Origin of the sequence: Inquilinus sp. CAU 1745 (assembly GCF_039839375.1) — a bacterium.
GTDB lineage: Bacteria > Pseudomonadota > Alphaproteobacteria > DSM-16000 > Inquilinaceae > JBDOQU01.
Window position 1 is genome coordinate 1 of sequence record NZ_JBDOQU010000006.1, and the last position, 227,738, is coordinate 227,738.

The 227,738-nt window shown below is 66.5% G+C and carries 214 protein-coding genes, 2 tRNA genes and 1 pseudogene (1 of these 217 running past the window's edge); 101 read left to right on the plus strand and 116 right to left on the minus strand.

Going from position 1 to position 227,738, the window contains the following annotated elements:
• Positions 1–230 precede the first annotated feature (230 nt).
• Positions 231–2,300 (minus strand): penicillin-binding protein 1C, encoded by a 2,070-nt coding sequence (pbpC, locus tag AAFN89_RS08890; protein WP_347538145.1) that lies wholly within the window; start codon positions 2,298–2,300, stop codon positions 231–233.
• Between the two features lie 7 nt (positions 2,301–2,307).
• Positions 2,308–7,512, minus strand: a complete 5,205-nt coding sequence (locus tag AAFN89_RS08895) for an alpha-2-macroglobulin (protein WP_347538147.1) — start codon at positions 7,510–7,512, stop codon at positions 2,308–2,310.
• A gap of 214 nt (positions 7,513–7,726) precedes the next feature.
• On the opposite strand from AAFN89_RS08895, the gene AAFN89_RS08900 reads away from it, so the two are divergent.
• The 5 genes from AAFN89_RS08900 to AAFN89_RS08920 all read left to right on the plus strand — a co-directional run bounded on the left by AAFN89_RS08900 (position 7,727) and on the right by AAFN89_RS08920 (position 12,563).
• A complete protein-coding gene (locus tag AAFN89_RS08900) occupies positions 7,727–8,542 on the plus strand; it encodes a DUF3100 domain-containing protein (RefSeq protein WP_347538149.1) in 816 nt (271 codons plus the stop codon).
• Positions 8,543–8,557: 15 nt separating this feature from the next.
• Positions 8,558–9,067, plus strand: a complete 510-nt coding sequence (locus AAFN89_RS08905; protein ID WP_347538151.1) for a hypothetical protein — start codon at positions 8,558–8,560, stop codon at positions 9,065–9,067.
• Between the two features lie 56 nt (positions 9,068–9,123).
• The gene (locus AAFN89_RS08910) at positions 9,124–10,044 is read left to right on the plus strand and encodes a LysR family transcriptional regulator (protein ID WP_347538154.1); all 921 of its coding nucleotides are present in this window, start codon (positions 9,124–9,126) and stop codon (positions 10,042–10,044) included.
• Positions 10,045–10,153: 109 nt separating this feature from the next.
• Positions 10,154–11,020, plus strand: coding sequence for an NAD(P)-dependent oxidoreductase (locus AAFN89_RS08915; RefSeq protein WP_347538156.1), 867 nt, complete (start codon positions 10,154–10,156; stop codon positions 11,018–11,020).
• A 16-nt stretch (positions 11,021–11,036) separates the two neighbouring features.
• A complete protein-coding gene (locus tag AAFN89_RS08920; RefSeq protein WP_347538158.1) occupies positions 11,037–12,563 on the plus strand; it encodes an aldehyde dehydrogenase family protein in 1,527 nt (508 codons plus the stop codon).
• Positions 12,564–12,773: 210 nt separating this feature from the next.
• On the opposite strand, the gene AAFN89_RS08925 is transcribed toward AAFN89_RS08920, so the two are convergent.
• Together AAFN89_RS08925 and AAFN89_RS08930 are read right to left on the minus strand one after the other, a co-directional pair.
• Complete coding sequence (locus AAFN89_RS08925; protein WP_347538160.1) at positions 12,774–13,658, minus strand: VOC family protein; 885 nt, start codon at positions 13,656–13,658, stop codon at positions 12,774–12,776.
• An 8-nt stretch (positions 13,659–13,666) separates the two neighbouring features.
• The gene (locus tag AAFN89_RS08930; protein WP_347538163.1) at positions 13,667–14,446 is read right to left on the minus strand and encodes a serine O-acetyltransferase; all 780 of its coding nucleotides are present in this window, start codon (positions 14,444–14,446) and stop codon (positions 13,667–13,669) included.
• A 124-nt stretch (positions 14,447–14,570) separates the two neighbouring features.
• Between AAFN89_RS08930 and AAFN89_RS08935 the strand changes: the two genes are divergently transcribed.
• A complete protein-coding gene (locus AAFN89_RS08935; RefSeq protein WP_347538165.1) occupies positions 14,571–16,283 on the plus strand; it encodes an MFS transporter in 1,713 nt (570 codons plus the stop codon).
• 200 nt (positions 16,284–16,483) lie between these two features.
• Here the strand turns inward: AAFN89_RS08935 and AAFN89_RS08940 are convergent, their stop codons facing one another.
• The 5 genes from AAFN89_RS08940 to AAFN89_RS08960 all read right to left on the minus strand — a co-directional run bounded on the left by AAFN89_RS08940 (position 16,484) and on the right by AAFN89_RS08960 (position 23,676).
• Positions 16,484–16,945: a glycine zipper 2TM domain-containing protein gene (locus AAFN89_RS08940; RefSeq protein WP_347538167.1), complete on the minus strand. Its 462-nt coding sequence runs from the start codon at positions 16,943–16,945 to the stop codon at positions 16,484–16,486.
• A gap of 14 nt (positions 16,946–16,959) precedes the next feature.
• A complete protein-coding gene (locus AAFN89_RS08945) occupies positions 16,960–21,261 on the minus strand; it encodes a peptidoglycan-binding protein (protein ID WP_347538169.1) in 4,302 nt (1,433 codons plus the stop codon).
• A 120-nt stretch (positions 21,262–21,381) separates the two neighbouring features.
• Complete coding sequence (locus tag AAFN89_RS08950) at positions 21,382–22,173, minus strand: class II glutamine amidotransferase (RefSeq protein ID WP_347538171.1); 792 nt, start codon at positions 22,171–22,173, stop codon at positions 21,382–21,384.
• 7 nt (positions 22,174–22,180) lie between these two features.
• Positions 22,181–22,723 (minus strand): MAPEG family protein, encoded by a 543-nt coding sequence (locus AAFN89_RS08955; protein WP_347538173.1) that lies wholly within the window; start codon positions 22,721–22,723, stop codon positions 22,181–22,183.
• Positions 22,720–23,676 carry an acetyl-CoA carboxylase carboxyltransferase subunit alpha gene (locus AAFN89_RS08960; RefSeq protein WP_347538176.1) on the minus strand — a complete coding sequence of 319 codons (957 nt, stop codon included), beginning with the start codon at positions 23,674–23,676 and terminating at the stop codon, positions 22,720–22,722. Before AAFN89_RS08960 ends, AAFN89_RS08955 begins: the two co-directional genes overlap by 4 nt.
• 321 nt (positions 23,677–23,997) lie before the next feature.
• On the opposite strand from AAFN89_RS08960, the gene AAFN89_RS08965 reads away from it, so the two are divergent.
• Positions 23,998–24,720, plus strand: a complete 723-nt coding sequence (locus tag AAFN89_RS08965; RefSeq protein ID WP_347538179.1) for a PRC-barrel domain-containing protein — start codon at positions 23,998–24,000, stop codon at positions 24,718–24,720.
• 279 nt (positions 24,721–24,999) lie between these two features.
• On the plus strand, positions 25,000–26,634 hold the full coding sequence (locus AAFN89_RS08970) for a BCCT family transporter (protein WP_347538181.1): 1,635 nt from the start codon (positions 25,000–25,002) through the stop codon (positions 26,632–26,634).
• 30 nt (positions 26,635–26,664) lie between these two features.
• Here the strand turns inward: AAFN89_RS08970 and AAFN89_RS08975 are convergent, their stop codons facing one another.
• Together AAFN89_RS08975 and AAFN89_RS08980 are read right to left on the minus strand one after the other, a co-directional pair.
• Positions 26,665–27,177, minus strand: a complete 513-nt coding sequence (locus AAFN89_RS08975) for a hypothetical protein (protein WP_347538183.1) — start codon at positions 27,175–27,177, stop codon at positions 26,665–26,667.
• A gap of 38 nt (positions 27,178–27,215) precedes the next feature.
• Positions 27,216–27,845, minus strand: coding sequence for a TadE/TadG family type IV pilus assembly protein (locus AAFN89_RS08980; protein ID WP_347538185.1), 630 nt, complete (start codon positions 27,843–27,845; stop codon positions 27,216–27,218).
• Between the two features lie 77 nt (positions 27,846–27,922).
• Here AAFN89_RS08980 and AAFN89_RS08985 point away from each other — a divergent pair, with 77 nt between their 5' ends.
• Complete coding sequence (locus AAFN89_RS08985; protein ID WP_347538187.1) at positions 27,923–28,600, plus strand: pseudouridine synthase; 678 nt, start codon at positions 27,923–27,925, stop codon at positions 28,598–28,600.
• On the opposite strand, the gene AAFN89_RS08990 is transcribed toward AAFN89_RS08985, so the two are convergent.
• A complete protein-coding gene (locus tag AAFN89_RS08990; RefSeq protein ID WP_347538189.1) occupies positions 28,597–29,442 on the minus strand; it encodes a MurR/RpiR family transcriptional regulator in 846 nt (281 codons plus the stop codon). The two genes, AAFN89_RS08985 and AAFN89_RS08990, sit on opposite strands and share 4 nt — an antisense overlap.
• Positions 29,443–29,647: 205 nt before the next feature.
• On the opposite strand from AAFN89_RS08990, the gene AAFN89_RS08995 reads away from it, so the two are divergent.
• The 7 genes from AAFN89_RS08995 (at position 29,648) to AAFN89_RS09025 (ending at position 36,863) form a co-directional block, all read left to right on the plus strand.
• On the plus strand, positions 29,648–30,778 hold the full coding sequence (locus AAFN89_RS08995) for an ABC transporter substrate-binding protein (RefSeq protein WP_347538191.1): 1,131 nt from the start codon (positions 29,648–29,650) through the stop codon (positions 30,776–30,778).
• On the plus strand, positions 30,775–32,523 hold the full coding sequence (locus tag AAFN89_RS09000) for an iron ABC transporter permease (RefSeq protein ID WP_347538193.1): 1,749 nt from the start codon (positions 30,775–30,777) through the stop codon (positions 32,521–32,523). The genes AAFN89_RS08995 and AAFN89_RS09000 overlap by 4 nt, the downstream gene beginning before the upstream one ends.
• Positions 32,516–33,598: an ABC transporter ATP-binding protein gene (locus AAFN89_RS09005; RefSeq protein ID WP_347538195.1), complete on the plus strand. Its 1,083-nt coding sequence runs from the start codon at positions 32,516–32,518 to the stop codon at positions 33,596–33,598. Before AAFN89_RS09000 ends, AAFN89_RS09005 begins: the two co-directional genes overlap by 8 nt.
• Positions 33,595–34,191, plus strand: coding sequence for a histidine phosphatase family protein (locus tag AAFN89_RS09010; RefSeq protein ID WP_347538197.1), 597 nt, complete (start codon positions 33,595–33,597; stop codon positions 34,189–34,191). The genes AAFN89_RS09005 and AAFN89_RS09010 overlap by 4 nt, the downstream gene beginning before the upstream one ends.
• Positions 34,192–34,274: 83 nt before the next feature.
• Positions 34,275–35,378 (plus strand): tonB-system energizer ExbB, encoded by a 1,104-nt coding sequence (gene exbB / locus AAFN89_RS09015; RefSeq protein ID WP_347538199.1) that lies wholly within the window; start codon positions 34,275–34,277, stop codon positions 35,376–35,378.
• Between the two features lie 4 nt (positions 35,379–35,382).
• Positions 35,383–35,874 (plus strand): TonB system transport protein ExbD, encoded by a 492-nt coding sequence (exbD, locus tag AAFN89_RS09020; protein WP_347538201.1) that lies wholly within the window; start codon positions 35,383–35,385, stop codon positions 35,872–35,874.
• Positions 35,871–36,863, plus strand: a complete 993-nt coding sequence (locus AAFN89_RS09025; protein ID WP_347538203.1) for a TonB family protein — start codon at positions 35,871–35,873, stop codon at positions 36,861–36,863. The genes exbD and AAFN89_RS09025 overlap by 4 nt, the downstream gene beginning before the upstream one ends.
• A 301-nt stretch (positions 36,864–37,164) precedes the next feature.
• Here AAFN89_RS09025 and AAFN89_RS09030 read toward each other — a convergent pair whose 3' ends face one another.
• From AAFN89_RS09030 to AAFN89_RS09050, 5 genes are read right to left on the minus strand one after another with little or no spacing between them, the layout of a single operon-like run.
• Complete coding sequence (locus AAFN89_RS09030; RefSeq protein WP_347538205.1) at positions 37,165–38,835, minus strand: ABC transporter ATP-binding protein; 1,671 nt, start codon at positions 38,833–38,835, stop codon at positions 37,165–37,167.
• Positions 38,835–39,656: an ABC transporter permease gene (locus AAFN89_RS09035; protein WP_347538207.1), complete on the minus strand. Its 822-nt coding sequence runs from the start codon at positions 39,654–39,656 to the stop codon at positions 38,835–38,837. Before AAFN89_RS09035 ends, AAFN89_RS09030 begins: the two co-directional genes overlap by 1 nt.
• A complete protein-coding gene (locus tag AAFN89_RS09040) occupies positions 39,653–40,594 on the minus strand; it encodes an ABC transporter permease (protein ID WP_347538209.1) in 942 nt (313 codons plus the stop codon). The genes AAFN89_RS09035 and AAFN89_RS09040 overlap by 4 nt, the downstream gene beginning before the upstream one ends.
• A 33-nt stretch (positions 40,595–40,627) precedes the next feature.
• Complete coding sequence (locus AAFN89_RS09045) at positions 40,628–42,187, minus strand: ABC transporter substrate-binding protein (protein ID WP_347538211.1); 1,560 nt, start codon at positions 42,185–42,187, stop codon at positions 40,628–40,630.
• A 60-nt stretch (positions 42,188–42,247) separates the two neighbouring features.
• On the minus strand, positions 42,248–43,384 hold the full coding sequence (locus AAFN89_RS09050) for a C45 family peptidase (protein ID WP_347538213.1): 1,137 nt from the start codon (positions 43,382–43,384) through the stop codon (positions 42,248–42,250).
• A 176-nt stretch (positions 43,385–43,560) separates the two neighbouring features.
• Between AAFN89_RS09050 and AAFN89_RS09055 the strand changes: the two genes are divergently transcribed.
• Positions 43,561–44,472, plus strand: coding sequence for a GntR family transcriptional regulator (locus AAFN89_RS09055; RefSeq protein WP_347538215.1), 912 nt, complete (start codon positions 43,561–43,563; stop codon positions 44,470–44,472).
• Positions 44,473–44,499: 27 nt separating this feature from the next.
• On the opposite strand, the gene AAFN89_RS09060 is transcribed toward AAFN89_RS09055, so the two are convergent.
• The 7 genes from AAFN89_RS09060 to AAFN89_RS09090 form a co-directional block, all read right to left on the minus strand.
• Positions 44,500–45,732 carry an MFS transporter gene (locus AAFN89_RS09060; RefSeq protein WP_347538217.1) on the minus strand — a complete coding sequence of 411 codons (1,233 nt, stop codon included), beginning with the start codon at positions 45,730–45,732 and terminating at the stop codon, positions 44,500–44,502.
• Positions 45,733–45,739: 7 nt separating this feature from the next.
• Positions 45,740–47,170 carry an alkaline phosphatase D family protein gene (locus tag AAFN89_RS09065; protein WP_347538219.1) on the minus strand — a complete coding sequence of 477 codons (1,431 nt, stop codon included), beginning with the start codon at positions 47,168–47,170 and terminating at the stop codon, positions 45,740–45,742.
• Between the two features lie 227 nt (positions 47,171–47,397).
• Complete coding sequence (locus tag AAFN89_RS09070) at positions 47,398–48,156, minus strand: ABC transporter ATP-binding protein (protein WP_347538221.1); 759 nt, start codon at positions 48,154–48,156, stop codon at positions 47,398–47,400.
• The gene (locus AAFN89_RS09075) at positions 48,153–48,908 is read right to left on the minus strand and encodes an ABC transporter ATP-binding protein (protein WP_347538224.1); all 756 of its coding nucleotides are present in this window, start codon (positions 48,906–48,908) and stop codon (positions 48,153–48,155) included. Before AAFN89_RS09075 ends, AAFN89_RS09070 begins: the two co-directional genes overlap by 4 nt.
• 9 nt (positions 48,909–48,917) lie before the next feature.
• A complete protein-coding gene (locus tag AAFN89_RS09080) occupies positions 48,918–49,937 on the minus strand; it encodes a branched-chain amino acid ABC transporter permease (protein WP_347538226.1) in 1,020 nt (339 codons plus the stop codon).
• Positions 49,937–50,809 (minus strand): branched-chain amino acid ABC transporter permease, encoded by an 873-nt coding sequence (locus AAFN89_RS09085; RefSeq protein ID WP_347538228.1) that lies wholly within the window; start codon positions 50,807–50,809, stop codon positions 49,937–49,939. The genes AAFN89_RS09080 and AAFN89_RS09085 overlap by 1 nt, the downstream gene beginning before the upstream one ends.
• 156 nt (positions 50,810–50,965) lie before the next feature.
• Positions 50,966–52,348 (minus strand): substrate-binding protein, encoded by a 1,383-nt coding sequence (locus AAFN89_RS09090; protein WP_347538230.1) that lies wholly within the window; start codon positions 52,346–52,348, stop codon positions 50,966–50,968.
• Positions 52,349–52,563: 215 nt separating this feature from the next.
• On the opposite strand from AAFN89_RS09090, the gene AAFN89_RS09095 reads away from it, so the two are divergent.
• From AAFN89_RS09095 to AAFN89_RS09110, 4 genes are all read left to right on the plus strand, one after another.
• Entirely contained in the window at positions 52,564–54,174 is a 1,611-nt protein-coding gene (locus tag AAFN89_RS09095) for a short-chain fatty acyl-CoA regulator family protein (RefSeq protein WP_347538232.1), read from the plus strand.
• Between the two features lie 82 nt (positions 54,175–54,256).
• A complete protein-coding gene (locus AAFN89_RS09100) occupies positions 54,257–54,655 on the plus strand; it encodes a response regulator (protein ID WP_347538234.1) in 399 nt (132 codons plus the stop codon).
• The gene (locus tag AAFN89_RS09105) at positions 54,655–54,945 is read left to right on the plus strand and encodes a hypothetical protein (RefSeq protein ID WP_347538236.1); all 291 of its coding nucleotides are present in this window, start codon (positions 54,655–54,657) and stop codon (positions 54,943–54,945) included. The genes AAFN89_RS09100 and AAFN89_RS09105 overlap by 1 nt, the downstream gene beginning before the upstream one ends.
• Before the next feature lie 3 nt (positions 54,946–54,948).
• Complete coding sequence (locus tag AAFN89_RS09110; RefSeq protein WP_347538238.1) at positions 54,949–57,708, plus strand: sensor histidine kinase; 2,760 nt, start codon at positions 54,949–54,951, stop codon at positions 57,706–57,708.
• 48 nt (positions 57,709–57,756) lie between these two features.
• On the opposite strand, the gene AAFN89_RS09115 is transcribed toward AAFN89_RS09110, so the two are convergent.
• Complete coding sequence (locus AAFN89_RS09115; protein ID WP_347538240.1) at positions 57,757–58,014, minus strand: hypothetical protein; 258 nt, start codon at positions 58,012–58,014, stop codon at positions 57,757–57,759.
• Here AAFN89_RS09115 and AAFN89_RS09120 point away from each other — a divergent pair.
• Entirely contained in the window at positions 58,013–58,915 is a 903-nt protein-coding gene (locus AAFN89_RS09120; protein ID WP_347538242.1) for a M23 family metallopeptidase, read from the plus strand. The two genes, AAFN89_RS09115 and AAFN89_RS09120, sit on opposite strands and share 2 nt — an antisense overlap.
• On the opposite strand, the gene AAFN89_RS09125 is transcribed toward AAFN89_RS09120, so the two are convergent.
• The 3 genes from AAFN89_RS09125 to AAFN89_RS09135 all read right to left on the minus strand — a co-directional run bounded on the left by AAFN89_RS09125 (position 58,905) and on the right by AAFN89_RS09135 (position 62,107).
• Positions 58,905–60,248: an ArgE/DapE family deacylase gene (locus AAFN89_RS09125; protein WP_347538244.1), complete on the minus strand. Its 1,344-nt coding sequence runs from the start codon at positions 60,246–60,248 to the stop codon at positions 58,905–58,907. The two genes, AAFN89_RS09120 and AAFN89_RS09125, sit on opposite strands and share 11 nt — an antisense overlap.
• Before the next feature lie 109 nt (positions 60,249–60,357).
• Positions 60,358–61,464 carry a branched-chain amino acid ABC transporter substrate-binding protein gene (locus AAFN89_RS09130; protein WP_347538246.1) on the minus strand — a complete coding sequence of 369 codons (1,107 nt, stop codon included), beginning with the start codon at positions 61,462–61,464 and terminating at the stop codon, positions 60,358–60,360.
• Between the two features lie 208 nt (positions 61,465–61,672).
• On the minus strand, positions 61,673–62,107 hold the full coding sequence (locus AAFN89_RS09135; RefSeq protein WP_347538249.1) for a DUF1810 domain-containing protein: 435 nt from the start codon (positions 62,105–62,107) through the stop codon (positions 61,673–61,675).
• Positions 62,108–62,248: 141 nt separating this feature from the next.
• On the opposite strand from AAFN89_RS09135, the gene AAFN89_RS09140 reads away from it, so the two are divergent.
• Positions 62,249–62,671, plus strand: a complete 423-nt coding sequence (locus tag AAFN89_RS09140) for a hypothetical protein (protein WP_347538251.1) — start codon at positions 62,249–62,251, stop codon at positions 62,669–62,671.
• A 46-nt stretch (positions 62,672–62,717) separates the two neighbouring features.
• On the opposite strand, the gene AAFN89_RS09145 is transcribed toward AAFN89_RS09140, so the two are convergent.
• From AAFN89_RS09145 to AAFN89_RS09200, 12 genes are all read right to left on the minus strand, one after another.
• Positions 62,718–63,665 carry a 2-hydroxyacid dehydrogenase gene (locus tag AAFN89_RS09145; RefSeq protein ID WP_347538254.1) on the minus strand — a complete coding sequence of 316 codons (948 nt, stop codon included), beginning with the start codon at positions 63,663–63,665 and terminating at the stop codon, positions 62,718–62,720.
• A 27-nt stretch (positions 63,666–63,692) separates the two neighbouring features.
• On the minus strand, positions 63,693–64,475 hold the full coding sequence (locus AAFN89_RS09150) for an amino acid ABC transporter ATP-binding protein (protein ID WP_347538256.1): 783 nt from the start codon (positions 64,473–64,475) through the stop codon (positions 63,693–63,695).
• Between the two features lie 2 nt (positions 64,476–64,477).
• Positions 64,478–65,278, minus strand: a complete 801-nt coding sequence (locus AAFN89_RS09155; RefSeq protein ID WP_347538258.1) for a transporter substrate-binding domain-containing protein — start codon at positions 65,276–65,278, stop codon at positions 64,478–64,480.
• Positions 65,279–65,347: 69 nt separating this feature from the next.
• Positions 65,348–66,004: an amino acid ABC transporter permease gene (locus AAFN89_RS09160; protein ID WP_347538260.1), complete on the minus strand. Its 657-nt coding sequence runs from the start codon at positions 66,002–66,004 to the stop codon at positions 65,348–65,350.
• 11 nt (positions 66,005–66,015) lie between these two features.
• Positions 66,016–66,687 (minus strand): amino acid ABC transporter permease, encoded by a 672-nt coding sequence (locus AAFN89_RS09165; protein ID WP_347538262.1) that lies wholly within the window; start codon positions 66,685–66,687, stop codon positions 66,016–66,018.
• 112 nt (positions 66,688–66,799) lie between these two features.
• A complete protein-coding gene (locus AAFN89_RS09170; RefSeq protein WP_347538264.1) occupies positions 66,800–67,846 on the minus strand; it encodes a LacI family DNA-binding transcriptional regulator in 1,047 nt (348 codons plus the stop codon).
• Positions 67,847–67,911: 65 nt separating this feature from the next.
• Complete coding sequence (locus tag AAFN89_RS09175; protein ID WP_347538266.1) at positions 67,912–68,859, minus strand: cation diffusion facilitator family transporter; 948 nt, start codon at positions 68,857–68,859, stop codon at positions 67,912–67,914.
• 102 nt (positions 68,860–68,961) lie between these two features.
• Positions 68,962–70,596 (minus strand): acetolactate synthase large subunit, encoded by a 1,635-nt coding sequence (locus AAFN89_RS09180; RefSeq protein WP_347538268.1) that lies wholly within the window; start codon positions 70,594–70,596, stop codon positions 68,962–68,964.
• An 85-nt stretch (positions 70,597–70,681) separates the two neighbouring features.
• Positions 70,682–71,182, minus strand: a complete 501-nt coding sequence (locus AAFN89_RS09185; RefSeq protein WP_347538270.1) for a hypothetical protein — start codon at positions 71,180–71,182, stop codon at positions 70,682–70,684.
• 106 nt (positions 71,183–71,288) lie between these two features.
• Complete coding sequence (gene tcuB, locus AAFN89_RS09190; RefSeq protein ID WP_347538272.1) at positions 71,289–72,365, minus strand: tricarballylate utilization 4Fe-4S protein TcuB; 1,077 nt, start codon at positions 72,363–72,365, stop codon at positions 71,289–71,291.
• Positions 72,355–73,767: an FAD-dependent tricarballylate dehydrogenase TcuA gene (gene tcuA / locus AAFN89_RS09195; RefSeq protein WP_347538274.1), complete on the minus strand. Its 1,413-nt coding sequence runs from the start codon at positions 73,765–73,767 to the stop codon at positions 72,355–72,357. Before tcuA ends, tcuB begins: the two co-directional genes overlap by 11 nt.
• Positions 73,764–74,447 (minus strand): GntR family transcriptional regulator, encoded by a 684-nt coding sequence (locus AAFN89_RS09200; protein ID WP_347538276.1) that lies wholly within the window; start codon positions 74,445–74,447, stop codon positions 73,764–73,766. Before AAFN89_RS09200 ends, tcuA begins: the two co-directional genes overlap by 4 nt.
• A gap of 126 nt (positions 74,448–74,573) precedes the next feature.
• Between AAFN89_RS09200 and AAFN89_RS09205 the strand changes: the two genes are divergently transcribed.
• From AAFN89_RS09205 to AAFN89_RS09230, 6 genes are all read left to right on the plus strand, one after another.
• Entirely contained in the window at positions 74,574–75,611 is a 1,038-nt protein-coding gene (locus AAFN89_RS09205) for an AbrB family transcriptional regulator (RefSeq protein WP_347538278.1), read from the plus strand.
• A gap of 208 nt (positions 75,612–75,819) precedes the next feature.
• Entirely contained in the window at positions 75,820–76,917 is a 1,098-nt protein-coding gene (locus tag AAFN89_RS09210; protein WP_347538280.1) for a tricarboxylate transporter, read from the plus strand.
• Between the two features lie 96 nt (positions 76,918–77,013).
• Complete coding sequence (locus tag AAFN89_RS09215; RefSeq protein WP_347538282.1) at positions 77,014–79,029, plus strand: tripartite tricarboxylate transporter permease; 2,016 nt, start codon at positions 77,014–77,016, stop codon at positions 79,027–79,029.
• Positions 79,026–80,138: a 4-oxalomesaconate tautomerase gene (locus tag AAFN89_RS09220; RefSeq protein ID WP_347538285.1), complete on the plus strand. Its 1,113-nt coding sequence runs from the start codon at positions 79,026–79,028 to the stop codon at positions 80,136–80,138. Before AAFN89_RS09215 ends, AAFN89_RS09220 begins: the two co-directional genes overlap by 4 nt.
• On the plus strand, positions 80,135–81,787 hold the full coding sequence (locus tag AAFN89_RS09225) for a thiamine pyrophosphate-binding protein (protein WP_347538287.1): 1,653 nt from the start codon (positions 80,135–80,137) through the stop codon (positions 81,785–81,787). The genes AAFN89_RS09220 and AAFN89_RS09225 overlap by 4 nt, the downstream gene beginning before the upstream one ends.
• On the plus strand, positions 81,788–82,777 hold the full coding sequence (locus AAFN89_RS09230; protein WP_347538289.1) for a D-2-hydroxyacid dehydrogenase family protein: 990 nt from the start codon (positions 81,788–81,790) through the stop codon (positions 82,775–82,777).
• A gap of 11 nt (positions 82,778–82,788) precedes the next feature.
• On the opposite strand, the gene AAFN89_RS09235 is transcribed toward AAFN89_RS09230, so the two are convergent.
• On the minus strand, positions 82,789–83,685 hold the full coding sequence (locus AAFN89_RS09235; RefSeq protein ID WP_347538291.1) for a LysR family transcriptional regulator: 897 nt from the start codon (positions 83,683–83,685) through the stop codon (positions 82,789–82,791).
• A gap of 98 nt (positions 83,686–83,783) precedes the next feature.
• Between AAFN89_RS09235 and AAFN89_RS09240 the strand changes: the two genes are divergently transcribed.
• The 9 genes from AAFN89_RS09240 (at position 83,784) to AAFN89_RS09280 (ending at position 92,625) form a co-directional block, all read left to right on the plus strand.
• Positions 83,784–84,536 carry a sulfite exporter TauE/SafE family protein gene (locus AAFN89_RS09240; RefSeq protein ID WP_347538293.1) on the plus strand — a complete coding sequence of 251 codons (753 nt, stop codon included), beginning with the start codon at positions 83,784–83,786 and terminating at the stop codon, positions 84,534–84,536.
• Positions 84,537–84,700: 164 nt separating this feature from the next.
• Complete coding sequence (locus tag AAFN89_RS09245) at positions 84,701–85,372, plus strand: TetR/AcrR family transcriptional regulator (RefSeq protein ID WP_347538295.1); 672 nt, start codon at positions 84,701–84,703, stop codon at positions 85,370–85,372.
• Positions 85,373–85,402: 30 nt separating this feature from the next.
• On the plus strand, positions 85,403–86,335 hold the full coding sequence (locus AAFN89_RS09250; protein ID WP_347538297.1) for a TAXI family TRAP transporter solute-binding subunit: 933 nt from the start codon (positions 85,403–85,405) through the stop codon (positions 86,333–86,335).
• A 19-nt stretch (positions 86,336–86,354) separates the two neighbouring features.
• Positions 86,355–88,304, plus strand: a complete 1,950-nt coding sequence (locus AAFN89_RS09255; protein WP_347538298.1) for a TRAP transporter fused permease subunit — start codon at positions 86,355–86,357, stop codon at positions 88,302–88,304.
• A complete protein-coding gene (locus AAFN89_RS09260; protein ID WP_347538300.1) occupies positions 88,304–89,218 on the plus strand; it encodes an amidohydrolase family protein in 915 nt (304 codons plus the stop codon). The genes AAFN89_RS09255 and AAFN89_RS09260 overlap by 1 nt, the downstream gene beginning before the upstream one ends.
• A 46-nt stretch (positions 89,219–89,264) precedes the next feature.
• Positions 89,265–89,996 (plus strand): PIG-L deacetylase family protein, encoded by a 732-nt coding sequence (locus AAFN89_RS09265; RefSeq protein WP_347538302.1) that lies wholly within the window; start codon positions 89,265–89,267, stop codon positions 89,994–89,996.
• A complete protein-coding gene (locus tag AAFN89_RS09270) occupies positions 89,996–90,670 on the plus strand; it encodes a 4-carboxy-4-hydroxy-2-oxoadipate aldolase/oxaloacetate decarboxylase (RefSeq protein ID WP_347538305.1) in 675 nt (224 codons plus the stop codon). The genes AAFN89_RS09265 and AAFN89_RS09270 overlap by 1 nt, the downstream gene beginning before the upstream one ends.
• On the plus strand, positions 90,663–91,727 hold the full coding sequence (locus AAFN89_RS09275; protein ID WP_347538307.1) for a 4-oxalomesaconate tautomerase: 1,065 nt from the start codon (positions 90,663–90,665) through the stop codon (positions 91,725–91,727). The genes AAFN89_RS09270 and AAFN89_RS09275 overlap by 8 nt, the downstream gene beginning before the upstream one ends.
• A gap of 13 nt (positions 91,728–91,740) precedes the next feature.
• Positions 91,741–92,625 carry a DUF1932 domain-containing protein gene (locus tag AAFN89_RS09280; RefSeq protein WP_347538309.1) on the plus strand — a complete coding sequence of 295 codons (885 nt, stop codon included), beginning with the start codon at positions 91,741–91,743 and terminating at the stop codon, positions 92,623–92,625.
• Between the two features lie 3 nt (positions 92,626–92,628).
• Here the strand turns inward: AAFN89_RS09280 and AAFN89_RS09285 are convergent, their stop codons facing one another.
• The 3 genes from AAFN89_RS09285 to AAFN89_RS09295 all read right to left on the minus strand — a co-directional run bounded on the left by AAFN89_RS09285 (position 92,629) and on the right by AAFN89_RS09295 (position 93,430).
• Positions 92,629–92,763 carry a hypothetical protein gene (locus tag AAFN89_RS09285; RefSeq protein ID WP_347538311.1) on the minus strand — a complete coding sequence of 45 codons (135 nt, stop codon included), beginning with the start codon at positions 92,761–92,763 and terminating at the stop codon, positions 92,629–92,631.
• Positions 92,764–92,891: 128 nt separating this feature from the next.
• Positions 92,892–92,966, minus strand: a tRNA-Val gene (locus tag AAFN89_RS09290).
• A 104-nt stretch (positions 92,967–93,070) separates the two neighbouring features.
• Positions 93,071–93,430 carry a response regulator gene (locus AAFN89_RS09295; protein WP_347538313.1) on the minus strand — a complete coding sequence of 120 codons (360 nt, stop codon included), beginning with the start codon at positions 93,428–93,430 and terminating at the stop codon, positions 93,071–93,073.
• A 137-nt stretch (positions 93,431–93,567) separates the two neighbouring features.
• Here AAFN89_RS09295 and AAFN89_RS09300 point away from each other — a divergent pair, with 137 nt between their 5' ends.
• The 6 genes from AAFN89_RS09300 (at position 93,568) to AAFN89_RS09325 (ending at position 100,706) form a co-directional block, all read left to right on the plus strand.
• On the plus strand, positions 93,568–94,452 hold the full coding sequence (locus AAFN89_RS09300; protein WP_347538315.1) for an N-formylglutamate amidohydrolase: 885 nt from the start codon (positions 93,568–93,570) through the stop codon (positions 94,450–94,452).
• Between the two features lie 98 nt (positions 94,453–94,550).
• Entirely contained in the window at positions 94,551–95,396 is an 846-nt protein-coding gene (gene phhA, locus AAFN89_RS09305) for a phenylalanine 4-monooxygenase (RefSeq protein ID WP_347538317.1), read from the plus strand.
• A 348-nt stretch (positions 95,397–95,744) separates the two neighbouring features.
• Positions 95,745–96,521 (plus strand): trehalose-phosphatase, encoded by a 777-nt coding sequence (otsB, locus tag AAFN89_RS09310; RefSeq protein ID WP_347538319.1) that lies wholly within the window; start codon positions 95,745–95,747, stop codon positions 96,519–96,521.
• The gene (locus AAFN89_RS09315; protein WP_347538321.1) at positions 96,518–98,332 is read left to right on the plus strand and encodes a glycoside hydrolase family 15 protein; all 1,815 of its coding nucleotides are present in this window, start codon (positions 96,518–96,520) and stop codon (positions 98,330–98,332) included. The genes otsB and AAFN89_RS09315 overlap by 4 nt, the downstream gene beginning before the upstream one ends.
• A complete protein-coding gene (gene otsA, locus AAFN89_RS09320) occupies positions 98,329–99,714 on the plus strand; it encodes an alpha,alpha-trehalose-phosphate synthase (UDP-forming) (RefSeq protein ID WP_347538323.1) in 1,386 nt (461 codons plus the stop codon). Before AAFN89_RS09315 ends, otsA begins: the two co-directional genes overlap by 4 nt.
• On the plus strand, positions 99,711–100,706 hold the full coding sequence (locus AAFN89_RS09325) for a glucokinase (RefSeq protein ID WP_347538325.1): 996 nt from the start codon (positions 99,711–99,713) through the stop codon (positions 100,704–100,706). The genes otsA and AAFN89_RS09325 overlap by 4 nt, the downstream gene beginning before the upstream one ends.
• 371 nt (positions 100,707–101,077) lie before the next feature.
• Here AAFN89_RS09325 and ade read toward each other — a convergent pair whose 3' ends face one another.
• The 6 genes from ade to AAFN89_RS09355 all read right to left on the minus strand — a co-directional run bounded on the left by ade (position 101,078) and on the right by AAFN89_RS09355 (position 108,982).
• Positions 101,078–102,778 (minus strand): adenine deaminase, encoded by a 1,701-nt coding sequence (gene ade / locus AAFN89_RS09330; protein WP_347538327.1) that lies wholly within the window; start codon positions 102,776–102,778, stop codon positions 101,078–101,080.
• A gap of 58 nt (positions 102,779–102,836) precedes the next feature.
• On the minus strand, positions 102,837–104,087 hold the full coding sequence (locus AAFN89_RS09335; RefSeq protein ID WP_347538329.1) for an adenylate/guanylate cyclase domain-containing protein: 1,251 nt from the start codon (positions 104,085–104,087) through the stop codon (positions 102,837–102,839).
• A 156-nt stretch (positions 104,088–104,243) separates the two neighbouring features.
• Positions 104,244–105,227 carry an N-acetyl-D-Glu racemase DgcA gene (dgcA, locus tag AAFN89_RS09340; RefSeq protein WP_347538331.1) on the minus strand — a complete coding sequence of 328 codons (984 nt, stop codon included), beginning with the start codon at positions 105,225–105,227 and terminating at the stop codon, positions 104,244–104,246.
• Positions 105,228–105,232: 5 nt separating this feature from the next.
• The gene (gene dgcN, locus AAFN89_RS09345) at positions 105,233–106,231 is read right to left on the minus strand and encodes an N-acetyltransferase DgcN (RefSeq protein WP_347538333.1); all 999 of its coding nucleotides are present in this window, start codon (positions 106,229–106,231) and stop codon (positions 105,233–105,235) included.
• Between the two features lie 95 nt (positions 106,232–106,326).
• Positions 106,327–107,382, minus strand: coding sequence for a hypothetical protein (locus AAFN89_RS09350; protein ID WP_347538335.1), 1,056 nt, complete (start codon positions 107,380–107,382; stop codon positions 106,327–106,329).
• A 199-nt stretch (positions 107,383–107,581) separates the two neighbouring features.
• Positions 107,582–108,982: a CRTAC1 family protein gene (locus tag AAFN89_RS09355; RefSeq protein WP_347538337.1), complete on the minus strand. Its 1,401-nt coding sequence runs from the start codon at positions 108,980–108,982 to the stop codon at positions 107,582–107,584.
• A 530-nt stretch (positions 108,983–109,512) separates the two neighbouring features.
• Here AAFN89_RS09355 and AAFN89_RS09360 point away from each other — a divergent pair.
• From AAFN89_RS09360 to AAFN89_RS09370, 3 genes are all read left to right on the plus strand, one after another.
• Complete coding sequence (locus AAFN89_RS09360) at positions 109,513–110,115, plus strand: SCO family protein (RefSeq protein WP_347538339.1); 603 nt, start codon at positions 109,513–109,515, stop codon at positions 110,113–110,115.
• 73 nt (positions 110,116–110,188) lie between these two features.
• Entirely contained in the window at positions 110,189–110,635 is a 447-nt protein-coding gene (locus AAFN89_RS09365) for a hypothetical protein (RefSeq protein WP_347538341.1), read from the plus strand.
• A gap of 110 nt (positions 110,636–110,745) precedes the next feature.
• Complete coding sequence (locus tag AAFN89_RS09370) at positions 110,746–111,633, plus strand: EamA family transporter (protein WP_347538343.1); 888 nt, start codon at positions 110,746–110,748, stop codon at positions 111,631–111,633.
• 4 nt (positions 111,634–111,637) lie between these two features.
• On the opposite strand, the gene AAFN89_RS09375 is transcribed toward AAFN89_RS09370, so the two are convergent.
• The 11 genes from AAFN89_RS09375 to AAFN89_RS09425 all read right to left on the minus strand — a co-directional run bounded on the left by AAFN89_RS09375 (position 111,638) and on the right by AAFN89_RS09425 (position 122,478).
• Entirely contained in the window at positions 111,638–113,317 is a 1,680-nt protein-coding gene (locus AAFN89_RS09375; protein ID WP_347538345.1) for a thiamine pyrophosphate-binding protein, read from the minus strand.
• 70 nt (positions 113,318–113,387) lie between these two features.
• The gene (locus AAFN89_RS09380; protein WP_347538347.1) at positions 113,388–113,654 is read right to left on the minus strand and encodes a hypothetical protein; all 267 of its coding nucleotides are present in this window, start codon (positions 113,652–113,654) and stop codon (positions 113,388–113,390) included.
• 10 nt (positions 113,655–113,664) lie between these two features.
• On the minus strand, positions 113,665–115,074 hold the full coding sequence (locus tag AAFN89_RS09385) for an MBOAT family O-acyltransferase (protein WP_347538349.1): 1,410 nt from the start codon (positions 115,072–115,074) through the stop codon (positions 113,665–113,667).
• A 33-nt stretch (positions 115,075–115,107) separates the two neighbouring features.
• The gene (locus tag AAFN89_RS09390; protein WP_347538351.1) at positions 115,108–116,397 is read right to left on the minus strand and encodes a GDSL-type esterase/lipase family protein; all 1,290 of its coding nucleotides are present in this window, start codon (positions 116,395–116,397) and stop codon (positions 115,108–115,110) included.
• A complete protein-coding gene (locus AAFN89_RS09395; RefSeq protein WP_347538353.1) occupies positions 116,394–117,188 on the minus strand; it encodes a DUF459 domain-containing protein in 795 nt (264 codons plus the stop codon). The genes AAFN89_RS09390 and AAFN89_RS09395 overlap by 4 nt, the downstream gene beginning before the upstream one ends.
• 225 nt (positions 117,189–117,413) lie before the next feature.
• Positions 117,414–117,677, minus strand: coding sequence for a hypothetical protein (locus AAFN89_RS09400; protein ID WP_347538355.1), 264 nt, complete (start codon positions 117,675–117,677; stop codon positions 117,414–117,416).
• Complete coding sequence (locus AAFN89_RS09405) at positions 117,655–118,059, minus strand: Fur family transcriptional regulator (RefSeq protein ID WP_347538357.1); 405 nt, start codon at positions 118,057–118,059, stop codon at positions 117,655–117,657. Before AAFN89_RS09405 ends, AAFN89_RS09400 begins: the two co-directional genes overlap by 23 nt.
• 178 nt (positions 118,060–118,237) lie before the next feature.
• A complete protein-coding gene (locus tag AAFN89_RS09410; protein WP_347538359.1) occupies positions 118,238–118,450 on the minus strand; it encodes a hypothetical protein in 213 nt (70 codons plus the stop codon).
• 159 nt (positions 118,451–118,609) lie between these two features.
• Positions 118,610–119,419, minus strand: a complete 810-nt coding sequence (locus tag AAFN89_RS09415) for a response regulator (protein WP_347538361.1) — start codon at positions 119,417–119,419, stop codon at positions 118,610–118,612.
• Between the two features lie 135 nt (positions 119,420–119,554).
• The gene (locus tag AAFN89_RS09420; RefSeq protein ID WP_347538363.1) at positions 119,555–120,217 is read right to left on the minus strand and encodes a class I SAM-dependent methyltransferase; all 663 of its coding nucleotides are present in this window, start codon (positions 120,215–120,217) and stop codon (positions 119,555–119,557) included.
• Complete coding sequence (locus AAFN89_RS09425) at positions 120,214–122,478, minus strand: heavy metal translocating P-type ATPase (RefSeq protein WP_347538610.1); 2,265 nt, start codon at positions 122,476–122,478, stop codon at positions 120,214–120,216. Before AAFN89_RS09425 ends, AAFN89_RS09420 begins: the two co-directional genes overlap by 4 nt.
• Before the next feature lie 177 nt (positions 122,479–122,655).
• Here AAFN89_RS09425 and AAFN89_RS09430 point away from each other — a divergent pair, with 177 nt between their 5' ends.
• The 3 genes from AAFN89_RS09430 to AAFN89_RS09440 all read left to right on the plus strand — a co-directional run bounded on the left by AAFN89_RS09430 (position 122,656) and on the right by AAFN89_RS09440 (position 124,756).
• Positions 122,656–122,916, plus strand: coding sequence for a metal-sensitive transcriptional regulator (locus AAFN89_RS09430; RefSeq protein WP_347538365.1), 261 nt, complete (start codon positions 122,656–122,658; stop codon positions 122,914–122,916).
• Between the two features lie 2 nt (positions 122,917–122,918).
• Positions 122,919–123,245 carry a DUF2946 family protein gene (locus tag AAFN89_RS09435; RefSeq protein WP_347538367.1) on the plus strand — a complete coding sequence of 109 codons (327 nt, stop codon included), beginning with the start codon at positions 122,919–122,921 and terminating at the stop codon, positions 123,243–123,245.
• A 62-nt stretch (positions 123,246–123,307) separates the two neighbouring features.
• Positions 123,308–124,756: a multicopper oxidase family protein gene (locus AAFN89_RS09440; RefSeq protein ID WP_347538369.1), complete on the plus strand. Its 1,449-nt coding sequence runs from the start codon at positions 123,308–123,310 to the stop codon at positions 124,754–124,756.
• 52 nt (positions 124,757–124,808) lie between these two features.
• On the opposite strand, the gene AAFN89_RS09445 is transcribed toward AAFN89_RS09440, so the two are convergent.
• The 6 genes from AAFN89_RS09445 to AAFN89_RS09470 all read right to left on the minus strand — a co-directional run bounded on the left by AAFN89_RS09445 (position 124,809) and on the right by AAFN89_RS09470 (position 132,190).
• Positions 124,809–125,927 (minus strand): DUF1513 domain-containing protein, encoded by a 1,119-nt coding sequence (locus tag AAFN89_RS09445; protein WP_347538371.1) that lies wholly within the window; start codon positions 125,925–125,927, stop codon positions 124,809–124,811.
• Positions 125,927–127,033 carry an imelysin family protein gene (locus tag AAFN89_RS09450; protein ID WP_347538373.1) on the minus strand — a complete coding sequence of 369 codons (1,107 nt, stop codon included), beginning with the start codon at positions 127,031–127,033 and terminating at the stop codon, positions 125,927–125,929. The genes AAFN89_RS09445 and AAFN89_RS09450 overlap by 1 nt, the downstream gene beginning before the upstream one ends.
• A gap of 26 nt (positions 127,034–127,059) precedes the next feature.
• Positions 127,060–128,547 (minus strand): di-heme oxidoredictase family protein, encoded by a 1,488-nt coding sequence (locus AAFN89_RS09455; RefSeq protein WP_347538375.1) that lies wholly within the window; start codon positions 128,545–128,547, stop codon positions 127,060–127,062.
• 29 nt (positions 128,548–128,576) lie between these two features.
• A complete protein-coding gene (locus tag AAFN89_RS09460) occupies positions 128,577–129,791 on the minus strand; it encodes an imelysin family protein (RefSeq protein WP_347538612.1) in 1,215 nt (404 codons plus the stop codon).
• Between the two features lie 149 nt (positions 129,792–129,940).
• Positions 129,941–130,768: a diaminopimelate epimerase gene (gene dapF, locus AAFN89_RS09465; protein ID WP_347538378.1), complete on the minus strand. Its 828-nt coding sequence runs from the start codon at positions 130,766–130,768 to the stop codon at positions 129,941–129,943.
• A 75-nt stretch (positions 130,769–130,843) separates the two neighbouring features.
• The gene (locus tag AAFN89_RS09470; RefSeq protein WP_347538380.1) at positions 130,844–132,190 is read right to left on the minus strand and encodes a pentapeptide repeat-containing protein; all 1,347 of its coding nucleotides are present in this window, start codon (positions 132,188–132,190) and stop codon (positions 130,844–130,846) included.
• Between the two features lie 318 nt (positions 132,191–132,508).
• Between AAFN89_RS09470 and ffh the strand changes: the two genes are divergently transcribed.
• Genes ffh through rplS form a run of 6 tightly spaced genes read left to right on the plus strand, consistent with a single transcriptional unit; the run spans position 132,509 to position 136,517 of the window.
• Positions 132,509–133,903 carry a signal recognition particle protein gene (gene ffh, locus AAFN89_RS09475; protein ID WP_347538382.1) on the plus strand — a complete coding sequence of 465 codons (1,395 nt, stop codon included), beginning with the start codon at positions 132,509–132,511 and terminating at the stop codon, positions 133,901–133,903.
• Positions 133,900–134,286 (plus strand): VOC family protein, encoded by a 387-nt coding sequence (locus tag AAFN89_RS09480; RefSeq protein WP_347538384.1) that lies wholly within the window; start codon positions 133,900–133,902, stop codon positions 134,284–134,286. The genes ffh and AAFN89_RS09480 overlap by 4 nt, the downstream gene beginning before the upstream one ends.
• A gap of 36 nt (positions 134,287–134,322) precedes the next feature.
• Entirely contained in the window at positions 134,323–134,742 is a 420-nt protein-coding gene (gene rpsP / locus AAFN89_RS09485; protein WP_347538386.1) for a 30S ribosomal protein S16, read from the plus strand.
• A 39-nt stretch (positions 134,743–134,781) separates the two neighbouring features.
• Entirely contained in the window at positions 134,782–135,345 is a 564-nt protein-coding gene (gene rimM, locus AAFN89_RS09490; protein ID WP_347538388.1) for a ribosome maturation factor RimM, read from the plus strand.
• Entirely contained in the window at positions 135,342–136,079 is a 738-nt protein-coding gene (trmD, locus tag AAFN89_RS09495) for a tRNA (guanosine(37)-N1)-methyltransferase TrmD (RefSeq protein ID WP_347538390.1), read from the plus strand. Before rimM ends, trmD begins: the two co-directional genes overlap by 4 nt.
• A 48-nt stretch (positions 136,080–136,127) precedes the next feature.
• Positions 136,128–136,517, plus strand: a complete 390-nt coding sequence (rplS, locus tag AAFN89_RS09500) for a 50S ribosomal protein L19 (RefSeq protein WP_347538391.1) — start codon at positions 136,128–136,130, stop codon at positions 136,515–136,517.
• A 76-nt stretch (positions 136,518–136,593) separates the two neighbouring features.
• Here the strand turns inward: rplS and AAFN89_RS09505 are convergent, their stop codons facing one another.
• The gene (locus AAFN89_RS09505; protein ID WP_347538393.1) at positions 136,594–137,514 is read right to left on the minus strand and encodes an anti-sigma factor; all 921 of its coding nucleotides are present in this window, start codon (positions 137,512–137,514) and stop codon (positions 136,594–136,596) included.
• A 174-nt stretch (positions 137,515–137,688) separates the two neighbouring features.
• Here AAFN89_RS09505 and leuC point away from each other — a divergent pair, with 174 nt between their 5' ends.
• The 6 genes from leuC (at position 137,689) to AAFN89_RS09535 (ending at position 143,185) form a co-directional block, all read left to right on the plus strand.
• Positions 137,689–139,098 (plus strand): 3-isopropylmalate dehydratase large subunit, encoded by a 1,410-nt coding sequence (leuC, locus tag AAFN89_RS09510; RefSeq protein WP_347538395.1) that lies wholly within the window; start codon positions 137,689–137,691, stop codon positions 139,096–139,098.
• A gap of 131 nt (positions 139,099–139,229) precedes the next feature.
• Entirely contained in the window at positions 139,230–140,426 is a 1,197-nt protein-coding gene (locus AAFN89_RS09515; RefSeq protein WP_347538397.1) for an aspartate aminotransferase family protein, read from the plus strand.
• Positions 140,427–140,430: 4 nt separating this feature from the next.
• Positions 140,431–141,345 (plus strand): ornithine carbamoyltransferase, encoded by a 915-nt coding sequence (gene argF / locus AAFN89_RS09520; protein WP_347538399.1) that lies wholly within the window; start codon positions 140,431–140,433, stop codon positions 141,343–141,345.
• A gap of 11 nt (positions 141,346–141,356) precedes the next feature.
• Positions 141,357–142,250: an Hsp33 family molecular chaperone gene (locus AAFN89_RS09525; protein ID WP_347538401.1), complete on the plus strand. Its 894-nt coding sequence runs from the start codon at positions 141,357–141,359 to the stop codon at positions 142,248–142,250.
• 98 nt (positions 142,251–142,348) lie between these two features.
• The gene (locus tag AAFN89_RS09530; RefSeq protein WP_347538404.1) at positions 142,349–142,936 is read left to right on the plus strand and encodes a hypothetical protein; all 588 of its coding nucleotides are present in this window, start codon (positions 142,349–142,351) and stop codon (positions 142,934–142,936) included.
• Between the two features lie 15 nt (positions 142,937–142,951).
• On the plus strand, positions 142,952–143,185 hold the full coding sequence (locus AAFN89_RS09535) for a hypothetical protein (protein WP_347538406.1): 234 nt from the start codon (positions 142,952–142,954) through the stop codon (positions 143,183–143,185).
• A gap of 346 nt (positions 143,186–143,531) precedes the next feature.
• On the opposite strand, the gene AAFN89_RS09540 is transcribed toward AAFN89_RS09535, so the two are convergent.
• Together AAFN89_RS09540 and AAFN89_RS09545 are read right to left on the minus strand one after the other, a co-directional pair.
• A tRNA-Thr gene (locus AAFN89_RS09540) sits at positions 143,532–143,606 on the minus strand.
• A gap of 84 nt (positions 143,607–143,690) precedes the next feature.
• Complete coding sequence (locus AAFN89_RS09545) at positions 143,691–144,497, minus strand: IclR family transcriptional regulator C-terminal domain-containing protein (RefSeq protein WP_347538408.1); 807 nt, start codon at positions 144,495–144,497, stop codon at positions 143,691–143,693.
• A gap of 65 nt (positions 144,498–144,562) precedes the next feature.
• Between AAFN89_RS09545 and AAFN89_RS09550 the strand changes: the two genes are divergently transcribed.
• Both AAFN89_RS09550 and pyk read left to right on the plus strand, forming a co-directional pair.
• A complete protein-coding gene (locus tag AAFN89_RS09550; RefSeq protein WP_347538410.1) occupies positions 144,563–145,837 on the plus strand; it encodes a glycerate kinase in 1,275 nt (424 codons plus the stop codon).
• A 16-nt stretch (positions 145,838–145,853) separates the two neighbouring features.
• On the plus strand, positions 145,854–147,290 hold the full coding sequence (pyk, locus tag AAFN89_RS09555; RefSeq protein WP_347538412.1) for a pyruvate kinase: 1,437 nt from the start codon (positions 145,854–145,856) through the stop codon (positions 147,288–147,290).
• A gap of 20 nt (positions 147,291–147,310) precedes the next feature.
• Here pyk and AAFN89_RS09560 read toward each other — a convergent pair whose 3' ends face one another.
• The 6 genes from AAFN89_RS09560 to AAFN89_RS09585 all read right to left on the minus strand — a co-directional run bounded on the left by AAFN89_RS09560 (position 147,311) and on the right by AAFN89_RS09585 (position 153,218).
• Positions 147,311–147,895: a tetratricopeptide repeat protein gene (locus AAFN89_RS09560; RefSeq protein WP_347538414.1), complete on the minus strand. Its 585-nt coding sequence runs from the start codon at positions 147,893–147,895 to the stop codon at positions 147,311–147,313.
• A 16-nt stretch (positions 147,896–147,911) separates the two neighbouring features.
• Positions 147,912–149,204 (minus strand): glycolate oxidase subunit GlcF, encoded by a 1,293-nt coding sequence (glcF, locus tag AAFN89_RS09565; protein WP_347538416.1) that lies wholly within the window; start codon positions 149,202–149,204, stop codon positions 147,912–147,914.
• 14 nt (positions 149,205–149,218) lie between these two features.
• On the minus strand, positions 149,219–150,415 hold the full coding sequence (gene glcE, locus AAFN89_RS09570) for a glycolate oxidase subunit GlcE (protein WP_347538418.1): 1,197 nt from the start codon (positions 150,413–150,415) through the stop codon (positions 149,219–149,221).
• A 2-nt stretch (positions 150,416–150,417) separates the two neighbouring features.
• Positions 150,418–151,905 carry an FAD-linked oxidase C-terminal domain-containing protein gene (locus AAFN89_RS09575; RefSeq protein ID WP_347538420.1) on the minus strand — a complete coding sequence of 496 codons (1,488 nt, stop codon included), beginning with the start codon at positions 151,903–151,905 and terminating at the stop codon, positions 150,418–150,420.
• Positions 151,906–152,076: 171 nt separating this feature from the next.
• Positions 152,077–152,202: a type B 50S ribosomal protein L36 gene (gene ykgO / locus AAFN89_RS09580; protein ID WP_347538422.1), complete on the minus strand. Its 126-nt coding sequence runs from the start codon at positions 152,200–152,202 to the stop codon at positions 152,077–152,079.
• Between the two features lie 116 nt (positions 152,203–152,318).
• Positions 152,319–153,218 (minus strand): class I SAM-dependent methyltransferase, encoded by a 900-nt coding sequence (locus tag AAFN89_RS09585; protein ID WP_347538424.1) that lies wholly within the window; start codon positions 153,216–153,218, stop codon positions 152,319–152,321.
• Positions 153,219–153,513: 295 nt separating this feature from the next.
• On the opposite strand from AAFN89_RS09585, the gene AAFN89_RS09590 reads away from it, so the two are divergent.
• The 7 genes from AAFN89_RS09590 to AAFN89_RS09620 all read left to right on the plus strand — a co-directional run bounded on the left by AAFN89_RS09590 (position 153,514) and on the right by AAFN89_RS09620 (position 160,490).
• Complete coding sequence (locus tag AAFN89_RS09590) at positions 153,514–154,098, plus strand: hypothetical protein (RefSeq protein WP_347538426.1); 585 nt, start codon at positions 153,514–153,516, stop codon at positions 154,096–154,098.
• Positions 154,031–154,840 carry a response regulator transcription factor gene (locus AAFN89_RS09595; RefSeq protein ID WP_347538428.1) on the plus strand — a complete coding sequence of 270 codons (810 nt, stop codon included), beginning with the start codon at positions 154,031–154,033 and terminating at the stop codon, positions 154,838–154,840. The genes AAFN89_RS09590 and AAFN89_RS09595 overlap by 68 nt, the downstream gene beginning before the upstream one ends.
• A complete protein-coding gene (locus AAFN89_RS09600) occupies positions 154,833–156,374 on the plus strand; it encodes a HAMP domain-containing sensor histidine kinase (RefSeq protein ID WP_347538430.1) in 1,542 nt (513 codons plus the stop codon). The genes AAFN89_RS09595 and AAFN89_RS09600 overlap by 8 nt, the downstream gene beginning before the upstream one ends.
• A gap of 139 nt (positions 156,375–156,513) precedes the next feature.
• Positions 156,514–156,990, plus strand: coding sequence for a hypothetical protein (locus AAFN89_RS09605; protein ID WP_347538432.1), 477 nt, complete (start codon positions 156,514–156,516; stop codon positions 156,988–156,990).
• A 296-nt stretch (positions 156,991–157,286) separates the two neighbouring features.
• On the plus strand, positions 157,287–158,573 hold the full coding sequence (locus tag AAFN89_RS09610; protein WP_347538434.1) for an ABC transporter substrate-binding protein: 1,287 nt from the start codon (positions 157,287–157,289) through the stop codon (positions 158,571–158,573).
• A 145-nt stretch (positions 158,574–158,718) separates the two neighbouring features.
• The gene (locus tag AAFN89_RS09615) at positions 158,719–159,648 is read left to right on the plus strand and encodes a sugar ABC transporter permease (RefSeq protein ID WP_347538436.1); all 930 of its coding nucleotides are present in this window, start codon (positions 158,719–158,721) and stop codon (positions 159,646–159,648) included.
• 2 nt (positions 159,649–159,650) lie between these two features.
• Positions 159,651–160,490: a carbohydrate ABC transporter permease gene (locus AAFN89_RS09620; protein WP_347538438.1), complete on the plus strand. Its 840-nt coding sequence runs from the start codon at positions 159,651–159,653 to the stop codon at positions 160,488–160,490.
• Position 160,491: 1 nt separating this feature from the next.
• Here AAFN89_RS09620 and AAFN89_RS09625 read toward each other — a convergent pair whose 3' ends face one another.
• A complete protein-coding gene (locus tag AAFN89_RS09625) occupies positions 160,492–161,586 on the minus strand; it encodes a Gfo/Idh/MocA family oxidoreductase (RefSeq protein WP_347538440.1) in 1,095 nt (364 codons plus the stop codon).
• A 159-nt stretch (positions 161,587–161,745) separates the two neighbouring features.
• Between AAFN89_RS09625 and AAFN89_RS09630 the strand changes: the two genes are divergently transcribed.
• The gene (locus AAFN89_RS09630; RefSeq protein ID WP_347538442.1) at positions 161,746–161,928 is read left to right on the plus strand and encodes a CsbD family protein; all 183 of its coding nucleotides are present in this window, start codon (positions 161,746–161,748) and stop codon (positions 161,926–161,928) included.
• A 60-nt stretch (positions 161,929–161,988) separates the two neighbouring features.
• Here the strand turns inward: AAFN89_RS09630 and tatA are convergent, their stop codons facing one another.
• The 3 genes from tatA to AAFN89_RS09645 all read right to left on the minus strand — a co-directional run bounded on the left by tatA (position 161,989) and on the right by AAFN89_RS09645 (position 164,541).
• A complete protein-coding gene (gene tatA / locus AAFN89_RS09635) occupies positions 161,989–162,177 on the minus strand; it encodes a twin-arginine translocase TatA/TatE family subunit (RefSeq protein ID WP_347538444.1) in 189 nt (62 codons plus the stop codon).
• A gap of 6 nt (positions 162,178–162,183) precedes the next feature.
• The gene (gene secF / locus AAFN89_RS09640; protein WP_347538446.1) at positions 162,184–163,137 is read right to left on the minus strand and encodes a protein translocase subunit SecF; all 954 of its coding nucleotides are present in this window, start codon (positions 163,135–163,137) and stop codon (positions 162,184–162,186) included.
• Between the two features lie 135 nt (positions 163,138–163,272).
• A complete protein-coding gene (locus AAFN89_RS09645; RefSeq protein ID WP_347538448.1) occupies positions 163,273–164,541 on the minus strand; it encodes a DUF445 domain-containing protein in 1,269 nt (422 codons plus the stop codon).
• Positions 164,542–164,595: 54 nt separating this feature from the next.
• Between AAFN89_RS09645 and AAFN89_RS09650 the strand changes: the two genes are divergently transcribed.
• Positions 164,596–167,025, plus strand: coding sequence for a transketolase (locus tag AAFN89_RS09650; RefSeq protein WP_347538450.1), 2,430 nt, complete (start codon positions 164,596–164,598; stop codon positions 167,023–167,025).
• Here the strand turns inward: AAFN89_RS09650 and AAFN89_RS09655 are convergent.
• On the minus strand, positions 166,972–168,822 hold the full coding sequence (locus AAFN89_RS09655) for a glycoside hydrolase family 15 protein (RefSeq protein WP_347538452.1): 1,851 nt from the start codon (positions 168,820–168,822) through the stop codon (positions 166,972–166,974). The two genes, AAFN89_RS09650 and AAFN89_RS09655, sit on opposite strands and share 54 nt — an antisense overlap.
• 14 nt (positions 168,823–168,836) lie before the next feature.
• Complete coding sequence (locus AAFN89_RS09660) at positions 168,837–169,658, minus strand: SDR family oxidoreductase (RefSeq protein WP_347538454.1); 822 nt, start codon at positions 169,656–169,658, stop codon at positions 168,837–168,839.
• A 163-nt stretch (positions 169,659–169,821) separates the two neighbouring features.
• Between AAFN89_RS09660 and phoU the strand changes: the two genes are divergently transcribed.
• From phoU to AAFN89_RS09685, 5 genes are all read left to right on the plus strand, one after another.
• Positions 169,822–170,529: a phosphate signaling complex protein PhoU gene (gene phoU, locus AAFN89_RS09665; protein ID WP_347538456.1), complete on the plus strand. Its 708-nt coding sequence runs from the start codon at positions 169,822–169,824 to the stop codon at positions 170,527–170,529.
• Positions 170,530–170,669: 140 nt separating this feature from the next.
• Positions 170,670–171,581 (plus strand): aldose 1-epimerase, encoded by a 912-nt coding sequence (locus AAFN89_RS09670; protein WP_347538458.1) that lies wholly within the window; start codon positions 170,670–170,672, stop codon positions 171,579–171,581.
• A gap of 476 nt (positions 171,582–172,057) precedes the next feature.
• Entirely contained in the window at positions 172,058–173,056 is a 999-nt protein-coding gene (locus tag AAFN89_RS09675; RefSeq protein ID WP_347538460.1) for an iron ABC transporter substrate-binding protein, read from the plus strand.
• A gap of 80 nt (positions 173,057–173,136) precedes the next feature.
• Positions 173,137–174,636: an iron ABC transporter permease gene (locus AAFN89_RS09680; RefSeq protein WP_347538462.1), complete on the plus strand. Its 1,500-nt coding sequence runs from the start codon at positions 173,137–173,139 to the stop codon at positions 174,634–174,636.
• Between the two features lie 11 nt (positions 174,637–174,647).
• A complete protein-coding gene (locus AAFN89_RS09685; protein WP_347538464.1) occupies positions 174,648–175,718 on the plus strand; it encodes an ABC transporter ATP-binding protein in 1,071 nt (356 codons plus the stop codon).
• Here the strand turns inward: AAFN89_RS09685 and AAFN89_RS09690 are convergent, their stop codons facing one another.
• From AAFN89_RS09690 to rpmB, 5 genes are all read right to left on the minus strand, one after another.
• Positions 175,719–175,976: a DUF4170 domain-containing protein gene (locus AAFN89_RS09690; RefSeq protein WP_347538466.1), complete on the minus strand. Its 258-nt coding sequence runs from the start codon at positions 175,974–175,976 to the stop codon at positions 175,719–175,721. It abuts the gene before it with no gap.
• Between the two features lie 19 nt (positions 175,977–175,995).
• On the minus strand, positions 175,996–176,646 hold the full coding sequence (gene upp / locus AAFN89_RS09695) for a uracil phosphoribosyltransferase (protein ID WP_347538468.1): 651 nt from the start codon (positions 176,644–176,646) through the stop codon (positions 175,996–175,998).
• Between the two features lie 114 nt (positions 176,647–176,760).
• Positions 176,761–177,984: a tRNA guanosine(34) transglycosylase Tgt gene (gene tgt, locus AAFN89_RS09700; protein WP_347538470.1), complete on the minus strand. Its 1,224-nt coding sequence runs from the start codon at positions 177,982–177,984 to the stop codon at positions 176,761–176,763.
• Positions 177,977–178,771 (minus strand): queuosine precursor transporter, encoded by a 795-nt coding sequence (locus tag AAFN89_RS09705; protein ID WP_347538472.1) that lies wholly within the window; start codon positions 178,769–178,771, stop codon positions 177,977–177,979. The genes tgt and AAFN89_RS09705 overlap by 8 nt, the downstream gene beginning before the upstream one ends.
• Before the next feature lie 84 nt (positions 178,772–178,855).
• Positions 178,856–179,155 carry a 50S ribosomal protein L28 gene (gene rpmB / locus AAFN89_RS09710; RefSeq protein WP_347538474.1) on the minus strand — a complete coding sequence of 100 codons (300 nt, stop codon included), beginning with the start codon at positions 179,153–179,155 and terminating at the stop codon, positions 178,856–178,858.
• A gap of 200 nt (positions 179,156–179,355) precedes the next feature.
• On the opposite strand from rpmB, the gene AAFN89_RS09715 reads away from it, so the two are divergent.
• Together AAFN89_RS09715 and AAFN89_RS09720 are read left to right on the plus strand one after the other, a co-directional pair.
• On the plus strand, positions 179,356–180,294 hold the full coding sequence (locus AAFN89_RS09715; protein ID WP_347538476.1) for an aminotransferase class IV: 939 nt from the start codon (positions 179,356–179,358) through the stop codon (positions 180,292–180,294).
• Positions 180,291–181,034, plus strand: a complete 744-nt coding sequence (locus AAFN89_RS09720) for a hypothetical protein (protein WP_347538479.1) — start codon at positions 180,291–180,293, stop codon at positions 181,032–181,034. The genes AAFN89_RS09715 and AAFN89_RS09720 overlap by 4 nt, the downstream gene beginning before the upstream one ends.
• A 5-nt stretch (positions 181,035–181,039) precedes the next feature.
• On the opposite strand, the gene AAFN89_RS09725 is transcribed toward AAFN89_RS09720, so the two are convergent.
• The 4 genes from AAFN89_RS09725 to AAFN89_RS09740 all read right to left on the minus strand — a co-directional run bounded on the left by AAFN89_RS09725 (position 181,040) and on the right by AAFN89_RS09740 (position 184,510).
• Positions 181,040–182,641, minus strand: a complete 1,602-nt coding sequence (locus AAFN89_RS09725; RefSeq protein ID WP_347538481.1) for a S8 family serine peptidase — start codon at positions 182,639–182,641, stop codon at positions 181,040–181,042.
• On the minus strand, positions 182,638–183,285 hold the full coding sequence (locus AAFN89_RS09730) for a hypothetical protein (protein WP_347538483.1): 648 nt from the start codon (positions 183,283–183,285) through the stop codon (positions 182,638–182,640). The genes AAFN89_RS09725 and AAFN89_RS09730 overlap by 4 nt, the downstream gene beginning before the upstream one ends.
• 14 nt (positions 183,286–183,299) lie before the next feature.
• Positions 183,300–183,815, minus strand: coding sequence for an RNA polymerase sigma factor (locus AAFN89_RS09735; RefSeq protein ID WP_347538484.1), 516 nt, complete (start codon positions 183,813–183,815; stop codon positions 183,300–183,302).
• A gap of 116 nt (positions 183,816–183,931) precedes the next feature.
• The gene (locus AAFN89_RS09740; protein WP_347538485.1) at positions 183,932–184,510 is read right to left on the minus strand and encodes a TetR/AcrR family transcriptional regulator; all 579 of its coding nucleotides are present in this window, start codon (positions 184,508–184,510) and stop codon (positions 183,932–183,934) included.
• Between the two features lie 116 nt (positions 184,511–184,626).
• Here AAFN89_RS09740 and AAFN89_RS09745 point away from each other — a divergent pair, with 116 nt between their 5' ends.
• On the plus strand, positions 184,627–185,043 hold the full coding sequence (locus tag AAFN89_RS09745) for a VOC family protein (protein ID WP_347538486.1): 417 nt from the start codon (positions 184,627–184,629) through the stop codon (positions 185,041–185,043).
• Here AAFN89_RS09745 and AAFN89_RS09750 read toward each other — a convergent pair.
• Positions 185,028–185,900: an alpha/beta hydrolase gene (locus AAFN89_RS09750; RefSeq protein ID WP_347538487.1), complete on the minus strand. Its 873-nt coding sequence runs from the start codon at positions 185,898–185,900 to the stop codon at positions 185,028–185,030. The genes AAFN89_RS09745 and AAFN89_RS09750 overlap by 16 nt on opposite strands.
• Positions 185,901–186,123: 223 nt before the next feature.
• On the opposite strand from AAFN89_RS09750, the gene minC reads away from it, so the two are divergent.
• Genes minC through minE form a run of 3 tightly spaced genes read left to right on the plus strand, consistent with a single transcriptional unit; the run spans position 186,124 to position 188,065 of the window.
• Positions 186,124–186,897 carry a septum site-determining protein MinC gene (minC, locus tag AAFN89_RS09755; RefSeq protein WP_347538489.1) on the plus strand — a complete coding sequence of 258 codons (774 nt, stop codon included), beginning with the start codon at positions 186,124–186,126 and terminating at the stop codon, positions 186,895–186,897.
• Between the two features lie 59 nt (positions 186,898–186,956).
• Entirely contained in the window at positions 186,957–187,772 is an 816-nt protein-coding gene (gene minD / locus AAFN89_RS09760) for a septum site-determining protein MinD (RefSeq protein ID WP_347538491.1), read from the plus strand.
• Complete coding sequence (gene minE, locus AAFN89_RS09765) at positions 187,769–188,065, plus strand: cell division topological specificity factor MinE (protein WP_347538493.1); 297 nt, start codon at positions 187,769–187,771, stop codon at positions 188,063–188,065. The genes minD and minE overlap by 4 nt, the downstream gene beginning before the upstream one ends.
• Before the next feature lie 6 nt (positions 188,066–188,071).
• Here minE and AAFN89_RS09770 read toward each other — a convergent pair whose 3' ends face one another.
• Positions 188,072–189,313, minus strand: coding sequence for a YeeE/YedE family protein (locus tag AAFN89_RS09770; protein ID WP_347538495.1), 1,242 nt, complete (start codon positions 189,311–189,313; stop codon positions 188,072–188,074).
• A gap of 161 nt (positions 189,314–189,474) precedes the next feature.
• Between AAFN89_RS09770 and AAFN89_RS09775 the strand changes: the two genes are divergently transcribed.
• Positions 189,475–190,635 carry an iron-containing alcohol dehydrogenase gene (locus AAFN89_RS09775; protein WP_347538497.1) on the plus strand — a complete coding sequence of 387 codons (1,161 nt, stop codon included), beginning with the start codon at positions 189,475–189,477 and terminating at the stop codon, positions 190,633–190,635.
• A 12-nt stretch (positions 190,636–190,647) separates the two neighbouring features.
• On the opposite strand, the gene AAFN89_RS09780 is transcribed toward AAFN89_RS09775, so the two are convergent.
• The 3 genes from AAFN89_RS09780 to AAFN89_RS09790 form a co-directional block, all read right to left on the minus strand.
• Positions 190,648–191,121: a hypothetical protein gene (locus tag AAFN89_RS09780; protein ID WP_347538499.1), complete on the minus strand. Its 474-nt coding sequence runs from the start codon at positions 191,119–191,121 to the stop codon at positions 190,648–190,650.
• Between the two features lie 5 nt (positions 191,122–191,126).
• Positions 191,127–191,441, minus strand: a complete 315-nt coding sequence (locus AAFN89_RS09785) for a hypothetical protein (protein WP_347538501.1) — start codon at positions 191,439–191,441, stop codon at positions 191,127–191,129.
• A gap of 97 nt (positions 191,442–191,538) precedes the next feature.
• A complete protein-coding gene (locus tag AAFN89_RS09790) occupies positions 191,539–192,450 on the minus strand; it encodes a DMT family transporter (RefSeq protein WP_347538503.1) in 912 nt (303 codons plus the stop codon).
• A gap of 243 nt (positions 192,451–192,693) precedes the next feature.
• Here AAFN89_RS09790 and AAFN89_RS09795 point away from each other — a divergent pair, with 243 nt between their 5' ends.
• The 5 genes from AAFN89_RS09795 (at position 192,694) to AAFN89_RS09815 (ending at position 198,306) form a co-directional block, all read left to right on the plus strand.
• A complete protein-coding gene (locus AAFN89_RS09795; protein WP_347538505.1) occupies positions 192,694–193,620 on the plus strand; it encodes a DMT family transporter in 927 nt (308 codons plus the stop codon).
• 62 nt (positions 193,621–193,682) lie between these two features.
• A complete protein-coding gene (locus tag AAFN89_RS09800; RefSeq protein ID WP_347538507.1) occupies positions 193,683–194,252 on the plus strand; it encodes a DnaJ domain-containing protein in 570 nt (189 codons plus the stop codon).
• 56 nt (positions 194,253–194,308) lie between these two features.
• On the plus strand, positions 194,309–195,304 hold the full coding sequence (gene cobS / locus AAFN89_RS09805) for a cobaltochelatase subunit CobS (RefSeq protein WP_347538509.1): 996 nt from the start codon (positions 194,309–194,311) through the stop codon (positions 195,302–195,304).
• Positions 195,305–195,332: 28 nt separating this feature from the next.
• Positions 195,333–197,198 (plus strand): cobaltochelatase subunit CobT, encoded by a 1,866-nt coding sequence (cobT, locus tag AAFN89_RS09810; RefSeq protein ID WP_347538511.1) that lies wholly within the window; start codon positions 195,333–195,335, stop codon positions 197,196–197,198.
• 4 nt (positions 197,199–197,202) lie between these two features.
• Positions 197,203–198,306 (plus strand): tellurite resistance/C4-dicarboxylate transporter family protein, encoded by a 1,104-nt coding sequence (locus tag AAFN89_RS09815; RefSeq protein ID WP_347538513.1) that lies wholly within the window; start codon positions 197,203–197,205, stop codon positions 198,304–198,306.
• 70 nt (positions 198,307–198,376) lie between these two features.
• Here the strand turns inward: AAFN89_RS09815 and AAFN89_RS09820 are convergent, their stop codons facing one another.
• The 3 genes from AAFN89_RS09820 to AAFN89_RS09830 are packed head-to-tail and all read right to left on the minus strand — an operon-like array spanning position 198,377 to position 200,331.
• On the minus strand, positions 198,377–199,624 hold the full coding sequence (locus AAFN89_RS09820) for a nitrate/nitrite transporter (RefSeq protein ID WP_347538515.1): 1,248 nt from the start codon (positions 199,622–199,624) through the stop codon (positions 198,377–198,379).
• Positions 199,625–199,834 carry a hypothetical protein gene (locus AAFN89_RS09825; protein ID WP_347538517.1) on the minus strand — a complete coding sequence of 70 codons (210 nt, stop codon included), beginning with the start codon at positions 199,832–199,834 and terminating at the stop codon, positions 199,625–199,627.
• A complete protein-coding gene (locus AAFN89_RS09830) occupies positions 199,831–200,331 on the minus strand; it encodes a MarR family transcriptional regulator (protein WP_347538519.1) in 501 nt (166 codons plus the stop codon). The genes AAFN89_RS09825 and AAFN89_RS09830 overlap by 4 nt, the downstream gene beginning before the upstream one ends.
• A 76-nt stretch (positions 200,332–200,407) precedes the next feature.
• On the opposite strand from AAFN89_RS09830, the gene AAFN89_RS09835 reads away from it, so the two are divergent.
• Positions 200,408–201,235 carry a tetratricopeptide repeat protein gene (locus AAFN89_RS09835; protein WP_347538521.1) on the plus strand — a complete coding sequence of 276 codons (828 nt, stop codon included), beginning with the start codon at positions 200,408–200,410 and terminating at the stop codon, positions 201,233–201,235.
• Positions 201,236–201,399: 164 nt separating this feature from the next.
• Here the strand turns inward: AAFN89_RS09835 and AAFN89_RS09840 are convergent, their stop codons facing one another.
• From AAFN89_RS09840 to AAFN89_RS09875, 8 genes are all read right to left on the minus strand, one after another.
• Positions 201,400–202,377, minus strand: a complete 978-nt coding sequence (locus AAFN89_RS09840) for a type II secretion system F family protein (RefSeq protein WP_347538523.1) — start codon at positions 202,375–202,377, stop codon at positions 201,400–201,402.
• Entirely contained in the window at positions 202,374–203,375 is a 1,002-nt protein-coding gene (locus AAFN89_RS09845; protein WP_347538525.1) for a type II secretion system F family protein, read from the minus strand. The genes AAFN89_RS09840 and AAFN89_RS09845 overlap by 4 nt, the downstream gene beginning before the upstream one ends.
• Positions 203,376–203,388: 13 nt before the next feature.
• On the minus strand, positions 203,389–205,068 hold the full coding sequence (locus tag AAFN89_RS09850) for a CpaF family protein (RefSeq protein WP_347538527.1): 1,680 nt from the start codon (positions 205,066–205,068) through the stop codon (positions 203,389–203,391).
• On the minus strand, positions 205,068–206,279 hold the full coding sequence (locus AAFN89_RS09855) for a hypothetical protein (RefSeq protein ID WP_347538529.1): 1,212 nt from the start codon (positions 206,277–206,279) through the stop codon (positions 205,068–205,070). The genes AAFN89_RS09850 and AAFN89_RS09855 overlap by 1 nt, the downstream gene beginning before the upstream one ends.
• Positions 206,280–206,305: 26 nt before the next feature.
• Positions 206,306–206,962, minus strand: a complete 657-nt coding sequence (locus AAFN89_RS09860) for a CpaD family pilus assembly lipoprotein (protein WP_347538531.1) — start codon at positions 206,960–206,962, stop codon at positions 206,306–206,308.
• 13 nt (positions 206,963–206,975) lie between these two features.
• Positions 206,976–208,340, minus strand: a complete 1,365-nt coding sequence (locus AAFN89_RS09865) for a type II and III secretion system protein family protein (RefSeq protein WP_347538533.1) — start codon at positions 208,338–208,340, stop codon at positions 206,976–206,978.
• 13 nt (positions 208,341–208,353) lie between these two features.
• On the minus strand, positions 208,354–209,298 hold the full coding sequence (gene cpaB / locus AAFN89_RS09870; RefSeq protein WP_347538535.1) for a Flp pilus assembly protein CpaB: 945 nt from the start codon (positions 209,296–209,298) through the stop codon (positions 208,354–208,356).
• A 128-nt stretch (positions 209,299–209,426) separates the two neighbouring features.
• Positions 209,427–209,654: a Flp family type IVb pilin gene (locus tag AAFN89_RS09875; RefSeq protein ID WP_347538537.1), complete on the minus strand. Its 228-nt coding sequence runs from the start codon at positions 209,652–209,654 to the stop codon at positions 209,427–209,429.
• Between the two features lie 185 nt (positions 209,655–209,839).
• On the opposite strand from AAFN89_RS09875, the gene AAFN89_RS09880 reads away from it, so the two are divergent.
• Positions 209,840–211,525, plus strand: coding sequence for a VWA domain-containing protein (locus AAFN89_RS09880; protein WP_347538539.1), 1,686 nt, complete (start codon positions 209,840–209,842; stop codon positions 211,523–211,525).
• 124 nt (positions 211,526–211,649) lie between these two features.
• On the opposite strand, the gene aceB is transcribed toward AAFN89_RS09880, so the two are convergent.
• From aceB to AAFN89_RS09900, 4 genes are all read right to left on the minus strand, one after another.
• Positions 211,650–213,266, minus strand: coding sequence for a malate synthase A (aceB, locus tag AAFN89_RS09885; protein ID WP_347538541.1), 1,617 nt, complete (start codon positions 213,264–213,266; stop codon positions 211,650–211,652).
• A 327-nt stretch (positions 213,267–213,593) separates the two neighbouring features.
• Positions 213,594–214,811 (minus strand): NAD-dependent epimerase/dehydratase family protein, encoded by a 1,218-nt coding sequence (locus tag AAFN89_RS09890; RefSeq protein WP_347538543.1) that lies wholly within the window; start codon positions 214,809–214,811, stop codon positions 213,594–213,596.
• Between the two features lie 284 nt (positions 214,812–215,095).
• Positions 215,096–216,106, minus strand: a complete 1,011-nt coding sequence (xerD, locus tag AAFN89_RS09895) for a site-specific tyrosine recombinase XerD (protein ID WP_347538614.1) — start codon at positions 216,104–216,106, stop codon at positions 215,096–215,098.
• A gap of 162 nt (positions 216,107–216,268) precedes the next feature.
• Positions 216,269–216,463 (minus strand): hypothetical protein, encoded by a 195-nt coding sequence (locus AAFN89_RS09900; RefSeq protein WP_347538545.1) that lies wholly within the window; start codon positions 216,461–216,463, stop codon positions 216,269–216,271.
• A gap of 164 nt (positions 216,464–216,627) precedes the next feature.
• Between AAFN89_RS09900 and AAFN89_RS09905 the strand changes: the two genes are divergently transcribed.
• From AAFN89_RS09905 to AAFN89_RS09920, 4 genes are all read left to right on the plus strand, one after another.
• The gene (locus tag AAFN89_RS09905; RefSeq protein WP_347538548.1) at positions 216,628–217,194 is read left to right on the plus strand and encodes a shikimate kinase; all 567 of its coding nucleotides are present in this window, start codon (positions 216,628–216,630) and stop codon (positions 217,192–217,194) included.
• Positions 217,195–217,257: 63 nt separating this feature from the next.
• A complete protein-coding gene (gene aroB, locus AAFN89_RS09910) occupies positions 217,258–218,370 on the plus strand; it encodes a 3-dehydroquinate synthase (protein ID WP_347538550.1) in 1,113 nt (370 codons plus the stop codon).
• 19 nt (positions 218,371–218,389) lie between these two features.
• Entirely contained in the window at positions 218,390–219,688 is a 1,299-nt protein-coding gene (locus tag AAFN89_RS09915; RefSeq protein WP_347538552.1) for an HlyC/CorC family transporter, read from the plus strand.
• Positions 219,689–219,739: 51 nt separating this feature from the next.
• Positions 219,740–220,342 (plus strand): DUF2889 domain-containing protein, encoded by a 603-nt coding sequence (locus AAFN89_RS09920; protein ID WP_347538554.1) that lies wholly within the window; start codon positions 219,740–219,742, stop codon positions 220,340–220,342.
• Here the strand turns inward: AAFN89_RS09920 and AAFN89_RS09925 are convergent.
• Complete coding sequence (locus AAFN89_RS09925) at positions 220,315–220,611, minus strand: ribbon-helix-helix domain-containing protein (protein ID WP_347538556.1); 297 nt, start codon at positions 220,609–220,611, stop codon at positions 220,315–220,317. The genes AAFN89_RS09920 and AAFN89_RS09925 overlap by 28 nt on opposite strands.
• 176 nt (positions 220,612–220,787) lie before the next feature.
• The gene (locus AAFN89_RS09930; RefSeq protein ID WP_347538558.1) at positions 220,788–221,060 is read right to left on the minus strand and encodes a BolA family protein; all 273 of its coding nucleotides are present in this window, start codon (positions 221,058–221,060) and stop codon (positions 220,788–220,790) included.
• A gap of 116 nt (positions 221,061–221,176) precedes the next feature.
• Between AAFN89_RS09930 and AAFN89_RS09935 the strand changes: the two genes are divergently transcribed.
• Together AAFN89_RS09935 and AAFN89_RS09940 are read left to right on the plus strand one after the other, a co-directional pair.
• Positions 221,177–223,030, plus strand: coding sequence for an ABC transporter ATP-binding protein/permease (locus tag AAFN89_RS09935; RefSeq protein WP_347538560.1), 1,854 nt, complete (start codon positions 221,177–221,179; stop codon positions 223,028–223,030).
• Between the two features lie 253 nt (positions 223,031–223,283).
• Positions 223,284–224,321, plus strand: a complete 1,038-nt coding sequence (locus tag AAFN89_RS09940) for a hypothetical protein (protein ID WP_347538562.1) — start codon at positions 223,284–223,286, stop codon at positions 224,319–224,321.
• Positions 224,322–224,360: 39 nt separating this feature from the next.
• On the opposite strand, the gene AAFN89_RS09945 is transcribed toward AAFN89_RS09940, so the two are convergent.
• Positions 224,361–224,531 (minus strand): hypothetical protein, encoded by a 171-nt coding sequence (locus AAFN89_RS09945; protein ID WP_347538564.1) that lies wholly within the window; start codon positions 224,529–224,531, stop codon positions 224,361–224,363.
• A 38-nt stretch (positions 224,532–224,569) separates the two neighbouring features.
• Positions 224,570–225,004 (minus strand): YbaN family protein, encoded by a 435-nt coding sequence (locus tag AAFN89_RS09950; protein WP_347538566.1) that lies wholly within the window; start codon positions 225,002–225,004, stop codon positions 224,570–224,572.
• 54 nt (positions 225,005–225,058) lie between these two features.
• Between AAFN89_RS09950 and meaB the strand changes: the two genes are divergently transcribed.
• From meaB to infA, 3 genes and pseudogenes are all read left to right on the plus strand, one after another.
• The gene (gene meaB, locus AAFN89_RS09955; RefSeq protein ID WP_347538568.1) at positions 225,059–226,153 is read left to right on the plus strand and encodes a methylmalonyl Co-A mutase-associated GTPase MeaB; all 1,095 of its coding nucleotides are present in this window, start codon (positions 225,059–225,061) and stop codon (positions 226,151–226,153) included.
• Between the two features lie 164 nt (positions 226,154–226,317).
• On the plus strand, positions 226,318–226,524 hold the full coding sequence (locus AAFN89_RS09960; protein ID WP_347538570.1) for a cold-shock protein: 207 nt from the start codon (positions 226,318–226,320) through the stop codon (positions 226,522–226,524).
• Between the two features lie 130 nt (positions 226,525–226,654).
• Positions 226,655–226,870: pseudogene (gene infA, locus AAFN89_RS09965) on the plus strand (translation initiation factor IF-1); the annotation flags it as partial.
• Positions 226,871–226,990: 120 nt separating this feature from the next.
• On the opposite strand, the gene AAFN89_RS09970 reads toward infA, so the two are convergent.
• Positions 226,991–227,738, minus strand: partial view of a fumarylacetoacetate hydrolase family protein gene (locus AAFN89_RS09970; protein ID WP_347538572.1) — the 3' portion only. It continues 284 nt past the right edge of the window; only the last 748 of its 1,032 coding nucleotides appear in the window; its start codon lies off the right edge, out of view; it ends in the stop codon at positions 226,991–226,993.

Sequence of the window (227,738 nt, forward strand, 5' to 3'; positions counted from 1 at the left end):
CTCAGCCGCTGATCCATCACACAGGTCTCTCTCCAGGGCATGGCCGCACCTCCTGCAACCACTCTGAGACCTGTCACCCATGTCGCCGGGCTAAACTGTCACCTATCTATCCGGGTTGGACCCTCACCCAACCCTCTCCCACGAGGGGAGAGGGCTACCCACTTACCCTCGCCCCTCAGGGGAGAGGGAGGGACCCGACCCGAAGGGGCGGGAGGGTGAGGGGAAAGTCCCTACTCCAGCCACACCGTCGCTGTCTCCGAAGCGCCTTCCGCATCCAGCACGATCACGGTCGCGAGGCCCCGGCCTGCCGGGCGCCATTCGGTTTCACGGCGGAGCGGGGACGAGTCGATCGGGCGGCCGTTGACGAGCCAGCGCAGCGGTCGCTCGCCGCCACGGGCGATGAGGGGGACGGTCGGGGCGTCGAGGTCCAGCGTCGCGCCGTCCTGGGGGAAGTCCAGCGTGAGCGGTTGGGACAGTGCGATCCCTTGAACCGGCGATGGGGATATAGCGCGGTCGAAGCGGCGGAGGTGGGGCGGCAGGTCGGACGTGCCGGCCAGCAGCACGTCCGAGGGCGGCGGGCCGGGTAGCACTTCGTCGGGCTTCGGCAGCAGGTGGAAGAGGCGGAACATCAGCGGCGCGGCGGTATTGCGGCCGTAGCGGTCGGGGCTGGGGGTGCCATCGGGCCGGCCGACCCAGACGCCGATCGTGTGGCCGCCGTCATAGCCGACGGCCCAGGCGTCGCGGAAGCCGTAGGAGGTGCCGGTCTTGTATGCGACGGTCCGCCCGTCCGCCAGATAGCCCGCCGGCACCATTGCGGATGGCGGGGTGACGGAAGTGAGGATGTCCGTCACCTGCCAGGCCGCGGCCGCCGTCAGCAGATGCCGGCCCTCACCTCCCGGATCGTCCAGACGGGTGCGCAGCGGCCGGGCGACGCCGCCTTCCGACAGCGCGGCATAGAGGGTCGTCAAATCGTAGAGCGTCGTCCCGACGCCGCCGAGCGCGATCGGCAGGCCGGGCGGTTCGGCCGGATCATGCAGCGTCAGCGGCGCGCCGGCTGAACGGAAACGGGCCACCAGCCGCGCCGGTCCCACCCGTTCGAACACCGCCACCGCAGGGATGTTGAGGGAGCGGACCAGCGCCTCCCGCACCGTCACGTCGCCGGAGAAGACCGGGTCGAAATTGGTCGGCGCGTAGTCGCCGAAGCGGCGGGGCCGGTCCTCGATCAGGGTTTCGGGATGGACGATCCTGTCTTCGAACGCCATGCCGTAGATGAAGGGTTTCAGCGTCGAGCCGGGGGAGCGGATCGCGGTGGCAAGGTCGACCTGTCCCGACCGCGCCCCGGCGAAGAAATCGGCTGAGCCGACATAGGCGCGCACCGCTCGGCTGTCGTTCTCCACCACCAGCACGGCGAGGTTCGCCCGGCCGCGCAGATCGCCCAACGCCCGTTCGGCCAGCCTCTCCGCCGCCGCCTGCAGCCCGCCGTCGATGGTGGAGCGGATGGCGGCGCCGGGCGGCGCTTCCGCCACTAGCCGGTCGGCCAGATGGGGCGCGCGGAACGGCATCGGGCGGCGGGCATGGGGAACCTCCTCCTCCATCGCCTCCGCCACCATGCGCGGCGTCAGAACCCCCGCCGACGCCATCCGGGCGAGCACCTTGTCCCGCGCCGCGCGGGCGAGGTCCGGGAACCGATCGGGACGGGTCGCGGTCGGGGATTGCGGCAGGGCCACCAGCAACGCCGCCTCACCCCGGCTCAGCGCCGCCGGTTCCTTCCCGAACCAGGCGAGCGACGCCGCCCGCACCCCCTCCAGATTCCCGCCGAAGGGGGCGAGCGTGAGATAGAGGCCGAGGATTTGGTCCTTGGTGAAATGCAGCTCAAGCTGGACGGCGCGCGCCATCTCTATCAGCTTGGACCGGATGGTGCGCGGGCGCGGCTCCAGCAGCCGGGCGACCTGCATGGTCAGCGTCGATCCGCCGGAAACGATCTCACCGGCCGCGATCCATTGACCGACCGCGCGGGCCAGAGCAAGGGGATCGACGCCGGCATGATGCCGGAACCGCCCATCCTCATAGGCGATCAGCATCTCAAGATAGGCGGGCGACACCTCATCCACGGCAGCGGGCAGCCGCCAGTAACCGTCGACGCTGGTGTAGGCGCGTAGCAGGTCGCCCTCGGCGTCCAGCACCATCGTCGAATGCTGGTGGTACCGCTCCAGCGCCGGCGGGTAGCGGTGGTCCAGCCAGGCCGCCAGCCCGACGAGCAGGACCAGCGCCGCCAGTACGCCATGGACGGCCGCCCGCATGGCCCCGTCAGTCCGCCGGAATGACGGTGAGCCGGCGAAGCGCCGTGCTGGCGTTGTATTCCGGCTTGTACATGTCCTCCACGAACGAGGCCGGCAGGGCGAAGTCCCCCGGCGTCACGGCCCGCGCCAGATAGGCCAGCCGGAACTCCCGCCCGCCTGCGGACAGGTCGAGAGCAGCGACATAGCGGTCGTCCCTGATTTCCACATGGAGCGGCTGGGTGAGGTCGAGCGTCTCCGCGAAATCGCCGAGGCCGCGCCCGTCCCCGATGCTGGGATTTTCGATCTCCAGCCCGGCCGGCAGCAGATCCACCACCAGGATCTGATGGTCGAGGGTCGTCAGCGCCCGGCCGGTGATCATCACCAGCACCAGATCGTTCTGGCGGACGGAGGGCCCCTTCTGGCCACGGAGCGGTATGCCCTCGATAGTGTAATAGACACGATTGAGCGTGAAGCCGTTCTCCACCCATTGCGGGGGATCTTCCGGAATGCCGCGCAGGCTGACGGTGCGGCGCACCGCTTCCGCGCCGTCGTTGGTGACGGCGATGCCTTGCGCCAATTCCTCGGCGGTGGGATCGAGGGTGAGACCGCCATCCGCGCCTTCGGCGGGATGCCCGTTCACCGTCAGTTCCAGCGGGCCGCCGCCGGCGAGCGACGCTGCCGCCATCGCCGCCCAGGCATTTTCCTGGGTGCTGGTCCAGCGGGTCTGACCCAGCAGGTCAGCCGTCCGCTCCCCCTGGGCCAGCACCGCGTCGATGGGTCGTCCGGCCTCTGCCATCAGCGTCGTCACCGCCGCCCGGTCCCGCAGTTCCGAGCCATAGTCGCGGACCGTGAGGGAGTCGGGGCCGGGGCGGGTATCCTCCGCCGCCGCGCGGAACGCCCTGTCGGCGCGGTCCATCTCCCCATAGGCGGCCAGCGCGGCGCCGAGCTGCGCCTTGGCGATCGGGGTGCGGAAGGCTTCCAGGCAGGTGTCGGCGTAGTAGCGGAGGTCGCTGATCTCCGCGACGCCGGCGCGGGCCAGGACATCCAGCGCGTAGGCCGCCGCCGGCTGGCACTGTTCCCGCGAATACCAGCGGGAGACATAATCCTGCATGTAGGAAAGCCCTCGCCGCAACGCCGCCTTCGGCACGTCGAAGCCTTCACTCCGGGCGCGGATCAGGAAATCCATCGCATAGGCGGTCAGCCAGTCATCGGGTTCTCCGAAAGGAGACCAGACGGCGAATGGCCCGTCGGCCCGCTGGAGCGCCAGCACGCGGTTGATCGCCTGCTGGACCTTCCGGTCCGCATCGTCGGGGCGGAAGCCGCCGCCGGCGGCGGCGGCGAGTTCGTCGGCGTAGAGCAGCGGCAGCGCGCGGCTGGTCGTCTGCTCAAGGCAGGCATAGGGGTAATCGTCCAGCGCCTTTATCAGCCCCGGCACGTCGAGATTGGGCCGGCTGGAGAAGCTGGCGGCGAGTTCCAGGGTGCCGGGCAGGTACAAATCCGCCAGGCCGTTATCGATGATGAAGGTCTCCCCCGGTTCAAGAACCCCGGTCAGCCTGTTCGACATGATCGGCTGCGCCGGCCGCACCGCGATCTCCCATTGCCGCTCCACCGCGAAGCCGTCCGGCCCGCTGAGCGACAGGCGGATTTCGCCGGTCCCGGGTTCGCCGCCGACAAGCGTCACCGGCAGGGTTGCGCGTGCATCGGTCGCCAGCGGACCGTCGAACGCCGCCTCCCCGTCCACCGTCACCGCGCCGCCGGCCGAAAGTTCGGCCCGATAGGAACCGGCGGGACCGGCGACATTGTGCAGGCTCAAGGTTGCGATGGCCCGGTCGCCCGGCGCCAGGAAGCGCGGCAGCGCCACCTCCGCCACCACGGGATCGCGCACAATCATCGACCGCTCGGCGCCGCCCACCGCGCCCGCGCTCCAGGCCACGGCCATCAGGCGCAGTTCGCCATTATAATCGGGGATATCCAGAGGCACGGTCGCCTCTCCATCCGGCCCGACCTCCACGATGCCGGAATAAAGCGCCACCGTCTTCGTGATCGCGACGCGCGGGCCGGCCATCTGGTCCCCGTCGCCGCCGCTGCGGACATTGCCGCGACGCCCCTCGCTGACGATCAGGTTGCCGTAAAGGTCGCGCATGTCGACCCCCAGCGCCCGCTGGCCGAAATAATGCTCGACCGGATCGGGGGAGGCGAAATCCGTCAGCAGCAGGATGCCTTCATCCACCGCCGCCAGCGTCAGATAGGCCTCGTCGCCTTCCGCAAGACCGGAGACGGCGATGGGGATATCCACCGTCTGGCGGGGCCGGATCTCGGCCGGCGCATCGATCTCCACCGCCAGCATCCGGTCCGACTGGTCGATATCGAACCAGGCGACGCCGACGGCGCGCACCGGCCCGCGCTCACCCTCCTCCTCCGCCTCCGCCATCGGCCGGAACGCCGTCGCCAGGATATAGGCGCCGACGCCCCAATCCTCGTCCACCGGCACTTCCAGCGTCGCGCCGCCTTCCGGCAGGGCGATGTCGTAGGTTTCCAGGATGCCGCTATTGGCGACCGTCACCAGCGCCCGGCCGGCGAAGGGCGCGGTCAACCGAATCTGCGCCGTATCGCCCGCCCGATAGGTCGAGCGGTCGAGCGCGACCGTCATCTGGTCCGGCGTATCGGCGAGGGATGGCGCGGTCCACCAGCCGGCGCTGAAGCGGACGCTGCTCGCCGCCCCGGTTTCCGAGTCGAACACGTCCAGCCGGTAGCGGCCCCAATCCACACTTTCCAGGATTTCGGCGGGGTCGGCGGCCGCGATGTCGATCGCCCCGGACGCCACCGGCCGGTCGCGGACGACGACCCGGTAATCCCATGCCCCGCCGGTGGAGAACCATTGATAGTCGTAGATTTCCCGCACCAGTTCCCAATTCGCGCCGGGCAGGGCGATGCGTTCGCCCTCGCCGTCCAGCGCGATCAGGGAGAAGTCCGCCGGCGTGTCCTGGGCCACCCTTCCGCCGGCCGGTCCTTCGATCCCGATCCATGGACCGCGCCCCCGCACCGGCAGGGTCAGCGTCTGATTGACCGGCCTACCGCCGATGTCGAACAAGCTGACCCGGATTTCCGCCTCAAGCGGCAGGCTGGTGTCGGGCAGGGAGTCGAGCAGGATGGGGAGACTGGCCTGACCCTCGACATTCGTCGCCTCCATCGGCAGGGAGACGCGCTGCGGCTGCAAATCCTCCTGCGTCAGCCCGAACGCATAGTTCTCCCAATCGGGGAAAGGCGAGAGGGCGGCGCGCACCGCCAGATCCGCCTCGCCCGGCAGGTCGGCCGCCGGCGCGCCATAGAGAAACTGCGCGTCGGCCGTGATCGTGACCGTCTCTCCCGGTCGCAGCGCGTCGGCCTCGGTCGTCAGGTCGAGCCGCATGCGGAGCGGCACGAAATCCTCCACCTGGAAATACGCGGTCCCGATGACGGGACCGTCCTCCGCCATCCGCGCCTCGACCGTCCAGATCCCGGTCCTGGCGTTCGGCGGCAGGGGGATATCGTGGGCATAGCCGCCCGCGCCCTGGTCGGAGACCGTCACGTCATCGGCCTCCACGCCGTCCGGCCTGATAAGGCGGAGGGAAAGCGGCAAGCCCACCTCCCCCGCCGCGCGGTCGTCCCGCAGCAGGGCCGTCAGATGCACGATCTCCCCCGGCCGATAGACCCCGCGCTCGGTATAGAGATAGGCGTCGAGCGGTCCCGGCTCCTGCCGGCCGCTGACGCCCCGGTCGCTGAGGTCGAAGGCCGGCCCGGTCAGTTCCAGGAAGGTGAAATCCCCTTCGGGCCCGTAGGCCAGGATCGCGGCGGGGCGATTGCCGCCCTCCCCGCGCGTCAGACCGGCGGCGAAGGTGATGATGCCTTCCGAATCCGTCCGCCCCTCGCCCAGAACCGAATTGTTGCGGGCCAGCAGCGTGACGCGCGCGCCCTCCATCGCCTCGGCGGTGGCGAGGGAGCGCACGCCGACCGTCAGCCCGTGCTGGCCGGAGAAGCTGGAGAGGCCGATATCGGTCACCACCAGCCATTGCACGCCGGCGAGGCTGTAGCGCCATTCGTCGTCTTCGTCGGCATTGCGGGCGGCCAGGATGTAGATGCCGGGATCGGTTTCCGGCAGCAGCTCGTCCACCGGCACGCCGGTGACGACCGTGCGGTTGGGCTGGTTCTCGACCGGCATGGAGCCTTCCCAGACGGCCTCGCCATGGGTCTCCGCGATCTCGTCAAGCTCATAGCCGCCCAGATTCGCGCCGGCGATGCGGTCCTGCACGACCTGGTCTATCAGATTGCGGTCGTTGATCCTCAGCAACCGCAGCGCGACCTCGTCGACATTGACCGTGGTCAGCGGGGCGGTGCCTTCGCCCATGCGCGGCAGGACATAGGTCCCGGCGCGGAACCCCACGGTCGGCGTCCGGTCGGGGACGGTGAGATCGAAGCTGTCGGTTTCCATCAGCGACCGCCCGTCCTGGGCGGGCAGTCCGGCCAGCGCCGTGACCTCGTAGGTCTCGCCATGGCGGACGCCTTCCAGGCAGAGCGCGTCGTCGGACGCCAGCGCCTCCACCGGGACCTCCGGCGAGATGCGGACATAGTCGCCATAGGTGACGAGGCGCGGATCGGAGAGCGCGGAGGTGAAATAGAGGCAGAGCTGAGGCCTCTCCTGCTCGAACCGCGCCTCTATGCGCTCGATCTGGAAGCCGTACTGCCGAAGGAGGAAATCGAGCTTTTGGGCCAGATCCTTGTCTTCGGGGAGCATGCCCGCCAGTTCCTGGTAGGCGGAGATCGCCGCCGACCATTCGCCCCGCGCCTCCAGCAGCGGGGCGGCCAGATGCAGGGCCGCCTCGCGTTCCTCACCGTTAACGGCGGTGCGATAGGCGATGAGCGCCGACCACAAGGTCGCGGGATTTTCCGGCTCCACCATGGCCCAGACCCCGGCCAGGTCGCGCCAGACGGCGCTGTCGTCGGGGCGGAGGCCGGCCAGGCCGCGCGCCGGGTCCAGCGCGTCCCGCGGCCGGTCGGCCTTGAACGCCGCGGCGATCTGCGACCGCAGCGTCTCCTCCGGCGGCAGGTCGCTCTCCTGGGCTGCGTCCGCCAGCCGATAGCGATACTGCCACGCGGCGTCGAGCAGTTCCGGCGCATCGAGAGCGCGGGCCGGCGCGACGATCAGGATAAGCAGTCCGGCGAACCAGGCCCCGAGCCACCAAACACGCCCCGTCATCCCGACCTCCCTAGGCTGATGTCGCTTTCTACCCTGAGTCGCAGTTCAACATGTCATTGTTGCGGCATGAACGAATGGACATCGCGTCCGCGTTGCCATTACCGCAACGCCCGTTGCGCAACTATCGCCTTCCTTGAACCGCCCGCGCATGGACAATGAGGAAAGAAAGATAATAAGAACGGATCAAATCCAGCAACAGTGAGGGGGATTCGCGGTGGAGAGAAGTTCGACGACAAGCATCCTGTGCCTGCATCTGATCGTGCTCGGCATCGTCCTGGTTTCCGAGGTGATCGGCGTCAGGCTGATACCGATCGGCATCGCGACGGTTATCCTGCTGCCGATCCTCTACGCCTTCGCGATGGGCATCCTGCTCAATCCCAATTCGCTGAAGCTGACGAAGAAGATCCTGACGCCGAAGGCGGTGAAGATGTCCGGCGTCATGATCGCCGTCGCCATCATGCCGTTCATCGCGAAGTTCGGCACCACGGTCGGCCCTCAGATGCAGACGATCATCGAGACGGGCCCGGCGCTCGTCCTTCAGGAGATCGGCAATCTGGGCACCATCCTGATCGCCTTCCCCGTCGCCGTCCTGCTGCTGAAGATGGGCCGGGAGGCGATCGGCGCCTGCTATTCCATCGACCGCGAGCCCAACCTGGCGCTGATCGCCGACAAGTACGGGCTGAACAGCCCCGAAGGCGCGGGCGCCATGGGCGTCTACGCCACGGGCACGCTGATCGGCACCTTCGTCTTCGCCATCATGCCGCCGCTGATCCACGCGCTGGGCATCTTCGACGTCCGCGCGCTGGCGATGTCGTGCGGCATCGGTTCGGGCAGCATGCTGGCCGCCTGCTCCGGCGCGCTGGTGGCGGCGATCCCGGACCAGGAGGACACGATCCTGGCCCTGGCGGCCGCCAGCAACATCCTGACCTATGCGACCGGCCTCTATGTCGGCGTCTTCGTCGCGCTGCCGCTGACCGAGTGGCTCTATCGCAAGGCCCGCCCCGGCGAGACCCGGGCGTCGGCGGCTTAAGGGAGGACGAGGGACATGAGCACCAACGAAACCAACGCCGCCACGTTCGAGACGAACCAGGTGGAGCTCGACGAGCGGAAGATCAACGTCGTCAACACGCTGGGGCTGCTGCTGATCGCCTGCGTGATCGGGCTGATCGGCAACTGGGTGGCGACGGGGACCAACCCGCTCGCCGCGCTGCCGGGCATGGCGATCCTCTATGTCTTCTGCGTGATCGGCGTCCTGCTGGCCAAGGGCGCGCCCTTCTACCTGCCCAGCGTCGCCTGGATCTCGCTGGTCGCCATCATCGCGACCATTCCCGGCGTGCCCGGCAGCGCCTATGTGGTCGAGCAGGTGGACAAGCTGAACTTCCTGGCGCTCGCCACCCCGGCGCTGGCCTATGGCGGCCTGGCGCTGACCCAGAGCGAGTTCCGGATCGCCCGGAGGTCGGGGTGGAAGATCGTCATCGTCGCCATCTGCGTGATGTTCGGAACCTACATAAGCTCCGTCATCGTCGCGGACCTGGTCCTCAGGATCGGCGGCTAGGGAAGAAGCGCCGGACCGGCTTCCCATGATGGGGAGCCGGCCCGGCGGCCAAGCTGATGATCGTCCTGGACGGCAAAGCCTTCCATCATCTTCTCGCCGTCGTCCGCGCCGGATCGATCCGCGGCGCGGCCGGCGAGCTGGGCGTCGCCCCGTCGGCGGTCAGCCGGCATATCGCCGATCTGGAGCACCGGCTGGGCATCCCGCTGCTGGAGCGGACGCCCCGCGGCGTCGCGCTGACCGAGGCGGGCCGGCTGGCCGTGGAGCATGCAAGGCGGTTCTTCGAGGACCAGGAGGTCCTGACCGAACAGCTCGACCAGCTCAAGGGGTTGAGCCGAGGGGTCGTCAGGCTGTGCTGCGGGGAAGGCTTTGTCGCCGACCTGATCGACAATGGCCTGAAATGCTTCTCCCAGGATTACCCCACCATCCGTCTTCGGATCGCCATCGCCGGCACACGCGGCATCATGGAGGCGATCTCCCAGGGCGACGCCGATATCGGGATCGTCTACAACCCGGTCATCGATGAGAACATCCAGTCGCTGGCGATCACCCGCCAGCCGCTCAGCGCCGTCACGCCGCCGGGCCATCCGCTGGCCGGCCGGCGGGGCGTGAGGCTGCGGGAACTGCTGGACGAGCCGCTGGCGCTGCTGTCCGAAGGGCACGGCATCCGCCATCTGGTCGGCCGCGCGGCGGCGGATTGCGGCAAGGCGCTGACGCCGGTGCTGGAGACCACCTCGATGGACGTGCTGCGCCGGTTCGTCCGCGCCGGGCAGGGGATCACCTTCCTGCCGCGCTTCGTCGTGGCGACGGAACTTGCAGAGGGCAGCCTGGGGCTGGTCGAACTCGCCGACCCGCTTCTGGCGGAGGCGACGACCCATCTGATCGTCAGGGCGCAGCGGCGGTTGCCGGATTCGGTCTCCAGCATGGCCGACTGCCTGATCCGGGAGATGGACGCCTTCCAGGACAGGGACGGCGACTGAGCGTCAGCCCGTTGCCGAGACTGCAACGGCCGTTGTCGGATTAACCCCTATTTCAGACCGCTGGTTCGTCCGACCCTGCGGCGTTATCGAGAGTTTCGAGGAGGACCGGATGAAGACGATCGGCGTCGTGGGGCTGGGCAATATGGGACGGGGCATGGCCCTGTCGCTGAAACGCGGCGGCTTCGATGTGATCGGAACCGACGCGTCCGCCGAGACCCGTGCGCGGCTGGCCGGGGAAGGAATCGAGGTGGCGGAGGGGCTGGGACCCATCTGCGCCCGTTCGGACATAGTGCTGCTGTCCTTGCCCACCGCCGCGATCGTGGAGCAGGTGGTGGCAGGGCCGGGCGGCATTCTGGAGCACGCGAAGGCGGGGCTGCTGGTTGTCGATACCTCCACCTCCCACCCCGACACGACGCGCAAGCTGGCGGCCGGGCTGGAGGCCGCCGGCATGTCGATGATGGACGCCCCGGTCAGCGGCGGGCCGAAGGGCGCCATCACCGGGCAGATGACCATGGTCATCGGCGGATCGGAGGAAGATTTGGCCCGCGCCCTGCCGGCGCTGGAGGCGATCAGCGCCAAGCGGGTCCATATCGGTAGCGTCGGGGCCGGGCATATCACGAAGATCGCGAACAACCTGCTCTGCGCCGCCCATCTCATCACGGCGGCGGAGACGGTGCGCCTCGCCGAAGCCGCCGGCGTCGACGCCGAAAGGTTGCTGGAAGGGATCAACGCCGGATCGGGGCGCAGCGGCGTGACCCAGGTCAATTTCCCGACCTGGGTGCTGAACGACGGTTTCGATTCCGGCTTCACCATGAAGCTGATGCGGAAGGACGTGCGGCTGGCGATGGAGTTGATCGCGCAAACCGGGACCGACGCGCCGCTGTCGGGCGAGGCCGGGCGGCTGTGGGCGTCGAGCGCCGAGACGATCGCCGACGACGAGGATTTCAACCGCATCGTCCAGCTGGGACAGCGCTGAAGAAGGAATTCCCCCAATGGGTCAGATGACAGAGAAACTTTCCGCCGCCATCGGCGCCTTCTTCCCCGGCCTCAAGGAGGTCGGCTCCTATGTCGGCGGGGAGATCGTCCCCGGCGCTGGGGAGGAGATCGCCGTCGCCGACCCCGCCACCGGCGAGATGCTGATGGGATATCCCGATGGCGGCGACGCGGTTGTGGCGCGGGCGGCCGAGGCCGCGATCGCCGGACAGCGCGAATGGGCGGCGCTGACTCATGCCGCGCGCGGGCGAACCATGCAGGCCATCGCCCGCGCCCTGCGCGACCGGATCGAGGATCTGGCGGTGCTGGAGGCGGTTTCCGCCGGCAAGCCGATCCGCGACTGCCGGGTCGAGGCGACCAAGGTCGCCGAGATGTTCGAATATTACGCCGGCTGGGCCGACAAGGTGCATGGGGAGGTCATTCCCGTCCCGACCACCCATTTCAACTACACCCGGCGAGAGCCGCTGGGCGTGGTCCTGCAGATCACGCCCTGGAACGCGCCGATCTTCACCTGCGGCTGGCAAATCGCCCCCGCCATCGCGATGGGCAATGCCGTGCTGCTGAAGCCGTCGGAGCTGACGCCCCTCACCTCCATGGCGGTCGCGGCGCTGGCCGAACAGGCTGGCCTGCCGCGCGGCGTGGTCAACGTCCTTTGCGGCTACGGCCACACCACGGGCCAGGCGGCCATCGGCAACCCTGCCGTGAAGAAGGTGGTCTTCGTCGGCTCCCCCGCCACGGGAAGCAAGATCGCCGCCGCCGCCGCGAAGCGCGTGACCCCCTGCGTGCTGGAGCTTGGCGGCAAGTCGGCCAACATCGTCTTCGAGGACGCCGATCTGGAGCGCGCCTGCATCGGTGCCCAGGCCGCCATCTTCGCCGGAGCGGGACAGAGTTGCGTCTCCGGCTCCCGCCTGCTGGTGCAGCGGTCGGTCTATGACCGGTTCGTTGAGATGGTCGCCGCCGGCGCGCGGCGGCTCAGGACCGGCGATCCGCTCGACCCCGCGACGGAGGTCGGGCCGATCAACAACGCGGCGCAGTACAGGCACGTGCTGGGCATGATCGAATCCGGCATCGGCGAGGGCGTGGAGATCGTCACCGGCTCTTCCGGCAGGCCGGCGGAACGGGGCTATTTCGTGGAGCCGACGGTGCTGAAGAACGTCAGCAACGACATGGCGGTCGCGCGGGAGGAGATCTTCGGCCCCGTGGTCGCCGCCATCCCGTTCGACACGGAGGAGGAGGCGATCGCCATCGCCAATGACAGCCCGTTCGGCCTCGCCGGCGCGGTCTGGACCGGCAATGTCGGCCGCGCCCATCGCGTCGCGGCGCAGGTCAAGGCCGGCACCTTCTGGATCAACTCCTACAAGGTGATCAACGTCGCCTCGCCCTTCGGCGGCTACGATTCCAGCGGCTATGGCCGGTCGAGCGGGATCGAGGCGCTGCACGAATACACCCAGGTGAAGAGCGTCTGGGTCGAAACCGCCGCCCAACCCGCCGCCGCCTTCGGCTATGCGCCGGGCGTGGGGGCATGAGGGGCGTCCCCCTCGTCCTGGGCCTGTCGACGAGTGTGGGGCACACATGGTTCGACAGGCTCACCATGAGGTTTTGCTTGTTGGTCATTCCGGCCCCCGAGCCGGAATCCATGCGATGTCGACGCCCCATGGATGCTGGATCAAGTCCAGCATGACGGTATTTGGCGGAGGCGCACAGGTTGACAGGCTCGCCATGAGGGGAACGGCTCCCTAACCTTCGACGAATGCCAGCCAGGTGTTCCCGTGCGCTTCGGCGTCGGTGAGCGTTATGCTGTCGCCGGATCGGCGGTAGGCCGCTCCCCCCATCTTCAGGAGGGGCTCGACGGCGTCTAGGTCGCCTACGCGCACATGGATGGCGACGTAACAGGGCTGAGACTCGCGAGCCAGAGCGGCGGGCAGTCTTCCGTAGCGCGCCTCGACCGCCTTCCGGTCCCCGACGATGAATTCGCCGTTGCCGGTCCGCGCGCCGAAACCGCCGGGCAGGTCGAAGATCGCGCTTTCCCCGTAAAGGCCGGCCAGCCGCCGGCGCACCCTCGGCTGGTCCGCTTCGGCCGCCAGGATCGTCACCTGCCGGATGCCGAAGGCGCCGTTGGGATGATCCATCCAGGCCGGCACATAGATCAGGTCCGGCCGGTGCTGATGGCAGAGGAAGTTGGACAGGCGCGGCAGGGCCGGATCGTGGATGATCTTGAGCGTCGTGGCGGTTCGGTCCGCGCCGGCGTCGGGCAGGGTGACGTCGCGGCCGAACTCTATCGTGCCCTGGCAGGCGATCCCGCGGTCCCGCAGGGCGGCTTCGTCCCCATCCGCATCCTCGCTATGGAGCGCCAGGAGGGAGATGCCCTCCCGTTCCTCCAGATGGTCGCGGATGTGGCGGCCGAACCTGAATGTCCCGGCCGGGCGTTCGTCGATCAGGCCTTCGTCATAGACGCTCATCAGTTCGATCAGGCAGCCGTCGAACATCGCCAGCGCCGTGCTGGTGCCCCACGGATGCCGGCCGACCGGCGTCACGGTGAAGCCCAGCGCCCGGAACCGCCGGACGGCCGCTTCGATGTCGCGGACCAGGATGAGCGGATGATCGATGCCGAGAGCCGACATGCTGCCTCCTACGCCTGGAAGCCGGAGAAGGAGTCGCCCGATCGCGTCTTCGGTTTGGCCGGCACGCCGGCGACCGTCGTTCCGGTAGGAACGTCGGCCAGCACCACCGAACCGGCCGCCACGACCGCCCCTTCTCCAATTTCTATGCCGCCCAGAAGGATCGCCCCGGCGCCGATCGTCGCGTTCCGGCACAGGCGGGGGTGGCGGCGATCGCTCTTGTCCTTCAGCGTGCTGCCGAGGGTGACGCCATGCCATATCGAGGCCCCGTCCTCCACGATCGCCGTTTCCCCGACGACGAAGCCGAGCCCGTGGTCCAGCCAGACGCCGCATCCGAACCGGGCAGCGGGATGGATATCGGTGGAGAAGGCGCGGCCGAACAGCGTCTTCAGCGCCAGCGCCGAATCGGCACGCCCCTCCCGCCAGAGGCTGTGGGCAACCCGGTGCCCCAGAAGCGCATGGACGCCGCGGGAGAAGAGCAGTGTCGCGATATCCCCTCCCGGCTCGAAATTCCGGTGCGCGGTGATCGCGACATCGGCCAGCGCCCCTTCCAGCGCGGCGCGGTCTGTCTCCAGCACCTTCAGCGCCGCGTCGCGGACGCATCGGCGGCTCCCTTCCGCCGGGATGGCGCTGGCAAGAACAGCCGCGAGAAGCTCCGTTTCCGAGCGGAGATCCGTCACATCGACCGCCAGGGCCGCGTCGACCAGCGGGTCGCGGGCGAAGAGCGTCCGGGCTTCCTCAAGCAAATCAACCGCCGGCCGGGCCGGTCGTCCGCTGTCGATATCGGTCACTCTTCCCCCGGACGCGCTGACGAGATTTGCAGCCACTCTGCCAGCTTGCCCGGAATGATGAAACCCGGCGGCGAAACCCGCGCCGACATTGACCTGACGCCGCCTGTCGGCTGTAGTCTCAGGCGTGCGCACCGAGATTCCATCCGAACCAGCCCTCTCCCCCGACCATCCGACCGATCCGGAACGGCCGTCGGCGCTGGCGCCGCTCCGCTACCCGATCTTCCGGGCAGTCTGGATCGCCAGCCTGGGGTCGAATTTCGGCGGGCTGATCCAGGCGGTCGGCGCGTCCTGGATGATGACCTCCATCACCGATTCGGCCGACATGGTGGCGCTGGTCCAGGCGTCGACCACACTTCCGATCATGCTGCTGTCGCTGGTGGCGGGCGCGCTAGCCGACAATCTGGACCGGCGGCGGATGATGCTGGCCGCCCAGGCCTTCATGCTGACGGTGTCGATCACGCTGGCGGTCTTCACCTGGGCCGGCCTTGTCACGCCATGGCTGCTGCTGCTGTTCACTTTCCTGATCGGCTGCGGGACGGCATTCAACGGCCCGGCCTGGCAGGCTTCGGTGGGGGAGATGGTGCCGCGGAAGGATCTGGCGGGCGCGATCATGCTGAACAGCATGGGCTTCAACATGGCGCGCAGCGTCGGTCCGGCGGTGGGCGGCCTGATCGTGGCGGCGGCGGGGGCGGCGGCGGCCTTCGCGGTCAACGCCGTCAGCTATGTCGGGCTGGTCACGGTCCTGTTGCGGTGGAAGCCGGACTATCCGCCCCGGCTGTTGCCCCGCGAGACGCTGGGCGTCGCCATGAGCGCCGGCGTCCGCTATGTGGCGATGTCGCCCAGCATCGGCGCAGTGCTGCTGCGCGGCCTTGTCTTCGGCTTCGCGGCCAGCGCCATCCCGGCGCTGATGCCGCTGGTCGCGCGGGAGTTGATCGGCGGCGGACCGCTGGTCTACGGCCTGCTGTTCGGGGCGTTCGGCGTCGGCGCGGTGACGGGCGCCTTCTCACGCGGGCCGCTGCGCGCCGCCATGTCGGCGGAGATGATGGTGCGGCTTTCCTGCATCACCTTCGGGCTCGCCGCCGTCACGGTGGGGCTGAGCCCGGTGCTGTGGCTGACCATGCCGGCGCTGATGGTCACCGGCGCCGGCTGGGTGCTGGCGCTGTCCAGCTTCAATGTCACGGTCCAGATGTCCGCGCCGCGCTGGGTCGTCGCCCGCGCCCTGTCGATCTACCAGATGGCGACGTTCGGCGGCATGGCGGCGGGAAGCTGGGGCTGGGGCCTGATCGCGGAAGGCCATGGGGTGGCCATGGCGCTCTATGTCTCGGCGCTGGTCCAACTCGCCTGCGCGCTGATCGGCCTGCGCGTGCCGCTGCCGGCCTCGGAGCATCTGAACCTCGACCCGCTGCGTCCGTGGAAGGAGCCTGAGACCACCGTGCCGATCCTGGGGCGCAGCGGTCCCGTCGTCGTCACGATCGACTATGTGATCCACAAGGAGGATGTGTTGGATTTCCTGGCGGCGATGTCCGAAAGGCGGCGCATCCGGCGGCGCGACGGCGCCCGCCACTGGACCCTGGCGCGGGATTTGGCCGATCCGGAGAAATGGGTGGAGCGCTACCAGACGCCGACCTGGCTGGACTATGTGCGCCACAACCAGCGCATCACCCAGGCGGATGCGGAGATCACCGAACGCATCCGCACGCTGCACAAGGGGGCCGAGCCGCCCCAGGTCCACCGCATGATCGAACGCCAGACCGGCTCCATTCCCGCCGGCCGCGCGCCCCACCCCCACCCCCGCGAACTGCACGAGCCCCTCACCGACCCGACGCGGTCTTCGTAGGCCGTCCCCTCATGGTGAGCCCGTCGAACCATGCGGGCACACATCCTTCGACGGGCTCAGGATGAGGCGAATTTGTCGTCATGCCGGACTTGATCCGGCATCCATAGGGTGTCGAGGCCGCATGGATTCCGGCTCGGGGGCCGGAATGACCAACCAGGGAAAAACCTCATGGTGAGCCCGTCGAACCATGCAGGCGGCGGTCACGCCGGCTCGGTATAGAATTCGCCGTCGCGTTCGCAGAGCTTGTAGCGGGTAGTGTCCTGGGTTCCGTCGTCCAGGGTGATCGTCTGTTCCTGGATCTGGCAGTCGTCGCCGGTGGACGCCGTGCTTTTCGCCACCGGGCGGACCACGCCCGTAGCGCCGGTGTCCGGGTTGGACCAGGTCTGCGCCGCGCCGGACTGGTAGGTGTCGATGGTCGATTGCTGGGCCATCTGCCGATCGCGCTCATCGAGATAAGCGCCCACCTGCTGGCCGATCAGCGCGCCGGCCCCGACGCCGATGCCGGTGGCGATCAACTGGCCTGTCCCGCTGCCGAACTGTGAGCCCAGCAACCCGCCGATGATGCCGCCCGCGCCCGCGCCGACCGTCTGGTTCGTGCTCTGACATCCGCCCAGCGCCAAGCCGGCGATCAGGAGAGCCGTCACCGCCGAAGATTTTGCCATCTCACCCGCCTCCCTCACAGTTTCAGGTCGATCTCCCCGACGGAGGTTTCCGCCGTATCGCCGGTCATCGTCAGACGATTGCCCTCGACCGTTCCGGCGATCGCCACGGGATTCGAGAGAGCGGTCAGGATCTGCCGGGTGCGGCCATCGGGCGCCATGATGATGAGCGAGATCAGCATCTCCTGGCAGCGCGGTTCATCATATTCCATCTTTCCGATGAAGCCGTCCGCAACGAACGCCCCCGGCTCCGAGACCTGGGCGACGAAAGGAGTTCCGGGGCTGTCGTGGGTGAAGAGAGGGCCTTCCGGCCCAATCCAGGGCGCGTCGTCGAGCGTCCATTGGCCGAAGACCAGGACGCCGGCATCCGTGTCGCACTGGTATTGCTCGTCTTCGGGCATGTCGGCCGTCCAACGCATGTAGATACGGTTGTTCCGCTCATCCGTCTGCCGGGGTTCGCCATACTTCCCTATCAGCAGGTCCCGGACGGCGGCGACGGGCGGTCCCTCCCCTTCCGGATAGAATATCCAGCGGGAGATCGCGGTGACGCTCTGATCGGCCAGCGGCGGCTCATGATAGATCATGATGGTCTGCGCTGCGTCGGGCGTCCGCAGCATCACGCCCTCGTTGAAGGGGTCCCACATGTTGGCGCCGGTCGCCGCCGACCGGTCCTCCCGCCGGGCCTCGTACCGGATTGTTTCCCCGATTTCCGCCCCGATGGTGGAGACCGCCTTCTCCAGATTGCCGCCCAGGCTCACGCCCAATATGTCGAAGCCGGCCGGCGCTTCGGCCGCCGGAGGAGGAGCTTCGGTCTCGTCCGGCGGCGGGGCGGCAACCTCGACGGCGGAAGCGGAGTCAGCGATGGACTCGTGGCGAATCCGGCTGGGATCGTTCGCCGTCAGGACTTCCTCCTCATCCAGAAGCTCGGCCTCCAGGACCTCGACCGACAGGAGCGGCCTCGTCCAACCCTCGGCCAAAGAAACCGGCCTGACCCTGACGCGCAGCGCGTAGTCCGGATGGGACGGGTTGGCCTGCTGCCATGCCTGCGCCTGCTCCGGCGGCATCCTGACGACGAACAGGTCGTGCGCCGTCGGCGTCAGCCCGACCGCGTTATGAACGCCGTCGCCATATCCCGACAGGGAGACGGAACCGACGGGGAATGAGCCGGTGGCGAAATCATAGTCGTCGAACCGCAGCCGGCCGACCGCCCAGACGCCGTCCGGCCCCGGATCGAACGCCTGCGCCTCCGCGACAAGCTGCTGCGCCCTCTCGCGCCGTTCGAACGCGTCGAGCCCGCTGCCGAGGGCCTCATAGACCGTTTCCAGAGGGTCTTCGCCCGCCATCTCTGCATAGAGGACGGGGAAATAGGCCTCCGGCGGGAACGTAACCGGCGTCACGGCCATCGCGGCCGGAGCATCGAAGACGGCCGTCGCCACGACGGCGCCGGTTTCATAGTCGATCAGCCGCCCGGCCGTCGGCGTCGCGTCCGCCACCAGATGGTCCTTGCGGCCGTCGGAGACGATGCGGAGGCCGGTGACGGATATGTCGGCCTCCAACGCCACGCTGCTGTTAGGCTGGAGGGCGGAGGGGTCGAACGGGATCTGGAAATCCTCGGCGGCCGAAGGAAGAACGATGGCGATCTCCTGGAACTGAAGGGGCCAAGTGCCGTCATGCGCCAACCGGAAGAGGTAGAGTCGGTCGGCCGGCACCGCCAGGTTGATTGCGAGGTTCCGGTTCTCGGAACCGGAGGAGCGCCGGAACAACGGCATCCGCCCGTCCCGCAGCCGTTCCTCATTCATCGAGAAAGTGCCGCCATGACCGAACAACAGCGTCTCCGGCAGGTTGGCGGCGCGTTGCGTCGTCCATTCCATGAAGCGCGGGATCAGAGCGAGCTCGACCATGGTCGAAAGATCGCCGGACGAGATGTCGACGCCGTCGAAGAAATGCGGCCAATCGCGGTTCCGGTCGTTTCTTTCCCACCTGGCCCGCGCCCCTGCCCATTGCCGCCATTCCTGCTCAGTCGGCTCCCAAAGGCCATGCTTGAGCATGAGCAACATCGCGGTGGCCGGCTGGCGGAGTTGGATCGGCGCGACGGGAACGTCGGCCGCGGCGACCGGTTCATCTTCCTGCATGTCGAACCGCCGGATCGGCGACCGCAGCCCCTCATCCGCCGCGGAGAAGAGCACGGCCCCGTCGGTCGTGATCTCAAGCTGGAACCGGCGCGCGCCCCTTTCCGGGTCGATCTCCTTCATTCCGACGATTGAAAGTTCCAGGCCCACGCGGGCTCCCGACCGCAGATGCATGTCCTTGAAAGCCTGAGCCTCCGCCAGCGGGACGGCGATGCCGCGGGGCAATCCTGAAACGTCGAAGGGGCGCCGGATAGCCATCGCCGGGATGTCCGCCGAAATCTGCCGCCAATCGCAGTACCGCTCGATATTGTCGTCGAGGGGGAAATAGCCCTCCTCGAAATCATATTCCCGGACCGGTATCCGGCAATCGAGCAGCAGCGGGATCGGAGGAGACGGCGCCGCCGCGGCGAGGGCGGGCGCGTAGTCCGACCTGAACAGCGCCAGAAGGCGGCGGCGCGCGAATTCATCCATGTCGGCGCGTTGGATCGATCCTATCCGCCCAACGGTCGCTTCATAGTCGACGCCCGCGCCCGCCAGCAGGGATCGCTGATCCCCCTCCGCCAGCAAGTCCGCATAGGCCAGCGCGCGTCTGTCGTCATCCAGAAGGCCCGGCGACGATGCGAGCGCCAGAAGCGCCGCCTGGCGAGCTATCAGGGCGGCGTTATCTTTCACGATCAGCCGGGTGGGATCGACGGTGACGACGCCGGTTGCCGAGGCCGGTGCATCGGACGGGCCGAGGTCGATCCGGCGGATTTCCTGCTGAAAGCGGTCATCATGGAAGAAGATCACGGCCTCCGGCTGCTGGATCAGGTCGAAACTGACATTCGCCCCCTCGTTCGGCGTGATTCCGGCGATCGTCAGGGCGATGCCGGCGACGATTTCCCTCTCGCTTCCGATGGCCGCCAGGAAAGCCTCAGCCTCCGTTACCGGCACTTCGAGATATTCGAGAAGGCCGTCAGTGGAGAATCCGGTGCGGATCGAAAGAATGGGGCTGGCGCCTATGGAATCGCACCGGTGGAATGCGCCGAGGGCGAAACGCTGATTGGCGAAATCATAATCGCCGATCGACACGCGGCAGACGACCAGGACGGGAATCGGCGGGGTCGGCGCTTCCGCCATCAGCCGAGGCTGCCCGATATCGCGGAACCCCTCTAGGATGCGCTGCATCTGGAATTCATTGAAACCAAGATTGGTCAGCGTCTGCCAATCGATGCGGTAGTCTTGCGCCTCCAGCCTGGTCTGCTGCCGCGCGACCATGTCGGGCGCGGCGGACACGAGGATGCGCCGCCGTTCCTCAGGCGACAGCAGACGCGTCAATTGGGACACAGCGTCCCAGTCCTGGCCGATTTCCGGCGCGGCGGCGAGCGCCATCCGTGCCAGTACCGGGCCGAAATCGACCTCCCGCAAACGATCCGGCATGTAGATGGGAGCCGGAAGGACGATGCGGCCCTCGAACGTCTCGAACCCTTGGGCCGCAAGCGCCTGCGTCTGGGGAGAGGCCGGAACCGCCATCAAGGCAGGCGTACCGGCCGGACCGGGTTTCGATGGTTGCGCGAAGGTGGACGGGAAGGTTCCTCGCTGGGACGCTCCGTCCGACATCACAAGGCCGCCCGAACCGGCGAACTGACCCGACCCCTGCCCTCGCAGCGTGGTGACCAGGTCAGGCGAAGGTTGGCCTGTCGCAGGCAGGCCGCGGTCTGACTGGAAGGCCTGGATCGCCGACCGCGTCGCCGGGCCCATCAGACCGTCCGGCACGCCGGCGTCGTAGCCGAGCGCGTTCAGCGACTGCTGTATCTCCCGCACGCGGGTCCGCTCATCCAGCGGCACCAGCGCGTCCGGGGCAGGCGGCGGCATCGCCGCGACCTCGCCGTCGGCAACCGACGCCGTCCCCTGCCAGACCGCCGCGCCGCCGACGGAGCCGACCAGCGTCATCCGCCGCGCCTCGGGACATTCGAACGGCAGGATATTCGTCAGGATCGCCGTCATGCGCCTGATCTGGAAGGCGTCCCCGGCGAAGCTGTCCCGCGTCGGGGACCTGATCTCGACATAGATCGTCTCGCCGCACCAGTCGCCGTCCAGGACATGCGCCTCCAGCGCGCCGTCCTGAAGCAGCCGACGGGCGTCGGCCGGTGAGACAAGAGCGATCGCCGCGCCCAGCGCGGCGAGGATCCCGGCCTTCACGATCCGCATGGCCGCCTCCCGATTTCCAGATCGGGAAAATTGTATCTATCGGAAGATGACCGACAACCCCGGGCGCAACGGCTTACCCCTATGCGCTATGGCTTATCCGGAATCGCTGCGAAACCTATCCTAAATCGCGGTCACGGACGCGGCATCCTGGAACGGTCGGACGGTCATGCGGCAGGAGCCGTCGGCGATCAGGAGATGGTTGTTGGGCACCTCGCTCCAGGCCGCCAACTCGGCGTCCAGCGGTTCGGAGACGACGATCATGTGGTCCTCTCCCTGGCAGGCGAAGAGCGAGGGGGCGACGCCGTCGCTGGAATAGCGGACGGCGATCACCCGCCGCCCGTCGCTGAGGCAGGCCGTCAGCTTGAACGGCTCTTCCTCCGCGATCTCCGCCGCGGCCGCGTTGATCGTCTCCACCGTCTTCGCCAGCGCCGCGACCGGGTCGTCCTCCAGCCCGAAGCGGAACAGCAGATGGAAGATCAGTTCGCTGTCGGTCGTGCCCTGCAGGCAGGCGTAGAGATCGTCGGTCAGCAGGGCGTTCAGCCGGCGACGGAGCCTGTCGTAGCCGCCGATCTGGCCGTTATGCATGAACAGCCATCTGCCATGGCCGAAGGGATGGCAATTGGCGCGGCTGGTCGCGGTGCCGGTCGACGCCCGGACATGGGCGAAGAACAGGCCGGAGCGGATCTGGTGGGCCAGATGGCGCAGATTGGGGTCGTTCCAGGCCGGCAGGGTCTCGCGATAGATGCCGGGCGTCTCGCGCTCGCCATACCAGCCGACGCCGAAGCCGTCGCCATTGGTCGCCACCGCCGCCTTGCGGGCGTGGAGGCTCTGCTCGATCAGGGAGTTCACCGGCTCCATGATCAGCTTTTCCAGGAAGATCGGACGGCCGTGATAGGTCAGCCAGCGGCACATGGGCGGTCTATCCTGCAATCAGGGCGTAGAGCAGGTAGAGCACCATGCCGGCATTCACGTTGAAGGTGACGGACATGCCGGGCGCCCGGAAATAGGGATGACGCTCATAGCCGATCCAGAAGAGCGCGCGGCCCACGGCGAAGAAGCCGATGGCGAGGGAGAGGATGCCGACATGGGAGGGTGGCAGCGCGACGGCGAGGCCGAGGAAGGCCGGAACGAAGATCGCCGTCTGCTCGACGCTGTTGGACAACACCCGCTGGCGGATGCGGTAAGTTCGGCTTTCCTCATCGTCGATCGGGTTGAAGGCGCGGGTGCCGACCCTCGCCATGGCGACGCCGGCGACCATCATCAGCAGCAGCGCCGAGGGCCAGACCAGCAGCCGGACGGCGACGACCAGCCTTTCGGCCGCGCTTTCCGGCGCGGCGGCCGGGCCGGCCATCATGACGAGGAGGATCAGGAAAAGCGCCCAGCCGAGGATGGCCGCGCCACCATTCAGGACGATGGCCCCACGGACGACGCGGCGGGACCGGCTCGCTTCCCTTGCCGTCACCCCAGGCCCTTCTGGCCCATATCCAGGAACTTCTCCCGACGCCTGGCCTTGAGCGCGCCGCCATCCAGGCTGCGCAGCCCGTCGAGCGCCTGCTCCACCGCATTGCCCACGCGGGTTATCGCCGCCTCCGGGAAGCGATGCGCCCCGCCCATGGGTTCTGTGATGACGGAATCGATGACGCCAAGCTGCTTCAGGTCGCTGGCCGTCAGGCGCAGCGCCGCCGCCGCCTCGGCCGCCTGGGCGGCGTTCTTCCAGAGTATCTGGGCGCAGCCTTCCGGCGAGATCACGGAGTAAACCGCGTGTTCGAGCATCAGAACCCGATCCGCCACCGCGATGGCGATCGCCCCGCCGGACCCCCCCTCGCCGATGACGATCGAGATGATGGGCGTCTTCAGCCCCAGGCAGACCTCGACCGAACGGGCGATGGCTTCGGCCTGGCCGCGCTCTTCCGACGCGACGCCGGGATAGGCGCCGGCCGTATCGACGAACGTCACCACCGGCAGGTTGAACCGATCGGCCAGGTTCATCAGGCGGATGGCCTTCCGGTAGCCCTCGGGCTTCGCCATGCCGAAGTTGTGCCGGACGCGGCTTTCGGTGTCCGCGCCCTTCTCATGGCCGATCAGCATCACGGAACGGCCGCGGAACCTGCCCATGCCGCCGACGATGGCGCGATCCTCCGCGAAGGCGCGGTCGCCGGCCAGCGGCGTGAAATCCTCGATCAGGGCGTCGACATAGTCGCTGAAATGCGGACGGTTGGGGTGGCGCGCCACCTGCACCTTCTGCGCCGGGGTCAGCTTCTCGTACGTGCTGCGCAAAAGCCGGTCGACCTTGGTCTGCAGCCGGCCGACCTCCTCTGCGATATTGATGTCGCCGTCGTCGGAGAGATGGCGCAGTTCCTCGATCTTGCCTTCCAACTCGGCGATCGGCTTTTCGAAATCCAGGAAAGTCTGCATGGAGCCTTGGTCTTAATGGCGCGGGGAAGCGGCCAGGAATGGCGCGAACGCGAAGGGGTCAGGCGATACCACACTCGTTCCGCCTCGGAAAGGCCCGCCGGAGCGGAACCTCCGCCCTCGGGCCGACGGATATGAGGTATAATATAAGGAACGGCCGAACCGCCAAAAAAGGCCAAGTTGCCCAATCAGGGCGCAAAAGCGGCGCGGCGGCGGTCATTTCGCGTGCTTGGGGGCCGACGGGGAACGGTGATCGGGAACCTGCCGTTCTCTAGCTCGTCGGGGCGCAAGAAGAGCCCCAATGCGAACGAATGAGGTAATGACATGCGCAAGCATCTGATCACAGCCGTTTCGACCCTCGCCCTCCTGTCGCCTGCCGCTTTCGCGCAGAGTTCCGGAAGCGCCGGGGTGGACGCCGAGGCCAATGTCGGCGTCGAGTCCGACAGTCAGGTCGTGGCGCCGACGACGGAGAATTCAGTCGATGCCGGCGCGGAAGCCGATATCGGCGCCGAAGTCGGTGTCGGTGCTGAAGCCGACGCCGAGGGCGGCGGTGTGCTCGACAGCGTGGCCGAGACCACCGGCGACGCGGTGGACGCGACCGGTGACGCCATCGGCAACGCCGTCGACGCGACCGGCGAGGCGATCGACAACACGACCGATGCCGCCGGCGACATGATGAGCGGCGCGGAGACCACGGCCGAAGGCACGGTCGAAACCGGCGCGGACGCCGTCGTCGGCACGACCACCGGCGCCTCCGCCGAGGCCGAGGGCGCGACCGCCGGCATCCTGGAGACGATGAGCCCGGATGAGCTGATCGGCAAGTCCGTGCAGTCCCCGGATGGCGACACGGTCGGCGAGGTGACGGAGATCATGGGCGTGCCCGGCGCCGCCCAGCAGATCCTGGTCACCACCGGCGGCTTCCTGGGCATCGGCGCCAAGACGGTCGCCCTTGAGCCCTCGATGCTGATGTTCGACAGCACGACCGACGTGGTCGTCGTCAACATGACCGAAGCCGAACTGAAGGCCCTGCCCGAGTTCGAGGGTTAGAAGCCGACGCTCCTCACGCAGGGGAGTTGGAAGAATGGGCCGGAGCGTCGAAGGCGCTCCGGCCCTTTTTCATGCCCGCGCTCTGGTCCCAACGGACCGACAAAGTCGTGAATCGACCGCCGGTTTGTCGTTTTCGGCGCGACCCTCTATATTTTTTTTTCGTTTACTGAAGCACTTCGCTATGTCGGGCCGAGGGGCGACAGCTCCCGGACGGCCGGCATGGTTCCAAGCGGGCGGATCCTTCAACCACGCCCGCACCCGTCAGACAGGGGAGCGACCATGAGCGACACCACATCCTATCCACCGCAAAGCCCAACCTTCACGCCCCACAAAATCGGCCAGGACAACATCCGGATACTGGGACTCGATGTTCACAATCCGGTCTTTTTCGTTTCCGCCGTTCTTATCGTGGCGTTCGTGATCCTTGCGCTGATTTTCCAGGAGGGCACGGCCGCCTTCTTCAACGGCGTGGATGCCAGCGAGACCGTCGCCGAAGGCTCGTTCAGGGATCTTGGCCTGCAGGCATGGCTGGTCAATATGTTCGACTGGCTTCTCCTGATGGCCGGCAACATCTTCGTGCTGTTCTGCCTGCTGCTGATCTTCTCGCCCTATGGAAGCATCCGGCTGGGCGGCAAGGACGCCAAGCCGAGCTACTCCTACGGCGGCTGGTTCTCCATGCTGTTCGCCGCCGGCATGGGCATCGGCCTGATGTTCTTCGGCGTTTCCGAACCGCTCACTCACTACCAAACCTCCGTCAATGGCGGAAGCTGGGCTCCGCTGACGACTACCGGTCTTGACTCCGAGACGGCGCAGGCCAACGCCATGGCGGCGACGATCTTCCATTGGGCGCTTCATCCCTGGGCGATCTATGCGGTTGTCGGGCTGGCGCTCGCCTTCTTCGCCTATAATCGCGGTCTTCCACTTACGCTTCGTTCGGCCTTCTATCCGCTGCTCAAGGAACGTATCTGGGGCTGGCCCGGCCACGTCATCGACGCCCTGGCCGTGTTCGCCACGCTGTTCGGCCTCGCGACGTCGCTCGGCTTCGGCGCGGAGCAGGCGTTGGCAGGGCTGAACTTCCTGTTCGGCGCGCCGCTGACCGATACGGCCAAGGTGATCCTGATCATGGCGATCACCGCTATCGCCCTGATCTCCGTCGTCGCCGGGCTGGATGCAGGGGTGAAGCGGCTTTCGGAAATCAACATGATCCTGGCTTTCGTGTTGCTTGCCTTCATCTTTGTGGCGGGGCCGACGTTGGTCATCGCAACCGGGATCTTCGAGAACGCCGCTGCCTACGTTACGCGGATCGTGCCGCTGTCCAACCCGTTCGGACGGGAGGATCAGGATTTCATGCAGGGTTGGACGGCGTTCTACTGGGCCTGGTGGATTTCATGGTCGCCGTTCGTCGGGATGTTCATCGCGCGGGTCTCGCGCGGACGCACGGTGCGGGAGTTCGTCACCTGCGTGCTCATCGTCCCCACCGTCGTCAGCATCATCTGGATGTCCACCTTCGGCGGCGCGGCGATCGATCAGGTGGTCGCGCAGGGCAATGTGGCCGTCACCGACGCGGCGCAGGAGTTGAAGCTGTTCGTGATGGCGCAGGCTCTGCCCCTGACGGCGATCGTCTCTTTCGTCGGGATCGTGCTGGTGATCGTGTTCTTCGTCACCTCGTCGGATTCGGCGTCGCTGGTGATCGACACGATCACCGCCGGCGGCAAGACCGACGCGCCGATGGCCCAGCGCGTGTTCTGGGCGATCTTCGAGGGGCTGGTCGCAATCGCCCTGCTTCTGGGCGGCGGGCTGGGCTCGCTGCAGGCCGCGGCGGTGGCTACCGGCATTCCCTTCGCCGTGGTGCTGCTGGCGATGATGTACAGCACCTTCAAAGGGCTGCGGGAGGAGAAGGCGCTGACAGGCTGAACGGCAAGGGGCGGCGGCCAAGCCGCCGCCCTACTCCTCCAGCACCTGATCGGACAGGCGCGGCCGGAAGAGGGCGCGGTGGTAAAGTTCAACCGGGCCGATCAGGTCGGGGACGAAAAGCGGCTCGAAGTCGAAGAACACCTCCGCGACGATCACGCTTTCATGCTCATCCAGGAGCCCGTCCTCTCCGGCCATGCTGGCGACGATGTCGCCTTCGGCGCCGTACTTGCTTTCCGGCGTCGCGGCGGTGTCGTTCCCGCGATATTGCCACGCCACCCGCGGATCGGTCTGGGAGATCGTGTCGATGGAGGACAGGATGACCTCCCCTTCCCCGTCGAAATCGAACGGGCTGACCAGGCTGTCGATCGACGCGAAGATGTCGTTTATCTGCGCCGGGGTCAGGGCGCGCCCGCGCGAGGCGAGATCGCCCACCGTGGCGGCGACGCGGTCCAGCTTCTGCTGTAGCAGGACGAAGCGCGCCAGTTCCACCGCCCCCAGCACAAGCGGCGCCAGGATCGACATCGCGAAGGCGATCTCCACCATCACAGCGCCGCGCCGGTGCTTTAGGAAGCCTCGGCAAGTCACGTGCCGGCCCCGGTTAGCGGGCTGCTGGCGTCGAACGGTTCGTTGCGGACGATCGTTGCCGCGCGCAGCGGGATCGTGCCGCCCTCGCCGATCAGGTGGGACAGGAAGCCCGTCAGGAGCGGCCAGTCATAGTCGATGGTGTAGAGGACGATGTCGCCGGTTCCGCCCAGCCCCGCGACGCCCATGTCGGGGTCCCACGCGCCGTTGCCGTTGACGTCGGTATAGTCCTCGTCGGAATCGTACATCCCGTTGTCGTTCTCATCGACCCACGGCTCCCTGGGATCGTTGGCGTAGGTGAAGCTCTCATAGACCTTGTAGCTGAGGTCGCCGGCCGACAGGTCGATCAGCCCGATCGTGTTCTCCTCCACGATCGAGATGATGTATTCCTCCCGCGTCATGTCCTCCGACGTATAGCCGGTCGATCCGGCCCGCGCGGCCTCCCGCAGCCCGCCTTCGAGAAGGCTGGAGGCGAAGAGGACGGAGCAGATCTCCATCAGCCCCACGGCAACCATGATGAGGAGCGGCGCGCCCAGCGCGAATTCCACCGCCGCCGCGCCCCGCCTGTCCGTGGCGAGGCGGTGCGGGAAGCGCGGCCGCGAAGGCGCAATGGCGTCGAGCATACCCATGGCCAGGGACCATCGCATCGCGCCGCTTAACGAAGGCTTTACGGGGACGGCGGGCGGGTGCGAATGTTCGCCGCGCCATGACCCGCATCATCGCCTTCAACAAGCCCTATGGCGTGCTGTGCCAGTTCACCGGAGAGGCCGGGCAGCGCACGCTGGCGGAATTCGGCCTGCCCAAGGGCGTCTACGCCGCCGGCCGGCTGGACCGGGACAGCGAGGGGTTGCTGATCCTGAGCGATGACGGGCGGTTCATCGACCGGCTGATCCATCCCCGCCACGGCCACCCGCGCACCTATTGGGCGCAGTTGGAGAATATCCCCGGCAACGATGCGCTGGAGGCGTTGCGCCGGGGCGTCCGCTATGGCGACGTCGGCACGCGCCCCTGCCTGGCCGAGCGGCTGGAGGGCGAGCCGCCGCTGCCGCCGCGCGACCCGCCGGTGCGCTATCGCAAATCGATCCCCACCGCATGGATCGCCCTGACCCTGACGGAAGGCAAGAACCGGCAGGTCCGCCGCATGACGGCAGCCATCGGCCATCCGACCCTGCGGCTGGTCCGCGTCGCGGTGGGGAAGCTGGCGCTGGGCGATCTGCCGCCGGGCGCATGGCGAGACGCAGCGGAAGCGGAGATTCTGGACGCTAGTGTTCCGATGCCGACGGATGGTTCCCATCCGTCGGCTGAATCGGAACACCAACTTATTGGAGCTAGTGCGATTCAGCTTTCAACGCTTGGGAATCAAGCGTTGAAACCATCGCACTAGCGAGCCCCCGTCTCGAAAGTCCGGATCAGGCCGCCCAGCCTTTCGAGCGCGTCCAGCGACCGGCCCTGATCCAGCCGCGCGATCGTCAGGATCAGCGCGTTGACGATCGCCATCGGGACGGTCAGCGTCTGGAATTCCCCTTCCGCGCCACGCGGAGCGGCGAGAGTGCAATGGGGACGAGGCCGGATCATCTGCCCTGCGGCGTCGCCGATCAGAAGCGTCCCGGCCCCGACCGCGCCGGCATGTTCCAGGAGCGGGACCAGCCCGGTCGGCGTGCGACGGAAGGCGAAGGCCAGGATCGAATCATCCGGACCCAGCGATACCAGCCTCTCCGCCAGTTCCCTTCCGTAGAAGCGGATGTCGACCACCGCGAAGCCTGCCCTCCGGAGCCGGCGGATCGCCAGGTCAGCCAGCGCGGAGGCATTGCCGAGCGCGAAGACGAACACGCGGCGGGAAGCGACCAGCATCCGCGCCGCCTCTTCCACCTTCGCCTGATCGACATGGGCGAGCAGCCCTTCCAGCGCCAGCCGTTCGGCCTCCACCAGATCGGCCAGCACGTCGCCTTCGCCGGTCCGGCCCAGCCGCCGGCGAACACGGAGCGCCGGATCGCCGGCCTCCAGCACCTCCGCCTGAAGGGCGGCACGGAGATCGGGATATCCCTTGAAGCCGAGCTTCTGGGCCAGCCTGACGGCCGTCGCCTCATGCACCTGGGCCCGCGCCGCAAGGTCGGCCGCCGAAAGGAAGGCGGCTTCCGTCCGCTGGGTGAGCAGGACCCGGACCAGCTTTCGGTCGGCCGCCGTCAGGCTGGCCTCATGCTCCTCAATGATTTCGTGAAGCCCCATGGAACCTCCATTGCCCGTGCTCAGGTCAAGTCATACCGCAGCTCTGCAAGCTTCCTTGCAGAAAATCGGATCGGGCTTGCTTTCAGCAATATTTCATGCAATTGTAACTCATAAAGCAAGATAACTTGCGTACGGTGCTGGCGTCAGGGTGCGGGGATCGGCCCCGCGCCTTCGTGCAACACCGGTTTCAGAAGGGAGGACCGACATGACAGTTCGACAAGGAACCCTGAGCATCCTCATGGCTTCCGCCGCGGCGCTGACCGTCGCTGGCGCCCATGCCCAAGATCTCGACAGCGCGAGCGTCGAGGAACTGGCGGAACTGGCGAGGAAGGAAGGCGAGGTCGTCGTCTATTCCTTCACCAGCCGGATCTATCAGGTCGAAACGGCGTTCGAGGAGGCTTACTCGGGCATCGACCTCATCCCGTTCGACATCTCCTCGACGGAGCAGATCGCCCGTCTCACCGCCGAGCGGCAGGCCGGCATCGCCAACGCCGACGTAGCCTACATTTCCGACGCGCCTGTCGTGTTCACGGATCTGGTGGCGAACGGCTATCTCCAGCCCTATGTCCCGGCCGACTTCGCCGACCGCGTGCCGGAGGAATATCAGCAGCCCCTGCTGGCCAACCGCCTCTCCACCAAGGTGCTGATGTATAATGAGGAGAAATATCCCGACGGCGCGCCGGTGGATAATCTGTGGGACCTGACGCGGGACGAATGGGCGGGACGCGTCATCATGGTCGACCCGCTGCAACGGGGCGACTATCTGGACCTGATGGTGGAGGCGGTGCTGCGGTCCGACGCCATGGCCGAGGCCTACGAGGCGGAGTTCGGAGAGCCGATAGAGCTGGATTCCGGCGTGTCCTCTGCCGGCGAGCAATGGATTGTCGACCTGTTCGAGAACGAACTGATCCTGGTCGCCAACACCGATGCGGTGAACGCCGCCATCGGCCTCAAGGGTCAGGAAGACCCGCCGATCGGCTTCACCAGCTATTCCGACCGGCGCGACAATGAGGATGAGGGCTGGGCACTCCAGGTCGCGAACGAGGTCAAGCCGTCGCCGGGGATCATCTTCCCGGCCCTTCTGGGGATCGTGGAGGATGCGCCCCATCCGGCGGCGGCGCGGCTGCTGATCCATTTCATGATGGGCGACGACAGCGAGACCGGCGGGCCGGCCTATGAGCCGTTCTACGTGCCGGGGGATTACGCGACCCGTACCGACATCGTCCCCCATCCCGACGCCGTGCCGCTGGACGAGTTCCGCGCCTGGTCGATCGACTCCGAGGAGACGGCGGAGATCCGGCAGGAGATCGCGGATCTGATCCTGACCCTGCAATGATCCAGGCGTCCCTGTCGGGGTCGATGATCGGAACCGCCCGGCGGCGCATTGCGCGGCCGGGCGGGATCCTGGGCCCTGTCCTGGCCGTGCTGGTCGGAATCCTGATCCTCGCGCCGCTGGTCAAGATCGCGCTGGCGACGGGCGGCGTCGCCTGGGAGGAGGTGCTGGCCAGCCGGCTGTCGCCCAACCTTTTCTGGTGGCCGCTCCTCAACACGATCGTCATCGGGCTGGGCGTCGGCATCGGCACCGTCCTGATCGGCGGCTTCCTCGCCTGGCTGGTGGTGCTGACCGACCTGCCCTTCCGCCGGACGATCGGCGTGCTGGCGACCCTGCCCTTCATGATCCCCAGCTTCGCCATCGCGCTGGCCTGGGGCGTCATGTTCCGCAACGACCGGATCGGCGGATCGACCGGCTTCCTCCAGGCCGCGGGCATCGACGTGCCCGACTGGCTCGCCTGGGGTATGGCGCCGATCCTGATCGTGCTGATCGCGCACTATTATTCGCTGGCGTTCGCGCTGATCGCCGCGGCCCTTTCCTCCATCAACTCCGACATATTGGAGGCCGGGCAACTCACCGGCGCCAGCCGCAGCCGCATCCTTGTCGGCATCACCCTGCCGGTCGTCCTGCCGGCAGTGATCGCCGGCGCGTCGCTGACCTTCGCCGGCGGGGTCAGCAACTTCGCCGCCCCCGCTCTGCTGGGCCTGCCCGTCCGGTTCCAGACGCTGGCGACGCGTCTCTACGGCATGATCGAGACAGGACAGGTGGAGCGCGGCTATGTGCTGGCGCTGCTGCTGATCGTGGTGTCCGCCCTGTTCCTCTGGGCTGGGAACCGGCTGGTCGCCGGGCGGCGGTCCTACGCCACCATCACCGGCAAGGGCGGCCGGACTAAGCGGTTCGCGCTGGGGGCTTGGCGCTGGCCGTTGTTCGGGGCGGCCGCAACGATCTGCCTGATGACCACGGTGGTCCCGACGATCATCCTGATCCTCTCCAGCCTGACCACCCAGAAGGGCGACATCTTCTCAGAACTGACGCTGCATTACTGGATCGGCCAGTCCGATCCGGAGATCGCGCAGGGGCAGGCCGGCATCTTCCACAATGCCGATTTCGCATCGGCGGCGGTGACCACGATCGGGCTGGGGCTGGTGGTGGCCGTGGCGGCGACGCTGCTGGGCCTGCTGGTCGCCTACTATGTCAGCCGGTTCAAGGGCGGGATGATCGCCGCCTTCCTGTCGCAGGTCAGCTTCCTGCCGCTGCTGATCCCCGGCATCGCCTTCGGCGCGGCCTATATCGCGCTGTTCGGGAGGCCGATCGGCCCGATGCCCGCGCTCTATGGCACCTTCGCGCTGCTGGCGATCGCGGGGGCGGCCTATCTGCTGCCTTTCGCCACCCAGTCCGGCCGTTCGGTGATGAGCCAGGTCAGCGGCGACCTGGAGGATTCCGCCCGGATGGCCGGCGCGTCCTTCATCCGGCGGCTGTTCGCGATCTTCGCCCCGCTGACGGTGAGGGGGCTGACGGCGGGCGCGCTGCTGGTCTTCGTCAAGATCGTGCGGGACCTGTCTCTGGTGGTGCTGCTGTTCACGCCCGCCACGCCGCTTTTGAGCGTCGTCGCCTTCCGCTACGCCTCGGAAGGATTCCTGCAATTCGCCAACGCGATAACCGTGGTGATCCTGCTGGTCTCCGTGATCGCGACGCTGATCGCCCAGCGGTTCCAGCGGGCCTCCCAGCCTTGGATGAAGAATGACTGAAAGCATGAATGCGATAGAGATCCGGTCGCTGGTGAAGCGGTTCGGCGATTTCCAGGCTGTGGCCGGCGTCGATTTCGTGGTCCCGAAGGGGGCGTTCCTGACGTTGGTCGGCCCCTCGGGCTGCGGCAAATCGACCATGCTGCGGATGCTGGCCGGGCTGGAACCGCCGACCGAAGGGGAGATCGTCTTCAACGGGCGGACGGTTTCCAGCGGCGAAGGCGGGGTTCTGGCCAGTGCCGGGGCCCGCGACGCCGGCCTGGTCTTCCAGAGCTACGCGCTGTGGCCGCACATGACCGTCGCCGGCAATGTCGACTGGCCGCTGAAGGTGGCGAAGATGCCGGCGGCCGCGCGGCGCGAAAGGGTCGCGGAGGTGCTGGCGCTCCTGGATATCGGGGAACTGGCTGAACGCTATCCCGGCGAGATATCCGGCGGTCAGCAGCAGCGCGTGGCGATCGCCCGGATGCTGGCCCCGCAGCCGAGCATCCTGCTGTTCGACGAACCTCTGTCGAACCTGGACGCCAAGCTGAGGGTGGAGATGCGCAGTGAGCTGATGCGCCTCCACCGGGCGACGGGGGCGACCGCCGTCTATGTCACCCACGATCAGGTCGAAGCGATGACCATGGCCACCCATGTCGCCGTCATGAAAGACGGGCTGGTGCAGCAGTTCGGCCCGCCCGAAGCCCTGATGGACGAACCGGAAACGGCTTTCGTCGCCACCTTCATCGGCACGCCGCCCGGCAATCTGCTGCCGGCCGAAGCGAGGGAAGGACGGTTCGACCTGGAGGGGATCGATCTTGGCCCCGCGCCCTCCCGGACAGGCCGATATGAGTTGCTTTTCCGGCCGGAGGCCCTGACGCCGGCGGAGCCGGGAACGGCGGGGACGCTCTCCCTTTCCTTCGCGGAGGCCACGCCCATCGCGGGACGGGTGATGGTGACCGGCCTTCGCGGCGACGGGCTGAGGATCGTCGGCGTTGTGGATCGGCATCCGGGCGCGCGGCTGGGCGACCCGATCGCCTTCCGCCTGCCGGAGCGACCGGCAGCGATCTTCGATGCTTCCGGCCGGAGGGTCGCATGACGCGCCTTCTGCTGGTCCGCCACGGCGAATCCACCTGGAACGCCCTTCGGCAGCTTCAGGGACAAGCCGACGCGCCGCTGTCCGACCGGGGCCGGCGTCAGGCCGAGCGGCTGGCAGGGCTGGTCCGCAGTCTGGCCCCTGCCCGAATCGTCTGCTCCGACCTGGCGCGGACCAGAGAGACGGCAGAGATACTGGGTTACGCTTCGGCCGTTCGGGACAGGCGATGGCGCGAGATCGACGTGGGCGAATGGACGGCGGCCAGCCTGGACGATCTGCGCCGCGACCGGCCGGACGCCTTCGCCGGCTGGCGGGCGGGCACATATACGCCTCCCGGCGGGGAAAGCTGGGAGTCATTCTGCGCCCGCATCGGGGGGGCGCTGGAGGAACTGGCCGGTCCTGCGGAGGAGACGGCGCTGGTGGTCACACATGGCGGCGTGATCAGGGCGGCCTGCGCCCTTCTTGTCGGCCTTCAGCCGAGCCATATAATCCCCGTTGGCCCCGCCAGCCTGACGGTCATCGACCTGTCGCCGAGCCCGAAGCTGAGGGCGTTCAACGTCAGCGCCAACGGGCTGGAACTGGACGCGCCGGACTGACGCGCCCACCATGCTTGCATCGGAAATAAAAATCGTGAGAATGCGAACGGTTCTCACAACACCTTCCGACGCCGGAGTCCCCGATGGATCAGACATGCCCGCACCGAACCCGGACGGCCCCCCCGGCCGGCGCTTGGGCGCGGTTCGCCGTCATTGTCGCCCTGACCCTGTGTGCATCGCCCGTCGCCTTCGCCCAGCAGGCCGAAGCGCCCTCGCCAACGTCCGGCGCGGCGAATCCCGGCCTCCCTGCGGACAATGCGGGGGAAGCGGGCGAACTGTCGCAAACAGCTTCCCCTTCACCGACTGAAACCGCCGCCGATAATCAATCCGCGCCTGCGGCTGTGGAAGACGCGGCGGAGGCCACTGGGGACGCAGCCCCGCAACAACCCGATCCGCTCCTGCTCGACGATCCCGCGACGCCGGTTCAGGATCCGCTCGCCACGCCCGAGCGCCGTGCGGATCTGCCCCATGACCTGTCGCCCTGGGGGATGTATATGGCGGCGGATTGGGTCGTGAAGAGCGTGATGATCGGGCTCATCTTCGCGAGCCTCGTCACATGGACCGTCTGGCTGGCGAAATCGCTGGAGTTGCTGGTGGCGAAAGCCCGCGTCCGCCGGGCGTTGAAGGCGATAACCGCCGCCGACAATCTCGATAGCGCCAGCCGCGCGCTTGACAAGCGCACCGACCCGGCGGCGTTGCTGGTGCGCGCCGCCGAGCATGAGTTGCGCCGATCGGCCCGCGCGCTGGACCATGCCGGCGCGCAGGGGCTGCTCCAGCGGGTTGCGTCGCACCTGTCGCGCATCGAGGCGCAGGCCGGCCGGCGCATGACGCGGGGCGCGGGCGTGCTGGCGACGATCGGCTCCACCGCCCCCTTCGTCGGCCTGTTCGGAACCGTATGGGGCATCATGAACGCCTTCATCGGCATTTCCGAAGCGCAAACCACCAACCTGGCGGTGGTGGCGCCGGGCATCGCCGAGGCATTGCTGGCGACGGCGCTCGGGCTTGTCGCCGCGATCCCGGCGGTCGTCATCTACAACCTTTTCGCCAGGAGCATCACCGGCTACCGGCAATTGCTCGCCGACGCTTCCGCCGGCGTCGAACGGCTGATCAGCCGCGACCTCGACTATCGCAAGGCGCCGCCCCCGGAGGCGGACGGACGATCCATGGTCGCCAGGGCCGCGGAGTAGCAAGATGGCCGGAAGCCTGAACGCCAGCGACGAGCGCGACGATCTGGTGGAAAACCATGAGATCAACGTCACGCCCTTTATCGACGTGATGCTCGTCCTGTTGATCATCTTCATGGTCGCGGCGCCGCTTGCCACCGTCGACATCGCCGTCGACCTGCCCTCCTCGACCGCCGAGGCGCAGCCGCGTCCCGACGAACCGGTCTATCTGACGTTGAAGCAGGATCTGTCGCTGGCGGTCGGCGACGATCCGGTGGCGCGGGATATGCTGGGCGCCGCGCTCGAGCGCGTCACCGATGGCGACCGCGAAGCCCGGATCTTCCTGCGTGCGGATCAATCGGTCAGCTATCACGATCTCATGGAGCTGATGAACCTGCTGCGCGATGCCGGCCATCTCAAGATCGCGCTCGTTGGCTTGGAGACGGTTCCGGCCACGGCCGACGAGGGCAGGGCTGCCGACCGGCCGTCGTCGCCCGGCCCGGCGGACACCGCGCGATGACGGGCATGGGCGACATTGTCCACGCCCCCGACTTCGGCCGACTTTCATGGCGCGAGGGGGCGCTATGGGGCGTCGCCGGAGTAGCGATCCTCTGCGCGCATCTGAGCGCCGCGGCATGGATGTTGCGGGAACCGTCCTCGCCGCCGCGCGGCGCCGCGCCCGCCGCCATCATGGTCGAACTTGCCCCGGCGCCTGTCGTTCCTGCAACCGAGAGGTCGAACCCCGTCGCCGAGCCGATTCCGGCCGAGGATGTCCCTGAGGAGCAGGTCGAGACTGTCCGGGCGCCGGCGGAAGAACCCGTCGTCGAGCCGGAGCCCGAACCGCTGGCCGATATCCCGGCGGAGATCATGGAGCCCGTGCCGGAACCTCCTCCGCCGGAGGAGGTCGTCCAGGAACCGGAAATCGTGGAGCCGCCGCCCGAAGAACCGCCGCAAGAACCTGTCGAGGAAGCTGTCGAAGAGCCGGCACAGCCGGCGGAGGAGCAGATCGCCGCGCTGCCGCCGGAGCCCGCACAGTCACTTCCGGCCATCGATCCGCCGCCGCCGCAGGTCAAGCCGGCCCCGCCGCCGCCCGAGCCCGTGGCACCGCCTGTTACGCCGGCTCCGGTCGCTTCCCCGCCCCCGCAACCAGCGCCCGCCCCGGCCCCGGTCCCCGCCCCCGCCCCGGCGGCTGTCGAGACGGGAACTCCCACCAATGACGGGCGGCGCATGGACTATGCCGCAGCGCTGAGCGCCTGGCTGGAGAGGTACAAGGAGTATCCCCGCCGCGCGCAGAGCCGCCGTTACGAAGGCATCGCGACGCTGCGCTTCACCGTCGACCGTCAGGGCAACGTCCTGTCCTACCGGATCGACGAAAGCTCCGGCCACGCCGCGCTGGACCGCGCGGTGGAGGAGATGATCGAACGCGCCCAGCCCCTCCCCCCAATGCCGGAGGAAATCACGACGGCGCAGATGGAGGTTGTCCTGCCGGTGGCCTTCCGGCTGCAGTGATGGGCCGAACGGACGAGAGAATTCCTCACCTTGAGCCTGTCGAAAGGTGTGTGTCCACATGGTTCGACAGGCTCACCATGAGGAGATGAGGGCGAAGTTTCCCATTCCTGCTCATTCCGGACTTGATCCGGAATCCATAGGCTCTCACCGCTTCACCGGCGGCGAGAACCGGGCGCGATCCTGGTATCCGTCGACACCGCATGGATGCTGGATCAAGTCCAGCATGACAGTTTCTTTTGGAACGCATCCTCACCTTGAGCCTGTCGAAAGGTGTAGGCACGCATGGTTTCGACAAGGGCAATCACCCTGCCGCCAGACGGTCGGCGTCCACCGCGTGGCGGTTGCGCAGGCGGAAGCCGCCGCCGGGCATCGGCTCCAGCGCGGGGATGGCGGAGAGCAGGCGGCGGGTGTAGGGGTGTTCCGGCCGGTCGAACACGGCATCGCGCGGGCCGCTTTCCACGATCTTCCCGTGCTGCATGACCAGCACCCGGTCGGCCACCTGCTCCACCGCGCCCAGATCGTGTGAGATGAACAGGCAGGCGAAGCCGTACTGCCGCTGGAGGCGCGCGAAAAGCTCCAGGATCTGCTTCTGGACAGTCATGTCCAGCGCCGACACCGGCTCATCCGCGATAATGAAGGAAGGTTTCCGCACGATCGCGCGGGCGATCGCCACACGCTGACGCTGGCCGCCCGAAAGCTGGTGGGGGAAGCGGTCTGCATAGCCGTCATCCAGCCCCACCTCCGCCAGCACTTCGCTGACCCGCCGTTGCTTCGCCGTCGCGTCGAGGCCCTGCTGATGGCGCAGCGCTTCCGCGACGATCGCGCCGACGCGCATCCGCGGGTCCAGCGAGGAATAGGGATCCTGGAAGATGATCTGGCAGCCGGCGCGGAAGTTGGCCACACGGTCCCTGCCGCCCCCGAAGGGATCGACGCCGTCGAACAGCACGCCGCCGCCGCTCGGCTTCACCAGCCCGATGATCGACCGGCCGAGCGTGGTCTTGCCCGACCCGCTGCCGCCGACCACGGCCACCGTCTCTCCCGGCAGGACGGCCAGGCTGACGCCGTCGACCGCGCGCTTGCCCGGCTCCTTCCCGAACATCCGGCGGCGGCCCGGATAGTCGACGGTCATATCCCGCACCTCGACGATCGGCGACTCCGTCCGGGACGCCGGCCGGGCGGGCTGCCGCCTGGGCATCGCGTCCAGCAGCTTGCGCGTGTAGTCGTGGCGCGGGGACAGCAATATGTCCTCCGTCCGCCCCTGCTCCACCACCTCGCCCTGATGCATGACGACAACCTTGTCGGCGTAGCGCGCCACCATCGAAAGGTCGTGACTGATAAGAAGGATGGCCGTGCCGTTCTCCCGAGTCAGCTCGACCATCAGTTCCAGCACGTCGCGCTGCACCAGCGCGTCGAGCGCCGTCGTAGGCTCGTCGGCGACCAGCAGCGCCGGCTTCAGCAGCATGACGGAGGCCAGCATGATGCGCTGGCGCATGCCGCCGGAGAACTGGTGGGGGAAAGCCTTCAGGCATTTCTCGCCCTCCGCGATGCCGACGCGATCCAGCATGGCGAGGATGCGCGCCTTGCGCTCGGCGGGCTTCAGCTTCGTATGGAGCTTCAGCCCTTCCTCCAACTGACGGCCGATCGTCAGGGCCGGGTTGAGGGAGGTCATCGGTTCCTGAAAGACCATGCCGATGCGCGCCCCGCGGACGGAGCGGATCGACCGTGCGGTCATGCCTGAGAGGTCCTGGCCGCCGAATGTCACCTGCCCGCCCGTCGCTGCGACCGGCGAAGGCAGGAGGTCGAGGACGGCGCGGGCGACCATCGTCTTGCCGCTGCCCGACTCCCCGACCAGGGCGACGATCTCCCCCGGGCTGACGGTGAAGCTGACATCCCGTGCGATGGAGAGCGCCGGCCGGACGCCGAGATCGAGGTTCCGGACATCCAGCAGGATGTCGTCGCGACGGGCGGTCATCAGCGCATCCTCGGGTCGAGCCTGTCGCGCAGGGCGTCGCCCAGCAGGTTGACGCCCAGCAGGGTCAGGGAGATGCAGAGGCCGGGGAAGATGCCGAGCCATACCGCCTGGGAAATGAAGGGCCGGCTACCGGCCAGCATGTTGCCCCAGGTCGGCGCGGGCGGCGGCACGCCCAGGCCGAGGAAGCTGAGCGCGCTTTCCGCCAGCAGGATCCAGCCGAACATGCTGGTGCCCAGCACGATCAGCGGGGCGATGCAGTTGGGCAGGATGTGGCGGCCCATGGTGAACGTCTCGGAATTCCCCATGATTCGCGACGCCTCCACGAACTCCCGCTCCCGGAGGGACAGCACGGTCGACCGCACCACCCGGACGACAGATGGGGTGTAGGCCAGCGCCAGGGCGAGGATGATGCCGTATTCGTTCGCGCCGAGGACGGCGAGCAGGCCGAGCGCCAGCAACATCCCCGGGAAGGCCAGCAGCGCGTCGTTGAACGCCATGACGAAACGATCGAACCAGCCCCTGAAATAGCCGGTCGCGACGCCGATAAGCGTTCCGGCGGCCAGCGCGCTGATGACGGTGAGGAAGCTGATCCAGGCGCTGGTCGACGCGCCGGCCAGAAGGCGGCTCAGCACGTCGCGCCCGAATTCGTCGGCGCCCAGCCAATGGTCCGGTCCGGGCGGGGCCAGCCGCGCCTGGAAATCGATCGCCAGCGGATCGTAGGGCGTCCAGGCGATGCCGAAGATCGCCGCCGTCAGCAAAGCGCCGATGAGGACGCCGCCGAGGATCGCGTTCGGGGCGAGGCCGAAGATTCGGATGTTCATTCCGTCACCGTCGGGTCGAAGATGGGGTAGAACAGGTCGACAATCAGATTGATGACGACGTAGAGCCCGGCGATGAACAGCAGGCATCCCTGGATGACGGGATAGTCGCGGGCATAGATCGCGTCGACCAGCAGCCGGCCGAGGCCGGGAATGGTGAAGACCGTCTCCACCACCGCGATCCCGCCAAGCAGGCTGCCGAGGATCAGGCCGATCAGCGTCCAGGTGGGCGCGAAGGCGTTCGGGAAGGCGTGCCGCCACATCACGGCGGATTCCGACAGGCCCTTGGCGCGGGCATGGGTGATGTAGTCCAGCCGGAGGACCTCCAGCGTGCTGGCGCGGGCCATCCGCGCGACGACGCCGGATTCCACCATCACCAGCGTCGCGACCGGCATGATCATGTAGAGCATCGCTGAGCCGAAATCCTCCTGGAAGGAAACGTAGCCGACGACGGGCAGCCAGCCCAGCTTGAGGCCGAACAGCAGCAGAAGCAGCAGTCCCAGCCAGAAGCTGGGGATGGAGAGCAGCAGCGTCGCGCCACCGATGATGGCTAGATCGCCCAGACTGTCCTGCCGCCATGCCGCGATCATGCCGGCGGGAACGGCGATCAGGCTGGCCAGCACCACGGCGACGAGGACGATCGTGGCGCTGACGGCGAAGCGGTCGAGGATCAGCGGCCCGACCTCTTGGCCGGTGCTGATCGAGGTTCCGAGATCGCCCTGGAGCACCTGGCCCAGCCAGATCGCGAACTGCACCGGCAGCGGCCGGTCGAGACCGAAGGAGGCGCGGAGGGATGCCAGGCTGTCGGGATCGGCCATGTCGCCCAGCATCAGCATCGCCGGATCGCCGGGGATGAGACGGATGAGGACAAAGACCGAAACCGCGACCAGCAGCAGCGTCGGTATGGCCATCGCGATCCGCGTCAGCGCAAACCTCAGCATGGGAAACCCTCCGCTTCCTTCAGGTAATCCGCCTTATTCGCCGAGGCTCACGCCCCAGAGGCGCGGCTTGCTGGCCGGCCAGGGCTGGTACCCTTCCACCGCGTCGGAGTAGGCGGCGACCTCCGCGCCGTTGTAGAGCATGATCAGCGGAACGTCGGCGATGAACATGCGGTGCAACTCGTCGAACAGCGCCTGACGTTCGGCGGGATCGGAGATCGCCATGGCCTCGCGCAGCAGCGCCTGGGCCTCCGGGTTATCCCACGCCTTGCGCGGCTGTTCGTCCTTGTCGCCCATCACCGCCTCGAAGCTGAGGGCGGGATCGAACCGGGCCGAATAGGGGAACGCCATCATCTGGTAGTTGCCGGAGGTGTAGGCGTCGAGCTGGGTGCCCCATTCCAGCACCTCAAGCTTGGCGTTGATGCCGGCGGCCTGGAGCATCGCCTGGGCGTAAACCGCCGTGTCGTAGCTGCTGGGGTATCGGGTGTTCGTCAGCATGACGATCTCCTCCCCCTCATACCCTGCCTCCTCCAGCAGCGTCTCGACCCGCGCCGGATCGTAGGTGAAGCCCTGCTGCTGGACCTCCGTATGGTAGGAGGACGCCGACGGCACGATCGAGTTGTTCGCCTCCGCATTGCCGTTGGTCACGGCGGCCACGATCTGCGGGATGTCGAGCGCGGTGGCGATCGCCTCCCTCAGCGCCGGGTCGTCCATCATGGGATCGCGCGTCTGGAACAGGATGACGTTGGTGCCCATGGTCGGCGAGGTCGCCATCTCTATGCCTTCGGCGGCCGAAAGCTCGTCCTGGTCGGCGCTGCTGATGTCCGGGATGATGTCGACGTCCCCCGCCAGAAGCGCGGCCTTGGCGGCCGAAGGATCGGGGATGATGACGAACTCCACGGCATCGACCAGCACTTCCTTGCCGCCGGTATAGCCGTCCCGCTCGCCCTCGCGGGAGACGTAGCCGTCGAACTTCTCGACCGTGATCGACTGGCCATGCCGCCATTCGCCCAGCGTGAACGGGCCGGTGCCGATCGGCTCCACCCACGTCCCGTCCTCAGCGACGGAATCGGGATGGATGATGGCCGAACCGCCGCAATCGGTCCGCGCCATGATGTCGAGGAAGAGGGCGCTGGGCTGGTTGAGCGTGAAGACGACCGTCATGTCGTCCGGCGCCTCGATCGATTCGATCTTCAGCCCCTTGCTGCCATCCAGGTCCGGCAGGCACCGCCACTCGGTGGCGGGATCGAGATAGCGCTCCCAGCTCCACAGCACCTCGGCTGAGGTCAGGGGCTCGCCATTATGGAAGACGACGTCGTTGCGCAGGTGGAAGGTGTAGGTCAGGCCGTCGTCGGACATCTCCACACTTTCCGCCAGGAGCGGGCCGACCGTGAGGTCTTCCCGATAGGCGACCAGCCCTTCCACCGTGTGAAGGATGACCGCGTCGGTGTTGTCGTCGCGGTTGCTGCCGGGGGTGGTGCTCCTGATATCCGCGTTGTACGCGACGCGGAGCGTGGTTTCCTGCGCCGCCGCGGGGCCGCAGAGGAAGCCGGCGGCGAGGATCGTCGCCGCGCCATAAGACAGGATCATACGCATCTTGGTCATTTCCTCCCATTTATGGATTTTGCGGATATCAGAGGGTCGTTGCCCCCTCGCCTATTCGGCCGCTTCCAGTTCCACCGGATCGTCGGCCAGCGAATAGCGTGTGAAGGTCCGGTTGATCGCGGGCAGCGGCGCCACCTCCATCACCCCCGTCTCCGGCTCCATGATGACCATGGCGACGGTGGCGGACAGGTTGCCCCGCGCGGTCGGACGCGGCGGACGGCAGACGGCGTAGGGCGTGGCGAAATCGTCGAAGAAGGCGGCCTTCAGATCCTCGGCCGTCAGCTTCCGCCCTTTGGCCTGGAGCAGTTCCCGCACCCGCCAGTCGCGATAGAAGCTGTCGGGCGTGCTGGGGATGCCCATATCCTTCAGCTTCGACAAGGCGACCGGGCTCAGCCAATGGTTGGCGTGGACGACCAGCCCGTCATCGGGATAGAGCGGGAAGGTCTCGTCCGGGGCGCATTCGAAATCGATGGCCCAGCCGCCGGACTGGCTTACGATCATGTTGTTGGCGCAGGCCTTCGGCGTGATCGCCACCGCGCGCATCGCCAGCGCCACATGCTGCTGCTCCAGCGCCTTGCGGCGGATCAGCGGCAGCGGCACGCCCCTGGTCTTGTAGTCGCGGTCGGATTCCAGATAGTTCGCGGTGATGGCGATTCCGGCGGCGTTCATGCCGCAACGGGCGAGACCGCCGGCTTCCGTGAAGGTCATGAAGTCGGGACCGTCATCGTTGGCGACGCGCAGCACGATCGCGGTTTCCGCGCATTTAGCCCGCCAGTCCCAGTTCTGTCCGTGGATCAGCCGCCCCGTCGCGCTGCGCGAAGGCAGGATGACCGCTCCGGTGCAGCCGTCCGGATCATCCTCCGGAATGCCGGTTTCAAGGCGCGCCATAGACACGATCTCGGTCCGGGCGTTGATCAGCACAACATGCTCGAAGGGTATATCGGCGCCTTCGGCGATGCCGCGCATCTCCTCAACATAATGCGCGCCGAAATCCTCCATCAGAGGCACGAAATCCGAGATCAGCCCGGCCGTCGCCCGCTCGTCCAGGCCCAGATCGGTGAGCTGACTGGCATAGATCTCCGCACTGATCCGCACCCTGTCCGCGGCGGCTTCGCCATATTGCCGGCCGCGTTCGCGCGGCGAGCCGCTGACGGAGACGAAGGGAAAGGATTGCGGCGCGATCGTCATGGAATGCCTTCGGAAGCAGATTCGATGCCCTGATCGTAGTGTGTTTTGATCAATGAAAAAACACCTTTCGTGGACAAAAATCTATTATCTTGAGATTTCAGAGAGTTAAAGTGCCGATTGGGCAGCAACGCATCGCTGAGGTAAGGTGCGCTCGGCAACCAGCGGAGGAAGGTCAGGTGCCGGTACACGCGGTGAAACGCACAAGTCCGCTTCAGGCGGAGCTGGCGCGGCAGATCGTCGAGCTGGCGGGCGACGAGGCGTGGCCGGAAGGTTCCCATGTCCCGGAACTGGCGCTCGCCCGGCGCATGGGGGTCTCCCGCTCCCCCGTCCGCGGCGCGCTGAACCTGCTGGCGAGCCGGGGGGTGGTGCGGCTGGAGCCGGGGCGCGGCTTCATCCTGGTCAAGCCGATCGCGTCCATCGCCGAGGCCGATCTGGTGCCGCCATCCGCTGCGGAGGATCTGTTCACGGTCATGATGACGGAGCGGGCGACCGGCCGCCTGCCGCAGGAGATTTCCGAATCGGAGCTTTCGGAGCGCTTCGGCGCGGCGCGCGGCGCGGTGCGGAAGGTCCTGCTGCGTTTCGCGGCGGAAGGGCTGGTTCAGCGCCAACGCGGCCATGGCTGGCGGTTCGTCGACACGCTGGATACCGACGAGGCGGTGGCGGAGAGCTACCGGTTCCGGATCATCCTGGAATGCGCGGCGCTGCGGGAGCCGAATTTCACCGTCGACCGCGCGCGGCTAGGCCAGCTGCGCCGCGCGCATGAGGATATCCTCAGCCGGGCGTCGGGCGCCGTCACGCGGGAGGAATGGTTCCGCATCAATTCATGGTTCCACGAATCCCTGGCGACCTGGTCCGGCAACCGCTTCATGGCGCAGGCCGTGCGCCAGCAGAACAGCCTGCGCCGGATGCAGGAATATGCTGATTTCTCGGTCATCAGCCCGTCGCGGATCGTGCAGTCCTGCCGGGAGCATATCGGCATACTGACCGCGCTGGACGAGGACGATCTGTCGTTCGCGGAAGCGCTGCTTCGCCGCCATCTGTCGCTCGCCGCCCAGGCGAATGAATGCCGCCAGACGCGAGGCGAATAAGGGCGCAACGGAACAAGGATGAGACCTTCAGCCTTCCAGCGCCCGGCGGAGCGCCTCCCGCCGCCGCCAGAAGATGGCCCACACTGCCAGCGTCGCTACCGCGCCGACGGCGAGCGGCCAGCGGAAGCCGATCAGGTCAGCCAGCCCGCCGATCAGCAGCGCGCCGAAGGCCGGGCCGCCGCGGATGATCATGCCGTAGAGGCTCAAGACCCGACCGCGCACCGCCCCGTCGACACTGAGCTGGATCAGGGTCTGCATGCCGACGCCGGTGATGACCAGCGACGCCCCCGTCAGGGCAGCGAAGACGAGGGCGATCCAGAAGGTCGGCGCGGCAGAGAAACCGAGGATGGAGAGCGCGACGAAGGCCGCGCCGCCGACCGCGATACGGGTCAGCCCGTCCCGCGCCTCCCGCCCCGCGAGCCAGAGTCCACCGGCGATGGCGCCGAGGCCGATCGTGGAGGACAGCATCGCCAGCCCGTGCGCCCCGCGATCGAAGACGCCTTCGGCGAAACCGGGCAGCAGTTCGGCCACTGGCCGGACGCAGAGCGCCATCGTCGCCTGGAGGACCAGCAGCGGCCCTATGCCGGGATGACGCGCGGCGTAGCGCACGCCCTCCGCCACATCCAGACGCAGGGACCGTCGCCGGCCCGCGATCGCCGGGCCGCCGGACGGCCGGATCAGCAGCAGGGAGACGATGAAGGCGAGGAAGCTGAGAGCGTTGCAGAGAAAGGCCGGAGCGACGCCCGCGCTGACGATGATCAGCCCGGCCAGCGCCGGGCCGAGGAACCGGGCGACGTTGAAGATGATGGCGTTGACCGCCAGCGCGGTGGGCAGGATCTCCGCCGGCATCAGCGAGGGGACGAGCGCCATCCGCGCCGGCTGGTTGAAGCCGATGATGATTCCGTGGACGAGCGTCAGGACCAGCAGCCAGACGGGCGTGATGGCGCCGGAGGCGGTGAAGATGAAGAGCGCAAGCGACTGGGCCATCGCCGCCGTCTGTGTGACCAGCACCATGCGCCGCCGGTCGCGCCTGTCGGCAACCGCGCCGCCCACCGGCGCGAAGACCATCGCCGGGAACAGGTCGGCGAAAGCGACCAGCCCCAGCCACGCGCCGGAACCGGTGAGGTCCCAGATCAGCCAGCCAACGGCGATGCGCTGCATCCAGGTGCCGACCAGCGATACCGAATTTCCCGAAATATAGATCGCGAAGTCGCGATGGCGCAGCGCCGCCGCGATCTTGGCGAAGCCTGCGATCCTCACCGGCCGGTCAGAAGGACAGCGGACCGGTCCAGCCGCTGTCCTCCGTTCTCCACCGGGCTGTCCATTCGCCGCCGCTTCGCCGCAGGACCAGATAGTTCCGCTGCGCCGTATAGATGTCGCCCGATCCCGGCAGCGGCTTCAGCCGGATCGGCCGGCCGGGAACCGGACTGCCGCCGACCCGCGCCAGCCCACCCAGGCAGGCGGCATAGATCCGGGGCGGCGGCGGGTGGGAGATACCCGAGGCCACGAATTGATGGACGATCCCATCCTTCACCTTCATCTCCCCGCGCGTCGCCAGATGAATCTCGCCCGACAGGATCGCCAGCCGCCGTCCCCGCCCGGACACCTGCCGCTCCATCAGCGTGAGGAACCTGGACCATTCGCGCCGATGAAAACGGCTCTGCCACTGGTCGCGCAGATCGTCCTTGTACTTGTCGATATGGGGCAGCGCGCCGATCACCTTCTCCACCCAGGAGAGCCTTGGCCCCAGCGCCGGGACGCTTGACAGGAGAAGCAGGGTTTCCGCGCCGTCCAGATCGGCGAGCGACCGTTCCAGGGTCCGCCATCCCGCTTCCCCCATCACCCGGTCCGGCCGCCTTTCCGACCGGAGGTCGGGAGCGAGGATGCCGAGGCCGGGAAAGGCGCAGCGCCAGCCGAGCGACCTGCCTTCCCTATCCGGCAGGTTCGGCGAAACCTCGTCCGGCCCCAGCCCCAGTTGCATCAGCCGGAAGAAGCGGCGGGCGGCGCCGAATACGCCCTGCGCCACGGCGCTGTCGAGCATCCAGCGCGGATGGCTGCCCCAGCCGTCGACGATGTCGTGATCGTCCCAGATCATCAGGGAGGGTACGCGCGCCATCATCGCCGCCGTCGCCGGCTGGCTGTAGACGTCCAGATAGCGGGACAGGTAGAAGCCCCGCGCCGCCTCCTCCATCTCCGGCGTGAAGGGAGCCTCCTCCCGGTCGGCCTGCGTCGCCCGCTGCCATGCCGAGAGATCGGGATGGGCCTGCCACACCTCATCCGCATAAAGCTGGTCGCCGCCATGGAGCATGAGGTGGAAGGGGTCCTTCCGGTGCTCCTCGACGATGTCCCGCCACAGCGCGTTCCGCTCCACCCGCGGCCTTTGCAGGTCGCGGACCTCCTGGCCGTTGCAGGAAACGAAGGCGATACGCAGGTCGGCCGTCAGGTCGGCAGCGACCTCATAATCGATGCCGTCGACGCTGTAGGTCGCGGCAGGCGCGGAAGGGAGGTCGAAATCATAGCGCCAGATGGTCGCCCAATCCTCCTCCGACAACGCCGAAGGCGTGGCCGGGACGCCGTCCTGAGGAATGATCGCCGGCGGCTCCCGCCCCCGCTCCACCACCATCAGGACCGACAGCCGCGCGGCATCTGCGGTCGCTCCCCTGGCCAGCAGGATCGGTCCGACGGTCGGATGGGTCATTGGATGGTCACGCGGGGGCTACGGGCGGAAACGGCACGCAGGATAAAGGGAATTCGCTGGAGATCGATTCCTTTATCCGCCGTTCCCGGCTCCCGCCCCCGCGGATCGATTTCTAGTGTTCCGATGCCGACGGATGGTTCCCATCCGTCGGCATCGGAACACCAACTTATTGAATCTAGTGCGATTCAGCTTTCAACGCTTGGGAACCAAGCGTTGAAACCATCGCACTAGACGGCCAGGTAGTCCCGGCGCAGTTCCTCGTCGTCCAGGACGGCCGACGGGCTGCCGTCGAAGACGATCTTGCCGTCGTCCAGGATGGCGCAACGGTCGGCGATGCGCAGCGCGGCGATGGCGTTCTGCTCTACGACGATGACGGTCATCCCGGCCTTCTTCAACTCGACCAGGATCGCCTCGATCTCGCTCACGATCTGGGGAGCAAGCCCCTCATAGGGCTCATCCAGAAGCAGGAGCTTCAAATTGCGGGCAAGCGCCCGGGCGATCGCGAGCATCTGCTGTTCGCCGCCCGACAGGGTGATGCCCTCCTGCCGCCGCCGTTCGGCCAGCCGCGGGAAATGGCTGTAGATGCGCTCCAGTTCCCATCCCGCCGTCGGCGCGACCTGGGCCACGGTCAGGTTCTCCTCAACCGTCAGGCCGGCGATGATCCGCCGGTCCTCCGGCACCAGCGAGATTCCGGCCCGCGCCGCGCCATGGGTCGGCATCTGGTGGACCGCCTGCCCGTCGAGCCAGATTTCCCCCTGCTTCAGCTCCGGCGTCTTTGCCCGGGCAATGGTCCGCAGCGTCGAGGTCTTGCCCGCACCGTTACGACCCAGCAGGGCCAGGATCTCGTTATGGGCGACTTCGAACGAGACGCCCTGGACGATGTAGCTTTCGCCGTAATAGGCGTGCAGGTCGCGGCAGCGGAACAGCGGTTCGCCGGACGAGGGTCGCGTCCGGTCTTCGGCCAGAGTGGTCGCCGGCGTGCTCATATGTGTGCGCCCCCCAGATAGGCTTCCTGGACCGCGTCGTTCGCGCGGATCTCGTCGGGCGTGCCGTCGGCGATGACGCGCCCCTGATGCAGCACCGAAATCCGCTGCGACAGCGAAAAGACGACGCCCATGTCGTGCTCGATGATGATCTTGGTCATGCCCCTGGCGGAGATCTTCTTCAGAAGCTCGATCGTGCCCTGGGTGTCGTGCTGCGACATACCGGCCGTCGGCTCGTCGAGAAGCAGCAGCTTCGGCCTCACGGCGAGGCAGACGGCCAGTTCCAGCCGCCTCTTGTCGCCGCGCGACAGGTGGCGGGCCTCCTGGTCCTCGTGACCGTTCAGCCCGACCTCCGCCAGCGCCTCCTCCGCCTCCTTGCGGACCGATGAAAGCTTCCGGGGGTGTTCCAGGAAGTTCAGCTTGAAACTGCCGTCCCGGGCGGAGAGGGCCGAGATCGCGATGTTCTCCAGAAGCGTCATCTCCGGAAAGATCTCCGGCGTCTGGAAGACGCGGGCGACACCCTTCTGGTTGATCTTGTAGGGGGCGAGGCCCAGCAGAGATTCGCCGTTGAACATCACCGTCCCCTTGTCGGGCGCGATGCGGCCGGTCAGCACGTTCAACAGCGTGGATTTGCCCGCCCCGTTAGGGCCGATGATCGCGTGGATCGACCCCTCGTGGATATTCAGATTGACGTCCTGCAGGGCGGCGAGGCCGCCGAACCGCTTGCTGACGCCGGATACTTCAAGAAGCGACATCGAACGACCTCAACTCTCGTGCGGCTGGGGGCGGACGGCGATCTTGCCTTTGTCGTCGTGACGCCGGCGGGTGGCGAGCCTGTAGAGCCGCCGGCCGCCATCCATCACGCCGCCCGGCAGGAAGATCACGAACGCCATGAAGATCAGGCCCTGGATGAGGAGCCACAGCTCCGTCGTGGCGGACAGCACGTTCTCCAGGAAGAGGACGATCGCCGCGCCCAGCATCGGGCCGAACAGGGTCCCGACACCGCCGATGACCGCCATCATCACCACCTCGCCCGAGGTGGTCCAATGCAGGGATTCGGTCGGCACATAGGTTTCGTAGATCGCGGTCAGCGCACCGGCGACCGCCGCGAAATTGCCGCTGATGATGAAGGCCATCATCTTGTAGCGCCACACATCGACGCCGCTGGCGGTCAGCCGCGTTTCGTTCGACTTGATCGCCCTGAGCATCAGCCCGTAGGGCGATCGCGCGATCCGCCGGGCGATATAGACGCCGATGAAGGCGAAGACGGCGACCAGGGCGTAGACATTCTCCTCCTGCATCTCGAAGCCAAGGAAATAAGGCGTCGGTATGCCTGTGAGGCCGTTGTCTCCCCCCGTCCAGGTCTGGAGCGGAGCGAGCGCCAGGTAATAGAACATCTCAGCGAAGGCGAGAGTCAGCACCGCGAAGTAGATGCCGTGGCGGCGGAGCGTCAGATAGCCCAGCAGCACCGACATCAGGGTCACGACCGTGACGCTGATGACCAGCGCCGGGATCACGTTGGGCGTCAGGTGCAGCAGGGTGAAGCCCGCGATATAGGCCGATCCGCCCCAGAAGGCCGCATGGCCGAAGGAGAGAAAGCCGGTCAGGCCCAGCAGGATATCGAAGCCCAGCGCGAAGATCGCCCAGAGCAGGATCCGGGTCGCCAGTTCCTGATAGCCGCCGATCAGGGGCAGGATGAAGGGCAGCAGAACCATGACGATTCCGACCGCCGTCATGACGGCCGCTTCGCGGCCGACGGACTGAGTGCGAAAGCCGCTGATCATTATTCGGCCACTCCCTTAAGGCCCATGAGGCCGCGCGGACGCCATAGCAGGACCACCGCGGCGACGATATAGACCATCACCTGGGTGATGGCGGGGTAGATCAGCACGGAGAGGCTGATCGCCTCGCCCAGGATCAGGCCGGCCAGGACCGCCCCCCAGAGCGAACCCATGCCGCCGATGACGACGACCAGGAAGGACGGCACCAGGACGGACATACCGACCTCGGGCGTGACGCCGGTGATCTGCCCGCCGACCACGCCGGCGATGCCGGCCAGCAGCGCGCCGATGCCGAAGACCAGCGTGAACCGCTTGGGCACGTCGATGCCGAGGAAGCCCAGCATCTCCGGGTCGCGCATGCCGGCGCGCACGACCAGCCCGAAGCGCGTGAAGCGCAGGAAGCTGAAGACGGCGGCGACGACGACGAGCGTCACGGCGACGATCACCAGACGCCAAGGGGGATAATAGCCGATGCCGATATCGATCGGGATGATCGCCCAGTCGGGCGTGGAATAGGGCAGGTTGGTGCCGCCGAAAATCCAGCGCATCGTCTCCTGCACGACCAGGGCCAGCCCGAACGTGACGAGGATCTGGTCCGTCACCGGCCGGTTGTAGAAGAACTGGATAAGCCCCCGCTCCAGCACGACACCGATCACGAAGAGGATTATCGGCACGGCGATGAAAGCGGCCCAATGACCGGTCGCCTCGGAGATCACATAACCGAGATAGGCGCCGATCATGAACAGCGCGCCATGGGCGAAATTGACGACGCCGAGGGTGCCGAAGATCAATGTCAGGCCAAGGGCGATCAGCACATAGATCGCGCCGATCTGGAGACCTGTCAGCATCTGCAGCGCGAGGCTGGAAAGGCTCATGGTTTCAATTCCACTGCGCTCTGAAGAGAGGCGGACCGTCCCCGGCGCGGGAACGAGAATTTCCCGCGCCGGGGAAGGCCACCGAAACCCGCGCCCGCCGCGGGTGAAGCCGTGGCGGGCGCTGTCTTTAACCCCGTAGGACCCTTCCCGGGGTCGTTACGCGGGCTCGTACGGACCCAGTTCGCCCGGCATCATGTCGGGCGGGTATTCCACCTGGGAGCGCGGCACCTGCTGGACGACCTCCAGCAGGTCGAACTCGCTCGTCGAAGCGGAGGGAGCCTTTCCGCGCACCACGAAGATGTCCTTGAACACCTGGTGATCCGCGCCCCGGTAGAGGGAAGGGCTGGGGCCCATGCCGTCATACTCGTGGTCTTCCAGCGCCTTGATCATCTCCGGCGGGTAGAAGGTGCCGGCCCGTTCCGCCGCGTCGGAGAACAGCAGCGTCTGGACATAGACGGTCTGGGCCGCCTGGGACGGCGGGGCGCCATAGGCCTCCTCGAACGCCTTGATGAAGGCTTCCGAACCCGGGTCTCCGGCGGTCTGGTGCCAGTTCGTGGTGCCCAGCACGCCCTCGATGCTCTCCAGCCCCGCGCCGGCCGCCATCAGGCGGCTGTAGAGCGGCACGACCACGACCATGTCCTTGCCGTTGACCTGGCGGTCGCGCATGCCGAAGCGGATGGCCTGGGTCAGCGAGTTCACCATGTCCGCGCCGTAATGGTTCAGCACCAGCACGTCGGCTTCGGAGTTGAGGACCGCCGTCAGGTACTGCGAATAATCCCTGGTGCCCAGCGGCGTCATGATGTTGTTCGCTGTCGTCCAGCCTTGGCGCTCGGTCGAATCCTTCATCGATTCGTATTGCGTGTGGCCCCAGGTGTAGTCGGCGGTCAGGTGGAAGGCGACGCGGTCGGTGCCGTATTCCTGCGCCACGATCGGACCCAGCGCCTGGCCGGACATGTAGGCGTTGAAGAATTCGCGGAACCCGTAGCGCCGCCGGTCCTTGCCTGTGGTGTCGTTGGAGTGGGTCAGGCCGCACATGAAGATCACGCCCTTTTCCTGGGCGAGATATTGCTGCGCGACGGCGACCGCACTGGACGAACCGCCGGAGAACATGATCACGTTGTCGCGTTCGATCATGCGGCGGGCGGCCGCCCGGGCGGCGTCCGGATTGGTCTGGGCGTCGCCCTGGACCCACTCTATCTTCTTGCCCAGAACTCCCTGCCCCGTCAGCGACAACGGCTTCATGGTGTCGAGCATGCCGCCGCCTTCGTTGATGTGCTTGACGGCCAGTTCATAGGCCTTCAGCTCATCCGCGCCCTCATCGGCATAAGAGCCGGTAAGTGGAACGACGAAGCCGTAAGTCGCGGTGCTTCCGCTGACCGGGAAGTTGCCGAGCGCGGGATATTCCTGCGCCCAGGCGTTGCGCATGAAATAGGATGGGGCGATGCCCGAGAAAGCGAGAGCGCCGGCGCCGGCTGCCGTCCCCTTCAGGATCGTGCGCCTCGACGGATTTGTCGGCGCTTTCTTGTCGCGATCTGTCATTTCCTCCCTCCGGAAATTGAGAAACGGTTGCGCGGGCGCGGCTTTGAAGCCTTCTTGAGCCCACCGAATCGTAAGCCAGGACTGTCAATGACCGCAATAAACAGTTGACTTGAAAGGAATATTTTGTAAAAATCTAAACTGTTTCACGGATAATCTGTAAAAAACTGACAGCCGGCGATGAACCGGCTGCTTCGAAGGAGGGGGGAGAATCCGGGGTGGCGAGAGCACCGATCGGGGACCGCATCCGGCGCCGCCGGCAGGAACTGTCCATCACCCAGACGGCGCTGGCCGTCCAGGTCGGCATCTCCCCCAGCTATCTCAACCTCATCGAACATGACCGGCGCGTCATCGGCGGCGCGCTGCTTCACCGCCTCGCCGAGGCGCTGGAGGTGGAGAGCCGGTCGCTCGCGGGCACGGAGGAAGCCCGCCTGATCGCGGAGCTGATCGAGATCGCGGCCGACCCCGCCCTTTCCGGCGTCGCCTTCCAGGCCGAGGACGCGCGGGAGATCGTCGCCAGCAGCCCGAAGAGCGCGCATGTCCTTCTCTCCGTCTACCGCTCCTTCCGCGACGCCCGGAACCAGGCAACCCTCCTGAGCGAACGGATCAGCCAGGACCCGTTCCTGGCGGAGGCCAGCTACCAGATCCTGACCCTCATCACCACGATCCGCACCTTTTCGGAGATCCTCCAGGACCATGGCGACCTGACCGACGAGCAGCGGGGCCGCTTCACCGGCATGCTGGTCGGCGAAAGCGAGAAGCTGACCGGACTGGCGACGGAGATGTTCGACTTCCTGGGCGGCAAGGGCGGCCGCAGCCCCCGCCCTTCCCCCGCCGAGGAGGTGGAGGATTTCTTCTCCGACCGCGCGAACTACTTCCCCCGCATCGAGGCCATGGCGGACGCCACGCTCGACGATCTGAAGATCGATGGCGGCACGTCCGCCGACGCGCTGGCGCGCCATCTCGCGCGCGTTCACAAGGTGTCGATCGCCGTGGTGCCGCCGGAGGAACTCTCCCCCTACCGTCACCGCTATGACGAGGCCGGGCGGGTGCTGTCGCTGTCGGCCGCGCTGCCTCCGGCATCATCCCGATTCCAGATGGCGAGACTGATCGGACATCTGGCCGGCTCCGAGCTGTTCGGCGACATCATGGCGTCGGGGGAGTTTTCCACGCCCGAGGCGGAAAGGCGCTGCCGGCGCGCGCTCGCCACCTACTTCTCCGGCGCGCTCCTCCTGCCCTACGACCGGATGCTGTCGACGGCGCAGGAGCTTCGCTACGACCTGGAACTGCTGGAGGCGCGGTTCGGCGCCAGCTTCGAGCAGATATGCCACCGGCTGACGACGTTGCGCCGCCCCGGCAGCCAGGGCATCCCCTTCCATTTCCTGCGCACCGACATAGCGGGCAACATCTCCAAGAGGTTCAGCGCCTCGGGCCTGCGGCTGCCCCGTTACGGCAGCGCCTGCCCGCGCTGGATCGTCTATGACGCGTTCCGGATGCCGGGCGAGACGGTCCGGCAGGTGGCCCGGCTGCCCGACGGGGAAACCTACCTGTTCGTCGCCCGCGCGCTGACAAAGGGCGCGGGCGGACATGGCGCGCCGCGCGGCCGCCATTCGGTGATGATAGGATGCGACATCTCCCACGCCCGGCGGATGGTCTATGGGGACGGGATGGACCTCGGCGCGCGGGGCGTCGTCACGCCGGTCGGCATCACCTGCCGGCAATGCCCGCTGGAAGGTTGCGCCCAGCGCGCGTTCGAACGGGCGCCGATGCCGAGCCCGTCGATGGAGTCAGACGAAGGCGTTAATGACAGGAAAGCAAATCATTCATAAGATTTGATCGGGAGGCATCGAGATTCCGAACGATCCGCAAAAAGAAGATCGCCGGGAGCCGAGCAGGGGAGGAAAATACGAGATGGGTCATTCCGTCCTGATCGCGGAAGACGAGCAGAATATCGTCGAGGCGTTGTCGTTCCTGATGGAGCGGGCGGGCTTCGAGGTCATGGTGTCGCGCGACGGGCCCAGGACCATCGAGACGGCGCGCGAAAAGAAGCCCGACCTGCTGCTTCTGGACATCATGCTGCCGGGTTGCGACGGGTTCGAGGTTCTGGAGGCGTTGCGGAACGGCGACGGCTTCGGCATGCGCGTCCTGATGCTCACCGCCAAGGGGCGGGAGATCGACCGCCGCAAGGCCTTCGAATACGGCGTCGACGATTTCGTCACCAAGCCCTTCTCCAACCAGGACGTGGTGCGGCGGGTGAATACGCTGATCCGGGAGCCCAAGCCCGAACAGCCCTTCGCCACGGCCGGCTGATGCCCAGCATCGAACGGCTGGTCGATCGCGCCGGGGTGCTGACGGTAATCGCCTTCCTGCTCCTGTCGCCGCCGATCCTGTCGATTTTCGCCCAGGGACGTACCGTGGCGGGCATCCCCCTTCTGCCGCTCTACGCCTTCGGCGCGTGGCTGATCGTCATCGCCGCCGGCGGCGTCCTAGCCCACAGGCTGCAAGCGGCCGAACAATCGCGGCTGCCCCGCCTCTCCGACGGCCCGCCGCCTTTGGAGGCGTCGCCGACAGAAACCGCGCCCAGCCGGGGCGACGGCTGAGCGATGCTCGACACGACCGTCGTCGTCGCCGTCTCGCTCGCCTATCTGGGACTCCTGTTCGCCATCGCCTTCTATGGCGACCGCCGCGCCCGCGCCGGCCGCAGCCTGGTGCGGTCGCCGATCACCTACGCCCTGTCGCTAGGGGTCTACTGCACCTCCTGGACCTATTACGGCGCGGTCGGCACCGCGGCGCGGGACGGGCTGATCTTCCTGACCATCTATACCGGACCGACGATCGTCTTCATGGGGTGGTGGTTCATCCTGAGGAAGATCGCCCGCATCAGCAAAGCGCACCGCATCACCTCGATCGCTGATTTCATCGCCTCGCGCTACGGCAAGAGCGCCAGCCTGGGCATGATCGTCACGCTGATCGCCGTCGTCGGCACGATGCCCTACATCGCCCTCCAGCTCAAAGCGGTGGCGACCAGCTTCGCCGTTCTCATCAGCTATTACGGCTCAACGGGCGGGACGGGAATCCTGCCCGACATCCCACCGGCCGTCATCTCCGGCGCCGCTCTCATCACGGCGATGGGCATGGCGGCGTTCGCGATCCTGTTCGGCACCCGCCATATCGACGCCAGCGAACATCATGAGGGTGTGGTGGCGGCGATCGCGTTCGAATCCTGCGTCAAGCTGGCGGCGCTTCTCGCCGTCGGGATCTTCGCGCTGTTCTTCCTCAGCCCCGATACGGGCGATCCGGGAGTCCTGAACACGGGCGCGCTGCGGAGCCTCTATGTCCTGCCGGCCGATTACGAGGCGCGATGGCTGACCATGACCTTCCTCTCCATGGCCGCGATCATCTGCCTGCCGCGCCAGTTCCATATCGCCATCGTGGAGAATGTCGAGGAACGCCACCTGACCACAGCGGCGTGGCTGTTCCCGCTCTACCTCCTGCTGATGTGCCTGTTCGCCCTGCCGATCGCCGCCGCCGGCCTGACGACGCTGTCGCCCGACAGCAATTCGGACTTCTTCGTGCTGACCGTGCCGATCGTCCAGGGCCAGGACGCGCTGGCCATCTTCGCCTTCATCGGCGGGCTGTCGGCGGCGACATCGATGGTCATCGTCTCCGCCATCGCGCTTTCCACGATGCTTTGCAACGATTTGGTGATGCCCTGCCTGCTGCGCATCCCGCGGCTTCGGCTGACGGCGCGCGGCGACCTGACCCGGCTGCTGCTGTTCATAAGACGGGCGGGGATCGTCGTCGTCCTATTGCTGGGCTATGCCTATTACCGGCTGACGGGGGGCGTCGGCCCCCTGGCGCAGATCGGGCTGGTGGCGTTCGCCGCCGTCGCCCAGTTCGTGCCGGTGATGCTGGGCGCCCTCTTCTGGAAAGGCGGGACCAAGGCCGGCGCGCAGGTGGGGCTGACGCTCGGCTTCGTCACCTGGTTCTATACGCTGATCGTGCCGGCGCTGGCCGGTTCGACGTGGCTTCCCTCCTCCGTCGTCACCGACGGACCGTGGGGGCTGGCCTTCCTGCGTCCGGAGGCGCTGTTCGGGCTGGAGGGGTGGGAGCCCTTGTCCCATGCCGTCTTCTGGAGCATGGCGGCGAACGGGTTGGGCTATATCCTGGTCTCCCTCTTCTCCCGGCAGGACGTGCTGGACCGGATGCAGGCGACCCTGTTCGTGGACGTTTTCCGCAGGCCGCGGGACGAGCCCCATGTCTGGCGGCGCTCGGCGGCGGTCGACGACCTCTACACGCTGCTCCAGCGCTTCCTGGGCCGGGAGCGCGCGCAGCGGGCCTTCCAGCAATATGCCGAGGAGCGTGGCCGCAGGCCGCGCGATCTGCCGGAGGCCGACGCAGATCTGGTGGCCTTCGTTGAAAGGCTGTTGGCCGGTAGCGTCGGGGCAGCGTCGGCCCGCGTCATCGTCTCCTCGATCGCCAAGGGCGAGCTTCTGGTGCTGGACGAGGTGCTGGAAATCCTGGAGGCGACGCGGGAGGCGATCGTCTACAGCCGCCGGCTGGAGGAGAAGTCGCTGGAGCTGGAGGCGACGGCGAACGAGCTGCGCCGGGCGAACGAGCAATTGAAGGAGCTGGACCGGCTGAAGGACGACTTCCTGACGACGATCAGCCACGAGTTGCGGACGCCGCTGACCTCCATCCGGTCCTTTTCGGAGATCCTGAGCGACCCGGACGAGCTTGACGCCGTCCATGCGCGGCAGTTCCTTGAGATCATCTCCAGCGAGAGCCGCCGACTGACCCGGCTGCTCGATTCCATCCTGGACATCGCCCGGCTGGAGCAGGGGCACGCCGACTGGCGGATGGCAGATATCGACCCGGCGGCGACGCTGTCGGCGGCGGTCGCGGCGACGGGCGGCCTCTTCCGCGACAAGAACGTCGCCATCGACATCCGTGTGGAATTCGCGCCCTCCCCGATCCATGCCGACCGGGACCGGCTGATCCAGGTCTTCGTCAACCTGCTGTCCAACGCCGCGAAATTCTGCGACCCGGCATCGGGGCGGGTGAGGGTGGAGGGCCGGCCGAGGGACAATGGTTATCTGGTCGCCATAACGGACAATGGCGGCGGCGTCTCACCGCGCCATCAGGCCCGCATCTTCGAGAAGTTCGCCAAGGCCGACCAGCACGGCGCCGGCCCCCATTCCGGGTTCGGACTGGGTCTCGCGATATCGCGCCAGATCGTGGAGCATCACCGCGGCGCGCTATGGCTGCGCTCGCCAACCGGCCAGGGGGCTACCTTCTGCGTCTTCCTGCCGGCGGCAGCCAGCAGGCCGGCAGAGGCGGAAAGGGCGGCGGCGTCGGCATAAGGCCCTGCGCTTCCTCCGCTTCCTCATGGCGCGGCAATTTCCTGAACGTCATGAAATGACCAATAAAAACAACGTCATGCTGGACTTGATCCAGCATCCATACGGCATCGACGATTTCGGGTAGCGAGCCGGTTCTTTGCCGGCGGCGCAGCGGCGACGGCCCATGGATTCCGGATCAAGTCCGGAATGACCAATAAGGAAAAACCTCATGGTGAGCCTGTCGAACCATGTCGGCTCTGATCCTTCGACGAGCGCGGGATAAGGATGGATCGCCCGAACGGGCGGCGAAGTTATACAGCCACCCATGATCCTGCTTCTCCTGATCCTGCTGTTCGTCTGCATCGCCATGCCGCTGCTGTTCGCGTGGCGCATCTGGCGGCTGGACGAAAGGACGGGCACCGGCTGGATCGTCATCGTCGCCAACAGCCTGGTCTTCGTCCTGCTGATCCTGATGGTGGGGCGCTGGGACATCGCCGGCTACTACACGCGCTTCCCGCTTCTGGCGCTGCTGGCGGTCGCAACATTCCTCTCCTGGCGGCGGCATGCTGGCCGCCCGTGGCGGTCAGGGGACGGACCGCCGCTGTGGAAGAGCCATGCGGCGACCATGCTGTCGCTCGCCTTCTTCGGGTGCGCGGCTGTCTATGTCGCCGCCGGCTATTTCCCAACCGACGAGCCGCGCCCGCTTTCCTTCCCACTGGAGGACGGGCGCTTCATGGTCGCGCAGGGCGGCGGCAATCCGCTGCTGAACCACCATTCCGGCCATCCGGCCCAGGACCATGCGGCCGACATCGTCGCCATCAACGCGGCGGGATTTCGCACCGCCGGGTTCCAGCCGGACGATCCGGCGCGCTACGTGGTCTGGAACAAGCCCGTGGTCAGCCCGTGCGACGGCACGATCACCGAGGTTCGGGACGGCCTGCCGGACCTGCCGCCGCCGCAGGCCGATCCGGAGAATCCCGCCGGCAACCATGTAATCATCGCCTGCGGGGGGCTGCTGGTGGAGCTGGCGCATCTCCGGCAGGGCAGCGTCGAGGTCGCGGCCGGCGATATTGTCGAGGCGGGGCAGCGGATCGGCGCGGTCGGCAATTCGGGCAACACCACCGAACCGCACCTGCATATCCACGCCGTCGACGCGGCCACCGGCGAAGCAGTACCGATCAGCTTCGGCGGCGCGATCCCCGTGCGCAACCGGACCTTCAGCCGGTAGCGCCTGCCTCCTCCACGCCGCACCAGCCGGCGGCGAAGAGGGCGATTGTCTTGGTCACCCGGCGGATCGAGGACAGGCTCACCCTCTCGTCAATGCCGTGGATATTCTCCGCCACCGGCCCGTAAACCAGAGCCGGCATTCCGGCATGGAGGGCGAAGAGGGCGGCGTCGAGATAGCAGGGCATGACATAGGCGTCGGGCGACGCGCCATGCGCCTGCCCGTGAGCCTCCCGGAACAGCCGTTCGGCGTCCGATGCGGGGTCGAGGCGGTAGCCGCCCTGCATGACGCCGATCCAGTCGATTTTCGGTTCGGCGGCGGCAATGCGCGGATCGCCGGCCGCGACCTCCGCCACGAAGGCTTCGAATTCCGCCGCCCGGACATAGGGATCGTCGCCGGGATAGAAGCCTATCCGCCCTTCGAACCGGCAGTCGCAGGATACCGACGCCGGCCACTCGCCGCCCGCGAACGTGCCGATATTGAGGGCGGCGGGGTTGGCGATGTCGCCGAACCCGTCATGGCGCGACCGCTCCGCGTTCCATCGCTCCTCCAACCGCCGCAGATGCGCCATCAGGCTGATGGCGGCGTCGATGGCGCTGACGCCGCTGTCGACCTCGCGCGGATGGACGGGCACGCCGCTCACGGAGATCGCGAATTTGATGACGCCGGAATTGGCCCGCACCAGCTGTTCGTCCGTCGGCTCTGGTATCAGCACGGCGTCGGCGACATGGCCGGCGGCGATCATCGCGGCCGCGCCGTTGCCCGTCACCTCCTCATCCACCACGGACTGGATCTGCACCGGCGCGGTGAGGCCAAGCCCCGCCGCCTTCAGCGCGTCGAGCGCGAAGATGTTGGCGACCAGCCCCGCCTTCATGTCGCCCGCGCCGCGCCCGTAAAGCCAGTCGCCGTCCCGCGCGGCGGCGAAGGGCGGATGCGTCCAGCGCGCGGGATCGGCCGTCGGCACCACGTCGACATGGGCGTTCAGGATGAGAGAGCGGCCCCGCGCCACGGCAGAACGCCTGTGGCCGACGACGTTGAAGGTGTCGGCATAGTCGATCGTCGCCGGAGAGAAGGCCGGATGATCGCCGAAGGCCGAGGGATCGACGACCTGCCGCTCCACCTCGTACCCTCTGGCGGCCAGTTCCTCCGCGACGATCTCCTGCACCGCCCTTTCCTGCCCGCGCAGCGACGGCGTCCGCACCAGCCGCCCCAGCAGCGCCACTGAATCCTCGAAAGCGTCGTCGACCGCCTGGAGGATGCGGTCGGCCGTCCCGGCCGGCAGCGACGGCGCGGCCGTTTCGATATCGCGAAGCCGCGTTCGGGACGATGAAGACATGGCCGGTTCCCTGATGATCGAATCCAGGAAGGAGATCACATCGGCTGGGCCCGCCGCGTCAATGACGAACCGGGGCCCGTCCCGTCCGGGACGGACCCCTTCGCGATGGTTACTGCAATTCGGTGAACTCGCCGTCGCGCCATTCGTACATCACATAGGCCGGCTGGGTGATGTCGCCCTTCTCGTCGAACGACCGTTCGCCGACCACGGTCTGGAAGGTGTTGTTGTTAAGTGCCTCGATGACGGCGTCCACATCCGTTGAGCCCGCGATCTCGACCGCCTGAGCGTAGGTCTGGATCGCGGCGTAGGTGTGCAGCGCGAAGCCATCGGGTTCAAACCCGCTTTCGCGCATCCGCTCCACGACCTCGGCCGCGTCGGGGCTGTTGCGCGGGTCGGGCGCGAAGGTGAACAGCGTCCCGGCGCCCAGATCGCCGGTGATCGACCAGAATTCGTCATTCGCCAGCCCGTCGGCGCCGACGATGATCGTGTCCATGTCCTGGCCGCGAAGCTGGCGGGCGATCAGCCCAGCCTCCGTGTGGTAGCCGCCATAATATAGTATGTCGACATTCTCCGCCTTCAGGCGGGTGACGAGCGCGGAATAGTCGCTTTCCCCGGCGGTGATGGATTCGAACAGCACCTCCTGGATGCCCGCATCGTTCAACTGCTGCCGGACGACCTCCGCCAGGCCCTGGCCGTAGGTGCTCTTGTCGTTGACGATGGCGATCCGCGCTTCGGGGTAGTTCTCAACGATGAAGGCGGCGGAAACCGCGCCCTGCTGGTCGTCCCGGCCGGCCACGCGGAAGACGGTGTCGTAGCCGGCCTCGGTGAATTCCGGCGCGGTGGCGGTGGGGGAGATCATCAGCACGCCCTCGTCCGCATAGACGTCGCGTGCGGCGATCGACGCGCCGGAGCACAGATGCCCGGCCACGAACTCGATCCCTTCATTGATGAAACGGTTGGCGACGGAGACCGCCTGGCGCGGATCGCACTGGTCGTCGCCGAACCGGAGGACGACCTCCTCACCCAGCAGGCCGCCGGCGGCGTTGATGTCGGCCACCGCCTGTTCGGCCCCGCGCTGCTCCTGGATGCCGAGGGAGGCGAGCGGGCCGGTGATCGCGCCGGCGGAGCCGATGACGATCTCCGCCTGCGCGGGAAGGGCGCCGCAGGCAAGGACGATGGGAAGGGCCAGAAGCAACCGTGGCGTCATTGTCTTCATTTGGGGGATCTTTCTCTTTCCGTCATGGTCGGCGGTCACACGGGGCGCAAGGCCGGTCCGCCATCGTTCGTTTGTCGAAAATTCTGCCATGCCCGAGGCAATCCGCTGAACCGGAATTTCCCGGGCGGCGAAGCGTCCGGAATATAAGGGATGCCTCAAGGAACCGGCCATTCGGATGATTGCGGGCCGGACCTTTTGCCGCAGGGGATCATGCCCTGCCTAGGAGGTCCAGCGTTCGACGGTCCCGCGCCCCATCGTAGAATAGGCTCAACGCCTTCTCGAACAGCGCCTTGTCGGCCGGGTCGCTCGCGGCTTCCGCGAACAGGGTGAGGGACGACCGGAATTTAAGGTCGTCGGGACTTCCCAGCATATCCGTCGCCGATTGGCCCTCGTGGCGCAGCGTCAATTCCACGTCTTGCCGCAGCCGGTCGCCCAGCGTCGGGTCGGCCAGATAGCGTCTGGCCTGATCCAGGTCGCGGATGGCATAGCGGCGGGCCATGGCGCTGTGGCCGAGCCCCTCGAGCTGCGGAAAGACGAACCACATCCAATGGCTGCGCTTGCGCCCGGCCGCCAGTTCCTCCCGCGCCCGCTCGCGCGTACCGTCCTGCGCCTCGACGAAGCGGATGAGATCGGGGTCCGTCATGGCCCTACTCTCTGCCCCGCGCGACGCTTCGATCAAGCGCCCCGAGGGGAAATCACTCTTGAAGTGAAACCGTTCAGCCTTCGCCCCCGTATCCCCTCCCGACCCTGACGAACGGGTCCCGTGGAAACAGGGAGAAAATAGATGAAGACATTCGCTTCCATCGCCCTTGGCGTCACCGCCGCCAGCCTGGCTCTTTCGACACCCGCCCTGGCCGATCATCTGAGCATCGATGTCGAAGGCGCGACGATCGAGGACGGCGCCATCGTCTTTCCCGCCGTGAAGATCGACAAGGACGGCTATGTGGTGATCCACGCCGTGGAGAACGGCGAACCGGTGCTTCCCTCTTCCATCGGCCACACCGCCGTTTCCGCCGGCGACAGCGAGAACATCTCGGTCGAGGTCGAGGGCGGCGCCGAGGAAGGCACCGACTATGTGGCGATGATCCACTACGAGACGAACGACAACGGCACTTACGATTTCGGCGAAGGCATGACGGATGTCGACGGCCCCGGCACGAAGGCGGACGGCACGCCCTACGCGCTGCCCTTCCAGGTCGGCATGTAAATTGGGACGGGACGCCCGGCGTGCATCCGCGGCCGGGCGTCCTTCCTCACCGCGCCTTCAGGATATCGGTCGGCGGCTCCCTGCCGGCGAAGAAGGCCGACAGGTTCTCCAGGACGAGCCGTCCCATGGCGCGGCGGGTCTCCACCGTCGCGCTGCCCTGATGGGGGGCGAGGACGACGTTCTCCAGCGTCTGGAATTCTGGCCTGATCCTCGGTTCGCCGACGAAGACGTCCAGGCCCGCCGCCCCGATGCGGCCTTCGCGCAAAGCGTCGATCAGCGCGTCCTCGTCCACCACGCTGCCCCGTGAGACGTTGACCAGCACCCCCTCTGGCCCCAGCGCGTCCAGGACCGCGCCATCCACCATGTTCCGGGTCGCCGCCGTGCCGGCGACGCACACCGCCAGGATGTCGCTTTCGCGCGCCAGTTCCGCCGGCGTCGCCGCCTTCCTCCAGGCGAACCCTTCCAGCGGCGAGCGGTTGTAGAAGCCGACATTCATCCCGAAGGCCTCACCCCGCAGCGCCAGCGCCCGTCCGATCTGGCCGAGGCCTAAGATGCCGAGGCGCTTCCCCTTCAGGCTCGTCCCCAGCGGCAGGCTGCCGCCTTCCGCCCAGCCGCCGGAACGGACCAGCCGATCGCCGTTGGTGACCTGACGCAGCACGGCGAGGATCAGCGCCATGCCGATATCGGCCACGTCGTCCGTCAGCACACCCGGCGTCGTCGTGACGCTGATGCCCCGCGCCCTCGCCTTCTCCAGATTCACCCGGTCGGTGCCGACGCCGTTGACCGCGATGACGCCGAGCGAAGGCAGCCGGTCGATCCATTCATTGTCCAGCCCCGCACCGCCGCCGGTCACGACCGCGCGGATCTGTCCGGCGATCTCGTCGATCCGCCTTGCGTCCTTCGGCTCGAACAGACGATGCACCCGGTAGGCCGCGTCGAGATCGGTCTCGATCTCCGGCATCATCGGTTCGACGAGAATGATGTCTGGCTTCACTTCGCGTTTCCTGAATTGCGGGCGGGATCAATGGGCAATCTGACCGAGGAAGGTCCGCGTCCGTTCGTGGCCGGGGTTTTCGAAGAAGGTCTCTGGCGGCGCGACCTCCACGATCTCGCCCTCGTCCATGAAGATGACGCGGTCGGCGACGCCGCGCGCGAAGCCCATTTCATGGGTCACGCAGATCATCGTCATGCCTTCCTGGGCAAGGTCGATCATTGTGTCCAGCACCTCCTTGACCATTTCGGGATCGAGGGCGGAGGTCGGTTCGTCGAACAGCATCAGCCGGGGGTTCATGCAGAGCGCGCGGGCGATCGCCACGCGCTGCTGCTGGCCGCCGGAAAGCTGGGCCGGGTACTTCTCCGCCTGTTCGGGGATGCGCACCCGCTCCAGATATTTCCGCGCCGTCGCCTCGGCCTCCGCCCTGGCGACGCCGCGGACCTTCATCGGCGCCAGCGTGCAGTTCTGAAGCACGGTCATGTGCGGGAACAGGTTGAACTGCTGGAACACCATGCCGACCTCCTGCCGGATGGCGTCGATGTTCCCGCCCCCGGCGGTGAGTTCGATCCCGTCCACGAAGATCCTGCCCTGCTGGATCGCCTCAAGCTGGTTGAGGCAGCGGATCAGTGTGGATTTGCCCGATCCCGACGGCCCGCAGATGACGATGCGCTCGCCATTGCGGACCTCCAGGTCGATATCCTTCAGCGCATGGAAGTCGCCGTACCATTTGCCGACGCCTTCCATCCTGACCGCCAGGTCGGATTCCTGCCGCAGGGCGGCAGGATCCTTCGTTCCGGAACGTTCGGCCATGTCTATTGCGCGGAAGCCTGGGTGACGAAATCCGGCAGGGGCGCGTCCAGCCACTTCTCATGGATGGCGGTCAGCTCCCCGCTTTCCTTCACCCGGCCCAGGAAATCGTCGATATAGGCGCGAAGTTCGTCTGACCCCGGACGAACCGCGATGCCCTGCACCTGCTGGTTGAGGTCGAACTTGGTGTCGAAGCGGTCGGGCGCCACCTGCTCAAGCTGCGCGATGACGGTGTTCGACGCGCCGATCAGTTCGACCTGGCCGGAGAGGAGCGCCTGCACCGCCGAGGCGTCGTCGTCGAAGCGCTGAATGTTGGCGTCCTCCGGCGCGATCTCCGTGATCGCCACATCCTGGGTGCTGGCGCGGGCGACGCCGATGGTCCTGCCGGAAAGATCCGCGGCGTCCGCGATCTCAAGGTCTTCCTGTCCGTAGACGGAGATCTTGATGCCGGCGTAGGGCTCAGAATAATCGACCTTCTCGTCCCGTTCCGGCGTGATGCCGAGCGAGGCGACCAGCAGGTCGACCCGGCCGCTCAGGAGATAGGGGATGCGGTTGGGGCCGGTGACCGGCACCAGATTGACCGATACGCCCATATCCTCGGCCAGCAGCTTCGCCACGTCGGCGTCGTAGCCGTCGGGCTCGCCTTCGGTGTTGATGATGCCGAAGGGCGGGAAATCGACCAGCATGCCGATATTGATCTCCCCCCGCTCCTTGATCTCCTCCGGCGTCTGGGCCTGGGCGGCGGCGACGCCCGCGAGGAGGCCGACCCCGGCCAGCAGCGATATCGCGTTCTTCATGATCCTCATGACATTTCCTTCCCTTGTCAGCGATTGCCGGCGAAGCGCCGGGAGACACTCCCCTCAGCGTTGCCCCCCTCAGCGGTGGGCGGCCTTGGAGAATCGGCGTTCCATGTGTCTGGCAAGCAGCGACAGCGGCCAGCACATGATGAAATAGAGGGCCGCCACGATGGTGAAGACGGTGAACGGCTCGAAGGTCGCGTTGTTGATGATCTGGCCGGCGCGCGTCGTCTCCGTGAAGCCGATGATGGAGGCGAGCGACGTGCCCTTGATGAGCTGGACCAGGAAGCCGACGGTCGGCGCGACCGCGATGCGGGCCGCCTGCGGCAGGACGACGTAGCGCATCCGGTCGTAATAGCCGATGCCCAGCGCCCAGGAGGCCTCCGACTGCCCCTTGGGCACCGCCTCTATGCAGCCACGCCAGATTTCCCCGAGGAAGGCGCTGGCATGGAGCGTGAGCGCGACGGCCGCCGCGATCCAGGGATTGATCTGGATGCCGAAGATGTTGATGCCGAAGAAGACCAGGAAGAGCTGCATCAGCAACGGCGTGCCCTGGAAGACCCTGATAAAGCCCAGCGCGATCGACCTTGGGACCTTCCTCTGCGACTCCCGCGCCAGCGCGACGATGAGCCCGCCCAGCGCCCCTCCGGCGAAGGCGATCGCGGCCAGCGCCAGCGTCCACTGGACGGCGGAGAGGATGAACAGGAATTCGTTGATGCCGAACGGGCGGATCATGGGCGGCCTCCCTACCGGCTCATCGGATATTTGAAGGCGGCGCGGTAGATGGCGGAGAACAGGCCGGAGAAGCCGATCGACATCACGAAATACATCACGGTGATGACCAGATAGACCTCGAACGCGGCGAAGGTCAGCGACTGGATGTTGTTGCCCGCGGCCGTCAGATCGTCAGCCGAGATCGCGGAGACGACGCTGGAGGTCAGCATCAGATAGATGAACTGGCTGGTCAGCGCCGGATAGATCGTGCGCAGCGCCGGCTTGATGATGATGTAGCGGAAGATCTGGTGGCGCTTCAACCCGAGCGCGAGCCCCGCTTCGACCTGCCCCTTCTGGATCGATTCGATGCCGGCGCGGATGATCTCCGTCGCATAGGCGCCGACATTGACCACCAGCGCCAGCAGGGCCGCGCTGTTCGGCGATAGTCGGATACCCAGTGCCGGCAGGCCGAAGAAGATGAAGAATATCTGGACGAGGAAGGGCGTGTTCCGGATCAGCTCCACATAAGCGCCGACCGCCCATCTTACCGGCCTGGGTCCGGAAGTCTTGCCCCAGGCGCAGAGCACCGACACCGCCAGCCCCAGCGCCATGGCGGTGAAGGAGAGCTGGATCGTCAGCCACGCCCCCCGCAGGAGCATGTCCAGCGAGTCGAACACAGGAGCGAAGTTGAAGTCGTACTGCATTGCGCCTCCCGACCCCGCAGCCGACGCGCGAAGGATCTGCGGCGGGTGGATTTAGATCGATCTAAACGGAGTTTGCCGCCCACGTCAACCGACCGTCGCCTGCCGGCTTCAATCAGGTCCGGTCCGAAGAGGTTCCGCGAGGGGCCCCCGAGGACTGGCGCACCACGAGTTCCGTCGGCTCGACCAGGCGGCCATCCTCCTTCGCGGGATCGTCGAGCCGGCCGAGGAGGAGCTTGGCCGCGGCGCGGCCGACGGCGAAGGGGCGCGTGGAGACGGAGGTCAGCGTCGGACGGGCGAGGATACCTTCCGGCACATTGTCGAATCCGACCACGGAAAATCCGACCCCCGCCTCCACGCCACGATCGTGAAGGCCGCGCAGCAGGCCAAGCGCGACGACATCGTTGAAGCAGAGCGCCGCCGAAGGCGGATCGGGCCATTCCAGCAGCCTCTCCGCCGTCGCCATCCCCTCCGCATGAGTCAGCGGTATGGTGAGGATGAGGTCGGCCGGCAGGCCATGGGCCTCCATCGACGTCCGGAATCCCTCCAGCCGCTCCTGATAGGCGGAATGGACCCGGTTCCCGCTGACGAACCCGATCCGCCGGTGGCCGAGGCCGATCAGATAGTCCGCCGCGCCGCGCATCCCGCCGAAATAATCAATGCCGGAATAGTCGCCTTGCGTCGCGGACACGTAGCGCAGCGCCTGGACGAGGGGCAGCCCCCATTCCGACGCCCGCTCCAGAAGGTCGATACCGGATTCCGCCGCGGGGCAGATGATCAACCCATCCACCCCATGTTCCCGCATCCGCCGGATGATGGCCTTCTGCTTTTCCAGCGATTCCCGCGTATTGGCGAAGATGACCCCCATCTCCGCCTCGTCCAGCGTCGCCTCGATCCCTGCCAGCATTTCGGCGAAGAAGGGGTTGGAGAGGCTGGGGATGACGACGCCGACCGTTCGGCTGCGCGCCGCGCGCATCCTGGCCGCGCCCAGATTGTAGACATAGCCTACCCTGGCCATCGCCGCCTCGACGCGCTTCCGCGTCTCCGTCCCCACCAGCGGGCTCTTGCGAAGGACGAGCGACGCCGTCGCCCTGGAAACCTCCGCCTCCCTGGCGACATCCAGAAGCGTCGCGCGCCGGCCCGATGTGATCCGCGAATTCATGCGGAGACGATATTAGATCGATCTAAATTTGCCAAGCCGCCTCACGTCGGAACGCCATGCGCGCACTATCGCTGTTCCACGGCATCTCCGGCGGCGGGAGAAGAAGAAGGCGACCGCTGCGCCTCGATGAAGATTCGGGTGATGTCGGGGAAGCGGTCCTTGATGCGCCGCTCCAGCGCCGAGACGGTGCTTTCCACCTCCGCTGAGGACAGCCGGTCGGCGAAATCCAGACTGACATTCAGCAGCACGTCATGCGGACCGAAATGCATGGTCAGCAACTCGTTCATCCGATTGACGCCCGGCTGCTCGACCACGATCCGCTCGATCTCGGCGACCGTGGCGCGGCTCGCGCTCTCGCCGGTTAGCAATCCCTTGCATTCGTAGGCCAGCAGGGCCGCGGTGACGGCCAGTATGACGCCGATCAGGACCGAGGCGACACCGTCCAGCATCGGCAGGTCCAGAAGCTGGCTGAGCAGGATTCCGACGAAGGCGACGATCAGGCCGAGCATCGCCGCGGTATCCTCGAACAGAACGGTGAAGAGCGTCGGATCCTTGCTGAGCCGCACCGCCTGAAAATAGCTGAGGTCGCCCTTGGTCCTGCGAAACTCCCGAAAGGCGATCGACCAGGCGATCGCCTCGAAGATCATCGCCAGTGCCAGGACGATGTAGTTGATATAGGGGCTGGTGATCGGGTGCGGGGCGCGCAGCTTGGCGATGCCCTCGTAGATCGACACCCCGGCGCCAACGCCGAAGATCAGGATCGCCACGACGAACGCCCAGAAATAGAGTTCGATGCCGTAGCCGAAGGGATGCCGCTTGTCGGCCGGCCGGGCGGCGCGCTTCATGCCGTAGAGCAGCAGCCCTTGATTGCCGGTATCGACGACCGAGTGGATTGCCTCGCTCAGCATCGCCGAACTGCCGGTATAGGCGGCGGCGGCGAACTTTGTTACGGCAATCAGCGCGTTGCCAAACAGCGCCGCAAAGATGACCTTGCGTGATCCGCCAGCCGCCATGATCCGTTCATCTCCCCTCAATCGTTCGGAGACGTGGCCGACATGCTTGCATCGCGGGACGGCCGATGCAACGCCCCGGCGTTCGGCTGCGGCCGGCGCATCTCAAGGGGCGTGAGCCCGCAGTTCGTCGACGAGGACGCGGACGTTCTCGCTGTAGTCGATCGGGGCGGTGACAAGGTGGACGCCGCCCTCCGTGAAGGCGGCCTCCAATGTCGGGGCCAGAGCGTCGGTGCGTTCGATCCGCCAGCCCTTGGTCCCATAGGATTCCGCGTATTTGACGAAGTCCGGATTCCCGAAGGTCAGTCCCCAGTCGGCGAAGCCGTCGACGCCCTGCTTCCAGCGGATCATGCCGTAAGCGCCGTCGTCCAGGATGAGCACGACCAGGTTCAGGCCCAGCCGCACCGCCGTCTCCATCTCCTGGGAATTCATCATGAACCCGCCATCGCCGCAGATTGCGAGCACCCGCCGCCCAGGATGCAGCATCGCCGCCATCATCGCCGACGGCAGCCCGGCGCCCATGGTGGCGAGCGCGTTATCGAGCAAAAGCGTATTGGCGACATGCGTGCGGTAGTTGCGGGCAAACCAGATCTTGTACATGCCGTTATCCAGCGCGACGATGCCGTCCTCGGGCATGACTTGGCGGACGTCATGGACGATGCGCTGCGGTGTGGGCGGGAAGCGTTCTTCGGTCGCGCGGTCCGCCACATGGGCGAGAATGCCTTCCCTGAGCGGCAGCAGGGCAGCGGCGTTGGTCAGTTTGCCTTCAAGCCGGCCGGCCAGCAGTTCCAGGCTGGGGCCGATATCGCCGATCACCTCGGCATGCGGGAAGAAGACCTGCTCCACAGTGGCTGGGGCATAGCCGATATGGATGACCTTCTGCCCGTCCTCCTCCATGATGAAAGGTGGCTTCTCCACCGTGTCGTGCCCGATCGCAATGATCAGGTCGGCCCGTTCGATCGCGTCATGGACATAGTCGCGTTCGGAAAGCGCCGCTGTTCCCATATAGAGATTGGTGCCCCCGGGGATGGTCCCCTTGCCCATTTGGGTGGTGAAGAACGGGATGCCCGTGCGCCGGACGAAGCCGGTCAGCCCGACTGTGGAGCGCGGGCGGCTGGCGGCAGCGCCCAGCATGGTCAGCGGCCGTTCCGCGGCCAGGATCATCTCCGCCGCACGGTCCAGCGCCGCGTCGGTCGCCACGGGAAGTTCGATGGGATGCGGCAGCGGCAGTTGAACCTCCGCGACCGGCTCGCCCGCGACATCCTCCGGCAGTTCCAGATGGACCGGCCCGGGCCGTTCCTCGGTAGCGACCCGGAACGCGTCGCGCACGAGGGTCGGGATCGTGGCGGCGCTGACGATCTGCCGGGACAGCTTGGTCAGCGGCCTCATCGCCGCGACCACGTCGACGATCTGGAACCGCGCCTGCCGGCTGCTCATGATCCCCTTCTGCCCGGTGATCATGACCATCGGCATGGCGCCCAGATGGGCATACGCCGCGCCGGTGGCCAGGTTGAGCGCGCCGGGACCAAGCGTCGTCAGGCACACGCCGGGTTGGCCAGTCAGACGTCCGAAGGTGGCGGCCATGAACGCGGCCGATTGTTCGTGCCGCGTCACGACGAGTTCGATGCGGGAGGTGCGAAGCGCCTCGACCACATCGAGATTCTCCTCGCCCGGAACGCCGAATATCCGCTCGACCCCCTCATTCTCAAGACAGCGGATCAGCAGTTCGGCGGCATTCATGGGGGTTCTCCGTTTTCTTGCAGGCTGACGGTTGCCGATGACCCGGCGGCCGTCCGGAGAAAGTGTCACTCATCGACGAGCATGTTCAAGGGCGGGAAACACGATGATCCAGCGTTTCGACGATCCCCTCGATGACGATCAGGAATTCATCGAATATCTCCGCCGCTCCGATATGCGCGGAAATCGGGCGCGCCTTGCGAAGGGCCTGAAGCGCTTCCGCGATCTGCCGGCAGGACGCCTCGATCCCGTCAACGGAGGTCAGAAAGATGTCGCTATCATCATCGGCCGAAACGACGTCATGCCAGGCAGCGAGGCGGCCTGCATGATCGATGACCCGCTCAATATGGGCGGACAGAGTATCGACGAGGCGGTTCTGGTCCGATGATGTCGTCAGGGTATTGGCGAGACGCCGGATGTCGTCACGTTCCCGCGCAATCTCGCGGGCCGCATCCTTCAGCCGGCCGCCATCGAAGGCCATATCGCCGGTAAGGAAAAGGCCGTTTCCAGACGCCATCTTGCCGAATCTCGTCGATAATTCGGATGCCCCTAAAATTGGATTATAGCACGGCGAAGATGCACCGGCCATGCCTCCACCCTTTACAGTAGTGGACACGGGAGCGTCTGGGAGCGGTATCGAGGGTTGAATCAGTGAACCTGCGCGACGAGTTCCAGCCTCTTTCGGGCCGGCTGGCCTATCGCGTCTGGGCGTCGCGAACCAGCGCGGCGAGGCGGAAGGCGGCGTGGACCATCTTGCCATAGGGCAGGGTCAGGAACAGCGCCAGGACGGCGGCAAGGTGCACGACCAGAAGAGGCTGCACGGCCGTCGTTCCCGTGGCCCAGTAGAGCGCAAGTCCCGTCGCGGCCGTTGCCGTCAGCAGCAGGACGAACGCCATTTCCCCACCCCATACCGCCGGCGCGCCCAGATCCTTTTCCGCGCGCAGCTTCAGCGCGATGAGGGCGATGCCGCCGATGGTCATCAGAAGGCCGCCCGGCACGCCGAACAGTTTGGGAACCGAAAGAGGGCCATATGGCGCCTGCATTTCGAAACCGTAATGAAGAACCGTTCCCGATGCCGTCGAAGCGAAGCAGAGCAGGAAGCCCCACATTACGGCCTGATGCCCCCATCGCCGGGCCCTGGTGTAACGGTCTTCCTTCTCGTAGTTGCAGCCTTCCGCCGCTCCGCCGGAGAGATTCCTGAGGCGTCCGGCATCGCCGAACGCGGCCGCGAGATGACGCCAGTTCACCCTTGCGCCGCCGACTTCGCGCCAGTAGTCGCGTACCCCCAGCGCGATGACGATGACGGGCGCGATGAAAGCGGGAATGAAGATTCCGATCATGATGCCGTGTGAGAGATAGGCGTAAAACCCCTCTCCGCTTTCGGGCCGCGCCGCCAGCGCGACGGACAGCATCACGATGATGCCCAGCATCAGCGCCCCGATCAGCGCCACGCCATTGGTCTGGAACAGCTTGGAGAGGCCGTGCGGACGAATGAACCGTTCCCAGCTTTCCACCCGCACCTCGGCAAGCGCGCGCGGCAGGTTGAGCGCGAACTCGTGCGGTTCGGTATACTGGCAGGCGTAGTAGCAGCCCCGGCAATTGTGGCAGAGATTGGCGAGTTGGGTCACCTCGCCGTCCGAAAATGCCCTGTGCAGGGTCATCGCCGGGAAGACCGAGCAATAGCCCTCGCAATAGCGGCATGCATTGCAGATTTCGAGTTGCCGGCGCGCTTCCTCAGTCGCCGACGTCGCGGAAAGCGTATCAAGCGACATGTGCGGCGGCCTCCCTGCCGGCGATGCGTCCGAATACGGTGCCGATGGTCATGCCGAAGCCGGCGAGATAACCCTGGCCGAGAATGGAGCCGGCCATGATCTCGCCGGCGGCCCAGACGTTGGAATAGCGCCCCGCCTGCCCGCTTACGCGCGCTGTCTCGTCGACTTTGAGGCCCAGATAGGTGAAGGTGACGCCGGGGCGCAGCATGTAGCCGTGGTAAGGCGGCGTATCGATCGGACGCGCCCAGTTGGTCTTCGCCGGCGACAATCCATGAGTGGCGAGGCCATCGAGTTCGGTCGGGTGGAACGTACCCGGCCGGCAGGCGGCATTGAACGCTTCAATGGTTTCCACGACCGGCGCGGCCGGTAGCCCGAGTTTTTCGGCCAGCCCTTCGATGCTGTCGGCGGTTTCGGGCGGATAGACCGATGGCATGAACAGATCGGCGCTTTTGGTGTCGATGATCGCATAGGCTACCTGGTCGGGCTGGGCGGCGACCAGCCGGCCCCAGATTGCGTAGCGCTTGGGCCAGACATCCTCGCCCTCATCGTAAAAGCGCGCGCCTTCATTGTTGACCACCACCGAGAACGGCACGCAGTCCAGGCGCGTGACGATTCCCCCGTCATATTTGGGTGCGCGGCCATCGATGGCGACGCAATGGCATTGGGTTGGATCGCCCACGCTTTCGGCGCCCCCGTCGAGCATATCGCGCAACACCTCTCCCCGGTTATAGGGCGTGCCGCGGATCAGGAAATTGCGCGCCGCCGGCCCCCAGGCGCGGGCCAGCCATTCGATATCGGCCTGAAATCCTCCCGAAGCCAGAACCACGGCCTTGCCTTCGATCACGACGCGTTCGCCCCCGATCTCAGCCTCCACGGCCTGGAACGACCCATCCATGATGGCCACGTGAGCAACCTTGGCCTCATAGACCACCGTCACACCGAGATCGGCCGCCCTATTGTAGTAGGCGTTGACCAGCGCCTTGCCGCCGCCCAGGAAAAAGGCGTTGGTGCGCGAAAGGGAAAGCGTGCCCGAGAGCGAGGGCTGGAACCGCACTCCGTGTTTTTCCATCCAGGGCAGGTTCATTTCAGAGGTTCTGATCGCCAAACGGGCCAGCTTTTCATCGGTCTGCCCCTTCGTGACCAGCATCAGATCCTGAAAGTACTCGTCCTCCTCATAGGCGTCGGTCAGCACCGACATTGGCCTGGAATGCATGCAGCGGAAGTTGCGGGTATGGCGCGAATTGCCGCCGCGATAGGGTTTGGGCGCCCCTTCCAGCAGCAATACCCGCGCGCCGGCTTCCCCCGCCTCGATGGCGGCGCAGAGCGCGGCATTTCCCCCGCCAACCACGATGACGTCCCAACAGGTCGCCGTCAGGATCGCGGTGGAGATCGCATCGATCATGCCTGTTCGTCCCCGAACTCGGCCTCGCGGGCGCGCAACTGGCGCAACCGCATGCGGTGGGCGCCAAGGATATGCCGCCGCATGACCGCTTCCGCCTCGTTCTCGTTCCTCTCCCGCAGCGCCGTCAGCACCTCCGCATGCTCGGCTATGGCCCGCTCCGCGCGATCGGCTTCCTCCATCGTCGAGGGACCAAGTATGAGAAGCGTCTTTTGCAGCGTCCTCATCGAATGGCTGAGATAGCGGTTGCGCGCGGCGTCCAGGACGACCCGATGGAATTGCCGGTTGAGCTCATAGAGCCGGGCGGAATCGGTGCGCGACCGCGTCATCTCCGCATTAAGGGATTCCATTTCCAGCAGTTCGACTTCGGACGCGGCGCGGGCCGCCAACCGGGCGGCGGTGCCTTCGAGCACCGTGCGCATCTCATAGAGTTCCGTGATCTCGGAATAGTCGAGCTTGCGGACAGCGGCGCCGAACCTGGGCAGATGAACCACCAGCCCGTCCGCTTCCAGCCGTCGGATCGCTTCGCGGACCGGCGTGCGCGAGATGCCGAACCGCAGCGCCAGCTCGTTTTCCAGAAGACGGTCGCCCGGCGTCAGCATCCCTGAGCGGATTTCCGCGATCAGACGCTGATAGGCGTCCTGCCCCTGTGGAAGCTCCATCCGGCGGTTCGGCTCTGTCATCGCGCCAACGCGTTCTTGTGCTTTGTACCCACGTGCATACAATAGGATACGCACATAAGCAACGGCCGCGAAAGAGCGCGAATGCTTCAGAACATGTTTCCGCGCGCACCGCTCGGCCGGACTCTGATGACAGTGGCGGTCGCGGCCGTCGGCACGCTGGCCTTCTCGCTTGCCGGCCTGCCTCTGCCCTTTCTGTTCGGCCCGATGACCGCCTGTCTCGTCACGGCCTTGATGGGCGCTCCGTTGCGCGGGGCCGGACAGGTCGGCGCAGGCGCGCGGACGATCCTCGGCGTGGCGGTCGGGGCTTCCATCACGCCGGCGATCGTCGCCCAGCTTCCCTCGATCGCGCTGTCGGCGGCGCTGATTCCGATCTACATCATCGTGATCGGCCTTGTGGGAGTGCCCTTCTTCCAGCGCGTATGCCGCTACGATCCCGTGACGGCCTGGTACGCGGCGATGCCGGGCGGGCTTCAGGACATGGTGATCTTCGGCACAGAGGCGGGCGGCAATCCCCGCGCGCTGTCCCTCATCCATGCCACGCGGGTGATGATCCTGGTGACCCTTGCGCCGATGATCCTCGCCTGGGGATTCGGCGCGACGCTCGACAATCCCATCGGCGCGCCGGCCAGCGCGGTGCCGGTGAGCGAACTCCTGCTCATGGTCGCGGCGGCCCTGATCGGGTGGAAAGGCGGCGAACGCATCGGATTGTTCGGCGCCGCGATCCTCGGCCCCATGATCGTGACCGGGGCGCTATCGCTGGCGGGCTTCATCCACAACCGACCCCCGATCGAAGCAATCCTGGCCGCCCAGTTCTTCATCGGCATCGGCATCGGCGCGGGCTATGCCGGAATCACCTTGCGCGAACTGCGCCGCGACGTCGCGTCGGGCGTCGCCTTCGTGCTGGTCCTGGCGATCCTCGCGGCGATCTTCTCCGAAATCGTGGTGCTGGCGGGGCTTGCGGCGCCGATCGAGGGCTTTCTGTCGTTCGCGCCGGGCGGCCAGGCGGAGATGACCATGCTGGCCATCATAGTGGGAGCCGATCTCGGCTTCGTCGTCGTGCATCACCTGCTGCGCGTCCTGGTGGTCATCACCGGAGCGCCCATCGCGGCGAGGCTCGCGGGTCGCAAGCAGTCGCCGACGCCGACCGCCGAAGACGCGAAATAATGTTCTAAGTTCAGCCTTGCATTCATGAATATCATTCATGAACCCATGAGATTGTATAATTTCCTTAATAACCACCGATGCGCCACCCTGACGGGACCCTGCCAGGAAGGGGCGGAAACCGCCGCAACGTGGTGCGCGACCGGCATTCCCCGCGCATCGACCCTGTGAGATTGCCGCCCTCAAGAGCATGGTCATAGGGAGGAAAAACATGAAACAATACAACTCAACTCGCATCGGCTTCGGCGGCTTCGCCGCGAGCCTGTTGGCTTCCGTGGCCTTCGCCCCGCCCGCGGTGGCGCAAGACTTCACCGACATGACGGTGGAATATGTCATTCCATTCTCGGAATCCGGCGGTTCCGCGGCCTGGGCTAATTTCTACGCTCCGCTGATGAGCGAGGCGCTGCCAGGCAACCCCACCGTGGTGGTCCGCTATCGCCCCGGCGCCGGCTCCACCGAAGGCGCGAACTGGTTCCAGAACAACCAGGACACCACCAACGGCACGCTGGTTTTCGGCACCTCCGGCTCGACCCAGTTCCCCTATCTGCTGGGCGACCCGCGGGTGCGCTACGAATATGATGACTGGAAGGTGGTGCTGGCCTCCGGCACCGGCGGCGTCGTCTACCTGCCGCCCGATCTCGCCGAGATGTTCGACGGCGATTTCGACGCCCTTCAGGGCGAAAGCTTCCTCTATGGCAGCCAGGGAGCCACGTCGCTCGACCTCGTTCCGCTGCTGTCGTTCAAGATGCTCGGCCTGCAGGTCGATCCCGTCTTCGGCATCGAGGGGCGCGGCGACGGCCGCCTGATGTTCGAGCGAGGCGAGGCGAATATCGACTATCAGACCACGCCGGCCTACCTCGCCAACGTCACCCCGCTGGTCGATCAGGGCATCGCGGTGCCGGTCTTCACGTTCGGCGCGCTGGACGATGAAGGCAACATCGGCCGCGACCCGACCTTCCCCGATCTGCCCTCCTTCAAGGAGGTCTGCGAGGCCACCGAAGGCTGCGAGACCGAGGGCCTGGCCTGGGATGCGTGGAAGGCATTCTTCGTGTCGGGCTTCGCGGCGCAGAAGATGATCTATCTGCCAGGCGGCACGCCGCAGGAGATCATCGACGCCTACACGGCCGCCTTCGAGGAGATCAAGGCGCGCCCCGACTTCGCCGAGATCTCCGAGGAGACACTGGGCATCTACAGCCAGGCCACCGGCCAGGCCGCGATCCGCGCCTCCGACCAGGCAACCACGATCACCGACGAGGCCAAGCAGTACGTACTCGACTGGCTGGAAGAGGATTACGCCGTCACGTTCTAGCGGCCATCGAGGCGAATCCCGAATCCCCGTCCGGCCTGCCCGGGCGGGGACCGGCCTCGAACCTCCTCGTTACCGACCGTCGGGAAGGAACCATCCTTGGACCTGATCGCGACAGCGCTGCCCGCCCTGGGGCAGGCCTTCACCCTGCTTTTCCAACCCGAACAGCTCATGTATCTGACGGCGGGGGTTCTGCTCGGCCTGTGGGTCGGCGTCCTGCCCGGGCTTGGCGGGATCGCCGGCCTGTCGCTGGTCCTGCCCTTCATATACGGCATGGATCAGGTGTCCGGCCTCGCGCTGATGGTCGGGCTGGTCGCGGTGATCCCGACCTCCGACACCTTCTCCTCCGTGCTGCTCGGGATTCCCGGCTCCACCTCCGCCCAGGCGACGGTGCTCGATGGATTCCCGCTCGCCCGAAAGGGGCAAGCGGGGCGCGCGCTCGCCGCGGCCTTCTCCTGCTCGCTCTATGGCGGACTGCTGGGCGCGCTGGTGCTGACCTTCTTCCTATTCATCGCCCGACCGCTGATCCTCGCCTTCGGCCTGCCGGAGATGCTGATGCTCACGGTGCTTGGCCTGTCGATGGTGGCGATCCTGGCCGGGCGCGTGCCGCTCAAGGGGATCGTCGCGGCGGGCCTTGGCCTGATGGCGGGCACGATCGGCGCGGCGGGCGCGGGCGGAAGCCTGCGGATGTCGACCTACGACACGCCCTATCTGATCGACGGGCTGCAGTTGATCATTGTCGGCCTGGGCATCTACGCGATCCCGGAAATCGTCTCGCTGCTGCGGCAGGACCGATCGGTTTCGGAAACCGGCGAACTCAGCCATGGCTGGAGCCGCGGCGTGCGCGACTGGTTCGGCAATCTCTGGCTGTCCACCCGCTGCGCGATCATCGGCGTTATCGTCGGCATCATACCCGGCCTCGGCGGGTCGGTCGTGGACTGGATCGCCTACGGACACACGATCCAGAGCTCGAAGAACCGCGAGAATTTCGGCAAGGGCGATATCCGCGGCGTGATCGGGCCCGAATCGTCCGCCAACGCCAAGGAAGGCGGCGGCCTCGTGCCGACCCTGATCTTCGGCATTCCTGGTTCGGGAAGCATGGCGATCTTTCTCGGCGGGCTTGCCCTGCTCGGCTTCACGCCGGGGCCGCAGATGGTTCGCGCCGACCTCGACATCACCTACACGATCATCTGGAGTCTCGCGATCGCGAACGTCATGGGCGCGGGTCTGTGCATCATCCTCGCCAATCAGGTGGCGAAGATCACCACGATCCGTTTCGCCCTTCTGGCGCCGCTCCTGTTCATGGTGATCGCCTTCGCGGCCTTCCAGTCGCGGCAGTCCCTGGGGGACCTTATCGCCCTCATCTGCATCGGCGGGGTCGGCATCCTCCTGCGGCGGTTCGACTATTCCCGACCCGCCTTCCTGATCGGCTTCGTGCTTTCGACCCAGGCAGAGGCGTACTCCCACATGGCGCACCAGATCGCCAGTTCGCGGTTCCACAGCAGCGTCATGGCGGGCATCGAATACATCGCCTCGCCGATCGCCCTGACCATCCTGGCTCTGACCGTGGGGTCGGTGATCATCGGAATGAAGCAGGCGAGGCACATCAACGAGAACGTCAACACGCCGACCGGGGGCAAGCGCGCGCCCTTGATCTTCCTGCTCTGCATCACCGCCTATCTCACGGTCGCCTGGATCGACGCCGCCACCATCAACCGGTTCGGCGACAAGATCTTCCCGCTCGTCGTCGCGACGGTGACGCTCGCGGCCTGCCTGACCCTGCTGTTGCGGATGCGGCTCCGGCCCGAGAACGACCCGATGTTCGTGGATATGGAGAAGGGCGGCGAGGACAGCGATGCGGCGCACGGGCTCTGGGGCACGCTGGCCTGGTTCCTCGGCCTGCTCGCGCTGTCCTGGATCTTCGGCTTCTTCATCGCCCTCGCCATCTATTTCCTGCTGTTCTACCGGCGGCGCGCGCGGATCGGCTGGTTCGGCACGCTCGCTTTCACCGGGGCGGGACTGGCCGGAATCCTGTTCCTCGCCGGCATCCTCGGCCGCGATTTTCCACCGGGGCTGCTGCAAAGCTATTTCGATCTTCCGTGGCCACTGACATGACCCAGACACCCATCCCCTACCTATTCCTGCGCGGCGGCACGTCGCGCGGGCCCTACTTCCGCCGCGAGGATCTGCCCCAGGATCGCGACAAGCTGGCCGAAGTGCTGATGGCCGTGATCGGTGCGGGCCATCCGCTCAACATCGACGGCATCGGCGGCGGCAACGCCGTGACCACCAAGGTCGCCATGTTGTCGCGCTCCGGCAGCGAAGATGCCGACGTGGACTATTTCTTCGCCCAGCTTTCGGTCGAGAAACGGGAGGTCGATTTCAGGCCCACCTGCGGCAATATCCTCGTTGGCGTCGGGCCGGCCGCGATCGAGATGGGGCTGATCCCCGCCCGAGATGGCGAAACGAGCCTGCGCATTCGCGCCGTCAACACAGGCGCTCTTGTCGAAGCCCGCGTCCAGACGCCCGGGGGCAGGGTCGAATATGCCGGCGAGACGGCCATCGACGGCGTGCCGGGCGTCGCCGCGCCCATCTTAGTCAGCTTCCTCAATGTCGCCGGCACCAGTTGCGGCGCCATGCTGCCCACAGGCAACACGCGCGACATGATCGACGGCGTCGAAATCACCTGCATGGACGTGGCGATGCCCATGGCCATTGCCCGCGCCGATGCATTCGGCCTGACCGGACATGAAACCGTGGCCGAGCTGGAAGCCAACCGGGATTTCTATGCCCGGATGGAACCGATCCGCATCGAGGCGGGACGGCGCATGGGGCTGGGAGACGTGTCGAAATCCGTCACACCGAAATTCGGCGTGATCGCGCCGGCGCGCGGGAATGGCGTCATCGCGGCGCGCTATTTCATGCCCTGGGCCTGCCATCCATCGCTGGCCGTCACCGGTTCGCAATGCATCGCGGCATGCGCCCTGACCCCGGGAACCGTCGCGGAGGGGCTGGGACGCATGCCCGACGGGAGCCCGGTCCTGATGCGCATCGAACACCCGATGGGATCGATCGAAGTGACAGTTGACTATGAGAATGGAGATCCGGAAGGCTTCCGGATCAAATCCGCCGGCCTTGTCCGCACCGCCCGGCTGATCGCCCGTGGCGAAGTGATGGTCCCCGCGAACATCCTTCCCGTAACCGGGCTGACGAACCAGGCATGAACAAGAAGACTTACGAAGTCCTTGCCGAGACATTCCGGCGGGAGGACATCGACACCTGCTTCGCGCTGCTTGGCGACGCCAACATGAACTGGGCCACATCCCTTGCCGGGATGGGCGTGCGCATGATCTATGTCCGGCACGAACATTGCGCCGTAGCCGCCGCCATGGCCTATGCCCGCAAGACAGGCAAGGTCGGCGTCGCCACGGTGACCTGCGGCCCCGGCCTCACCCAGATCATGACCGCCCTGCCCGCGGCGGTGCGGGCCAATCTGCCGCTGGTGGTTTTCGCCGGCGAAGCGCCCTTGAAATCGGGCTGGTACAACCAGGGCATCGAACAGGCGCCGTTTATCACGGCGACGGGCGCGACCTATCACGCGCTTCACCACCCGGCGCGCATGCCGGACGCCATTCGGGATGCATTCCTGGAGGCCCGCACCATGTGCAGGCCCGTCGTGCTCGGCGTGCCATTCGATCTGCAGGACCGTCCATGGGAAGGCGACTTGTCCCTGCCCGCGCCCTCGGCCGAACTGGTTCCCCAGGTCGGGCCGATCCCTCCCCACCCCGACGACATCGCCCGTGCCGTGGAGAGGATCCGCGACGCGAGACGCATCGTGGTGATGGCCGGCATGGGCGCGGTGCTTGCCGGCGCAGGGGCCGCCTGCCGCCGGCTCGCCCAACGATGCGACGCGCTGCTCGCCACCACGCTTCCCGCGCGCGGCCTGTTCCACAGCGATCCCTACTGCCTCGGGATCGCTGGGGGTTTCTCGTCGGAAGCAGGCCGGAAACTGATGGGAGAGGCCGATCTGGTCATCGCCGTCGGCTCGATCCTGGCCCAGCACAACGCGGATGACAGCAAGCTCTTCGGACAGGCCCATGTGCTGCAAATCGACATCAAGCCGCTTACCGTGAGCCAGGCGCGGATTGCCGCCGACAGCCACATACGCGCCGACGCGCGGCTGGGAGTCGAAGCCCTGGCGGCCGCCACGGAACGGCGTCCCGTGACATGGCGGAGTGAAGAAACCGCGCGGTTCATCCGCGAGACCCCCGCCGACGCCGAACCTTTCCCGATCGAGCCGGACGTCCACGATCCCCGGGGAGTCGTCGCGGCGCTCGAATCGGCTCTGCCGCAAGAGTGGGAAATGGTGAACTCCTCCGGCCATTGCTCCTATTTCTTCGCGCAGATGCCGTCCCGGCCTCAGGATCGGTTCCTGACGATCCGCGAGTTCGGCGCGATCGGGAACGGCATATCCTTTGCGATGGGTGTTGCGGCGGCCCGCCCGGACAGTACGGTGGTGCTGTTCGACGGCGATGGCAGCCTGATGATGCATGTCCAGGAGATCGAGACTATCGTGCGGCATGGCCTCAACGTGCTGATATGCGTGCTTAATGATGGCGCTTACGGGTCGGAAATCCACAAGCTGCGCTCCGAAGGGCTTTCAGATGAGGGCGCGGTGTTCGGCAGGCCCGATTTCGCGGCGATCGCACGGGGATTCGGGGCAGAGGGCGAACGCGTGACGAATCTGTCCGTGCTGCCCGGCCTGATCGATAAATTCAGTCGAACCGGCGGTGCGGCCGTCTGGGATTTCCCCGTCTCCGACAAGGTTCTTTCGCCGGTCATTCGCCGCGCCCATGGGAAAGGCAAGCACTAGGTGAAAGTCCACATCCTAGACGACTGGTTCGACACCTTGCGCACCCTGCCGTCCTTCGCACGGCTAGCGGGTCACGAGGTCACCGTATGGAACGATCATGAGGAGGATGTCGGCGGGCTCGCCGCACGCCTTGCGGATGCGGATGCGTTGGTGCTCTTTCGTGAGCGCACGGCGATCACTGCCGAGCTTCTGGACCGGCTGCCGGCCCTGCGTCTCATCAGTCAGCGCAGCGTCTATCCCCACATCGACGTGGCCGCCTGCACACGAAACGGCGTGTTGCTGTGCTCCAACATGCACGGGGACGCGCCCTCCATCGCGGCGGCCGAGCTTACTTTCGCGCTGATCCTGGCCTCCGCGCGTCAACTGCCGCAGCAGGTGGAATCGCTCAAGGCCGGCAAATGGCAGCTGGCGCCGGGTCAAACGCTGGCCGGACGCAGGCTGGGTCTCTACGGTTTTGGAAGGATCGGAAAACAGGTGGCGCACTATGCGCGGGCTTTCGGTATGGAAGTCGTATGGTGGGCGTCGCCGGCGGGCCGGGTGCGGGCCATGGCCGCCGGCGAAACGATAGCGGACAGTCGCGAGGCCTTCTTCGCGGAAAGCGACTTCGTGAGCCTGCACGTCCGGTTGAAGCCCGAAACGCGCGGCATCGTCACGGCGACGGACCTGCTGGCCATGAAGCCTTCGGCAAGCTTCATCAATACATCCCGCGCCGCGCTGGTCGAGGACGGCGCGCTGTTGGCCGCGCTCCAGGCCGGCCGGCCTGGACGGCTTGCGCTTGACGTGTTCGACCGCGAGCCGCTGACGGACATTTCGGACCCCCTTGTCGCCCATCCCTCCGTCATCGCCACGCCGCATATCGGTTTCGTCACGGAAGACGAGCTGGATGCCCAGTTTTCCGACATCTACGACCAGATCGTCGCCTATGACGAAGGCAAGCCGATCCACATGGTCAATCCCGAAGCCTGGTCCGGAAATCAGGCCGACGGATGACGCCGCCATGCTCAGCCATAGGCCTCGGCGAGCCGTTCGCAGATCATCGCGAGCAAGGTCTCGGCCGGCTGGGACAAGGGCACGCCGCGCCGCTGCACCGCCACGATGTTGCGCGAAAGGTCGACATCGGCGAAGGGCAGTCCGACAAGTTCATGAGCCGCGGAATGCATTGTGAGGCGCGGCAGGACCGTGACCGCCGTCCCCGCCGCGACGAGCTTCATCGCCGTCACGGCGTTCTGAACCTCAAACCGCCAGTCCAGCCTCTTGCTCAATTCCCCGAGCGATTCTTCGATGAGCTGCCGGTTGGTCGATTGAGTGCGAATGCGCACCAGCGGTTCGCCCTGCAAATCGCAGCGCCTGGCCGTCTTTTGCCCGGCGAGTCTGTGGTTGCGGCCGACCAGCATGACATAGGGTTCCGTGCATAGATGCCGGACCTCGACATCCAATGGCGTGGCGCCGGTGATTGTGATCCCGAATTCGGCGTCTCCCCGCTGCACCAGTTCGACGACCGTGGCGGCCAGGTGATCGAGAAGCACGATCTGCAATCCGGGATGGGCTTGGGAGAATGTGCGCATGATTCCGGGCAGGAAGTATCCTGCTATCGTCGGAACGCAGGCAAAGACGACCTTGCGCATGGCTTCACGGCCGCTGTCGCGCACCTTGCCATAGAGGTCCGCAAGCGTTTCGAGCTGACTGCATACCTGCGGCAGCAGATCCTGGCCGGCGATGGTGAGCGAAACTTCCCTGGAAGTTCGAACAAGAAGCCTGGTCCCCAGATCTTCCTCGATCTTTCGAATGCGATGGCTCAGCGCCGTCTGCGTCAGATTGAGACGCGCTGCCGCCCTGGAAAAGCTGCCCAGCTGGGCGACCGCGACAAACGCCTCAAGACCGAGGTAATCCACCCTCATCGGCCGCCCCTCCCGTTCCGTCCCGCCCTGGCGAAAATCGCATACGCACTCCGCCACCGACAAGCGCGTCCACCCTATCTGATCCCATGAACGGCGGCATGATCGTGACCGACCTGCTTATGCCTCCGGGCATGGAACCCTTGATTGCGGCGGTGCTGCTGGGAACCAGCCTGACGGCTTCGTTCGTCACCATCGCCTTCGGCATCGGAGGAGGAATGCTCCTGCTGGCGGTCATGGCCAGCCTCGTTCCGCCGACAGCCCTGATACCGGTGCATGGCCTCGTGCAGTTCGGATCGAACTTCGGGCGCACCCTTCTCATGTTCCGCTACATCTCATGGCGTCACATCCTGACCTTCACCATCGGCTCCCTGGTGGGCGTCGCGGCCGGCGGCGCCATCGCCTTCAACCTTCCCCCAGCCATTGTCCAGATCGGCGTGGGGTTATTCGTGATCTGGTCGGTCTTCGTTCATCCGCCGCGATGGCTTCGCGAGATACCGATCCTGACCGGCGCGGTATCGAGTTTTCTCACCATGTTCTTCGGGGCGACGGGTCCGTTTGTCGCGACCTTGAGCAAATCGCTGGCGCTCGACCGGCACCGTCATGTCGCCACTCACGGCGCCTTCATGACCATCCAGCACCTGCTGAAGACATTCATGTTCGGCTTCATCGGCTTCGCCTTCGGTCCCTGGCTCGGCTTCACCATCGCCATGATCGTCGCCGGAGCGATAGGAACGCTGCTCGGGCGGCTGGTGCTGAACCGGATTTCAGACCAGCGATTTCGTTTGGCGCTCAACGTGATCCTCGTTGTGCTGGCGCTGCGGCTCATCATCAGCGGCATGGCCGCCATATAGCCGCACCGAACGCCGAAACCTGTCCGCCGTTGAATGAATGTTCAGGGTCCGGTCCCTGGCTCCAGTCCACCATCGCCTTGAATTTATACGATCGTACAATTTTCTAGACAACTGTATAAATCACTGCCATGGTCCTCGTCCCGAAAGCAAGGAGATGAAGGCCGATGGCTCACGCTGACACGCGAAGCGCGATCCTCGAAGCGGCGGAAAAGCTGTTCTCCGAACGCGGTTTCGGCGCCGTCGCCCTGCGTGAGATCGCGCGCGAGGCGGGCGCCAATGTCGGCAGCGTCACCTATCATTTCGGCACCAAGCTGGGCGTTCTGGAGGCGATCTACAGCCGCCACACCCGCCCGATGAACCATCGCAGGCTGGAACTGATGGCCGAGGCCCGGCGGATCGCCGATCCGGACCAGCGGCTGATGGCGATCCTGCGCGCCTATGTCATCCCGGCATTCACCTCATCCGACGACCCGGCCGGTGGCGGCGCGCGCTTCACGCGTCTACGCGCGATGCTGTCGGCGGACGGCACCGCCGAGGTCAGGAAGATCATCGCCGGGGCGTTCGACGAGATCAGCCGGGCCTTCATCGACGCAATCGCCGGCTGCCTGCCGGGCGCGCGCCGTGAGGATATCGTCTGGCGCAGCCAATTCCTGCTGGGCGCCCTCTACTACACGCTCGTGGTCCCGGAACGCGTCAGCCGCCTGTCGGACGGGGCGGCCGACGGGCACGACCATGAGCGGGCGATCGCGGAGGTCGTCGAAGCAAGCTTCGTCACCTTCCGCGCCCTCGCCCGGCCAGAGGCGGCGAAGACGCCGCAATATTCAGTCGCCGACTGATCAATCAACCAACCAATGGGAGGAAAGAAAATGAACCTGAAGACGAAATTCATCGGCACGATGATCGCCGCGACCCTGTCCGCGACGCCGGCGCTGGCGCAGGAACGGGTGTCGATCGGCACCGGCGGCACCGGCGGCCTGTTCTACGTCATCGGCGCGGGCATGGCGGAGATCATCAACATATATCTGGAGGATACGACCGCGCGGGCCGAGGTCACCGGAGCTTCGGTCGAGAACATCCATCGGGTCGCCGCGGACCAGATGATCCTCGGCCTTTCGTCCTCATCGACGCTTTTCGAGGCGAAGAACGGCCAGGGGCCGTTCGAGGAGCCGCAGCCCGTCGCCGCCGTCGCCTATCTCTATCCCGCGGTGCTGCAGATCGCGACGATCGAGGGCACGGGCATCGAGACGATGGAGGATCTCGCCGGGAAGCGCGTCAATCTGGGGCCGCCGGGCAGCAACTCTGCCGTGCTGTCGCAGCGCCTGCTGGAAGCCTACGGCGTGTTCGACGAAGGGACGGCGCAGTTTCTTTCCTACAGCGAGGGGACGAACGCCCTGATCAACGGCACGGTCGATGCGGCGGTGGTGCTTGCCGGCGCGCCCACCTCGACGCTGATCGACCTCGGCGCCCAGGAGGATATGCGGCTTCTTTCGATCGACGCGGAGAAGGTCGCGGACCTGCTGGAGGAATACCCCTTCTACCAGATCCACGACATCAAGGCCGGCACCTATGAGGACCAGGACGAGCCGGTCACGGTCATCAACGATCCGGCGACCCTGTTCACCAACGAAGACGCTCCCGACGAGCTGATCTACGGCATCACGCGGACGATCTTCGAGCATCTGCCGGAGTTGGGCGAAATCCATCCGCAAGCGAAGGCGATCTCGCTGGAAACGGCGACGAACACGCCCATCGCCCTTCATCCGGGGGCGGAGCACTTCTTCACGGAAGCCACCAACTAACCGGACCGGTATCCTCATCATGTCGGCATTCCTCGATCATCTCCGCCTGCAATTGCCGGCGGAGCGAGGGAAGGGAGAAGCGGCCATCGTGTCGCTTCTCTTCACCCTCTTCGCCGCGCTGGCGACCGGCCTGGTCATCTATGGCGCCTATTTCGGCGGCATCACCGCCCTGATCCTGCGGTCGCTGTTTTTCTCAGCGGTTTCCGCCGCGGGGCTGCTCTATGTCGGAGCGAAGGTGGAGAATAGCGCGGGCAGGCTGCTCTGCTACGTCCTCGCCGCCTTCGCGGTCGTTCCCGGCCTCCATCTCTCGCAATCCTATGTCGACATCCTCATGCGCGGCGCGATGGCGACGGCGACGGACGAATGGGTATTCCTCGGGCTGATGGCCGTCATTCTCGTGCTGGTCAGGCTCTCGCTGGGCCGGGCGCTGGTCATCCTCATACTGGTCGCGCTGGCCTACGCCTACTTCGGATATCTGATTCCCGGCAAGTACGGCCATGGCGGCTATGACCTTCCGCGCCTGACCTCGACGCTTCTCCTTTCCACGGAAGGAGTCTTCGGCCTGCCGATGGGCGTGGCGGTCGAATACATCTTCCTGTTCGCGCTGCTGGGCACCTTCCTGATGAGGATCGGCACCGGCGAGGTGTTCGTCGACATCGCGCGCGGCGTCACCGGCCGCGTGCAGGGCGGGCCGGGCCTGTCCGCCGTAGTCTCCAGCACGCTGCTGGGCATGATCAACGGCAGCGCGGTCGCCAATGTGGTGACCACGGGCACCTTCACCATTCCGCTGATGAAGCGCGTCGGCTACAGCGCCACGGTGGCGGGCGCCATCGAGGCCGCGGCATCCTCGGCCGGGCAGATCCTGCCGCCGATCATGGGAGCGGCCGCCTTCCTCATGGCCGAGATCATCGGCGTTCCCTACGGGCAGATCGCGCTGGCGGCTCTGGTCCCCGGCCTGCTCTACGTCCTGGCGCTGCTGGTCGCGGTGCGGCTGGAAGCCGGCCGGCTGAACATCGCGCGGGACGACGGCGCGGGTCTGGCGCTGCTGAAGGAAACGCTGCTGCGCCGGGGCTATCTCCTGCTGCCGCTGGTCGGGCTGGTGGCCCTGCTGGTCATGGGCTTCACGCCGACCCGCGCGGCGGTGCTGTGCCTGGCCTTCGGGCTGCTCATCTCCCCCTGGCGGCGTGAGACGCGGGTCGGGCTGACGGACCTTCTGGTCGTGTGCCGCGACACGCTGGTCTCCACCGCGCCGATCGTGGCGGCCGTGGCGGCGGCGGGGGCGGTGATCGGCGTCCTCAACCTGACCGGGCTCGGGCTCATGCTGTCGGGCATGATCGTCGAAGTCGGAGGCAGCCAGATCTGGCTGATCCTGGTGCTGACGGCGATGACATCCTTCGTGCTGGGCATGGGGCTGCCGACATCGGCCGCCTACCTGCTGCTGGCGGTACTGGTGGCTCCGGCGCTCACGCGGCTGGGCGTGCCGGCGATCGTCGCGCACATGTTCATCTTCTACTACGGGCTGGTCTCCGCGATCACCCCGCCGGTCGCGCTCGCCGCCTACGCGGCGGCCAGCATCTCCGGCGGAGACGCCAACAAGACGGCCGTGGAGGCGGTTCGCCTGGGCTTCGTGAAGCTGCTCGTGCCGTTCCTCTTCGTCACCATGCCCGGCCTCCTGATGATCGGCAGCGGCGGGCAGATCGCGCTTTCCATCCTGTTCGCGGTGATCGGCGTGACCGGACTGACCATCGCCTTCGCGGGCTGGCTGGGGCGGCCCATGGGCGGCGGCGCCAGGACCCTCATGGCGCTGGCCTCGCTCCTGACGCTGTGGCCGACCGACGTCGCCTCGACCGATGTCCTTTCGGTGGCTGCACGGCTTTGCGGCATGGCGCTGCTGGCGTGGCTCGTCTTCCGGGAGGTCGCCGGATCGGCTTCCATCTCCCTGCCCGGCGCAAGCAAGAAGGCTTCCTGATGATCGCCCCCAACCTACCCTACCACCCGTCCCCCCGGCGGCCGGAGATATCCCTGCCGCCGGGGGCGTGCGACGCCCATTGCCATGTCTTCGGCCCGGCGGCCCGGTTCCCTTTCGCGCCGGAGCGGACCTACACGCCGATCGATGCGCCGAAGGAGACACTGTTCGCGCTGCACCGCCATCTCGGGATCGACCGGGCGGTGCTGGTTCAGGCAAGCTGCCACGGGACCGACAATTCGGCGATGCTGGACATGATCGCGGCTTCGGACGGCGCCTGTCGCGGCGTCGCCATGGTCCGGGCCGATGTAACCGATGCGGAGCTTCGGGCCCTGCATGAGGGCGGCGTCCGGGGTGTCCGGTTCAACTTCGTCACCCATCTCGGCAAGGATGCGGATTTCGGGGGCATCCGGGGGATCGTGGAGAAGATCGCGCCGCTGGGCTGGCACGCCGTCGTCCATTTCGACGCCGACCGCCTGCCGGTGCTGGCCCCGTTCCTGAAGGAGCTGCCGCTGCCCATGGTGATCGACCATATGGGGCGCGTCGACGCCAGCAAGGGGGTCGGGCAGCCCGCATTCGGGATGCTGCTGGACCTGATGGAGGATGACCGTTTCTGGGTGAAGGTCTGCGGTCCGGAGCGCATCTCGCGTGCGGGCCCGCCCTTCCACGACGCGGTCCCGTTCGCGCGGCTGCTGGTCGACCGCTTCACCGATCGGGTGCTGTGGGGCACGGATTGGCCGCATCCGAACATCAAGGTTCATATGCCGGACGATGGGGCGCTGGTCGACCTGCTGGCCCATGTCGCGCCGGATCCGGCGCGGCTGAGGACATTGCTGGTCGACAACCCGACCCGGCTCTACTGGCCGGAGACGGTTCGATCGGCGGCACCCGCCGGGGCGCTGGCGGAGAAGGTCTGACCGCCGCCGGGCGGCGGACGGAGAGCAAGATGGACAGGAGATCGAATTGAGCAACAGGACAGCGCTCGTCGTCAGCGCGCATTCCGCCGATTTCGTCTGGCGCTGCGGCGGCGCCATCGCGCTCCATGCGGCGCGGGGCTATGAGGTGACGATCGTCTGCCTCTCCTACGGCGAACGGGGCGAAAGCGCCAAGCTGTGGAAGCAGGAAGGCATGACGCTGGAAAAGGTGAAGGCCGGCCGCAGGAAGGAGGCGGAGAACGCCGCCGAAGCGCTGGCGGCGCACGACATCCAGTTCTTCGACCTTGGCGACTATCCGCTGGAGATGGATCGCGAGGCCAAATACCGGCTGGTGGACGTCATCCGCAAGGTGCAGCCTTCCTTCATGCTGTCGCATTCGCTGGATGATCCCTACAACACCGACCATCCCTATGCGACGCGGGCGACGCTGGAGTGCCGCATGGTGGCGCAGGCCTGGGGGCACAATCCCGGCGAGGCGGTGCTGGGGGCTCCGCAACTCTACCTGTTCGAGCCCCACCAGACGGAACGGTGCGGCTGGAAGCCGGACACCCTTCTGGACATCACGCCGGTCTGGGAGCGGAAGAAGGCCGCAATCGAATGCATGGAGGGCCAGCAGCATCTCTGGACCTACTACACCAACGTCGCGGAGAACCGGGCCAACCAGTTCCGCCGCAATTCCGGAGGCCAATCCGGGGGACGCGAGGCGAAGTACGCCGAGGGCTTCCAGTCGATCTTCCCCCGCACCGTGGATGAGCTGTGATGGCCGGGATCGTGGTTCAGGATATCGAGCGCGCCGATGACGAGACCATCGCCGGCCTGGCGGAATGCGGCGTCGCCACGGTTCATGAGGCCCAGGGGCGCAAGGGGCTGCTGGCCTCACGCATGAGGCCGATCTACCCGGGGGCGCGGCTGGCGGGATCGGCCGTGACCATATCGGCGCCGCCCGGCGACAACTGGATGCTCCATGTGGCGATCGAGCAGGTGAGGAAGGGCGATGTCCTGGTGCTCGCGCCGACATCGCCCTGCGAGGACGGCTATTTCGGCGATCTGCTGGCCACCTCGGCGAAAGCGCGCGGCTGCGTCGGTCTCGTTATCGACGCTGGCGTGAGGGACGTTCGCGATCTGACGGAAATGGAGTTCCCGGTCTGGTCGAAGGCGGTGTTCGCGCAGGGCACGGTCAAGGAGACGGTCGGCTCCGTGAACGTGCCGGTGGTCTGCGCCGAGGCGTATGTCCAGCCGGGGGACGTGATCGTCGCCGACGATGACGGCGTCTGCGTCGTCCGGCGTGACGAAGCGGCGGCCGTGCTGGAGAAGGCGCGGGAGCGGATGGCGAACGAGGAAGCCAAGCGCCGGCGCCTGGCGGCGGGTGAACTGGGAATCGACATCTACGACATGCGCGGGAGGCTGGCCGCCAAGGGACTGAAATATGTCTGAGGAGGCGCGCGGGATCCGCTGCATGTGGATGCGCGGCGGCACCTCGAAGGGCGGCTTCTTCCTGGCGTCCGACCTTCCGGCGGAGACAGATGCGCGGGACGCATTCCTGCTGAGGGCGATGGGATCGCCCGACGACCGCCAGATAGACGGCATGGGCGGCGGCGATCCGCTGACCTCCAAGGTGGCGGTGGTCAGCCCCTCGAAGCGGCCGGGGGTCGATGTCGACTACCTGTTCCTCCAGGTCTTCGTCGACCGTCCGGTGGTCACCGACGCGCAGAATTGCGGCAACATCCTTGCTGGCGTCGGCCCCTTCGCGATCGAGCGCGGGCTGGTCGCCGCGAAGGATGGGAAGACCGGGATACGCATCTTCATGGAGAATACCGGGCAGACAGCGATAGCGACCGTCGCGACGCCCAGGGGCGTGGTGGCCTATGACGGGGAGGCTCGGATCGACGGCGTTCCGGGAACCGCCGCGCCAATCCCCCTCGCTTTCGAGGATACGGCCGGATCGTCCTGCGGAGCGCTCCTGCCGACCGGCCGCCCCGTTGACGTCATCGAGGGGATCAAGGTCACGTTGATCGACAACGGCATGCCGTGCGTCGTGATGCGGGCGTCCGATCTGGGCGTCGATGGTGACGAGCCTCCCGCGGCGCTGGAAGCCGACGGAGAGCTTCGGCGGAAGCTGGAGGCGATCCGGCTGAAGGCGGGACCGATGATGAATCTGGGCGACGTGGCGGACAGATCCGTGCCCAAGATGACCCTGGTCTCCGCGCCAAGGAAGGGCGGCGCGATCTCCACCCGCACCTTCATTCCCCATCGCTGCCATTCGTCGATCGGCGTGCTGGGTGCCGTCAGCGTGGCGACGGCATGCCTGCTCGACGGCGGCCCCGCCGCCGGGCTGGCCGAGACGGGCGCCGGGGAGACGAGGACGCTCAGCGTCGAGCATCCGACCGGCGAGATGACCGTGCTGGCGACCATGGGCGATGACGGTTCGGTTCGCCGGACGGCGATCCTGCGCACCGCGCGCAAGCTTTTCGACGGCGTCGTGTTCGGCTAGGCGGAGGCAAGGCATGAAGATCGCGTTCATCGGCTTCGGCGAGGCGGCCCGCGCATTCCATGACAGCCTGGCCGTCAAGGACGGCGCAATCGGCTTCTCCGCCCATGACGTGCTTTTCGGACGCGAGGGGATGGAAGGGTCGTGCGCTCGCGCCGCGAAGGAGCGCGGGGTCGCCGTCGAGGAAACGGTCGTGGACGCGGTGGCGTCGGCCGACTGGATCATCAGCGCGGTGACGGCGGACCAGAGCCTGGAGGCGGCGCGGTCGGCGGCTGGACATGCGCGGCGAGGGCAGATCTATTTCGACATCAATTCCGTCTCCCCAGGCCGCAAGCGGGAGAGCGCCGGTCTGCTGACGCAGGCGGGAGCCTGTTATATCGACATGGCCGTGATGGCGCCGGTCAAACCGAGGGGACACCGGACGCCGGTGCTGCTGGCCGGCCCCCTTGAGCCGGCGGCGTTGCGGCGGGTGGAGGCGCTGGAATTCGATTTCGACCTGGTGGGGCCGGAGCCCGGCGCCGCGACTGCCATCAAGATGGTCCGCAGCCTGTTCGTGAAGGGGCTGGAGGCGATCACCGTCGAGGCGATGCTGGCGGCGTCCGCCTCGGGCTGCCTGGACCATGTCCTGGAATCGCTGGAGAAATCCTATCCCGGCCTCGGCTGGCCCGGCATCGCGGAATACAATATCGAACGGATGCTGAAACATGGCACGCGCCGGGCCGCGGAAATGAGGGAAAGCGCCGCGACGCTCGACGGGTTGGGCCTGCATGGCGATCTCGCCCGCGCCATCGCTGAAGCGCATGATCTCATGGGCGCGCTGCCCGAGCGGGACATCTCCGGAGAAGATTTCGCGACCGGCCTCTCCAGGCTTGCGGCCAGCAGGCGAAGGCTCGGGCGATAACGCTCAGCCGGCGGCAAGCCAGCCCATACGCACGGCGGCCCAGGCAATCGGCGCGGTGAGAAGAATGCTGAGCGCCGTCCGTTCGAACCAGAGGATCATGAGATTGCGGAAGCTGAGCGGGATCGTCGTCGCCAGCACGCACGGGACACCTGGCTGACCGACACCACCGCGCCGTGAACTTCACCCTGACGTCCGCCTCCGTCAGCAGCATCGCCGGCAGGAACATCAAAAGAGAAGCAGGGAGTCCATTAAGTCATTGAAATCTATGGTGGGCGGTACTGGGATTGAACCAGTGACCCCTACGATGTCAACGTAGTGCTCTCCCGCTGAGCTAACCGCCCACTATTGCGCGACGACGGCGGGTCTTGCCGGCGCGGATCGGGGATTTAGCATCGGGTGCGTGGGGGCGCAAGGGTCTGGTGGCGGATTTTTGCCGGCCGCGCCGTCAGGCGGACAGGAGGCGGTCGACCTGGTCCACCAGATCGCGCAGATGGAAGGGCTTGGAGAGGATCTGCGCCCTGGGTCCCACATGGTAGCGGTGCTTCATCGCGATCGCGGCGAAACCGGTGATGAACATGATCTTCAGCGTCGGCGCCACCTCCGCCGCCCGGCGGGCCAGTTCGATCCCGTCCATGCCGGGCATCACGATGTCGGCGAGCAGCAGATCATGCCTGCCCTCGCGAACGACGGCGTAGGCCTTCTCCCCATCCTCCACCGCTTCCACCGCATGTCCGGCGCGGGTCAGGGCCGCGGCCAGGAACTGCCGCATGGACGCATCGTCTTCGGCCAGCAATATGCGCGCCATGGATACCCGTTTCGCTTGCTTTCGGCCTCCCCGACGGCGACGGCCTGTCACGCGTAAGATGGGACAAGCCGAGGGCGATGGCAAACGCCCCGGCGCCGCCGGATGACAGAGGATCGGAATCGGGATAAGAGAACATCATGGACTGCCGCGCGACGAGCGATAACAGCATCGACCGGGTGCTGGAGATATTGGCGCCGGACGGCCAGACGCTGCCGGTCGTGCTCGCCTCGCCCCATAGCGGCCGCCGCTATCCCGAAGATCTGCTGGCCAGCAGCCGGCTGGACCCGCACACCCTCCGGAAATCCGAGGACGGCTTCGTCGACGAGATATTCGAGCTGGCGCCGGCCCATGGCGCGCCGCTGCTGAAGGCGCTGTTCCCGCGCGCCTATCTGGACGTCAACCGGGAAGCGTTCGAGCTGGATCCGGAGATGTTCGAGGATCCCCTGCCAGCCTACGTGAATACGAGATCGCCCCGGGTGGCGGCCGGGCTGGGAACCATCGCGCGGGTCGTCGCCCACGGGCAGGAAATCTATTCCCGCCAGCTGAGCTTCGCGGAGGCGCAATCCCGCATCGACCGGTTCTACCACCCCTATCACGCCGCGCTGAAGCGGCTGATCGACGATACGAAACGGCGGTTCGGCGCCTGCCTGGTGATCGACTGCCATTCCATGCCGTCCGTTGGCGGCCTTCCCGGCGACCGTCGCGTGGCGCCGGATTTCGTGCTGGGCGATTGCCATGGCAGCGCCTGCACCGCCGCCGTCACCGATGCCGCGGAGCGGTGGCTGGCGGACCGCGGCTACCGGGTCAGCCGCAACGCCCCCTATGCCGGCGGCTTCACCACCCGGCATTACGGCCGCCCCCGCGCGGGCGTTCACGCGCTACAGATCGAGATCAACCGCTCGCTCTACATGGACGAGGCGACGATGACCCGGAAGCCGTTCCTGGACGATCTGGCCCAGCAGATGGCCTGGCTGGTCGACCGGCTGGGCCGGGTGGATCTGGCGGCGCTGGCCGCCGTCTGAATTTTCCACCACCGAAGCCCTTCCCGTCCGACTTGAACGCGGGTCGGGAGAGGTTCACGCTCGACGGCAACGATCCACCGACGTGGAGGATGCCCGAGATGGCACAGTCGCAAAGGCATATGCCGGGGCGTGCGCCGGAGCCGCGCGCCGATTTCACCATCGATCAGGATTGGGAAGCCTATAGCGCCGAGGAGCATGGCGTCTGGCGCACCCTCTATCACCGGCAGGCCGACCTGCTGAAGGACCGGGCGACGCCGGAATTCGTCCACGGCCTCGACGGCCTGGCCATCGCCGCCGACGGCGTTCCGGACTTCCGCAGGCTGAACGAGGCGCTGGGCCGGGCCACCGGCTGGCGGATCGTCGCCGTCTCAGGCCTGGTGCCCGACGCCATCTTCTTCGACCATCTGGCCAACCGCCGTTTCCCCGCCACCTGCTTCATCTGCAAGCCGGAGGAGATGGACTATCTCGAGGAGCCAGATGTCTTCCACGACGTGTTCGGCCACGTTCCGCTGCTGATGAACCCGATCTTCGCCGATTATATGCAGGCTTACGGTCAAGGCGGGCTGAAGGCGCTGAAGCAGGACAGCCTGCACCATCTGGCGCGGCTCTACTGGTATACGGTGGAGTTCGGGCTGATCCGGAACGGCGACGGCCTGCGCATCTATGGCGCGGGCATCCTCTCCTCCAAAGGGGAGAGCGTCTATTCGATGGACGACCCGAAGCCCAACAGGATCGGCTTCGACCTGATGCGGGTGATGCGCACCGACTACAGGATCGACAGCTTCCAGGAGACCTACTTCGTCATCGACAGCTTCGAGGAGCTGTTCGAGGCCACCGCGCCTGATTTCACGCCCTTCTACGCGCGTCTGAAGGAAATGGCGGATCTGGAGCCGGCGACGGTGCTGCCGTCCGACCGGCTGCTGCACAAGGGCTACGACGCCTGATCCGGTGTCCCGGCGGGGATCGGGCAAAAAAATTGGGCTGCCCGAACGAGCAGCCCAAGTTTAGGGAGGAAACGCCCAAGAAGTGCGTTTACGACAGAGGCATCAACTGCATGTCGCACTGCACAATATGCGCGCCTTGCATCCATTGTTCAAGGGAAAAATGACTCCGCCTTGGAAATTCATGATCTTAGTTGCTGAAGGCAATCCGCCAGCCGATATACTAGACGCGCCTATCATGCTGCAATGCACATAAGCGGTTTTGTCGCGCCGGATCGTCCCTGTTCAAAAACGGCCGGGGCGAAGGTATGGTTGTCGCCCCTCTCCCTGGCCCGAATCCGAGTATCGCCCTTGTCCCAGGCCCCCGCCGATTTGGCGACGCTGCCCCCGCCCGACCGGCCCATCGCGCTTTTCCTGGATGTCGACGGCACGCTGATCGATATCGCCAGCCATCCCGAAGCCGTCCATGTGCCCGAAACGCTGCCGCCGCTCCTCCGATCCCTGGACGCACGGCTGGACGGCGCGGTGGCGCTGGTGTCCGGCCGGGCGATCGGGGATCTGGACCGGCTACTGGCGCCGGCGCGCCTGACCGCCGGCGGCCAGCACGGGCTGGAGATCCGCACGCCCGACGGAACGATCAGGCACCACGAGATGGATATAGAGGCGCTGGACGCCATCGGAAGCGCGCTGCGCGCTTCCGCCGCATCCCTGCCCGGCGTCCGGCTGGAGCCGAAGGGCATGGCCCTGGCGGTCCATTACCGCGCCGCGCCCGAGCTGGAGGCGGCCGTCCGGCGCGCGATCGCCGACGCGCTGACCGGACATGAGACCGCCTTTCACGTTCAGGAAGGAAAGATGGTGCTGGAGATCAAGCCGATCGGCGTCAGCAAGGCCGATGTGGTGGACCATCTGATGGTGCTGCCGCCCTTCGCCGGCCGCTTTCCCATCTTCATCGGCGACGACGCGACGGACGAGCACGGCTTCGCCGCGGCCCGCCGGCTGGGCGGTACATCGATCCAGGTCGGCGACCGGACCCCCACCGTCGCCGCCTACCGGACGCCGACGGTGGAGAGCCTGCATGGCTGGCTGCGCGCGCTGGCCGAGTCCCCAATCACAGAGGCTGTCCGATGAAGATCCCTTCCCCGCCGAGCCTGGAACTGGCCCCGATCGGCAATTGCAGCATCGCGGCGCTGGTCGACGCCGACGCGCGCATCCTCTGGTCGTGCTTCCCGCGCCTGGACGGCGATCCGGTGTTCTGCGCGATGATGAACGGTCTGGAAGGCGGCGCGGCGCCGGAGGAGGATGGCGGCTTTGCCGATATCCTGATCGATGATTTCGAACGGTCCGAACAGCATTACCGCCGGAATTCCGCGGTGCTGGTGACGACCCTGCACGACGCCCACGGCCAGGCGGTGGAGATCATCGATTTCGCGCCCCGCTTCCGCCATCTGGGCCGTTATCACCGGCCGACGACGCTGATCCGGATCATAAGGCCCGCCGCCGGCACGCCCCGGCTGAAGATCCGCATGCGTCCCAGGCACAGCTACGGGGCCGGCGTCCCGGAGACGACACGGGGCAGCAACCATATCCGCTATGTCGGGCCGGACCGCGCGCTCAGGCTGACGACGGACGCGCCGATCTCCTACGTGCTGGAGGAGACGCAGTTCGTCCTGGAGCATCCGCTGCACCTGATCTTCGGCGCGGACGAAAGCCTGACGGCGCCGATCGCGGCGACGGCGGAGCATTTCCTGGAGCAGACGGACGCCTATTGGCGAGAATTCGTCCGCTATCTGGCGCTGCCCTACGAATGGCAGGACGCGGTCATCCGCGCCGCGATCACGCTCAAGCTCTGTTCCTACGAGGAGACGGGCGCGATCGTCGCCGCGCTGACCACTTCGGTGCCGGAGGCGCCGCATTCCCTGCGCAATTGGGACTACCGCTTCTGCTGGCTGCGCGACGCCTATTTCGTGGTCCTTGCGCTGAACCGGCTGGGCGCGACGCAGACGATGGAGAGCTACCTCCACTACATCACCGATGTCGTCGCCAGTTCCGACAATGGCTATCTCCAGCCCCTCTTCTCCATCAGCCTGAAGGCGAACCTGAAGGAGTACGAGGTGGAGGGCCTGCGCGGCTACCGCGGCATGGGTCCTGTCCGCGTCGGCAACGGCGCGCACACCCAGGTCCAGAACGACAGCTACGGCGCGGTCGTCCTGGCGTCGGCCCAGGCTTTCTTCGACCGCCGGCTGGAGCAGCCGGGCACGGAAAGCCTCTATGAGCGGCTGGAACTTCTGGGCGAACAGGCTGTTCAACTCTGGAACAAGCCAGATGCCGGCCTTTGGGAATTCCGGAACAGAGAACACGTTCACACCTTCTCGGCCGTCATGTGCTGGGCGGCGTGCGATCGGCTGTCCAAGATCGGCGGCGCGCTGGGGCTCGATGAGCGGGCCGTCCGCTGGCGGCGGGAAGCCGACACGATGCGGAAGGTCATTTTGGAAGAAGCCTACGACAAGGATCGCGGCACCTTCGTCGACGCCTTCGGCGGAAACAATCTGGACGCCTCCCTGCTGCTTCTGCATGAGTTGGGCTTCGTTTCGCCCGATGACCCCATGTTCCTCGGCACGGTCCGGGCAGTGGAGGAACATCTCCTCTTCGGCGACCATCTGAAGCGCTACCACGCCGCCGACGATTTCGGCGTGCCGGAGGTCGCCTTCACCGTCTGCACCTTCTGGTATGTCGACGCGCTGGCCGCCACCGGCCGGCGGGAGGAGGCCCGAGCGCTGTTCGAACGGCTGCTGGCGGCGCGGAACCGGGTAGGCGTCCTCAGCGAGGACATCGATCTCACCGACGGCGCGTTGTGGGGCAATTTTCCCCAGACCTATTCGATGGTCGGGCTGATCAATTCCGCGATGAAGCTCAGCAAGAGTTGGGAGGAAGCATTTTGAGCCGTATCGTCGTCGTCTCCAACCGGGTCGCCCCGATCGCCGAAGGCAAGGCCAGTTCCGGCGGGCTGGCGGTGGCGGTGCTGGCGGCGCTGCGGAAATCCGGAGGCATCTGGTTCGGCTGGAGCGGCAACGTGACGGAATCCCCTTCCGCGCAGCCCACGATCTCGGAATCCGGGAAGCTCACCTCGGCGACGGTCGACCTGACACAGCGCGACTATGAGGAATATTACAACGGCTTCGCCAATTCGACCCTCTGGCCGCTGTTCCACTATCGGCTGGACCTGACCGAATTCTCCCGCCGGACCTATGCCGGCTATCATAGGGTCAACAGTCTGTTCGCCAGCCGGCTCGCGCCGATGCTGCGCGAGGACGACATGGTCTGGGTCCATGACTACCATCTGATCCCGTTCGGGGAGCAGTTGCGCCAGATGGGTCACCGGCAGCGCATGGGCTTCTATCTGCACACGCCCTGGCCGGTGCCGGAGATCCTGGTCGCGCTGCCGAACCATGAGACGCTGGTCAGGTCGCTGTGCGCCTACGACGTGGTCGGGTTCCAGACCGAGCGGGATCGCGCGGCCTTCATCTCCTATCTGCTTCAGGAGGCCGGGGCGGAGATCCGGGAGGACGGGCTGGTCAGCGCCTATGGACGCACCATCCGCGTCCAGGCCTTTCCCATCTCCATAGAGACGCCGGACATCGAGAAGCTGGCCGCCGCCGTCGCCGCCAGTCGGCAGGCCGAAAGGCTGCGCGACAGCCTGAAGGACCGCGACCTGATCATCGGCGTCGACAGGCTGGACTATTCCAAGGGCCTGCCGCAGCGCTTCCAGGCGTTCAACGATCTTCTGGAGCACTATCCGGACAATCGCGGCGGCGTGATCTTCATGCAGGTCGCCCCGCCCACGCGGACGGAGGTGCCGGAATATACCGACATCAGGCGGGAACTGGAGACGCTGGCTGGCCACATCAACGGCCTGTTCGCGGAGTTCGACTGGGTGCCGATCCGCTACCTGAACCGGAGCTTCGCCCGGCGCACGCTACTGGGTTTCTACCGGTCGGCGCGCATCGGGCTGGTCACGCCGCTGCGGGACGGCATGAACCTCGTCGCCAAGGAGTATGTGGCGGCGCAGGACCCTGAGGATCCGGGCGTTCTGGTGCTCTCCCGCTTCGCCGGCGCGGCGCCGGAGCTGAGCGGCGGAGCCCTGATCGTCAATCCCTATGATGTCGAGGGGGTGGCCGAAAGCCTGCAGCGCGGCCTGACCATGCCGCTGGACGAAAGGCGGGAACGCCACCAGGCGATGATGAGCGTGCTGCGCGAGTGCGACATCGGCCATTGGCGGGAACGTTTCGTTGACGCGCTCTCCAGCGCCCCCTATTCCGGTTGACGCCCCCTGCAATCGTCGCGCCCGGCCCCGACACCATGCCCGACCAGCCTCCTTCCCTGCTTGCCGACCTCGGCGCCACCAACGCCCGCTTCGCGCTGGTCGACGCTCGCGGCGTGCGGTCGGTGGAGATCCTGCGCGGCGCGGACTATCCCTCGCTGGAGGCGGCAGCCCGGGCCTATCTTGAGAAGGTGAAGCCCGAACGGCCGCCCCATCGCGCGGCGATCGCCGTGGCGGGGCCCGTCACCGGCGACCGCTTCACCCTGACCAACCTCGCCTGGACCTTCACAACCGAGGGCTTGCGCGACGCGCTGGGGCTGGACCGGCTGAAGGTGGTCAACGACTTCACCGCCGTGGCCTTGTCGGTGCCTCACCTGACCGATGTCGACCGGCTGCAGATCGGCGGCGGCAGGGCTGAGCCGGGCGCGGTGATCGGTATCGTGGGGCCAGGCACCGGCCTCGGCGTCTCAGGCCTGATCCCGTCGGCCGATCGGTGGATCCCGCTGGCGGCGGAGGGCGGGCACGTCACCATGGCGGCGGTGACGGACCGCGAAGGGAAGGTGATGCAGCGCCTGCGCCAGCGCTATCAGCATGTCTCCGCCGAACGGGTGCTGTCGGGCATGGGCCTCGCCAACATCTATGAGAGCCTGTGCGCCATCGACGGCATCGAGGACGCGGTGATGCGGGAGCCCAAGGACGTCACCGAGGCCGCGCTGGCAAAATCCGACCCGATCTGTATCGAGGCTGTGGAGATGTTCTGCGCCATGCTGGGCACGGTCGCCGGCAATCTGGCGCTGACCCTGGGCAGCCATGGCGGCATATATGTCGCGGGCGGCATCGTGCCGAAGCTGGGGACTGTCTTCGCCGAATCCGGCTTCCGCGCCCGCTTCGAAGCCAAGGGCCGCCTGCGCCCCTTCCTGGAGGGCATCCCGACCTACATCGTGACGCACCCCCTCCCCGCCTTCCTGGGGCTGAAGTCCGTGCTGGACGTATAGTTTTCCCTGCCGGTCACTTGTTGTTTTTGGTCATTCCCGACTTGATCGGGAATCCAGGGGCCGCGCCGTTTCGGCTCTCTCCACCCAATGAGGATGCCTCCAGCGGCAAGGCGCCTGGATGCCGGATCGGGGTCCGGCATGACGTTTTTGGCGGGAGAATGCGCCTTTCTTCCTCACCTTGAGCCTGTTGAAAGGTGCGAGGCACACATGGTTCGACTGGTTCACCATGAGGAGTTGCGCGAGCCGTTTCTGCTGGTCGTTTCCGATGAAGTTCGCCCGGCGTCGACACCGTATGGATGCTGGATCAAGTCCAGCATGACATTGTTTTTGTTATCATTTCCGATCAAGTCGGGAATGACGGTAAGGAAGGATCACGCCACCAGTTCGAACCGGTCGACATCGACCAGCCCGCGATCGGTGATCTTGAGGTGGGGGATGACCGGCAGGGGCAGGAAGGCCAGTTGCAGGAAAGGTTCGGCCAGCGGGCAGCCCATGGCGCGGACGGCCTGCCGCAGGGCGATCAGACCGGTTTCCACCGTCTCGAAATCCTCCAGGCTCATCAGCCCCGCCAGCGGCAGCGCCAGTTCGCCGACGATTTTCCCGGCGCGGGTGGCGACGAATCCTCCCTGAAGCTCGATCAGCCGGTTGACCGCCAGCGCCATGTCCTCGTCAGTCGCGCCGACGACGCAGAGATTGTGGCTGTCATGGCCGACGGAGGAGGCGAGCGCGCCCTCACGGATGCCGAAGCCCTTCACGAAACCGCGCCCGATATTCCCGTTGACGCCATGCCGCTCCAGCACCGCGATCTTCAGGATGTCGGCGTCGATGTCGGGTTCCCGGCAGCCATCGCGGTAAGGCAGGGAGGCGGTTAGCGATTCGGTCAGGATCTTGCCTGGGATCACGCCGATGACCGGCCCCGTCGGCCCCGGCGCGGGAACCTTGAAATCTGCCGGCCCGACGGGAGCGCGCCTGATCGAATCCGCGCCCACCGGCGCGATGCGGCGGAGGCCGCCGAAGCTTTCTGGCGTCGCCAGCCGCCCCGCCTGGATGACGCTGGCGACAGCGCAGCTTTCCAGATCGTCCAGCATCACGATGTCGGCGCGGTAGCCCGGCGCGATCAGTCCCCTGTCGGTCAGCCCGAAGCCGCGCGCGGCAGACCAGCTTGCCGCCCGATAGACATGGGCGACCGGCGCGCCCAGCCCGATCGCCTTGCGGATCAGATGGTCCAGATGCCCTTCCTCCGCGATGTCCAGCGGATTGCGGTCGTCGGTGCAGAAGGCGACGAAGGGCGATGTCTCCGCCGAGATGACCCCGGCGAGCGCCTCGACATCCTTCGACACGCTGCCGTCGCGGATCAGGACCTGCATCCCCTTGCGCAGCTTCTCCATCGCCTCGTCCGCGCCGGTCGTCTCATGGCAGTTGCGGACCCGGCAGGAGAGGTAGGCGTTGAGATCCCGGCCGCGCAGCAGCGGCGCGTGGCCGTCGATATGGCCGTCCTGGAAGGCGGCCAGCTTGTCCATCGCTTCGGCATCCTTCGCCAGTACGCCGGGGAAATTCATGAATTCGGCGAGGCCGATCACCTTCGGATGGTCGCGGTGAGGGACCAGATCCTCCGCCAGCAGGCGCGCGCCCGCCGTCTCCAGATGCGTCGCCGGCACGCAGGAGGAAAGCTGGACGCGAAGGTCCATCACCGTCTCCAGCGCGCTGTCGAGGAAATAGCGCAAGCCTTCCACGCCCAGCACGTTGCAGATCTCGTGCGGGTCACAGATCGCCGTCGTCGTGCCGCGCGGCAGGACGCAACGGTCGAACTCCGCCGGCGTCACCAGCGTCGATTCGCAATGGACATGGGTATCGATGAAGCCGGGGACGCAGATCCGGCCGCGCCCGTCGATCTCCCTGACGCCGGCATAGCAATCATCATAGATTCCGACGATGCGGTCGCCGCAGATGGCGATGTCGCTTTCCGCGATCTCCCCGGTCACGACGTTGAGGAAGCGGGTATTCTTGACGACCAGATCGGCTTTCGCCCGCCCCAGCGCCTGATCGATCGCCCGTTCCAGAAACCGCCTCACCTGTATCCTCCCGCCTTCCGATTCCGAAGCGGAGCTTAGCAGATCGGCGGTGGGCGTCTCAGGCCTTCCGGGACGGCGCGAACACCTCATGGGGGGCGGCCAGCCCCCGCAGCTCGTACCGGCCCAGCGGCTCCACCGGCTGGTCGACGCCACAGCCCTCCACGAACGCCTTGGACAAGAGCGGCCGGCGCCGCAGCACCTTGCAGAGCTGTTCCAACCGGCTGGCGACATTGACCGCCGGGCCGATGACGGTGAAGTCCAGCCGGTCGGCCGCGCCGATATTGCCGAACATCACCTCGCCCAGATGGAGAGCGAGCCCGTAATCGAGGATCGGCGCGTCGACGGCCAGCCGCCCCTCATTGACCAGCGCCATCGCCTCCTCCGACGCGTCGGCGGCGGCGAGCGCGCGCCGGCAGGCCTCCCCGGCCGGCTGTCCATCCTCCGCCGGGAACATGGCCAGGATGCCGTCGCCGATGAATTTCAGCACCTGCCCCTGCTGGCTGTGCACCGCCGCCGTCATCGCCTCCAGATAAGCGTTGAGGGCGGCGATCACGCTGTCGCGCGGCAGGGTCTCCGACAGGGTGGTGAAGCCCCTAAGATCGCTGTACCAGATCGCCGAATAGATCGATTCGGCGCTGCCCCGCCTGATCTGGCCGCTGAGGATGCGCGATCCCGCCGCCCGGCCGACATAGGTATCCAGCAAATTGACCGCAGTGGACCGCAGGGAGTGATTCTCCATGTTCCGCGCCAGGACGGGCAGCAAATCGTTCAACTGCGTCAGGTGGGCGGTCGTGAAGCCAGCGGGATGGTTGCTGGTGAAGGACACCGCCGCCCGCTCCCCGTTGGTGAACTCCAGCGGCAGGATGACGTAATCCGTCGCCCCCTGCTCCTTCAGGTCGGTCAGGATGCTGTAGTCGAGCGGCGTTTCCGGACAGATCAGCCGCCGCCGGATACCGGCCGCGCCTTCGTCCACGATCACGCGAATCGGGCTTTCGCGATATTCCGGGCTGTCGATGAGGTCCCACATCCCCTGCATGCGCTCGATCGGCTCTCCCTGCTGCCAGCGGAACGCCTCACCGAAATATTGGGGGTGCAGCGACGGGACGGTGCAGAAGACGCGCCAGAGAGGAACGCCGGCATCGTTCAGCCGGTCGCAGACCTGCTTCAGGAGCCCTTCGATCTCAGGCACCCTCCAGCCTTCCAGGAGGAGCCATTCGATCACCGGCGAGGACGACCACATCGGAAGGTTCGACGGGCCGGCCGGCGGTGTGGCGGGCGGTGGTGCGACGGGCGCGGAATGATCGGGCATGGTTCTGTGCTATATCGGGCGGCGACCGCCAGACGCCATGGGGCAGCGGGAGGAACTTATGCCAGAGTTCGCCGGAATTTACCATCCGGTATAGGATGTATTCTTAAAAAGGATGGAATTCGGTTTTCTCAGCCGTTCACTGACGACGTGCCTCCGCTATCCCCAGAGGACGCTTTCCGGCGGCTGCACCTCCGCGCCGTCGAACCGCAGGCCGGGATCGCGGTCGCGGGCGAGCAGGAGGGGACCGTCCAGATCGACGACTTCCGCGCCCTGGGCCACGAGCGCCGCCGGCGCCATGGCGAGCGAGGTGCCGACCATGCAGCCGACCATCACCTGAAAGCCGGCGGCGCGCGCGGCGGCGCGCAGCTTCAGCGCCTCCGTCAGGCCGCCCGTCTTGTCCAGCTTGATGTTGACCATGGCGTAGCGCCCCGCAAGGCCCGGCAGGGTCGCCGTGTCGTGGCAGCTCTCGTCCGCGCAGAGCGGGATGGGCGAGGTGACGGCACCCAGCGCCTCATCCTCGCCGGCCTTGAGCGGCTGTTCGATCAATTCCACGCCCAGTTCCCGGAAGGACACGCCGAATTCCCGCAGATGGTCGATCGACCAGGCCTCGTTGGCGTCGACGATGATCCGGCTGTCCGGCGCGTTGCGGCGCACGGCCCGCACCCGCTCCAGATCGCCGTCGCCGGTCAGCTTCAGCTTCAGGAGCGGCCGGTGGGACGCCTCCCGCGCCTTCTCCCCCATGCTCTCGACACTGCCGAGGCTGAGGGTATAGGCGGTTGTTACAGGACCCAGCGGCTCCAGCCCCGCCAGCTTCCAGACCGGCGTTCCCGACCGCTTGGCCTCAAGGTCCCACAGCGCGCAATCGACCGCGTTTCGGGCCGCGCCCGCCGGCAGGGCATCCTGCAACGCCGCCCGGTCCATTCCCGCCTCCAGCGCCGCCCGGATGCTTTCGATCTGGGCTGTGACGCTGTCGAGGCTTTCCCCGTAGCGGGCATAGGGTACGCATTCGCCGCGCCCGACCGCGCCGTCCTCTTCCATCGTCACGGTCAGGACCCACGCTTCCGTCCTGCTGCCGCGGGAGATGGTGAAGGTCCCCTGGATCGGCCAGGATTCCCGGGCGATTGAGATTTTCCGCGCCATGATCGTTAGGCCAGCCGGTCGACGATGGCGGCGACCCCGGTGCGTACGGGGTCGACGGCCGGCATCCCGTACGTGTCGGAAAGCTCGCCCAGCGTACGCTTCATCTCCTCTTCCGAAAGGGCCGAGGTATTGCAGGCGAAGCCGATCACCTTGGCGTTCGGGTTGGTCAGCCGCGCGCACCGTTCGGTCAGCGCGATGCAGTCGGCGATGTCCGGCAGCTTGTAGTGTGGCAGGCCGCGCATGTGCGGACGTCCGGGCTCATGGCACATCACCAGCGCGTCCGCCTGCGCGCCGTGCAGCAGCCCCATGGAGACGCCGGCGAAGGAAGCGTGGAACAGCGATCCCTGACCCTCGATCAGATCCCAGTGATCCTCGTCGTTCGCCGGGGACAGCCATTCCGTCGCGCCGGAGATGAAGTCGGAGATCACGGCGTCGACCGAAACGCCCGACCCGGCGATGAAGATGCCGGTCTGGCCGGTGGCGCGGAAATCGGCCTTCCAGCCCCTCGCCCGCATCTCCTTCTCCAGCGCGAGCGACGTGAACATCTTGCCGACGGAGCAGTCGGTGCCGACCGTCAGAAGCCGCTTGCCGGTCCGGGGCGCGCCGCTGCCGACATCGAAATCCTGAGCGGGATGACGAACGTCGAAAAGGTTCCGCCCCAGATCCTTCGCCTTCTGCGCCACTGCCGGCAGCGCTGCCACCTTGTTGTGCAGGCCCGACGCGACATCCATGCCCAGATCAAGCGCCCGCAGGATCGTGTCCTGCCAGTGCGGAGCGATCCTGCCGCCCCGATTGGCGACGCCGATGACCAGCGTCTTCACGCCCTTTTCGGCGGCTTCCTCCAGCGTCATGTTCGGCAGCTTCAGGTCCGCCTTGCATCCTTCCAGCCGCAACTGCCCGAGGCACCAGTCGCGCCGCCATTGCGCGACTCCGTTCGCGGTCTTGGCGGCAAGCTGGTCGGGGGCGTCGCCGAGGAACATCAGATAGGGGTGCTGAATCGCCACGGAAGGAAACTCCTGGGAGAGGGGGGAGCGACAAGGGAACGTAGCCTGGTTCATCCGAATCATGCCCGTTGAAGCGCAAAACACCGACGACCGTTCTAATATCGTCCGCGCCGCGCCTCCGCCTTCTCCGCGTAAGCCCTCAACTGTCCTTGGTAAAGGGCTTTCTCTTCTTCGCTGGGCGCCTGTCCATTTTCCTGGGCCATCGACCCGACATGCCTCCAGTTGGAGACATCAAAGGATAAAGCGCGGAACAGGTCTTCCGGATTCGCGATTTTTGCATCCAGCATCAGGCCTGGGGTGATTACCTGGGCCCAATCGAGCGTTGTAATTGGCTGACTTGAATCTTTCCAAAAGTTAAGTGACGGCAAAAATGAATAGTCGCTCGATCTTGGGCGACCCCCTCCATTTCTCAACATCGGGGGCTCACCGAGGCTTTTCCAATCTATATCGTATGGATTTTTAGAATGCAATTTGCTTATATATCTCTTGTATGCTTGAATATCTATGTTGTTCGGCTTCTTTTTCATTAGCTTAACTAAATTTTTTAACTCGGATTCAGTCATTTTCTTATCGGAAACCCGCAGATCAAAATCATTGGATTCTATCGGCGTGACGTAGTTGACCAATCCCGCGACCTGGTAACAAAGAATCGCGAACATACAGCAGGTGACGCCTCTTCCCGTGAAACTCTCATCGTCGCCCGGGTAGCACATGATTTGACGCCTACGGGCCGCGAACTTGATGGCGCGAAAACAGCCTTGCTCATGAAAAAGCTGCTGCATGAGCACATGCTTTGCGCCTTCATTTCCAAATTTCGAGGTAGTGGAATTACGGAATTTCGTCTTGAGGTCGATCCTGAATTTATCATAGGGCGATTCAAATCTTGCCCAGCGATTCACCTGTCTCAGCGAACGCCGGAGATGTTGCGGCCTCCCTTTCATTCTAAATATCTGTTTAAAAAACGCGCCCCGGAAACTATTCGCCATGATTTTGGTCATGGCCTTTTCAGGATTGTTAACTGCATGAACGGAGGTGCTCGCAAAATGCGAAGAGCCGGTGTAAATCTCGACATGACTAGCAGCAGAACCTTCCATCTTCCAAATGACTATGTCGCCATTTCTAAGATCGGACACTTTCAGGTCATTGCGCATTATCTAATCCCCGCAATAAGAAATAAATTTACGACAACAATGCTATTTCCAGTACGCGGCAAAACATCTTCAACACACATTCCGACAATATGATCGACTCGCTCCCACTACAATCCCCGATCGAAGGATGATTATCCATTGGCTGACGATCCACGAACGGCGGATGCTGCGCTTCGTCCATGCGCTGGAATAGAGCCGGTCAGCGGGCGCGCTTGGGCGGGCCGTCCGCGCCCACCGTGCCGGGATGGGAGACAGGCAGTTCGCCGCCCGTGGCCGGATTCTCGATATGCAGCCGCGCGCCGTCGGGCCAGCGGATCTCGATGCTTTCGACGGAGGTTTCCGTCCCCAGCCCGAAATGCGCCACTGGCTCCATCTGGCAGAGGTAGCCGCTGCCGGCGTCGATGGCGCGGATCATCGTCCGCCCGGCGACACGGCACCTCACCACGGCCCCTCGCGCCGGCGCACCTGAAGACGTCAGCGGCCGGACCCTCAGCCAGCCATGGTTGTTGGGACGCGCCTTGTAGAGCGTCAGGGGCTGCGCGCCGGCCTCGCCATGCGCCACCAGCAGTTCCAGAACGCCGTCGCCGTCGATATCGGCCACCGCCGCGCCGGTGCCCAGACCGCGCGGTTCGGCGGCCGCGCCGATGTCGATCCGCCGCCAGTCGCCATGCCGCCAGCCGAACAGCCGGTTGGGCTGGCCGATATTGTTGAAGAAGATCTCCTCATACCCGTCATTGTCGAAATCGGCCGCGATCACCGTGCGGACGCGGGACGGCAGCGCGTAATCCTCCGGCGCGCCGTCGCGGAACGTCCCGTCCGCGCCCTGGATCATCAGCCGGTGCGGGCCTTCCCAATTGCCGTAGGCCAGATCGAACAGCCCATCGCCATTGGCGTCCAGCGCGGTGACGCCCCTCCCGTGACACTGCCTGTCGCCCAGCCCCAGATCCAGCGCCAGCTCGTCGAACCGGCCCACACCGTCATTGCGGAACAGGAAGTTGGCTCCATTCTCGTTGACCGCGAAGATGTCCATCCGGTCGCTGACGATTGGCAGGCAGGTCAGGCTCCGCCCGCCGGTGATGCCGTTGATCTCCGCCTCCGCCGCGGCGTCGGCCAGCCGGTCGCCGGGGGCCATCTCATAGAGCCGGAAAGGACCGCCGTAATTGGCGACGACGAAGCCGTAGCGCCCGTTGCCGCCGCGATCGATGCAGGCGACCGATCGTCCGGCCGTGATGTTCCGGACGCCCCTGTTCTCCCGCAGATCGAAGAGGTCGCGCCAGCAGCCGCCATGCCATTGGAACAGCCGGTCGCCGAATCGCTTCGGGCCGGCGAAGGTGTCGGTATTGAGGATATAGATCTCCTCCCGCCCATCGCCGTCGATATCGGCGGCGGCCACCCCGATCGACTGCCGCCCGGGATCGGCCAGATCGGCGTCGGCGATGTCGAACAGCGCCTCGCCGTCCCATTTCAGAACCTGGCTGGGGCAGCCGAAGCCGGCGACAATGATCTCGAATGCGCCGTCACGATCGATGTCGGCGACGGCGACGCCGTAGTTGAGCTGCGGCGGGTTCCCCGCGATCTTGGCGGCGATGTCACAGAACATGGTCCGACCTCATCGAACTGCGGTCAGAAGTCCAAGCATCGAAGCATGACGCACTATGGGATCGGCTGACAATGCCCAGCCTCACCTATCTGCGCCGGATCGGACCGAGCGGAGGAACCCCGCCGCGACCGGAACCGTTATCCGATGCAGAAATAGAAGGCGGAGCCGCAAGGGAGGGCGCACATGTCCAATACCACCATCATAATCATCGTGATCGTGTTGATCATCGTCCTGGGCGGCGGCTATTTCGGCTTCCGCTGAGCGTCCTTGACGCCGGTCATGGCCGTCCGTTCCGTAGCTGGTCATCCTTCCGCCGTTCTCTAGTGCGATGGTTTCAACGCCTGGTTCCCAGGCGTTGAAAGCTGAATCGCACTAGATTCGGTAAGTTGGTGTTCCGATTCAGCCGACGGATGGGAACCATCCGTCAGCATCGGAACACTAGGGTGCGTCGATCGGCCTTATACCGCCGATCGTCCGATCTCATATTATCGGCTCACGACCCTTGAACGCCCAGCCACAGCCGGTCTCCCATGAAGAAGCGTGTCGCCCGCATAGCCCTGCTCGCCATCCCGACGCTGATCCTCGCGGCTGGCATCGCCTGGTGGCAGATCCGGAACGCCAGCAGCCCGGGTAATGCGGCGCTGGCGTCGGTCGGCGGGCCGTTCGAACTGGTCGACCAGACGGGCGCGACGGTGACCGAGGAATCCTGGCCCGGCCAGTACAAGTTCATCGCCTTCGGCTTCACCTTCTGCCCGGATGTCTGTCCCACCGAACTGTCGCAGATGGCGGTGACGCTCGACCTGTTGGAGGAAGAAGACGCGGCCAAGGTTCAGCCGATCTTCATCACCATCGATCCGGAACGGGACACGCCGGAGAAGCTGGACGCCTATGTCGGCCTGTTCCACGACCGCTTCGTCGGCCTGACCGGCACGCCGGAACAGGTGGCGGAGGCCGCGAACGCCTACCGGGTCTATTATCAGAAGGTGGAGACCGAAGGCACCGACGACTATCTGATGGACCATTCGGCGTTCATCTATCTGGTCGATCCGGAGGGAACGACGGTGGAGATATTCCCCTACGGCACCTCCGCGGACGACATGGCGGCGACCATCGGAAATCATCTGGACGCCTGACAGGCGCATGCCTGCCCCAGAATCTCCAGGATCGGTGTTTAAGGTGAAAGCAACCGTTTCCGGAGGTGACCTCATGTCCATTCCCGCCCGCGCCGCAATGGCGGCCCTTCTCGCGATCGGCCTTGCAGGTTGCGCCAATTCGCGCGCCCAGCAGGCGGAGATCGCGCGCACGGCGCTGATCGGCATGCCGGAAGAGGTGCTGCTGTCCTGCGCCGGCGTTCCGGACCGCTCACGCAGCGACGGCTACCGGGATTATTTCACCTATGAGAGCGAGCGGCTCTATTCCACACCCAGCGCCAGCGTCGGCGTTTTCGGCGGGACGGGCCATTTCGGCACCGGCATCGGTATCCCGTTCGGAACCGACATCCATTCCGACATGTGCGAGGCGACCTTCACGCTGGAAAACGGAATCGTCTCCAACATCACCTACAACACCGTGCCCGGCATCGGCTCCCGCTACGGCCAGTGCTATTACATCGTCCAGAGCTGCTTGGGCGGCGCGCCCGTCGCCGCGAACTGACACATCCCAACTCGGCGCCGCCATCTCCGATTGTCACCCGACAAGTCCGCGCTTGCGCCGGCGGGTAGCGCCTGAAACGCTGTTCCGTCCCTCCGACGGAAGCAACCACAATGTCAGCGCGCGATATTGCCCTCGCCATCCTGATCACGGCGATCTGGGGTTTCAACTTCGTGATGATCAAGGTGGGGCTGGACGCATTCCCGCCGCTCCTCTTCTCCGCCCTGCGCTTCATGGCCGCTTCGCTGCCTTTCATCTTCTTCGTCGGAAGGCCGGGCGTGCCCTGGCGCTGGATCCTCATCATCGGATTCATGCTGGGGGTGGTGAAGTTCGGCCTGCTATTTGTCGGGATCTACATCGGCATGCCGGCCGGCCTCGCCTCCCTCGTCCTCCAGACGCAGGCCTTCTTCACGGCGATCTTCGCGATCTTCCTGCTGGGCGACCGGCCGCGCCGGACGCAGGTGGCGGGCATGGTCATCGCGTTTGCCGGCGTCGGCCTCATCGCCTCGTCCCTGCCGATCGACGGCGCCTTCGCCGGCCTGACGCTGACGGTTGCCGCGGCGGCAGCCTGGGGCCTGTCCAACATCGCGATGAAGGTCGCGCGCCCGCCCAACATGATGGCGCTGATCGTCTGGGTCAGCCTGGTGCCTCCCCTGCCGCTGCTGGCATTGTCCTGGTGGCTGGAGGGCCCTGAGGCGATGTCGGCGGCGCTGATATCGATCGATCTGATCGGCGCGGGCGCGCTGGCCTATGTCGCCATCGTCGCTACCGTGGTGGGCTTCGGGCTCTGGGGCTATCTGCTGCGGACCTATTCCGCCACGCTGGTCGCGCCCTTCAGCCTGTTGGTCCCGATCTTCGGGATGAGTTCCGCCGCCCTTTTCCTGGGCGAAGAGCTGACGACGGCGAAGCTGATCGCCGCCGCGCTCGTCTTCGCCGGGCTGGCGCTGACCGTCCTGCCCCGTCCCGCGCCGCCGATGGCGGCAAGCGCGGGCGCGGACTGAGCCTCTACCGCGCGAGCGCGGTTTCGCGGATGCGGGTGAGGGTCGTGCGGGTGGTGATCGTCTCCGGATCGATCCGGACCTCGATCAGCCCCGGCTTGCCCGACGCCAGGATGCGTTCGAAGGCCGGCGCGAACTGCTCGGTCTTTTCCACCGTCTCGCCCAGCGCCCCGTAGGACCGCGCCAGGGCCGCGAAATCCGGATTGGAAAGCCCGGTGCCGGAGACGCGGCCGGGATAGTGCGTCTCCTGGTGCATGCGGATGGTGCCGTACATGCCGTTGTTGACGACGATCACGATCACCGGCAGGTCGTGCTGGACCGCCGTCGCCAGCTCCTGCCCGTTCATCATGAAACAGCCGTCGCCGGCGAAGCAGATAGCCGGTCGATCAGGATGGACGGCCTTGGCCGCCACGGCCGCCGGCATCCCATAGCCCATCGCCCCACTGGTTGGGGCAAGCTGGGTGCCGAACCGGCGGAAGCGATGGAAGCGGTGGACCCAGCCGGCATAGTTGCCCGCCCCGTTGGTGATGACCGCATCGGCCGGCAGCTTCTCGCGCAGCCAGCCCATGATCTCGCCCATCTGGACCGCGCCGGGATTGGCGTCGGGACGCTGCCACGCCTCATAGGTCCGGCGCGCCTCCTCCGTCCGGGCGCGCCAGCGGGGCTCAGCAATCGGCTTCATGGCCTCGGCAGCCTCGGCGAAACGGCGGGGCGTGGCGACGATCGGCAGGTCGGCCCGATAGACATGCCCCAGCTCGTCCGCGCCCGGCAGCACATGGACCAGCGTCGCCTCGATCTCCGGCGGCGTCAGCAGCCCGTAGCCGCCCGTCGTCATCTCGCCCAGCCGAGGGCCGACGACGATCAGCAGGTCGGAGTCGCGCACCATCTGCGCCAGCGCCGGGTTTATGGCGATGCCGACATCGCCGGCATAGCAGGGATGGTCGTTGTCGAAATGATCCTGGCGGCGGAACGCGGTGCCGACGGGCAGATGGTTGGCGGCGGCGAACGCCTCCAGCCCCGCCTTGGCGTCCTCATCCCAGCCGCCGCCGCCGACCAGCAGGAAGGGGCGTTCGGCCTTCTCCAGAAGGTCTCGCAGCGCCGCCATGTCCTCAGGGGCCGGCGCCGCCTCGGCCCGCCGGTAGGGCCCGATGTCGGAAGCGGCGCTGGGCGCGGTCAGCATGTCCTCCGGCAGGGCTATCACCACCGGCCCCGGCCGGCCGTTGATTGCGGCGTGGAAGGCGTGGCCCACCATCTCCGGCACCCGGTCGGCATCGTCGATCTGCGCCGCCCACTTGGCGGTGGAGGCAAAGACCTTCCGGACGTCGACCTCCTGGAACGCCTCCCGTTCGAAATCCGCGCGGCCGACCTGCCCCATGAACAGGATCATCGGCGTGGAATCCTGGAAGGCGGTGTGGATCCCGATCGAGGCGTTGAACACGCCCGGCCCCCGCGTCACGAAGCAGATGCCGGGCTTGCCGGTCAGCTTGCCATAGGCTTCGGCCATGTTCGCCGCGCCACCCTCATGCCGGCAGACGATCAGCCTGATCTCCTCCTTCACATCGTGCAGCGCGTCCAGCACCGCCAGGTAGCTCTCCCCCGGCACGCAGAAGATCGTGTCCACCTTGTGGATGCGGAGAGCGTCGACAAGGGCCTGCGCGCCGGTGCGGCGGTTGGGAACGGCGGTCATGGATGTGGAGCCTCTGGTGAAGGTCGGAACATGACCGGCGGTCTAGCACGACCGCCGGAGAGCGCGCCAGTCAGGCCGATTGAAGCAGGCCGAACAGCGACCGCAGCCCGTCATGAAAGGCAGTCAGCCCGATGGCGTCCGCCGCCTCCGCCCACACGGTCGCGGCGTCGATCAGGAGGATCCGCGCCGGCCCCAGCGCCAGCGGCAGCTCGAACGCCCAGTCGACAAGCGCCCAGGGGTTGAGCGTCAACGCCGCCAGGGAGGCGACGGCGAGGATCGCCGCCACGCGCCGCAGCTTCATCGGCGCCGGGTCATGGATGACTTCGCTATCGTCCATGCACTCCTCCCTAGAACTGGAAGTAGATGAAAGGCGCGACGCCGACGGGCCCCAGCGCATCGATGGCGACGATCGCGCCGCCGACCGCGACGCTCTGCGCCAGGACCGGCCATCGGGCGAAGGCCGTGGCGGCTCGCGGCATCAACGATGGCGGCAGGAACTGGCCGATCGCACCCAGCGCCAGCAGCGCCAGGATCAGCGGTCGCAGGAACATGACCGGCGCCTCCAGATTGGCGAAGGAGAGGAGGTAGTCGACCGCATATCCGAAATTCTCCGCCCGAAAGAATATCCAGCCCAGGCAGACGAAATGGAAGACCCCCAGCACCGACAGCGCCCGCCGCCATAGGGCGCGGCCGGCGACGCCGCCCCACCCCAGCGCCCTTTCAACCACCAGACCCGCCCCGTGCAGGAAGCCCCAGAAGACGAAGGTCCAGGCCGCGCCGTGCCAGAAGCCGCCCAGCAGCATCGTGACCATCAGATTGCGCGCCGTCGCCAGCCGCCCGCCCCGGCTGCCGCCCAGCGGGATGTAGAGATAGTCGCGCAGCCAGGTGGAGAGGGAGATATGCCAGCGCCGCCAGAACTCCCGCAGGCTTTCCGACCGGTAGGGCTGGTCGAAATTGCGCTGGAAGCGGAAGCCCAGCAGGGCCGCGACGCCTATGGCGATGTCGCTGTAGGCGCTGAAATCGCAATAGATCTGGATCGCATAGCCATAGGCCCCCAGCGTCAGGTCCACGGGGCCGTGGAAGGTCGGCGCCAGGAACACCAGATCGACCATTCCCGTCGCCAGATAGTTGGCGATGACGATCTTCTTGAACAGCCCCAGCAGGATCAGCAGCAGGCCCGTCGCGGCCAGGATGCGGTCGGGATCGGGCTTCGACGCAAGCTGAGGCAGGAAGGTGGACGCCCGTACGATCGGCCCGGCCACGAGCTGCGGAAAGAAGGAGATGTAGAGCAGGAGGTCGAGCGGCGACCGCGCCGCCCGCACGTCCCCCCGATAGACGTCGACGACGTAGGAGATGCCCTGGAAGGTGAAGAAGGAGATGCCGACCGGCAGGATGATCTCCAGGAACGGCAGGTCGCGTTCCAGACCCAGGGAGAAGAGAAGGTCGCTCAGGGAGCGGAGGAAGAAGCCGTAATATTTGAAGAAGGCCAGCACGCCGAGATTGACCGCCACCGCCGCCGTCAGGATCGCGCGCCGCGCCCTTCGATCCGCCGTCCGGCCGATCGCCAGCCCGGCCGCGTAGTTCAGGAGCGAGCTTCCGGCGAGAAGGAAGCAGAACCGCCAGTCCCAATAGCCGTAGAAGAAATAGCTGAACCCCAGCAATACCAGCTTGCGGGCGGTCAGCCGGTCGCGCAGCGCCCAGGAAAGGGCGAAGGCCGCCAGGAAGAACAGGCCGAAATCGAGCGTCGGGAACAGCATGCGGTCAGGATCGGCCGCCGATGGGGAACGCCATCATCGCGAGGCCATCTGGTCGCCCTCGCCCCGATAGCGGTCATAGAGCATCATGAGATGATCGACCAGCGCATCGGCCGACCGGGCGTAGCCGGCACTGGTCATGTGGACATGGTCGCCATAGGTCAGCGGCGGGTCGAGCCTCGTCCACCGATGGGTCCCGCAGACGCCGCCCATCACCTGGCTCCAGTCCCAGTAATAGGCCCGCTGCTCCAGCGCCGCCTGCCGCTGGATGGCGCGAACCTCGTCCAGCATCGGCGGCGGCGACCATGCGCAGGAGCCGGCCGCAGCTTCAGGGGTGCAGGAAAAGGGTTGTCCCTCCCGCGCGCAGCCCTCGGGAAGACGGTTTCCGTCGGGAGGCCCCACGACCAGGAACGCCGCCCCCGGCGCGGCCCGCTTCAGGAAATCCAGCCGCGCCGCGAAATCCCGTTGGTATGCGGCGGGATCGAGCCCGTCATTGAACCCTTCATTGGTGCCGTAGACCAGGATCACCAGATCGGGGTTCCGCGCCGCCAGATCGGCGGTTACGGCTTCCCGCGACCAGCGACCGACGACATTGACGGTGGCGCCGACGATGCCGTGGCTGTCCAACACGACTCCGGGCCGGGACCGGCCGACGCTCCAACCCAGCAGCGACACAGGTCCGTCCCCCGCCGTTTCCAGAGTCAGGGTCCGGCTGTCCGGCGGCGTCGGAATGTCGATCCAGCCCGTGCCCGTGCCCGCCGTTTCGATGCGGGTGGGAGGACCGTCATCGATTCGGGCGATCAGCGCCCCGCCCGCCGGCTGGCGAAGGATGTCGACGGCCGCGCGGTCGAACCCGGCATCGCCGGTCGCTGTAAGAACCATCGCCGCGCCGGCGCGGCCGGTCTCCGCCCGGAAGCCGGATAGGCCGAAGATGCCGGCATCGTCCCGGTCGAAGCTGTTGGCGATGCGCCAGCCATCGGTTTGCGTCACCTCGACACCGGTCGGGCGGTAGTAATCGAACGGCACGCCGGGCGGCAGCATGCCACGACCGGCGTTACCGAAACGCTGTTGCAGCCGTTCCCTGATCTTACCGCTGAACTGGTCCCCGGCGGTGTGGCTGTCGCCAAGCTGGACGACGACCACCGGCCCATCGGCCGAGCCATCCTCAAGCTCCGCCAGCGCGTTGAAGAAAGGCTCCAGCACCCTTGCCTGCCCGTCCAGCCGGCTCTGCGCAGGCGGAGGCGAAGAAGAGGGTGGCGGCGTCGTGCATTGGGCCAGCGCCAGAAGCGCCGCCGCCAGGCCCAGGGCCCGTAGCCGGCGGGTCACGACGCCTCGTCCGCGGCGAACACCGCCAGTTCACCGCGCATCACTTCCAGGACGAGCGTCGTCAGCATCGTGTAGCCCTGTCCAGTGAAATGGACGCCGTCATTCATCCGGATCGGCGTCGGCCGCCCGTCCTCATCCTTCAGGTGGGATGCGAACTCCCCCTCCTCGTCGACCGTCGCCGCCCAGGTCGGGATGAAGGTGACGCCGATCTCACCGGCGCAATCCTCGAAGATCACGTTCAGATGGCTGACTTCCCCGGAAAGCTCGTCGTCGCGCATCGCGGGAAGGCCGATCCAGAAGGTCGGCACCTCGGCTTCGACCAGCCGGCCCATCAGCGCCTCGACCCGTTCCCGATAGAGGCGATCCCATTCCTCCGTCGCGAAAAGATAGCGGCGGCGGCCGTCGACGTAGAGTTCCTGATTGTCGTTGATGCCCAGCGCCACGATTGCGGCGTCGACCTGATGGTCGGCGAGGACATCCTCCAGCACCGCCTGCCAATCATAGTAATCCGGCCGGGCCAGGCCGGTGGAGTTCTTCGCCAGACGCAGGATCTCGAATTTCGGGTCCCGCTGTAGACGCCGGTAGAGGCCGCCCCAGATGCCATCGGCGAAGGAATCCCCCATCACCGCGATGGTGAAGATTTCTTCGTCAGCCGCGCCGCCGGCCGGCCCTTCCGGCTCCGCCGCCTCACCTACCGCGCGCGCCTTTTCCGAAGCCCCCAGCGCCAGGCACGTCGCCGTCGCCAGGACCGCGACGAGAAGCCGCCGGCCGCCTGTCCCCTTGCTCATCATGCCGATTATTTACCTATCCCACCGTCAGCACGTCCGTGAAGAAGCCGATCATAGTCCGGCTTCCTATCCAGATTCTTACCTTGGGATTTTTTGACCACAGTCGTGGCTTGGGAGCAACAGGGGGACAGACGATCTCACGACCTCATGGTGAGCCTGTCGAACCATGCGGGCCCGCATCCTTCGACAAGCTCAGGATGAAGTTATGTGGGCGTTGTCAGGAAGCGGTCAGTGGACGGTGCCGCGGAAGACCCAGGTTTCGACGATCTCATGGGCCTTCACCATCGCCACTTCGGGATGGTGGTAATGATAGACGCGGGTCGCGGCTTCCAGCGCGACGGCGTCCGGCACGCCGCTCGCCTGCATGCCGGCATAGGCGCGGGTCACCGCCGCCCGGCACCGGCACTGGTCCAGGCCCGTATCCGGTCCGCAGCTTTCCCGCCGGTCGTCAGTCCGGACGAGGACGCTCTTAGGATTTCTTCTTCCGGCCATAGAGTTCCAATCTGTGATCGACCAGCTCATAGCCGAGCTTCCGGGCGATCGCTTCCTTCAGCTTCTCCAGCTCCTCGTTCTGGAATTCGATCACCTGCCCCGATTCCAGATCGATCAGGTGATGGTGATGTTCCAGGTTCACCTCGAACCGGGAGTAGCTCTCGTTGAAATCGTGGCGCTGCACGAGGTTCATTTCATCGAGAAGATGCAGCGTGCGGTAAACGGTGGCGATACTGATCGACGTGTCGATCTCCTTCGCGCGCTGGTAGACCGTCTCGACCGACGGGTGGTCTTCCGAATTGTTGAGGACCTGCAGGATGACGCGACGCTGTTCGGTCATCTTCATGCCAGCGTCGATGCAGCGTTGCTCGAGCGTGCTCATCACCCCTCCTTGCCCCTTGCCCCCGTGAGGGCCTTCCTTCCGATTACGTCGCAGCAGGATATCGGAAAAGATCCTCCCGTCAAAGCCGCCATCGTGATCTACGGCCCCGACATGACGAAGCCGCCCTTCCCGGGCCTGGCCCGGCGGCGGCTTCGCGATGGGGAGAGATTAGGAAACGTCAGGCCGCGCGGGATTCGACGACCAGGCCCTGGCTCTCCAGGCTTTCGACGATGTCCTGGAACTTGCGGACGTATTTGGCGCGGAAATCCGCGAAATCATTGGCGATCAGCGCCGCGGAATCCTGGGTCTTCTCGAATTCCGCCACCCGATGGCACATCTCGGAACGGTAGAGGGCTAAAGCGCCAGCTTCGACGAAAGCGTCGCGGGACATTGATGTCTCCAAAGAATTCGTGGTTACCACTGCCCCCGAATATAGGGGGTGGAGTGTTGCACGGCAATGACGATGGTGCAGCGCACCATCGGCAAAACCGTGACCTTTTCGAGGCTTAGGGGCCGGCTGGAGCAGCCGCGAAAGACCAGCCTTGCCGGTTCAGGCCGAAAGCGCGGCCAGATGTCGCGGGCCGTGGAGGCTGAGCGCGTGGTTGATCGCCGTCTTCAGCGTCTCCGGATCGAAAGGCTTCGTGATGACGAAGGCCGGCTCGACATCCTGGCCCGTCAGAAGACGTTCGGGATGTCCGGTGACGAAGATGACGGGGACGCGGATATGGCGGAGTATCTCCCGCACCGTATCAATGCCGTCGTCGCCCTGGTCCAGCTTGATATCCGCCAGAACCAGCGTCGGCGCCGTCCGCGCGGCGAGCGAGATCGCCTCGGCCCGGCGGGCCGCGACGCCGACGACCTTGTGGCCCAGATCCTCCACGATCTCGACATTGCTGAGCGCGATGATGGGATCGTCCTCGATCACCAGGATCTCCGCGGCGGTCTGGCGCCATAGCTGTTCCCGCGCATGGTTGAGGAAATCCTCAACCTCCGCTTCGGACACGCCCAGGATCAGGGCGACCTGAAGGGTCGAGAAGCCTTCCATCGAAGACAGCAGCAGCGCCCGCCGCTCCAGCGGCGGCAACTCGGCAAGACAGCGGCGCAACTGCCGCCTTCCTTCCGAGACATCGTGGACCGAAGCCGGACGATCCGCCCCCAGCCGATCCCAGACTTCATGGAGATGCCGGTAGAGCGAGGCGGGGACATCGCCCCCGATAGAAGGTGAATCACCCTGTCGCAGGACGGTTTCCAGACACATCCGCACGGCGGCGTCGCCATGTTCCTGCGACCCCGTCAACGCCCGGGCGTAGCGGCGCAGATAGGGCAGGTAAGCTTTGATGGTCTCGGAAGTCGAAGGCAAATCCTTGTCTCCTCGCATGGCGCTCGGCGCCGTCTAGAGGCGCGACCGGCTCAGGTCAGCAGACAGGTGGGAAGCCTCGCTTATTTCGTAAGGGAATCAAAGAGCGATCACAGATATGTCACAAGCGATTGGGGCTTACCCCGCCGCCGGCGGTTTCGTGAACAGGGTGACCGTGCGGCCAGGGAAGGATGCGGTCCAGCCATGCCTGCCGGCGATCCAGCCCATGGTTTCCCTGCTGTAGAAGGCCACATGGGTCGGATCGCGGCGGTAGTTCCAGTTGGCGAAACGCGTCCTGTCCTCGACCATCCCGGTCATCACGCCCAACCGTCCTCCCGGGTTCAGCAGCCCGTCCAGACGGGAGAATTCCGCCGCCGGGTCATGAAAATGTTCCACCGTCTCCGAACAGGCGATGAAGTCGTAGGTGCGGGACAACGCCGCGGCGTCGGGATGATAGAAGGGATCATAGTTCGCGACCGAAAATCCGGCTTCCGCCATCATCGGCGCGATCGTTGGGCCCGGCCCGCAGCCGAAATCCAGCCCGGCCGCGCCAGGCGCCAGCGCCGCCGCCAGCGGATCGACCAGCCGGGAGAGGAAGGCGCGATAGCGCGGATCGTCCGGATCGTTCTCATGAAGGTCGTAGGTCGCCCGCTCGAGCCCGGCTCCAGGACGCTGGTCGGGCGCGAGGAAGATCAGGCCGCACCCGCCGCAATCATGATAGCGGCTGCCGTCCACCTCCAGCCACGGAGAGGCGGACAGCAGCCGGCAGAGCGGGCAGCCTGTCGGGGCCGGCGCCGTCACAGCCGCGCCGCGCGCAGCCGCAAGGCATTGCCGATGACGCTGACGGAGCTGAGCGCCATCGCCGCCGCGGCGACGACGGGGCTGAGCAGCAGGCCCATGGCCGGGTAGAGGACACCCGCGGCGACCGGCACGCCGAGCGCGTTGTAGACGAAGGCGAAGAACAGGTTCTGCCGGATGTTCGCCATCACCGCCTCGGAAAGGCGGCGGGCGCGGACCAGCCCGTTCAAATCGCCCTTCAGGAGCGTGATCCCGGCGCTCTCGATCGCGACGTCGGTGCCGGTACCCATGGCGATGCCGATATCCGCGGCGGCCAGCGCCGGAGCGTCGTTCACGCCGTCGCCGGCCATCGCGACCACCCTGCCCTCCTGCCGCAGCCTGTGGACCACCCTCGCCTTGTCTTCCGGCTGCACCTCGGCCTCCACCTCCTCGATCCCCAGCCGCCGGGCAATGGCTTCCGCCGTCGTCCTGTTGTCGCCGGTCAGCATGACTATGCGCAGCCCTTCCTTCCGCAGCGCCTCCAACGCCCCCGGTGTCGACTCCTTGACCGGATCGGCGACCGCGACGAGGCCCGCCGGCGCGCCGTCCAAGGCAGCGAAGATGACCGTGGCGCCATCCTTCCGCAAGGCGTCCGCCTGCTCGGCCAGCGCCTTCGGATCGACGCCCAGATCGGCCATCAGCGCGGCATTGCCCAGCGCCACCCGCCGGCCTTCAACCTGGCCGGTCACGCCCTTGCCGGTCGGCGCGTCGAAGTCCGAGACGGCCGGCAAGGCGATCCCGCGATCGGAGGCGGCCCCGACGATGGCGGCGGCGAGCGGATGTTCGCTTCCCCGTTCCAGCGCCGCCGCGAGGCGCAGCAGATCCTCCTCCGCCACGCCCTCGGCCGGAACGATCGCGGTGACGGCGGGGCGGCCTTCGGTCAGCGTCCCCGTCTTGTCGAGGATGATGGTGTCAACCTTCTCGAACCGCTCCAGCGCCTCCGCGTTCTTGACCAGGACGCCGGCGCCCGCGCCCCGTCCGACGCCGACCATGATCGACATCGGCGTCGCGAGGCCGAGCGCGCAGGGGCATGCGATGATCAGCACGGAGACGGCGGCGATCAGGGCGTAGCTCATGGAAGGCTCAGGCCCCAGGAACGCCCAGACGGCGAAGGCCAGCGCGGCGACGGCCAGCACGGCCGGCACGAACCAGCCGGCCACCTGGTCCGCCAGGCGCTGGATCGGCGCGCGGCTGCGCTGGGCTTCCGCCACCATCTGGACGATCCGGGAGAGGACGGTGTCCCGCCCGACCCGGTCGGCCCGCATGACGAAGGAGCCGGTCTGGTTGATCGTGCCGCCGACCACCGAATCTCCGATGGCCTTGGTGACCGGCAGCGATTCCCCCGTCACCATGGATTCGTCGACGGCGCTGCGCCCTTCCGTCACCTCGCCGTCGACCGGCACCGTGTCGCCCGGCCGGACACGCAGCAGATCGCCGGCCACGACGGTGTCCAGCGACACTTCCTCGTCGCCGCCGTCGCCGGTCACCCGGCGCGCCGTCTTGGGCGACAGGTTCAAAAGCGCCCTGATGGCGCCGCCCGTCCGTTCCCGGGCGCGCAGTTCCAGCACCTGCCCCAGAAGGACGAGGACCGTGATGACCGCGGCGGCTTCGAAATAGACCGCGACCGACCCGTCCATGCCCCTGAATGCGGCCGGAAAGATGTCGGGCGCGACGGTGGCGACGATGCTGTAGAGCCAGGCGACGCCGGTGCCGATGGCGATCAGGGTGAACATGTTGAGGTTGCGCGTCCGGATCGAGGCCCAGCCCCGCTGGAAGAACGGCCATCCCGCCCACAGCACCACCGGCGTCGACAGGACAAGCTGGACGATGTTGGACATCTGCGGAGCAATCAGGCGGTGCAGGTCGAAGAGATGCCCGCCCATCTCCAGCGCGAAGACCGGCAGGGTGAGGACGAGGCCGATCCAGAACCGCCGCGTCATGTCGATCAATTCGTGGTTGGGCGGAGCTTCGGCGGTGACCGTCTCCGGCTCAAGCGCCATGCCGCAGATCGGGCAGGAGCCGGGGCCGACCTGCCTGATCTCAGGATGCATCGGGCAGGTATAGATCGTGCCCGGTGGCGCTTCCTCCTCGGCAGGCGCACCGTCCGTCGAGAGGTATTTCGCCGGATCGGCCAGGAACTTCTCCCGGCAGCGGGCGGCGCAGAAATAGTAGGTTTCGCCCTCATGCTCCGCGCGGTGCTTCGCCGTCTCGGGATCGACCGTCATGCCACAGACGGGATCCTTGATCTCCCTGGAATGGGCGCAACAGGAGCCGGCGTTCGGGCTGGCGGCCGGATGGTGATGGGCGGAACCGTGCTGATGACAGGACATTTCAATCTCGGACACTGCTGTTTCCTGCTTGATACCTATACCCCCTATAGGTATATTTCAAGTATGGAAAGCATGACCAAGACATCCTGCCTCTCCCGTCTGAAGCGGATCGAGGGGCAGGTGCGCGGAATCGGCCGGATGGTCGAGGATGAGCGCTACTGCATCGACATCGTCACCCAAATCCAGGCCGTGCGCGCCGCCTTGAAGAAGGTGGAGGAGGAGGTGCTGAAGGACCACGTCTCCCATTGCGTGGAGCACGCGATCCAGAGCGGCGACGCCGATGAGCAGCGGGAGAAGATCGCCGAACTGATGCAGGTCCTGGGACGGCTGTAGCCATGATCCGGCGATTGATCGGAATGCTTGCGGTTCTGGCGATCCTGTCGGCGGGATTGGCGCACGCCACCCATGAGGTTGAGCTGCGTCCCGATCCCGCCCCCGTCACGCACCAGCATTCCGGACACCAGCCAACGACCGGCCTCGATGTCGCGCCGGTGGCTGCCCACCACATGAATTCAAGCGTTTGCGGCCTTTGCGCCCCGACTTTTGCCTCGGCGCAGATGCCGCCGCGGCCGTCCCCGACCAACTGGGAGACGACGCCAGCCTCGGAACTCGTCAACCGCGCGACGCCGCCACCGCACCGTCCGCCCAAATCGCCAGCGTGAATCTCTTCGGCGCGGCGCTTCCGAAGCGCCGTCAACGTGTATTCCTCTGGAAGGACAGTTCCATGATCCATCTCAATCGCCGTCAGTTTCTGCTGACCAGCATTGCCACGGGGGCCGTCGGCGCGCTGACGCCCCTCCGACGGGCTTTCGCCGCCACGCCCGCGACCATCATCCGGGCCGGCACGCGCACCCTCGACATCGCCGGCCGCGCGGCCACGGTCTATGGGCTGACCCGCCCGGACGGCGGTCATGGGCTGGAAGCCCGGACAGGCGACGCCTTCGATGTCAGGCTGGAGAACACCCTGACCGAACCGACGCTCATCCACTGGCACGGCCTGACGCCGCCATGGCGGCAGGATGGCGTACCCGGTATCACCCAGCCACCCATCCAACCCGGCGACGCCTACGATTATCATTTCCCCCTGAACCGATCCGGGACCCACTGGATGCATTCGCATCTTGGGCTCCAGGAGCAGAATTTGCTGGCCGCGCCCCTGATCATCCGGGATCCGGCCAACGGAACGCCGGAGATGCGGGAGGTCGTGATGATGCTGCACGATTTCTCCTTCGCCCCTCCCTCTCAGTTGATGGAGGCGCTGACGGCCGGAGGTCACGATATGGCGATGGGCCATGGCGGTCACGGCATGATGGGTGGCGACATGATGGGTGGCGGCATGATGGGTGGCGGCATGATGGCGATGGATATCAACGATATCGACCATGACGCCTATCTGGCCAACGACCGCACATTGGACGATCCGGAGGTCGTCGCCGTCGAGGCGGGTTCGGATATTCGCCTCAGGATCATCAATGGCGCCGCCTCGACGAACTTCACGATCGACCTGGGGGCGCTGGAAGGCAATCTGGTCGCTGTCGATGGAAATCCGGTCGCGCCGCTACGCGGTCGCCAGTTCCCCATCGCCATGGCCCAACGGCTGGACATCGTCCTGACCATGCCCGCCGAGCGCGCGGCCTGCCCGATCCTTGCCTTGCGCGAGGGCGCGCCGGAGCGCACCGGCCTTATCCTGGCTCCGCGAGGGGCTGCTATCGATCGACTGCCGCCGATCGGCGAGGAGGACGGCCCGGTCCTCGACCTGGCGCTCGAACGGCAATTGAGCCCGGCCGGTCCGCCGCCGGAGCGTCCAATCGATCGCACGATCACCGTCGACCTTACCGGCGGCATGGGAAGCTATGTCTGGGGATTGGCGATCGACGGAAGGGATGGAGAGGCGATAGGAGTGGAGGAAGGGGAGCGCGTCGCCTTCCACATCCGGAACCGGACCATGATGTCCCACCCGATGCACCTTCACGGCCATCATTTCAAGGTGACGGCGATCGGCGGCCGGGAGATTGATGGTCCGATGCGGGATACGGTTCTGGTTCCGGCGATGGAATCGGTGACCGTCGTCTTCGACGCCGATAATCCCGGCAGATGGGCCTTCCACTGCCACAATCTCTACCATATGGCCGCCGGAATGATGACGACGGTCGATTATCAGGGCGTCGGCTGATCCGGATGGTGTCATGGGCGTTATCTCCTCGCCCCTGACGCCTTCCCCTGGATCAGGCCCGCTCAACCACCGTCATGTGGTTGTCCCACTGATCGGTGGGGTCGAGTTTCCGGGCGATGGGGCGGCTATCGCCGGTGTGGGCGTCGAACAGGCGGACGCCGCCCTGCCCGCTGGAGACGAGGAAGGTCGCCGGTTCCGGCCCGGCCGCGATGCCGCAGCCGTCGGGGATCTCGCCCACCGACATCAGCTCGCCCGTCCCCATGTCCCAAAAGACGACACGATCGCCGCGCGGGGCGGAGACGCCGAACACGCGGCCCTCCCGATCGGCCGCGGCGCTGCCGCAATAATGCTCCAGCGCCCTCAAGGCCTGGTCCGGCATGTCGAGGAACTGGAAATCGCCGTCCGGACGGCGCAAGCCCACCAGCGGCGGCAGTTCGCTCTCCGGCCCCTCATACTGCATCGCCACGCCGACGGCCCCATCCCGGCCGATGGCCAGATGCCGCCAGCTCAACTGCCGGAGTTCTACCGGCGGCGCGTCCTTGGCCAGCAACGCGCCGTCGCGGAGGTCCATATGGACCAGCGACGGCTCCATCGTCGGGATGTTCAGCTTCGCCCGCGGCGCGTCCGGATGGGTCAGGATGCCGCCATTGGCGACCACCAGCGTATGATCGTCCAGCAGCCTGAGGTCATGCGGGTCGATGCCGTGCGACGGGAATTCCCCCACCCGCTCATAGCCGGCGGCGGCGTCATAGATGCCGATCATCCCGCGTCCGCCTTCGTAATCATTCTCCGTGGCGTAGAGCAGCCGGCTGTCGCGCGAATAGACGCCATGGCCGAAGAAATGCCGCCCCGGCACGCTGGCGATCGCCCGGCGGACCGCGCCGCCGCGCCGGTCGATGACCAGCGCCCATGTGCCCGGCCGGCGGGCGAAGATGACGCCGTCGCCGCCATCGGGCGCGGCGGTGAAGGCATGCCCGCGTTCCGGCAGCGGCAGGTCGAAGGCGACCGTCCCTTCCCCGTCGAAGGCGGTCACGCGGAACCGGCCGTCCGCATCGGCCTTGGCGTTGACGTAGAGTGTCCCGCCGGCTTCCGCGCCGCCCGCGATGCCGACAGGGATCAGCATGCCGGCCCCGAACCCGGCAAGCAGGGATCGTCTGGAGAGAGTGACCATCAGTCGCCATCCATCGCGTTGAATCCGAGCGTCAGGCCCATCGCCACGGTCATACGCTCCTCGATAAGCTGGGCGATCGCGCCCGCCTCGGTCGCCAGCTTCTCCACCTTCGGCCGCGCCTCGGGATCGGCGACCGCTTCGGCGAGCGGCATGTCGATCGAGGCCGCCGTCGCCAGCGTCTGCGCGAAGGCGCGGTCGAACAGGTCCGCCAGGTCGGCGTCGCCGGCGATGTCGCGCAGATAGTCGTCGAAACCGAAACCGTCGCCGCCTGTATAGAGGTCCTGCGCGGCCTCCAGGTTCAGGACGATGTTTCGGAGCGACCGGCCGCTGCGCCATGATTCCGTCAGCCGGGGTCGGGCGCCGGCGATGTCCTCTCCCAGCGGCGGGGCCAGCTTCATGTCGGCCGTCACCTCCAGCGCGCCGTGCAGGGCCTGCAGCAGGTCCAGCGACGCCTCCTGGTGATCGTAATAGCGCAGGCTGTCCTCACCCGGCGTCAGCATCCGGTTCCGGTAGCTGTCCTCGCCCTCGCTCCATTCCCGCGACAGTTCGGCGGACATGCCGGCGATGTTCCCCGCGATCGCCCGCATGAGGTCGCAACGGAACGGCATGTCCTCGCCGGCCGTCAAGGCGGCCGCCTGCTCCTCATCGAACAGCAGCCGCTCCAACGCCGGAAAGCCCTGGACGGCGACGCTGGCGTCGATGAACGCGTCCGAGGACAGCGCTGCTTCGTCCGCTTCAGCGAGCATCCCGTCCAGCGCCTCCCCCACATTGCCGCGCGGGTCCGGCCAGAAGGACAGCCGGAAGCCGCGCATCAGCAGTTCGACCGGGCCGAAGCGGACATGCTGGATGTCCTGCCAGGAATCCATCCCCTCATTGAAGGCGACGCGCAGCGCCTCCACATCCGGCGTCGCCCCGGCGGCGCAGGAAGTTTCTACCTCCTCGGCCAAACCCTCGGTCGCGATCGCCAGACGTTCATATCGCGGCAGGATGTGATGGTCGATCAGCGCCTCGTTCAGCCGGCGATACCCCTCCTGTCCGTCGGCGGCGAAGGCCGCGCCCGCCAGCAGCATCGATAGTCCGGCCGCGGCCGGCCCTCGTCCGATCATCTCTCGTCCTTTCGGTCCCCGCCCGTCTAAAGCGAATTCAGGAAGGCGAGCAGCGCCCGCCTTTCGTTGGCATCCATGGCGACGACGCGGTCGCGGGCCGCCCGCGCCTCGCCGCCATGCCAGAGGATCGCCTCCAGCAGGTTCCGAGCGCGGCCGTCATGAAGGAAGAAGGTATGGCCGTTCACCGTCTCCGTCAGCCCGATGCCCCAGAGCGGCGGCGTCCGCCATTCCCGCCCCGTCGCCACCCCGTCCGGCCGATGGTCGGCGAGCCCTTCCCCCATATCGTGCAGCAGCATGTCGGTATAGGGCCAGATAAGCTGGAACGATTGTTCGGGATGTGTCTCGTCGCGGCGGGTGACGTACTTCGGCACATGACAGCCGATGCAGCCGACCTCGTAGAAAAGCTCCTTGCCCGCCAGCACCTGGGCGTCGTCGATGTCTCGGCGCATCGGCACGGCGAGGTTGCGCGAATAGAAGACGACCAGATCGAACATCTCGTCCGGCACCTCCACCTCGCCATATTGCGGCTGGACGCCGTCGATGGCGGCGCGGCAGGCGGGCTGGGCTATCGTGCAGTCGCCGAAGGCGGCCGGCGCGATCCTGGTCGAAAGGCCCATATCGCCGGAAAAGGCGTGCGCCGCCTGCTGGCGGATCGAAGGCTCTCCAGCCTTCCAGCCGAAGCGGCCCAGCGCGACCTCTCCCGCCTCCACGTCCCAGACCCGGTTGGGACGGCCGGAGATGCCGTCGCCGTCAGAATCCTCCGGATCGGCATGGGCCAGTATGTCGGTTTCGTCCACCGCCTCCAGCAACCCCAGCCCGATCATGGGCGGAGCGACGCGCGCTGATAGCATCACCTCCGGATGCATCGTGCCGTAGGCGAGGTCTTCGAAGGAATAGGTTGGGCGGCGTAGATGGACGATCTCCCCGTCCGACAGCTCGACCGGAAATTCCTCATACTCGATGACCAGCCGCCCTTCCCCGGAATGTCCCTGGATCGAGAGGTCCTGGAACTGGCCGCCATAGGTAGGTTCGGGGATCGAGAGGAGGCGATGGGAGGCAAGGGCGGCCCGCTCCGCCTCCGTTTCCGGCGGAACGCTGATGCGCACCAGCATGGACCCGCCCGCCCCGTCGCCGGGCGCCGGCGGGTGACCGCGCCCGTCCTTCAAATGGCAGGATTGGCAGGCCCGCGCGTTGAACAGCGGTCCCAGCCCGTCCGACGAGGCGGTCGAGGCGGGGGAGGAAACCCACATCTTCCGGAAGATGCCGTTGCCGACGCTGAAATTGAGCTCCCGGTCGAAGCTCATATTGGCCGAAGGCTCGGAAAAGGCGTCGATCGTGGGCGCGCGCATCAGCGTCGCCGCCCCGGCCGGCCGGGATTCATACTGCTCCGCCGCCGTGAAATCCTCCGTCGGCCGGGTCACCGCGGCGATCCGCGCCTCCTCGTCGCCCCCGGCCAGGACGGAACCCAGGCCGAGGACGAGCGAGAAGGGAACCAGGAGCGCGTATTTCCACATTGCAGGACAGCCGCCGGAGCGGCCGCCGCTTACTGGAAGACAGCTGCCGGATCGTCGAGGCTGTCGGAGCCTTCGAAGGCGATCGGCTGGATCTCCAGCACCGCGACGATCCGCTCGATCGCAAGGGTCTGGTCGGTCAGCGCGTCGATCACGTCCTGGACCACCGCGTTGCCCTCAGGATTGTCCGGCCCGATCATCTGGTCATAGGCCTCCACCGTCTCCGCCCGCTCCACCAGCGTGTCGGCGGCGGCGAGGGTGGCGTCCAGCTTGGACTCCATCTCCTCGTTCAGGTCGGGATCGACGGTGGCGACCAGGTCCGACAGGCTGGGGCCGGAAACTTCCGTGCCGTCCACGCGGGTATAGCTGCCGCGATAGACGTTCGCCATGCCGAGGATGTCGTAATAGTGGGAGTTGTGGGTGTTGTCGGAGAAGCAGTCATGCTCCTCCTCCGGATCGTTGAGCAGCAGGCCCAGCTTCATCCGCTCGCCCGCCAGTTCGCCATAGGAGAGGCTGCCCAGCCCGGTCAGCATGGCGGTCAGGCCGGCATTCGGCTCGCCTTCCAGAAGCGCCGTCCGCGCCTCGCCGCCCTGTGCCCACTGCTCCGTCATCCACTCCAGATCGTCGATCATCAGTTCCGTCGCCGTCAGAAGATACTCGGCGCGGCGATCGCAGTTTCCGTTGGTGCAGTTCTCGGTATCGTAGTCGCTGGCCGGACGGTCGCCCGAGCCGGGGCCGGTGCCGTTCAAATCCTGGCCCCACAGCAGGAATTCGATCGCGTGATAGCCGGTCGCGACATTCGACTCCACCGCGTCGATCTCGTGCAGCCCTTCGGCCAGCAGTTCCTTGGTGATCTCCGTCGCGTCGACGGTCCCGCCGCCATATTCGATGGTCGGGCTGGCGATGACGTTGGCGACATAGAGCGGGTTGCTGTCGGACGCCGTGCCGTAGGAGGCGTCGACATAATCGATCAGCCCCTCATCCAGCGGCCAGGCGTTCACCTTGCCTTCCCAATCGTCGACCACGGCGTTGCCGAACCGGTAGGCTTCCGTCTGCTGATAGGGGACACGCGCCGCCAGCCAGGCTTCCCGCGCGGCGGCGAGAGTCTCATCGGTCGGGTCGGCGATAAGAGCCGAAACGGCGTCTTCCAGCGCATTGGCCGTGATCAGCGAATCCTCATACGCGGCATGGGCGATGTCCGCATAGGTTTCCAGGATGGCGGCCTTGTCGGGCGCTGTCTGGGCCATGGCGGCTGAGGCCGCGAAGCCGCCGATCGCCGTCATGGTGAGGAATGCGCGTGAATTCATTGGAGCCCCCGATTTTTTGGTGGAACGATCGTTCGGGGGGACCATAGCGCGAGTGAAAATGACTCGCAACAAATGCCGCTTATGACTCCCTAAAGAAGGTCCGGCGACAGCACGCCCCGGAAGCTGGTGGCGACGGGCCCGGTCATCAGGACGTGTCCATCCTCCTCCCGCCAGAGGATATCCAGCGACCCGCCATCCAGCACCACCTCCACGGCCCGGCCGGTGACGCCGCGCCGGACGGCCGCGACGGCGACGGCGCAGGCACCCGTCCCGCAGGCTTGCGTGATGCCGACGCCGCGCTCCCACACCCGCATCCGCAGGCGGTCGGGACCCAGCGCATGGACCATTTCGATATTCGCGCGTTCGGGGAAGAAGGGGTGGGTCTCCAGTGCCGGCCCCACCTGCTCCAGCGCCACCGCCTCCGCGTCGGGCACGAAGAAGACGGCGTGCGGGTTGCCCATGTTGACGCCGACAGGGTCACTCAGCCCGTCAAGGCTGACAGGCATATTGAGCGTGTCACACGCCTCGGCGGTTGGGATATCCCGCCAGTCCAGACGGGCCGGCCCCATATCGACCGTGACCCCCCGTTCATCCGCGGCGCATTCCAGGAGCCCCGACGCCGTATCGATGCGCGCGGTCCTTGCCCCCTTCTCCGCCATCACCAGCGAGGCGACGCAACGGCTGGCGTTGCCGCAGGCCGAAACTTCCCCGCCATCGGCGTTGCGGATGCGCATGAAGAGATCGGCGCCGTCGGCGGACGGCTCCATCACGATAAGCTGGTCGAACCCCACCCCCAGCCGCCGGTCGGCGATCGCCCTCACGGCGGTCTCGGTCAGCGCGATCGGCCGTTCGCGGGCGTCCAGCACGACGAAGTCGTTGCCCAGCCCGTGCATCTTGAGGAAGGGAAGCGGTTCCATGGAAGGATATATAGAAGCGCCGCCCACCAATCGTCCATGGGGGGCGTCCATGGGGCGATGCTTCCGCCTGCCGCCCTATGCCCGGCGGAAGCCCACGGCGCTGGACAGGTCGGCGTCGTCGAACCGGCAATCGTCCAGGCGCGCGCCGGTGAAATCGACGCCTTGAAGATTGGCCCCACACAGATTGGCGCGGCGGAGGTCGGCATTCGTCAGGGACGCGCCCTGAAGCTGCGCGTCGGTCAGGTCGGCCTCCGCCAGATTAGCGCCGTTCATCCGGGCGCGGGTCAGGTTCGCCTGCCAGACGAAGGCGGTCGGCCCCGCGATCTCCACCGGCGCCAGGCGCGCGCGGCGCAGATCCGCGCCCGCCAGCGACGCCCGCTGCAGATTGGCGCCGCGAAGGTCCGCTCCAGCCAGATCCGCGCCGCGAAGGTCGGCCATGGAAAGGTCGGCCATCGCCAGGGCAGCCCGGCGCAAGGACGCCTTGCCCAGCGAGACCGAGCGCAGGATCGCCGCCGCGAGGTTACGCCCCGACAGGTCGCAGGAAGTCAGATTGACCTCCGACAGATCGGCGCGTTCGCCCTCCTTGCCGTTGGACGCGACCCAGGTCGCGTGGGAGCGCAGGATGTCGTCCAGCGGCCGACGCAGCGATTCGAACGCCTTGGACACGCGGGCGTTGGTCGTGTCCGCGCCGGAGATCGCACCGGAATCGTAGATCGCGCCGATCAGGTCGGCGTTCGACAGGTTGGTGCGATAGACCTTCGCGCCCGACAGGTCCGCCCCGCTCAACACCGCGCCGGACAGATTGGCCTCCGTCAGGTCCGCGCCCTCCAGGATGCAGCCGGTGAGGTCGGAGTTCGAGAGGTTGGTCCGGATCAGCTTCGCGTCGCGCAAGATCGAATCCGTCAAATCCGTCTGCATGACGAAGGCGTTGGCCAGCTTGGCCCGCGTCAAATTGGCGTTGTTGACCTTCGCGCAGGTCAGTTCGGTGATGTTGATGTCGAAGCTGATCGGCTTCAGTTCCCCGTCATTGCCGGGCGTCACGATCACGCCGTCGCGCAGGTCGGTGTCGATCATCGTCGCGCCGGTCAGGACGGCGCCGCGCAGGCACGCCCCCCGCAGGTCCGCGCCCGTCAGTTCCGCATTGCTGAGGTTGGAAAGCCTGAGATCCGCGCCGTAGAGGTTGGTCCCCGTCAGCAGTGCCCCGACCAGCCGCGCGCCGTACAGCCGCGCGCCCGAAAGGTCGGCGTCCCTGAAATCGCGCCCGGAAAGATCAAGATGGGAAAGGTCGTGCAGCCGCAGCCGCGCCCGACTTCCGCCCTTCCGCTGGAGGAACAGCGCATGTTCGCGCGCCAGGCCGTCCAGTTCCTGCTGCGATACTGAACGGCGGTGGGGAGCCGGGGTGTCGAGGCTCGAGGGGGGCATCGGGAACTCATTCGGATAGCGGCGCGGGAATAACGACGTATGTCGCTCCAGTAGGCCCGCCAAATGGTTAAGGAACAATATCCGGGCGTTCGATTTACCTGTGGCATTCCTGTGACACAGGCGTCGCGGAATGCCGCGATTGACTCAAGGCCATCCCCCGCCTAATGTCCGCGCCGATCCAGCACCAGCGGGGGCCGCGAGGCTTCCATCAAGTGCAACGCCCAAGGGTGTCCGCCGGTCCGCGAGTTTCGCGCACTGGCGCTTTTACGTTTGGGCCGGATCAGACGGATCAACAGGGCGACCTTCGGGAGCCGGGGCATGTTTGACGGACTGACGGGACGGCTGGGCGATATCTTCGACCGGCTTCGCAAGCGCGGCGCGCTGAGCGAGGCGGATGTGGCCGCCGTGCTGCGCGAAGTGCGGGTCGCCCTGCTGGAGGCCGACGTCGCGCTGCCGGTGGTCAAGGATTTCGTCAATCGCGTCAAGGAACGCGCGATCGGCCAGGAAGTGCTGCGCTCGGTCACGCCGGGGCAGATGGTCGTCAAGGTCGTCCATGACGCGCTGGTCGAGATGCTGGGCGGCGCGGAGGTCGAGCCGATCAACCTGCTGGCCGTGCCGCCGGTTCCGATCCTGATGGTCGGCCTTCAGGGTTCGGGCAAGACCACCTCCACCGCCAAGGTCGCTCTCCGGCTCAAGAGCAAGGAGAACAAGAAGGTCCTGATGGCGTCGCTGGACACGCGGCGCCCTGCGGCCATGGAGCAGTTGAAGGTGCTGGGCGAGCAGGCGGGCGTGGCGACGCTGCCGATCGTGCCTGGACAGCAGCCCGTGGACATCGCCAAGCGCGCGATGCAGGCCGGCCGCCTGGAAGGCTATGACGTCGTCCTTCTGGACACCGCCGGCCGGCTGTCTATCGACCTGGAGCTTATGGCCGAGGTGGCCGCGATCAGGGACGCGACCCAGCCGGTCGAGACGCTGCTGGTTGTCGACGCCATGACCGGCCAGGACGCGGTGACGGTCGCGACCAACTTCCACGAGAAGATCGGCGTCACCGGCATCGTCATGACCCGCGTCGACGGTGATGCGCGCGGCGGCGCCGCCTTGTCCATGCGGGCCGTCACCGGCCAGCCGATCAAGCTGATCGGCGTCGGCGAGCGCGTCGACGCGATGGAGCCGTTCCATCCCGACCGCATCGCCAACCGCATCCTGGGCATGGGCGACGTCGTCAGCCTGGTCGAGCGGGCGGCGGAGACGATCGAGCGGGACGAGGCGGAGAAGCTGGCCGCCAAGATCCAGAAGGGCGGCTTCGACCTTGACGACATGGCGTCGCAGTTCCGCCAGATGCGCAAGATGGGCGGCCTGTCGGGTCTGATGGGCATGCTGCCGGGCATCGGCAAGATGAAGGCGCAGTTGAAGGACGCCAACATCGACGACGGCATGATCAAACGGCAGGAGGCGATCATCTCCTCCATGACGCCGAGGGAGCGCCGCAACCCCAAGATCATCCAGGCCAAGCGGAAGATCCGCATCGCCGGCGGCTCCGGCACCAGCGTGCAGGAGGTCAACAAACTGCTGAAGCAGCATCAGCAGATGGCCGACATGATGAAGCGCGTGCAGAAGATGGGGAAGAAGGGCCTGATGCGCGGCGGCTTCCCCGGCATGCCGCCGGGCGGAGGCCTGCCCCCGGGCATGCTGCCGCCGGGAGGCTTCAAGTGATCCACCACGTCTCGCTGGGCGTTGCCGACATCGCACGGTCCGCATGCTTCTACGACGCCGTGCTCGCAGAGCTGGGAGTCGGCCGGCTGTTCGAGGAAGGAGACCATCTGGTCGCCTACGGGCGGGAGGGCGAGCCGCAATTCGTCGTCAACCTGCCGCTCGACAAGTCCCGTCCCGTCGTCGCCAACAATGGCGGGCATGTCTGCTTTCAGGCGCCCGATCGCGCCCATGTCGACGCCTTCCACGCCGCTGCCCTTTCGGCCGGCGGCAAGGACGCCGGCGCACCAGGATTCCGGCCCGAATACCGGCCGGATTATTACGCGGCCTTCGCCTTGGACCCGGACGGGCACAAGGTCGAGGCCGTCTGTTACGTCAACCCCTGATCGATCTTTCGAGCACAAGACCAAGGAGCACCACCCATGTCCGTCATGATCCGCCTGACCCGCGGCGGCACCAAGAAGCGCCCCTTCTACCAGATCGTCGCCGCCGACAAGCGCAGCCCGCGCGACGGCCGCTTCCTGGAGAAGCTGGGCACCTATAACCCGATGGTGGAACGCGACCACGCCGACCGCGTGACCCTGAACGAGGAGCGGATCAAGCATTGGCTGAGCGTCGGCGCCCTGCCGACCGACCGCGTCGCCCGCATGCTGGGCCATGCCGGCATCATCGAGGCTCCGAAGTACCGCGAGACCCCGAACAAGTCGGCCCCGAAGGCGAAAGCCCAGGAGCGCCTGAAGGCTGCCCAGGAGGCCGAGAAGGCCGCCGCAGAAGCGCCCGCGGAAACCCCGGCCGAGGCTCCGGCCGAAACCGACGCGGAAGCCACCCCCGCCGAGGCGTAAGCGCGACGCCGGCGAAGTCCAGCGGGAGCCGCGATCGCTATGCCAAAGGCTTCGCAGCCGCGCGTCTGCGTCGGCATGATCGCCGGCGCCCACGGCGTCCGGGGACTGGTGAAGGTGAAACCCTTCACCGAGGACCCGGAAGGCGTGACGTCCTACGGCCCCCTGTCGGACGAGCCGGGCCTACGTTCGTTCCGGCTGGAGCTTCTGTCCCAAGCCAAGGGACAGTGGCTCGCCCGGATCGAGGGGGTGTCCGACCGGACGGGCGCCGACGCCCTGCGCGGCACGCGCCTCTATGTCGGCCGGGACCTGCTGCCGGAGCCGGAGGAGGACGAATTCTACCACGCCGATCTGATCGGCCTTCCGGTCGAGGGCCCCGACGGCAAGCCGTTCGGCGTCGTGCGGGCAGTCCATGAATTCGGCGCCGGACCGTTGATCGAGATCGATCGGCGGCCCGGCGCGGTCATGGTGCCGTTCACCAAGGCGGCTGTGCCGGTGGTGGACCTCGCAGGCGGCCGCATCGTGGTCGATCCTCCCGCAGGACTGCTTGAGCCGCCGGACCACCGCCCGGAGGATGAAGGGCCGGAGGAAGGAATCGGGTCATGAGCGCGCCCCTCACCGTGCGGGTCCTGACCCTGTTTCCGGAGATGTTTCCCGGACCTCTCGGCCTGTCGCTTTCCGGCAAGGCGCTGGAGCGCGGCGACTGGGCGCTGGAAACGCTGGACATCCGGTCTTTCGCGAGCGATAAGCACCGCTCCGTGGACGATACCCCGTTCGGCGGGGGAGCCGGCATGGTCATGCGGCCGGATGTGGTGGATGCGGCGCTGACGGCCGCCCGGCCCGACGAAGGCCGCGTGATCTACCTCAGCCCGCGCGGCCGGCCGCTGGACCAGGAACTGGTCCGGGGCCTGGCGACGGAGAAGACGGTCGTGCTTCTGTGCGGCCGCTATGAGGGGGTGGACCAGCGGGTGCTGGACGCCCATGAGGTCGAGGAGGTCAGCCTCGGCGATTTCGTGCTGTCGGGCGGCGAGCCCGCGGCGCTGGCGCTGATCGACGCCATGGTCCGGCTTCTGCCGGGGGTCATGGGCAACGACAGCAGCGCCGAGGAAGAGAGTTTTACCGCGGGTCTTCTTGAATACCCGCATTTCACCCGTCCGGCGGTGTGGCAGGGGCAAGACGGTGTCCCCCGCCCGGTGCCGGACATTCTGGTTTCCGGCCATCACGCCAAGGTCCATGCCTGGCGGACGGCGGAAGCCGAAAGGATCACCCGGGAGCGACGCCCGGACCTCTGGCGGAAATACCTGGCCGCCAAGTCCACAAGCGCCCGGGGATTGGATTAGAGAACCCGGCCAGGCCGGCGGCAGGTAGAAGAAGAAGGAACCATTGCCATGAACATCATCCAGCAGCTTGAGGCCGATCAGGCCACCCAGCTTGCCGAGGCCCGTCCGATCCCGGAATTCGGTCCCGGCGACACCGTCCGCGTCAACGTGAAGGTGGTCGAAGGCACCCGTGAGCGCGTGCAGGCCTATGAAGGCGTGTGCATCGCCCGCAAGAATGCCGGCCTCAACAGCTCGTTCACCGTGCGCAAGATCAGCTATGGCGAAGGCGTGGAGCGTGTCTTCCCGCTGTTCAGCCCGCGCATCGATTCGATCGACGTGGTTCGCCGCGGCGCCGTCCGCCGCGCCAAGCTCTATTACCTGCGCGGCCGCCGCGGCAAGTCCGCCCGTATCGCGGAGAAGCGCGATACCCGTCCCGCCAAGGAAGCGAAGGAAGGCTGAGGCTTTCCTCCAGCGTCATGGAAAAGGCCGCCCCGGAAGGAGGCGGCCTTTTCTTTGCCCCGGCGGCTGCCGCTCCTCAGTAATTGGAGGTGTCGACAGTTCTGCCGATATAGAGGACGGGGCCTGTTGGGCTGCCGGTCGGCGACCCGGCTTCAGACTCGACCGATATCTGGAAAAGTTGCCCGCCCCCAAGCGCCGGCAGAGCGGCGGCCGGCACCATCATCGACTGCCCCGGCTCCAGAAGCCCGAGCGACACCGGTCCCGCCGCCGGATCGGCCAGCGTCCAGAGCTGAAGCGTCCGGTCGGGAGCGATCGAGACCGTCTCCAGAGCCGTGAGCGTCATATTGCCGTCGGCGTCGGCACGGGCCAGATACCCCGCATCCGCGCCGTCCCGGCTTTGCAGGATCGCCATATAGGCCGCCGGCGGATCGAAGGGCCGCAACAGGACGACCGCCGCCAGAAGGATTGCGGCTATAGCGACGAGGCCGGTGGCCGCTCGCCAGAAACCCAGCCGGCGGGTGAGCGGCACCCGCGTCATCGATTTCGCGGAGGGCGCGGCGGGGCTCCTGGGAATGGTTCCGCCGCCGAGCGTCCGGGAGACACGCTCCCACAATTCGGGAGATGGAGGAACGGCATCGGCCGCTTCGTTGACTTCGTTCGAAGCCGACTCCCGGCGCTCTCCCCGCACCTGGTCCAGCGCCTGGTTACGCGCGATGGCGACGATCCAGGTCCGCGCGTCGCCTCGGGCGGGGTCGAAGGTCGCCGCCCTGGTCCAGACCTTCACCAAGGCGTCGTGGACGATGTCCTCTCCCACCGTGCGGTCGCGGGCGATCCCGCAGGCGACACCGACAAGGCGCGGCGCTTCACGATCGTATATTTCCCGGAGCGCCGTCCGATCGCCGCCGGCGCAGCGCCGAAGAAGCGCCTCCAGCGCGTCCGCCGACGTCGGAGAATGGGTTTCGACCGATCCCGTCGACGGTTCGCGCGCTCCCCTCATCTTCCTTCCTCTCCCGAGGGATGGGACGATGGACGCTTATATTTCGAACCCCGCGCCGGAGCCAGCCTTGTTCGGTCCGGAGGGTGACAATGTAGCAAGAATCACGCCTTCCGCCGGCCCCGCCGGTCCGGTATTCTCCGAAGCCTTACAGCACCGTTTACCGATGAGATTTCCATGGCCACGCCGCGCACGCTCTACGACAAGATCTGGGACGCCCATCTGGTCCACACCTCCGACGACGGCTCGGCGATCCTCTACATCGATCGCCACCTCGTGCATGAGGTGACCAGCCCGCAGGCCTTCGAAGGGCTGCGCATGGCCGGGCGCACGGTGCGCCGTCCCGACGCCACGCTGGCGGTGCCGGACCACAACGTGCCGACCTCCGACCGCTCCAAGGGCATCAGCGACGAGGAAAGCCGCATCCAGGTCGAGACGCTGGAGCGAAACGCCGACGATTTCGGCGTGCCGATCTTCAAGATGAACGACCGGCGGCAGGGCATCGTCCATATCGTCGGGCCGGAACAGGGGCTGACCCAGCCCGGCATGACCATCGTCTGCGGCGACAGCCACACCGCTACCCACGGCGCGTTCGGCGCACTGGCCTTCGGAATCGGCACCAGCGAGGTGGAACACGTCCTGGCGACCCAGACCCTGCAGCAGCGCCGCGCGAAGAACATGCGGATCACCGTCGATGGCGACCTGGCGCCCGGCGTGACGGCCAAGGACATCATCCTGGCGATCATCGGCAAGATCGGCACCGCCGGCGGCACCGGCCATGTCATCGAATATGCCGGATCGGCGATACGCGGCCTGTCTATGGAAGGCCGGATGACCATCTGCAACATGTCGATCGAGGCCGGCGCGCGCGCCGGGCTGATCGCGCCGGACGAAACCACCTTCGCCTACGTCAAGGGCCGGCCGCTGGCCCCGGAGGGAGATGAGTGGGAGAAGGCCGTCGCCTATTGGCGGACGCTGCCGTCGGACGAGGGCGCGACCTACGATACGGAGGTCCATCTGGCCGCCGCCGACATCGCGCCCAGCGTCACCTGGGGGACCAGCCCGCAGGACGTGGTGCCGATCACCGATCGCGTGCCCGATCCCAAGACCTTCGCCGATACCGGCAGGGCCAAGGCGGCGGAGCGCGCGCTGGACTATATGGGCCTCACCGCCGGCACGCCGATGAGCGAGATCCCGGTCGACAAGGTCTTCATCGGGTCCTGCACCAACGGGCGGATCGAGGATCTGCGCGCCGCCGCCGAGGTGGCGCGGGGCCGCAAGGTGGCCGACAGCGTCTACGCCATGATCGTCCCCGGCTCCGGCCTGGTGAAGGAGCAGGCGGAGCGCGAGGGGCTGGACCAGGTGTTCAAGGAGGCCGGCTTCGACTGGCGGGAGCCCGGCTGCTCCATGTGCCTGGCCATGAACGCCGACAAGCTGCAGCCCGGCGAACGCTGCGCCTCGACCTCCAACCGCAATTTCGAGGGCCGACAGGGCCGCGGCGGCCGGACCCATCTGGTCAGCCCGGCGATGGCCGTCGCGGCGGCGGTCACCGGCCATCTGACGGATGTCCGGCAGCTCGTCGGATAGCCTTTCCCCACCTCGTCTCCCCCGCATGAGCCCCCGCCCGAATTGACAATGGCGGGGGGCCTTGTGTTTAGTCCCATGCTTCCCGGGACGCGGAGGCCACGTCCCTTCAAGCCCCAAGGACATGAAATCCGATGATCCCAGCCGTGATGCCGACCTATGCGCGGGCCGATGTGGCGTTCGAGCGGGGCGAAGGGGCCTACCTCTTCGACACCGACGGGCGACGCTATCTGGATTTCGCCGCCGGCATCGCCGTGATGTCGCTGGGCCACTGCCATCCGCATGTCGTCCGGGCGCTGAAGGACCAGGGGAGCAAGCTCTGGCACACCTCCAACCTGTTCCGCATCCCGGAGCAGGAGAAGCTGGCCCGGCGGCTGGTCGAGGCCACCTTTGCCGACACCGTCTTCTTCTCCAATTCCGGGGTGGAGGCCTGGGAAGGCGCGACCAAGCTGGTGCGGAAATATCACTACGCCACCGGCAATCCGAAACGCTGGCGCATCATCACGGCGTCGGGGGCCTTCCACGGCCGGACGCTGGCCGCCATAGCGGCGGCGAAGAGCGAGAAGCTGACCAAGGGCTTCGGGCCGATCGTCGACGGGTTCGACCAGGTCGCCTGGGGCAATCTGAATGAGCTTCGCGCCGCGATCACCGACGAGACGGCGGCCATCCATGTCGAGCCGATCCAGGGCGAAGGCGGCGTGCGCGCGGCCTCGCTGGATTATCTGAGGGAGTTGCGGCGGGTCTGCGACGAGTTCGGCCTGCTGCTGTTCCTGGATGAGATCCAGACCGGCTACGGCCGCACCGGCAAGCTGTTCGCCCATGAATGGGCGGGCGTCACCCCCGACGTGATGTGCGTCGCCAAGGGCATCGGGTCGGGCTTCCCGATGGGCGCGTTCCTGGCGACGGAGAAGGCGGCGATCGGCATGACCGCCGGCGCGCACGGCACCACCTATGGCGGCAACCCGCTGGCGATGGCGGTCGGCAACGCCGTGCTGGATGTGATGCTGGAGCCGGGCTTCCTCCCCCGCGTCCGGAAGACGGCCGGGGCGCTGTGGGACCGGCTGTCCGCGCTGGTGAGCCGGCACGGCGCGGTGGTCGAGGAGGTGCGCGGCGCGGGGCTCCTGCTGGGGCTCAAATGCGTCCACCCCAATACGGAGATCATCGATGATCTGCGCGCCGAGGGCATGATCGTCGCGCCGGCCGGGGAGAACGTCATCCGCCTGTTGCCGTCGCTGATCATCGGCGAGGCGGAGATCGAGGAGGCCATCACCATCCTCGACCGGGTGTTCACGCGCCGAACCGCCGGAGAACAGCAGGCGAAGGCGGTCTGAACCCATGACCTCACCGAAGCATTTCCTCGACCTGCACAAGGTCGACAAGGCCGATCTGCGGTCGATCCTGGACCGCGCCGCGACGCTGAAGCGGGACGACCCGCGCGGCGAGGCCGCCCAGCCGCTCAAGGGCAAGACGCTGGCGCTGATCTTCGAGAAAAGCTCCACCCGCACCCGCGTTTCGTTCGAGGTGGGGATGCGGCAGCTTGGCGGGGAAACCGTCATGCTGTCTGGCGACCAGATCCAGCTTGGAAGAGGCGAGACGATCGCCGACACCGCCCGCGTCCTGTCCCGCTATGTCGACGCCATCATGATCCGCACCCATGGCGATGAACGCCTGGCGGAGATGGCGGAATACGCCACGGTGCCGGTCATCAACGGCCTGACCGACACGACCCACCCCTGCCAGCTGATGGCCGACGTGATGACGCTGGAGGAACGGTTGGGGCCGATCGCCGGCAAGTCGGTCGCCTGGATGGGCGACGGCAACAATGTCGCACGATCCTTCATCCGGGCCGCCGCCCAGTTCGACTTCGAACTCCGCCTCGCCTGTCCCGAGACGCTCCAGCCCCCGGCCGACCTGATCGCCTGGGCGCACCGGCAGGGAGCCAACGTCTCCGTCGGCGCCGATCCGGACACGACGGCGCGCGGGGTCGACTGCATCGTGACGGATACCTGGGTCTCCATGGGCGACAAGGATGCGCCGTCGCGTCACAATCTGCTTCGCCCCTACCAGGTGGATGAGCGGCTGATGTCGCTCGCCAAGCCGGAAGCGGTCTTCCTGCACTGCCTGCCCGCCCATCGCGGGGAGGAGGTGACCGACAGCGTGATCGACGGCCCGCAATCCGCCGTGTGGGACGAGGCGGAGAACCGCCTTCACGCACAGAAGGGGATCCTGCTGTGGTGCCTGGACGCATGAGCGGAGCCGGGATGGACGACGCCATCCTGCCGTTCCAGATCGATTCCTCCGGTCTTAGAGGCAGGTCGGCGCGGCTGGGCGCGGCGCTGGATGCGATCCTGGATCGGCACGACTATCCCGCGCCTGTCGCCGGCCTGCTGGGAGAGACGGTGACGCTGGCGGCGCTGCTGGCCAGCACACTGAAATATGATGGCGTTTTCACCTTGCAGACGAAGGGCGACGGCCCCGTTTCACTGATGGTCGCCGACGTCACCTCGACCGGCGACATCAGGGGCTATGCGCGCTTCGACGCCAATCGGCTGCCGCACGACGGAACGCCGACCTTCCGCGACCTGCTGGGCGCGGGGCACCTCGCGTTCACCGTCGACCAGGGGGAACACACGGAGCGTTATCAGGGCATCGTGGAGCTAACCGGCGACACGCTGGCCGAATGCCTCACCCATTATTTCCGGCAGTCGGAGCAGATAAACGCCGGCCTTAAGCTGGCGGTCGGCCGTGGCGACGCCGGATGGCGCGCCGGCGGGCTGATGCTGCAACGCCTGCCGGACCAGGAGAAGATCATCCCGGCGTCGGACCGCGAGGATGATTGGCGGCGGGCGATGATCCTGATGGAAAGCGCGACGGACGCCGAACTACTGGACCCCGGCCTTGCCCCATCCCGCCTGCTCTATCGTCTGTTCCACGAGGACGGGGTGCGCGTCTTCGACCCGCAGCCGGTGCGCGATCGATGCCGCTGCTCCCGCGACAAGGTGACGGCGGCGCTGACCGCCATCCCGAGGGCGGAGCTGGAGACGCTGAAGATCGATGGCCGCGTGGAGGTGAATTGCGAGTTCTGCAACACGACCTACCGTTTCGACGATGCCGATCTGGACCGGCTGAAGGAGGAAGCGCGGGCGGAGTCCTGAGACTTCTTCCCCTACCCGTCTCCCCGCGCCATCATCCTGCCATGCCGGGATGGTCCGTTTGCCGGATAGAAAAAATCACGCCACAGGGTGCCTCCTCCATGCCATTCGCCGTCTCCCGCCGCCTGTTCGTCTTCGGTTGCGCACTCGCTGTCGCCGCCTGTGCGACGCCGCCGATGCGCGAAACGCAGGAAATCCGCTTCACCACCCGCGCGCCGATCGTACTGGACGTGGCGCGGGTGGAGGTGGCGCAGAGCTACCAGCCGCCCCTGGCCGATCCGAATGTCGAACATCTGTTCCCGCAGGTGCCCAGTGACGTGATCCGTCGCTGGACGCGCGACCGGTTGCAGCCGGCCGGCACCGGCGGCTATGCGCGCGTCTATATCGAGGACGCCAGCGTCACGGCGGAACAGCTTGCCCGCACCCCCGGCATCCGGGGCGCGATCACGGTCGATCAGGCACAGCAACTCCGCGCCCGGTTCCAGGTGCGGATCGAGGCCGAGAACGGCAGCGGGACGAGAGGATACACCCTGGCCACGGCGCAGCGGACGACCAGCGTGCCGGAGGACGCCACCCTGGCCGAGCGGGAGCAGATCTGGTACCGCCTGACCGAAGCCACGATGAGTGATCTGGATGCGGAGTTGGAAAGCAACATCCGCGGCCAGATGGGGGCGCTGGTCCTCCGCTGAGGAGTCACGCCGGACTTGATCCCGGCATCCTACGATTTCGAAGGACGCCGGGCTTTCGCCTGCCCCTTCGCCGCCGGTGAAGCGGCCAAGGCCTATGGATTCCGGATCAAGTCCGGAATGACCAACAAAAACAATGTCATGCTGGACTTGTTGCAGCATCCATGCGGCGTCGAAAATGACGGGACCGCGCCCGATTCTTCGCCGCCGGTGAGGCGACGGCCCATGGATTCCCTCTGGGTAATTCCATGATGAACCTAAAAAGCGCCCGTCCATCGTTGCCGAGGACGGGCGTTTTAGTTTCTGCAGTTTGGATCATTAACGATCCGGAATGGAGTGTGGAGAAAGAACGTTTCTCCCGCAAGGTGCGATTTGGGCGGATCAGTGACTCGCCTCCGCTTTCAGAAAAATTCCCCCGCCTTCGGGGGTATGGGGGCGGGAAGGCGGGGGTAAGGGAGGGGAATAGGAAGTCACATCCTACGCATTGATAGGTAGGGTGCATCCCGTCCGCGCCAAGCTGAAAGAACGCTTCATGAACGATCTTTCATCCGCCGGAAAGGTTTCCGGCACACGTGCGATCAATGGATTTTTTGAGGAATGGTGCCGTAGGAGGGATTTGAACCCCCGACCACCCGCTTACGAAGCGGATGCTCTACCGCTGAGCTACTACGGCGAACCAGGTTCCGGCCAGACGGGCCGGGCGGCGCGCAACCTAGCCCCAGAAGCACGGGCCGTCAATGCGTTGCGACGCCGGAACTCACGCGGGTGGACGACCCCCGATCTCCCGCGTCAGGGCGGCGCAGGCGTCGGCGACCAGCCGGCCGAGCGAGGGCATCCGGTCGTCGGTCATCCGCGCCGTCGGGCCGGAGACCGAAAGGGCGGCCAGCGGCCGCCCCGTCTCATCGAGGACAGTCGACGCAACGCAGCGCAGGCCAATGGCATGTTCCTCATCGTCGATGGCGTAACCCCGTGAGTGCGCCTCGCGCAAATCCGCCAGCAGTGCTGTGGGCTCCACCCGCGTCCGGCCCGTCAGCCGGTCAAGCGGCCTTGCTTGCAGGATGACGGTCCGTTCCGCCTCCGGCAGCGCGGCCAGCAGCGCCTTGCCGACCCCGGACGCATGCATCGGCACCCGCGCGCCGACGCGGGCGAAGGCGCGCATCATCTGGTCGCATTCGATCTGCGCCAGATAGACCGCCTCCCCCCTGTCCTCCACCGCCATGTTCGCCGTCTCGCCCCCCTCCTCCACCAGCCGGCGCATGAACGGCCGGGCGAGCGCGACATGATTGCGTCCGCGGACGAAGGCCTGCCCGACCGAGAAGGCGGCGACGCCGATCGACCAGCGGCCGGTTTCGGCGTTCTGGCAGGCGAATCGCTGGGCCTCCAGGCTGCCCAGCAGGCGATGGGCGGTGGAAGGCGCCAATCCTGTCGCTTGGGCAAGTTCCGTCAGCGTCGCGCCATGCTCCGTCTCCGCCAGCCGCGCCAGGAGCGCAAGGCCGCGCGTCAGCGACTGCACCTGCCCCGCGCCGGTTTCGCTCCGTGATGATTTTTGCGATGTGGAACTCATTTCCATTTTTTGTAAGCTGTCGTTTCCCGTTTGAAAACCCTGACCCGTTCGGACCCCGCCCCTTCATGATCGACGATCCCAGAGCCCTGCTCGAAAAACTGTTCGCCGCCGCAATCGACGCGGCGCTGCCGTCGGCGCGGGTCCCGCCGCACCTGCCGCCGCCGCCGAAGGGCCGCACCATCGTCATCGGCGCCGGGAAGGCTTCGGCCGCCATGGCGCGAGCCGTCGAGGATCACTGGCCGGGCGATCTGGAGGGGCTGGTCGTCACGCGCTACGGCCATGCCGTCCCCTGCCGGCGGATAGAGATCGTGGAGGCGTCCCATCCGGTGCCCGACGAAGCCGGGCTGCGCGCGGCGGAGCGGGTCCTGGACCTCGCCGACGGCGCGGGAGAGGACGATCTGGTGCTCTGCCTCATCTCCGGCGGGGGATCGTCGCTGATGCCCCTGCCATCGCCGGGCCTTTCGCTGGAGGACAAGCAGGCGGTCAACCGGGCGCTGCTGAAATCGGGCGCGACGATCGACGAGATGAACTGCGTCCGCAAGCACCTCTCCGCCATCAAGGGCGGATGGCTGGCCGCCGCCGCCGCGCCGGCGAGGATGGTGACGCTTCTGATCTCCGACGTGCCGGGCGATGATCCCGACGTCATCGCCTCAGGCCCCACCGTCCCGGATCCCACCAGCTTCGCCGATGCGCGGACGATCCTGAAGAAGTACGCCGTCGATCTGCCGGTTGCCGTCCGTGACCATCTGGACCGGGCGGAGCGGGAAACGCCGAAGCCGGGCGACCCGATCTTCGCCAAGTCGGAGATCCGGATGATCGCCACGCCGCAGAGCGCGCTGGAGGCGGCGGCGGCGCTTGCTGGATCGATGGGCGTGGAAGCCCATATCCTCAGCGACCGCATCGAGGGCGAATCGCGGGATGTCGGCCTGGTGCTGGCCGCCCTGGCGCGGCAGGTCGCCGATCGCGACCAGCCCTTCGCCGCCCCTTGCGCCCTGCTGTCGGGCGGCGAGACGACGGTGACCGTGCGCGGCGACGGGCGAGGCGGCAGGAATGTCGAATTCCTGCTGTCGCTGGCGATCGCGCTGGAGGGCCACGGCCGCGTCTGGGCGCTGGCCGGCGACACCGACGGGATCGACGGCATGGAGGACAATGCCGGCGCGATCACCGGGCCCGACAGCCTCTCCCGCGGCGCAACAAAAGGGCTGATCGCCAAAGACCGCTTGGAACAGAATGACGGATATGGTTTCTTCGCGGCGCTGGGCGATCTGGTGACCACCGGGCCGACCCTGACCAACGTCAACGATTTCCGCGCCATCCTGGTGCTTCCTCGCTCCCCCTGAGGCACGGTCCCCGCGCATGACCAAACGCATACCGATCACCCGTGATCGAAAGATCAAGATCGTCGCCACCCTGGGCCCCGCCAGCGGGTCGGAGGAGATGATCCGGCGGCTCTTCGAGGCCGGAGCCGACGTCTTCCGGCTGAATTTCAGCCATGGAACGCAGGACGATCACGGCGAGAGGCTGAAGATCATCCGGGCGCTGGAGGAAGAATACCAGCGGCCGATCTCCGTGATGGCCGACCTCCAGGGACCGAAGCTGCGCGTCGGCACCTTCGCCAACGGGCCGGTCACGCTGAAGATCGGCCAGACCTTCCGGTTCGATGACGATCCGACGCCGGGCGACGAGACGCGCGTTCACCTGCCCCATCCGGAGGTGATGGAGGCGTTGCAGCCCGAAACGGTGCTGCTGCTGGACGACGGCAAGGTCCGGATGCGCGTTACCAAGGCGGGCAAGGGGTTTGCCGAAGCGATGGTCGAAGCAGGCAGCAGGCTCAGCGAGCGCAAGGGGCTGAACGTCCCCAACGCGCTGCTGCGCCTGTCGCCGCTGACGACGAAGGACAGGAAGGATTTGGACTACGCGCTGGACAAGGGCGTCGACTGGATCGCCATCTCCTTCGTCCAGCGGCCGGAGGACGTGGCCGAGGCGCGCAAGCTGATCGCCGGACGCGCGCAACTGATCGTGAAGATGGAGAAGCCGTCCGCGATCGAGCATCTGCGCGAGCTGGTGGAACTGACCGACGCGCTGATGGTCGCGCGCGGCGATCTGGGTGTGGAGATGCCGACGGAGGACGTTCCCGGCCTCCAGAAGCAGATGGTCCGCCGCTGCCGCCAGGCCGGCAAGCCGGTGATCGTCGCGACCCAGATGCTGGAAAGCATGATCTCCTCTCCCACCCCGACGCGCGCGGAAGCGTCCGACGTGGCGACCGCCGTCTATGACGGGGCGGACGCGGTGATGCTGTCGGCGGAAACGGCGTCCGGCGAGTATCCGGTGGAGGCGGTGACGATGATGAGCCGCATCGCCACCCGGTCGGAGCAGGACCCGCTCTACCGCTCGCTGATCGACGCGGTCCAGCTTGCGCCGGAAAGCACGGCCGCCGACGCGATCACCGCCGCCGCCCGCCAGGTCGCGACCACGATCAAGGCTGCCGCCATCGTCACCTACACGACCTCCGGATCGACGACGCTGCGCGCGGCGCGGGAACGGCCCGACGCGCCGATCCTCTGCCTCACCGCCAACCCTGCAACGGCGCGGCGGATGGCGCTCTGCTGGGGCGTCCACCCGATCCAGACCTCCGACGTCTCGACCTTTTCGGAAATGGTCAAGAAGGCCTGCCGACTGGCCTTCAAGGAAGGGCTGGCCCTGGAAGGCCAGCGGCTGGTCATCACCGCGGGTGTCCCCTTCGGCACGGCCGGCAACACCAACGTGCTGCGCATCGCCTGGGTGGAAGCCTGACAGTCAGATGGGCCTGAGGATCAGATCGGGTCGCCGGCGAGGAATTCTTTCAGCAGGGCGACATTGGCGGCCGCGCCGGGCGCGTGGGGGTGGATTTCCAGCGTCGCCTCGAACGCCGCAAGCGCCCGCTCAAGCTCGCCCAGTTCCACATAGCAGAGGCCGAGGCCCGACAGGGCGCCGAAATGCCTGGGCTCCAGCGCCAGAACGGCCTGGATGTCGGCGATCGATCCGGCATAGTCGCCGCGCATGTAGCGGATGGTGGCGCGCTGATTCCAGCCTTCCGCGAAATCCGGCTCCTGCGCCACGATTTGCGAGAAGGAGTCCTCCGCGACCTCCAGCAGCCCTTCCTGCGCCGCCGCCATGCCCTGGCTCATCAGCCGGCGGATATCGTCATTGTCGCCGTCATAGCGGAACCAGATGTTCCAGATCACCGTCTCGATGAACGCCGCGTCGGCCGGCGATTCGGCCAGGAAGAGACGGGTGAAGAGGTCGTCCAGCCGCGGATCGGTCTGATCGGCCCGAGCCGGCAGCCAGCACAGGACGAGGATCGACACGATAAGAATCAGCCGCGCGCCCATAAGCAGAAGATGGCGCGCACGGAACATCCGGCAAGCCCCGCGGTCACCCGGCCGGAAGCGGGAGCGCGGACGGGCGCGGCCCGCCGGTCGCCCAGTCCAGCAATTCCACGGTATGGACCACCGGAATATCCGTGCCGGAGGATATCTGGGTCATGCAGCCGATATTGCCGGCGGCGATAACGTCGGGTCCCGTGCTTTCGATGTTGCGCACCTTCCGGTCCCGCAATTCCGTCGCGATGGCGGGCTGGAGAAGGTTATAGGTGCCGGCCGACCCGCAGCAGAGATGGGCTTCGGGAACGTCGCACACCGCGAACCCCGCCGCTGCCAGCAACGCCTTCGGCTCCGCCCTCACCTGCTGCCCGTGCTGGAGGGAGCAGGCGGAATGATAGGCCACGTTCAGACCTTCGGGCGCGGCCGGCCGTTCCAGCCCGAGCGCCGCCATGAACTCCGTCACGTCCCTTGCCAACGCCGATGCCGCAGCCGCTCTGCCCGCCCATTCCGGATCGTCCCGGAACATGAAGCCGTAATCCTTCACGGTGGTCCCGCAGCCGGACGTGTTGACGATGATGGCGTCCAGCCCTTCCGCTTCCCGGCTCCAGGCATCGATATTGGCCCTGGCGGACGCTAAGGCCGCATCCTCCTTGCCCATATGGTGGGTCAGCGCGCCGCAGCAGCCGGCCCCCTTCGCGACCACCACCTCGACGCCGTGGCGGGTCAGCAGGCGGATCGTCGCCTCGTTGATATCGGTATCCAGCACCTGCTGCGCGCAGCCATTCAGCAGCGCAACCCGCGCCCGCCTCGACCCCTCCGCCGGAAATATCCCCGGCCGGTCGACTGCGCTGGGCGGCGGGATCTTCCGGGGGGCGAGCGCCACCATTGGGCGCAGCGCCTTCGGCAGGAACCGCGCCAGCGGCCGGACGAGCCCGGCCCCGATCACCGCCAGCCTGAACCGCGCGGGATAGGGCAGCAGGAAGGCCAGCAGCGCCCTTACGGCGCGGTCGGCGGGCGGTCGTTCGTAGGTGCGTTCGATATGCGCCCGCGCATGATCGACCAGATGCATGTAATGCACGCCGGACGGGCAGGTCGTCATGCAGGAGAGGCAGGAGAGACATCGGTCGACATGCTTCACCACCGGCGCGGTCGCCGGCCCGCCGCCCTCCAGCATCTCCTTGATCAGGTAGATGCGGCCGCGCGGGCTGTCCAGTTCGTCCCCCAGCAGCACATAGGTCGGGCAGGTCGCGGTGCAGAAGCCGCAATGGACGCAGGCCCGAAGAATCTTCTCCGATTCCGCGACCGCCGGGTCGGCCAGTTGGGCGAGGCTGAAATGGGTCTGCATCCTGCGTTCTTCCCTCAGATTCCGGGATACATTCGGCCGGGATTGAGGATCCTCTTGGGATCGAAGCTGTCCTTGATCCGCGCCGTCAGCGCCGCCAGCGCCGCCGGCTGCGGATGGAAGACATCGGTCGCCCCACGCACCGAATCCGGCGCGCGCACCAGCGTCGCATGGCCGCCCGAAGCATCGACCGCCGCCCGCACCCGCGCCGCGCCGTCTATCTCCTCCGGCGGCAGGGCGACCCAGATCAGCCCGCCGCCCCAGTCGAAGAAATGCGCAGCTCCGATCGCGGCCGCCACCGCCGCGCCCTGCGCCGGCGGCACGGAAAGCTTCCAGACGATGCGGTCGTCGCCGACGAAGGGCCGGACGTCCCGCACTCCCCGCCAGAAATCGGCCGAAACCTCGTCATCCAGGAAATCCATCTCTCCGAACGCCGACAGCGCCTCCGTTAGCTTCCCCGACCGGTAGGCGACGGATGGCCCGAATCCTTCCAACCGGATCGCCGTCCGCGCTTCCCCGCCCAGCGCCGCCGGCAGGTGCGCCGCGCCCGAAACGTCGTGGGGGCTCCGCAAGGCCAGGCCCATGGCCTCGACCGCCGCTTCGTCCTCCAGCCCCCGGACGACCACTGTCCGGGTTTCCTCCGGCGCGGGCAGCACCTTGAAGGTCAGCCCCGTCAGCGCGCCCAGCGTCCCGTAGGCGCCGGTCATCAGCTTGCAGACATCGTATCCGGTGACGTTCTTGACGACCCGGCCGCCCGCCTTGAACGCCTCGCCGCGTCCGCTGACCGCCGACAGACCCAGAAGATGGTCGCGCGCCGCGCCCGCCTTGATCCGGCGCGGTCCCGACAGGTTGCAGGAGAAGACCCCGCCCAGCGTCGCCTCGCCCGCCGGCGCACCCAGCAGGGGCCCCAGGTCGGGCGGCTCGAACGCCAGTTGCTGCCGGCTGGCGGAAAGCGCCGCCGCCACCTCCGCCAGGCTCGTGCCGGGGCCGCAGGACATGACCAGCTCCTCCGGCTCATGCAGGGCGATCCCCGACAGGCCCGACAGGTCGAGCGTCCGGTCCGCCCGGACAGGCCTGCCGAGCGCGCGCTTGGTCCCGCCCGACCGCAGCTCCAGCCGCACCTCTTCCGCCGCCGCCCAGCGCACGGCGTCCAGCACCTGGGCCTCATTGTCGGGATGCAGGATTTCGACCTCCCGTGACGGCGCGGCTTTCATCCTTAGAATCTCGGAATGTCGGGAAAGGCGGTCCGGCCCTTATGGACATGCATCCGCCCCAGTTCCGCGCAGCGATGCAAGGTCGGGAAGACCTTGCCGGGGTTGAGCAGCCCTTCCGGATCGAAGGCGCATTTCAGGCGCTGCTGCTGGTCCAGGTCGGCTTTTTCGAACTGGACTTCCATCAGGTCGCGCTTCTCAACGCCCACGCCATGTTCGCCGGTCAGCACGCCGCCGACCTCCACACACAGCCGGAGGATGTCCGCGCCGAACGCTTCGGCGGCCTCCAGCTCTCCCGGCTGGTTGGCGTCGTAGAGGATCAGCGGGTGGAGATTGCCGTCGCCGGCATGGAAGACGTTGGCGACGCGCAGCCCGTATTTCCCCGAAAGCTCCGCCATCCGCCGCAGCACATGGGGAAGCTGCTTCCGCGGGATGGTGCCATCCATGCAGTAATAATCCGGGCTGATCCGGCCGACCGCCGGGAAGGCCGCCTTCCGGCCTGCCCAGAAGCTCAGCCGCTCCTCCTCGCTCTCGCTGACGCGGATGGAGACGGCGCCGCAGGACCGGGCGATCGTCTCGACCTCCGCGATCAGATGATCGACCTCCGCCTCCGGCCCGTCCAGTTCGCAGATCAGCAGCGATTCGACGTCCAGCGGGTAGCCCGCCCTGACGAAGGCTTCCGCCGCGTGGATCGCGGGGCGGTCCATCATCTCCAGCCCGCCGGGGATGATGCCGGCCCCGATGATCCGGGCGACGCATTCCCCGCCATCCTCGCTGGTCGGGAAGCCCAGCAGCAGGGCCCGCTGCGTGGCCGGGCGTTTCAGGATGCGCACCGTCACCTCGGTCACCACGCCCAGCAGCCCTTCCGATCCCGTCATCACGCCCAGAAGGTCGTAGCCTTCGGAATCCAGATGCTTGCCGCCCAGCCGGATCACGTCGCCATTGACCAGCACCATCTCGACGCCCAGCAGATTGTTGGTCGTCAGCCCGTATTTCAGGCAATGCACGCCGCCGGAATTCTCCGCGACATTGCCGCCGATCGAACAGGCGATCTGGCTGGACGGGTCGGGCGCGTAATAGAAGCCCTCGGCCGCCACCGCGTCCGTAATGCCCAGATTGGTGACACCCGGCTGCACACGCGCGCAGCGGTTGGCGTAATCGACCTCCAGCACGCGGTTGAATTTCCCGAGCCCCAGCAGCACGGCGTCGGCCAGCGGCAGCGCGCCGCCGGACAGGGAGGTGCCGGCCCCGCGCGGCACGACCCGAACGCCGTTCTCACTGCAATAGCGGAGGATTGCGGAAACCTGCTCCGTCGTCGAGGGCAGCACGACGATGAAGGGCATCTGGCGATAGGCGGTCAGCCCGTCGCTCTCATAGGCGCGCATCTCCGCCTCGTCGACGATCACGCCCTCTCCGGGCACGATGGCGCGCAATGCCTGGACGATCTCCTGCCGCCGCACGATCACGGCGGCGTCGGGCGTCGGCATCTTCATCGGACGTCTCTCCAACCCTCGCAAAGTGGTATTACCACTCTATCGAAGAGCCCGCCCCTGTCGAGGAAAAATGAAGATTCCGGACATAGCCCGGAAACGAAAAACCGCGCCGGAAGGCGCGGTTCGACGGTCATCACTGAGAAGACGCGGGAGCGAATCCCGCGCGGCGGATCAGCCCTGGCGGACCTTGAACCGCGGGTTCTCCTTGTTGATGACGTAGACGCGGCCCTTGCGCCGGACGACGCGGCACGCGCGATGCCGGTTCTTCAGGCTCTTGAGCGAGTTGACGACCTTCATGACACCCATCCATCAAAGACGGCCCCGAACGGGTGTCGAGGCCGGATCAAAAAGCGGCGGCAACGTAACTAGGGAGCCAGACGCTGTCAAGCGCGGGAAAACGGGCTTCCGTGAGCCTAAGGCGCCAACGCGTAGAAACGATAGACCCGGAGCGCGCCGGCGTCGAAGGCGGCGACGCGGCGGAACCAGGATTCGGCTTCGGCGAGGATAAGCGCCTGCGTCTCGTCGTCGGCTTTGCCCCGCTGGGCGATGATCTCCGACAGCTTCTCCCAGGCGGTGACGATACGGTGCCGGTAAGCATCGGTCACGTCCTCCGCGATGCGGATGTCGAACAGGGCGCTTTCCAGCAGCTTCTTCGTCTGGGACACGGTCGCCGGATGGGCCGGCGGGGCCTCCCCCTTCAGCCAGCTTGTCACCGCCGGCCCCTTGGCGGCGCCGTCGGCCAGGACATAATCGGTGAACAGGAAATGCGCACGCGGCTTCAGCGCCTTCAGCACATGGTCGATCATGCGGCGCTTGTCGCCGATCGTGAACATCAGTTCCTTCGAGAAGACGGCGTCGTAACGCTTGTCGAACTCTGGATCCTCGGGATCGAAGAGGCCGATCGGCGCCCGCTTCTCCAGCCCCGCCGCCGTCGAGCGGTGCATGCCGGCATGGGCCAGCACGGGATCGGCCTCCAGCCCCGTGATCCATGCGCCCGTGGTCAGCGCCATATGCCGCGACGCGCCGCCCAGCCCGGCGCCGAGGTCGAGCACACTCATACTCTCATCCAGGCCGAAGGGCTTGATCAGCGTCGGGATCCAGTCGTCGCCGCCGGGCGTGTGGAAACCCTTGCCCCAGACCATCTCCACGATCTCTATCCGGGTCGCCGACCAATAGTCGGAATGGGGGCCGTCGGAGGGGCCGGGCTCATCCAGGCCGTCATCGCCGCCGCGCCGCCCCAGGCCGGAAAGGTCGTAACCTTCCCACCAGGCCTTCAAACGGGTCTTCCAGGGCATTCCGATAGATGCGGTCATGCTGCGAGCGATGCCCTCGCCTTGGAGAAAAGGTCGCACAAAAGCCACGTTCAGGCGTTTCTTGGCCTTAGACGATCCTATGTTAAGGACCGGTTAAGCCCCATCCGTCAACGGAAACGGCGCTGGAACCCGGCGCCGCCTCCTTCGTTGTGAAAGGAACCGCCATGCCACGGGACAGGCCGACCCTCTTTTCTCACTTTTCTGTCGAAAGCCGGTCCCGACCCGGCGGTTCTTAATTGTAAGTTAACCATATCCGCGCGACCCTGACACAACGCACCCCCGGGGCACTCGTTCTATGATCTGCGGTCCGTCCGTCCGGCCCTTCCAGGCCAAGCAGTCCGTCCGGTCCGCCAGGACCAATGCACCGGTCAAGGTCGTCATCGTGGCTTGCGCCTCGCTCGCCTTGCTGGCGGCATGCGTCACCAAGCGCGTGCAGCCGCCGGCGGTCGACATGGCCCAGGTAAGGCTGGCCGGCGAACTGGGTGGGCTTCCGCCCAAACCGGATGGTAAACCGGCCGACCGGCCAGAGGGCTCCACGCTGGAGGTCGCCGCGCTGCCGCCGGAGGATGAGGCGGCGGCTACAGGCGAACTGGCCCTGCAGCCCAGCCGGCCGGCCTCGGCGCTGATCGGCCTGAACGAGGAGGAGATGCGGGCTCGCTACGGCGACCCCACGCAGATCCTGGAGGCCCCACCGGGAATCCGGTGGCAGTATGGTGACGGTGCGCAGGGTTGCACGGTCCAGGTTTTCTTCTTCATGGAGGTCGCCACCCGCCAGATGCGGGTGCTCTCCTACGAGGTAACCGGTGATGGTGATGCCGCACAGTCTGAGCAACAATGTCTTGCCGATTTCACCGCCCAAACCGACCCCGAACGGGGGTAATGCCGGCCGCGTCGTCCTGATCGACGACGACGACCTGTTCCGGGAGGCGCTCGGCCTAAACCTGTCGGACGAAGGCTTCGACGTCCTGACGTTCGACCGCGGCCAGAAGGGCCTGGACTATTTCGCCTCCGGCGGCGCGGCCGATATCGTGCTGCTGGACTGGCGGATGCCCGAAGTGGACGGCATCAAGGTCCTGCACCGCCTGCGCGAAAGCGGCGTGGACGTGCCGGTCATCTTCCTGACCGTGCTGTCGGACCAGATCTACGAGGAAGCGGCGCTGGCCGGCGGCGCGATCGATTTCGTGGAGAAGTCGCGCAGCCTGTCGATCCTGCTGAAGCGGATGCAGCTTATCGTCGAGGGCCGGAAGGCGGCCGCCGGCGGCGCGTCGGCCCAGGCGGGCGCGCAGGGCGGCGCGCCGGTGCTGAAGATCGGCGACCTCGACCTGCTCCAGGAGGATTGCCGGGCGCAGTGGCGCGGCAAGCCCGTCGACCTGACTCTGACCGAGTTCAAGATCATCAACATGCTGGCGACGCGCGCCGGCCGGGACGTCTCCTACCGGGAGATCTACGATCTGGCGCGCGGGGCTGGATTCATCGCGGGCTATGGCGATGTCGGCTACCGCTCCAACGTCCGCGCCTTCATCAAGCGCATCCGGCAGAAATTCCGGGCGATCGATCCGGATTTCGAGCAGGTCGAGAACTATCCCGGCTTCGGCTATCGGTGGTTGGAACCGCATGACTGACGGCGGCCCCTACATACCCGCGCAAGGCGGCAGCGGCCTGGGCCGCTTCTTCCGCTCGCTCGCCCTTCGGCTGATCGTGCTGGTGGTGGTGTTCGTCGCCATGCCGATCCTGATCTATCAGCAGTTCGAAGCGGCGGACGAGGACAAGCAGACCCTGCTTCTGGACAGCGCGCAGCGCCAGGGGCAGTTGATTGCCGCCGCGCTGGGGCCGCGCCTGAAAAGCGCGTCGAACGGCATACCGGCCGACCTTTCCGACGATCTGGCGCTGCTGGCGGACGACGGGACGCGCATCCGGCTGCTGCTGCTGCCCAGCCGGGCGAGCGGGGTCAGCGGGTTCTTCTATGTCGCCTCCGCGCCACAGGTCAGCATCGGCTTCATGGATGCGGAGCGGGAGGAGCTGATGGCCCGCGGCATCCTCGACCGGCTGGCCATGAGCTGCGAGGGCGAGGTGCCGCTGGCGCTGCGTCTGGGCGGCCAGGAGGATGGCGGGGAGATCGTCACCTCGATCACGCCGATCAACACCGTCTTCGGCTGCTGGGCGGTCGTCACCTCCCAGGCCACCGACGCCCTGCTGGGCACGTCGCTGGGTCAGGAATACTGGCAGACGCCGGAGATCAAGGCCGCGGCGCTGATCTATGTCGCGATGGCGATGCTGGCGCTGGCGATGTTCGTCGACATCTGGCGCAACCTGCGCCGGTTCGGCCGGCTGGCGCGGAAGATCGGCGTCAATGATGACGGCACCGTGCGCTTCGCCGCGCAGAACCGGCTGCCGGAACTGGACAGCGTGGCACAGGATTTCGACCGGCTGGTCGACCGGCTGCGGCGGTCGGCGGAGGATATCCGCCAGGCGGCGGAGGACAACGCCCACGCCTTCAAGACCCCGATCGGCGTCATCCGCCAGTCGGTCGAGCCGCTGAAGCGGCTGATCGGGGAAGAACGGCGCGGCCGGCTGTCGATCGAGATGATCGAGCTGTCGGTCCACAAGCTGGACACTCTGGTGTCCGGCGCGCGGCGCATGGACGAGGCGACGGCCGACCTTGTCGACCCGACCATGCACGAGCTGGATTTGAGCAAGCTGATGACCCGGATGGTCAAGGGCGCGACGGCCGTCCATTCCACCCGCAACATCCATTTCGATGCGGAGCTGGAGCCGAACCTGAAGGTCCGTGCGACGGAGGACATGATCGAGACGATCGTGGAGAACATCCTCGACAACGCGGCTTCCTTCTCCCTCCCCGGCGGCTCGATCGAAATTCGCCTGCGCAAGCTGCGGGACAAGGCGGAGCTGACCATCCGCGACCACGGCCCCGGCGTCGCGCCGGAGAAGCTGGCCCGCATCTTCGAGCGGTACTACAGCGACCGGCCGGCGATGGTGATGGCGGTCAACGCGCCCCTGCCCAGCGAGGAGACGCATTTCGGCATAGGGCTCTGGATCGTCCGGCAGAACGTGCTGGCGCTGGGCGGCGACGTGGCCGCGCTGAACCATGCCGATCGCGGACTGGTGGTGCGGGTCGCCCTGCCGCTGGCGCGCTAAAGATGGGCCCCTGATAGTTAATTTTCGTTAACCCATCACAGCTTTGACACACCAGCAATTTCAATAAGTTGGCTATGCTTTTTTCGTGCCGTGAGGGTTCTTCGGTGAACCCTCTGGCTGTTGAGACGGAGCCAACGGCATGTCCCTGAATATCGCCTCCTCGGCATCGGTCGGCTGTCCTGCCTCGGACGTGCCGGATGCGTTGCGCGCCGGTTCCCTGGACTGGACGCTTCGCCTGCTGGGCTGCGCCAATCTTCAGGTGTCCCTGTTCCGTCTCAGGGTCCATGGCGTTTCGGCGGTCGCGACCCCGTCGGCGCGGACCCTGATCGAAGAGCGCTTCGGCGCGGCCTTCACGATGGACTGGCGGGCCGATGGCTCCGCGGTGCTTCTGCTCGTCCGGACAAGCGAGACCGGGCAGACGGCGACCCGCCGGGTTCTTGAAGAGGTGACCGATATGTTGCGGCAGCCATCCTGGCCGCACTACGCGGTCGTGGAGGTCGCCGGCATCCACAAAGCCTCATCGGAGGTCCTGGACTCCGGTGACGTGGTCGCCGAACTCTCCTCCGCTCCCCGAGCGTTCCTGGATGGCGCTTGCGCCGCCAACCATCCCACTTGACCTTCCCAACCGGGCGTGACGGTGGCCGCCGTCATGCCCGGATTTTTTATCGGCGCCCTTCCGGACAATACCACCTCATGACCAGTGCGAGCAGCGACACGGGCGCAGTTGCGCTCGACATGAGCGCGCAACTATAGCGACGCGACCATAGATTGAAATTCCCCGTTAAATAGGCCATTGCGCCGCTGCCGCGGGCCGGCGGGTTGCTTGACATTGCTTTTGGGAGCGCCGCACGATCCCTCGTCGAATAATGCCGGACCGCCCCTTTGCATGACGTCCGGCGACCATAACAAGCAATGGCGAACAGGGGGTTCCAATCCAGGAAACTTAGCGGCTGGCTCCGCGGCGCATCGCTCGTCGCCCTGGCGCTCGCCATCCCGGCGACCGCTTCGGCGCAATCGGGCGAACTGGTGATCGAGAGCTGGCGGAACGACGATCTGGCGATCTGGGAAGACGTCATCATCCCGGCGTTCAACGAACATTATCCCGATGTCGAAGTCACCTTCTCGCCCTCCGCGCCGGCGGAATACAACGCCGCGCTCAATGCCAAGCTGCAGGCCGGCACCGCCGGGGACCTGATCACCTGCCGGCCGTTCGACGCCTCCCTCGCCCTGTTCCAGCAGGGTCATCTGGCGTCGCTGAACGATCTGCCCGGCATGGAGAATTTCTCCGACGTGGCGAAGAGCGCCTGGGTGACCGACGACGGGTCGGACATCTTCTGCGTGCCGATGGCTTCGGTGATCCACGGCTTCCTCTACAATACGGAGATATTCGAGGAGTTGGGGCTGGAGGAACCGACGACGGTCGCGGAATTCCATGCCCTCCTGGACAAGGTCAAGGAAGACGGCACCTACACCCCGATGGCCATGGGCACCGCCGATCAATGGGAGGCCGCGACCATGGGCTTCCAGAATATCGGCCCGAACTACTGGGGCGGCGAGGAAGGCCGGCTGGCGCTGATCGCCGGGGAAGACAAGTTCACCGACCCCAACTACGTCGCCGTCTTCCAGGCGCTGGCGGAATGGGCGCCCTATCTGGGCGAGGGCTATACCGCCCAGACCTATCCGGATTCGCAGAACCTGTTCACGCTGGGCCGGGCGGCGGTCTACCCCGCCGGGTCGTGGGACATCTCCGTCTTCAACGAGCAGGCGCTGTTCGAGATGGGAGCCTTCCCGCCGCCGGTTCCGGAGGAAGGCGATGCCTGCTACATCAGCGACCATACCGACATCGCGATGGGCATGAACACCGCCACCGACAACCCGGAAGCCGCCAAGGCCTTCCTGGAATGGATGACGACGGCGGAGTTCGCGTCGCTCTACGCCAACGCGCTGCCGGGCTTCTTCTCGCTGTCCAACCATGAGGTGACGCTGGAAGATCCGCTGGCCGCCGAATTCCAGAGCTGGCGCGGCGAGTGCGAATCGACCATCCGCAACTCCTATCAGATCCTCTCCCGTGGAGAGCCGAACCTGGAGAACGAGCTGTGGAACGTCAGCGCCCAGGTCATCAACGGCACCCTGACGCCCGAAGAGGCCGCCGAGCAGATCCAGACCGGCCTGGATAGCTGGTACACGCCGGCTGAGTAAGCGACGGTCCCCTCACCCTCCCGCTTCGCGGGTCCCTCCCTCTCCCACAAGGGGAGAGGGTGAAGTTGTTAGCCCTCTCCCCTTGTGGGAGAGGGTTGGGTGAGGGGGAGTTTCCAACCCGGTCCACGAAACGAAAGCAGCCGGCATGGCGTCATCCCGACGGCGGAAGCCGTTCCCGTTCCATATCCTGGTATTCCTCGCCCCGGCGACGCTGATCTACACGGTCTTCTCGATCTATCCGCTGGCCGACAGCATGCGGCTCAGCCTCTTTACCGGGACCGAGGGCGGGGAGGAAATCTTCGCCGGCCTCGCCAACTACGTGACGCTGCTGACCGACCCGCGCTGGTCGGAATCCTTCTGGAACGCGCTGAGCAACAACGTCGTCTTCTTCCTGATCCACATGGCGGTGCAGAACCCGGTGGGCATCCTGCTGGCGGCGCTCTTGAGCGTGCCGCGCCTGCGCTTCCGCCATGGCTACCGGACGCTGATGTTCATGCCGACCATGCTGTCGGTCGTCATCGTCGGCTTCGTCTGGCAACTGATCCTGAGCCCTCTCTGGGGCGTCTCGGAAAGCATGCTGGACGCGATCGGGCTGGGGGCGCTCTTCGGGCCCTGGCTGGGGGAGGAAAGCTCCGCGCTGATCACGCTGGCGCTGATCTCCGTCTGGCAGTTCATCGGCATCCCGATGATGCTGATCTATGCCGCGCTGCTGAACATTCCGGACGATCTGGTCGACGCGGCCACGGTCGACGGCGCCAGCCAGATGACCATCTTCTGGCGGATCAAGCTGCCGCTCATCCTGCCGACCGTAGGCGCGGTCTCGATCCTGACCTATGTCGGCAACTTCAACGCCTTCGATCTGATCTACGCGGTCAAGGGCGCGCTGGCCGGACCGGACTTCGCGACCGACATCATGGGCACGCTGTTCTACCGCACCTTCTTCGGCTTCCAGCTTCAACTCGGCGACCCGACCATGGGCGCGGCGGTCGCGACCCTGATGTTCCTCATCATCCTGACGGGCGTGATGATCTATTTCTTCATCATCCAGCGGCGCATCCAGCGCTACGAGCTATAGCCATGGCGCGTCCCACCGAAAAACGGCGCAGCGCGCTGGCGATCCACGGGGTGCTGATCGCCTATACCGTGATCGCGCTCTTCCCGATCATCGTTATCCTGATCAACTCCGTGAAGAGCCGGCGGGCGATCTTCGGCGATCCTCTGGCCCTGCCGACGCCTTCGACCTTCAGCCTGGAAGGCTTCGTCACGGTCATCCGGCGGTCGGAGTTCGAGATCTATTTCGCCAACAGCATGATCGTCACTCTGGCGGCCCTGTTCCTGGTGCTGATCTGCGGGGCCATGGCGGCCTGGGCGCTGTCGGAATACGAGTTCCCCGGCAACACCTTCCTGGCGATCTACCTGGCGCTAGGCATCATGATACCGATCCGGCTGGGCACGATCTCCATCCTGCGGCTGTCGGTCGATCTGGGGATCGTCAACACGCTGTGGTCGCTGATCCTGGTCTATACCGCCCAGGGCTTGCCGCTGGCGGTGTTCCTGTTGTCGGAATTCATGCGGCAGATCCCGAGGGAGTTGAAGGACGCCGCACGCTGCGACGGCGTCAGCGAATACAAGATCTTCCGCCGGATCGTCCTGCCGCTGACCCGGCCGATCATGGCGACGGTCGCGGTCTTCACCATGATCCCGATCTGGAACGACCTCTGGTTCCCGCTGATCCTGGCGCCAGGCGAGGACACGCGGACGATTACGCTGGGCGTCCAGCAGTTCATCGGCCAGTACGTGACCGACTGGAACGCAGTTCTAGCCTCGCTGACGCTGGCGATGGTCCCGATCCTCGCGCTCTACCTGATCTTCTCCCGCCAGCTCATCCGCGGCCTGACCAGCGGCGCGGTGAAATAGCCTAAACCTCCACCACCTTGCCCGACCGGATGCTCTCGTCCGCGGCCAGAACGATCTTCAGGCTGTTGACCGCATCCTCCATGTGGCCGGAGAGGTCGCGGTCGTTCAGGATCGCGTCCAGGAAGAAGGCCTGCTCCCGCTCGCACAGGGCGTCATGGTCGGGTTCGTCGGCCATGGTCAGCACTTCGTCGGGCTTCGCCAGCGTCCCGTCCGGCTTCAGGGCCGAATGGTGCAGCCGGATGGCGCTGGTCTTCGTATGGGTGTTCATGTCCGACGAGGCGGTCTCCCCCGCCCCTTCTCCGGTCGCAGCACCTTCCTCCGCCATGGTGATGCTGACGGCGCCCTTCGGCCCGATGACGTCCTTCACGAAGAACGCGACCTCGCTCATCATCGGGCCCCAGCCGGCCTCGTACCAGCCGACGGAGCCGTCGTCGAACGTGACCTGAAGCTGGCCGTAATTATACATCTCCGGCGCGATCTCATCGGACAGCCGGACGCCGACGCCATGGACGCGGACCGGCTTCGCGCCGGTCATCAGGCACATGATGTCGACATAGTGGACCCCGCAATCGACGATCGGCGACAGGGTCTTCATCAGGTCCTTGTGCCAGGCCCACGCCTCACCGATCGATTGCTGGTTCAGGTTCATCCGCATCGCCAGCGGCTTGCCGAGTCCCCGCGCCAGTTCCACCAGCTTGGTCCAGGACGGGTGGTGGCGCAGGATGTAGCCAACGACCAGCTTGCGTCCGGCGGCGTTGGCGGCGGCGACCACGCGTTCGGCGTCGGCAGCCGTTTCCGCCAACGGCTTCTCGACGAACACATGCGCCCCGGCGGCGAAGGCGGCGACGGCATAGTCGGCATGGGTGTCCGACCAGGTGTTGATCGACACGGCGTCGGGCTTCAGCGCGGCCAGCGCCGTGGCGTAATCGTCATATTGCGGGATATCGGCAAGCGCGGGCGGCAACTCGTCCCGTCCACGCGGTGTCCGGGCGCAGAGGCCCACCACCTGGAACCCATCCAGCTTCGCATAGGCCTTGGCATGGGACAGCCCCATATGCCCCAGCCCCACGACCAGCACCCGCACCTTCCTGCTCACCCGGCGTCTCCTCTGCGACTCGATCTCTCATCGGACGGCATTGCAGTCCGCCGGGCGAAGAGATGTCAATGAAGCGAAGCGCCTTTGGGAACGCGGCGGCAGCGCCGTCCGTTCAGGAATTCTCGTAAACGCATCTCTCCAGAAGAGGACGCAAGGACGATGGACAAGAACCGAACCGAAGGCGCGGGCAAGCAGGCCAAGGGCGGCGTCAAGGAGGCGGCCGGAAAGGCCGTCGGCAACAAGCGGCTGGAAGCCGAGGGTAAACTCGATAAGGCGACCGGGAAGGTTCACTCCGCCGTCGGCAAGGCGAAGGACCGCGAACGGGACAAGCAGAAATACTAAGGCCGATGTTGAGGGCCGGTACGCGTCCGGCCCTCCATCGCACAGCGATCAGGCGCCCGATCAGGCGGCGGTATCGGAACGCGCCGGCGGGTTCGCCTTCTCTTCTTCAGGTTCGGCCTTCATGCCGGACTGGAATGACCGGATTCCCTTGGCCATGTCGCCCATCACCCGGGGGATGCGGCCGGCGCCGAAGACCAGGACGACCACCGCCAGAACGACCACCCAATGCATCAGGCTGAAACTGCCCATGGTGCGCTACTCCTTCACAGTCGCCGGCGCGGGGCCGGCATCGTCTGTTTCCAGGCCCGTCGCCCGCCCGCCCACCGGCGGCATGTAGAGCAGCAACGCGGCGGCGACGAAGATCGACGAGAAAGTCCCGATAACAATGCCCCAGGCGAGCGCCAGACTAAAGTTAAATAGAGTCGGGCCACCGAAGAACAGCAGCGAAAGTACGGCCACCAGCGTCGTTCCGCCCGTCAGGATCGTGCGCGACAGGGTTTCGTTGAGGCTGGCGTTGATGAGTGTCTTCAGGTCCGCCTTCTTCTGCTTCCGCAGGCTTTCGCGGATCCGGTCGAAGACGACGACCGTGTCATTGATCGAATAGCCGGCAAGGGTCAGCAGCGCGGCGATCGCCGTCATGTCGAATTCCAGCCCCAGCACTGCGAACAGGCCCATCGCCGTGAACACGTCGTGGAAGGTCGCGACCAGGGCTGAAACGCCGAACTGCCATTCGAAGCGGAACGCGACATAGGCGGCGATGGCGAGCACCGCAAGACCGGTCGCCAGGATGCCGTCGCGCAGCAATTCCGCACCGACCGTCGGCCCGACGAATTCCACGCGCCTGTAGTCGTAGCCTTCGCCCAGCGTCGTTCTGATCTGGTCGACCACCGCCTGCTGGGCTTCCTCGCCGCCTTCCTCCGGAAGCTGGACGCGGATCAGCAGGTCACGATTGTTGCCGAACTCCTGGAGGTTGATGCCCTCGAGACCGAGCGCGCCGAGTTGCGAGCGGACCTCGCCGATGTCCACCGTCTCCTCGCTGCGGACCTCCATCAGCAATCCGCCTTCGAAATCGATGCCCAGATTGAGCCCCTTGAAGACCAGCCCCCCGATCGACGCCAGCAGGATGATCGCGGTGAAGACGAAGGCGACCAGACGCCAGCGCACGAAATCGAAGCGGGTATTCTGGGGTACGAAGCGAATGGGACGCATGGAAATCGGTTTCCGCCGAACAAGTTCAAAAAGCTGCCGTCCGCCATGGCGGGCGCGAGCACGCGTGGACGGAAGCCGCCTATTTACCCTTGTCGGTCCCGTCACGCAATGCGCCGCCCCAGCAGGGATCGCGGCTCAATGTCCCAGCAGCCGGGAGATGCCGAAGAGGGCGCAGCCGACCAGCGCACCGACGATGGTGCCGTTGACCCGGATGAACTGGAGATCGCGCCCGACCTCCACCTCCAGCCTCTCCGTCAGGGTGCGCGCGTCCCAGCGGCGCACGACATCGGCGATGAAGGCCCCGATCTCCGCCCGAAAGGGGACGACCAGCCCCAGCACCGCCTTCTCGATCCGGCGATTGAGCCGGCCGCGCATGCCGTCATCCGCCAGAAGCGCGCCGCCAAGCGATTGCAGGCCGCCGGCCAGCGCGCCGCGGATCGTAGAGCTTTCCGCCGCCGCCCCGCCGACGATGCGCGCCCTCAGACCCGACCATAGCGACAGCATATAGTCCTCCACCGCCGGGTTGCGCAGCAGTTCCGCCTTGATCGCCGCCACCTTCGCCTGGGCGTCGGGGGACCGGGCCAGCCGGTCGGTTAGATCGACCACCGCCCGTTCGAACCGGGCGCGCGCCGGATGGTCGGGTTGGGCCAGATCGCCCAGAAGATCGATCGCCCCGGCGACCAGCGCCTCGGCGACCCTTCGATCGACGGTCGTGGGCACCCACCAGCGGCTTCGCTCCCCGACCATCTCATAGATCCGGTCCTCATTCTCCAGCAGCAGGCGCCGCGCGATCCGGATCGCCTGGTCGAAGACCGCCTGATGGTGGCCGCCTTCGGTCAGCAGGGCCAGCAGGCGGGACAGGAGCGGCGCCAGGTCGACCTTGTCGATCTGGCGTTCGAGCGCGCGGCGCAGGAAGTCCCGCACCGTGCGATCGTCTATCGTCTCCATCACCACCGGCACGGCCGCGACGATCCGCTCCGCCACCGCGTCGGCGTTCTCCCGGCGGCTCAGCCATCGGGCGATCATCGCTCCCGGATCGAGGAGGCGCAGCCTTGCACCCACCAGCGACGGGTCCAGGAAGTTCCGTTCCACGAATGCGCCCAGCCCGGCGCCGATCCTGTCCTTGTTGCGGGGGACGAGAGCTGTGTGCGGGATCGGCAGGCCGAGCGGCCGGCGGAACAGAGCGGTCACCGCGAACCAGTCCGCCAGCCCGCCGACCATCGCCGCCTCGCTGCCGGCGCGGATCAGTTGAATCCAGACGCCGGGATCAGGCGCGATCCAGGTCGCGGCGAAGATCGCCGCCGCCAGCAGCAGCAGGCCGGTTGCGAGCGTCCGGTGGCGCACGAAGGTACGGCGCTTTTCCTCCAGCGCATCGGTCGCGACGGATGTCGGTTCGGCTTTCATCGGCGGGCGGATGGCGTGCTAATGTCCGGTCGCCCGAGACAAGGAGACGAGCAGATGACCCGCAGCGCCGCCCGCCGGACAGACACGGCCGACACCGTCCTCCGGGAAAAGCTGCGCCTGCTCGACGCGCTTCAGCGCAAGGTTCTCTGGCTTGCCGCCTGGACCATCCATAACGCCAATCATATCAGGCCCAATCGTGACGGTTTGAAGGTGGGCGGACACCAGGCCTCCTCCGCCTCCCTCGCCACGCTGATGACGGCGCTCTATTTCGACGTGCTTCGGCCGGAGGACCGGGTGGCGGTGAAGCCGCACGCCAGCCCCATCTTCCACGCGATCCAGTATCTGCTGGGCAATCAGACGCGGGAGAAGCTGGAGCGGTTCCGCGGGTTGGGCGGCGCGCAATCCTACCCGTCGCGGACCAAGGATTCCGACGATGTGGATTTCTCCACCGGCTCCGTCGGCCTCGGCGCCGCGATGACCAGCTTCGCCGCGCTTACGCAGGACTATGTCCAGATGAAGGGCTGGGCGAAGAAGGACTGGCCGAAGGGGCGGATGATCGCGCTTGTCGGCGACGCGGAACTGGATGAGGGCAATGTCTACGAGGCGCTGCTGGAAGGCTGGAAGCACGATGTCCGGAACGTCTGGTGGGTGATCGACTATAACCGCCAGAGCCTGGACGCCGTGGTCCGGGACCGGCTGTTCGGCCAGATCGACAAGCTGTTCGCCGGCATGGGCTGGCGGGTCGTGACGCTGAAATACGGCAAGAAGCTGGAGACGGCCTTCCGGCAGAAAGGTGGTGCTGCGCTTCGCCGGTGGATCGACGAATGCCCGAACTCCCTCTATTCCGCCCTGACCTATCAAGGCGGCGCGGCGTGGCGGCGGCAGGTCCTGGCCGACATCGGCGAGGAGCCGGGGATAGCGGCGCTGCTGGACCGGCATGACGACGAGGATCTGGCCGTCCTCATGACCAATCTGGGCGGCCACGACATGGAGACCTGCCTTGAGGCATTCCATGGCATAGAGGACGATCGGCCGACCGTCTTCATCGCCTATACCGTGAAAGGCCACGGCCTGCCCTTCGCCGGCCACAAGGACAACCATGCGGGGCTGATGAATCCTGAGCAGATGGCGGAATTCCAGGCCCGTAACGACGTACCCCAGGGCGCGGAATGGGAGCCGTTCGCGGGACTGGAGGCCGAGGAGGCGGAGCTTCGATCCTTCCTCGACCGGACGCCGTTCAACGCCAGGGGCCGCCGCCGGCTGGCCGCCGAGAGGGTCGCCGCGCCGAAATCCCTGCCGATCAAGATGCCGCCGGAGATGTCGACCCAGGAAGGCTTTGGCCGCCTGCTGGCGGAAATCGCCAGGGAAGACAGCCCGCTGGCCCAGCGGATCGTCACCACCTCCCCCGACGTCACCGTGTCGACCAATCTGGGCGGCTGGGTCAACCGGCGGGGCATCTTCGACCGCCATCCGCGTGAGGACGTGTTCAAGGAGCAGAAGGTGGTGTCCGCCCAGCGCTGGGCGATGTCGCCCGACGGCCAGCATATCGAGCTGGGGATCGCGGAGAACAATTTGTTCCTGCTGCTGGCCGCACTCGGCCTCAGCCATTCGGTGTTCGGGGAAAGGCTGCTGCCAGTGGGCACGCTCTACGACCCGTTCATCCAGCGCGGGCTCGATGCGCTGAACTACGCCTGCTACCAGGACGCCCGCTTCCTGCTGGTCGCGACGCCGTCCGGCATCACGCTTGCGCCCGAAGGCGGGGCGCACCAGTCGATCGGCACGCCGCTGATCGGCATGGCCCAGGACGGGCTGGCGGCCTTCGAGCCCGCTTATGTCGACGAGCTGGCGGTCATCATGGCCTGGGCCTTCGACTACATGCAGCGCGACGGCAGCGGCCTTTCGGAGAACGAATGGCTGCGCGACGTGGCCGGCGGCTCCGTCTATCTCCGCTTGTCGACGCGCTCCCTCGCCCAGCCGGAAAGGCCGATGAGCGACGCGCTGCGCCGTGACATCCTCGCCGGCGGCTATTGGCTGAGGGAGCCGGCCGAGGAGGCGGAACTCGCCATCCTCTATACCGGCGCGGTGGCGGCGGAGGCGCTGGAGGCTCATGAGAAGCTTCTGGACGACATCCCCGGCGCCGGGCTGCTGGCCGTCACCTCCGCCGACCGGCTGAACGCCGGCTGGCTGGCCGCCGAACGCGCCCGCCAGACCGCCGGCGCGAAGGGCGCGGAAAGCCATCTGGAAAAGCTGCTGGGGCGGCTGGCGCCGGAGGCCGGACTGGTGACGGTGACCGACGCTCATCCGATGGCGCTGGGCTGGGTCGGATCGGTGAAGGGCCACCGCATCCGGCCGCTGGGCGTGGAGCATTTCGGCCAGACCGGCTCGATCGCCGAACTGTACGACGCCTACCGGCTGGACGCCGAAGCGATCCTAGATGCCGTGGCGTCCCTCTGTCTGGATCGGCTGCCGGGCGGTTTCCGCTGACGCGCCGTCCGAACGGTCGCGCGCCGGTGCCTTGTACGACGCCAGATTCTGCGCCGTGTTGACCAGCGCGATGTGGGAGAAGGCCTGCGGGAAGTTGCCGAGCTGACGGTCGACATGCGGATGGTATTCCTCCGCCAGCAGGCCCAGATCGTTGCGCAGCGACAGCAGATAGTCGAACAGCTTCCTTGCCTCCTCATAGCGCCCCATGAGGATGTAGGCGTCGGCGAGCCAGAAGGAGCAGGCGAGGAACGCCCCCTCGTCTCCTGGCAGGCCGTCGGTGTCGTGCTCCGTCCGGTAACGCAGCACCAGCCCGTCGACCAGCAACTCCCGTTCGATCATCGCGACGGTGCCGGCGAAGCGCGGGTCCTCGGCGTCGATGAAGCCGACCTGCGCCATCAGCAGCAGCGACGCATCGACGGTCTTGCCGCCATAATACTGGACGAAACTGTTGAGTTCTGTGTCGAACCCGTTGGCGCAGACATCGTCATGGATGCGGTCGCGCAATTCCCGCCAGCGATCGACCGGCCCTTCCAGCCCGAACGTCTCCACCGCCTTGACCGCCCGGTCGACCCCGACCCACGCCATCATCCGCGAATGGGTGAAATGACGGGGCGGGCCGCGCATCTCCCAGATGCCGGCGTCCGCGCTGTCCCAGATCTCCTCAAGATGACCGATGATCGCCTTCTGGAGCGTCCAGCTTTCCTCATAGACCTCCAGCTCATGCTTCCGCGCGACGTGGAGCGCGTCCATCAGCTCTCCATAGACGTCGATCTGAAGCTGCCCATGCGCGCCGTTGCCGACCCGCACCGGGGCCGACCCCTCATAGCCAGGCAGCCACGGAAGCTCGAATTCCTGCAGCCGGCGTTCGCCGGAGATGCCGTACATGATCTGCAGCCGGGACGGCTCCCCCGCCGCCGCCCGCAGCAGCCATTCGCGCCAGGCCCGCGCCTCCTCCCGATAGCCCGAGGTGATGAGCGCGTAGAGCGTCAGCGTGGCGTCCCTGATCCAACAGAACCGGTAGTCCCAGTTCCTTACCCCGCCGATCTCCTCCGGGAGGGAGGTCGTGGGCGCGGCGACGATCCCGCCGGTCGGGCTGTAGGTCATGGCCTTCAGCGTGATGAGCGACCGCGATACGGCCTCGGTCCATTCTCCCACCGGCGCGCAATGGGCCGACCAGCGCCGCCACCGCGCCTCCGCCTCCGAAAGGGCGATGTCGGCGTCCTGCGGTCCCGGCAGCGGCAGGTGGGACGGGAACCACGTCAGCGTGAACGGGATGCGGTCGCCGGCGCGGACGTCGAACTCCCCGCGTGTCTTCATGTCCCGGCCTTCCAGCCGCACCGGCGTCCGGAGTTGCAACCCGTCCGGGCCGGCGATGGCAGTCAGCCCGTAATCGTGACGCCGCAGCCACGGGATCACATGGCCGTAATCGAGACGTAGGACCAGTTCAGTCCGCATCCGCACCGTGCCGCGATTGCCGCGCACGATCCGGAACAGCTCCACATTGCCGTCCCGTTCGGGATCGGCGAGGAAATCGATCACGGTCGCCTCGCCTTCCTCCGTCTGGAAGGTGGTCTCCAGGATCGCCGTTCCTTCCCGGTACTGCCGCCGGACCGCCATCCCGCCTTCGCTGGGGGCGATCAGCCAGCGGCCATTGTCGGCCGATCCCAATATGGCGGAGAAGCAGGCGGCGCTGTCGAAGCGCGGCAGGCAAAGCCAGTCGATCGACCCGTCGCGGCCGACCAGCGCCGCCGTATGCATGTTGCCGATGAAGCCGTAATCCTCGATTCGCAGGGCCATCCGTTCTTCTTCCTTCAACCGTTGCCGCGAAAACCGGGGTAGAGCATCATCCCGCCATCGACGACGAGGGTCGTGCCGTTGACATAGTCCGACAGGTCCGACGCCAGCCAGCAGACCGCCTCGGCCACGTCCGCCGGCTCACCGATCCGCCGATAGGGGATGAGCGTCATAAGCTCCTTCAGGGATTCCTCGTCCTCCCACGCGCCACGGTTGATCGGCGTGCGGATCGCCCCCGGCGCCACGGCATTGACCCGGATCTTCCGGTGCCCGAATTCCTGGGCAAGCGTTTCGGTCAGCAGCATCACCCCGCCCTTCGAGGCGGCGTAGTTCGCGTGCCCGGCCCAGGGTATCGCCTGGTGGACCGAACTCATCGACACGATCTTGCCGACCGCCTTGGAGACCTCCGGCTGCGGCCCGCGACGCAGGAATTCACGTATGGCGGCGCGGGCGCACAGGAACTGGCCGGTCAGGTTGACGTCGATCACCTTCCGCCACTGGTCGAGCGTCATCTTCTCGAACGGCGCGTCCTGCTGGATGCCCGCATTGTTGACCAGTATGTGGACCGTACCGAACGCGTCGGCCGCCTTCGCGAACAGGCGCTCCACCTGGTCCTCGCGGCTGACGTCGCCGGCGACGCGTATCGCCTCGCCGCCCGCCGCCTCGATCTCTCCGACGGTGGCGTCGGCCGCCTCGTCCCCGGAAAGGTAGTTGACCACGACCTTCGCGCCGTGCCCGCCGAACGCCACGGCGGTCGCCCGGCCGATGCCGGAGCTGGCGCCGGTCACGACCACGACCTGCCCCTCCAGAAGCGGTTTTCCCTCTGTCTTTCCGGCCATCTTTCCGGTCTCTCCTGCTGGTTGTCGACGCGATCCTTCTGAAACCGTACTAATTCCTACTTATGTCGCGCGGCGCGGCTTCAACCCCGTCGGTGGTCGCCAGGGACGGGCCGTACGCCTATACTGTCCCCCTGTTCCAACGTCCTTAAGCGAGTTTCGGCCCGTGCCTCATATCGTCACCGCCTTCGGCAACGAACTCCGCGATGTCCGCGAAGCCATCATGGCGATGGGAAAGCTGGCGCACGAACAGGTGGCCGGGGCGGTGGACGCGCTTCTGCGCCTGGATTCGGACGCGGCGACGATCGTGCTGAAGCGCGATGCGGAGATGGACGCGCTGGAGCGGCAGGTGAATGAAACCGTCTTCCGGTTGCTGGCGCTGCGTTCCCCGCTGGCCAACGATCTGCGGCGCACGATCGCCGCGATGAAGATCGCCGCGGATATGGAGCGTATCGGCGACTATGCGGCGAACATCGCCAAACGCTCGCTCACCCTGTCCCAGGTCGGCCCGCTGATCGCCGCCGATCAGTTCCGGACCATGAGCGAGAAGGTGCTGGAGATCCTGGACGAGGTCGCCCAGGCCTATATCGACCGCGACGCCGCCCTGGCCGTTTCGGCCTGGAGCCGCGACCATGAGGTCGACGCGCTGCACACCGCCGTCTTCCAGGACATCGTCGAACGCATGATCGACGATCCCAAGCTCTGCTCCACGGGGACGCATCTCCTGTTCATCTCGAAGAACATCGAACGCATCGGCGACCACGCGACAAATGTGGCGGAGAACGTCCACTTCCTGGTCAGCGGCCACACCATCAGCGGCGACCGTCCCAAGGAGGACGAAGCCAGCCTGACCGTGGTGAAGGTGGACCAATAGCTTACCCCTCACCCTCCCGCTTCGCGGGCCCCTCCCTCTCCCACGGAGGGGAGAGGGGAAAGTTGCTAGCCCTCTCCCCTCCGTGGGAGAGGGTTGGGTGAGGGGGCGTTGGTTTTTCAACCCTCAACAACGGCACGCTCATGCCCCAAGCCTCCCCGGATATCGTCACCCTCCGCCATGGCGGCCTGACCGTGGAAATCTGCCCACAGATCGGCGGGGCGATCACGGCCTTCCATGAAAGCGGACCCGCCGGCCGGGTGGATTGGATGCGGCCGACGCCGGAAGAGGCGATTGCCCGGCGATCGGTGCTTGAGACGGCATGCTTCCCGCTGGTCCCGTTCTCCAACCGTATCCGTGAAGGCCGGCTGCGGTTCATGGGGAAGACCTATTCCCTCCCGCTCAACCACCCGCCGGAGCGTCACAGCCTGCATGGCGACGGCTGGCAAAATCCCTGGCGGCTGGAGGAAGCCGACAGAACGAAGGCCGTGCTGGCGTTCGACGGACCGGCCGATGGCTATCCCTTCCCCTATTCGGCGCGGCAGGTCATGGAATTGTCCGAAGCCGGGCTTCGGCACACGATCGAGGTGACGAATCGCGGCGACGGGCCGATGCCTGCCGGTATCGGCCTCCACCCCTATTTCCCGCGGCGGGAGGACACGGTTCTGACCGCCCCGGTAGACGGCATGTGGGAGACGGACGGGGAAGTCATGCCGGTGCGGCTACTGGTCCCGCCACCGGCGGAGAACGATCTTGGGCGCGGCGTCCGACCGGCTGACGCCCGCATGGACAACGGCTTCTCCGGCTGGACCGGTGCTGCCCGCCTCGACTGGCCCGGCGAGAACCGCTCGCTCGCCATCTCCGCCGAACCGCCGCTGTCGATGCTGGTCGTCTACTCCCCCGACGCGCCCTATTTCTGCGTGGAGCCGGTAAGCCACATGACAGACGCCTTCAACCGCGCCGAAGACGGCGAGCGTCATACCGGAACGGTGGTCCTGGCTCCGGACGAGACGCTATCAGGCAGCGCGACCTTCACGCCTCGCCTGGGTGAGTGATGATACTCCCCCTTCCCGTCATTCCAGCGGAGGCTGGAATCCATAGGTCCTCGCCGCTCCGCCGGCGGCGAAGAAACGGGCGCGGTCCCGGCGTCCTTCGACACCGCATGGATGCTGGATCAAGTCCAGCATGACGGTGTAGAGAGGGCGAAAGCCCTTCCCGATCCATCCAATCAGTTACTTGCGAACAATTCTCATTTGCTGTTGCATTCCGCCGAGAAGCGTCTATGCTCCGCTCATCGGTTGCGAATGATTTTCATTACGAACGTAGTGATGGTCGCCCGTCTCCTCTTCCTCACTCGGTCGGGGCGGAATCGCAATCAAACTCTCCCAAACGACTGGGCGCGACCGGCGACGGCGCGCCCTTCTTTTTTGCGGCGGCTCCGTCTCCGGCGGACGTGCGACCCATATCGACAATGATAATCAATCTCACTAAAGTTCGACCGTTCCGCCAACCTCAACAATGAGGCGATGACATGAACCGTACGCGCGTCACGCTGGCCGCGACCCTGGCCGCCGCCCTCCTTGGTCCGGTCTCCGCCGCTTCGGCCCAGGAGCTGATCCTCTATTCCGGACGGGGGGAATCCCTGGTCGACCCCCTTGTCCGCGCCTTCGAGGAGCAGTCCGGCGTCACGGTGAATGTCCGCTATGGCGGCACCGCGGAGCTGGCCATCCTGTTGCAGGAGGAAGGCGAAGCCAGCCCGGCCGACGTGTTCTGGGCGCAGGATCCGGGCGCGCTGGGCGCGGTTTCGGACCTGTTCGCGCCGCTGCCGGAAGAGATCCTGAGCCGGGTGCCCGACGCCTTCCATGACGAGAACGGGAAATGGATCGGCGCCTCCGCCCGCGCCCGCACGCTGGTCTATTCCACCGAGCGCGTGACCGAGAACGAACTGCCGGACAGCATCCTGGACCTGACCGGCGAAACCTATCGGGGCCGGGTCGGCTGGGCGCCGACCAACGGATCGTTCCAGGCGCACCTCACCGCCATGCGCGTGGTGCTGGGCGAGGAGGCGACCCGCGAATGGCTGGAAGGCATGATCGCCAACGACATCCAGGCCTATTCGAACAATACCGCGCAGGTGCAGGCGGTCGCCGATGGGGAGATAGATTTCGGCCTGCCGAACCATTATTACCTGCTGCGATTCAAATCGACCGATCCGGACTTCCCCGTGGCCCAGACCCATTTCGAGGATGGCGACATCGGCAACCTTCTGATGGTCGCCGGCGTCGGCGTGCTCGCCTCGTCCAACCAGCCGGATCTCGCGCTGCAGTTCGTCGATTTCCTGCTGTCGCCGGAGGCCCAGCAATATTTCGCCGATGAGGTCCACGAATATCCGGTGACGGACGAGGTGAGCCGCAATCCGATGCTGGAAAGCCAGGAGGATCTGGAGGCGGCGGCCGTCGATGTCGACCTCAACGATCTCGACGATCTGGACGGCACGCTCGACATGCTGCGCGACGTGGGGCTGCTCTGACATCCCTGGCTGCCGCAACGCCGCGTAGCGTCCGGCCGCCGGCCATCATTCTCATCCCGGCCTTCGCGGCCGGGATGGGGATGCTTGTCCCCCTTGTCTACCTTGTCGTCAGAGCGCTGGACGCCGAGCCAGCGGTGCTGTGGGACCTGATCGTCCGACCGCGAACGGCGGCACTGTTCGCCAACACGATTGCGCTGACGTTGGGCGTGCTGGCCTTCACGACGGCCATCGCCCTGCCGCTCGCCTGGCTGACGACGCGGTCGGACCTTGCCGGCCGGAAGGCCGTCACCGTTCTGGCCGCCCTGCCTCTAGCGGTGCCGGGCTATGTAATGGCCTACGCGCTGATCGGGCTCAGCGGCAATTACGGCTTCATGGCGCAGGTCGTGGGCATCCGCCTGCCCCGGCCGGAAGGCTATTGGGGGGCGGTGCTGGCGCTCGGCCTCTATACCTTCCCCTATCTTTTCCTCAATCTGCGGGCGGCGCTGAGCGGCCTCGATCCCAGCCTGGCGGAAAGCGCCCGCAGCCTGGGCTGCACACCCTGGCAGACGTTCCGAAGGGTGACGCTACCGCACCTCAAGCCGGCCTTCTTCTCCGGCTGGCTGGTCATCGGCCTCTATACGCTGGGCGATTTCGGCGCGGTGGCGCTGATGCGCTTCGAGGCCTTCTCCTATGTCATCTACACCCAATATTCCGGCGCGTTCGACCGGGTCTACGCCGCCTGGTTGTCGATCCTGCTGATGACTGTTTCCCTTTCGATGATCTGGATCGAAGGCAAGGCGCGCAGCGGGCTTGAACTGGCGCGCACCGGCACTGGCTCCGAACGCCGATTCACGCCGATCAGGTTGGGCCGCTGGACGCCTCTTGCCTGGGGTTTTATCGCGCTGGTCGTCCTGGCTTCGCTTGGCTTGCCGGCCGCCGTGCTTTCCTTCTGGCTGTCGCTGGAACCCGTGCTGCCCAGCCTGCCGGACCTGCTGGAGGGGTTCCTCCATTCGATCGCCGCCGCGGTCCCCGCCGCCATCCTGGCCGGCCTGCTGGCCCTGCCGATCGCCTACCTGACGGTGCGCCACCCGTCGCGTCCGGCGACCCTGATCGACCGTCTGGCCTTTCTGGGCTACGCGACGCCGCCGCTGACCTTCGCGCTGGCCATGGTGTTCTTCTCGCTCGGCGCGGTCCCCTGGCTTTACCAGAGCCTGGCGCTGCTCATCATCGCCTACGCCCTTCATTTCCTTGTGCTGGCGCTGGGGCCGATCCGCAGTTCGCTACTCCAGGCCCGGCCGGCGCTGGAGGAATCGGCGCGGTCGCTGGGCTACGGACCGGTGCGGGCCTTCGCCCACGCGGTCTTGCCGCTGCTCCGGCGCGGGATCGTCGCCGGCATGGCGCTGGTCTTCATCATCGCGATGAAGGAGCTTCCGATCGCCTTCCTGCTGTCCCCCGCCGGCTTCAGGACGCTGGCCATCAACGTCTTCAGCCGGACGGTGGAAGGGATGCTGGCGAACGCCGCGCCCTATGCCGCCGCCATCGTAATATTTTCGGGTTTGATGATCGGTGTGGTATTGGCCCATGAAGGCAAACGCGAGTAAGAGGCATTCCCTTGGCCGCCCCCCGGAAGGATAGCGCGCCGCTGCTGGTCGCCAGCGGGCTGACGAAACGCTTCCCGGCGATGGACCTGCCGGCGGTGCGCGATGTCGGCTTCACCGTCGGCGACGGGGAGATCGTCTCGCTGCTGGGGCCGAGCGGCTGCGGCAAGACCACCACCCTGCGCCTCATCTCGGGTTTCGAGCGGCCGGATTCAGGCGCGATCTCTGTCGAGGGACGATCGATCGTCGACCTGCCCCCCGAACGGCGCGGCATAGGCATCGTCTTCCAGGATTATGCGCTGTTCCCACACCTGACCGTGCTTGAGAACGTGATGTTCGGGCTTCGCGCCCTGCCGAAGGTCGAGCGTCGGGCGCGGGCGCAGGAAATGCTGGATCTCGTCTCCCTCGCCGATCTCGCCCAGCGGATGCCGCAGGCGCTCTCCGGCGGGCAGCAGCAGCGGGTAGCGCTGGCCCGGTCCCTGGCGACCCATCCGCGGCTGATCCTTCTGGACGAGCCCTTCTCCAACCTGGACGCCACCCTGCGGGAGGAGACGCGCCAGGAGGTCCGGACGCTTCTCCGCAAGGTCGGCAGCGCCGCGATCCTGGTCACCCACGACCAGGAGGAGGCCTTGGCCTTCTCAGACCGGATCGTGGTGATGAACCAGGGGCGGGTCGAGCAGATGGGAACGCCGGAGGAGGTCTATCGCCGCCCCCGCACGATCTTCGTCGCGCGCTTCCTGGGCCGGTCAAACGTCATCGCCGGAAACGCCGACGGTTCGGTGGTGGAGACGCCGCTGGGCCGGCTGCCGATCGACGGGGGGCGGAAGGGTCATGTCGCCGTCGCCGTCCGGCCCGAACAGCTGATCCTCAATGCCGGAGGATCGGCCCTCGCCTTCGCCACCATCACGGGGCGGGAGTTCCGGGGCCACGACCTGTTCTATTGGCTGCGCTCGGAGAAAGGCGCGGACCTTCTCGCCATCTCCGGCCCTGGCAGGGTCTATGATGTGGGAGAGACGGTGTCTCTCACGACGTCCGAGCCCGCCACCGTCCTGGAGGATGAGGTCAGACCGGCCGCCGCGGATTAGTCACTCCGCCTTCGGGGGCGCGATCTCGGTCGCCTCGGGGGTCGCTTCGGGATCGAGCAGGCGGTGGAGATGAACGACGAAATAGCGCTTGTGCGCGTCGTCCACCGTCGCCGCCGCCGCGCCGCGCCAGGCCGCCAGGGCTTCCTTATAGTTCGGATAGATGCCGACGACGTCGAGATCCTTGGTGTCGACGAATTCCATCGATCCCGGATGCTTGAGTTCGCCGCCGAAGACGAGGTGGAGGAGCTGCTTGGTCATGGGTTCGGTCTCTTCAGGATCATTTAGTGCCGAACATCCGGTCGCCGGCGTCGCCGAGGCCCGGCAGGATGTAGGCGTGGTCGTTCAACTGGCGGTCCAGCGAGGCGGTGAAGACCTTCACGTCGGGATGGGCCTTGTGGAAGACCCGGACGCCTTCCGGCGCGGCGACCAGGGCCATGAACCGGATGTTCTCGTCAGCGACGCCGTGGCGGTTCAGCACGTCGACCGCATGGACCGCCGAGTTCCCCGTCGCCAGCATGGGGTCGACCAGGATGAAGATCCGGTCCTCCGCCTGCGGCAGCTTGACCAGATATTCCACCGGCATCTTGGTCGCGGGATCGCGGTAGAGGCCGATATGGCCTTCACGCGCCGACGGGATCAGTTCGTGCAGCCCTTCGGTCATGCCGAGCCCGGCCCTGAGGATGGAGACCAGCGCCACCTTCTTCCCGGCCAGCACCGGCGCCTCCATCGGCTCCAGCGGCGTCTCGATCGGAAGCGTGGTCATCGGCAGGTCGCGGGTGATCTCATAGCCCATCAGCATGGAGATCTCGCGCAGCAGCAACCGGAAGCCGTTGGTCGACCGCTCCTTCTGGCGCATATGCGTCAGCTTGTGCTGGATCAACGGGTGATTGAGGATGAAGAGATTGGGGAAGTTCGGATGGATCTTCATGCGGTTTCGCGTCTTCGGCTCTGGGATCCGGCAAGTCCGGGCGGACGCGGCGGACCATAGCCCCTGCCGAGCGCCGCGCCAAGATGGGAGTCCGACGGGTGAGGGTCTGGCGGCCTATTCCGCCGCGCCGCGCCACTCCCGTTCGGCATCGTCCAGCGTCCCGCCCCTGAGCGCGGCCCGGATGTCGCGCATCAGCCGGTTCATGGTGAAGATGTTGTGGACGGAGACCAGCGTCGTCGCCAGAAGCTCCCCCGCCCTGATCAGGTGGTGCAGATAGGCGCGCGGGAAGGCACGGCAGGTAGCGCACTCGCAGGTCAGGTCGATCGGGCTGGAATCGTCGCGGAACCGCGCGTTCCGCAGATTGATCTTCTCGGAGCCGGCCGCCCCGCCCTTCATGATCGCCCAGCCATGCCGCGCGACCCGGGTCGGCGAGACGCAGTCGAACGTATCGATCCCCTGGCGCACGCCGGCGAAGATGTCGCCGACCCCGCCGATGCCCAGCAGGTGGACCGGCCGGTCCGCCGCCACGAAGGGCATGCAGTAGGAGACGACTTCGTACATCTGGTCCTTGTGCGCGCCCAGCGAGCCGCCGACCGCCGTGCCGAAGAAGGCGCGGTCGCGGGTGTAGCTCGCGCTTTCCTCCCGCAGGTCGGGATAGACCCCGCCCTGGATGATGCCGTAGAGCGCCTGAGGCAGCCCGTTCGCCGACAGGCCCCCGCCCCGTTCGAACTCCGCCAGGCTGCGGTCGCCCCAGCGGTGGCTCATCGCCATGGATTTCGCCGTATAGGCGCGATCGACATGGAAGGGCGTGCATTCGTCTAGCTGCACGATCAGATCCGCGCCCAGCTTGCGCTGAATGTCGATGGAGCTTTCCGGCGTCAGGAACAGCTTCTCGCCGCTCAAGTAAGACCGGAAGGTCGCTCCTTCTTCCGTGATCTTGGTCAGGCTGGCCGGACGACTCTGCTGCCGCCGTCCCTTGATCTCATCGGCGACGGAGCCATGCCCCATGGAGAAGATCTGAAAGCCGCCGGAATCGGTCAGCATAGGCCCGTCCCAGCCCATGAAGCGGTGCAGCCCGCCCATCTTCGCGACGACATCCGCGCCCGGCTGGATCATCAGATGGTAGGTGTTGGACAGGATAATGTCGGTCCGCGCCTCGCGAAGCTGCGCCGGCGTCACCCCCTTCACCGAGGCCTTGGTGCCGCAGAAGATGAAGTTCGGCGTCTCGATCGCGCCGTGCGGCGTCGTCAGCCGGCCGACCCGCGCGCGGCTGGCGGGATCGGCGGCCTCTATCTCGAACGCGAAGCCCGGATATCGGGAAGAGACGCCGTCAGGCATAGCTGGCGGCGCCCGGCGGGTCGCGCCGGATGACGATCCGGGACAGGTACATGAAGGGCGTGTCCAGAAGCGCGATCGCTACGCGCAACAAGAAGGTGCCCAGGATGTAGGTGAAGATCAGCGGCTCCCAGCCAACCGGCTGCGGCGCCAGCACCACCCAGGCGAGCACGCTGAAGACGGTGTTGTCGATCAGGCTGGATATGATGGTCGAGACGTTGTTGCGAAGCCACAGCGCCTTGCCCTGCGTCCATTTCCGGATCGTCTCGAACGCCCAGACATCGTGAAGCTGGCTGATCAGGTAAGCCGTCATCCCGGCCACGAAGAAGGCGGGCACCGGCACGAACAGCGTCTCGAACGCGCCCTGGATCGGCACCGCCCAGGCCATAGCCTCGCCGGCCTGCTCCGGAGTCAGGGGCGAATAGCCCATGGTCAGGATCATGATCACCGTCCAGAAGAGGAAGGTGGAGAATCCCAGCATCACGCCCCGCCGGGCCGAGGCCGCACCGTAATGTTCGGCCAGGATGTCGGTGGCCAGGAAGGTGGAGGAGAAGAGAATTGTCCCCAGCGCCACCGGATTGTCGTAGATGCCGAACTGAACCGGCTTCAGCACCTGCACGTTCGCCCCGATGACGGCGACGCAGATATAGGCGTACATCCCGCTTTCGCCGAACCAGCGCAGGAGAGCGAGGATCGCGCCGAAACACAGCAGCAGTTCCAGCACCAGCACCAGTTCCGGCGGCAGGGCCTGGAGGGCGGCGACGACGCCTTGGGGCGACAGGCTCAGCATGACGGACGCTCCGGTGACAAGGACGAGAGGCCAACAAAAAAGCCCGCGGCGGAACCGCGGGCTTTGACTGGGTCGCGCCGCGGATCAGGCCGCCGCGGTATTCTCGGCCTGGGCCTTCTCCAGACGACGCTTCAGGCGGCGAAGCTCGGCCGTCAGTTCCGAGGCGCGAGCATTCAGCAGGTAGCCGTCCAGGCCTCCCCGATGCTCCACCGTCCGGATGGCGTGGGTCGACAGCCGCAGACGCACGGTCTCCCGCAGGGTCTCGCTCATCAGCGAGGCTTCCTGCAGATTGGGGAGAAACCGGCGACGCGTCTTGTTGTTGGCGTGGCTGACGTTGTTACCGGTCTGCACACCCTTGCCGGTCAGGTCGCAACGACGGGCCATGGCGCTAATCCTTCGACACGAGAATAAATACGAAAAACAGCGCCGGACAGAAACCCTGCCCGGCGGACGCGGTGATATAGGCGAAGGGCGGCGGGGGCGTCAAGTGCCTCCTAGGGGTGGATCGTCATTCCCGACTTGATCGGGAATCCATACGGCGTCGACAATGGCGAGCTAAGGAAAGCCAAACGCCGAAGGAACACATGGACGCCGCCACACCCACCAGCACCCATACCTATGAGGACGATCCGCGCAATGCCTCGATCCTCATCTCCGTCAACGGGGTCCTGAAACACCGTGCCGACGCCATGGTGTCGGTCCTCGATTCGGGGTTCGTGCTGGGCGATGGCGTCTGGGAAGGGTTGCGGCTGCACAATGGGAAGCTGGCTTTCCTACAGGCGCATCTCGACCGACTCTATGAAGGAGCGAAGGCCATCGATCTGGATATCGGCCTCACCCGGGACGAGCTTGCCGCCGCCATCTACCGAACGACAGAGACCAACGGGATGACCGGGCCGAAAGGATCGGGCATTCATATCCGGCTGATGGTCACGCGGGGCCTGAAGGCCACGCCTTACCAGGACCCGCGAGTCACGATCGGCCCGCCGACCATCGTCATCATTCCGGAATGGAAGTCGCCGAAGCCGGAGGTGGCCGACCGGGGCGTCACGCTGTTCACCACCCATGTGCGTCGAGGGTCGCCCGACGTACAGGACCCGAAATGGAACAGCCATTCGAAGCTGAACTGCATCGCCGCCTGCATCCAGGCCGCCAAAGCCGGCGCGGATGAGGCGCTGATGCTGGACCCGCAGGGCTTCGTCGCCACCTGCAACTCCACGCACTTCTTCATCGTCCGGGATGGCGAGGTTTGGACCTCCACCGGCGACTATTGCCTTCTGGGCATCACGCGAGAGAACGTGCTGAGGCTGTGCCGGGAGAACGGCATTACGGCGCGGGAGAAGAATTTCTCCCTGACCCAGGTCTATAGCGCCGATGAAGCCTTCGTGACCGGCACCTTCGCCGGCCTCGTCCCCGCGATATCGGCAGATGGCCGAACCATCGGGAGCGGGCGGCTCGGCCCCGTCACCAAACGGCTTCGGACGCTCTATGCCGGTCTCATGGACCGGGAGTGCCCCGTATGAACGGCGGTATGAACGGCGTCCGGCGCATCGCCATGTGGTCGGGCCCGCGCAATATCTCCACCGCCATGATGCGGTCCTGGGGCAACCGGCCCGACACCCATGTCGTGGACGAGCCGTTCTATGCCCATTACCTCAACGAGACGGGCCTGGACCATCCCGGCTGGGAGGAGGTGATCGCCCATCAGGAGCCGGACTGGCGGAAAGTCGCGGATACGCTGCTGGGCCCGCTGCCCGCCGGCCGCACGATCTTCTATCAGAAGCACATGGCCCACCATTTGCTGTCCGGCATGGGCGGGGACTGGATCGACGGCCTGACCCATGCCTTCCTGATCCGCGATCCGCGCGCCATGCTGGCCTCCTACACCCGCACACGGGAGACGGTGACGCTGGAGGATACGGGGCTGCCCCAGCAGCGGACGCTGTTCGAAAAGCTGGCTGATGCCGAAGGTTCGCCGCCCCCGGTGGTCGACAGTCGCGACATCCTGATGGACCCGCCGCGCATGCTGCGCCGCCTCTGCGAGGCGTTGGAGGTTCCATTCGATGAAGCGATGCTGTCCTGGCCGCCGGGGCCGCGCCCGACCGACGGCGTCTGGGCGCCCTACTGGTATCATGCGGTGGAGCGGTCGACCGGCTTCCAACGCTATCAGGAGAAGACGGTGGGATTGCCGGACCATCTGGAGCGGTTGGCAGAGGATTGCCTGCCCTACTACCAGGCCCTCCATGCCCACCGGCTGACCTGAAGCTGTCAGCAGCGGTCCGCCGCCTGGATCAGCCCCCAGCCGAATTGCGGATCGTATCCCGGTTCCCCCAGATCGACCGCCTGTTCGGACAGCGCCTCCTGCACGGCGGCGGCCTCCGCCGGAATGCCGGCGGCGAGGATGCGCGCTACCGCCGCGCTGACGAACGGGGTGGCGAACGACGTGCCGGTGACGAAGGTTATCCGACCGTCCGGCGCGACCGCTGAAACACGGACCCCGGGCGCGGCGAAATCGATATAGTCGCCCCGGTTGGCCAGCCCGTAGAGTTCCCGCCGATAGTCGATGGCGGTGACGCCGATGACCGAATCATAGGAGGCAGGATAAGCGGGCGGCGCCGATGGGCCGCCATTGCCGGCGGCCGCGACGGCCACGATCCCGCGCCGGTCGGCTCGCGCCATGGCGACGCTCAACAGCAGGTTGGCATCGCCGGTGAAGCTCATATTCACCACGCCCACCTCCTGCTCCATCAGCCAGTCCAGCGCCGCCGCGATGTCGAAGGCCGTCGTCAGTGGCCGGCCGTCGGGCCCGGGGCGGAAGACGGTCGCCGCCATCAGCCGCGCGTCGGGCAGAAGCCCGTCCTCTCCGACCAGGATCGAGGCGACGGCGGTGCCGTGGCCGTCATTCTCCGCTTCCTCCTCGACGAAAGACCGCTGCTCGATCCGGCTGTCCCGGAAAGCCGGGAGCGATGCGTCCACAGACGCGTCGACCATGCCGATCCTGACATTCGCGCCCGCGCCGCCGCAGGCCGGGCCGCTCACCGGCCAGCCGATCAGTGTCTTCGGATAGTTCGGTGACGGCAGGACGAGCTGCTGGCGCGGACGGTAGATGCCGTTCACATCGAAGGCCGTTCCGGGAAAGAGTTGGGACAGCACCGATTGCGCCGCCGTCAGCGTCATGGATGGGGGAATGCGCAGTCGCGCGGTATCAATCTCCAGTGTTTCCAGGGACTGTCGCTCAATGACGGAGAAACCCAGCCGCTCCACCGAAGGAAAGAAGGCGGGATCGCCATTGACCACCACCAGCTCGTCCTGGACGGCCTGTTCATGGCGATCGGGGTGGGATCGTTCCAGATCCGCGAGGAACGGGTCCATCTCCGGCTGGGGCCTGGGTGGCGGGGGCGGCGCCGGGGGAGCGGGGGCGGCGGCCTGACGAGGCTCCGGCGCCGGAGCCGGCGCTCCGCCTATCAGCCCGCGCAGGAACTCCATGGGATTGCGGTCATACCGTACGACGCCTCGATTACTGACGCCGTCATCGTCGCTCTGCCCGTTGCCGCGCGCTTGTCCGCCATTGCCCCGGCCGCCTCCCCCGGTGTTGCCGTTGTTGCCGTTCCCCCCTCCATTCCCGTTCCCGTTCCCGTTGCCATTGCCATTGCCGTTGCCGTTGCCGTTGCCGTTGCCGTTGCCGTTGCCATTACCGTTCCCCCCGCCGTCATCGTCGTCCCCGCCATCGTCATCATCGGCAAGGGCGGTCTTGTCCTGAAGGGAAAGGCCGCCCTTGCCGATATCCAGCCCGATCGGCGCGCAGGCCAATGAGAGGCCCAGCAGGATTGCCCAGGCCGGAAGACAGCGGGGATTAACCGGCTTCCTCACTCATCCTCCTCACCAGGCAAGGTCAGGACGGCCCATGCGCCGTCGGCTCCACGGCAGGCGATGCCCGACACGCTTTCGGCCTGCGTGGATTCCTGGTTCTCGAACGCGCGGCAGGAAAGGCCGTTCGACAAGGTGATCTCCTCCCGCGCGGTGACCGTTCCCTCGTCGCCGTCAGCCGCGCCATACTCGACCTCCGCGCCCGGCTCTTCCTGCAACGCCTGGAAGAGGGCCGCTTCGAACCGTCCATCGGACATGGTCGCGGGCTCCGGCGGCGGGCCCGAGGCCAACTGGTAATCATCATCGGGCGCACCCGTCAGATAGCCCCCGCCGAAACCCAGGACCAATGCGGCGATCGCGGCGGCCAACGGCAAACCCCAGCGGCGGGCGGAGGTTGGCGATTCCGCCGGCCCCACTCCTTCGGATGCCGCATCCAGCGCCTGCATCAGCCGGTCCGGAATCGGCTGGCGCAGCGGTTCGTCGAAGGCGTTCCGCGCCGCCTCGGCGCTCAGGGTCAGCAGGCGGACCGCCTCCCGCGCCGCCGGATCGGTCTCGACCAGCGCCGCCACCCGCCGCGCCTCGTCCTCGGGCAGTTCGCCGTCGACATAGGCAACCAACAATGCATCATCCCAGTTCCGTTCGCTCATGCGCCTCGTCTCCCTCACACCCCCACCACTGCGGGCGCGGTGTCCAATGCCTTGCCAAGCGCGATGCGCGCCCTGGCCAGCCGGCTCATCACGGTGCCGATGGGAATGTCCAGGATTGCCGCCGCCTCCTTGTAGGAAATGCCTTCCACCGTGATCAGCAGCAGCACGTTCCGCTGGTCCGGCGGCAGGACCGCGATGCGATCCCGCACGGTGCCCAGCAACAGGCGCTGCTCCGTCTCATCGCCGGCGTCGCCGCCTGGGAACACGTCCAGATCGTTGTCTTCCCCGACGACGGTCAGGCGACGGTCCCGGCGAATCCGATCGATCCAGAGATTCTGCACGATCTTGTACATCCAACTGTCCAGGCGGGTGTCGGAGCGCCATTGATGGGCCCGGCTCAGGGCTCTTTCGCAAGCGGCCTGGACAAGATCGTCACCCTCGTCGATCGATCCGGTGAGGCCGTAGGCGAAGCGTCGGAGCTTTGGCAGCACAACCACCATTTCCCGGCGCATCGCGTCATTGAAAAGCATTCCATCACCCACAAGCGGCCTCACTACGGCGGCAGTCCGATCTTATTCCCCCGGGTGAGGCGAAAATGGGGTGCGCATGAGAAAGGTTGCCCCGAGAAGGTTGCCCAGGAATGCCGTCAGCCTCCACCAGGAGGAGCGAGGGCGGCGCGGATGAGGTCTTCGGCTGCCGGCGCCAGCGCCGGATCGGCCCCTTCGTCCGACAGCGCCAGTGCGGCTTCGTTGAGAGCGCCTGACAGGAGGTGGGTCAGCGGGCGGACCTGCCCGACAGCGATCACGCCGGCGTCGGCGCAGGCCTGAAGTCCCTCCGCCAGAGACCCCATCCCATGGCGTGCATCGATCGCACGCCATTCCGCCCAGCCCAGCACGGTGGGGGCGTCGATCAGCAGGATGCGCCTTATGTCGGGCGCGGTCGCATGCGCCAGAAAGGCGCGACTGCCGGCCACGACCGCTTCGACCGGCGTGGCCGCCTCATCGGCCGCCTCCCCGATCCGCGTCACCAGTTCGGCCGCAACCTCCTCCACCACTGCGCGGAAGAGATCCCGCTTGTCCTGGAACTGATAGTAGAGCGCGCCGCGCGTCATCTCCGCTTCGGCCACGATTGCCTCCGTGGCCGCGCCGGCATAGCCGTCGCGCGCGAAATGACGGCGCGCCACGGAAAGCAGACGTTGCCGCGTCCTGGCGGTCTTTCGGCCCATGGAGGCTTGTCCGTCCGGCGAATCGATTTTCGTTGTTTTCATACAGACTGTATGTTTATTCTCGTTTCGTACAGATTGTATGTTCTAACGCCGTCGAACATGGAAGGAAATCCCCGATGCCATCGATCAACAGCCTCTATCCCCTGTTCTCGGTCGCCGATCCGGCGGCGGCGCGAGATTTCCTGACGGGCCTGTTCGACCTGGAAGTGGTCTTCGACGCGCCCTGGTACGTGCATCTGAGCCAGGGCGGACCGGCGGGCTTCAACGTCGCGCTGATCGCCGAAGGGCATGACAGCATGCCGCCGGGAGAGCGGGATCGCGGGCGGAGCGTGCTGCTGACGGTGGAGGTGGACGACGCGACCGCGCTGGATTCCCGCCTCCGCGCCGAGGGGGCGGAGATCGTCCAGCCGCTGCGCGACGACCCCACGGGCCAGCGCCATGTCATGGTTCGCGTCCCCGGCGGGCCGGTCCTGGATGTCGTGGAGTGGATCGCCGCTCCCGCCGATCCGGAGGCCGCTCAGGCGTCGACCTGATCGACCGTCGCGCGTTCCACGAGGGCCTTGAACGCCTCGCCGCAGCCCAGCCGCCATGTGCTGATATGGTCGGCCCCTTCGGCCACGACGCGCAGGCGCGGTTCGGGCGCGGCCTGGAACAGAGTGTCGAACTGCCAGGCGGGGATGATGGCGTCGTCCGTGCCGTGGCAGACGACGATCGGCGCCTCCACCTCGTCGATCCGGTCCAGCGAGTTGAATCGGTCGCGCATGAAGACACGCACCGGCAGGAAGGGCAGCAGATGGACGGCGGCGTCGACGGCGCTGGTGAAGGGGGCCTCCAGGAACAGCCCGGCCAGCTTGCCATTGCCCTCGCCGGCCGCCAGCCCTACCGCGACGCCCGACCCGATCGAATAGCCATAGGCGACAACCCGCGCGCCCCGATCCTCCAGGAAGGCGAGCGCGGTGGCGGCGTCAGCGATCATGTTCGCCTCCGTGGGCCAGCCGGGCGCGCCGCAATAACCGCGATATTCCAGCGCCAGAACGCCATAGCCCTGGACCGTCAGGTCCGAAGCGTCGAACGCGCGATGCCACGCGCATTCATTATTGCCGTGGAGCATGAGGACGGTCGGCTTGCCGGCCATGGAGGGCGGGCCGTACCAGGCCGTCAGTCGCACTCCGTCGCCCGAAAGGATGGTCAGCGGTTTCAGCGTCGTCACAACGTCGGGATTGGCCGGCAGCAGCCGGCCGGGATGCAGGAGATAGCCCTGAGCGCCATAGAACAACGCCACAATGACCGCATAGCCCGTGAAGATGATGGCGGCGAGGCGAATGAGGACGCGGCGCGACGCGCCCGCGCCAGCGGCCTGTTTCCTGTTCTTGCCTTGCCCGATCATCATTACGACGGCGCCCTCCTCGCAATCACCCTAGTGCGGATTGGTTAACGATGCCCCATCATGAGACAGTTTTAAGACAGAGATAGGGCAAAGGAGGGTATCGCAGCTGCTCTTTCGGCGACGCCATCATTCCGCCCCACTGAACAGCTCCGATCCCGCCTTTACCGGGGCCGCGCCAATCGTTAAACCCAAGCAGAGGTCACGGGACCAATTCAGGTGGGGGGTTATGAATTCTGCGTTGCAAGGCCAGGCTGGCGTCGACCGGCCGCAGCCGTTCAGGATGATGGGCGGCTCGTTCACCCTGATGGTCCTGCGCCTCAACGACCCGACCGACCCCGCCTTCTTCCCCATGCTGCTGGACAAGATCGCCCAGGCGCCGAATTTCTTCCGCCATGCGCCGGTGGTGCTGGATGTCGAAGCGCTGGCGGAAAGCGGCCAGCCCTTCAACTTCGCGGAGTTCGGCCGCCGTTTGCGCCAGCACCAGCTTGTCCCCGTCGGCATCCAGAACGGCAATGAGGCGCTGAACCAGAAGGCGGTCGCCGCCGGCTTCAGCGTGCTGTCCGCCGGCCGCCAGATGGCCGACAGGACCCCGACGGAAGCGCCGGCCCGTTCAGCGGCCCCGGCGGAAAGCACGCCCGTCGAAGCCGAACCGGCCGGGGCCGGGAACGGCCAGTCCCTGGTCGTCACGGAGCCGGTGAGATCCGGCCGCCAGATCTACGCCCATCAGGGCGATTTGGTGGTCATGGCCCCTGTCAGCCGGGGCGCCGAACTGCTGGCGGACGGGCATATTCACGTCTATGGTCCGCTGCGCGGCCGGGCGCTCGCTGGCGTCAACGGCGATCCGGCCGCGCGGATATTCTGCCAGAGCCTGGACGCCGAGCTGATCTCGATCGCCGGCTATTGGCGGGTCCGCGAAGACATGGGCGAAGACCTGATCGGGAAACCCGCCCAGGTCCGGCTCGAAGGCGAGCGGATCGTCATAGAACCCCTTTCCACCTGAAACCTCACGGCAGGCAGCCCGCCACCTGAACCTCAAGACCGCCGCGGAGATATCCAACAGTGTCCAAAGTCATCGTCATGACATCGGGTAAGGGGGGAGTGGGAAAGACCACCTCCTCAGCCGCCTTCGCCACCGGCCTCGCCATGCGCGGCCATAAGACAGCGGTCATCGACTTCGATGTCGGGCTGCGCAATCTGGACCTCATCATGGGGTGCGAGCGGCGGGTGGTCTACGACTTCGTCAACGTCATCAATGGCGAGGCGAAGCTGAACCAGGCGCTGATCAAGGACAAGCGGGTGGACAATCTGTTCATCCTGCCGACCTCCCAGACACGGGACAAGGACGCGCTGACCAAGGAAGGCGTGGAGAAGGTCCTGGACGAGCTTCGGAAGGATTTCGAGTACATCGTCTGCGACAGCCCGGCGGGGATCGAGAGGGGTGCGCTGATGGCGCTCTATTTCGCCGACGAGGCGGTGGTGGTGACCAACCCGGAAGTCAGCTCCGTCCGGGACAGCGACCGCATCCTTGGCGTGCTGGCCTCCAAATCCCGCCGCGCGGAACGGAACGACAAGCCGGTGAAGGAGCATCTGCTGCTCACCCGCTACGATCCCGACCGGGTCGAGCGGGGGGAGATGCTGAAGGTCGAGGACGTGCTGGACATCCTGTCGATCGACCTTCTGGGCGTCATCCCGGAAAGCCAGACGGTGCTGCGCGCCTCCAATTTGGGACAGCCGGTGACTCTGGACAAGGAGAGCCAGGCCGGCCTGGCCTACGCCGACGCCGTCGGCCGCTTCGTCGGGGAGCAGAAGGAGCACCGCTTCCTCAAGACGGAGAAGAAGGGTTTCCTGCAACGGCTGCTGCGGAGGACGGCATGAGGCTGTTCGATTTCTTCCGGCCCGCGCCCAAGCCTTCGGCGAACGAGGCGAAGGAGCGGCTGCAGATCCTGCTGGCGCACGACCGCGCGGGATCTACGCGCCCGGATTACCTGCCCAAGCTGCAGAAGGACCTGCTGAAGGTCGTCGCCAAATACGTCCAGATTGACGAGGACAAGGTGTCCGTGCAACTGGACAGCAAGGGGTCGATCGACATGCTGGAGGTGAACATAGAGCTGCCCGCGCCCCCCGTGGCCGCCGCCAGAAGGGCGCGGGCACGGGCGGCGACATCCTGACTTCGGTCAGCAGACGGTCTGACGCGGCGTCCGCTCCACGGCCAGCCCGAAGAGCGGGCGCAGCTTCGTGCCGGCGATATTGCCGATGAAGGCCGCGACCAGCCACAGCCAGCCATGCAGGCTGCCGGAAACGATGCCGCTGAAGTAAGCGCCGATATTGCAGCCGAAGGCCAGACGCGCGCCATAGCCGAGCAGCACGCCGCCGACAGCGGCCGCCAGCAGTGACCGTGCCGGAATCCGCCAGACCGGCGCAAACTTCCCGGCGAGGCCGGCCGCCGCCAGGGCGCCGAGGACCAGCCCGATATCCATGACGGAGGTTATGTCGTGGGCGATGCCGGCTTCCAGCGCCGCCTCCCGCGCCGACCAGTAGGGCCATGACAGGATGTCGACGCCCAGCGCCTGCGCGCCCTTCGCGCCCCACAGCGCAAAGGCGGAGGTGACGCCCCAGGGCCGTCCGGCGAGATAGAGGGTGGCGAAGTTCAGCAGCGCCAGGGCGATCGCCCCCCAGACCAGCGGCCACGGCCCCCGCGTCAGCCGCCTCCACAGCGGTTGGGACCGTTCGCCGGCGATCGGCGCGGCCACGCCGTGGCGGCGCTTCTCCAGCCACCATGTCCCGGCCGCGATCGCCGCGAAGATGGAGAGGTTGAGCGCCAGCGCCGGGCCCAGCCCCAGGCTGTCCACGATGGAGACCGGCGGCGGAGCCGGAAGGGAGAACCACCAGGGCAGGTGCGCCGTCGCGATCACCGAACCCACGACGAAGAAGAACAGCGTCACGACCATACGCGTATTGCCGCCGCCGACGGTGAAGAGCGTGCCGCTGGCGCAGCCGCCGCCGAGCTGCATGCCGACGCCGAACAGGAAGGCGCCGATCACGACCGCCGTCCCGGCCGGCGAGACGAAACCCTCGACCGGCTGACCAAACAGGCTCCCCGCCGCCAATGCCGGGAAGAACAGCAGGCTGCCCAGGGCCAGCATGACCATCTGCGCCCGGAGACCGGCGCCCTTGCGGTCGGCGATGAAGACCCGCCAGCTTGAGGTGAAGCCGAACGCCGCATGGTAGAGCGTGATCCCCAGCCCGCCGCCAACGGCGAAGAGAGCCGCCTGCCGCCAACCGACCAGATGGTTGAGATAGACCGCACCTGCCAGCAGAAGGATGGCGGCGATGAGGAAGACGCGCAGATCGCGGCCGGACAGGCTGCCGCCCGGTATGGCGCGCGGCAGGGGCCGCGAAAGGGAGAGGTCAGTCATGATCCGAGCATTGCCAGTGTCGAGCGAGATTTCCCGGATATAACGTGTGATTACTAATTTTATATAACAAAAATAAAATGTGACATCAGACTTCAATTTCCCATGGCCATCGGGAACCCGACTGTCGGACACTCCTCCCGGCCGAAACAGGGGAGCATCGGATGGCTTTGAACAGCGCGGTTTCGCAGGCGTTGGACATTCAATTGGCGGTCGGCGCCGAGTCGTCGCGGAGGGTCGGAATCCATGCGGCGGCGCTCGTCGGCAAGGGGGCTGCCGCATTGCTGGTCTGCGATCCGTTCATTGCTCAAAGCGGGCTGGCGGCCGGAACGATGGAGTCCCTTGCCGATGCCGGCTTCGATTTCGAGACATTCACCGATATCCAGTCCGATCCCCTTGCGGCACAGGTGGACCGGGCGGCGGAGCAGGCGCGGAGGATTGGGGCGCAGGTGATCGTCGGGATCGGCGGCGGGTCGGCCCTGGACGTGGCCAAGCTGGCCGCGGCGACGGCGGCGGGAGACGCCCCCTCTTCCGCCTATGCCTGCATGGATCGGCCGATTCCGGACCGGACCTTGCCGATCATCGCCGTGCCGACGACGGCAGGCACGGGTTCGGAGGTGACGCGGACGACGGTCTATACGCTCGACAGCGGCGCCAAGGTCTGGGCGTGGGGCGAGGCGCTCCGGCCGAAGGTCGCGGTGCTGGATCCGATCCTGACGATGGGTCTTCCGCCCTTCCTGACGGCCGCCACGGGAATCGACGCGATGGTCCATGCGATCGAGGCCTGCACCAACAATCGCCGGCCGAACCCTTCGGCGGACGGCTGGGCGCATGAGGCGATCGCGCTGGTCGCGGAATGGCTGCCCGTGGCGCTGGCCCGGCCCGACGATCTGGAGGCGCGGGAGGCGCTTCAGCGCGCCGCCCTTCTGGCCGGCGCGGCGATCGATTCCTGCGGCACCGCGATCGCCCACGCGCTGGGCCACGCGCTGGGAGCCATCGGCCACATCCATCACGGCCGCGCGGTCGGGCTTTGCCTCCGCGTCGCGCTGCCGGGCAACATCGCCGCCGCGCCCGATCGGCACGCGGCTGTCGCTCAGGCCATGGGCACAGGTCTGGAGACCCTGGCGGAAGCCTATGACGTCTTCCTGCGCAGCTCGGGTATCGAAATCGGGCTGGAGAAGGACGGGCTGGGAACCGCCGACCTCGATCGTCTGACCAGGGCCACGCTGGAGCCGGCGAACCGGCCGATGATCGAACCGAACTGCCGAAAGCTCAGCGACCGGGATGTCGCCGACCTGGCCGAGGCGCTGTTGCGGGCGGCGTGACGCCGCCGACGGTCAGCGCCCTTTTCCGGAGAACATCGAGGCCGCGACGCCAGCCAGGATCGCGGCGATCAGGACGCCTCCGCGATTGGCGCTGAACCAGCGCCGGCCGCCCGCGCCGGCGGAAGCGCCGAGCCCTCCGGCCAGCAGCCCGAGTTGCGCTGTATCCGCCTTGAGGTCCGCCCGCGCCTGGTTGGCCGCGATATCAGCCGCGGCCACCAGCCTGCGGCCGCTGAGCGGGCGCGCCAGCAGAGCCAGCAGGAGGGCGAGGATCAGCACGATGCCGCCCATCACCAGGGCGGCTACGATTAGCCCCTGGGATTTCGCGAGGGCGAGGAACCCGGCCAGCAGGAAGAATCCGACGCCGACCAGCCCCAGCAGCCCGGCGAAGAGATAGACGCCGAAGCGGATGGCCGCCGCGCGCGCCCTGATGCGCGCGCGCAACATCTCCGCATCGGCGACGCGCTGCAGTCTGAAAAGCGGCAGCATGCCGCTTAGCGGTCCATCACCTTGCCGAGCAGGAGCCCGATGCCGAAGGCGACCATCACGCTGGTGAACGGCCGTTCCTCTATCTGGTTTTCGATCGCCGTCGCGCCTTCCCGCGCCTTCAGGCGCGCGCGGAGGGTCGCCTCGTCCAGCCGGTCCGCGGCGTCGCGGGCGGCCCCCTTCGCACGTCCGGCCTGCGTGTTCACTTCCGACCGCGCGGTGTCGCCCAGCGCCTTAGACAGGTTGGAGATATCCAGGCGCAGCTTGTCGATGTCGGCTTTGAACGTGTCGAATTCCGTTTCGAGATTTCGGGTGGTTGCCATCCGGCCCCTCCTCCTGTTCGATGACGATGCCCATGCCGGGCGAAACGCTACGCCCTTAGAAACACGGCCCGGATCGAAATGATCCGTCGCGGCCCGTTTATCGGGCGGCAACGCCCGCGCCGCGGCGGCGGCCCAGCCGGCTGACATAGATGCCCGCCACGATCAGGGCCAGCGCCGCCCATAGACGGGGCGACGGCGTCTCGGCCAGGAACAGCCAGCCCCAGAAGACACCGAACATCGGCACCAGATAGCTGACCTGGGACATGAAGGTCATGCCGCAATTGCGGATGATCTGGAACCGCAGCACATAGGCGAAGCCCGTCGGCCCCACGCTGAGGAAGAGGAGCGCCGCCATCGACCGCCAGTCCGGCGTCGCCGTCCAGGGCTGGTCCACCACCAGGGCCGCCGGAACCATATAGGCCGAGGCCGTCATCAGCACGATCCCGCTCCAGAGAAGGGGCGGCAGCGTGGCCGCCCGGCGGGTCAGCAACCCGGCGACGGCATAGCTGGTCGACGCCCCGACGACGGCAAGCTGGCCCAGCACGCCCGACCGCGCGCCGAACAGGACATCGGCGCCGATCAGCAGCACCACCCCGCCGAACCCCAGCGCCATCCCCGCCAGCTTCGGCGCGGTCAGCCGGTCGTCATTGGTGAACAGATGGGACATCAGCAGCACGATGAACGGCCCCATCGCCATCAGGATGGCGGCCCGGCTGGAATCGATATGCTGCTGTCCCCAAGAGATGAGGGTGAAGGGCAACGCGCTGTTGAAGAAGCCGATCAGCACCAGCAGCAGGAGCATGCGCCCGTCGACGCTCCCCCTCTCGCCCCGCAGCCATGCGGCCGAGCAGAGCGCCAGCCCGGCCAGCGTGATCCTTACGGCCGCCACCGTCATGGGCTGGAAATCCTCCAACGCGATCGCGATGCAGAGGAACGCCGACCCCCAGATCGCGCCCAGGAGGAACAGCTTCGTGGTGTCGGCGGCGGTGGGAGGACGGATGGGGGGCATGGGCCTGACAGGCAACGAAAGGAAAGCCCGACGGCGCGGTTCCCGCCGACCGAAGCCGCCGGGCTGGATTCCGCGCCAGGAACGAGCAGGAAAGACCCATTCTGACGGGGACGCGGATGGCGATCAAGGATCGTCCTTCTTCGCCGCCCGGTCCCAAGACCGATCCCCCGAGGCTTGCCCCATGGCGGCAACGGGAGGAAGATGCGCTTCTCGTCTCACCGCTCCCCCCGCACGGTTTCCTCCATGTCTTCTTCCGCTTCCCTCGCCGTCTCCACGGGCCGGCGATCGGCATTGCTGCTTCTGGCCGCGGTCATCGTGCTGTGGGGCCTCAACTGGCCGGTGATGAAGCTGGGGCTCACCCATATGGGGCCGATGACCTTCGTCACCTGGCGGATGGCGATGGCGGCCGCATGCATGTTCGCCTTCGCCGCCGCGACGGGCCGCCTCCACTGGCCGACGCGGCGGGACTGGCCGATCGTGCTGTCGGTCGGGCTGTTCCAGATGGGCGGGTTCATGACGCTCTGCACCTTCGGCTTGCAGTATGTCGAGGCCAGCCGGTCCTCCATCCTGGCCTATACGACGCCGCTCTGGGTCGTGCCCGGCGCCATCCTGCTGTTCGGGGAGAAGGTGGCGGGGCTGCGGCTGTTCGGCGTACTGGTCGGTCTCGCCGGCGTCGCCGTGATGTTCAACCCGGTCGCGATCGACTGGAGCAGCCGCGACGTCCTCATCGGCAATGGCGCGCTGATGCTGGGCGCGCTGCTCTGGGCCGGCCAGATCCTCCAGATCAGGGGTCATCGATGGGATAGCCCGCCGCTGGAGCTGGTGGGCTGGCAGCTTCTGGTGGCGACCCTGATGGTGCTGCCGATCGCTCTCCTGACCGAAGCGGGGCGGCCGGTCGACTGGGGCTGGGAGCTGACGGCGATCCTGGTTTATAATGGGCCGATCGCCACCGCCTTCTGCTTCTTCGCCGTCATCACGCTGAACCGGGCGCTGCCCGCCGTAACCACATCGCTTGGGATGCTGGGCGTGCCGGCGGCGGGGCTCGTCTTCTCGGCCGTGATGCTGGGTGAGCCGATCAACGCGACCAAGGGCGCGGGGCTCGCCCTCATCGCCTGCGGCCTCGCCTTCGTCGCCGTCGCGGACCGTCGAACGGCCCGCGCCGCATCATAGGGACCACCGGGGTTCAGGGCCGCCTTGCCAGCGCCTTGGGCGCTGACCATACTTGGAAGATCATGCGCGCCGAACGTCGCAAATATTCGCGTCTCTACGATTATCCGCCGGAGCCGGAAACGCGGTCCTGCGACCATCCGGGCTGCGCGGCGACCGGCGAGCATCGCGCGCCAAAATCGCGGGACCGGTTGAACGACTATTACTGGTTCTGCCTCGATCATGTCCGGCAATACAACAAGGCCTGGAACTTCTACGCCGGGCTGAGCGATGACGAGGTCGAACGGATGGTCCGGATGGACACGGTCTGGCAGCGGCAGTCCTGGCCCATGGGGACCCAGCGCCGCTATGAGGAGGCGCTGCGGGAGCGCGTCCGCCGTGAGTTCACGGGCGAGGACGATGCGCAGTCCCATGCCCGCCGGGAGCAGCCGCGCCATCACCGGACGGAGGAGGAAAGCGCCATGGCGGTGCTGGACCTGGATTTCCCGGTCGATTTCGCCACCGTGAAGGCGCGCTACAAGACGCTGGTCAAGCAGCACCATCCCGACGCCAACGGCGGATCGCGGGAGGCGGAGGAGAAGCTGAAGACGATCAACCACGCTTACGGCGTTCTCAAACGATCCTTCGCCGCGTAAGCTGCCGGCCTCCGCCCCTAGACGGCCATTTCTAATCGTTTCGACACTGGAGCATCATGTCCACGCAGACGGCCCCCCAGACGGCGCACGAGAACACGCCCGACATCAGCGTTTCGGTGCGCCAGACCTTCGGCATCGACAGCGACATGAAGGTCCCGGCCTTCAGCCAGCCGACGGAGCATGTGCCCGCGTTCGACGACGCCTACCGCTTCGACCGCGACACCACCATGGCGATCCTGGCAGGCTTCGCCCATAACCGCAGGGTGATGATCCAGGGCTATCACGGCACAGGCAAATCGACGCATGTGGAGCAGGTGGCCGCCCGGCTGAACTGGCCCTGCATCCGCGTCAATCTGGACAGCCACATCAGCCGCATCGATCTCGTCGGCAAGGACGCGATCGTGCTGCGCGACGGCAAGCAGGTGACGGAGTACCGGGAAGGCATCCTGCCCTGGGCGCTGCAGAACCCCTGCGCGCTGGTGTTCGACGAATATGACGCCGGCCGGCCGGACGTGATGTTCGTGATCCAGCGCGTGCTGGAGGTTGAAGGCAAGCTGACGCTGCTGGACCAGAACCGGGTCATCCGCCCGCACCCCGCCTTCCGCCTGTTCTCCACCGCCAACACGGTCGGGCTGGGCGACACGACCGGCCTCTATCACGGCACGCAGCAGATCAACCAGGGCCAGATGGACCGCTGGAATATCGTGACGACCCTGAACTACCTGCCCCACGATCAGGAGGTGGAGATCGTGCTGGCCAAGGCGCCGGACTATGACGATGCGGAGGGGCGGGAGACGGTCGCGGCCATGGTCCGCATTGCCGACCTGACGCGCGCCGGCTTCATCGCGGGCGACATCTCCACCGTCATGTCGCCCCGGACCGTCATCACCTGGGCGGAGAATGCGCGCATCTTCGACGATCTGGGCTTCGCCTTCCGGGTCACGTTCCTCAACAAGTGCGACGAGGTGGAGCGGCCGGTGATCGCCGAATACTACCAGCGCTGCTTCGGCACGGAGCTGCCGGAGACGGGCGTGGGAATGCACGTCTCCTGACCTTCCGCCGCGGCAAGCCCGAGTTGACATGACGCAGGACGACAGCCCCGTCGAGACGTTCAAGCGCGCGACCGCCGCCGCCGTGCGGGCGATCGCCGAACGCGACGACATGGTCATCAGTTTCACCGCCGACCAGCCCGGCTTCGCCGGCAACCGCGCGCGGTTGCCGCAGCCTGCGCGTGCGCTGACGGCGATGGAGGCGGCGAAGGTGCGCGGTGCGGCCGACGCGGTGGCTCTAAGGCTTCGCCATCATGACGCCAGGCTGCATGCCAGCCGGCTGCCGGCGGGCGAGACGGCCCGCGCCGCGTTCGAGGCGCTGGAGCAGGCGCGGTGCGAGGCCATCGGCACGCGCCAGATGGCCGGCGTTCGGTCCAACCTTGCCGCCGCGACGGACGAACGCTGCCGGCGGCAGGGCTTCGAACGCGTGACGGAACGCGACCAGATGCCCTTGCCGGAAGCGATGCGCCTGCTGGCCCGCCAGGTGCTGACCGGGGAGGCCCCGCCCCCCGCCGCGCGGCAGGCCGTCGAGCTGTGGCGTCCCTGGATCGAAAGCAAGATCGGGCGGGAACTGGGGCATCTGGGCGAAATGGTCGGCGACCAGGAGGCCTATGCCCGCGAGGTCCGCCGGCTGCTGCGCGATCTGGACATGGAGATCGGGGACGAGACAGAGCCCGAGCCGGACGACCAGGAGGATGCCGAGGACGAAGAGAAGGCCGAAAGCCCCGACCAGGGCAGCCGTCAAGGGGAGGAAAGCACCGCCGAGGCCGAGAGCCTGGAGGGCGACCCGCAGGAGGGCGAGGAGGCGGAAACCGATGGCGGCGTCGAGGAGATCGACGGCGACATGGAGGAGGATGCCGGCGCGGAGACGGAGGCGCCGGGCCAGCCCTGGCGGCCCGACATGGACCGGCGCAACGATCCCGACAACCCTTCCTACAAGGTCTTCACGACGGAGTTCGATGAGACGATCGAGGCCGACGCGCTGTGCGACCCCGACGAGATGGCGCGCCTGCGACTCATGCTGGACCAGCAGCTCCAGCACCTCCAGGGCGTCATCGCGAAGCTGGCGAATCGGCTCCAGCGCAAGCTGATGGCCCAGCAGACCCGGTCGTGGGAGTTCGACCTGGAGGAAGGCATCCTGGATGCCGCGCGGCTGGCCCGCGTGGTCGTCAACCCGCTGACGCCGCTGTCCTTCAAGCAGGAGCAGGACACCGATTTCCGGGACACGGTCGTCACGCTGCTGATCGACAATTCCGGCTCCATGCGCGGCCGCCCGATCTCTATCGCGGCGATGAGCGCCGACATTCTGGCCCGCACGCTGGAGCGTTGCGCGGTGAAGGTGGAGATACTGGGCTTCACCACCAAGGCGTGGAAGGGCGGCAATTCGCGGGAGAAATGGATCCAGGCGGGCAAGCCGGCGCAGCCCGGCCGGCTGAACGATCTGCGCCACATCGTCTACAAGAACGCCGACGCTCCCTGGCGGCGTTCGCGGAAGAATCTGGGGCTGATGCTGCGCGAAGGCATCCTGAAGGAGAATATCGACGGGGAGGCGCTACTGTGGGCGCACAACCGGCTGATCGGCCGGCCGGAACAGCGGCGCATCCTGATGGTGATCTCAGACGGCGCGCCGGTGGACGACAGCACGCTGTCGGTCAACACCGGCAGCTTCCTGGAGAAGCATCTGAAGCAGGCGATCGAATGGATCGAGCGCTATTCGCCGGTCGAGCTTATGGCCATCGGCATCGGCCATGACGTCACCCGCTACTATCGCCGCGCCGTGACGATCGTGGATGCGGAGCAGCTTGGCGGCACCATGATCGACAAGCTGGCGGAGCTGTTCGACGAGGAGCCGAAGGGACATTCCTCCGCCCCCCGCGCCGCGCGCCGGGCCGGCTGACGATTTGGCCTCCGCCCCTTCGGATACCGCCGCGCCGACCACACGCTTCCGCCTCGCCGCCTGGATCGACCGGGAGATCGGGACGCTCTATCCCGGCTGCTTCGCGATGGTCATGGCGACCGGGATCATCTCCAACGCCATGGCCTTCACCGGCCACCGCGCAATCTCCGACGCGCTGCTGGCGGTGAACGCCGTGCTGCTGCCCTGGCTCCTGGCTGCGACCCTGCTCCGCGCGCTGCGCCACCGCGCGGCGCTGTGGGCCGACCTCACCAGCCCGCGGCTGGTCTTCGGCTTCTTCACCATCGTCGCGGCCTGCGACGTCTTCGGCGTCTCGCTCAGCATCAGGGGGCTGACCGGCATCGCCCTCGGTCTGTGGCTCGCGGCGCTTGTCCTCTGGTTCGTGCTGATCTATTTCAGCTTCGGCGTGCTGACCTTCCTGAAATCCGCGCAGGAGGCGAACGTCGTCCATGGCGGCTGGCTGAATGCCATCGTCGGCGCGCAGTCTCTGGTCGTGCTCGGCACGATCGTCGCGCCTGAGTTGGGCCGCCTCGCGCCATCGGCCTTCGTACTGATCCACATGCTGTGGGGCGTGGGGCTCGGGCTCTACGGCGTCTTCATCACCCTGTTCGCTCACCGCATCTTCTTCTTCGCCTTCGAGCCGAAGGATATCACACCCCTGCTATGGGTCGTGATGGGAGCCGCAGCCATCTCCACAAACGCCGGATCGATCCTCCTTTTGACCAGCAGCGGCATGCCCTTCCTGGAGGCGATGCGGCCCTTCATCGACGGCGTATCACTGATCATGTGGGCCTGGGGAAGCTGGTGGATCCCGCTGCTGATCCTATTCGGCCTGTGGAAGCATGGGATCTGCCGCGTGCCCATGACCTATACGCCGATGTTGTGGAGCCTGGTCTTCCCGGTCGGCATGTACGCGCTGGCCAGCCTCCGCCTGTCGCTCGCCGCGGATTTCACGCCGCTGGGCGCGGTCGCGCGGACCATGGTCTGGGTTGCGCTCGCCCTGTGGTTGGCGACGGCGGCGGGATTCCTGAGAGCCTCCTGGCGGAGCTTCAGGCGGTTCCGGGCTCAGCCCCAGCCCGCGCCCTCATAGCGGACCATTTTGGCCGGGCGGTTCATCATCGCCGATGGTCAGCAGCATCATGGGGCGCACGAGGCTGAATTTACCCGGCGCGATCGGCATCCCCCTCGCCCATTACCGGCGCCCGTCGCACTTCGGTGAGATAGTTCAACATCAGGGACACCGCGACGATCCCGTATAGCAGCATGAAACAGCTTGAACTGACCCCGATCCAGTCGAGCACGACGCCGAACATGATAGGCAGCAGGAATCCGCCAAGGCCGCCGATCATGCCGACAATGCCGGAAACCGCACCCATACTGTCCGGAAAATCGTCGCCGATATATTTGAATGTCGAGGCCATGCCGCAGGCGAAGGCTACGCCCAGCACGAAGAGCAGGCCGGTGAACAGCCAGGAGGGCAGGGCGATGTTGAAGCTCAACGGCCCGTCGATCGTATGCACAACCAACTCCGTCCTTGGGTAGGACAGCAGGAACAGGCAGACCCAACTGATCCACAGGACCCACCAGGTTACCGAGTGAGCGCCAAAACGATCGGACAACCACCCTCCCAGAGCGCGAAACGCCCCGCCCGGCAGCGAGAAACCAGCGGCAAGGAGCGAGGCGTATGCTATGGAGAAGCCATATTCCGTCGTGAAATATTGCGGCATCCAGATCGACAGCGCCGTAAAGCCACCAAAGACGATTGAATAGTACTGGCAGTATTTCCAGACGCGGCGATCCCGCAGCACCACGAGTTGGCGCATCATGGGCAATGCGGCGTCCGCGGATCTTTCGGGATCCCTCGCCGAGAAGATCCAGAACAGGGCGGCCGTGACCACCAGCGCCACCGCATACGCCTTCGGCACCATCTCCCACCCGTACTGCCCGATGAGGATTGGCGCAACGAACATGTTGAGCGCTGCGCCGATCGTGCCGGCGCCAAAGACGCCCATGGCGAAACCGCGCTGCTCTTTGGGAAAGAACTGCGCCACATAGGGAGTTCCCACGGAGAACGAGGCACCAACGAAACCGAGAGCAAGGCCCAGCAACAGCAATTGCCATAAAGCCGTGGCATAGCTCGCCAGCCAGAGAGGAACGGCACAGCCGAGCAAAAGAAGGAGCATGATGCGACGACCGCCGAAGCGGTCGGTCCAGATGCCGAGCGGCAGCCTGAACAGCGCGCCGGTCAATATCGGCGTCGCGCTGAGAAGGCCGAACTGGGTTGAATCAAGGCCCCACTGGTCGCGTATCGGAATTCCGATCACCCCGAACATCATCCACACCGCGAAACAGACGGTGAACGAAAGTGTGGTGATGGCGAGTACGGTGAGATTTCCATCCTTGGCCATTCACGTCCCTCCCCGGTTCCGATCGTCACCTCGGAGGATAATCAAGGAAATCGCGATGATCACGCAGACGATCGTCGTGACATGAGCGTCGTCGCGGAAATGGACGCCGGGCAGGGTCGGCTTGCCGTTGCGTTCGACGAACATCTGGCGCGGGCGGTTCACCACGACGTCGGTGACCGGCTCATCACGCAGAAGCGGCTCAGGGATCAACCCCAGCCCGCGCCCTCGTAGCGGACCATGTCGGTCCAGGCGCGCTCCACGCGGCGGAGGGTGCGGCAGGTGGTTTCCAGGTCGGCGGGGTCGGCGGCCAGGGTCTCGACATGCCCTTCCTCCATCCCCTGGATCCGGTCGCGCAGCGCCCTTCCCCTGTCGGACAGCCGCAGCCGGGCGGATCGCCGATCGCGAGCGGACGCCGCGCGGTCGACATAGCCCGCCTCGACAAGCTGCTTCAGATTGTAGGAGGCGTTGGAGCCCAGATAGTAGCCGCGCTCGATCAGGTCGCGGACCGACAGCTCGTCGTCGCCGATGGTCAGCAGCATCATGAGCTGCACGGGGCTGAGGTCCTCCACACCCAGGCGCGTCATCTCCAGCCTCAGCACGTCCATGAAGCGACGGTGCAGCCTGTCGATGGTCCGCGCCATGTCGCGGTAGAGGGCCGGGGAGTCCGGGGTCTTGGTCGTTTCCACGGCGAACACTTTGCCGGCCAAGCCTTTAAGGTCTGTTAACTGTGATTTGCGATGCTCCGCGACCTGGCGTTAACCAACCCCTGCGGACACCGCCCCCATGGCCCTTTCCCGTTCGCCCATACTGTCGACTGTGGCGGCGCTCGCGCTGCTGGCCACGACCGCCGGCTGCACCACGCTCGGCGACCTCGCCGGTGGGCCGGAGACAGACCCGCTGGCGGCCGCCGACAGCCAGGAATGGCGGGAGATCATGATGATCGCCGACACCACGCGCGGGAACGGCGACCTTCCGATGGCGGCCGCGCTCTACGACCGCGCACACAAGGCCAATCCGGAGGCTGTGGAGCCGCTGCTGGCGCTGGGGGAGACGCTGTGGGACATGGGCGGCGGGCGCGACAGCCTCCAGGCCTTCCGTGCCGCCGTCGCACGCCAGCCGCTGAGCGGCGAGGCCCATCGCGGCATGGGTCGGGCGCTCGTCGCGCTGGACCAGCCGCTTGAGGCGGCGGAGGAATTCCGCACCGCGCTTCGGATCGATCCCTCCGACGCAGAGGCCTATAACGGCCTCGGCGTCGCCCGCGACATGGCCGGCGATCATGCCGACGCGCAATTCCAGTACCGGCGCGGCCTGGCGCTCGCGCCCGACGACCTCAACCTCCTCAACAATCTGGGATTCTCCTACGCGCTGGCCGGCGATTACGGCCAGGCGATCGCGATCCTGGAGAATGTGACCGACGACCCGCAGGCCACCGCCCGCCACCGCCAGAACCTGGCGCTGGTCTACGGTCTTGCCGGGGACGACGAAGCGGCCGCCCGCATGGCCGCGCTGGACTACGACCCCGGAACGGTGGAGCGGAACCTGGCCTACTACGAGTGGGCCCGAAACCAGATCGACGCCGCCCCGCCGGTAACGGTGTCCCCGGCGTCGTGAGCGGGTAAGGCTCGCCATTTTCTTGTTGGTCATTCCGGCCTCCGAGCCGGAATCCATAGGCCGATCCCGCTTCACCGGCGGTGAAGGACCGGACGCGGTCTCGTCCGCCATCGACGCCGCATGGATGCTGGATCAAGTCCAGCATGACGACGCTTGCTTAGGGCCTACATCGCGCTCAGCGAATCGATCGTGCGGAGGATGGCGGGGCCGATCAGGACGATGAAGAGGGGCGGCAGGATGAAGGCGATCATCGGCACGGTCATGACCGCCGGCAGCCGGGCGGCTTTCTCCTCCGCCCGCATCATCCGTTCGTTCCGCAGTTCCGCCGACAGCACGCGCAGCGACTGGGCGAGCGGCGTGCCGTAGCGTTCGGTCTGCTGCAGGGTGGAGATCAGCGCCTTTATGCCGGGCAATCGCACCCGGTCGACAAGGCCGGAAAGCGCCTTCGACCGTTCCGGCAGGAAACCAAGCTCCAGCCCCGTCAGCCCGATCTCGTCCGCCAGTTCAGGGCAGCTTTCGCCGATTTCCCGCGCCACCCGCTCCAGCGCGGCGTCCAGGCTCAAGCCCGCCTCGGCGCAGATGACCATCAGGTCGAAGGCGTCGGGCAGCGCCTTGCGGATCGCCTTCAGCCGCTTCTGGATCGCGTTCTTGACGAAGATCTCCGGCGTGTAGGCGCCAACGACGATCGCGACCATCGCCGCCAGCAGCGCCTGGATGTCGTTGAAGGGCAGGGTGACGCCGTAGATCAGCAGGACCGACAGGGCCGCGATCGTGAGCGGCAGCACCGCCTTGGCGAAGAGGAAGGCGGTCAGCGCCTCCCGCGACCGCCAGCCGGCCTGGGCCAGCCGGGAAGCCGCCGCGCTGGCGGTCTTGCCGCGCGCCAGCCTCAGCCGCGCCACCACCGTGGCGACGAAGCCGTCGCGGGCCAGCGTCCGTTCCCGGCGGGTCCTGCGGGTCAGCCCCTTCTTCAGCACCTCCCGCCGTTCGGCCAGCGCCTTCAGCCGGCCCGGCAGCGGGTCGCGGTCCATGAAGGCCATCCAGATCAGCGCCACGACGGCGACCGCGCCCAGCGCCGCCAGGAAGGCCATCGCGTCCTGGCCGCCGATCCCATAGGGACGGAGCATGGCGTCGAGGCGGTTCATATCTCGAACCGGATCATCTTCGCCATGATCAGCACGCCGACCACGATGAAGCCGAGCCCGATCCCGACCATGATCAGCCCGCGCGGATCGTGGAACAGGTCCATCACATAGTCGGGGCTGAGGAACATCAGGATCGCGAACATCAGGAAAGGCAGCGACCCGATGATCCAGGCGCTGGCCCGCGCTTCGGACGACATCGCCTTGATCTTCAGCTTCAACTGCCGGCGCTTGCGCAAGAGGTCGGCTAGATTGGCCAGCGTTTCGGCGAGATTACCGCCGGTTTCACGCTGGATCGCCATGGCGATGATCAGGAACTTGAACTCCGGACAGTCGAGCCGCCGGGCCACGTCCCACATCGCCTGCTCCAGCGACTGGCCGAGCCGCACGCTGTCGGAGATGGCCCGGAACTCCACGCCGATCGGGTCGGCCATCTCCCGCCCCACGGCGGTGATCGATTCGGATACCGGCAGGCCCGAGCGCAGGCCCCGGCAGATGAGGTCGATGGCTTCCGGAAAGTCGTTGAGGAACCTGTTGATCCGGCGACCGCCCATCCAGCCGACGATCATGTGCGGCAGCCCCAGCCCGCCGATGACCGCGAGCGGGATACCCAGCACCGGCGCGAGCCCGAACAGCAGGACGAGCGCGGAGCCCAGCACGCCCAGGCTGATCAGCGTAATCAGCACATATTCGGAAAGCGTGATCTTCTTCCCCGTCCGCGCCAGCCTCAGCCGCATCTTCTCCGGCTTCGGCAGCAGCGCTTTCAGGAGCCGGTCGAGCGTCGGTATGGAGCTGTCCTGGGTCGAGCGGCGGATACCGCCGCCCGCCCGTCCGCCGGACCGGGACCGCTCCGCCCGACCGACCCGCGCCAGCCGCTTCTTCACGACCGCGCCGGAGGTCGCGGGATCGCCCGCGAAGGCCATGAACAGGACGACGATCAGGAGGATGCCGCCGGCCGAGACGATGGCGAGCGGCAACAGGGAGGCGTCGGTCAGGGTCATGCCGCCCGCCCCGTCACATGCATTCCATCAGCGCCGCATCGAGCCCGTAATAGGCCGCGCGCTGGGTGAAGTGGGGGCGGATGGCGGCGGATTTGAAATCGCCGATCAGCATCCCGTTCGGCTTCTCGCCGACATATTCGTACCAGAACAGATCCTGCATGGTGACGATGTCGCCTTCCATGCCGACCACTTCGCTGACATAGGTGATGCGTCGCACGCCGTCGCGCATCCGGCTGATCTGGACGATCATGTCGACCGCCGAGGCGATCTGCGTCCGCACCGCCTTGGCCGGCAGGTTGATGCCGGACATGCCGACCATGTTCTCCAGCCGGGTCAGCGCCTCACGCGGGCGGTTGGCGTGGATGGTGGAGAGCGAGCCGTCATGGCCGGTGTTCATGGCCTGGAGCATGTCCAGCGCCTCCGATCCCCGGATCTCGCCCAGGATGATGCGGTCGGGGCGCATCCGCAGGGCGTTCTTCACCAGCTCGCGCATGGTGATCTCGCCCTGCCCTTCCAGGTTCGCCGGCCGCGTCTCCAGCCTCACGACGTGGGGTTGCTGCAATTGCAGCTCGGCCGCGTCCTCGATGGTGACGATCCGTTCCGTCGTGTCGATCATCCGGGAAAGCGCATTCAGCAGGGTCGTCTTGCCGGAGCCGGTGCCGCCGGAGATCAGGATGTTGAGCCGCGACCGGGCGGCGATCTTCAGCACCGTCGCCATCGCCGGCGACAGGTTCTCCTGCCGCTCCATGACATCGAGAGTGATCTTCTTCTTCGCGAATTTCCGGATGGAGATCGAAGGCCCGTCGATCGCCAGCGGCGGGATGATGATGTTGACGCGGCTGCCATCCTCCAGCCTTGCGTCGACCAGAGGAGTGCTTTCATCGACTCGGCGGCCGATGCGGGTGACGATGCGCGTCGCGATCGCCATGACATGGGCGTTGTCGCGGAAATGGACGCCGGTCAGCGTCAACTTGCCCTTGCGCTCTACGAACACCTGGCGCGGGCCGTTCACCATGATGTCGGTGATCGACTCATCCTCCAGAAGCGGCTCCAGCGGCCCCAGCCCCAGCATGTCGTCCAGCAGCCGGTCGACCAAAGTCTGCCGTTCCGCGAGGTTGAGCTGGATCTTCTGTTCGACAAGAAGCTCCGCGACGATGTCGGCGATCTCCCGCTCCAGTTCGTCCCGCTCCATGGCGGCGGCGGCGGTGGCGTCGATCCGCTCCATCAGCAGATCGCCCAGCCGCGCCTTGGCCTCGCGCACCTTAGTTTCGTTGGCCGATCCGCGGGCCGGAAGCTGGTAGACCTCCGCCGCGACCTGTTCGTCCAGGCTGCTCAACGACGGTTTGGGCCGCGTGGGCGGGGCGACATCCACCATGGGCGACGGCGCGATTTCCGCCGAAGGCGGTTCGGCGGGCGTCGGGTCGGGATTGTCGGGAATCTGGGCTTCCACCGCGTCGACCACGCGGGCGACAAGGTCGCGCTGTTCCAGCAGGTTCATCGACGCAAGCCGGCCGCCCAGCCGCGCCGCGACCGACGCCTTGATCTCCCGCGCCAGATCGGCCCGCGACAGGCCCGCCAGCGCCGCGAGATCCAGGCCGGGCAGCAGATCAGGGATCAGCCCGTCCGCCAGATCGACGGGCGCGGGGCCGCTCACCGCCGCCGCCGGTTCCTCTCCGCCGGAACGCCGGAACATCAGCCCTTCGCCTTCTTCTTGCGCTTCAGGAAGGAGAGCGGGCTCTTCTTCGGCGGGGCCGCGCCCGCGATTTCCTGCGCCAGCCCGCGCAGCGCCCTGGTCGCGGCGGCGGCGGCGGCGACCGCGCCCAGCGCCTTGCCGGCGTTGGCCGCCTGGCGCACCGCCTTGGAATCTTCCGGCACGAGGGCCGCGAGCTTGCGGCCGATCCCCTTCTCGAAGGCGGCCTTGTCGATCTGCGGCTGGCGTTCCTTGCCGACGCGCGCGACGACCGGCATGACCCTGGCGTCGCCGCCCAGCGCGTCGACCGCCGCCAGCGCCCGGCTGGTGTCGCGGATGCCGGCGAGCGACAGGTCGGAGACGAGGATCACCCTGTCCGCGCCGATCAGCAGCCGGCGATGGAGCGGCAGGAGCGCGCGGGGCATGTCGACGACGACATTGGCAAATGTGCCGCGCAGTTCGCGGATCAGCGCCTCCGCCGCGCGGGTGTCGAACTGGATCGGGTCCTCCAGCGGCTCTTCCGCGCCCAGCACGCAGAACCGTTCGCTTTCCGAGGCGAGCGAGCTTGCGATCAGCAGCCGGTCCACGCGGTCCGGGCTCTGCAGCGCCTCCCGAAGGCCGCGCCCCGGCTCCAGGTCCAGGGCCAGCGCGTCGGTGCCGAACTGAAGGTCCATGTCCAGCAGCACCGTCTGCCGCTCATGCTCATGGGCCATCAGCCAGGCCGTGTTGACGGCGATGGTGCTGGCGCCGACACCGCCGCGCACGCCGATCACGAAGGTCAGCGACCCGACCTCCCCCGCTTCCGGGGTCGCGCTCGCCTTCCCCGCCGCCGCCAGCACCTGCCGCAGCAGGTCCGCCTCCAGCGGCTTCACCAGGTAATCGTGGGCTCCGGCCTCCTTCAGCCGCCGGTAGAGGATCACATCGTTGGTGGAGCCGACGCCGACGATCCGGCATTCCTTGCCGCAGCGGATGGCGAGCGCGGCCATGGAGGAAACCGGATCCTCCGTCTCGTCGATATCGACCACCATGATCCGGGGCGCGTGGGTCCCGTCGATGATCTCGACCACATCCTCCAACAGGTAGCGCTGGACGACAGATGATGGCCAGCCGCGCGCCCGCGCGAGGTCGCGCGCCGCCTGGGCGCTGCTTTCATCCATCAGGAACGCCATGAATTCGGCGTGGATGGAGGCCCTGGCGGAATTGTCTGTCCGCATCGCGGCTCCGGTTGCCGCCCTGGCCATCATTCCCCGCCCGCCGCCGTCGGGGCGGCCAGTTCCACCGCGCCGCCGGCGCGTTGCCGGGCGACGCCCAGCGCCAGCCTTTCGGCGTCTGCCGGGCCGGGGGCGCTGCCGACCAGCAGGTCGTGAGGATCGGCGATCATGGCCGCGAGATTGCCGGCCGTGATGCAGCCGAGACGCCCTGACGGGTTGTTCAGATAGCCTTCCGCGATGCTTTCGCCCCAGGTCGGACATTGCGGCGCGGCGGCGACCATGGTGCGGATCGCCACACGGACGGCGTTGGGGTCGCTTTCTGGGTAGGAGGTCAGCCGGGGCGCGAAGCCTTTCGAGGAGAGATACTCCGTCACCGCCCGCGCCCGGCCGGAGGCGAGCGCGCTGGCGACCCCGACCGGATATTCCACAACCAGCTCGTCCTCCAGGCTCGGGTCATGCCCGGCCAGGAAATCGGCCAGCGCCGCCATCTCGTCGGCGGAAAGCACGGTGGCGGAGGGCGCGAAACGGACGGCGTGGGTGACTTCCATCGTCCGCACGACCGGACGCGGCGCCTCCCACGCGACGGCTGTGGGCGTCGGCGGCGGCGCGCAGGCGGCCAGCGCCAGCAGTCCGGTCAGCGCCGCGACGATGCCGGGCAGCCGGCTTCTCTGGATGTGAGCGTTCATGATCCGTCGTCTCTTATTCCAGGATGAACCCGACCGGCCCGACCAGCGACACCGGTGCGCCCTCGCCGCCGGCCGATGCGGCGGCGTGGCCGACGAAGCGGCCGTTGAGCAGCCGGTCGGCGTCGTTGGGCGGCAGCAGATCCTGCTGAGGGATCGCCAGACGATCGGTCGACACCGGCCGCACCAGATAGGGCGTCACGATGATGACCAGCTCGCTTTCGTCCCGCTGGAACGAGGTAGAACGGAAGAGCGCGCCCAGCACCGGGAGATCACCCAGGAACGGAAAGCGGGCGATGCTCTGGTTGCTGTTGTTCTGGAGCAGCCCCGCGATCGCGAAGCTCTGCCCGCTGCCCAGTTCCACCGTCGTCTCCGCCCGCCGCGTCGTGAGCGCCGGAATCTCCAGCCCGTCGATCACCACGGCACCGGCGGAGGAAAGCTGGCTGACCTCCGGCCGGACGCGAAGGTTGATCCGCCCGTCGCCGACCAGCGTCGGCGTGAAGGCGAGCGAGACGCCGAATTCCTTGTATTCGACGGTCAGCGATTCATCATCGACCAGAGGAATCGGGAATTCACCGCCCGCGAGGAAGCTGGCCGTCTCGCCGGACATCGCCGTCAGGTTCGGTTCGGCCAGCACGGTGACCAGCCCCTCCTCCTCCAGCGCGTCGATCAGCCCGTTGACGTCCAGGCTGCCGCTGTTGAAGGCGGTATAGAGGTTCGATCCCTGTCCCACCCGCGAAACGACGCCGTCGACGATGTTGATGTCCGCGCCCTGGGCGAGGCCGAAGGTGAAGTTGCCGACGGTGCCCAGCGCCTCCCAATTGACGCCGAACTGCTTGCTGACGGTCCGGCTGACCTCCGCCACCCGGACGCGGAGCTGGATCTGGCTGGGCGCGTTGACGGTCAGTCGGTTGATGATATCCGCGCCCTCGCCGATGAACTGCGCGGCCAGCCGCCGGGCGTCCTCCGCGTCGGCGGCCGACGCGACCTGTCCGGTCAAGAGGATGCCGCCCTGGACGGACCGGGCGCTGATCGCCGCCTCGGGCAGCAGGGCGTCGATTTCCCCCTGCAAACTGTCCAGATTGTGGGTGACGACGACCGGCCGGTCGACCAGCACCTCGTCATCCTCGCCGATCGCGAACAGCGAGGTCTCCCCGACGCCGAGGCCGAAGACATAGACCAGGCTGGGGGCCATCACCTGGATGTCGGCGATGGCGGGATTGGCGATGAAGACGGCGGCCGCCGGCTCCGGCAGACGGACAAGATCGCCCTTGTTCAACTCCAGCGCGATCTCCTGCGCCGAGGCGCCGACGGCGAGCCCTAGCCAGATTAAGGTTAACGCCGCGATGCGGACGGCGAGGATGCGAAGGGAACGCGCCATCGGCGGGGTGATCCTAATCGAAGATCTTCGGTTCGGCGGGCGTTCCGCCGCGCATCACCTGGACAGTACGGGATGGCGCGGCCGACGCGACCGGCGGCGGCGGCAGAAGCGCGCTGACATCGCTGTCCCAGGTGAAGCCGATGCCGCCTGTCGCCGGGTCGAGGACGGTCTGTTCGGCGGCCTGTCCGGCGGAATGGGATTTGTAGTCGATCGCGGCGATCAGGCTCGCCGCCGGATCGGCCTCGGGCGCTGGGATCAGGCTGCGCAGGCTGAGGGAAAGCTGGCCGATCTCCGACACCAGCGTGATCAGTTCGACATCGTCGGGCGTGACTTCAAGCGTCGCCAGTTCGCCGACCGTCGGCTGGGGCGTCTGGTCGTCCACCCGCTGGTCGATCGCCAGCACGCGAACATTGGTCAGCACCGTCTCGCTGGCCCGGCGGATCGCCACCACCGCGGCGTCCGGCTGCTGGAGGGTGTGGGTCAGGATGACATCCACCCGGTCGCCGGGAAAGACGAGGCCGGCGAGGCCGGTGACGCTGGTGATCGGCACCGTGACGGCGCGCATGCCGGGCGTCAGCACGGCGGCGAGGAATCCCCGCTCCCCCCGCTTGACGAGGCGGCCGGGCGTGATCGGGTCGCCGGCGCGCAGGCCCTGGCGGACGACGGCGCCGCTGAATTCATCGATGGTATGACCCTGGTCGGAAACATAGGCGTCTGGCGCCCCCTGCCCTTCGGGCCAGGGCTGCCAGCGCAGATGATCCGGCGCGACAAGCGTGCCCATCGGCAGGTCCGACGCGGCGACCAGGATCTGGTAGGACGGCGCGGGCGGCGGCGCATCGGCCGTGACCGGAGCGGCCGGCGTTGGCTCAGGAGCGGAAAGGAAGGTCCGCGCGAACTGAAACGTGCCGCCGGCGATGACCAGCGCGATCAGAAGCAGGATCAGCTTGCGGGCGGACATGAAGCAACTCCCGGAGTTGCGAAGGTCGCGGAGAACTATTCAGTCCAGCCGAGGAAGATCGCCCTTCGACAAGGGCTGCCGAAAGGCGATCATTCTCTGCGGTACAGCGTGAAGTTTATGTGCTGCTACTAGACCCCGGCTGGATCATCCGCCGGAGCGGCACAGCTAGCGGGATCACCGCCCGCCATGGCACCTTCCAGCGATTCACAAACGGTCTGGAACATTCCCTCCAATGAGCCACCCATGGCGGTCAAAGCGAAGATGGCGGCGACGGAGACGAGGGCGGCGATCAGGCCATATTCGATGGCGGTGGCGCCGGACTCGTTCCTGATGAAACGGCGAACAACAGAAAACATGGGGAAACCCCTCCTGGGATTGGGCACGAACCCGACCATCTAAAACCCGACTTCCTTAATCGGCCGTTAATATCAAAAAGCAACTGCCGATCTTTCGACTCTCCATGACGCACATTATCTCATGCTTATTCTTTGAAAGGCATGACTGCGGAAAAGACGGCCCTCTTTTCCGCGACCATGGATAAGTGAAGGAAGTTGACGATCTCTTAAAACGCCACCATCGCCCAACCATTTTGCTACGAAATTCGAACTACTTTCTTTCGTCGCCCGATTTCGCCTCTTTAATGATTCCTCAACCAGCATCGCTGCATCGTCTTGCTGCCGCCGGCCGTCAAGATCGCCCCGCCTTCATGCCCTCGCGCTCGATCCCTCACCCGATTTCCCGCTTCCTGCGCCGCTTCGCCCTTGATCGCCGGGCGGGCGCGGCCGCGCTGGTCGCGGCCATGATCATCCCACTGGTCGGCTTCGTCGGCCTGTCGATCGACACGGCGCGCGGCTATTACGTGAAGGCCCGCCTGTCCCAGGCGCTGGACGCCGCCGCCCTGGCCGGCGGCCGGGTGTTCTTCGACGATGATCGATACGACGATATCGAGAAGTTCTTCGACGCCAACATCCCCCAAGGCTTCATGGGCGCGGAGATCACTCTAGGTCCGGTTCCGCCGGCGCAGCCCGATGATAGGTCGCTGACCGTCTCCGCCAGCGCCGTCCTGGACACCACCTTCATGCGGGTGCTGGGCATCGACACGGTGACCGTGGCGGCCAGCAGCACGGTGGAGCGCGCCGACCGGGGCATGGAACTGGTGCTGGTGATGGATATCACTGGTTCCATGTATGAGAACGGCGACCCCAACCCCCGAATAGACGACATGAAGGAGGCAGCCCATGAACTAGTTGCCACCCTCTATGGGGACAAGGAGGAGATTCCGAACTTCTGGGTCGGCCTCGTGCCTTATACCGCCGCCGTCAATATCGGGCACGAACGGACGGATTGGCTGGTTCCGGGTTATCTCGATGCGCTGGACTACTCAATGATGCCGAACGATCCCGGTGGCGACGAGGATTATGTCCCGAGCGGCTGGAAGGGCTGCGTAGAGGCGCGCTGGGACGACGGTTACGGCCTACCGCGCCAGGACTCCACCGACGCCCCGCCTTCGGTATACCCGTTCACGCCGATGTATGCTCCGTCGGACCCAGATCCCGATCACGATAACAACTATGCGGTTGACGGCGTCAGGGAAGGCAAAGCGCTCAACACCACCTCCAACAATGGAAGAGGCCCCAATATCGGCTGTGGTCCGGAGATCACGTCCCTAGTTGCCGCCCGCTCCGCTGTGGAGGATGCGATCGACGAGATGGATTCCTGGCACCGGGGCGGCACCACCAGCAATGTCGGCCTTGTCTGGGGCTGGCGCGTTCTGTCCCCTAAGTGGCGGGGTCTGTGGGGTGCCCCCACTCCCGACGAGTTGCCGCTGGATTATGAGGTAGAGTTGATCGACAAGGCGGTCGTTATCCTGACCGACGGGATGAACCAGCTTTGGGGACCGCACAGCAGCGACACCGATTTCGCGGCCTACCAGCGGATCAGTGCGGAAACTCTGGGCACCGACAGCCGCAATCAGGCGCGGCGCGAGTTGAACGAGCGGACGCTGGAAATCTGCGATGCCATGAAGGTCGAAGATATCATCATCTACACGATCACGTTCGAACTGCCTGAGCAGAAAACCAACGTTGCTGCCCAGGAAGCACGCGACACCTTCGAGGATTGCGCGACCACCCCCGCCCATTTCTTCGACAATCCCGAAGGCGAAGACCTCTCCGACGTCTTCCGCACCATCGCCGGCCAACTGGCGAACCTGCGCATCGCGCAATAACCAACCACCCTCACCCCCAACCCCCTCTCCCGCAAGCAGGAGAGGGGGCTATCGGCGCCGTCAAACAAACTCCCTCTCCCGCTTGCGGGGGAGGGTCGGGGTGGGGGTGGTATTTTCGTGCGGCTCACCCGCCCTCGGCCACCACGCGTTGATAGGCGGGGAGCGTCAGGAAATCGGCGAAGTCGGTTTCTTCGGCGAGGTCGCGGAACATGGCGGCGGCATCGCGGTAGCGGCCGGCGGTGAAGGCTTCGTCGCCAACGCGGGCGCGCCAGGCTTCAAGCTCCTCCTCCACCGTCCGGCGCAGCAGGCCGGTTGTCACCTGCCGCCCGTCCTCCAGCGACGCCCCCAGATGCAGCCACTGCCAGATCTGGGCGCGGGAGATTTCCGCCGTCGCGGCGTCCTCCATCAAATTGAACAGCGGCACGCAGCCGACGCCGCGCAGCCAGGCCTCCAGATAGCCGATGCCGACGGCGACGTTCTGGCGCAGCCCCGCCTCCGTCCGCGGCCCTTCGGGAACCTTCAGCAGGTCCGCCGCCGTGACGGAGACGTCCTCCCGCTTGCGGTCGATCTGGTTGGGCGGGGGCATGATGCGGTCGAAGATCTCGCGCGCGATCGGCACCAGCCCCGGATGGGCGACCCAGGTGCCGTCATGGCCGTCCGTCGCCTCCCGCTCCTTGTCGGCGCGAACCTTGGCCATCGCCGCCTCGTTGGCTTGCGCGTCGTTCTTGATCGGGATGTTGGCCGCCATGCCGCCGATCGCCGGCGCGTTCCGCCGGTGGCAGGTGCGGATGCACAGCAGGCTGTAGGACCGCATGAAATGCGCGGTCATGGTGACCAGCGCCCGATCCGGCGTCAGCGTCGCGGGATCGTTCCGGAACTTCTTGATGTAGGAGAAGATGTAGTCCCACCGCCCGCAATTGAGGCCGGCGGAATGGTCGCGCAGCTCATAAAGTATCTCGTCCATCTCGAACGCCGCGAGGATGGTTTCGATCAGCACCGTCGCCTTGATCGTACCATGGGGCACGCCCAGCGCCTTCTCCGAATGGGTGAAAACCTTGTCCCACAGCCGGGCCTCCAGATGGCTTTCGATCTTCGGCAGGTAAAAATACGGCCCCGTACCTTTCGCCAGCAACGCCCTGGCGTTGTGGAAGAAGAACAGCCCGAAATCGAACAGCGCGCCGGACATCGGCCTTCCGTCGACCAGCAGATGGGCCTCCGGCAGGTGCCAGCCGCGCGGGCGCACCTTCAGCACGGCCGTCTCATCCTTCAGCGCGTAGTCCTTGCCGGTGTTCGGGTCGGTGAAGGCGATCGTCCCGACAATCGCGTCGCGCAGATTGACCTGCCCCTCGATCTGGTTCGCCCAGAGGGGGGTGCTGGAATCCTCGAAATCCGCCATGAAGACCGACGCGCCGGAATTGAGCGCGTTGATGACCATCTTGCGGTCGACCGGCCCGGTGATCTCCACCCGCCGGTCCTGGAGGTCCGCCGGCAGCGGAGCGATCGTCCAGTCGGCGTCGCGCACCGGCTTCGTCTCCGCCAGGAAATCGGGCTTCTCCCCGGCTTCGATCCGGGCCTGCCTTTCCTCTCGCGCTTTCAGCAGACGAACCCGCTCCGCCCCGAAAGTCCGCTCCAGTTCGACGATGAAGGCCAGCGCGTCTTGCGTCAGGACGGCCTCGACCCCAGGCACGGCGTCGCCCTTGATCTCGACTCCCGGGAGGGACGGCAGGCTGCTGGCGGTCATGGCGCTTCCTCTTTCCGATTTCGTGGAAATGACTTTCACGATGCGGAATAGATAAAAGCGTCAGGACCGGCCATGTCAACGCCGGAGGGGAGGACACCCCCTCACCTCCCGTCCCTCGATCGGCTTTTTTCTTATGTGGGCTTTTGTAGGCTTTTGTCGGCTTTTCGCGGAATCGAGCCAATCATCGTTGAGGAATAATATCCCAACACGGCGGCCCTGTCATGCATCTTCGCGGCCGGTCGCGCCCATGCGTCGCGGCGAAAGCCTATGGATTCTGGATCAAGTCCAGAATGACGAAAGAGGGTTGGGTGAGGGGGCGGGTTGTCCCTACTCCCCAGCCGCCACCATTTTCAGCGTTTCCGCGGGCGGAGTCGTGCGCCAGAGGGAGCGGCAGGGGATGCGGGAGAGGTCGCAGCGGTCGGCGTAGCGGCGGGCGATCTCGAACACTTCCGTCAGCAGCCCGTCCTCCAGCGTCACCGGGTCGAGGCCGAGATCGAGGAAGCGTCGGTTCTCTACCTCCAGTTCGTTCTCCGCCGCCTCGACCCGCGGATTGTCCACGAAATCGACCCTGGCGCCGGTCAGCCGAGCGATCATGCGGGCGAGGTCGCGGACTCGATGGGTCTCCGTCATCTGGTTGCGGATCATCACCCGCTCGCCTTCCGCCGGCGGGTTCGCCAGCGCCAGGTCGATGCAGCGCACCGTGTCCTGGATGTGGATGAAGGCGCGCGTCTGCCCGCCCGTGCCGTGGACCGTCAGCGGATGACCGACCGCCGCCTGCATCAGGAAGCGGTTCAAGACCGTGCCGTAATCGCCGTCATAGTCGAAACGGTTGATCAGCCTATCGTCGCGCTTGGTTTCCGCCGTCTGGGTGCCCCAGACGATGCCCTGGTGCAGGTCGCTGATCCGCAGCCGGTCGTTCCTGCCGTAGTAGAGGAAGAGGTGCTGATCGAGCACCTTGGTCATGTGATAGACGCTGCCCGGGCTGGCCGGATGCAGTATCTCCAATTCCGCCCATTCCCCGTCCGCGCGCTGCGCCCTGATCGGCAGGTAGCCTTCGGGTATCGGCGCGCCATGGGCGCCATAGCCATAGACGCCCATGGTGCCCAGATGCACCAGATGGGGATCGCAACCCGTCGCGTCCCGCGCCTCCACCATCGCGGCCAGCAGATTGTTGGTGGCGTTGATGTTGTTGTCGACCGTGTAGCGCTTGTGACGGCTGGATTTCATGGAGTAGGGCGCGGCCCGCTGCTCCGCGAAATGGACGATGCCGTCCGGCCGCAGCGCCTTCAGGAGATCCAGGACCCGGTCATAATCGCGCGCGAGGTCGAGATTGTGGAAGGCGATCGGCTTCCCCGTCGTCTCCCGCCACGCCGCCAGCCGCGTGCCCATCGGCCGGATCGGCGTCAGGGAGGACGCCTCCAGCTCGATATCGATCGCCCGGCGCGACAGATTGTCGAGGATCGTCACCTCATGGCCGTGCGCCGAAAGATGCAGCGCCGTCGGCCAGCCGCAGAAACCGTCGCCGCCCAGAACCAGAATATTCATGACCCGCCGCCATTCTCTTGAAGGTGAGGCTACGGGAGTCCGGTTATCACAGTGAAAACAGCGTCAACAATGAACTGTTACAGTGGACGTGAAATATTCATGGGAATGATATGGCAGAGAAATATTTGAGAAATAGAAATGAAACAAAAACCACCCCCTCACCCAACCCTCTCCCACGAGGGGAGAGGGCTAACTTGTCACCCCTCTTTCCGGTTGCTCACAACTTCACCCTCGCCCCTTGTGGGAGAGGGAGGGACCCGCGAAGCGGGAGGGTGAGGGGTTTATCACGCCGACTTCCGCGCGCGCCTCGCCAGGGGATGGTGGTCCTCCACCGTCCGCGTGAGCCGGTCGCCGAGGATGTGGGTGTAGATCTGGGTGGTCGCAATGTCCGCGTGGCCCAGCATCTTCTGGACGGCACGAAGGTCGGCGCCATGGGTCAGGAGGTGGGTGGCGAAGGCGTGGCGCAGCACATGAGGGCTGACCTTCGTCGGATCTATCCCCGCCTCCTGGGCCAGTTCCTTCAACAACTGCGCGAAACGCTGGCGGGTCAGGTAGCCGTTGCGCGCGATGCGGGAAGGGAACAGCCAGGGCTGCTGCTTGGCTTCCCGCCCCGAAACCAGGAAATGGCCCCGCACCTTCAGATAGGCGTCCAGCGCTTCCCGCGCCGGCTCGCTGAGCGGCACCATCCGTTCCTTGCCGCCCTTGCCGCGGACCATCAGGAAACGGTGGTCATGGACGATGGCGGTGCGCGGCAGGCCGACCAGCTCGCTGACGCGCAGCCCGGTGGCGTAGAGCGTCTCCAGAAGGGCGACCAGCCGGATGCCTTCCGGCGCCCGGTCGGGATCGCGGGCGCGGGCGGTGGCTTCCGCGAGCAGACGCTCCACCTCCTCCTCCGTCAGGATTTTGGGCAGGCTGCGGCCCAGCTTCGGACTGTCGATCGTCGAGGAAGGATCGTCGGCCCTCAGCCCTTCGGAGGTCATGAATCGGTAGAACTGGCGGACGGCGGAAAGCCTTCGCGCCACGGTGCGGACGGCCGTCGAGGCCGCGCGCGCGCCGGGCTGGGCGGCCAGATGGTCGAAATAGCCGCGCAGATCGTCGGTGGAGGCCGTCTCCAGCGCGCATCCCCGGCCGGAGAGGAAGAGGACGAGGTCGGCCAGGTCGCGCTGATAGGCCTGCCGTGTGTTCGCCGCCGCCGCCCGTTCGGCGGTCAGCATGTCCAGGAATGCCTCGACCTGGGGAGACGGCGCCGGCTTCGGCTTTCTCGGCCGGCCGCGCCGGGGCGTCGTCGTCGACATTGTCTTGCTACTCAAGCTTTCCAAGGAGCCGGCCACGGAGCCGGAACATCTGCGTCCGGAGCGAGGATGGCGCCGGAGGGACCGGATACTCCATGACGGCGGAAAGCGCCAGCCTCACGCCCCGCGACATGTGGGCGCGAGCCCGGCCCGGCCGGTCAAATATCAGCGGGGCAGGCTCTCGTCCGGAATGACCTTCTCCACCATTTCCGATGGCGGCTGAAGATCCCAGAATCCCAGGAAGACGACCCCGCCGACGATGACGAGCGCAATCAGCACCAGGAAGAACTGCGTGAGGCGGGCGCCGACGCCGCGCGACGGCCCCTGGGAGAAGACTGATCGGTTGCGGGAGCGTGCCAAGAGTGGAACCGTTCTATATCGGGCCGGGACAAGCGCCGGGGCCGGTGGACGGCCCCAGCGTGATGGGATTGCGAAAGCGAAGTATGCTATGGCTTCGACATGGCGATCTTAAGGCGCTCACACCCAAACGTCCACCGCCGGCCGGGCCGGCGGAAGGGTCGGTCATGACCGGAATTTCCGCTCGTTCCAACCTGCCGCGCAGCCTGGTGCTGGTCGGGCTGATGGGTGCCGGAAAAAGCGCGATCGGAAGGCGGCTCGCCCACCGGCTGGGCCTGCCTTTCGTCGATGCGGACCAGGAGATCGAGCGGGCCGCCGGCTGCACGGTGGAGGACATCTTCGAGCTTTACGGCGAACCGGCGTTCCGCGACGTGGAACGGCGGGTGATCGCCCGGCTGCTGACCGGCCCGCTGCACGTCCTGGCGACCGGCGGGGGCGCGTTCATGGACATCGACACCCGCGCCAGCATCGCGGAGAACGGCATCTCCCTGTGGCTGAGAGCCGATCTGGAGGTGCTTCTGGCCCGTACATCGAGGCGGAACAACCGGCCGCTCCTGAAGCGGGACGATCCGGCGGCCGTGCTGCAGAAGCTGATCGACATCCGCTACCCGGTCTATGCCCGCGCCGATATCGTCATCGACAGCCGTGACGCGCCGCTTGATCACACGGTCGATATCGCGCTGGATGCGATCGACCTCTATCTGGCGGAAAGCAGCGCGGCGGCTGCCGGTTGACGGGGCGGCCCCGCTTCCGCGATAGGTTCACCGTTTCCTAAACCCTTTCAATCGAGCTGGCCCATGTCCCACGAAACCGTTCGCGTCGCGCTCGCCGGGCGTGGATACGACATCCTCATCGGCGGCGGCCTGATCGACCGGGCGGGCGCGCTGATCGCGCCGGCGCTGCCGTCGAAACGGGCGGTGATCGTCACCGACGAGACGGTGGCCTCCCTGCACCTGCCGCGACTGGAGGCGGCGCTGGATCGCGAGGCCATCCGCCATGACAGGCTGGTCGTGCCCGCCGGCGAGGGATCGAAGAGCTGGGCCTGCCTGGGCGACCTGCACGACCGGCTGCTGGGGCTCACCATCGAACGGTCGGTGACGGTGATCGCGCTGGGCGGCGGGGTCGTGGGCGACCTCGCGGGCTTCGCCGCCGCTTCCGCCCTTCGCGGCCTGCCCCTCATCCAGATACCGACGACGCTGCTGGCGCAGGTCGACAGCGCCGTCGGGGGCAAGACCGGGATCAACAGCCGGCACGGCAAGAATTTGATCGGCGCCTTCCACCAGCCGCGCTTGGTCCTGGCCGACATCGACCTGCTGGACAGCCTGCCGCGACGCCAACTCCTCGCCGGCTATGCCGAAGTGGTGAAGTACGGCGCGATAGACCGGCCGGACTTCTTCGCCTGGCTGGAGGAGAACGGCGCCCGCGCTCTCGACGGCGACAAGGCGGCCCTTATCCATGCGGTCCGCGAAAGCTGCCGGGCGAAGGCGGAAACGGTGGCCGCCGACGAGACCGAGCAGGGACGCCGGGCGCTGCTCAATCTCGGCCACACCTTCGGCCATGCGCTGGAGGCCGAGACGGGCTACGGCGACGCGCTGCTGCATGGCGAGGCGGTCGCGCTGGGCATGGTCCTGGCCTTCGACCTGTCGGCGCGCCTTGGCCTCTGCCCCCGGTCTGACGCGGACAGGCTGCGCCGGCACCTGGCGTCCGTCGGGCTGCCGGTGGCGCTGCCGGGAATCGGCGGAAAGCCCTGGGACGCCGGGGCGCTCCTGGCCCACATGTCGAAAGACAAGAAGGTGCAGGAGGGGACGGTCACCTTCATCCTGGCCCATGGCATCGGCCGGAGCTTCATCGACAGGAGCGTCGACCCCGCCGAGGTCGCGATGCTGCTGAACGACGCCGTCGCCGCCTGACGAAGGGAGTCCCGAACCGATGGACGTCTCGATCGCGATCAGCCTGGCCCTGATCCTCGCCTGCCTGCTGCTGTCGGCGTTCTTCTCAGGTTCGGAGACGGCGCTGACGGCCGCGAGCCGCGCCCGGATGCATCAGCTGGAGAATGAAGGGATGGGCCGAGCGAGCCTGGTCAACCTGCTGCGCCGCGACAATGAAAAGCTGCTGGGCACGCTGCTTCTGGGCAACAATCTGGTGAACATCCTGGCCTCGTCGGTGGCGACAAGCACCTTGCTGGTCCTGGTGGGGGAAGCCGCCGTGCCGGTGGCGACGCTGGTCATGACGCTGACCATCCTCGTCTTCTCCGAGGTCCTGCCGAAGACCTATGCGATCCGCCATTCGGAAAGCGCCGCGCTGGCGGTCGCGCCGTTCCTCAGGCCGCTGATCCTTCTGCTGTCGCCCCTCGTCTCGCTGATCAACCTGATCGTCAGGCTGATCCTCCGGCTGTTCGGCGCCCACGGGTCGGGGATGGCCGTCGGCAGCCATATCGAGGAGCTGCGTGGCGCGATCGAGCTTCACCGGGGACCGGAGCAGGAGACCCAGCATGAGCGGGCGATGCTGCGGTCGATCCTCGATCTGGGCGATGTCGAGGTGTCGGAGATCATGATCCACCGCCGAAATGTCGCGACCATCGACGCCGACGAGCCGGTGGCCGACATCGTGCGGGCGGTGCTGGAGAGTCCTTTCACCCGCATTCCGGTCTGGCGGGGCGATCCGGACAACATCGTCGGCATCCTCCACGCCAAGGATCTGCTGCGCGCGCTCCAGCAGCGGGAGGGACGCGTCGAGGGGCTGGACGTTCTGGAGATCGCCGGGAAGCCCTGGTTCATCCCGGATTCGACCACGCTTCTGGACCAGCTTCAGGCCTTCCGCGACCGGCGGGAGCATTTCGCCATGGTCGTCGACGAATATGGCAGCCTCCAGGGCGTGGTGACGCTGGAGGACATATTGGAGGAGATCGTCGGCGACATCACCGACGAGCACGATGTCCAGGTAGCCGGCGTCAGGCCGCAGCCCGTCGGCGATTTCATCATCGACGGCACGGTGACGCTGCGCGACCTCAACCGCCAGTTCGAATGGCGGCTGCCGGACGACCATGCCTCGACGCTGGCCGGGCTGGTGCTGCATGAGGCGCGGCGCATCCCGGAGGTCGGGCAGACCTTCACCTTCTACGGCTTCCGGTTCGAGATCCTGCGCCGCCAGCGCAACCAGATCATGTCGATCCGCGTCACTCCGCCCGGAGAGGACGCGGAGACCGAAGAGCCCGCGGAGCAAGGTTGACCGTTCCTGGTCGGCGGCGCACTCTTACGTTTACGTAAACGGAAAGCAACCATGCCCCTCTCACCCCCGGCCGAGCGCGAGCCCCTCCACACGCGTCATGTCGAATGCCGCGGCTATCGCCGCGCCGACGGGCTGTGGGACGTCGAGGGCCATATGACGGACGTCAAGGCCTACGCGTTCGAGAACGAACACCGGGGCCGCATCGAGCCCGGCATACCGCTTCACGATATGCGGCTGCGGCTGACGCTGGATGATCGCTTTACCATCCTGGAGGTCGAGGCGGCGACCGACGCCGCGCCCTATGGCGTGTGCGGATCCATTGCACCCGCCTTCCAGCGGCTCGTCGGCCTGCGCGTCAAGGCCGGCTTCACCCGGCAGGTGAAGGAGCGGCTGGGTGGGGTCCATGGATGCACCCATCTGGTCGAGTTGCTGGGGCCGATGGCCACCACCGCCTTCCAGACCATCTATCCTGTCCTGACGCGGGAGCGTGCGGCGGCGGAAGGAAAGACGGCCACGTCCGGCCCGCCCTCGCCGCCTTCGGCCGGCGATCGCCCGCCCCCGCTGCTCAATTCCTGCCACGCCTTCGCCAGCGATGGAGAGATCGCCCGGCGGCTGTGGACGGCCTTCTACACCGGCGACCGGGACGCCGACTGACGCCGGGTCCGGCGCTCGTCAATCTCCCGCTCCTCCACCGTGTCACGATAGAAGGCCAGGATCGCCACCCGGATCGCAGCGGTGAGCGAGGAACGCCCGCGCACCCGGTCTACATCCTGGCAGAACTGGTGAATGGTGCGTCCCGTCCGGCGGCAGATATCTTCCATCGCGCTCCACATATAGGGCTCCAGCCTGATGCTGGTCCGTTTCGGCGCTCCTTCCCGCGCGTCCAGCAAAGTGATGTTCCGGCACTTGAGGGAACTGGGCATCGGCTAGTTCACCTTACACGTTCCGATAGCACAAGCCATCTCGATTTCTAATTAACTTTCGACGGACTTTACCCCTCTCTTTCTCCGTTTCAACCGAAATCAAAAATTCGATTAGTTTTTCTTTTTAAAGTTGCAATCAAGAGCATGGCTGTCTTTTCGCCGCCCTCGTCCTTTGTTCAACGCTGTTCGTCGGGCGTCCTGGTCACCAGCGCCAGCGCATGGATTCGGTCGGCCATCTCCTCGGCCAGAAGGCCATAGACCAGGCGCTGCCGGTCGACCCTGGAGCGGCCCTCGAAGGCGGTCGAGACGATGGTGACGCGGAAATGGCTTTCTCCCCTGCCATCATGGCCGGCATGGCCTTCATGCCGATGGCTGTCATCGATGATCTCCAGATGAAGGGGCGCCAGCCCTTCGGTCAGCTTCCGCCGGATGCTGTCGGCAACGCTCATTGTCATTTCCTTCGAACAGGTTCCGTCATGTCCCGATGAATGCCCGATCCGCGCGGCCGGGGAAACCGTCATGCTGGACTTGACAGGGTATCCATAGGAATTTGCCCGAAGCGACCATGACCGAAACTTCTCCCCCCGCCAGCGCCGCCCGGACCGATTTCGGGGTGCTGCGCACGCTCGCCCCCTACCTCTGGCCCAAGGACGGGCGGGAGATGAAGGCGCGCGTGGTCATCGCCATGGCGTTCCTGATCGCGGCCAAGATAGCCAACGTCTACATCCCGATCTTCTACAAGCAGGCGGTCGACGCGCTGACGCCCGGGCAGGCGGCAGGGCAGGCTCCCGAACAGTCGCTGGCGCTGATCGTGCCGGTCGGCGCGATCCTGGCCTATGGGCTGGCCCGCGTGCTGAGCCTCGGATTCTCCGAACTGCGGGACGCGGTGTTCGCGAAGGTGGCGCAGCGCGCGATACGGCGCGCCTCCTTCAACATCTTCCGGCATCTTCACACGCTGGCGCTGCGCTTCCATCTGGAACGGCGGACCGGCGGACTGTCGCGCGTCATCGAGCGGGGGACCCGCGCGATCGAGACGATGCTGTCCTTCATGCTGTTCAACATCCTGCCGACCCTGTTCGAGATCCTGCTGGTCGCCGGCATCCTCTGGGGGCTGTTCAACATCTGGTTCGCGCTGGTCACGCTGGTGACGGTCGTCGGCTATATCGGTTTCACCATGTGGGTCACCGAATGGCGGCTGAAGTTCCGCCGCCAGATGAACGAGACGGACGAGGACGCCAACACCAAGGCGATCGACAGCCTGATCAATTACGAGACGGTGAAGTATTTCGGCAACGAGGCGCATGAGGCGGACCGCTTCGACGGCGCCATGCGGCGCTACGAACATGCCGCCGTGCGCTCTCGCTCCTCGCTCTCCATGCTGAACATCGGGCAGGCGGCGATCATCTCGACCGGCCTCACGCTGATCATGTACATGGCGGCGCGCGGGATCGTCGCCGGCACGATGACGGTCGGCGATTTCGTGCTGGTCAACACCTACCTGATCCAGCTCTACCAGCCGCTCAACTTCTTCGGCTTCGTCTATCGGGAGATCAAGCAGGGGCTGGTCGACATGAACGCCATGTTCAGGCTGCTTGAGGTGGATGCCGAGGTGGAGGACAAGCCCGGCGCGCCCGCGCTCTCGATCGCCGGCGGGTCGGTCGCCTTCAATGACGTGTATTTCGGCTACGACCCTCGCCGGCCGATCCTGAAGGGCGTCTCCTTCACCGTACCGCCCGGCCGCACGGTGGCGATCGTCGGGCCGACCGGCGCGGGCAAGTCAACCGTCAGCCGCCTGCTGTTCCGCTTCTACGACGTGAATGGCGGCGCGGTCCTGATCGACGGGCAGGATGTCCGCGACGTGACGCAAATCTCGCTCAGGTCGGCGATCGGAATCGTCCCGCAGGACACGGTGCTGTTCAACGACACGATCTACTACAACATCGCCTATGGCCGCCCCGGCGCGACGCGGGAGGAGGTGGAGGAGGCCGCCCGGCTGGCGCGAATCCACGGCTTCATCCAAACGCTGCCCGATGGCTACGAAACGAAGGTGGGCGAACGCGGGTTGAAACTTTCGGGCGGGGAGAAGCAGCGGGTCGCCATCGCCCGGACGATCCTGAAGCGCCCCGCCATCCTGCTGTTCGACGAAGCGACCTCCGCGCTGGACACCCATACCGAGCGGGAGATACAGGCCAATCTGAGGGAGGTTTCCCAAGGGCGGACGACGCTGGTCATCGCCCACCGCCTGTCGACGGTCATCGACGCGGACGAGATCATCGTTCTGGAGGAAGGCCGAATCGTCGAACGCGGCCGCCATCGCGACCTTCTCTCCGCCCACGGCCCCTATGCCGCCCTCTGGCGTCGCCAGCAGGAAGCGGCGGCTGGCCCCGGCCCCGTCATCCCGGCGCACAGCCCGGTCTAGAAGCCGGCTTCCTTACCGTGACGAACGCCCAAGACATGGAAGCAAATCGCCGCAGAACACACCGTGGAACGTTCGACCGGCGTCAAGTGTCGCGCCAGTGAAGTCTGCAGGGTTAAAGGTTGGACAGACCGCAGGCCTCTATATTCGGTGAGGCCAAGGATCGTCCTTGCCCGCACACAGCCTGCTTATATTCGACTGTGCGACCGTCACGTACCGCGCGATATTGTAATCGCATTGGGCTCAGGAGGACATCATGAACGTACGCGAGCAAGCGGCTTATGACGCGATCACGCAGTCGACGATCGGAGTAGACATTGTAGGGGCGTCGGAGTCCAACCTGAAGAAACTGAGGGCAATGAATCTAACTGAAGACGAGAAGAATTTCGTCAACAAGTTCGAGGCGTTGCCGTTGATGCTTGAGCACCGTTCTTCCGACGCCGAGAATAGCGGGTGGCACGCCATTAAAGGAAAGACCAAGACGCATGGCGGCGTGAAAAATGGGGATGCGGCGATGCTTTCTCTATTCGAGCTTGCCAAGCTAATTGCTTCTCGCAGCGGGAAGACAGAAATCGCGAAGCTGCCATTGGACAGCGTTCGCCTTCAAGATGTAAAATTCAAAGATATTCTGGACGCATTGGGAGGAATAAAAATCAATACAAGCGAGCGAGATTTTACGAATTTTGGTAATATAGATTTCGTTTTTTACAAGTTAAACGTAAAAGGAAAGCCGGTTGTCAGCGCAAATTCCGGAGGGGTGGCAAGCGGTAAACCTAAATATTTCGGCGACAGCAAACTATTGGAAGTGGGGTGGATCAGTTTCGATGATTGGGTGAGCTACTCTGCAAATCAGACGTTCAGTAACTCTCTGAATACCGCTTGGTATGGGTTTCCTTCAAATAGCCTCAAAGTAAAATATCAATCGGACGGATGGTCAAAAACATACACTTACACAGCTTACAAGGAGATCGGAAAATCCTACACCCAGCACAGTATCGACAAAATGCCGCCGGCAGAACTTCGGAAGACGGCGTCAGAAGAGGTTTTCTGGGGACCCCACATCAAGCCGGGGATAGCACTAACTTTGGTAGAACATTTGAGGTTGGCAGATCCCTCGGGAACATGGATCAAGGGGAGCACCGGCGGCGGCGATCTTTCGGGGAGAGTGGCCAAATTGATGGCCGGAATCTGGAAGCTCATAGAAGCTAAGATTCCAGGAAACATGCCCTATTATCAGTTCAGAATATCCAAGAGCCAAGCTACCCCACCTGACAAGACGCTCGGGTTTTCCTAGGCTTGGGCCCTGTTTGGTGAACCACTCGCCGCGACTAGATCAAGCGTGGCACACCGGCGGCTTCACATCATCGCCCTCTTCAAGCCGGACGAGCCACGCATCCACCTTCTCCGCCGTGGCGTGAAGATTGGTCTGCTGGAAATCGACCCAGGCTTCCAGTGCATCGCGATGCAGGCGTTCCCGCCGCGCCTTCCGGTCTAGATGCTGCATGTTGGGGCCATCCTCCGTTGGTGTCTCGGCGTCTTCAGTCACTCCCCCTTCGGCGCGCTTCCGGGTCTGGTCAGGATGAACAGCGCGACCGCCGCCAGCAGCGGCGCCAGCAGGATCGGAGCCCAGGGCGTGCCGGAGAGGATGGCGGTCGCGACCAGACTGACGGCCAGCATCGCGATCGCCGTCGCCTTGGCGCGGGGGCGGATGACGCCGTGCCGCCGCCAGGCCTGGAGCGGCGGCCCCAGCTTCGGATGATGGTAGAGCCAATCGTGGAACCGGGGCGACCCGCGCGCGAAGCAGGCGAGCGCGATCAGCAGGAAGATCGTCGTCGGCAGGACCGGCGTCACCACGCCCACGAACCCGACGCAGACGAAGATCCAGCCCAGCAGGTTGAAGCCGGCGCGCGACAGCCGGCCGTGGCGGGAGGCCGGCTCCGGGTTCGACGGGGGCGTCGGAGGGTCGCGTCCGTCCATGGGGTATGGGGTCCTGGGGTGTCGCGTCGCGGGAAGGCTTGGCCGGGATCGGCCGTGATTGATAATGTGGTCCGTCGCACCATACCGATATCGGAATCCGACGCCATCGCAAACGACGCCGCACGCACCGCCCCGGACGCATCGCCGGATGTACCGGATGACGAGGCCCGCGCCGCCGCCATCCGGCAGGGTGACCGGCGGACGCTCGCGCGGGCGATCACGCTGATCGAATCCGGTCGCGCCGACCATAGAGCGCACGCCGAAGCCTTGCTGCGCCTTCTGCTGCCCCATGCCGGCGGCGCGGTCAGGATCGGAATCTCCGGCTCGCCCGGCGTCGGCAAATCGACCTTCATCGAACGGTTCGGCCTGCGGCTGATCGAGGCCGGGCGAAGGGTGGCGGTGCTGGCGGTCGATCCTTCCTCCGTCCGCACCGGCGGGTCGATCCTGGGCGACAAGACGCGGATGGAGCTTCTGTCCCGCGACGGCCGCGCCTTCATCCGCCCTTCCCCTTCCGGCGGGACGCTGGGCGGCGTCGCCCGCCGCACGCGTGAGGCGCTTCTGGCCTGCGAGGCGGCCGGCTTCGACGTGGTGCTGGTGGAGACGGTGGGCGTCGGCCAGTCCGAAACGGCGGTCGCCGACATGGTCGACACCTTCCTTTTGATGCTGCAGCCCGGCGCCGGCGACGAGCTTCAGGGCATCAAGCGCGGCATCGTGGAGCGTGCCGATATCGTCATCGTCAACAAGGCCGACGGCGACCTCAAGGCCCAGGCCAACCATGCCGCGGCCGAGTATCGCCACGCGCTGGCGCTGCTGCGCGACCGGTCCTCGCCCTGGCGTCCGCCGATCCTCCAGATATCGGCGGCCGAAGATCGCGGGCTGGAGGCGGTCTGGACCGCGATCGGCGATCACCGGGCGCTGATGGAGGAGACCGGCGCGCTGGACCGCCGCCGCGCCGACCAGGCCCGCGCCTGGCTGTGGAGCGCGATCGAGGACGGGTTGCGCCTCGCCTTCGCCGGCCATCCGGGCGTCCGCGCGAAACTCGCCGACATGGAGCGCGAGGTGACCGGGGGGCGCATCGCACCCACGGAAGCGGCCCGGCGGCTTCTCGACTGCTTTCTCTCGAAGGACGACCGTCGGGATGAAACGTGAAGGCATCCTTGACGAACCGCCCCCGATACACCATTTGTACCCGGTCAAATAATCTTGGGTCGCCTACCCCACCTACAAAGGCGCCGGAACAGGGTCCCCTCGAAGACATTTGATGCGCCCTCGCGATGTTCGCGCGGGCGCCACCGCCATCAAGGAGGACGACCATGTCCACTGGCACCGTTAAGTGGTTCAACAGCACCAAGGGCTACGGCTTCATTCAGCCGGACGATGGGGGGCAGGATGTGTTCGTGCACATCTCCGCCGTCGAGCGCGCGGGGCTTTCGACCGTCAATGAAGGTCAGAAGGTGTCTTATGATCTGGAGCGCGGCAACAACGGCAAGACCGCCGCGACCAATCTGAAGACCGAGTAGTTCGGGCGGGGCGGCCTTTTGGGGCCGCCCCTGGCCGAAGGACCTTCGAGTCCGGCGGCGCGGGACGTTCTTCCCGCGCTGGCTGGACTTTTTTCGTTGGATCGGCCATCCGGTCGATAGGGAGGATGTCATAGCAAAAGAAGATCTGATCGAATTTGACGGCCACGTCACCGAAGTCCTTCCCGAGACGCGGTTCCGCGTTTCGTTGGAAAGCGGGCATGAAGTCCTGGCCTATGCTTCCGGGCGCGTGAAGAAGAACCGCATCCGCATCCTCGTCGGCGATCGCGTCACCGTTGAGATGACGCCCTACGACCTGACCAAGGGCCGCATCAACTACCGTCACAAGGACGAACGCGCCCCCGCGCCGGGAGCCGGCGGCAACCGCCGTCCGCCGCCGCGCCGCCGCCGCTAACCGTCGGCGCGCCGCCGCTTTTGGTAGAAGGCCGCGCCAGCACTTTCATGGCTGTCAGCGGTCTTGAAGGACCGCCCGCTCCACCCGCTGGTCGATGGCGCCGAATATGTCGCGGCCACTACCGCCCAGCATCTCGATCCGAACCGTGTCGCCGAAGCGCATGAAGGGCGTCGTCGGCCTGCCCTGAGCGATGATCTCGATCATCCGCATCTCCGCGATGCAGGAATATCCGGCCCCACCCTCCGCCACCGTCCGGCCGGGGCCGCCGTCGGCGTCGCGGTTGGAGACGGTGCCCGACCCGATGATGGAGCCGGCGGGCAGATGCCGGGTGGCCGCCGCATGAGCGATCAGCCGGCCGAAATCGAACGTCATATCGATCCCCGCCTCCGGCCGGCCGAACGGCTTCCCGTTCAGTGTCGACAGGAGCGGCCGGTGGAGTTTTCCCTCCCGCCAGGCCTCGCCCAGCGCGTCCGGCGTCACCGCGACGGCGGAGAAGGCGGAAGCCGGCTTGCCGTGGAAGAAGCCGAACCCTTTCGCGAGTTCCGCCGGGATCAGCCCGCGCAGGCTGACATCGTTGACCAGCATGACGAGCTTTACATGCCGGGCCGCGCGGTCGGCCGGGACGCCCATCGGCACGTCGTCGGTCACGATCGCGACCTCCGCCTCGAAATCGATGCCGTGGGCTTCGTCCAGCGCCTCTATCGGGTCGCGCGGCCCCAGGAACCGTCCGGAATCTCCCTGATACATCAGGGGCTCGCGCCAGAAACTCTCCGGCAGTTCCGCCCCTCTCGCCTTCCGCACC

Coding starts and splice junctions, on each gene's coding strand:
- pbpC (WP_347538145.1), bottom strand. CDS start 2,300: ATGCGGGCGGCCGTCCATGGCGTACTGGCGGCGCTGGTCCTGCTCGTC.
- AAFN89_RS08895 (WP_347538147.1), bottom strand. CDS start 7,512: ATGACGGGGCGTGTTTGGTGGCTCGGGGCCTGGTTCGCCGGACTGCTT.
- AAFN89_RS08905 (WP_347538151.1), top strand. CDS start 8,558: ATGAGCACCAACGAAACCAACGCCGCCACGTTCGAGACGAACCAGGTG.
- AAFN89_RS08910 (WP_347538154.1), top strand. CDS start 9,124: ATGATCGTCCTGGACGGCAAAGCCTTCCATCATCTTCTCGCCGTCGTC.
- AAFN89_RS08915 (WP_347538156.1), top strand. CDS start 10,154: ATGAAGACGATCGGCGTCGTGGGGCTGGGCAATATGGGACGGGGCATG.
- AAFN89_RS08920 (WP_347538158.1), top strand. CDS start 11,037: ATGGGTCAGATGACAGAGAAACTTTCCGCCGCCATCGGCGCCTTCTTC.
- AAFN89_RS08925 (WP_347538160.1), bottom strand. CDS start 13,658: ATGTCGGCTCTCGGCATCGATCATCCGCTCATCCTGGTCCGCGACATC.
- AAFN89_RS08940 (WP_347538167.1), bottom strand. CDS start 16,945: ATGGCAAAATCTTCGGCGGTGACGGCTCTCCTGATCGCCGGCTTGGCG.
- AAFN89_RS08945 (WP_347538169.1), bottom strand. CDS start 21,261: ATGCGGATCGTGAAGGCCGGGATCCTCGCCGCGCTGGGCGCGGCGATC.
- AAFN89_RS08950 (WP_347538171.1), bottom strand. CDS start 22,173: ATGTGCCGCTGGCTGACCTATCACGGCCGTCCGATCTTCCTGGAAAAG.
- AAFN89_RS08960 (WP_347538176.1), bottom strand. CDS start 23,676: ATGCAGACTTTCCTGGATTTCGAAAAGCCGATCGCCGAGTTGGAAGGC.
- AAFN89_RS08965 (WP_347538179.1), top strand. CDS start 23,998: ATGCGCAAGCATCTGATCACAGCCGTTTCGACCCTCGCCCTCCTGTCG.
- AAFN89_RS08970 (WP_347538181.1), top strand. CDS start 25,000: ATGAGCGACACCACATCCTATCCACCGCAAAGCCCAACCTTCACGCCC.
- AAFN89_RS08975 (WP_347538183.1), bottom strand. CDS start 27,177: ATGGTGGAGATCGCCTTCGCGATGTCGATCCTGGCGCCGCTTGTGCTG.
- AAFN89_RS08980 (WP_347538185.1), bottom strand. CDS start 27,845: ATGGGTATGCTCGACGCCATTGCGCCTTCGCGGCCGCGCTTCCCGCAC.
- AAFN89_RS08985 (WP_347538187.1), top strand. CDS start 27,923: ATGACCCGCATCATCGCCTTCAACAAGCCCTATGGCGTGCTGTGCCAG.
- AAFN89_RS08990 (WP_347538189.1), bottom strand. CDS start 29,442: ATGGGGCTTCACGAAATCATTGAGGAGCATGAGGCCAGCCTGACGGCG.
- AAFN89_RS08995 (WP_347538191.1), top strand. CDS start 29,648: ATGACAGTTCGACAAGGAACCCTGAGCATCCTCATGGCTTCCGCCGCG.
- AAFN89_RS09000 (WP_347538193.1), top strand. CDS start 30,775: ATGATCCAGGCGTCCCTGTCGGGGTCGATGATCGGAACCGCCCGGCGG.
- AAFN89_RS09005 (WP_347538195.1), top strand. CDS start 32,516: ATGACTGAAAGCATGAATGCGATAGAGATCCGGTCGCTGGTGAAGCGG.
- AAFN89_RS09010 (WP_347538197.1), top strand. CDS start 33,595: ATGACGCGCCTTCTGCTGGTCCGCCACGGCGAATCCACCTGGAACGCC.
- exbB (WP_347538199.1), top strand. CDS start 34,275: ATGGATCAGACATGCCCGCACCGAACCCGGACGGCCCCCCCGGCCGGC.
- exbD (WP_347538201.1), top strand. CDS start 35,383: ATGGCCGGAAGCCTGAACGCCAGCGACGAGCGCGACGATCTGGTGGAA.
- AAFN89_RS09025 (WP_347538203.1), top strand. CDS start 35,871: ATGACGGGCATGGGCGACATTGTCCACGCCCCCGACTTCGGCCGACTT.
- AAFN89_RS09030 (WP_347538205.1), bottom strand. CDS start 38,835: ATGACCGCCCGTCGCGACGACATCCTGCTGGATGTCCGGAACCTCGAT.
- AAFN89_RS09035 (WP_347538207.1), bottom strand. CDS start 39,656: ATGAACATCCGAATCTTCGGCCTCGCCCCGAACGCGATCCTCGGCGGC.
- AAFN89_RS09040 (WP_347538209.1), bottom strand. CDS start 40,594: ATGCTGAGGTTTGCGCTGACGCGGATCGCGATGGCCATACCGACGCTG.
- AAFN89_RS09045 (WP_347538211.1), bottom strand. CDS start 42,187: ATGCGTATGATCCTGTCTTATGGCGCGGCGACGATCCTCGCCGCCGGC.
- AAFN89_RS09050 (WP_347538213.1), bottom strand. CDS start 43,384: ATGACGATCGCGCCGCAATCCTTTCCCTTCGTCTCCGTCAGCGGCTCG.
- AAFN89_RS09065 (WP_347538219.1), bottom strand. CDS start 47,170: ATGACCCATCCGACCGTCGGACCGATCCTGCTGGCCAGGGGAGCGACC.
- AAFN89_RS09070 (WP_347538221.1), bottom strand. CDS start 48,156: ATGAGCACGCCGGCGACCACTCTGGCCGAAGACCGGACGCGACCCTCG.
- AAFN89_RS09075 (WP_347538224.1), bottom strand. CDS start 48,908: ATGTCGCTTCTTGAAGTATCCGGCGTCAGCAAGCGGTTCGGCGGCCTC.
- AAFN89_RS09080 (WP_347538226.1), bottom strand. CDS start 49,937: ATGATCAGCGGCTTTCGCACTCAGTCCGTCGGCCGCGAAGCGGCCGTC.
- AAFN89_RS09085 (WP_347538228.1), bottom strand. CDS start 50,809: ATGAGCCTTTCCAGCCTCGCGCTGCAGATGCTGACAGGTCTCCAGATC.
- AAFN89_RS09090 (WP_347538230.1), bottom strand. CDS start 52,348: ATGACAGATCGCGACAAGAAAGCGCCGACAAATCCGTCGAGGCGCACG.
- AAFN89_RS09100 (WP_347538234.1), top strand. CDS start 54,257: ATGGGTCATTCCGTCCTGATCGCGGAAGACGAGCAGAATATCGTCGAG.
- AAFN89_RS09105 (WP_347538236.1), top strand. CDS start 54,655: ATGCCCAGCATCGAACGGCTGGTCGATCGCGCCGGGGTGCTGACGGTA.
- AAFN89_RS09110 (WP_347538238.1), top strand. CDS start 54,949: ATGCTCGACACGACCGTCGTCGTCGCCGTCTCGCTCGCCTATCTGGGA.
- AAFN89_RS09120 (WP_347538242.1), top strand. CDS start 58,013: ATGATCCTGCTTCTCCTGATCCTGCTGTTCGTCTGCATCGCCATGCCG.
- AAFN89_RS09115 (WP_347538240.1), bottom strand. CDS start 58,014: ATGGGTGGCTGTATAACTTCGCCGCCCGTTCGGGCGATCCATCCTTAT.
- AAFN89_RS09125 (WP_347538244.1), bottom strand. CDS start 60,248: ATGTCTTCATCGTCCCGAACGCGGCTTCGCGATATCGAAACGGCCGCG.
- AAFN89_RS09130 (WP_347538246.1), bottom strand. CDS start 61,464: ATGAAGACAATGACGCCACGGTTGCTTCTGGCCCTTCCCATCGTCCTT.
- AAFN89_RS09135 (WP_347538249.1), bottom strand. CDS start 62,107: ATGACGGACCCCGATCTCATCCGCTTCGTCGAGGCGCAGGACGGTACG.
- AAFN89_RS09140 (WP_347538251.1), top strand. CDS start 62,249: ATGAAGACATTCGCTTCCATCGCCCTTGGCGTCACCGCCGCCAGCCTG.
- AAFN89_RS09150 (WP_347538256.1), bottom strand. CDS start 64,475: ATGGCCGAACGTTCCGGAACGAAGGATCCTGCCGCCCTGCGGCAGGAA.
- AAFN89_RS09155 (WP_347538258.1), bottom strand. CDS start 65,278: ATGAGGATCATGAAGAACGCGATATCGCTGCTGGCCGGGGTCGGCCTC.
- AAFN89_RS09160 (WP_347538260.1), bottom strand. CDS start 66,004: ATGATCCGCCCGTTCGGCATCAACGAATTCCTGTTCATCCTCTCCGCC.
- AAFN89_RS09165 (WP_347538262.1), bottom strand. CDS start 66,687: ATGCAGTACGACTTCAACTTCGCTCCTGTGTTCGACTCGCTGGACATG.
- AAFN89_RS09170 (WP_347538264.1), bottom strand. CDS start 67,846: ATGAATTCGCGGATCACATCGGGCCGGCGCGCGACGCTTCTGGATGTC.
- AAFN89_RS09175 (WP_347538266.1), bottom strand. CDS start 68,859: ATGGCGGCTGGCGGATCACGCAAGGTCATCTTTGCGGCGCTGTTTGGC.
- AAFN89_RS09180 (WP_347538268.1), bottom strand. CDS start 70,596: ATGAATGCCGCCGAACTGCTGATCCGCTGTCTTGAGAATGAGGGGGTC.
- AAFN89_RS09185 (WP_347538270.1), bottom strand. CDS start 71,182: ATGGCCGGTGCATCTTCGCCGTGCTATAATCCAATTTTAGGGGCATCC.
- tcuB (WP_347538272.1), bottom strand. CDS start 72,365: ATGTCGCTTGATACGCTTTCCGCGACGTCGGCGACTGAGGAAGCGCGC.
- tcuA (WP_347538274.1), bottom strand. CDS start 73,767: ATGATCGATGCGATCTCCACCGCGATCCTGACGGCGACCTGTTGGGAC.
- AAFN89_RS09200 (WP_347538276.1), bottom strand. CDS start 74,447: ATGACAGAGCCGAACCGCCGGATGGAGCTTCCACAGGGGCAGGACGCC.
- AAFN89_RS09205 (WP_347538278.1), top strand. CDS start 74,574: ATGACAGTGGCGGTCGCGGCCGTCGGCACGCTGGCCTTCTCGCTTGCC.
- AAFN89_RS09210 (WP_347538280.1), top strand. CDS start 75,820: ATGAAACAATACAACTCAACTCGCATCGGCTTCGGCGGCTTCGCCGCG.
- AAFN89_RS09220 (WP_347538285.1), top strand. CDS start 79,026: ATGACCCAGACACCCATCCCCTACCTATTCCTGCGCGGCGGCACGTCG.
- AAFN89_RS09225 (WP_347538287.1), top strand. CDS start 80,135: ATGAACAAGAAGACTTACGAAGTCCTTGCCGAGACATTCCGGCGGGAG.
- AAFN89_RS09235 (WP_347538291.1), bottom strand. CDS start 83,685: ATGAGGGTGGATTACCTCGGTCTTGAGGCGTTTGTCGCGGTCGCCCAG.
- AAFN89_RS09240 (WP_347538293.1), top strand. CDS start 83,784: ATGATCGTGACCGACCTGCTTATGCCTCCGGGCATGGAACCCTTGATT.
- AAFN89_RS09245 (WP_347538295.1), top strand. CDS start 84,701: ATGGCTCACGCTGACACGCGAAGCGCGATCCTCGAAGCGGCGGAAAAG.
- AAFN89_RS09250 (WP_347538297.1), top strand. CDS start 85,403: ATGAACCTGAAGACGAAATTCATCGGCACGATGATCGCCGCGACCCTG.
- AAFN89_RS09255 (WP_347538298.1), top strand. CDS start 86,355: ATGTCGGCATTCCTCGATCATCTCCGCCTGCAATTGCCGGCGGAGCGA.
- AAFN89_RS09260 (WP_347538300.1), top strand. CDS start 88,304: ATGATCGCCCCCAACCTACCCTACCACCCGTCCCCCCGGCGGCCGGAG.
- AAFN89_RS09270 (WP_347538305.1), top strand. CDS start 89,996: ATGGCCGGGATCGTGGTTCAGGATATCGAGCGCGCCGATGACGAGACC.
- AAFN89_RS09275 (WP_347538307.1), top strand. CDS start 90,663: ATGTCTGAGGAGGCGCGCGGGATCCGCTGCATGTGGATGCGCGGCGGC.
- AAFN89_RS09280 (WP_347538309.1), top strand. CDS start 91,741: ATGAAGATCGCGTTCATCGGCTTCGGCGAGGCGGCCCGCGCATTCCAT.
- AAFN89_RS09295 (WP_347538313.1), bottom strand. CDS start 93,430: ATGGCGCGCATATTGCTGGCCGAAGACGATGCGTCCATGCGGCAGTTC.
- AAFN89_RS09300 (WP_347538315.1), top strand. CDS start 93,568: ATGGACTGCCGCGCGACGAGCGATAACAGCATCGACCGGGTGCTGGAG.
- phhA (WP_347538317.1), top strand. CDS start 94,551: ATGGCACAGTCGCAAAGGCATATGCCGGGGCGTGCGCCGGAGCCGCGC.
- AAFN89_RS09315 (WP_347538321.1), top strand. CDS start 96,518: ATGAAGATCCCTTCCCCGCCGAGCCTGGAACTGGCCCCGATCGGCAAT.
- AAFN89_RS09335 (WP_347538329.1), bottom strand. CDS start 104,087: ATGCCCGATCATTCCGCGCCCGTCGCACCACCGCCCGCCACACCGCCG.
- dgcA (WP_347538331.1), bottom strand. CDS start 105,227: ATGGCGCGGAAAATCTCAATCGCCCGGGAATCCTGGCCGATCCAGGGG.
- AAFN89_RS09350 (WP_347538335.1), bottom strand. CDS start 107,382: ATGCGCAATGACCTGAAAGTGTCCGATCTTAGAAATGGCGACATAGTC.
- AAFN89_RS09355 (WP_347538337.1), bottom strand. CDS start 108,982: ATGTTCTGTGACATCGCCGCCAAGATCGCGGGGAACCCGCCGCAGCTC.
- AAFN89_RS09360 (WP_347538339.1), top strand. CDS start 109,513: ATGAAGAAGCGTGTCGCCCGCATAGCCCTGCTCGCCATCCCGACGCTG.
- AAFN89_RS09365 (WP_347538341.1), top strand. CDS start 110,189: ATGTCCATTCCCGCCCGCGCCGCAATGGCGGCCCTTCTCGCGATCGGC.
- AAFN89_RS09370 (WP_347538343.1), top strand. CDS start 110,746: ATGTCAGCGCGCGATATTGCCCTCGCCATCCTGATCACGGCGATCTGG.
- AAFN89_RS09375 (WP_347538345.1), bottom strand. CDS start 113,317: ATGACCGCCGTTCCCAACCGCCGCACCGGCGCGCAGGCCCTTGTCGAC.
- AAFN89_RS09380 (WP_347538347.1), bottom strand. CDS start 113,654: ATGGACGATAGCGAAGTCATCCATGACCCGGCGCCGATGAAGCTGCGG.
- AAFN89_RS09385 (WP_347538349.1), bottom strand. CDS start 115,074: ATGCTGTTCCCGACGCTCGATTTCGGCCTGTTCTTCCTGGCGGCCTTC.
- AAFN89_RS09395 (WP_347538353.1), bottom strand. CDS start 117,188: ATGATGAGCAAGGGGACAGGCGGCCGGCGGCTTCTCGTCGCGGTCCTG.
- AAFN89_RS09400 (WP_347538355.1), bottom strand. CDS start 117,677: ATGGCCGGAAGAAGAAATCCTAAGAGCGTCCTCGTCCGGACTGACGAC.
- AAFN89_RS09405 (WP_347538357.1), bottom strand. CDS start 118,059: ATGAGCACGCTCGAGCAACGCTGCATCGACGCTGGCATGAAGATGACC.
- AAFN89_RS09410 (WP_347538359.1), bottom strand. CDS start 118,450: ATGTCCCGCGACGCTTTCGTCGAAGCTGGCGCTTTAGCCCTCTACCGT.
- AAFN89_RS09425 (WP_347538610.1), bottom strand. CDS start 122,478: ATGACGGTCGATCCCGAGACGGCGAAGCACCGCGCGGAGCATGAGGGC.
- AAFN89_RS09430 (WP_347538365.1), top strand. CDS start 122,656: ATGACCAAGACATCCTGCCTCTCCCGTCTGAAGCGGATCGAGGGGCAG.
- AAFN89_RS09435 (WP_347538367.1), top strand. CDS start 122,919: ATGATCCGGCGATTGATCGGAATGCTTGCGGTTCTGGCGATCCTGTCG.
- AAFN89_RS09440 (WP_347538369.1), top strand. CDS start 123,308: ATGATCCATCTCAATCGCCGTCAGTTTCTGCTGACCAGCATTGCCACG.
- AAFN89_RS09445 (WP_347538371.1), bottom strand. CDS start 125,927: ATGGTCACTCTCTCCAGACGATCCCTGCTTGCCGGGTTCGGGGCCGGC.
- AAFN89_RS09450 (WP_347538373.1), bottom strand. CDS start 127,033: ATGATCGGACGAGGGCCGGCCGCGGCCGGACTATCGATGCTGCTGGCG.
- AAFN89_RS09455 (WP_347538375.1), bottom strand. CDS start 128,547: ATGTGGAAATACGCGCTCCTGGTTCCCTTCTCGCTCGTCCTCGGCCTG.
- AAFN89_RS09460 (WP_347538612.1), bottom strand. CDS start 129,791: ATGGCCCAGACAGCGCCCGACAAGGCCGCCATCCTGGAAACCTATGCG.
- dapF (WP_347538378.1), bottom strand. CDS start 130,768: ATGGAACCGCTTCCCTTCCTCAAGATGCACGGGCTGGGCAACGACTTC.
- AAFN89_RS09470 (WP_347538380.1), bottom strand. CDS start 132,190: ATGCCCCCCTCGAGCCTCGACACCCCGGCTCCCCACCGCCGTTCAGTA.
- ffh (WP_347538382.1), top strand. CDS start 132,509: ATGTTTGACGGACTGACGGGACGGCTGGGCGATATCTTCGACCGGCTT.
- rpsP (WP_347538386.1), top strand. CDS start 134,323: ATGTCCGTCATGATCCGCCTGACCCGCGGCGGCACCAAGAAGCGCCCC.
- rimM (WP_347538388.1), top strand. CDS start 134,782: ATGCCAAAGGCTTCGCAGCCGCGCGTCTGCGTCGGCATGATCGCCGGC.
- trmD (WP_347538390.1), top strand. CDS start 135,342: ATGAGCGCGCCCCTCACCGTGCGGGTCCTGACCCTGTTTCCGGAGATG.
- rplS (WP_347538391.1), top strand. CDS start 136,128: ATGAACATCATCCAGCAGCTTGAGGCCGATCAGGCCACCCAGCTTGCC.
- AAFN89_RS09505 (WP_347538393.1), bottom strand. CDS start 137,514: ATGAGGGGAGCGCGCGAACCGTCGACGGGATCGGTCGAAACCCATTCT.
- leuC (WP_347538395.1), top strand. CDS start 137,689: ATGGCCACGCCGCGCACGCTCTACGACAAGATCTGGGACGCCCATCTG.
- AAFN89_RS09515 (WP_347538397.1), top strand. CDS start 139,230: ATGATCCCAGCCGTGATGCCGACCTATGCGCGGGCCGATGTGGCGTTC.
- argF (WP_347538399.1), top strand. CDS start 140,431: ATGACCTCACCGAAGCATTTCCTCGACCTGCACAAGGTCGACAAGGCC.
- AAFN89_RS09525 (WP_347538401.1), top strand. CDS start 141,357: ATGGACGACGCCATCCTGCCGTTCCAGATCGATTCCTCCGGTCTTAGA.
- AAFN89_RS09530 (WP_347538404.1), top strand. CDS start 142,349: ATGCCATTCGCCGTCTCCCGCCGCCTGTTCGTCTTCGGTTGCGCACTC.
- AAFN89_RS09545 (WP_347538408.1), bottom strand. CDS start 144,497: ATGAGTTCCACATCGCAAAAATCATCACGGAGCGAAACCGGCGCGGGG.
- AAFN89_RS09550 (WP_347538410.1), top strand. CDS start 144,563: ATGATCGACGATCCCAGAGCCCTGCTCGAAAAACTGTTCGCCGCCGCA.
- pyk (WP_347538412.1), top strand. CDS start 145,854: ATGACCAAACGCATACCGATCACCCGTGATCGAAAGATCAAGATCGTC.
- AAFN89_RS09560 (WP_347538414.1), bottom strand. CDS start 147,895: ATGTTCCGTGCGCGCCATCTTCTGCTTATGGGCGCGCGGCTGATTCTT.
- glcF (WP_347538416.1), bottom strand. CDS start 149,204: ATGCAGACCCATTTCAGCCTCGCCCAACTGGCCGACCCGGCGGTCGCG.
- glcE (WP_347538418.1), bottom strand. CDS start 150,415: ATGAAAGCCGCGCCGTCACGGGAGGTCGAAATCCTGCATCCCGACAAT.
- AAFN89_RS09575 (WP_347538420.1), bottom strand. CDS start 151,905: ATGAAGATGCCGACGCCCGACGCCGCCGTGATCGTGCGGCGGCAGGAG.
- ykgO (WP_347538422.1), bottom strand. CDS start 152,202: ATGAAGGTCGTCAACTCGCTCAAGAGCCTGAAGAACCGGCATCGCGCG.
- AAFN89_RS09585 (WP_347538424.1), bottom strand. CDS start 153,218: ATGACCGCATCTATCGGAATGCCCTGGAAGACCCGTTTGAAGGCCTGG.
- AAFN89_RS09590 (WP_347538426.1), top strand. CDS start 153,514: ATGATCTGCGGTCCGTCCGTCCGGCCCTTCCAGGCCAAGCAGTCCGTC.
- AAFN89_RS09595 (WP_347538428.1), top strand. CDS start 154,031: ATGCCGCACAGTCTGAGCAACAATGTCTTGCCGATTTCACCGCCCAAA.
- AAFN89_RS09600 (WP_347538430.1), top strand. CDS start 154,833: ATGACTGACGGCGGCCCCTACATACCCGCGCAAGGCGGCAGCGGCCTG.
- AAFN89_RS09605 (WP_347538432.1), top strand. CDS start 156,514: ATGTCCCTGAATATCGCCTCCTCGGCATCGGTCGGCTGTCCTGCCTCG.
- AAFN89_RS09610 (WP_347538434.1), top strand. CDS start 157,287: ATGGCGAACAGGGGGTTCCAATCCAGGAAACTTAGCGGCTGGCTCCGC.
- AAFN89_RS09615 (WP_347538436.1), top strand. CDS start 158,719: ATGGCGTCATCCCGACGGCGGAAGCCGTTCCCGTTCCATATCCTGGTA.
- AAFN89_RS09620 (WP_347538438.1), top strand. CDS start 159,651: ATGGCGCGTCCCACCGAAAAACGGCGCAGCGCGCTGGCGATCCACGGG.
- AAFN89_RS09630 (WP_347538442.1), top strand. CDS start 161,746: ATGGACAAGAACCGAACCGAAGGCGCGGGCAAGCAGGCCAAGGGCGGC.
- tatA (WP_347538444.1), bottom strand. CDS start 162,177: ATGGGCAGTTTCAGCCTGATGCATTGGGTGGTCGTTCTGGCGGTGGTC.
- secF (WP_347538446.1), bottom strand. CDS start 163,137: ATGCGTCCCATTCGCTTCGTACCCCAGAATACCCGCTTCGATTTCGTG.
- AAFN89_RS09645 (WP_347538448.1), bottom strand. CDS start 164,541: ATGAAAGCCGAACCGACATCCGTCGCGACCGATGCGCTGGAGGAAAAG.
- AAFN89_RS09650 (WP_347538450.1), top strand. CDS start 164,596: ATGACCCGCAGCGCCGCCCGCCGGACAGACACGGCCGACACCGTCCTC.
- AAFN89_RS09655 (WP_347538452.1), bottom strand. CDS start 168,822: ATGGCCCTGCGAATCGAGGATTACGGCTTCATCGGCAACATGCATACG.
- AAFN89_RS09660 (WP_347538454.1), bottom strand. CDS start 169,658: ATGGCCGGAAAGACAGAGGGAAAACCGCTTCTGGAGGGGCAGGTCGTG.
- AAFN89_RS09670 (WP_347538458.1), top strand. CDS start 170,670: ATGCCCCAAGCCTCCCCGGATATCGTCACCCTCCGCCATGGCGGCCTG.
- AAFN89_RS09675 (WP_347538460.1), top strand. CDS start 172,058: ATGAACCGTACGCGCGTCACGCTGGCCGCGACCCTGGCCGCCGCCCTC.
- AAFN89_RS09680 (WP_347538462.1), top strand. CDS start 173,137: ATGCTTGTCCCCCTTGTCTACCTTGTCGTCAGAGCGCTGGACGCCGAG.
- AAFN89_RS09690 (WP_347538466.1), bottom strand. CDS start 175,976: ATGACCAAGCAGCTCCTCCACCTCGTCTTCGGCGGCGAACTCAAGCAT.
- upp (WP_347538468.1), bottom strand. CDS start 176,646: ATGAAGATCCATCCGAACTTCCCCAATCTCTTCATCCTCAATCACCCG.
- tgt (WP_347538470.1), bottom strand. CDS start 177,984: ATGCCTGACGGCGTCTCTTCCCGATATCCGGGCTTCGCGTTCGAGATA.
- AAFN89_RS09705 (WP_347538472.1), bottom strand. CDS start 178,771: ATGCTGAGCCTGTCGCCCCAAGGCGTCGTCGCCGCCCTCCAGGCCCTG.
- rpmB (WP_347538474.1), bottom strand. CDS start 179,155: ATGGCCCGTCGTTGCGACCTGACCGGCAAGGGTGTGCAGACCGGTAAC.
- AAFN89_RS09715 (WP_347538476.1), top strand. CDS start 179,356: ATGGACGCCGCCACACCCACCAGCACCCATACCTATGAGGACGATCCG.
- AAFN89_RS09720 (WP_347538479.1), top strand. CDS start 180,291: ATGAACGGCGGTATGAACGGCGTCCGGCGCATCGCCATGTGGTCGGGC.
- AAFN89_RS09730 (WP_347538483.1), bottom strand. CDS start 183,285: ATGAGCGAACGGAACTGGGATGATGCATTGTTGGTTGCCTATGTCGAC.
- AAFN89_RS09735 (WP_347538484.1), bottom strand. CDS start 183,815: ATGCTTTTCAATGACGCGATGCGCCGGGAAATGGTGGTTGTGCTGCCA.
- AAFN89_RS09740 (WP_347538485.1), bottom strand. CDS start 184,510: ATGGGCCGAAAGACCGCCAGGACGCGGCAACGTCTGCTTTCCGTGGCG.
- AAFN89_RS09745 (WP_347538486.1), top strand. CDS start 184,627: ATGCCATCGATCAACAGCCTCTATCCCCTGTTCTCGGTCGCCGATCCG.
- AAFN89_RS09750 (WP_347538487.1), bottom strand. CDS start 185,900: ATGATGATCGGGCAAGGCAAGAACAGGAAACAGGCCGCTGGCGCGGGC.
- minC (WP_347538489.1), top strand. CDS start 186,124: ATGAATTCTGCGTTGCAAGGCCAGGCTGGCGTCGACCGGCCGCAGCCG.
- minE (WP_347538493.1), top strand. CDS start 187,769: ATGAGGCTGTTCGATTTCTTCCGGCCCGCGCCCAAGCCTTCGGCGAAC.
- AAFN89_RS09770 (WP_347538495.1), bottom strand. CDS start 189,313: ATGACTGACCTCTCCCTTTCGCGGCCCCTGCCGCGCGCCATACCGGGC.
- AAFN89_RS09775 (WP_347538497.1), top strand. CDS start 189,475: ATGGCTTTGAACAGCGCGGTTTCGCAGGCGTTGGACATTCAATTGGCG.
- AAFN89_RS09780 (WP_347538499.1), bottom strand. CDS start 191,121: ATGCTGCCGCTTTTCAGACTGCAGCGCGTCGCCGATGCGGAGATGTTG.
- AAFN89_RS09785 (WP_347538501.1), bottom strand. CDS start 191,441: ATGGCAACCACCCGAAATCTCGAAACGGAATTCGACACGTTCAAAGCC.
- AAFN89_RS09790 (WP_347538503.1), bottom strand. CDS start 192,450: ATGCCCCCCATCCGTCCTCCCACCGCCGCCGACACCACGAAGCTGTTC.
- AAFN89_RS09795 (WP_347538505.1), top strand. CDS start 192,694: ATGTCTTCTTCCGCTTCCCTCGCCGTCTCCACGGGCCGGCGATCGGCA.
- AAFN89_RS09800 (WP_347538507.1), top strand. CDS start 193,683: ATGCGCGCCGAACGTCGCAAATATTCGCGTCTCTACGATTATCCGCCG.
- cobS (WP_347538509.1), top strand. CDS start 194,309: ATGTCCACGCAGACGGCCCCCCAGACGGCGCACGAGAACACGCCCGAC.
- cobT (WP_347538511.1), top strand. CDS start 195,333: ATGACGCAGGACGACAGCCCCGTCGAGACGTTCAAGCGCGCGACCGCC.
- AAFN89_RS09820 (WP_347538515.1), bottom strand. CDS start 199,624: ATGGCCAAGGATGGAAATCTCACCGTACTCGCCATCACCACACTTTCG.
- AAFN89_RS09835 (WP_347538521.1), top strand. CDS start 200,408: ATGGCCCTTTCCCGTTCGCCCATACTGTCGACTGTGGCGGCGCTCGCG.
- AAFN89_RS09840 (WP_347538523.1), bottom strand. CDS start 202,377: ATGAACCGCCTCGACGCCATGCTCCGTCCCTATGGGATCGGCGGCCAG.
- AAFN89_RS09845 (WP_347538525.1), bottom strand. CDS start 203,375: ATGACCCTGACCGACGCCTCCCTGTTGCCGCTCGCCATCGTCTCGGCC.
- AAFN89_RS09850 (WP_347538527.1), bottom strand. CDS start 205,068: ATGTTCCGGCGTTCCGGCGGAGAGGAACCGGCGGCGGCGGTGAGCGGC.
- AAFN89_RS09855 (WP_347538529.1), bottom strand. CDS start 206,279: ATGCGGACAGACAATTCCGCCAGGGCCTCCATCCACGCCGAATTCATG.
- AAFN89_RS09860 (WP_347538531.1), bottom strand. CDS start 206,962: ATGAACGCTCACATCCAGAGAAGCCGGCTGCCCGGCATCGTCGCGGCG.
- AAFN89_RS09865 (WP_347538533.1), bottom strand. CDS start 208,340: ATGGCGCGTTCCCTTCGCATCCTCGCCGTCCGCATCGCGGCGTTAACC.
- cpaB (WP_347538535.1), bottom strand. CDS start 209,298: ATGTCCGCCCGCAAGCTGATCCTGCTTCTGATCGCGCTGGTCATCGCC.
- AAFN89_RS09875 (WP_347538537.1), bottom strand. CDS start 209,654: ATGTTTTCTGTTGTTCGCCGTTTCATCAGGAACGAGTCCGGCGCCACC.
- aceB (WP_347538541.1), bottom strand. CDS start 213,266: ATGACCGCCAGCAGCCTGCCGTCCCTCCCGGGAGTCGAGATCAAGGGC.
- AAFN89_RS09890 (WP_347538543.1), bottom strand. CDS start 214,811: ATGAATATTCTGGTTCTGGGCGGCGACGGTTTCTGCGGCTGGCCGACG.
- xerD (WP_347538614.1), bottom strand. CDS start 216,106: ATGTCGACGACGACGCCCCGGCGCGGCCGGCCGAGAAAGCCGAAGCCG.
- AAFN89_RS09905 (WP_347538548.1), top strand. CDS start 216,628: ATGACCGGAATTTCCGCTCGTTCCAACCTGCCGCGCAGCCTGGTGCTG.
- aroB (WP_347538550.1), top strand. CDS start 217,258: ATGTCCCACGAAACCGTTCGCGTCGCGCTCGCCGGGCGTGGATACGAC.
- AAFN89_RS09915 (WP_347538552.1), top strand. CDS start 218,390: ATGGACGTCTCGATCGCGATCAGCCTGGCCCTGATCCTCGCCTGCCTG.
- AAFN89_RS09920 (WP_347538554.1), top strand. CDS start 219,740: ATGCCCCTCTCACCCCCGGCCGAGCGCGAGCCCCTCCACACGCGTCAT.
- AAFN89_RS09925 (WP_347538556.1), bottom strand. CDS start 220,611: ATGCCCAGTTCCCTCAAGTGCCGGAACATCACTTTGCTGGACGCGCGG.
- AAFN89_RS09930 (WP_347538558.1), bottom strand. CDS start 221,060: ATGAGCGTTGCCGACAGCATCCGGCGGAAGCTGACCGAAGGGCTGGCG.
- AAFN89_RS09935 (WP_347538560.1), top strand. CDS start 221,177: ATGACCGAAACTTCTCCCCCCGCCAGCGCCGCCCGGACCGATTTCGGG.
- AAFN89_RS09940 (WP_347538562.1), top strand. CDS start 223,284: ATGAACGTACGCGAGCAAGCGGCTTATGACGCGATCACGCAGTCGACG.
- AAFN89_RS09945 (WP_347538564.1), bottom strand. CDS start 224,531: ATGCAGCATCTAGACCGGAAGGCGCGGCGGGAACGCCTGCATCGCGAT.
- AAFN89_RS09950 (WP_347538566.1), bottom strand. CDS start 225,004: ATGGACGGACGCGACCCTCCGACGCCCCCGTCGAACCCGGAGCCGGCC.
- AAFN89_RS09960 (WP_347538570.1), top strand. CDS start 226,318: ATGTCCACTGGCACCGTTAAGTGGTTCAACAGCACCAAGGGCTACGGC.